Below are 224646 nucleotides of genomic sequence, written 5' to 3' on the forward strand. Positions count from 1 at the left end.
GAGCCGTATCTGCTGACCGGTGGTGGCGGGCCGGACGGTGCGTCGGCGTCGCCGGTGCTGGTGATGTACCAGAAGGGCATCGAGCAGGGGAACCCGGACATCGGGTCCGCGATCGGCGTGCTGCTGGTGATCGCCGTACTGGCTCTTGCGCTGATCGAGCGGCGCTTCGTGGGGAGGGAGGAGTCGTGAAGCTGCGTTTCGTTTCCCTGCTCGTGGGCGCCTTCGTGTTCCTGTTTCCCTTCTACTACATGCTGATCGGGAGTCTGCAGGCCGAGCCGGATCCGTCGGTGAGCGGGGCGATTCCGGCGGGCAATCTGACCTTGCACAACTACAGCGAGATCAACAGCGCGATCAATCTCGGCCGGTCGCTGGTGAACTCGGGCATCTTCACCGGCGGTGTCATCCTCGGCACGCTGGTTTTCGGCGTACTCGCGGGCTACGCGCTGGCGCGGCTGCAGTTCCGCGGTCGGGGCGTGGTGTTCAACCTGATGCTGCTGTTCCAGGTCGTGCCGTTCCAGCTGTTGACGATTCCCTTGTATGTGCTGATCGTGCGGAGCTACGGGCTGGCCGACTCGTATCTGGGGATGATCCTGCCGTTCGCGATCAACTCGACCGCGGTCCTGGTGTTCCGCCAGTACTTCCTGCAGTTGCCGGTCGAGTTGTTCGACGCGGCCCGGATCGACGGTGCGTCGGAGCTGAACATCCTGTGGCGGATAGCGGTTCCGTTGGTGCGGCCGGCGCTGCTGACCGGCGTACTGCTGACGTTCATCGGGCCGTGGAACGAGTTCCTCTGGCCGTTCCTGATCACCAAACAGCAGGATCTGCAGCCGCTGGCCGTGTCGCTGTCGAACTATCTGACCACGGTTTCGGCGCGGGCGGCGAACCCGTTCGGCGCCGTCCTTGCGGGGGCGTGTGTGCTGGCCGCGCCGGCGGTGGCGTTGTTCCTGATCTTCCAGCGCCGCTTTATCTCTTCGAGCCTCGAGTCCGGGGTCAAAGGCTAACTCTGAAAGGCATTTGTGGTGACTGTTCCCTACGCCCTTACTCGTGTCGGCGTACTGATGACGCCCGAGCCCGGCAACGACCTCGAGGCCGAAGGGGTGCTGAATCCGGCCACCGGACACACACCGGACGGGCAGCTGTACCTGCTTCCCCGACTCGTTGCTTCCGGCAACGTGTCGCGAGTGGGCCTGGCTGCTGTCGAAGTGAAGGACGGTGTCCCGGTCGGGGTACGACGGGAAGGCGTCGTACTGGCGCCGGATGCAGGCTGGGAGCGCGGCAAGAACAACGCCGGGGTCGAGGATCCGCGGGTGACCTGGATCCCGTCGCTGCGCACGCACGTGATGACCTACGTCGCCTATGGTCCGCTCGGGCCGAAGCCGGCGCTGGCGGTGTCACCGGATCTACGCAACTGGGAGCGGTTGGGCCCGCTGCACTTCGAGTACCAGCCCGACCTGGACACCGACCTGAATCTGTTTCCGAACAAGGACACCGTCTTCTTCCCGGAGCCGGTGCCGGGGCCGGACGGCGAGCCGTCGTACGCGATGCTGCACCGGCCGATGTGGGACCTCGGGTGGTTCCGCGAGGGCGAGGGTGTGCATCTGCCGGCCGGTGTCACCGACGATCGGCCAGGGATCTGGGTGTCGTTCGTACCGGTGGAGCTGGTCACGCGGGATGTGCGGAACCTGGTACATCTGCGCAACCACCGGCTGGTGGCGATGTCGGAATACCCCTTCGAGGAGTTGAAGATCGGGGCCGGGCCGGCGCCACTGCGGGTGCCGGAAGGGTGGCTGGTGATCCACCACGGGGTGACGGGCGAGCAGCCGCAGGGGTTCGACCCGACGACCCAGAAGGTCAGCTACGCGGCGGGGGCGCTGCTGCTGGACGCGTCCGATGTGACTCGCGTGATCGCCCGGACGCCGGAACCACTGCTGGTGCCGGAGACGGACGAGGAGCGGATCGGAACCGTCGGGAACGTGGTGTTCCCGACCGCGATCGAGGAGGTGGACGGAGTGCGTTACGTCTTCTACGGAATGGCCGATGCAGCCATCGGGGTGGCTCGATTGGCCCGGACCCCATGACCGTCAGCCGCCGCACCGTCCTCGGTGGAGCTTTCGCTCTGGGCGCCGCATCGACAGTCACGCTGCCGGCTTCCGCTTCGGGCCGGTTGAGCAACCTCGCCCATCTCGACTTCCTGCGTACGTCGGTGACGCCGCCAGCCGCCGCTGGTCATACGACGTACGGCTCCGGTCCACTCGGCGTGCTGTGGACCTACGCGGACCGTCAGCCCGACGGTTCGTACAAACGCATCGGCGGCGGTGCTTTTGACCCTGTGACCAACACCTACGGCCAGGGTGCCTACAACGCGGACGACATCTCCCGAGCTGCTGTCGTCTATCTGCGCAGCCAGCGGCTGGACGTTGCGCGGGACCTGCTCCGCGGCCTGACGTACTTGCAATCGCCCAACGGCAACGTGGTCTTGTGGATGCAGCCGGACGGGACGCTGAACCCCAGCGCGGATCCAGTCGAGCTCCCCGACCCGTCTGACTCCGGACCGTCGTACTGGCTGGCTCGGACGGTGTGGGCGCTGGGGGAGGGGTACTCCGCCTTCCGGCGCGTGGACCGCGGCTTTGCTGAGTTCCTTCGCGCAAGGCTTGAGTTGGCGATTGCTGCGTTGGAGCGGCAGGTGCTGGTGCGCTACGGCCAGTGGAACATCGTCGACGGTCGTCGTCTGCCCGCCTGGCTCATCGTGAACGGCGCTGACGCGACCTCCGAGGCAGTCCTCGGCTTGGCGGCGTACGTGCGGGCCGGTGGATCAGTGCGGGCCCGACGAGCTTTGGCGCGCTTTGCTGAAGGCATCGCGTCGATGAGTGCGGGCTCCACCCGGGTGTGGCCGTTCCGCGCGCTCTTGCCGTGGGGCGAGTCCATCGCCGACTGGCACGCCTGGGGCGCGCAGATGCCGTCCGCACTCGCTGCCGCGTCGTCAGTACTCGGGACGCCACTCACGCCTGCTATCGGCGACACCGCTGGGTTCACCCCGCTTCTGCTCACCGCGGGCGGTCCCGACAACGGCTGGCTGCCCGCACCGATCGACCGTACCCAGATCGCGTACGGCGTCGACGCCCGACTGCAGGGCGTCCTGGCCGTTGGCCTGCAGCACCTCGCCGCCTTCGTTGCCGCTTGGTACTTCGGCGCCAACCGAGCCGGCTCGCCCATGTACGACCCCGCGACGGGCCGCACGTACGACGGGGTCTCCGGCGACGGCGTCGTCAACCGCAACTCGGGCGCAGAGTCCACCATCCACGGCCAACTCTCCATGCTGGCATTGGACGCTGCCCCGGCAGTTGCTTCGTTGGCGCAGCAATTGGGCGCCGGACCTGTACTTCGCTCCGGCCTCAGCGTGGTCGAAGCAGAGTCTGCCGCAGGCGGCCAGGTCGTCACTCCACCATCAGCCTGGACCGGCGAATCCCAGTGGAGCAACGGCTCCTACCTCACGTTCGGCTCGGCGAACTGGACCCTGCCGCCGTCCGCTGAGTCCCGCTTGGTGCTGCCCGTGGTGAACCTCGTCAACGATCCCGGCCACACCACCTGGTCCACGGACTCGCTTGCCTTGGGCACGATCGACCACGGCACCGCAGGTCCTCAAGGCATCTCCGCCGCTCCGGGCGTCCTGCAGCCGATCACCTTGCCCACCGCGCTCCCGCCGTACGCAACCCAGTTGAAAGCAGAGGGCTCCGGCGACGTGCAGGTCGACGCCATCCTGCTGCTGCCCACCATCAGCAGCCTTCAGTTGGCAGGCGGTCTGCTGCTCGCGAGCGTCGAGTCCCACCCGCGCAACGTCAGCGTCCCTATTGGCGGCACCGCCTACTCCTACACCGCGTCCGGCACCCTGCACTCCCGCCGCCGCGTGAGCCCGTCGTCCCGCGTCGCCGTCCAACCAGGCGGCTTCACCGTCGTACTCGCTTGATCGCCTCACCGCACCAGCCGGCGACGAAGGCGAGCGCTTGGCCACGTTGGTGGAAGAGGTACTCGCTGTCGGCCTGCTGGTGGTAGGCCTTGTGGGAGGTGTTGGAGGCCTGCCCGAGCAGGCCAGGCAGCAGCCAGGCGTACTTGACCCCAGATGCCATTACGGCGAGGCGAACCAGGTCCGGATCGCCTCGCCAGCCGGCCTCGCGGAGGCCGTCGAGGTAGTTGTCGATACAGGTCTCGGCGAGCTCGGCGATGCGCTCGGCCGGCCAGAAGAGATCGAACACGGCATCGGGGATGTGGTTGCCGATGTCCTCGCCGAGGGCGCCGTCGCCGGTGAACGCCCAGTCGAGCAGCGTGAACTCACCAGTCGGCCGCCGGATCACATTCGACACCCAGAAGTCGAGGTGGCACCGAGCGCGCGGGAGGCTCGCCACCAAGTCGAGCAGCTCGTCGCGGTGGTTGAGCAGGCCTACCCAGGCTGACCGTAGCCCGGTCGGCCACGTCTGCTTGACGAGTGGTTGCTGCCAGGCGGCGTCGTCGTCGAGCAGCTCCCACGGGACGGCCCGAGTGGTCGAGTAGTCGCGCAGAAAGCCGACCGACGTCCAAGGACGCTCACCGGCCGGCCGCGCCTGCCATCGCCCGCACGCTTTCGCCAACGCAGCATGGTCGACGAGAGCAAGGCTGGTGCCCGCAGTGCCGTCGACATCCTCCATCGACAGCACGGCGCCGTCCACCTGCTCCTCGACGTCCGCCTCGGGCAGCGGGAGACCCGCGTCGGCCAGTTGCCGGCGGAGTACGTCGTCCCCGTAGACCTCGAGCTCGCGTCGCCAGTAGTTCCAGTGCCGCGGATCCTCTGACGCTGCCCACGGCCCGACCGAGTCGACGGGCTTGCGAAGCTCCTTCCGGACGATCGTGCGACCGTCGTCGTACGTCACCCGCTCGACTGTCGCAGTCACCGCGTTGAGCGGGTTGTGCCGGAGCGTCGTCGTACTGGTCTCGGCAGCGCTCATGGACGGGAGCTTAAGGGTTTGCTGCGGTCAGCTGAGGAGGAGGCGCGGAGGCAGGCCGGTCAGGGCTTTGACGTCCCGCGTGAAGTGGGCCTGGTCGGCGTACCCGAATCGTGCGGCGACTTCGGCCAGGGCGAGGCCGGTGCGGGCGTGGTCGAGGGCCACGTTCAGGTGGAGCACTCGGTCGAGCATCTTCGGGCCGTACCCGAAGGCGTCCAGGCACCGCCGATGCAGCTGCCGTTCACTCAACCCGACGCTACTCGCCAGCGACAACACACCCGCCCCGTCCTCAAGCATCGCCGCCCCACCGTCAGGCCTGCGCGCCGGTGTCCCCGAGACGGTCGGTGTTCGGCCCGCCCGGAGCCCAACGCCATCTCGTGTCTCGTTGGCGCGAGGGCTGCCTCGAAGCATGCGCGAGCCGCCTCGAAGCACGCCGTCCCGGACCGCACGCAGCACCTGCGTGATCAGTCGGTCCGCGGGCTCCTCCGTCAGGTCCGCAACCATCTGTTCGAGCGCGAGCGCCGGGACATCCGCCGATCTCACCTGATCCGCCAGCCGCCTGCTCCGCGATGGCGACCACAGATCACCCAGTGACACCCGCTGGTTCAGCAGCTCACGTGCCGGTACGCCGAGGAACCGCGGCGCCATCCCCGGCGCGAACCGGATCCCCGCGAACTCCGTCCCGGGCTCGGCCGTCCCGATCCACGCCCGGCTGTCCGGCCCGGCGACGATCAGCTCGTCATCCGAGAGAAGTAGGTCCATGCAGCCATCGGGAAGGATCCGGAAGTCCCCGCCCTCCGACGTCCGCGTCCAGAGTGTCGCGCCGGGCACCCGTGTGGGGCGCTCCCGGTACGGCTCACCAACCTCGCTCACCTTCCCAGTCTGCAACCCACCGCCGACAATTTCCCGCCCCAGCGCGACGTGGGGTCAGTTGTCGGGTGTGAGCCACGCGGGGGCCCCGGCGGGATCCCGCACCTAGCCCGTGCGGGTGTCACTCACGTCCAGCACGTCGACGCCGACCGGCACATACTTGGCCAGGGCAACGTTCTCGCGGATCAGTTCGTCGCGGATCGCCGTACCGGTGCGCCGGTCGATCACCGTTCGCCAGATCTCGTTGCGCCGGAAGTAATCCGCGCCGACGCGCAGGAATCGCTCCCCACGCGCGAACACGCGGTACGACGACTTGGTCGCCGCGTCGGCCAGGATCGATCCTTCGAGGTAGCGATCGCCAACGCCGACGCGCAACTGGAAGGTCAGGTCGGTGTCGTTGCGGAACTGCAGATCCACATAGTTGTAGACGATGCTGCAACCCACGCCCCACGGCAGCACCCGGCCGTTGTCGGGGAACGGGTCGAAGCTGTGCGTGGACCGCTCTGTCACCGTCATCGGCGAGTGCAGCACCATCCAGTGCAGCAGGTTGGCGAGCTGGCAGATCCCACCACCTATGCCCGCCTTCGCCTGCCCATTGGACAGCCGCATGCCCATCACATATCCCTTGCGACGGGTCGCGTTGCCCACCACCTGGTTGAACGAGAACGTCTCACCAGGCCGGATCAGCAGCCCGTCGATCTGCGCGCACGCGAGCCGCAGGTTCGTCACCTTGTTGCGCTGCATCCACATCTCGGTCTCACCCAGCTGCCGCATCAACAACGACCGGTGCCGCTCCACTCGGACCGGCAAATCGTCAGCCTGTCGTCTTTGCGCGTACGGCGTACTGGACCGCATCCACTCGATCCGCTTGAGCATCCGGTGGTACCGCACCGCCAGCGGATAAAGCAGCGGCAGTCGCTCAGTCCACCGCCGCCGTACGCTCGGAAACACTCGGGCGCGCTCCGCGTCGCTCAACTCCTCCAGCCCGATCCGCCAAGGCTGGTCGGCCGGCATCACCCCAGTGGATGCCGGCCGGTCTACTGCGACCGACGGAGGTGCGCTGTTGATGGTGACGTCAGGCATCCGATTCCCCCGAACGACGCGTGCTCCCTCGACCCACCCGGCCACCGTACGCCGCCCCGTCCCGCAGCTCCGTGACAACAACAGCACGATCGGATTGCGCTCACGAGATACCTTCTCCGCCTTCACCCACAACCCTCCTCCAGCTGCCGCCGGCAACAACCACCTGCCGCAGATCCCAGTCGCCCAAATCAGACTGCCTACCACCCCAAAAGGTTCATCCCACACGTGGTCGTGAACGTCGGTCGCGGGGGTCAGCCGATTTCGAGGGCGGTGCAGACCCAGCGGTTGCGGCGGATTTCCATCCGGAGGGCGATGGCGCGGGAGCGTTCGCCGTGGCGGACGTGGGCGGCGACTTCGGCGACCTGCTTCGCGGGAGTGCAGATGCGGATGGAACGGACGGCGCTGCGTTCCTTGGCACCGCGAGCCGTCGCGGTGGTTGTCAACCCGAGCAGACGGACCCGGCGGTTGAGGTCGGCGAACACCACCTCATCCGTGAACCGAACCAACTGCGAGATCGGCCGAACGCCAGCCAGCACCTCAGACACCGCCTGCACCAACCGCCCAGCCCAAGCCCGCGCATCCGGCACCCCAGGCCCCGCCGCCACAACACCCGCAGAAACGGCACCAGAGACAACCTCCGCAGAACCCGCACCCGAGACAACCTCCGCCGGCTCAGCAACCACAACCAACGCGGGTCGCGTAGGTGTGGTCGGACTGCTTGGCGTTGGCGCGACCTGGTCTGGTGTCGGCGCCGGGCCGGCGGTCGGGGCTGCTTCTGCGGGGCTCACAGCTGCTGTCGCCGGCAGCACCTCCATCGCATGTGTGGACGGCGTTGGTGCGGCGTCGGCGGCTGGGCTGGCTGGGCTGGGGACTACGCCGAGGCGGGTCAGGGAATGAAGGCGTTGGGCCAGGGTGTCGCTGGTCATAGTGCCTGCGTCGCGGACGGTTGCCGGAATGGTGTACGCGACCGACTCGGCCCCGACTGCTCGGAGGCGAGGCGTTGCCACAGCGGCCGGCTCGTTGGCCGGACTGCCGGCTGCGACCGCACCTGGCTTTCCACCGGTTCGTGAAGGAGCCGTCGCAGTATCGGCGGTTTGGGTGGGGAGCGCGGACAGGTTGGGGTGGCTCATGTCAGTTCTCCTGGTGGGTGGGCGGCGTGGGGTGACCGGGCGCGGCTGCTGGGGTGCGCAGTACCTGGCCGGGAAGGATGAGGTCGGGGTCGGGCCCGATCTGTTGCCGGTTGGCGGCGTACCAGGCGGGCCAGCGGGCGGCGATCGCCGAGTGGTCGGCGTTGGGCCCGAGCTCGGCGGCCGCGATGCTCCAGAGGGTGTCGCCGGGTTTGACGACGACGCGTCCGGCGAGCCGAACCGGCTGTCCAGAACGGAGATCGGTGTACCGGGTCGGAGCACCCGTGGTCGGCCGGTCCGGCACACCGACCCGGACACGCGTGCCATCCGGCTCGGCCGCCCGCGTACTCGCGCCAACCTGCGCCCCAGAGCTGTGTGGAACCCCGACGGCTCCGGTCAAAACAGACGACCGCGGCTCGGTCGCGCGCCAGTTCGACGCATCGGGCGAAGCGGCGTGGGCCACGCTGACCGTCAGGGGAGTGGCAGCGGCTACGCCCAGAGCCGAGCGGAGTAGGGCATGAGAGGTCCGCGACGTGATCCGGCCGGCGAGTGCTGAGCCGACGGCACCGATTGCGCCCGGAAGCTGCTCCAGCACCGTCGCCAAAACCGCGAGTACGAGCCACCCGTAGGCCATCCACGCGACCGTGCCGACCGCGAGTACGGCCATCGAGTCGAGGTCGTGGCTGTTCGCCGCGCCGAACGAGCCGGCTGTCGTCCAGCGCAGACCCAGGCCGAGACCGGCCAGCGCCACAAGCGCGAGCATGCCTTTCAGTGCCCGGATCATCGCGTTCATCCCCGTTCGCTCCCGATCTATTAGTTTGCTTTAGTTTGCGTCTGCTTGACCACTATAGACCGGTACTGCGGTCGGTTCGCAAGTGGGAATGTCACGCAGCGTCGGATCGCCGTACGGAAGGTGAGCGCGAGCGGGTAGGTTCGCGGCATGCGGTGGGATGCGTTGTTCGAGGACCTGGAGTCGCAGTTCGAGGCGCTTCAGGAGGGGGATCTGTACGGCGAGGTCGCGGACCGGATCCGCACCGAGGTCGGCAAGATCACCGTGCTGGACCGGCTTCGCGGGGCGGTGGACACCGTCGTACGGGTGGAACTGGCCGACGCGGAACCGGTGCAGGGTCTGCTCACGCGGGTCGGGAAGGACTGCCTGCTGATCGAGGCGGAGCGCTTCGAGGAGTGGCTGATTCCGGTGACCGCGCTGGTCGCTGTCCATCGGCTCGGGCCGTGGGCGGAGCCGGCGGTCGGGGCAGTGGCGGGGAAGCTCGGACTTGCGCACCTGCTGCGGGGGATCGCGCGGGATCGGTCGCCGGTAACGCTGTTCTGCGGGGGAGTTCCGGTCACGGGGACGATCGACCGGGTGGGCGCGGACTTCCTGGAGATCGCCGAACACCCACTGGACGCGCCGCGCCGGCGGACCGAGGTCTACAACGTGCGCCTGGTTCCGACCCAGGCTCTGCGCGCTCTACGCCGCCGCTGAACGGAGGGCTAGCGGTGGAGGTCTTCTGGTTGCTCGGCTTCTTCCCCGAAGGGATGGGTGTCGATGAACTCGCGGGTCTCGGTGTAGAGCCGCTCGATGTACTTCTCCAGCTCGGTCGCCTCGACCCGCCACTGGCCGCGGCCGCCGATCTTCACGGCGGGGATGTCGCCGCGCCGGACCAGGGCGTACACCTGGTTCGCGGAGATGTTGAGCACCTCGGCGACGTCGGCGAGCTGGAGGAATCGCGGCGTCGGCATCCCTACTCCTTCACATAGTGGCTGGTTGCTTCAGTTTGCCACGGTTGGCGACCGGATGACCGAGTTTGTCCCCAGCCTGTGACAGCCTGTGGATGAGCGTTCACGGTGAGACCGCGAAACGCGGCACAATGTCCGCTCCGAGAGCGATCGATCGAACAACTGGGGAGTCCGACGTGGTCGACACAGCAGTGCGGAGCGGGTTCGGGGCGCCGTCCATCCCGGCTCAGCGCAACAGGCGGGCCCGGTGGAAGGACGGGCGGCTGGTGCTCGGCGTGCTGCTCGTCGCGATCACCGCGCTGGCCGGCGCCAAGCTGCTCTCGACCGCGGACGACACGACGTCGATCTGGGCGGCCAAGCACGACCTCCCAGCCGGGACGAAGCTGACCGACGACGACCTGACCGCCGTCCGGGTCCGCTTCACCAACAGCGACGACGCGGGCCGCTACGTCACCTCGGACGCCGAGCTCAAGGGGTACGTCGTCACTCGCGCAGTCGACGCGGGTGAGTTCGTGCCGAAAGCCGCGGCGGTTGCCGAGTCGGACAGCGACCGCACCGAGCTTCCACTCTCCGTCGCCGCTGGACAGCTTCCATCGGACACCGCTGCTGGTGATCGAGTTGCCCTCTGGGTCGTCCCGAAGGACGAGGATCAGCCGGCCAAACTGCTCTGGAGCAACATCCGTGTGCTTCAGATCGACGCGGTGAAAGGCGTCGCGGGTGGTTCGGCCCGCAGACAGGTCCTCGTGGGTCTCGATCCAAAGGACCTGCAGCGTCTGCCAGCCGCGCTCACCGCGATGAGTTCAGGTGAGCCGGTCCTCATCCGACGGGGCAGCTGATGTCCGTTCCCATCCTGCTGGCCGTGACCGGCGCCCCCTGGGAGGCAGACGTCGTACGGCGTGCTGAGCGTGCGCCGGGGATTCGCGTCGTACGGCGCTGTGTCGACATCGCGGATGTAATGGCGGCCGCCGCGAGCGGTCAGGCGCGGGCTGTGCTGCTCGCGGACGACCTGCCGCGGCTCACATCCGACGCGGTCGCGGCTCTGCATGCCCGGCGGATCGCTGTCGTCGCGCTGGTCGACCCGTCGGAGAACGGTGAACCCTTCGGCACCGAGGACAGGCTCAGCCGGATGGGCATCGAGCGAATCCTCCCGGCCGACGTCAGCCCGGAGGACCTCGGCCGCGCGATCACCGACGCGGTCGAGTCCGGTCCACCGGTGTCCGCGTCGCACTTCGCCGGCGGATTCGTACCGCTCACGCCCGAGACGGCAGGCAATCCGCCGCCTGTCTACAGCCAGGGCAGCGGCCAGGTGATCGCCGTTTGGGGTCCGACGGGCGCGCCGGGGCGTACGACGGTTGCGGTCGGCCTGGCGTCGGAGCTCGCGGTGAAGGGCGTGCCGACCCTGCTTGCCGATGCCGATGTGTACGGCGGGACGGTCGCGCAGCTGCTCGGCATGCTCGACGAGACGTCTGGGTTGGCCGCCGCAGCGCGTTCGGCGGCAAGTGGTTCGCTGGACATGGCGATGCTCGCCAAGCACGCCCGGCAGGTGGATCCGCATCTGCTGGTGTTGACCGGGCTCAGCCGGGCGGACCGGTGGACCGAGCTACGGCCGGCCGCGGTCGAGTCGATCTGGTCGACGGCGCGGATGCTCGCGCCGTACACGGTGGTCGATGTGGGGTTCTGCATCGAGACGGACGAGGAGATCTCGTTCGACTCGCTGGCGCCGCGGCGTAACGGTGCGACCCTGGCGACGCTCGAGGAGGCCGACGAGGTCATCGTCGTCGGAACGGCGGACCCGGTCGGGCTGACGCGGCTGATCCGGGCGATCCACGAGCTGCGCGCGGTGGTCCCGTCGGTCAGCCTCCGAGTCGTCGTCAACCGGATCCGCTCCGGCGCGCTCGGCAGTTCCCCCGCGGACGCTGTCGCCGAGGCGCTCAACCAGTACGCCGGAGTCCAAGCCGCCGCGCTGCTCCCGTACGACCAGAGCGCCGTAGACGCCGCAATGACCCACGGCCGCACCCTCGCCGACTCCGCCAAATCCAGCAAACTCCGCAAATCCCTCCAAGCCTTAGCCACCACCCTCGCCAAAGAACTCACCGCCTGACCCAGCCGTGCGGCGGGTTGGGGTCAGGGTTGGGTTTGGTGGTTTTACGGGGGGAAACCCCACCGACACGGGGGTGGGGGATGTGCCAGGGTTGAGGGGTAGTCAGCGCAGATCAGGGGAGAACCATGTCCGAGGTTCAGGGGCGGCCGGCGAGCACGATGAGCACCGAGCGGCGGTACGGGATCGCGATCTCGGTGGCGCTGATCCTCGGTGGTGTGTACTGGGCGCTGACCGGGCTGACCGAAGACACCAAGACCGGTCAGGACAGCTACCCGGTGCAGGGTGACACGCTCACCGTCGAGAGCAGTTCGGCGTACGTCGAAGTGCGGTCGGGGGACGTGAGCGAGGTCCAGGTCGAGCGGCGGTTCGAGCGGAACGTGTTCGGCTCGGATCCATCCGAAAAGTACGAGGACGGGAAGCTCGAGCTTCGCGACTCCGGGTGCGGGTTCTTGTCTTTCGGCTGTGAGACGAACTACGTCCTCACCGTGCCCAAGGACGTGAAGGTGACGCTGAAGAGCAGCAGCGGCGACGTCAAGGTGTCCGGGGTGTCGGCGGGTGCGGATCTCAAGTCGAGTTCCGGCAGCATCGAGGTGCACGGCGTGGGTGGTGCGCTGCGGATGGAGAGCAGTTCGGGCGACCTCGAGGCGCAGGACCTGTCCGCGACGACGGTGAGCACCGAGAGCAGTTCGGGCAGCGTCGACCTCGACTTCGCCACCGCTCCACAGTCTGTCGAGGCGGAGGCGAGCTCGGGCGACGTGACGATCCGGATCCCGTCCGGGATCGAGTCGTACAAGGTCGACGCCGAAACCTCTTCCGGTGACGAGTCCGCCAACGTCAAGAGCGACCCAGCCGCCACCCGCACCATCAAAGCCCAAACCTCCTCCGGCGACGTCACCATCGAATACAACCGCTGACCCGCGCGCTGCGGACCAGGGAGTTGGTTGGGTACGCACGGTGACCGATGGGGTCGGCAGGGTGAGCGGTCGCATGTTCTGAGTAGGCTTGCGCGCATGTCTGAGGGCGTGAGTGTGCCGCGGGGTCTGCTGGTGGATTGGGGTGGCGTGCTGACCTCGGGGCTGGAGGAGGCGTTGCGGCGGTGGGCCGAGGTCGACGGGTTCGACTTCGATTCCTACCTGGAGGCGGTGCTGGCGTGGTTGCCGGCCGACTCTCCGGCCGATGCCGCCGCGGAGGCCGAGCTGAACCCGGTGCACGCGCTCGAGCGCGGCCAGCTCGCCGTACCGGATTTCGAGCGCAAGCTGGCGTCGATTCTGGTTCGCCGGGACGGTACGCCGGTGCCCGCGGAAGGGCTGATCGAGCGGATGTTCGCGCATTTCGAGCATCAGCCGGCGATGTCCGCGCTGGTCCGCCGGGCCCGCTCGCACGGGATCCGGACGGCGCTGCTGTCGAACTCCTGGGGCAACACCTACCCGCGCGACACCTGGGACGGCATGTTCGACGACATCGTCATCTCGGGTGAGGTGGGGATGCGCAAGCCCGAGCCGGAGATCTTCCTGCTGTCCGCCCGCCGGCTCGACCTGAAACCCGAGGACTGCGTCTTCATCGACGACCTGGAGCTGAACGTCGACGGCGCCCGCGCGGTCGGGATGACCGGCATCCTGCACACGTCGTACGACGACACCCGGCGCACCCTGGAAAACCTGTTCGGAGTCGACCTGACGTGACCGTGATGACCTCCACTTCCCCTGCACCCCGCCCCGTCGTACCCCGCCGGCTCCTGCTCGGGATCGCCGCCTGCGTCGTGCTGGTCGCACTCGGCGCCTGGGCGGCGGGCCTTTTCGGCGGCATGATCGACCTGCGCGTCTACCGGATGGGCGGCTCGGTGCTGCTCGACGGTGGTTCCCTGTACGACGCGCAGCTGCCGGGCGGCTCCGGTCTCCCGTTCACGTACCCGCCGTTCGCCGCGATCGTGATGGTGCCGCTGGCCGCTGTGCCGTGGGGTGTCGCGCTGGTGGTCTGGACGACGATCTCGGTGCTGTGCATCAGCGCCCTCTGGCGGACCAGCCTGCCCAAGACGGCCTGGTCGTTCTTCACGCAGCGCAAGCGCACCGTCCTCCTGATCGCGCTTACTCTGCTGTCCCTGTTGCTGGAACCGGTTTGGCAGACGATCCAGTTCGGCCAGATCAACCTGTTGCTGACGGCAATGATCCTGCTGGACCTGGTCCGCCCGGCCGACGCGCGCCTGCGCGGCTTCTGGCTCGGTGTCACGATCGGCATCAAGCTGACTCCGCTGCCGTTCCTGGCGCTGTTGGTCGTCACCAAGCAGTGGGGTGCGCTGCGCAACGCCGTACTCGGTCTGGTGGCGACGATGGCGATCGGGTTCGCGATCGTGCCGCACCAGTCCTGGCGCTACTGGACCGACGTCATGCTCGACGCCAACCGGGTGGGCGGCATCGCCTACACCGGCAACCAGTCGTTCCGCGGCTTCCTCACCCGGATCGGCGACGAGGCGTCCTGGGTGGTGCCGACCTGGTTCCTGTTGTCGGCCGTCTTCGGTCTGCTGGTGCTCTGGCTGGCCAGGCGGTACTGGCTGGCGGACGAGCGGATCACCGCGATCTCCGTGATGGCTCTGGCCGTTCTGTACGCGTCACCGATCTCCTGGAGCCACCACTGGGTCTGGATCATCCCACTCGGCGTGAGCCTGATCCGCTCGGTCAACCGGGTCTGGGGCCTCAACCCGGCCGTGGTGACCGGAGTGCTCTGGTACGGCCTGTTCGTGCTCCGCTCGATCTGGTGGGTGCCGTACCGCGACGACCGCGAGCTCAGCTGGTCGTTCTGGCAGTCGATCCCCGGCAACTCGCACCTGATCCTCGGCCTGATCGCCTTCATCATCCTGGCGGTCACCAGTCGAAGCCTGCCTAAACCGCAGCCAGCTCCCGCAACGGCCCAGCAAGCCTGACAGCCAGCTCAGAGTCGACATAGCCGATCTCACGCACCAGTACGTCGACACTGGCGCGAAAGGCACGCTGCAGTTCGGCGTGCTCCAGCGAGCGCACCAGAGTCGCCTCAACACCCGCAGTGGTGGCCGCTGGCAACAGGTGAAGTCCGCGCCCCTGTGAGTGCGGCACACCGTGGCGCAAGCACGCCAGCATCAGCACGTGATCCCGCACCCCGCTGATCATGTACTCCGCCTGCCACGCCTTACGCCGCGCAATGCTCGACCGCGCGTGCAACGCGTACAGCCACCCCATTCCCACCAGATCGTGCGCGGCCGGCGCACTCGACACCGGCTGGTCGGAGGCCTCACCGAATAGCAGCTGGAAGGTGGGAGCCTTCGCACCAAACTCACCAGTCGGTGCGAAGGCGATATCGACCTGCAAAGTCGATTTCAGTAGGAAGACCCGATAGACCGTTGCACCCGACCACACATCGGTGTGATGCACGGCGCCGTGCTCTCCATAGAGAAGCGACGTCCAGTCGGCCAGCACGGCCTCCTGGTGGGGACCCACCGAGAGTACGAGGTCGACGTCGGACCACTCGTCCTCGGCGTGCACGGCTGCTGAGCCAGTCAGCGCTGCGCCAGCTACACGCGCGTCGGCGCGTGCTGCTGCGACGAGTGCGTCCCGCAGAGCTGACCGCTCGGCAACCGTGTACATCAGGAGGAGAACAGTAGGAGTAGACCGCCGACGGTGTACCCGACCATGACGATCAACAAGGGAAGCTGACCGGCCAGCGCGCGTGCCCGCGGGAACAGCGCGACCGCACGGTCATGAGCCGACATGACACCCAGCAGGTGACCGCCCACCACTGCCAGCACCTGGATCACGGCGATCGTTCCGCTGTGGTTGGTGATCCCGGTGTTCACCGCGAGCAGTCCGGTGCCGAAGACGTTGGCGCCGTTGCTGAGCGGGTCGCTGAGGTAGATGAGCGTCCGCTGCCCCTCCAGGATGAACAGCGTCATGTAGTGCGCAATGACGTATCCGAGGGCGATCGGTACGACGGAGTGCGCGAACAACCCGGGCAACGCCGTACGGGCGCTATGGGACAGCCGCCCGGCCAGCAGCGTCGCACCCGAGTACGTGACCAGCACGAACAGGATGAACACGATCAGCGCGCACGTGCCGAGGAATGTCATCGAGTAGTCGGTGTTCTGCGCCCAGCCGATCCACGCCGACGAGTTGGAGAAGCCGTCGTACGCCGTGGATCCGAGGAGCGCGGCGACCATGCCGACCAAGCCGGGCTGCGGCTTCAGGCCGTCGAGGTTCTCCAGCGGCCGCCGAAGCACCAGCTTCCCGTCGGTACGGCGGCCCCACGGGGACAGCCGCGACATCAGGGTCGCGTAGACCTCGAACGGGTCGCCGGTCGAGAACCACCGCTCGCCGAACAGAATCGCGCCGAACATGGTGATCACGACGTACAACGCGAGCCAGGCCTGCAGCACTGGGATCGTTGCGCGGTCCGGCGCGACCAGCTCCAGCCAGGTGAAGGCGAAGATGCCCAGCGCCGCCGGCCACAGACCGAGCCAGGACGGCAGCTCCAGCAGACCCTTCGACGGCGGTTGCCGGAGTGCCTTGCAGAGCAGCAGGTGGATGGTACGCAGCGGGTTCAGCGTCCGCCAGACCGGGCCGAGCAGAATCGAGATCGGCACCAGCCCGACCCACACCAGGATGTAGATGAACCCGAAGATCGGGTTGGTCAGCCGGTCCACACCGAACAGCAGCGAGACCATCGCGTAGAGGAAGATCGCCAGCCCGACGAGCCGGACGACCCACCGGAGCCACCCGGCGTCGACAGTCCGGGTGATTGCGTCTGGCAACGACCGGCCGGAGGTGTTGCCCTGGTACTTCGGGTTGCGCCAGGCCAGGCCGAGGATGACGAATGACAGCGCGATCGCGACCGCGGCGCCGCCGACGGCGAGACCGAACGGGATCGGCAGGTCCTGCCGGCCGCCGATCCCGTGCAGTGGGATGAAGAGAGGCACGCTCACGACACGACGAGTTTGGCGACCAGCTTGCCGCTCTCGTGGGTCTCGATCTCGAAGGTGCCCTTCATGTCCGCGGTGAACTTGACCGACGCCGGCTTGCCCGGGGCCAGCTCGATCTCCTTGTCGTAGCCGTGGATGTGCACCTCGTCCGCGGCGTCGCTGACCGCGGTGACCAGGACGGTCTGGCCGGCCTTCGCCTTGATGGTGGCGCCGCTCGGGTTGACCTTGCCGTTGGCAACCGTGACGTTGATGGTCACATCGGCCTGCTCACCGGACGGGTCGGCGGTGTTCGACGGGCTCGAGGTGTTCGGCGTACTCGCGGGAGTGTTCGAGGGAGTCGTGGCCGGCGTGCTGGACGACGCGGTGGTGCTGGGGGTGCTGCTGCCACTGTCGGAGTCGCCGCCACAGCCGGCCAGGACCAGCATGCCGAGAGCGGGGAGGAGAGCGGTGGCGGTACCGCGGATCAGCGTCGAACGCATCGGTCGAGGGGCCTTTCAAAAGGTCGTAGAAAGTCTCAGGGCGCGGGACACGCCCTCTTGCCTGACGAACACCAATACCGCAGTGTTCCCGTTGTGCCAGTGTCGCAGCCCACTGTCGGCGCAGGCCGCTAGGGTGACGGGACAGGCAAACCAGAGAGGAAGGTGACCCCCGATGCCGGACCGGTTGACGTCGCTCGACCTCACCTTCCTCAAGGCCGAGTCGCCGGCTACCCCGATGCATGTCGGGACGGTCGACATCTTCGAGCCGCCGGTGCACGGTGACGACGGGTTCGACTACGAGAGCCTGGTCGCCCTGATCCGGGACCGGATCGCCTTCGTGCCGCGCTACCGGCAGCGGATCCAGCAGGTGCCCGGCCGGTTCGCCGGTCCCGTCTGGGTGGATGACGAAGAGTTCGACATCACTTTCCACGTACGGCGTTCGGCCCTGCCCCGGCCGGGGACGCACGCCCAACTGCTGGAGCTGGTCGCCCGGATCATGTCCCGCCGGCTCGACCGGGCCCGGCCGCTGTGGGAGATGTACCTGGTCGAGGGCCTGCAGGGCGACCGGTTCGCCATTATCGCCAAGTCCCACCAGGCGCTTGTCGACGGCAACAGTACGGTCGACATCGGCCAGGTCGTGCTGGATGCGACCGCCCACCCCCGCGAGACCCCGACCGACACCTGGCAGCCGGGCCATCCGCCGTCCGCGCTCGAGCTGCTGGCCGGTGTGTTCGCCGACGCGACAAGGCATCCGACCGCCGTACTGGAGCTGGCAAGGGCCGAGATGGCCAGCCTGACCGGGTCCACGTCGGTGCGCGAGGTGCTGGGGGATGTGGTCGGCTCGCTGGTCGCGCAGCGGCACGTGCAGGAGAGCTCACTGCACGTGAAAACCTCCGGTCAGCGCCGGTTCGCCACCGTGCAGACCGACCTGGAGGACTACCGGACTGTCCGGGCCATGCACGGCGGCACGGTGAACGACGTGGTCCTCGCCGTGGTCGCCGGTGCGTTCCGGGCCTGGATGATGACCCGGGGTGAGGGCGTCGGTCCGACCCGGAGCGTGCGCGCCGTGGTCCCGGTCAGCATCCGCGACGACGAGGACGACGAGCCGACTTCGCTCGGCTCCCGGGTGATCGCCTCGACCGTGAACCTGCCGGTCGGGGAGAACTCCCCGGTCATGCGGCTGCACCAGATCTCGTACCAGACCAAGGTGCACAAGGACACCGGCCGCGCGGTCAGCGCCCGCTCGCTGGTCGGCATCGCCGGGTTCGCGCCGACCACGCTGCACGCTCTGGCCGCCCGCGTCGCGACCGCGACCGTCCGCCCGATCGACGACGTAGTGATCACGAACGTGCCCGGACCGCAGTTCCCGCTGTTCGCAGCCGGTGCGCCGATGCTGGCGTCGTACCCGGTGGTGCCGCTGATGCCGGGACAAGGGCTGTCCGTCGGCGTCACGTCGTACGACGGGAAGGTGTCCTTCGGGCTGAACGCGGACCGGACCGCGATGCCGGATCTGGCCGTCTTCGCCCAATGCGTGACCGATGCGCTGGACGAGTTGCTCGAGACCACCAGGGGCAGCCGCAACCGGGCCTCCCGGGGCCGGAAGAAGCCCCGCAGTACGACAAGTACGACGAAGAAGGCGGGCTCATGAGGGTCTACATCCCATCCACGCTGCGGCTGCTCGACGTGGCCTGCCACACCGGCGAGTTCGGCCCACCCCCGCTGACCGCGTACGCCGTGACTCCGGCGCTGCGGGAGTGGTACGCAGAAGGTGACGACGAGGAGCTCGAGTACGCCGCCATGGCGCAGGCGGCCCGGGCGTCGGTCGGACTGCTGGCGGCGGATCCGGGCACCCCACGAAGGCGGGTCGTGGTCGCCTGCGAGGTGAGCGCGATTCCGCCGGCGGACGGCACGGTCGAGCTCGGTGACGCCCGGTTGGAGCTGCAGGTGGTGGTGCCGTGGACGACGGTCGCCGCCGCACATGTCGACTCGGCTGAGGCTGCGGCAGTGGTTGGGCAGGCCGCCGACCTGTGGGGGGCGGCCCAGAATGGTGACGATGACGCTGTTTTCGCGCTCGACTCGTGCGAGGGTGAAGACCTGCTGTGGTACGCGACTCAGGAAATCCCAGACCTGCTTGCGGCCGAAGGGCCGAACGGGCGGCAGGCTTGAGCTGACAGGGAGCTGATGGCGATGCAGGCGATCTGGAAGGGGGCCATCTCGTTCGGGATGGTGACGATCCCCATCAAAGTTTTCAGCGCGACCGAAGAGAAGGACATCTCGTTCCGCCAGGTGCATGTCGCCGACGGGGGCCGGATCCGGTACAAGCGGGTCTGCTCCGAGTGCGGCGAGGAAGTGCCGTACTCCGATATCGGCAAGGGCTACGAGATGGCCGACGGCCGGATGGTGGTGCTGGAGCCGGAGGACTTCGCCGACTTGCCGCTGTCCAGCAAGAAGGTCATCGACGTCCTGGAATTCGTGCCCGCCGATCAGGTGGACCCGCTGTACCTGGGCAAGTCCTACTACCTGCAGGCCGACGGCGGTCCCGGCGCCAAGCCGTACGTACTGCTGCGGGACGCGCTGGACGGCTCCGAGCTGTACGCGCTGGTCAAGGTCGCGCTGCGGTCGCGGGAGAGCCTGGGGCTGCTCCGGACGTTCGGCGACATCCTCGTGATGCAGGTGATGCTCTGGCCGGACGAGGTCCGCGACGCGTCGTTCGCGGCGCCGGCCGACGACGTGGAGATCCGGTCGCAGGAGAAGGCGATGGCGGCGTCGTACATCGACACCCTGCGCGGTGAGTTCGACCCGGACCAGTACCACGACGAGTACCGGCACGCACTCGAGCAGGTGGTCGAGGCGAAGGCGGCAGGCGTGCCGCTGCCGGAGACCGAGGAGGAAGAGACGGAGGGCGCCGAGGTCGTCGACCTGGTCGCCGCGCTGCGCGCCTCGGTCGAGGCCGCGAAGGCGCGTCGTGCCGGCGGTGGTGACGCCGCTCCGGCGAAGAAGGCGGCTGCCAAGGCGCCTGCGAAGAAGGCCGCGCCGGCCAAGAAGGCGGCCGCCAAGAAGACCACGGCGAAGAAGACCGCCAAGAAGACCACGAAGAAGTCGGCATGAGCGAGCAGATCCCCACCCCGCCGCCAACCCAGACCGAGATTCCCAAGGACGCGTCGGAGATCCCGCCGGATCCGACCGCGGTGGTGGTCAAGCCGGGTGCGTTCCTGCTCGAGCTCGTTCCGGTGCCGGTGTCGGATGTCGACCGGGCGAAGCGGTTCTACTCCGAGCAGGCCGGGTTCCATGTCGATGTGGATGTGTCACCGGCGGACGGCGTGCGCATCGTTCAGCTGACCCCGCCAGGGTCGTACTGCTCGATCACCTTGGTCACCGGGCTGCCTCAGCTCGACATGCCAGCAGGCACGTTGCGCGGGCTGCACCTGGTGGTGAAGGACATCGAGGCGGCGCGGCAGGAGCTGATCGGTCGTGGCGTCGACGTCAGCGAAACCGAGGACCTCGGCGGCGTCTTCTACGCCTGGTTCAAGGATCCAGACGGCAACACCTGGGCCCTCCAGCACATGCCCTGGCGGGCCTAGTCGACGAACTTCAGCAGCCGGGCGTTGAACTGGTCGGGGAGCTCGGTCGGCAGACCATGCCCGGCGTCCGGCCACAGCTCGGTTTGGTTAATGCCCGACACCAGCCACGCCCGCGAACCTACCGCCCCAGCGGCCGCCGCCTCGCGAGGACCCGGCGATGGCTGATCCGCCACCCGTCCAAGGTCCGTACGACGACGTCCTCATACGTCACGCTGCCGCAGCTCCCGTCAGCCATGACGCCGATGCCTTTCGATCGCGCGGCAACCTCGTCCGGCCCGGCGTCGGTCAAGACGATGTTGGTGACGTGATGACCGACCGGGTTCCTGTCGCCCATCGCTTCGGCCGCTTCCTGCAGCGCCCGTACGCCGGTGATCACGCCGCCGCCGAGGTCCGTGACGTCGTACTCGACATCGGGGGTGAAGAGGCCGTCGGCGGACTCGCCGGCGTCGACGAGGTGGCCGTGCAGCGAGATCAGGTCGGTGATGGCGATCCGGTCGGCGAGGTCCATCGAGTCCGCTCCTAACTGGGGATATCCCCGGTTGAGATTCGAGAGTAGTGTAACCAGGGATGTCCCCAGTTAAGCCACTCCGTGCCGATGCCCAGCGGAACCGCGACCAGCTGGTCGACACCGCACGGGCTGTCTTCGCCGAGTTCGGCACCCAGGCTCCGCTCGACGAGATCGCGCGGCGCGCCGGAATCGGCAACGCCACGCTCTACCGGCACTTCCCGACCCGCGACGACCTGCTGGTCGCGGTCTACGCCGAGGAAGTGGAGGCGCTGTGCGCGATGGGACGGCAGCGAGCCGAGCCAGCCGACCCAGTTGACGAGCTCTTCGACTGGCTGGCGGCCTTCGTGCGGCATGTCGCGGAGAAGGGCGATCTCGCGCGGAGTCTGGAGCCTTCGGCCCGGCGATCCGAGCTGCACGAGGCCTGGCACACGGCGATGGTCGAGACGGTCGTGCGGCTGGTCGAGCAGGCGCAGTATGCCGGCCGGCTGCGAGCCGATGTCGACCCCGTCGACCTGCTCGTCCTGGCCGCCGGGATGGCGACTGCGGAGCCTGCTCGAGTGAAACGCATGCTACAAATAGCCCGGCGTGGCGCGGCTCTCTCTTGACCGGACCAGTCGGGTTCGTGGTTCGGGGGTCCGGCGTGGCAGCATGATGTTGCGCCGCCCACCCGAACCGGCGTACCAGCACGATCCCACCAGTCGATCGAGGAGCCTCGCACCATGGATGCCGTCACCGCCGTCCCGACGCCCGCCAACGAACCCGTCAAGGGGTATGCGCCCGGTTCGAGCGAGCGCGCCACGCTGGAAGCGAAGCTGAAGGAGTTCAGCGCGGCCGGCGCGATCGACCTGACCTGCACGATCGGCGGCGAGCAGCGGCTCGGTGGCGGCGCGCCGATCGAGGTCGTCCAGCCGCACAAGCACGCGCACGTGCTCGGCACCCTCGGCAACGCGACCGAGGCGGACGGCAAGGCGGCGGTGGACGCGGCGCTCGCGGCGGCGCCGGCCTGGCGTTCGCTGTCCTTCGACGACCGGGCCGCGATCTTCCTGAAGGCCGCCGACCTGCTGGCGGGTCCGTGGCGCGACACCTTGAACGCGGCGACCATGCTCGGCCAGTCGAAGACGGTGCAGCAGGCCGAGATCGACGCCGCCTGTGAGCTGATCGACTTCCTCCGGTTCAACGTGGCCTTCGCGCGGCACATCGTCAGCGACCAGCCGATCTCGTCACCGGGCATCTGGAACCGGGTCGACTACCGGCCGCTGGAAGGCTTCGTCTACGCGATCACCCCGTTCAACTTCACCGCGATCGCCGGCAACCTGCCGACCGCGCCCGCGCTGATGGGCAACACGGTGGTCTGGAAGCCGTCGCCGACGCAGCAGTTCGCGGCGCACTGGACGATGCGGCTGTTCGAGGCCGCCGGACTGCCGGCCGGCGTGATCAACCTGGTCACCGGTGACGGCATCGAGGTGAGCAAGGCCGCACTGACCCACCCAGACCTGGCCGGCATCCACTTCACCGGCTCGACCAAGACCTTCCAGTCGCTGTGGTCGACGGTCGGCGCGAACATCGCGTCGTACAAGACCTATCCGCGGCTGGTCGGCGAGACCGGTGGCAAGGACTTCATCCTGGCGCACCCGTCGGCGGATCCCGCCGTACTGAAGACGGCGATGGTGCGCGGCGCGTTCGAGTACCAGGGGCAGAAGTGCTCGGCCGCTTCGCGAGCGTACGTCGCACGGTCGGTCTGGGACCGGATCCGCGACGACCTGGTGGCCGAGACCGAGTCGCTCACGATGGGCGATGTCGGCGACCTGTCGAACTTCATCGGTGCGGTCATCGACGACCGCGCGTTCGCCAAACACAAGGCCGCGCTCGACCGGGCCCAGCAGACTGACGCCGTCGAGGTCGTTGCCGGCGGCACCTATGACGACAGTGAGGGGTACTTCGTCCGGCCGACGCTGCTGGTCTCCGCCGACCCGACCGACGAGATCTTCACCACCGAGTACTTCGGCCCGATCCTCGGTGTGCACGTGTACGACGACGCCGACTACGACACCGTGTTGCGCCAGATGGAGAGCGCGGCGCCGTACGGTCTGACCGGTGCCGTCATCGCGCAGGACCGGCACGCGATCGCGGCAGCCAGCGACTACCTGCGGTTCGCGGCGGGCAACTTCTATGTCAACGACAAGCCGACCGGCGCGGTGGTTGGACAGCAGCCGTTCGGTGGGGCGCGCGCCTCCGGCACCAACGACAAGGCCGGCTCGATGTGGAACCTGATCCGCTGGGCCAGCCCGCGCGCGATGAAGGAAACCTTCGCCCCGCCCACGGATTACCGCTACCCGCACCAGGGCTGAGAGGACTGCCGCTACCCGCGAGGGCTGAGAAAAAGCTCAGGGATCGTCGGGGTTTTCCCGGGAATCGGCGTTGGTGGGAGTAAGGCGAGGCTGCTCGGTCGTTTCCCGGGTATGCATGAGACCGATTTGCACCTGGAGCCCAATGAAGCGTCTGACCTGTGCCGTGTGTTCGGGGCGGAGGTACTGAGCCGGCACGGGTGGGATCGGGCGTTCGTGACGGTGCTGGACGAGGCGACGGCTGAGGATGCGCTGGCCTTACTCGTCCATGCTGCCGGCGCGCCGCTTGACGAGGGGTGGGCGGCTCGGCGAGTACTCGCGGATGCCGGCCCGAACACCGGCAAGACCGAGGACGCCGAAGCCTGCGCCTCGCGCGACGGCTACGTCTACCTCGTCGGTTCGCAGTTCGGGAAGAAGCGGGGACCGCTCGCGGCCAAGCGGTCCTGGATCGCGCGTGTCCGTGAGGAGTCGCTCGTTGACGGTGAGCCGGCGGACCTGGAGGTCGTACGGCTGCGGTTCGGGTTGCATCGGGCAATCAATGACGCCTTGGCGGACGTCGAACTGCTGCCGGTCGGAGCGTTGGGCCAGCAGGCGTACGTCGATGCCTCCATCGCCATCGGCCGGCAGAAGGCCAAGCGCTGGGACGGAACCATCCATCCGACGGACCACCCGGTCAACATCGAGGCGGCCGAGTTCCGCGCGAACGGCCGGTTGCTGCTAGGACTGCGATACCCGGTGAGCGCCGATGGGCATCCGCTCCTGGTCGAGCTCGACAACGTGGACGAGCTGTTCGACGACCCCAACGCCGTACCGCGGTGCGGAAACGTCTGGGTGCTCGGCGATGCCGGCAGTGTCGAGGCGCCGGCCGGCCTGCGCGGTCTCGACACCCGAGGCGGCGACCATTTCGACGCCGTCATCGGTGACCTCGATGCCTCCGGCAAGTCGGCCACCGTACTCGCGGACCACCCGGAAGGCGCCCTCGCAGCCTCCGAGCACGTCCGTTTCGAGCTCCCCACGGACACCGCCGGTGGCGTCGTCAGCACCAAGGTCATTCACCACTTCGGCGACATCCGCCGGGTCGAAGGCGTCGCCGTGGACCACGACGGACACGCCCACTACGTCATCGACGAGGAAGGCCACGTGGCCCTACGGAACCTCGTGTTCGACTGAGGTCTCAGGTGGTGAGGCCGCGGCGGACCGTGATGTAGAAGGTGGTCAGGTCGTCGATGAGGGTTTCGATCTGGTCCTTGTTCGTGAGGTTGGCGTCGAGGAGCCAGTCGGAGATGAGGTCGAAGAGGCCGCCGACGAGGCCGATGGCGACGCCGTGGCGTACTGCCCGCTGGTCCGCGGCGTCCGGGCCGGTGGGCGGTCCGTCGTACCGTTCCCACAGTTGTTCGAGGAAGCCGGCCGCCCAGCGGCGGTTGGTGCGGCGCTGCCGCTCGACCGCGTCGGAGATGCCGGCCGCCATCCCGAACGTCACCTTGGCGACCTTCGGGTCGTCGAGCAGCGCGTGCGCGAACGCGTTGAGCAACATCGGCGCGTCCTGCCGTTCGTTGCCCTGGGCCCGCGCGGCGAGGCCCGCCATCTGCTCCTCCAGCCGCTCGGAGGTCCGCGCGAGCAGGGCGACGTAGCATTCCTCGCGGCCGTTGAACAGCTCGTAGAAACTCTTGGTCCCGATGTACGCCGTCGTGCAGATCTGCTCGATCGACGTACCGAGATAGCCGTTGGCGGCGAACAGCTTGAGGGCTGCGTCGAGCAGTTGCTCGCGGCGCTCTGCCTTGCGTTGTTCGGCGTCCAGTCCCCGTATGGTCCGACTCATGCGCCGGACCTTACCCGTTGCGACGGGATCGTAACCAGTTCGACTGGTTCTCGACATGAGCACTTGTTAACAACCCGTCGACATGCTCAACTGACACCGATCGTGATCCGCCCGTCACCGAACGGTACAGCCAGGGGGAGCCCTGATGCCAAATCTGATCCGCCGGGCCGCTGCGACTCTGCTCGCGGCTGCCCTGCTCACCGCCACCGCCACGGCAGCCACCGCGGCGCCCTCGTCCGGCTTCGACGACTGGTCCTGCAAACCGTCGGCCGCGCATCCGCGGCCGATCGTCTTGCTGCACGGTCTGGGCGGCAACGGCCCGGGCAACTACTCGTATCTCGGGCCCTACCTGAAGGCGAAGGGGTACTGCGCTTTCACGCTGACCTACGGCCTGGCGACGCCGTCGATCCCGGTCGGCGGGACGGTCTCGATCGCGCAGTCGTCGGAGGAGATCGAGGCATTCGTGCAGCGTGTCCGGCAGACGACCGGCGCCGCCAAGGTCGACATCGTCGGGCATTCCGAGGGCGCCTTCCAGAGCATCTACGGCCCGAAGGTTCGCGGGTACGCCGATCAGGTGGGCACGGTGGTCGCATTGGCACCGCCGACCCACGGTACGACGTTCGGCGGGTTGGTGAGTGTCGGTGACTACCTGGGGCTGCGGCCGCTGGTCGATCAGGTACTGCGCGAGTACGGCTGCCGGGCCTGCGACGAGCTGATCGTCGGCGGCTCGGCGGTGGACAAGCTGACAACCGGCCCGATCGCGCAGCCTGGTGTGAGCTACACCGTGATCGCGTCCCGCTTCGACGCGCTGGTGACGCCACACGAGACGTCGTTCATCCGCGAGTCCGGGGTGACGAACAAGTTTGTTCAGGACGTCTGCCCACTGGACCCAGTTGGTCATGTCGGCCTGGCCTTCGACCCGACGGTCGCCCAGCTGGTCGCGAACGCGCTCGACCCTGCCCACGCCTTGCAGCTGGTGTGCGGCTTCGGCCCGCCGCTCTAGTCCCCGCGACTGAAGCCACCGTGCTCCGGGGGAGGTTGGCCCGCCACTGAGGCCACCGTGCTCTGGGGAGCTGGGTTGGTGGGCGACATGTTGGTCAAGCGGTCTGGTGGAGCTCCTGGAGTGGGGGATCGATCAGCAGGGCGGAGCCGCACTTCACGCAGATCCACTCGGCCGGCTCGTCGATCAGGTGGTCGGCGGCGTCGATTGGTTCGAACGGCATCACCTCGGCACAGAAGACGCAGTACTGCGATTCCTCGGCGAGCTCGATGCGTTGAGACAGCTTCATGACTGGCTCACCTCCGATTTCAGGTTCGCACCGGAGGTGAGCCGGTCAGCGTAGCGACACCCGGTCTCAGTGGGTCCAATCCCGGCCGAGTTCGTGCTCCTTCTGCAGGCCGGCGCGGATCGCGTCGACCACGAACGGCTCGATCTTCTTGCCGATCAGCGGGACGTTGACCTTCACGTCCAGGTCGATCGCCTGCACCGTGGCCGATGCGAACGGGGTGATGCTCGCGGTGCCCTTCAGGGTGACCGGGGTGTTGCTGATCTCGCCCTTGACGTCGGCGTCCCGCGACCCGTCCGGTTTGGCCGGGTGCCAGGTCTCGGTCTGGACGACGGTCAGCGTCTCGCCGACGAACTTGCGCGCGATGTCCGGTACGTCCTTCGACGGCATCTCGCGCTGGACCCGGACGACCGTGTCGCCGCCGGACTCGGTCACCTGGACGTCGTACGCCAGCGCCTTGGTCTTCTCGCAGGCCTGTTCGCGGAAGGTGGCGTCGGTGACGATCGCGAACACTTCCTCCGGGGTGGCGTCGTACGACGCCGACAACTTCAGTTCCATGCCGGACATCATGGCATTACCCGTCGGTCACGAAACCCCGCCGACCTGGACCGGCCAAGATTGTCAGCTTGTCTGGGCAAGCGCTTGCCATAGAGTGGGCCGGGTGGGGTTGAAGAATCAGTGGGCGGCTGTTGGCGCCGAGGAACGTCAGCGGGCCGTCGCGGAGGCGCGCGCACGGGTGGGCGTGCCGGACCTTCAAAACCGGGAGGTGTGGGATCACCGCGATCCCGCAGCTGTCGCAGCGATCCTCAACGAGGCAGCAGCGGATCGGGCTAAGCCGTGGCCGCACACGCTGCTCTCCGAGTACGCGCGTTACTGGCGCGATGGGGTGCGCACGGCGTACGAGGATCCGGCAGGTGAGGTACGGCGTCGTACGCGGACGGCTGTGCTGGCTGCGGTGCTCACGCAGGAACATGTCGATGAAGCGGCGGATGGGTTGCTGTTGTTGTGTGAGCAGACCACCTGGTGCTGGGCTGCACACGAGTCCTTCGCGACGGCGAGACATGAAGTGCTGGGAGATCCGGATGAGCCGTACCTGGATCTGGGCGCGGCGGAGACGGCGGAGATTCTGGCGTGGGCCGATCTGGTGCTGGGGCCGGCGCTGGATGAGCGGGTGCCGGGGTCGCGCAGGCGGATGCGGCGGGAGGTCCGGCAGCGGGTGATCCAGCCGTTCCTGACCGACCGGCGGTGGCATTGGCTGGGGCTCGACGGGCACCTGCACAACTGGAATCCGTGGATCCACGGTCACGTACTCACAGCCGCCCTGTTCCTCGAAAGCGACGCGGTAGAAGTCGTCGACCTCGTCGTCGACGGCCTCGACCGCTATCTCAACGCTATGCCGGCCGACGGCGGCTGCGACGAGGGCTACGCCTACTGGTGGAACGGCCCGGCCCGCCTGGCCGAGGCCATCGAGCTCCTCGACCGCATCACGGACGGCGCCTTGGACCCATGGTCCTGTCCGCCGCTCGACGAGCTGGCCCGGTATCCACAGCGAATGGCCCTCGGCGACGGCTGGTATGTCAACGTCGGCGACGGTCCCGCCCGCCCAGACCCCAACCAGCCTTGGCACGTGCTCCACCGCTGGGGACGCCGCCACCAGGACTCCGACGTCATGGCACATGCAGCCGCCCACCGCGACCAGCCGATCGCACCAGCCTCGGGGCTCGGGCGTGCACTCGTCGGCCTGACCGACGACACCTGGTGGAACGCCGCCAAGGCCGAGCTCCCACTCCCGAGGTCGACCTGGCTGCCGGACGTACAACTCCTCGTCGCCCGCAACGACAGCGGCCTGACCCTCGCGATCAAGGGCGGTCACAACGACGAGAACCACAATCACAACGACGTCGGCTCGTTCATCGCGGCGCTCGACTCCACGCCAGTGCTGATCGACCTCGGTCAGCCGACGTACACAGCGCTCTCGTTCTCGGACCGCCGCTATGAACAATGGGTGGTCCGAAGCGACTGGCACAACCTCCCGCTGATCGATGGCCACGAACAGCCACCTGGGTCCCAGTACCGCGCGACGGACCTGAAGGTAAACAACAACTCTCTGTCTCTCCAGCTGTCACACGCCTATCCGCACGCGCCCGACTACCGGCGTACGGCGGCCTTGGAAGACGTGATCACGGTCGCCGACGAGTGGACAGGCGATCACCAGATCGAACAACACTTCGTCATCGCCGGTACGCCGGTCTCGCTCGACCCACACGAGTTCGTGGTGGAAACCCTCGCCGGTGCCACGGCCCGAATCAGCTGGGACGCGGGCACCGGCCGGCTGGAGACGCGTGGTGTGGACGATCCCTTGCTGGAAAGCGTCTGGGGACCGGTTGTGCACCGGCTGATCATCGATACCGAAGGCAACTCGTTCCGCCTGACCGTCCGCAGAGGAGAGCGACCGTGAGAGAAGCGCCGTACACCGGCCTGACTCGGGAGACATGGGCGGCTACCGCCGACCGGCTGCTGCTCTCGCTGCGGCCGTTCGCTTCGCCCGATCACGCGCGCATCGACCTACCCGGACCGCCGAGCGCCTACGGACCCGACAGCGACTCGCTGGAGGCGTTCGCGCGATCCTTCCTGCTGGCGGCGATCCGGCTGCACGGGGACCAGGGCAAGGACACGCACAACTTCGCCGAGTGGTACGCCGACGGACTCCGTGCCGGCGTGCGATCCTGGCCGCGGCCGGATCAGCTCGGACAGGCGAAAGTGGAAGCCTGCTCTATCGCGCTCGGTCTGCACCTGAGCCGCCCCTGGCTCTGGGATAACCTCAACGACGAGGATCGCGAGCAGATCGTCGCCTGGCTTGCCACCGTCGTCGGCGCGGAGTACCCGCCGATCAACTGGGTGTGGTTCCAGATCGTGGTCGAGACGTTCCTCAAGTCCGTCGGCGGGCCGTGGTCGATCGACGACATCCAGAGCGGCCTCGCCGTGCACGAATCGCTCTACCGTGACCACGGCTGGTACGCCGACGGACCCGAGCGCGCCTTCGACCACTACAACGGCTGGGCGCTGCACGTCTATCCCTTGCTCTGGGCAACAATGGATCCGGGGCTCGCCAAACCGGAGCTCGTGAGCGCTTGGCGCGAGCGGCTCGCGCAGTACCTGCGAACCACCATCCATCTCATCGGCTCCAACGGCTCTCCGCTGGTCCAAGGCCGCAGCCTCACCTACCGCTTCGCCGCGGCCGCCCCACTCTGGATGGGTGCCATCACCGGCGCCACCGACGTATCACCCGGACAGCTCCGAAGGGCGGCGTCCGGAGTGCTCGCGCACTTCCTCGACCACGGCGTCCCCGACGAACGCGGTCTGCTGAACCTCGGCTGGTACGGCGAATGGCCGCGCATCGCCCAGTCGTACTCCGGCCCGGGATCGCCGTACTGGGCGGTGAAAGGCATGCTCGGGCTCATGCTCCCGGCGGACCACGCGGTCTGGACAGCGACGGAAGAGCCTCTGCCGGTGGAGACCGGCGACTTCACGCTGGAGGCGCCGGAGCCGGGCTGGCTGGTCAGCGGTACCAAGTACGACGGCGTCGTACGGATCGTCAACCACGGAACGGATCACTCGGTGCCAGGCGACGAGCGAGCTGATTCGCCGCTGTACGCGCGGCTGGCGTACTCGACTCACACCATGCCACCGATGGATCAAGCGGCCTGGTCCGGCGCGATCGAGAACAGCGTCGCGATCCTCCACCCCGAGCTCGGCCCGAGCCACCGCAACGGTTTCACCAGCGTCCGCACCGGCGTCTCGAAAGCAAAAGCTCACTGGGTACGCACGGACGAGGACAAGGGCCCCGAGCACGGTTCGGGCCGCGGCGGCAGCGTGGTCGAGGGACCGACACTAGTGATGGGCTCGCTGCTGCACGGCAGCCACGAAGTCCGCGCGGTCGTTGTCGAGGGCAAGCTCGAGCCGGAGTGGAAGCTCGAGATCAGCGGCTGGCCGTTGTCGGCGGCGGAACCGCCGACCGAGACCGTCGACGGACACAAGGTGCGGATCACGGCAGGTGGCCTGGTCTCGGTGGTTGCCGCGGACAACGGGTTCGAATGGGCCGAGGTACGTCGGCTCGACCAGGCGAGTGCCGTCGGCAACCACACCGCGATTCCCTGTATCCGCACGGTTCCCGAGACCGGCAAGATCTTTGTTGCCGTGATCACCCTGGGCGCCGCACCGGAACCCCTTCCGCATCTGACGATCGAACCGGCGGGTGTGCGCGCCGAGTGGTCGGGCGGCCGGGTGGACTATCTGCGGCTGGCTGATTCGCCGGCTGGAAGTGGGGGATCGACGAATCCCGGATGATCAGCTCGGGCGTGATCAGGATCCGCTGCGACGGGCGCCGCCGGCCCTCGATCAGCCGGGCCACCATCAACTCGACGGCGGTCCGGCCGACCATCGGTTTCGGTGGCCGGACCGCCGTCATCGCCGGTTCGGCCAGCTTGGCGACTTCGTCGTCGTAGGCAACGATCGCGAGGTCCTCCGGGATCGCCATGCCGCGCTCGACGCAGTACTGCGCGACCGACATCGCGTCCGGGTCCGAGTGGATGACGAGTGCCGTCGTACCCGCGGCACGGCAGCGATCGAGCAGTTGCGCGATGGTTTCGCGGTACCCGGGCTGCTGCATCCGGACCGACTCTCGCACCACCAGGTCCGGCGAGAGATCGAGGTCCGCACACACCAGTTCCCACCCGCGCTCGAGATGCGCCGACGTCGGACTGCCCTTGGACAGCACCAGGCCGATGCTGCGATGCCCATGCTCATGCAGATGCCGTACGGCGATCTCCAGGCCCAGCGCGTGATCGCTGCGAACCCATTCCAGCTGGTTCTTCGTCGGGGTCCATCGCGGCGGCTGCCGCTCGATCAGGATGACCGGCACCGGCAAGTTGCCGATCCACTCGATCATCTCGGGGACGCCGTCGCCGTCCAGGTTCGGCGCGAGCAGCAGGCCTTGTACCTGCTGACTCTCGATCAGCCGGGTGATCTGCCGCTGGTCCTCGGCCCAGTCGTACGTCGAACCCCGCAGGTTGATCTGGACCCCTTGAGCCGCGGCCGCGGATCGAGCGCCACCGACGATCGCCGGCCAGTAGTAGTCCAGCGACGGGACGACCATCCCGATGGTGAAGCGTGGTGCGGCTGTGCCACGGCGTCGTACCTGGGTCGCCGGGCCGAGGTCGGTCGGCAGCGTCGCACCGCCGTGGACCTTGGTGAGCAGGTTCTGCGATGCCAGCGCGGCGATGTCCCGGCGTACGGTGAGTTCGCTGACACCGAGCAAGGCGGCGAACTCGCGCACCCGGATCGACCCCTGCCGGCGTAACTCGTCCATCAGGCGTTCCTGCCGCTGCGGGCCGAACAACCGATCGTCGGTCACGAGAACCTCCGTTGTACGAATCTGAACGTTTGCGGTTGTTTGTGAACGACCAGTAGATGAGCTGATCGAAAAGGACATCTCATGTTCACATGACCGCAACGGTAACCGCTTGCCGACTGCTTCCGACAGAGTTGGCGCGTCGATGATCGGGCTTCTGGTGATGAGCGAGGAGTCCTTCGCGGCCCACTTCGATCAGGTGCGCCTCGACCGGCTCAAGACGCTCGTCACGCTGCCGGACCCGGTCCGGGTCGATGAGCTCGACTCCCCGGCGGCGCGTGAGCGGCTGGCCGAGGCCGAGGTGCTGATCACGTCGTGGGGTGTTCCGCAGCTTTCCGGCGCGAGGCTGGCGGCGGCGCCCAGGTTGCGAGCGGTCTTCCACGCGGCCGGCAGCGTCCGCGCGCTCGCCGCGGACGAGCTGTGGGAGCGCGACATCGTCGTCACCAGCGCCGCCGACGCGAACGCGATCCCGGTCGCCGAGTACACCCTGGCGGCGATCATCTTCGCCGGGAAGAAGGCGCCGTTCCTCGCCGCCGACGCGAGTACGGCATACCGCGGCTGGGGCCACCCGGACGGCTTCGGCGACCTGTCGAACTTCCGCCGGTCGATCGGCATCGTCGGCTTCTCCCGCACCGGTCGCCGGGTGGTCGAGCTGCTGCGGACCCTCGACGGCCCGACCGTACTGGTCGCCGATCCGTACGCCGACGCGGCCGCTGTCGCCGCGGCCGGTGCGAAGCTGGTCGACCTCGACGAGCTGCTGCCGCAGGTCGACGTACTGTCGCTGCATGCTCCGGCGCTGCCGAGTACGCACCGGATGATCGGTACGGCGGAGCTCGCCAAGCTGCCGGATCACGCGACCGTGGTCAACACGGCCCGGGGGAGTCTGATCGACTCGTCCGCGCTGGCCGAGGAGTGCCGGTCCGGGCGGCTGTTCGCGATTCTCGACGTCACCGATCCGGAGCCGTTGCCGGCCGGTTCGGCGCTGCGCTCGGTGCCGAACGTGATGATCACCCCACATATCGCCGGTTCCCTCGGCTCCGAGATCCACCGGCTCACCGACCACGCCCTGGACGAGCTCACCCGCTGGCTGGCGGGCGAGCCCCTGCACGGCCTCATCACCGCAGAGACGTTTCCCCTGACCGCCTGAAGGAGAACAGTTGTGAAGCGACGCCCTTTATCCACTGTGGTATCGACCCTCGCCGCGACCGCCGCGGCGCTGGCCCTGCTGACCGCGTGCGGCGGCGGGTCGTCCGACAGTCAAGCCGCCGGCGGCAAGACGACCGTCAAGCTCGCGCTCTGGAACTACGCCACGACGCCGGAGTTCAAAGCCCTCATCGACGGCTTCGAGAAGGCCAACCCGGACATCCACGTCGAGCCGGTCGACATCCTGTCCGACGACTACAACGAGAAGCTCACCACCATGCTCGCCGGCGGTGACAGCACCGACATCCTGACGATGAAGAACGTCATCGGCTACGCGCAGTACGCCAACCGCGGCCAGCTCCTCCCGCTCACCGACGAGGCGAGCAAGCTCGACCCGGCCAAGCAGTCCGGCCTCGACGCCTACAAGATCGAGGACAAGTACTTCGCCCTGCCGTACCGCCAGGACTTCTGGGTCCTCTACTACAACAAGACCCTGCTGAAGCAGGCCGGCGTACCGGAGAGCAAGCTCGAGAACCTCACCTGGTCGGACTACGCCGCCCTCGCCAAGAGCCTGACCAAGGGCGACGGCGGTTCCAAGGTGTACGGCGCCTATCAGCACACCTGGAGGTCAGTCGTACAAGCCACCGCGGCGGCTCAGAGCGGCGGGGACCTGCTCGGCGGCGACTACGGCTTCTTCAAGGACCAGTACCAGATGACGCTCGACCTACAGAAGGCCGGCGCACTGTTGCCCTGGGCAACTGCATCCACCCAGAAGGTCACCTACAACTCGATGTTCTCCACCGGCAAGGCCGCCCTGATGCCGATGGGGACTTGGTACGCCGCCACGTTGCTGGCCGACACCAAGTCCGGCAAGACAAAGGTGGACTGGGGTGTTGCTCCACTGCCGCAGCGTCAAGCCGATGGCAAGGTGACCACCTTCGGCTCGCCGACCGCCTTCGCGGTGAACAAGAACTCCAAGCACGCCGACGCGGCGAAGAAGTTCGTCGCCTGGGCGGCCAGTGAGGAAGGCGCCACCACGATCGCCAAGGCCGGCGTCACGCCGTCGCTGCAGAGCCAGACGATTCTCGACACCTACTTCGCGCTCCCCGGCGTACCGCAGGACGCGGTGGCGAAGAAGGCGTTCAAGCCCGACCAGGTGGTGCTGGAGATGCCGGTCACCGACAAGACCGCCGACGTGGACACGATCCTGACCGAGGAGCACGAGCTGATCATGACCGGCGAGAAGTCGCTCGACGCCGGCCTGGCCGAGATGTCCAAGCGGGTCAAGAACGAGGTCGGCTGATCGTTGTGACCAGCACAACCGTCGCGCCGGCGCAGGCGCCTTCACAGCCCCCCTCGAAGGCAGGGCCGAAGGCGCCGTCGCCGGCGAGGAGGAGGTGGCGGAGCATCCGGCTCGGCTGGAGCTTCATCCTGCCGAACTTCCTCGGCTTCGCCACCCTGACCCTGATCCCGGTGCTCGCGTCGCTGGCATTGTCGTTCCTGGACTGGGATTCCTACAGCACGCCGAAGTGGGTCGGGCTGGCCAACGTCGACCGGATGATCCACAACGAGACGTTCTGGACCGCCCTGCGCAACACCGCGTACTACGCCCTCGGCCACGTGCCACTGACGTTGTGCGCGGCGCTGGGCTTCGCCGTACTGCTGAACCAGAAACTGCGCGGGGTCTCGTTCTTCCGGACCGCGCTGTTCTTCCCCTACATCACCTCGCTGGTAGCGGTGGCGGTGGTGTGGAACATGCTGCTCAGCCCGGACGTCGGCCCGGTGAACCAGTTGCTACGGGCAATCGGGATCGACCACCCGCCGGGGTGGACCACGTCGACCACGTGGGCGATGCCGGCGGTCATCCTGGCCAGCGTCTGGCGTGACCTCGGGTACTACATGATCCTTTATCTGGCCGGGTTGCAGACGATCCCGGGGGAGTTGTACGAAGCGGCGCAGGTGGACGGTGCGAGTGCCTGGCAACGGTTCTGGAGCATCACGGTGCCGTCGTTGCGTCCGACAACGTTCTTCGTGCTGATCATGCTGACCATCTCGAGTTTCAAGGTGTTCGACCTGATCCAGGTGATGACCGAAGGCGGTCCGGGCCGCTCGACGCTGGTGCTGTCCCAGGTGATCTTCCGCGAAGGCATCACCCAGGGCCGGTTCGGCTATTCGTCGGCGGTGTCGATGGTGCTGTTCGTCATCGTCTTGACGATCACGCTGGTGCAGTTCCGCCTGCAGCGAAGGAGCGAGCGATGAACGTACGACGTGGAGTCGCGTACGGGTTGCTCGTCGTACTGTCGATCGCCGTACTGGTGCCGTTCGCATGGATGGTGTCGTCGTCGCTGAAGCTGGACAACGAGGTGTTCAGCGTGCCGGTCCGGTGGATCCCGGCGGAGTTCCACTGGGACAACTTCACCAAGATCTGGGCGCGCATCCCGCTGCTGACGTACCTGCGCAACTCGGTGTTCCTGAGCTTGAGCATCACCGCGTTGCAGGTGCTGACCGGGAGCTTCGCGGCGTACGGGTTCGCCAAGGTGCGGTTCCCCGGCCGGGACGCGTTGTTCCTGGCGTACATCGCGACGATCGCGGTGCCGTGGCAGGCGTACATGGTGCCGCAGTACATCATCATGCAGAAGGCGGGACTGGTGAACACACACCTGTCGCTGATCCTGCTGCAGGCGTTCAGCGCGTTCGGCGTCTTCCTGATGCGGCAGTACTACCTGACCATCCCGGACGAGCTGAGCGAGGCGGCCCGGCTCGACGGGCTGAGTGAGTACGGCATCTGGGCGCGGATCATCCTGCCGCTCTCGAAGCCGGCGCTGGCGAGCCTCGCGCTGCTGACCTTCGTGAACACTTGGAACGACTACATGGGCCCGTTCATCTACCTGACCGATAACAAGCTGTGGACGATCCAGCTCGGCCTGCGCTCGTTCGTCGGCTTGTACGACGCAGAGTTCGCCATGATCATGACCGGCTCGGTGCTGTCGGTGCTGCCGATCCTGGTGATCTTCCTGCTCGGCCAGAAGTACTTCGTCCGCGGCATCGCCACGAGTGGGCTGAAATGATGGGGTCGCCACTCGCCCGGGTCAACGTCCGCGCCGACGCCTGGGACCTGATCTGGTCCTTCGCCCACCGCGTCCTGGTCGTCAACCTCGGCCTCGCCGCCGCCACCTCACCCCTCCTCCTCGCGCTCGCCGTAGTCTCCGACCCACTCGGCTATCCGGTGTTCTTCGGCGTACTCGCGGCAGTCGTCATCGGACCCGCAGTCGCCGCGGGGTTCGCCTATCTCGACGACCAGGGCTCGTTCTTCCGCAGCTACAAGCGTCTCGCCCCGCGCGCTCTCCTGCTCTCGACGCTGACTCTTGCCGCCGTCGGAGTGCTCGCCGCCGACATCGCCGTCCTCCACAACTCGATGCCGGGTGCCGCCCTGGTCCCGCTGCTTGCCGTCCTCGGGATCCTTGCCTTGAGCATCGGTTTGACCATGCTCGCCAATCCGGACACCCCGCTGCGCACGGCGATCTATGCGACCGTACGCCGACCACACCTCACCCTGCTGAGTCTCGCCGTACTGGCCGCGGCCGTTGTCATCGTCAACCAAGTCCCGCTGGCCGGTCTGGCGACCGTACCGGGCTGTGCGTTGTGGGTCGTCCAGATCAACGGCCGGATTCAGCTGGCCGGATCCACCGCTTGACCAGGGGGATGAGGACGGCGATGCCGATCATCGACAGACTCACGACAGACGCGTACTTGTCGACGAGCAGAACAATGTCCACGGCCCGCTGACCGCTCCAGTACCCGAGGGCCGCAATCAGACCGGTCATAACCAGGGCGCCGCAGAAGTCCAGCAGGAGGAAGACAGTCAGTCGCATCCCAGCCCAGCCGGCCATCGCGTACACGACCGCGGTGGGCACCCCCGGAAGTACGGCGACCAGGACGGCGACCCGCAAAACCCACGGAGGGAGCTCAGTAGCGCGCCCGGCGAAGCGCAGCACGCGCTCGCTGGTGGTGAACATCTTGATGATGCCCTCGCCCCACCGCCGGCCCGTCCACCAGGTGAGCCAGTCGAACTTGACCATGCCGGCCGCACCGGCGAGGACGACCAGCCACAGTGGAGCTTCCCCGATCCGGGCGAACGCAGCCGCGGCGCCGATCGCCACGAGATCGCCGGTCAGGAACGCGAGGGCGACCGGATGTGACGCGACCAGGAACGGCTTGAGCGGTCGCAGCGCCAGCCCAACCGCGACGACGGCGAGAATCGCGCCCAGCAGCGCCAGGTCGACCCGGGTAGCGCGGCCCTGCCAAGGTACGAAGCGACGCCATGCAGTCCTGGTTTGCTCGGACACCTCCTCATGCCTCCAGCAACGAGTCGCCAACCGGCGTACGGCGATAGACCACTCTGTTTCCACGTCGGGTGCGTCCGACCAGGCCCGCCCGCAGCAGGACCTGAAGGTGATACGACACCGTTGGAGCGCTCCACGGCAGCCGGCTGCTCAACTCCTTCGTCGACTGGTGCTCGCCGAGTTCGGTCAGCAGCACCGCGCGCGTGTCGCCCAGCAGATCAGCCAGTGCGCGGTTAGGCACCTGGACGTCACGCTGCCAGAGACGGCCAATGCCGTTCGATCGGTACACAACGGCTGGTTGCTCCGGGCACTTCACCGTGAACTGCACCGGCCCGACATGCGTCGAGGTCGGGATCATCAGTACGCCGTCGTCGGCCCAGTCGACGGTGACGTCGTACGGGCGATCCAGGACGATTCCGCTGCCGTCCCACACCATTCCGCGGCCGAGGTCGTTCAGCATGGCGACGGCTCCGCGGGAGGCGAGGAGGTCGCTCTTCCGGCGTACGTCGTCCCCGAGGACCGCTGTGGTGCGGCTCCAGTCCGGCTCGATGGCGAGCTCGAAGAAGAGCTGCAGAGCCTTGGCCGCGGCAACCGCCACGGCCTCCGGACCTTCGGCGATCACTCGCTCGAGCGCATCGGGCGCTGGACGACGCCACCTCAGGTAGGTGTCCTCGTCGCCGAACAGAGCCACGACGTCCTCGCGGACAGGCCGTCCATGCAGGCCGATGTCGAGTTGGCGCTCGATGTCGTCGGCGGACGTCCGGGCGATGATCCGGGCCTGTTCCTCGATCGTCGCCACGGGTCGCGCGGGTGGCGGAGTCAGGAAGTCCGGGGCGTAGTCGTGGTCGGCCGGTACCAGCGCCTCCAGCAGAGCCAGTTCGCCGGCCGGCATCAATGCGCGTGCACGCGCGTACCAGGTCCTCGCGTGGCGGGCGGGATGCGCGTCGCGGAGGCGAACTGTGCTGACCACTTCTTGCGCGGGTGAGATGGCGAAGCGCGATCGACCGAGCTGGTCCGCGGTCATCGTGAGGTGAATCGCCATCACTGCAGTATGCCCAGCGGCGACCGAACTGGGAGCAGATTCGAGGAGGTTCGAATCCAGGCTCAGTCGTTGATCCAGCTCCAGACACTGGTAGTGGGCGCGACGCCGGCCAGTTCGAAGCCTTCCAGTACTCGGTGCTGGTTGCCTTTCAGAGCGAGACGATCGCCGAGGACGCCCTCGCGGACCAGGGTTTGCAGTGCTTCGACCAGTCGATCTGCCGCGGATCCGGCCGCGTCCTTGGCATAGAAGTCGGCTAGGGCGTCCAGGGCGTCGTACGGGGCGTGGACGCTGTAGCCGTACTCGCGGCCGGGGTCGTCGCCCAGCGGGCCGTAGTCGTAGAACTCGGTAAACGTGATCCCGCGCTCGCCGCCCTCGGGGTCGAGGGTCAGCGTCAGGGTGAAGATGCAGCCGTCGTCCCGCTGAACCCGCAGCAGTGTCTCCCGTTGGGCCATGCCCTGCAAGTTACCCAGTATCGATCAGGAGGTCAGCAACGAAGTGAGGATGCTGCTCGCGATGAGAACGGTGACGGTGATCGCCAGGAGGCGGGCGCGGTGGTTGCGCCGGCGGACCGTGGTGGCGTCGAGGTGCATGGAGCAGGGGTTGAAGTCCAGCGCGTCGGAGGGTGCGAAGAGTCCGGCCAGCCGGCCCAACGCCGTACGACGGCTTGCCTGCTCAGCAGCCTCCTGGACGACGCGATTGCGCATGAACTCACGGAGTCCGCTCGCCGGATAAGACGCGTCGGGCGGGAGAGCACGCTGTACGACGGCGTGCGCCGCGGCCACCCGCCGCTGCCTGCTGATCGAAGGCGGGAGGATCAGATAGGCCAGGTGCACCAGCGACGGGTAGTCGTCGAGCAGCAACGCCTCGACCTGCGGTTCTTCACGCGTGGGCCCCTGAATCGGTCCCGGGACCAGCGGGCTTCGGACCGTGGCGGACATACAACTCCTCGAATCGGCGTACCCAACCCTCAACGACCGAATCGCTGACCGGTCACGGAGTGTCGGATACTCTCGGCCTCATGAGCACTGGTGACGGGGTGGCCGGGCGGTGGGACGGGGTCGACGTTCACTTCGGTGAGGAGGGCGGCCGGCTCACCTACGGGAGCTATCTGCGGCTGGCCGAGCTGCTCGATCAGCAGCGGCTGGAGTCGGATCCGCCGGCGCATGACGAGCTGCTGTTCATCACCATCCATCAGGTCTACGAGTTGTGGTTCAAACAAGTGCTTCACGAGCTGACCGCCTCCCGGGACGCGATGCTGTCCGGTGAGCTGTGGCTGGCCGAGCATCTGCTCCGCCGGGTGCACACGATCGAGCGCACGCTGACCCAGCAGGTCGACATCCTGGAGACGATGACACCGCAGGACTTCGGCGAGTTCCGGCACCGGCTGTCGCCGGCCAGTGGGTTCCAGTCGGTGCAGTTCCGCGAGATCGAGTTCCTGTCCGGGGCGAAGGATCCGTCGTTCGTCAAGCGGTTCCGCGGCCTGACCGACGCGGAGAAGCTCCGCCTCGAGCAGCGCCTGCAGGAGCCGACGCTGTGGGACGCGTTCCTCGTCGTACTGGCGAAGGCGGGCTTCGCCACCGACGCCGAGGACGACATCCGCGACGCCCTCCGCAAGGTGGCCGGCGACCGCGGTCACTACGCCGCCGTCTGGGAGATCGCCGAGGCGCTGCTCCAGCACGACGAGCTCGCCGCCGCCTGGCGCGCCCGTCATGTCGTCATGGTCGAGCGCATGATCGGCACCAAGCCCGGCACCGGCGGCTCGTCCGGCGCCGGCTACCTCCGCAGCCGCCTCGACCTCCGCTACTACCCCCTCCTCTGGGACCTCCGTACGGCGCTCTGACCGCCGTACTGCTGCTTTCCGGAAACGAATGTGCACGGAGGGGCAGTGATGTTCCGGAAAGATCGCTAGTGTCACGCCGGTGAAGCTCTACTCCGATGTGGGTCGGCAGCGGTTTTGGCAGGTCGTGGGCGATCTGATGCTGGTGGGCTGGATTTGGCTCTGTGTGGAGCTTGGGCTGCTGGTGTTCCGGATCACCAACGCGTTGGGCGCGCCGGGGCGGAAGGCGGCTGAGGCCGGGGATGGGCTGGCGGGCGATCTGCGCCGGCTGGCGGAGCCGATCGGAAAGGTCCCAGCAGTCGGGGATCAGCTGCGGTCGCCGGTCGACGGCGCCGCGGCGGCCGCAGGGAAGCTGGCGGAGGCAGGGCGGGATCAAGCGCACGCGGTGGAGCAGTTGGCGTACGTGCTGGCCAGTGTGACGATCGGGCTGCCGGTGCTGTTCGCGTTGCTGATCTGGCTGCCGCGACGGATCCGGTTCTCGCGGCGGGCGACGGCTGCGCAGAAGTTCATCGACAGCGCCGCGGATCTCGACCTGTTCGCGCTCCGGGCGATGGCGAACCAGCCCATGCACCGGCTCGCGAAGATCTCCGACGACCCCGTCAAGGCCTGGCGCGAAGGCGACACCGCAGTCATCACCAGACTGGCCGACCTGGAGCTTCGTAGTACCGGCCTGAAAGCGCCTTCGTAAGGGGCCTCCAGCTACCCTCATCAGCATGGTGCGGGTGTTGCTGGTCGAGGACGACGATGCGATCCGGACGTCGCTGGGTAAGTCCCTGACGGCGGCCGGCCACGTCGTCACGGCTGTCGCCGCCGGAGCCGAGGGCGTCGCCATGGTCGCGCGGGACCGGCCGGACGTGCTGCTCCTCGACCTCGGCCTGCCCGACCTCGACGGTCACGACGTGCTCGCGATGGTACGCGCGGTCAGCGACGTACCGGTGATCGTGGCAACGGCTCGCGACGACGACGCGAGCGTGGTCAAGCTGCTCGACGCCGGCGCCGACGACTACGTGATCAAGCCGTTCAGCTCGGCCCAGATCGACGCCCGGATCCGTGCGGTACTGCGGCGGCTCGGCCAGGACCAGCAGGGCGAGTCGTCGCTCGACCTGGGCGCGCTCCGGATCGATCCGCGCAGTCGCGAGGTCACCGTCGACGGCGCGTCCGTCGACCTGACCCGCAAGGAGTTCGACCTCCTGCTCGCGCTGGCGCGCCGTCCCGGAGCAGTCATCACCAAACGCGAGCTGCTGGCCGAGGTCTGGGGCCTGCCGTGGGGCGGTGGCGACCGTACGGTCGACGTTCACCTGTCGTGGCTGCGCCGCAAGCTCGGCGAGACGGCGGCCGATCCCCGCTTCCTGCACAGCGTTCGCGGCGTCGGGGTCAAGCTGGCCGCGCCCGAGGGTAGCTGATCGTGCGCCGCCGCATCCTGCTGTTGTCGGTCGGCATGACCACCTTGGTCGTGCTGGCGTTCGCCGTACCACTGATCATCCTGCTCCGGAGCAATACCGCCTCCGATGCCAAGGAACGGGCCCGCTACACCGCCGAGACGGTCGCGTACTACATCGGCGACCAGAGCCGCACGGCCGACGACATCACGGCATACATCGACGAGGTGACCAAGGACCAATTCGGACGCGTCTCGGTCCGGTTCGCCGACGGTACGACGCTCGGCGACCCGCCACCGGGTGGTGTGACCGCGCCCAAACCGATGCCGAGCGAATACGGCGACGGCGATGACGACGACAAAGGCCCGCCGAAGGTCGGCGACGCCGCCTACCGCGACGTCAGCGGCGGTACGGCGGTCGAGGTCGAAGTCGGCACCAAGGACGGCCCTGCGTCGATCTGCATGTACCTCACCGCCGACGAGGTGTACGACGGACTCGGCCCACGACTGCTCATCCTGATCGGCGGCAGCCTGCTCGTCCTGCTGCTCAGCATCGCCGGCGCCGAGCTGGTCTCCCGCCGCCTGGCCCGCCCACTGGAGCAAACAGCCGGTACGGCGGAACGCCTTGCAGCCGGCGACATGGACGCCCGGGCACCAACGACCGGTCCAGTCGAAGTAGCCAAGGTCGGTGCCGCGCTCAACGGTCTAGCCGACCGCATCGACGAAGTGATCGCCGTCGAACGCGAGGCAGTCGCGGACCTCTCTCACCGCCTCCGTACGCCGCTGACCGCACTCCGGCTGCAGGTCGAGGCGCTGCCCGACCGCGAGAGCGCCGAGGAACTCAACACCCAGGTGACCAGCCTGGAACGGACCCTGACCGCGGTGATCAGCGCGGCCCGGCGGCCGCAACGCGAAGGACGCGTGCCGCACGCCGACGCCGTCGAGGTGACCCGCGCCCGAGCCGCCTTCTGGGAACCGCTGTTCGAGGACCAGGGCCGCGAGCTCACCCTCGATCTCCCGGCTCCGCCGGCGATGGTCCGCGCCTCGGCCGAGGACCTTGGAGCGGCTCTGGATGCCTTGGTCGAGAACGTCGTCGCCCACACTCCCGACGGCACCCCGGCCCGGATCTCGCTGACGCGACTCGGCACCGGCGTACGGATCGTGGTGGCCGACAAGGGCCCCGGCATCCCGCTCGGCGCCGGCGAACGCGGCCGCAGCGACCGTGGTTCCACCGGCCTAGGCCTCGACATCGCCCGCCGCTGCGCCGAAGCCGCCGGCGGCCACCTCACCATCCACAAGAACCAGGTCGTCCTGACGCTCGCAGCGCCTTAAGCGTCCCGGCGGCGGAGGAGCAGTGCCGCGGCTCCGAGAAGTACGACGACCCAGGCGGCGAGGACGGCTGCGCCGCTTCCGGCGGAGAGCATCCCGTCGGGTGGAGTCACCGACGTGAACGAGGACGCGGCGTTCGACGGCAGATACGGCAGGATCTTGTCTTCCCAACTCGAGGGCAGGATCAGCTGGAGCAGTCCGGGACCCACCAGCAATAAGGCGAAGAGGGCGCCGATCGCGCCGGCAGCGTGCGCAGGAGTGCGGCGATCGCGAGTCCCATCAGAGTGACGGCGGCCAGGTAAACGCCAGTGCCGAACACCGCTCGGAGTACTCCGTCGTCCGAAAGCGAGGCATTCGCGCCGTCACCAAGGATCTGCTGTGCGACCAGGAAGGCAACCAGCGCCGAGGCGGTCGACACGATCAGGCTGACGGCGCCGATGACCAGCGCCTTGGCCCACAGCACCGGCAACCGGCGCGGTACGGCTGCGAGCGTCGCCCGGATCATTCCGCTGGAGTATTCACCGGAGATCAGCAGCACGCCGAGGATGCCGAGGATGATCTGGGCGAGCATGGCGCCGCTGAGGCTGATGCTGGTGGGGTCGGTGCTGTCGGGTCCGCCACCGGGTCCACCGGGTGTGACCTCGCCCGAGGTGACCAGGGCAGCCAGGACGCCGAAGCCGATCAGGACAAGGACGGCGGTCGCGAGGGTGATCCAGGACGATCGCAGCGTGGCGAACTTGTACCACTCGGACCGCGTGACCCGGCTGAAGGTGACGCGGAGCCGGCTCGCGGTCTCGGGATCACGCAGCCCGGCGACTTCGACGATGTCGTGGCGAGTGGGGATCGGGGTGTCGAGGGTTGCGCTCATCGTGCGCTCGCTTCCAGGGTCGGTTGGTACTCGACGGAGTCGTGGGTCATCCGCATGAAGGCCTCTTCGAGCGAGACCTCCGTCGGGATCAGGGCGTGAATCGGGAGTCCGGCGGCCAGCGCGCGATCGCCGATCACGGCCGCCTCCAGACCGCTCACGGTCAGGTCGTTGCCACCGGCACCGGACTGGATGCTGACACCGTCGTCCAGGAGCAGGTCGGCGAGTTCCGTGGCCCGCGGCGAACGGACCTGTACGACGAGACCGGACGCGGCTCGCTGCATCTCGCTGACGGTGGTGTCGGCGATGAGCTTGCCCTTGCCGACGACAACCAGATGGTCGGCGACCAAGGCGATCTCGGAGATCAGGTGCGAGGAGATGAAGACCGTCCGGCCCTCGTCCGCCAGTGACTTGAGCAGTCCCCGGATCCACTGGATTCCCTCCGGATCCAGCCCGTTCACCGGCTCGTCGAGCATCACCACCTCGGGGTCGCCGAGCAAGGCCGCGGCGATGCCGAGCCGCTGGCCCATGCCGAGCGAGAAGGCGCCGGCACGTTTCTTGCCGACACTCGTCAGCCCGACCAGCGCGAGTACCTCGTCGATCCGCCGGCGCGGGATGCCGGTGGTCGCGGCGAGAGTGAGCAGGTGGTTGTAGGCGGACCGTCCGGGATGAATCGCTCGCGCCTCGAGCAGCGCTCCGACTTGATGCAGCGGTGCTGTGTGGTCGGCGTACGGGATGCCGTTGACGGTCACCATGCCGTGGTCGGGCCGGTCGAGGCCGACGATCATCCGCATGGTGGTGGACTTGCCGGCGCCGTTGGGTCCCAGGAACCCGGTCACGACTCCGGGCTTGACGGTGAAGCTCAGGTTGTCGACGGCAACTTTCTCGCCGTACGACTTGGTCACGTTCTCGACGGTGATCATCGATCGCCCCGGTATGTGCTGTTCATACCCACAACCGTGCCGGGAACGGCCGTCCGCGTCGTCGCCTGTCAGCTGTATCTCCGCTACTGCGGATGGAGTAATCCGGCGGAGTACGCGATCACGACGAGCTGGGCCCGGTCGTGTGCGTCGAGCTTCATCATGGTGCGGCTGATGTGCGTCTTGACCGTGTGCGGCGAGATGACGAAGTGCTCGGCGATCTCCTCGTTGGACTTGCCCTGTGCAACGAGTACGAGCGTCTCCCGCTCCCGCTCGGTCAATGCGTCCAGAGCCGGTACGACGGGCGCCGTACTGGCAGCTGGTTTCGCCAGGAAGCGTTCGATCAACGACCGGGTCGCGGCCGGCGAGAGCAGCGACTCGCCGCGGGCGATCACCCGGACCGCGTCGGCAACCGCCTCCGGCTCGGCGCCCTTGCCGAGGAATCCACTCGCGCCCGCCTGCAGCGCGGCGACGACGTACTCGTCGGTCTCGAACGTCGTCAGGACCAGCACCCGCACGTCCGCGTAGCGCGGATCCGCGCAGATCGCGCTGGTCGTCTCGATCCCGTCCATCTCCGGCATCCGGATGTCCATCAGTACGACGTCAGCCGGTGTGGCCGCCAGCCGAGTCAGCGCCTGCCGGCCGGAGGAGGCCTCACCGACGACCTCGATGTCGTCCTCGAGTTCGAGGATTCCGCGCAGGCCGACGCGGATGAGCGGCTGGTCGTCCACCAGCAGGACCCGGATCACGACTGGCCTCTGCGCGGATGGTTCGGGATCATGGCGTCGACGCGGAAGATGCCGTCCGCGTCGAGGCGGGTGGAAAGGGTTCCGCCACAGGCTTTCGCGCGTTCGTGCATCCCGATCAATCCTTGCCCGGTGCCACGTGACGGCCCGGAGTCCTGGTTGGTTGCGTTGCGGACCTCGATCCGGAGCTCCGATTCGTCGTACGCCAAGGTGAGGTCGGCCTGGTCGCCCCAGCCGTGCTTGGAGGCGTTCGTGAGCGACTCCTGGATGATCCGGAAAGCCGCGAGATCGCACGCGGCATCCATCGGTCGTGGTCGCCCTTCCCGGCGCAGCCGCACCTCGAAGCCGGTCGAGGCCATGGTCGCCAGCAGGTCGTCGAGGCGATCGAGTCCGGACGTCGGAGCCAATTCGACGTCGTCCCCACCGCCCGAGCGCAGTACGTGGAGCACTGTGCCGAGCTCCTCGAGGACGGTGTGGGCCGCGTCCTGTACGTGGGTCAGTGAGGAGTCGAGCATCTCAGGACTCCGTCCCTGGGCCTTGCGAGCCAGGCCCGCGTGAACGTTGATCACCGCGATGTGGTGAGCCACCACGTCGTGCAGCTCGCGCGCGATCCGGACCCGCTCCTCGGCGACCCGGGCCCGCGCCTCCTGCTCACGCGTCTCATCAGCCCGCCGCGCCCGGTCCGCGAGCGCCGCGACCAGGGCCCGATGCCCGCGCACAGCCCGACCCGACGCGAACGAGAACCCGGTCAGCACGACTCCGATGATCACCCGCGCATCGGTCGCCGGCCCGCGCGCACTCGCCCAGGTGAGGCAAAACAACATGATCGCCGTCACCGCCGCCGCGATCAGGGCGACGGTGCGGGTTTGCAAGGCTGCGACGCCGAACACCGCGACCTGCAACGCGAGCACCATGATCGGGTTCATCTGGTAGACGAGCACGGTCGTCAACGACCCGGCCAGCGTGATCGCCAGAGTCGCTACAGGCCACCGCGCCAGCACGCCGAGCGCCGTACCCACGGCCACTGCGACCGCGACCAGCGTGATCGCGGTCGAGGCATCGAGCCCCTCGTGCCGGACCCAGCCGAGCGTGCCCAGCGGCACGAGGGCCGCCGCGACGACCTTGCCGGCCAATGGAAAGCGCGGCGGACCCGAATCGACCCACCTGTCCGGATCAGTAGGACCGCCTGGGCGGGACGGAAGGAATGAGCGAACGTCCATGATCCCGTCCTTGCTGATGATCTCCGCAGTCTGGCACACGGCTCGGCCTACCGTCGTCATCTGTGCGGAGTACTCCAGGCGCGGTAGCTTTTCCGACGTGTCAGGTGACGAGGCGATGGAGTTGGCGGTCGCTCACGCGCTCGTACGGCGTGCGTCCTCAGGCGAGCTGACCGAGGCGCTGCGGATCTACCGCCCGACCGCCCCGGTCCTGGTGTTCGGTCGCCGCGACACCCATGCGGCCGGCTTCGACGCCGCCGTACGTGCCGCTCGGTCGGCCGGTTTCGAGCCGTTGGTACGCGCGGTCGGCGGCCGACCGGTCGCCTACACGACCGAGGCCTTGGTCATCGACCACGTCAAGCATGAACAGCTCGCACCTGAGGGCCTCGACACGCGCTTCAAGAATTTCGGTGCGATGTACGCCGGCGTACTCCAGGAGTTCGGCATCGACGCCCGGGTGGGAGCTGTGCCGGGTGAGTACTGTCCGGGTGCGCACAGCGTCAACGCCCGCGGCGTGGTGAAGCTGGTCGGCACTGGGCAACGTGTCGTACGCAACGGCTGGCTCTTCAGCGCCCTGGTCGTGATCGGCGATGACGAACTGCTCCGGCCGGTGTTGGCGGACGTCTATGCCCACCTCGACCTGCCGTTCGACCCGGCGTCGGTCGGTTCCTTGTCTACCGAAGTACCAGGGCTGTCCTTGGACACCGTCGAGGAGCGCATCCTCGACGCGTACGGCGAGACGAGCCCGGCCGAGCTGGACGAGGCGACGATGGAACTGGCGGCGACACTCGCCGCCGATCACCGGATCGTCAGGGACGCTTAGCCCGCACCAGCAGCGAGATGCCGGGCAGTTTCCCGACCGGAAGGACGCGCTCGGAGGCGATGACGGCGCTGAGGCCGAAGTTCACCACCGGCGAGATCTCCGTCAGGTCGCTCCCGGTGCTGCGCTTGCGACGCCAGGCCGCGACCGGGCGGAGCAGGACGTTCCAGGAGCGCAGGCGCTCGATCTGCAGGCCGGCCGACTCGAGCAGGTCCGAGAGCTCCTCGGCCTCGTACCGGCGGACGTGGTCGACGGCGACGTCGTGCTCGCTCCACAGGTCCATGTCGCACGGCACCGCGATCAGCGCCGTACCGCCGGGACGGAGGACCCGGAAGATCTCGGCAGCGGCGGACTTGTCGTCGACCAGGTGCTCGAGGATGTCGAAGGCGACGATCAGGTCGAGCGACGCTTCGGCCAACGGCAGGCTCATGGCGTCGGCCCGGATCACCGGGATGCCGCGCTCGTGCGCGACCTCGGCACCTTCCGGTCCGTACTCCAGCGCGGTCGCCGACCATCCATGGGACAGCAGTACGCGCGTGTTGCCGCCACCGGCCGCGCCGATGTCCAGCGCCCGGCCGGGCTTCACACCACGCTTGGCCAGGGCTGAGAGCTCACGAGCCAGCAGGGCCCGGCGCTCCCGGTACCACCAGTGCTTGTCCTCAAGCGCTGCCAGCTTCCGAATCTCGGTGCCTTCCACGTCCCGCCGTTCCTCCCAAGCCCAGTACTGTCCGACTGCCCTATTACCGAAAACCGATGTCGGTAAACCGCTTCCGGCAGACCATGAACCTACCCGCCCCACAGGTGCAGACCGAGCGATGGCCCCACATTGCCCAACATTGCAACGCTCCGAGTACAATCCAGCGCGCTACGTGACGAAATCTCGCTCTCAGGAGGTTGCCCCGGTGTACCGGCGCAACCCGAGCCGCCAACACCCGACAGCGAGAGAGCAGCTAAGTATGGCGCCGCTCACGGCCGGACCCAAAACGAGCACCCGTGGCCCGTTGAGGAGCGTGCTGGTCGGGATGGTCGCGATCAGGGTGAGTGGGAAGAGATAAGTGAGGACGAGGCGCAGCGGACGGCGGTAGATATCGGTGGGGTAGCGAGCGAGCTCCCACGCCGAACCGTAGAAGACGTCGAGCTGCAGACGTGGTGCCCAGAAGGCGAGACAGGCGAGCAGTACGCCCATCGCCCAGGTGACTGCGAGTGCGGCTATGAGGGTCAGGATCCAGGCCAGGATCGCGCCGGGCGCTGGTGGTCGTCCTTGCTTGGTGATTCCCAGCGTGATGACGGCGAGACCGAGGACGAACTGGATGAGCGACAAGGGCGTCGACCTGGCCAGGCTGGCGAGGTAGAGCGTTGGCGCCGGCTGGAGCAGGAAGGTGTCGAGCTTGCCGTTGCGGATGCCGTTCTCCGGGAACCAGGACAGGTTGGGATCGATGAAGGCGTTCTTCAGGCTGCTGAGCAACTGAAAGGTGCCGATCAGCACGTACGTCTCGGCCTCGGTCCAGCCGGCCAGCGAGTCCGTCCGCGCGTACACGATGAACACAGTGGCGAGACTCGCGCCGACGCCGATGATCGACAGCACGATGTCGAAGAGAAGGTTGATCCGGAACGTGAGGGTGGCTTGCGCTGAACGGGTGAATCCCGCGGCGAAGAGTCTGAGGAGTTTCATGCGCCCACCACCGTGTAGCGACGGATTCCGGCCCGCCACAGCAGGACAGCGCACGTGATGATGACCGTGAGCCAGCCGGCTTGGTAGGCCAGGCCGGTGAGCACGGGAGCCAGGCCGTGAACGCGGCCGGCGGCGACGTCGGCCGGCAGGCCCAGCATCCCGTAGAACGGCAAGACCTGACCGATATCGCGCAGAGGCCCCGGGAGGAACGCGAGTGGTGCGATGGTGCCGCCGAGCAGCGTGTTCAGCGTCCATCCGAAGCCGACGATCGAGTGCACCCGTTCGGTCCAGAAGGCGGTGAGGGACAGCAGGAAGGTCCAGCAGAAGGTGAGGGTGGCGCCGAGGACGAAGGCGGGGACAGCTGACAGGACGGCGGTCCAGGTCAGGGAGACTCCGAACGCGAACCCGGCCAGCAGTGCGACGGGGATGCCCATCGCCGCCATCCAGATCCGGATGGCGAGGTTGGTGCCGATCGTGTTGATGACGACGGGCTGCGGCCTGAGCAGCTCGTGGCTGATCGTTCCGTCGTAGATCTTCTCGGAGAAGGTGTGCTGCTCGAACGACTCCGTCATCACCGTGACCAGGAGCAGCGCTACGTAGTACGTCGCGACGTACGAATCCGCGGGGTAGACCGCTGACCAGATGAACATGCCGATGAGCGGGCCGAGCACCGCCTGGACGACCAGGGTGAGCAGGAACCACCAGGCGCCGGACCATTCGAGGACCTCCATCCGGATCCGGAGGGCGATCAACTGGCTCATCCGACGCCTTCCCTGTACGCGCGGTCGATGACGGCCTCGAGTGGAGCCTCTTCGACGGCGAGATCCGCGACCTCCAGTTCGGTGAGCAGTCGAGCGGTGGTCCGGGCGACTTCCTCGCGTGGCACCCGCAGGACCCAGGTCCCGTTCGACGCTTCGACGACTTCGCCTGCCTCCTTCAGCCGTTCCTCGTCGGCATTCGGTGCGGTCAGGCGGAGGAGTTTGTACGGCGACAGCTTGGCCGCGAGCTGGTCGAGCTGGCCGTCGTACTGCACCTTGCCTTTGTCGATCAGCACGAGCCGCGGGCAGAGCGAGGCGACGTCCGCCATGTAGTGGCTGGTCAGCAGCACGGTGGCGCCGGCCCGCTCGGCGTACCCGGCGACGAAGCGGCGCATCGTGGTCGCGCCGGTCACGTCGAGGCCGAGTGTCGGCTCGTCGAGGAACATCACCTCCGGCCGGTACAGGAGGGATAGGGCCAGGCCCGCGCGCATCTTCTCGCCCAGGCTCAGCGCCCTGAGCTGGCGTTGCAGCAGGTCTTTGAGGTCGAGCAGTTCGGTGAGCTCGTCGAGGTTCCGGCGGTAGTCGGCCGGCGGGACGTCGTACAGCAATCGCTGGTACTGCAGGGTGTCGAGCACGGTGAGCTCCTGGGATCCACCCACCGGCTGACTGCCGCGGATGAACGCGATCCGGCGGAGGAAGTCGGACCGTCGCTGCCACGGCGAGTAGCCCAGCACCCGGACGTGCCCGGAGGTGGCGTGCAGCAACCCAGACAGGATCTTCATCGTCGTCGTCTTCCCGGCGCCGTTCGGCCCGATGAACCCGACGACCTCACCCGGCGCGAGAGCAAACGAGACGTTCTGTACGGCGGGGACCTCTCGGTAGCGCCGATTGAAGACGGAGCTCAGCGTCTCCTTCCATCCAGACCCCCGAATCGGCGCGCGATAGGTCATATACAGGTCTTCCACGACGACGGCTGTCACGACTGCTTCTCCAGGGATAGGTGTGCACCGGGGATTGGGAATGCCGAGGCCTCGGCGGCGAGGGCGTCGTACTGGGGTGCGGTGAGTTGCTCAGTCAGGATGACGTGGACACGGCCGCCCTTTCGGCCCCAGGCGCCGACGATCCGGCCGTCGACGAGGACGCCGTTGGGATGGAAGGAGTCCGCGGCCGGAGTCATGGCTCTCTTGCCTGGGCCAATGAATCTGCCGTCCCGGTCGCGGCCCAGGAGCCGGAGATCCGGCTCGACGAGCAGCCGGATCCCTCGCGGTCTTGGTGCCTCCCGGATACAGGCCTCGTCGGCCTGCAGGATCCAGGCGGCGGTGCCGTCGAAATCCACTTCGAGCAGTTCGGGTGTGATCGACTTCCAGATCTGCCGGGCATCGGCGGGGGAGAGACCGGCCCACCAGGCGAAGGTCTTCGGGCTCGTCGGCGCGAACCTGCTCACGTGCCGTCGGCAGAGTTCCTTGCGTGCCTCGTCCACGTTGACATCCGGCCTCGGTACCTCGCGCACCCACAAGGCACTCGTCGTCCACCGCAAGGCGATCCGGCCGCTCGCACAGGCGTCGCGCACATGGGGTACCCCGCCGCGCAGCTCGCGTCCGTCCAGCGTTCGGCACACACGGTCCGCGAGCTTGTCGATCCGGCGCACAGCCTCGGCGGCGAGCGGGAGTCTGCCGAGGGTGAAGACGCCGAAGTCCTTCCACGGCAGGACATACACTGCCCAGCGCGGACTGTAGGTCTGGACCAGGCTCGGATGCTTCCAGGTGTCCGGCTCGCAGTCCGCGACCCGAGCGTGCAGACCGAGCAGAGCGTCTCGAGGCGCCGTGTCCTGCAATCCGACGTACGCCGCTTCCTCGTACGACGCCGGCGGTAGTCGCTCGACCAGGTGGTTCACGCGAAGCCGGTAGGCGACGGCCTGCTCGCGGGTGATCTCGAGAACGCTCATGGGACGACCGTAGGGAGAAAAGACGCCACCTGTTGGCTTATTTGTCTGGCATAGTCGAACCATGCGTGCCGAGCGGCTTCTCCGGCTCCTGCTGCACCTGCAGACTCGCGGTCAGTCGACCGTGAGTCAGCTCTCGCAGCAGTTGGGCGTCTCGCCGCGAACGGTCCAGCGCGACCTGGACGCCCTGAGCCTCGCCGGCGTCCCGGTGTACGCCGTCCGCGGCCGCGGTGGCGGCTGGGCGCTGCTTCCCGACTACCGGACCCGGCTGACCGGACTCACGCCGTCCGAGGTGATGTCGGTGTTCGTCGGCGCGACCGCGCACGTGCTCGCCGACCTCGGTATCGATGCCTCGAGCAACCATGCGATGACCAAGCTGATCGCCGCATTGCCTGAGGCGACCCGGCGCGACGCCGAGTTCGCGCGCCAGCGGCTCCTCGTCGACCACGCAGGCTGGGACGACCGCCGCGAAGCACCGCGCTGTCTCGACCTCTGCCGCGAGGCGATCTGGGCGGAACGGCGGATCAGGATCACCTACCGGGAGAAGTCGTTCACGGTCGAGCCGCTCGGCCTTGTCGCGAAATCCCGCACCTGGTACCTGATCGCGGCTCGGCGCGACGGCGAGATCCGCACCTACCGGCTGAGCCGCGTGACCACCGCATCCTCGACCGAGGAGCTTTTCACGAGACCGCCCGGCTTCGACCTCAGCCAGTACTGGACCGAAGCCCAACGCCGCTTCCGTGCGACCCTCCCGTCGTACCCGATGGTGCTGCGAGTCCGCGACCACGCGGTCACCCGCTTCAAGCCAACGGCGCCGATCCGCCCGGACACCGACGGCTGGTTCATCATCGAGACCGACCTGGAAAACCCCCACGAAGCCTGCGCCGCCGTCCTCGCCCAAGCCGGCGCCGCCACCGTCCTCGCCCCACCCGAACTAGCCACCCTCGTCCACCAAGCCGCCGCAAAACTCCTCGAATCCCATTCCTGACCGCCGACGCCGAAAACCGGTTAGGCGGATGATCGGGAGGGCGCGGCGAGGGTTGGTAGATTGATGCGGTTGGCCGCGAGGAGGGTGATGTGGCGAGTGTCTTCGGTCGGCGGTCCGCCGAACAGGGAGCCCCGTCTGTGCGCGGCAGGTGGTGGGCACGGATGTCCGGGATGGTGGAGAAAGTCACCGGACGCGCGCTGAAGGATGACACCGGCAGCTTTCAGGGGGTCAGTCCGGCCGGAGATCGGTCGGCCATTTGTGATGCCATGGTCAACGCCTATGCGGGGGACCTGAGGCATGTGCGGTTCGTCGTCGGACTGGCCAGGCACCTGGCCGTGCGAGACGTCGACAACATGATCGCGGCCAGCGGGGTTCCGGAGGCTTACCAGGCGATCCTCAAGGAGCAGGGCCGCGCCCCCGAATCCGCCGTCCCCCGCGACCGCCTGGACGAGGCCGCGGTCGACGGCTTCGTCGCGGAGCTCGGCGACCACCTCCGCAACCCGGACATCGCACGGAATCTGCTGCCGCTTCCGCACCAGCCCGGGCAGCAGAGCTCGCCGATGCGAGCTGCCGCGAGGGCCCTCTTCTTGGACTCGGCCGACGCGAGGGCGCAGATCCCGACTGAGCAGCACGAGAACGCGATCATCGGCATCCAGCAAGCAATGGAGGCTCACTATCGGCTGGTCGATGGTGCCGCCAACGGCCTTGTCGGACACTCAGGCCTGTCCCCACGCGCGCTCGAACAGACCCTGCTCGAGGCCCGACTCCTCGGCGGCGAGGTCGCCGGAATCGGCATCGAGGCCGTCGAAATGCTCGCGCACCCGCCAGCGCCGGCGGCCGATCAACTGCAGGCCGCCTTCGTCGACGCCAGCGCGGCCCAGAGAGCCGCAACCTTCGGCGTAACCCCCGCCACCGGCACGCCCGTCACCACGACCGTCCCGACCGCTCCAGCCGTACACCGCGACCCGCGTGAGGCCTACCGCTACGATCCACCCGGCCGATCCTGAGCCACCGGCCGCAGGACTTGCTGGGCGGATCGGGTGTGACCCCGATCCGCCCTGGATCACTTGGTGGGGATGGCGCCCTTGTGCTTGGTCAGCCAGTCGGCGAAGGACAGCAGGTCGGGGTTGAGGGCGCGGACCTTGTCGAGGTTGCGGTCGCCGGTGAAGCGTTCGTGGTCTTCGGCGTAGAACTGGAACATGTTCGAGAACTCGGTGGCCATGGGGAAGGGGAGGGCTTGGTATTGGTCCCAGGTGAGGGGTTGGTAGGCGACCTCTTCGCCTAGGGCTTCGGTGAGGGCGGCGGCGTATTCGTGGCCGGTGAGGTGGTCGCCGGCGATGCTCACGGTGATGCCGATGTAGGCGGTGCCTTGCTTGAAGATGGCGAGGGCGGTGCGGCCGATGTCGTCGGACGCGATGCCGGAGAGGGGCTTGTCGGCCATCGGCATGCTGATGGTCAGCTTGCCGTCGGCGTCGCGGGTCGGCCCCATGCCGTTGATGAAGGCATCGAAGTAGAACGTCGTACGGAGGAAGGTTGTCGGTACGCCGTACTTCGTGAAGAGCGCGTCGGCTTCGCCCTTGGCGTCGAAGTGCGGGACTTTGTAGCGACCGTCGTCCAGGCTCGGTACGTCGTCGCGGTCGCCGAAGAACGGCCGGGTGTCCTCGAGCGTCGACCAGATCACGTGCTCGACGCCGGCTGCGGCGGCGGCTCGGGCGGCGTTCTCGGCCTGAGCCAGTTCCATTTCCGCACGGGTCCGGGTCGCGTCTTCCGTCGCGGCCCAGTAGTTCGTCACGACGTAGGCGCCGTACGCGCCTTCGAACGCCGCGCGCACGCTTGCCTCGTCGTCCAGGTCGGCCGCGACCACCTCGGCGCCGGCTGCCGCCAAAGCCTTCGCGCCGGACGAGTCCGGGTTCCGGGTCAGCGCGCGTACGGCGAACGTCCGGGCCGGGTCCTCCAGGATCGCCCGGACCAGTCCGCCGCCCTGCGCTCCAGTGGCTCCGACGACGGCGATCAGCTTCTGCTCACTCATATCGAGATTCTCCTCGGGTTGATGTGTCAACTCTCCACAGCGTAGCGCGTTCGGTTGATGTGTCAACCCGATCCGGTAGGATGGTGGATGTGAGCAAGGGACCGTGGCTCGACGACGACGAGCAGAAGGCGTGGCGCAGCTATCTGCTGATGCACCGGACGCTGGAGACGCACCTGGAGCGTCATCTCCAGCGGGAGTTCGGGCTGTCCAAGTCGGACTTCGAGATCCTGGTGAACCTGTCCGAGTCGGAGACCGGCCGGATGCGTGCCTTCGAGTTGGGCAAGGCGACCCAGTGGGAGAAGAGCCGGATGTCCCACCACCTGAGCCGGATGGAGAAGCGCGGCCTGATCCGCAAGGAGGCCTGCGACGCGCGCTACCCGGAGATCGTCATCACCGACGAGGGTTTGGCCGCGATCAAGGCTTGCGCGCCGGCTCATGCGGCCCGGGTTCGCAAGTTCTTCGTCGACGTGTTCGGCCCGGACCGGATGGCCGTCCTGGGCGAAGTCTCAGACGAGATCGTCGAGACCATCGAGAAACATCGCCATGCCGACTGCCCACCCGAAGTGAGCGGCTGAGGCTTAGCCTGCGTTCAGAAAGCTCTCAGCAGAACTTGATGGTCGCTTGATGTTCTCTTGGAGTGCGGCTGAGGGGCCTCGCCCGAGGCTTGCGGCATGGACACCACACAAGACCCCAAGTCCCCTCGCCGCCGGTGGCTGCGCCGGGCCTCGGCAGCCGCGGTCGCGACAGCGGTCATCGGTATCGGCGGCACCGGCCTGACCGTCGCGGTCGCGGCCGCCCGCCAGTCCGACGACAGCTCATCCGGCAGTACGACGACCTCGACCAGCTCCGACTCCGACAGCACCTCCAGCTCAACCAGCTCCGACAGCAGCTCGGGCTCCAGTAGTTCCAGCAGCTCCGACAGCTCGAGCTCGAGCAGTAGCGGTGTCGGCTCGTCCTCGTCCTCCTCGAGCAGCACGGACGGCGGGAGCAACGGATCATGAGCGCCTTCCGGACCTGGACCGCGTGGAGCTGCACGGTCCGGCTGACGGTCGACGACCCGTCCGTGCTCCGTGCCGCCTGTGGTGAGCTGAAGGCGTTGATGGACAGGGTCGACAAGGCGGCCAGCAGGTTCCGCGCCGACTCCGAGCTGTCGATTGTCAACAATCGGGCCGGCACGATGGTGCCGGTGTCGCGGCTGCTGGTCGACCTGGTCGACGTAAGCCTGGTCGCGGCGTCGATGAGCGGCGGTGCGGTGGACCCGACGGTCGGGTCCGCGGTGATCGCGGCCGGCTACGACGACGACATCGAGGCGGTACGCCGCCGGTTCCCGCAGTCGGCCGATGAGCCGCAGGAGATCCCCGGCTGGCAGCAGGTGCGACTGAACAGGAAGCTCGCGCTGCTCGGCATACCCAAGGACTCGGCTCTTGATCTGGGTGCGACCGCCAAGGCGTGGACTGCGGACCGGGCGGCCATGGTGCTGAGCAAGCGGTTTGGCTGTGCGGTGCTGGTCGAGATCGGTGGCGACCTGCGGGCCGCGGGCCAGCGTGAGAAGCCCTGGGTCATCTCGGTCGCCGAGCGCGCCGGTGACCCCGGAGTGCTGGTCACCCTCGCCCACGGCGGTCTCACGACCTCCACCCGGACAGTACGACGCTGGCAGACCCCGGAAGGCCACGCGCACCACGTCATCGACCCGCGCACCGGCAGTCCTGCCGACGGTCCGTACCGGACCGCCTCCGTCTGGGCGCCGACCGCCGTACGGGCGAACACCTTCAGTACGGCGCTTGTCGCCACCGGCGAAGCGGCTCTGGGACGACTGACCCTGGCTGGTCACCCGGCCCGGCTGATCGCCGACGACGGTGAGGTCACCGAGGTGGCCGGCTGGCCGGCAGCAAGCAGGGCCGCCTGATGACGCTCTGGTACCTGGCCCGCGCGGCCGGTGTCGTCGCCATGATCATGTTCACGCTGTCGGCCTCGCTCGGCATCCTCACGTCCGGCAGTCGCAACCCGGAGCGCCGGTTCTGGCTGCAGTACGTCCACCGGTCGGCCGCTGCCACCGGTCTGGTCCTGCTCGTCGCCCACGTGATCGCAGTGATCGCGGACGCGTACGTCGACATCAGCCCGACCGTGCTGGTCTGGCCCTTCGCGTCCGGCTACCGGCCCTTCGGGATGGTGGTCGGTGTGCTCGCCCTCTACGGGATGGTGCTCGCCGCGGTCGTCGGAGCCGCCAGAGGACGGCTGGCCCAGTCGGAGGCCTTCACCAAGCGCTGGCGAAAGCTGCACATCGCCGCATCGGCCGGCTGGTTGCTGTCCATCGGGCATGCGCTGCTGTCCGGCACCGACCGCGGTACGCCGTGGATGCTCGCCATCACGATCGGCTGCTTGGCCGCAGTCGCCGCAGCGGGCGTCTACCGCGCTCGCAGCCAGGCAGAACGCGCCAGTACGCCGCTCAACCTCGCACGGGTAGGGAGAACCCGATGATCTTGCAAGACGCCAGAGTGCAATTGAGAGTCATCGGTGAGCCGCGCCTGCTCGCAGGACTCGACCAGGGCCGGGCAGACCGGCAGCGTCACCTCTTCACCCACGGCGCCCAGCCTGACCTGAACCGCGAGGCCTACACCCAGCTCGCCGAGGCAGTCGGACTAAGAGGGCGCGGCGGAGCGGCCTTCCCGGTCGCGCTCAAGCTGGCGGACCTCCCGGCGAAGGGCATCGAGGCTGTCGTGGTGAACGGCTCGGAGAGCGAGCCAGTCAGTCGCAAGGACCGCCTGCTGCTCACGCTGGCGCCACACCTTGTTCTGGACGGTGCGACCGGGCTGGCGCGAGCACTCGGCGCTCCGCACGTGCTGATCGCGGTTCACGACGCGGCAGCCGCCACCTCTATCCGTGAGGCGATCATGGAGCGGGACGACGGCCTGGCGATCGAGGTGACTGACACTCCCGGTCGCTTCGTGGCTGGTGAGGCGCGGGCCGTGCTGAGCGCACTGGAAGGTGGAAAAGCGGTCCCGCCGGGGAGGCGGGCGCTGCCGACGCGTAAGGGCTATCACCGGCGGCCTACCTTCCTGTCGAACGTGGAGACGTTCGCGCAGCTCGCCGTACTGGCTCGGCTGGGGCCGAAGGGCTACAGCAGCACTGGGCTGATCAGTGAGCCTGGCACGCAACTGCTGACTGTTGACGGTGCTGTTGAGCGGCCCGGGGTCGTTGAGACGCCGACCGGTGTGCCGCTGGAGGCTGTGCTGCAGTTCTCGGGTGCCGCGCGCGGACCTGTGCTGCTGGGTGGCTACCACGGGAAGTGGCTGCCGGAGACGGATGGTGTGTACCTGCAGCGGCCGGAGGTGTCGGCAGGGATCATCCTGGCGCTCGGCACCGAGACCTGCCCGCTCGGCGAGGTGCACCGGGTCTCGCAGTGGCTGGCGAGCCAGTCGGCGGGGCAGTGCGGTCCGTGCGTGTTCGGACTCGCGTCTCTGGTCGACGACTTCGACAGGCTGGTCAAGGGCGACCCGGCGGGCTGGCACGACGCCCAGCGGCACCTGGGTCTCGTCCCGGGCCGTGGAGCGTGTGCACACCCGGACGGCTCGGCGCGGTTCCTCGCGTCGGCCCTGGAGGTGTTCGGCGAAGACGTCAGGCTGCACCTCGATGGCGGCGGCTGCGGTCGACCGGTTCTGGGTGTCCTTCCGGTACCAGGAGGTTCATGGTGACAACCACAGCGAGCAAGGTGGAAATCGACTGGACGCGCTGCGACGGGCACGGCCTCTGCGCGACCCTGCTGCCGAACGACGTGGTCCTCGACGAGTGGGGTTTCCCGGTCCTCAACGGCCGCGAGATCACCGCCGGTGAGCTGCCGCATGCGCGCCGCGCCGTACTCGCCTGTCCGGCCCTCGCACTGCGACTCGACAGACCTGTTGAACGTGATGCATAAGGACCGTCCCGACATCACACCAGTGACAAAGGTGGACTAATGTTTGAGGAGGCGCACAACGTCGTGCGACCCGGCGCGAACAGCGCCGACGTCACGCGTGGAGACGGTGGGGAATGCAGAGCAAGCTGGACGTCCAGAAGGCAGAAGTGCTCGCCAAGGCGGTGGCCGCGGGAACACATGGGCACGACAAGTCGGTCGATCCGGGAAAGCTGAAGACGTTCCTCGAGCGGTACTACCGCTATGTCGCCCCCGAGGACGTCACCGAGCGGGAGCCGAACGACTGCCTGGGCGCCGCGAGGCACCACTACAAGACCGCGATGTCGCGGCCGCAGGGCACGGCGAAGGTGCACGTCTTCACCCCGACCCTGCAGGAGCACGGCTGGTCCGCGAACGGCCGGACGGTCGTCGAGATCGTCGTCGACGACATGCCCTTCCTGGTCGACAGCGCGTCGATGGCGATCACCGAGCACAACCTCGAGCTGCAGCTGCTGATCCACCCGCAGTTCGTCGTACGGCGTGACATCGCCGGCACGCTGCAGGAAGTCCTGGACGACACCGAGCCCTCGGACGAGCACGACCTCGTCCGGGAGAGCTGGATGCACATCGAGGTCGACCGGATCGCCGACGTCGCCGAGCACCGCCAGCTCGAAGAGGCGCTGCAGCGGGTGCTGCACGACGTGCGCGAAGCGGTCGAGGACTGGCCGAAGATGCACGAGAAGGCCGTCTCGATCGCGGACGAGCTGCGCGCGGCGGCCGACCTGCCGGTGAGCCAGAACGAGGTGGACGAGGCCCGCGAGCTGCTGGAGTGGCTCGCCGACGAGCACTTCACCTTCCTCGGCTACCGCGAGTACGACTTCACCATGGAGGGCGACCAGGGCATCCTGCGCGGCCGGCCCGGGACCGGGCTGGGCATCCTCCGGCCGGACCCGAAGCAGAACTCCGGCCAGCTGCCGCCGGAGGTGAGCGCGAAGGCGCGGGAGCAGAAGCTGCTCATCCTGACCAAGGCGAACTCGCGGTCCACCGTGCACCGGTCGGCGTACCTGGACTACGTCGGGCTCAAGTCGTTCGACGAGAACGGCGACCCGGTCGCGGAGCGCAGGTTCATCGGCCTGCTGTCGTCGACGGCGTACACCGAGAGCGTCATGCAGGTGCCGGTGCTGCGGCGCAAGGCGCTGGAGCTGTTCCGGCTGACCGGCTTCGACCCGAACAGCCACAGCGGCAAGGGCTTGCTCGACGTACTGGAGACCTACCCGCGTGACGAGCTGCTGCAGGCGCCGGTGGAGGACCTGCTGCCGATCGTGCAGTCCGTGCTGCACCTGACCGAGCGGCGTGCGGTCAAGCTGTTCGTACGGCGTGACGTGTACAACCGGTACCTCTCCTGCCTGGTCTACCTGCCGCGTGACCGCTACACCACCGCGGTCCGGCTGAAGATGCAGCAGATCCTCAAGGACGCGATCGGCGCCGAGTCGGTCACCTACGCCGCGTACGTGACCGAGTCGGTGCTCGCCCGGGTCCACTTCGTCGTCCGGATGAAGCAGGGCGAGACGGTCGGTGAGTACGACGCCGAGCTGCTCGAGCAGAAGGTGATCGAGGCGACCCGGGCCTGGGCGGACGACTTCACCGCGGCGCTGCACGCGCTCGGCGGCGACGGCGCCGTGAGCCAGCTGGCGCGCCAGTACGTCGACGCGTTCCCGGAGGCCTACAAGGAGGACTTCGACGCCCGCGTCGCCGTCAACGACGTCAACGTGCTGGAGAGCCTGCCCGCCGACAACGGCCTGGCCATGTCGCTCTACAGCCCGATCGACGAGCAATGGGAGGGCGAGCGCCGCTTCAAGGTCTACCGGACCGGTACGGCGCTCTCGCTGTCGCAGGTGCTGCCGCATCTGAACAACATGGGCGTCGAGGTGATCGACGAGCGCCCGTACGAGATCCGCTGCGTCGACAAGACGCAGTACATCTACGACTTCGGCCTCCGGGCGCCCAGTGACGTGGATGAGCGGGAGGAACTGCGTCAGCTGTTCTCCGCCACGTTCCAGGCGGTCTGGCAGGGCCGCGCCGAGTCCGACAAGCTGAACGCGCTGGTACTGCGGGGGAGCCTCAGCTGGCGGCAGGTGTCGATCCTGCGGGCCTACCAGAAGTACATCCGGCAGGGCGGTACGCCGTTCAGCCAGGACTACATCGAGAACACGTTCCTCGGCCATGTGGACGTGGCCCGGCTGCTGGTCCAGCTGTTCGAGACCAACTTCGACCCCGCCCGCGGTCCTGCGGACGACCCGGACCGTTTGAGCGTGGCCGGCCAGTTGGAGAAGGAGATCCTGGCCGCGCTCGACACGGTGAAGAGCCTGGACGAGGACCGGATCCTGCGGTCCTACCTGACCGTCATCAAGGCGACGCTGCGGACGAACTACTTCCAGCCCGCGGTGGCTGACGGTTCACCACGCGCGTACATCTCGCTGAAGCTGGAGCCGAAGGAGATCCCGGATCTGCCGCAGCCGCGGCCGGCGTATGAGATCTTCGTGTACTCACCGCAGGTCGAAGGTGTGCACCTGCGGTTCGGCGCCGTCGCGCGAGGCGGTCTGCGCTGGTCGGACCGGCGGGAGGACTTCCGGACCGAGGTGCTGGGTCTGGTCAAGGCGCAGATGGTGAAGAACTCGGTGATCGTGCCGGTGGGTGCGAAGGGCGGGTTCTACGCGAAGCAGTTGCCGGATCCGGCGCTGGACCGCGACGCGTGGCTGGCCGAGGGCATCGCGTCGTACAAGACCTTTATTTCCGGGCTTTTGGACATCACCGACAACATTGTTGCCGGGGGCATCGTTCCGCCGCGGGACGTGGTCCGGTACGACGGTGACGACGCCTACCTGGTGGTTGCCGCGGACAAGGGTACGGCGACGTTCTCGGACATCGCGAACGGTGTCGCGAAGGAGTACGGGTTCTGGCTGGGTGACGCGTTCGCCTCGGGCGGCTCGGTCGGGTACGACCACAAGGCGATGGGCATCACCGCCCGCGGTGCGTGGGAGTCGGTCAAGCGGCATTTCCGCGAGATGGGCCACGACTGCCAGAACGAGGACTTCACCGTCGTCGGTGTCGGCGACATGTCCGGTGACGTGTTCGGCAACGGGATGCTGCTGTCTGAGCACATCCGGCTGGTCGCGGCTTTCGACCACCGGCACATCTTCCTGGACCCGGCGCCGGATGCGGCGAAGAGCTTTGCGGAACGGCGCCGGCTGTTCGAACTGCCGCGGTCGTCGTGGGCGGACTACGACGCGACGCTGATCTCGGCCGGCGGCGGCGTGTATCCGCGCACCGACAAGGCGATCCCGATCTCGGCCGAGGTCCGTGAGGTGCTCGGCATCGAGGGCACTCCGGCCACGCTGACGCCGGGCGAGCTGATGAATGCGATCCTGAAGGCGCCGGTCGACCTGTTCTGGAACGGCGGCATCGGCACCTACGTGAAGGCGTCGTCGGAGACGAACGCCGATGTCGGCGACAAGGCCAACGACGCGATCCGGATCAACGGATCCGACCTGCGGGCGCGGGCGGTCGGCGAGGGCGGCAACCTCGGCTTCACCCAGCTGGGCCGGATCGAGTACGCGACCAACGGCGGCCGGATCAACACCGACTTCATCGACAACGTCGCCGGCGTGGACACCTCCGACCACGAGGTGAACATCAAGATCCTGCTGGACACGGTGGTCGCCGACGGCGATCTGACCGAGAAGCAGCGCAACGACATCATCGCGTCGATGACCGACGAGGTCGCGCAGCTGGTGCTGAAGAGCAACTACCGGCAGAACATCGGCCTGGCCAACGCGGTCGCGCAAGGCCCGGCGATGATGCACGTCCACCAGGACTGGGTACGGCGGCTGGAGAAGCAAGGCCTGCTGGACCGGGAGCTGGAGTTCCTGCCGAGTGTCGCAGAGTTCAAGCGGCGCAAGGCCGAGGGCCGTGGGCTGACGTCGCCTGAGCTGTCGGTGCTGATCGCCTACACCAAGATCGTGCTGGAGGCCGACCTGCTGAAGACCTCGCTGCCGGACGACCCGTTCCTGGCGAACAAGCTGGTCAGCTACTTCCCGAAGGCGATCCAGGAGCGGTTCGGCGAGCAGATCAAGACCCACCAGCTGCGCCGCGAGATCATCACCACCCAGGTGGTGAACGAGTTCATCAACTCCTCCGGCATCACGGCGTACCACCGGCTCTCGCTGGAGACCGGCGGCACGGTCGAGGACGTCGTACGGGCGAACCTCGCGGCCTCGCGCATCTTCGGGCAGCCGGAGTTGCTGGCGCGCAACGCCGAGCTCGACAACATCGTCGACGCGGCGACGCAGACCGGGATGCGGCTCGAGACCCGCACGCTGGTCGAGCGTGCGACCCGCTGGCTGGTGTCGAACCGGCGTCCTCCGGTGGACATCGCCGAGCTGATCGAGTTCTTCACGCCAGGCATCGCCAAGCTGACCGCCGCGCTTCCCGACGTACTGCGTGGTCGTGAGCTGGCGCTGTTCGAGCAGCGGCGTGAAGGTCTGGTATCGAAGGGTGTGCCGGCGGAGTTCGCGACGCGGATCGCCGTACAGCCACCGGCGTACGCCGGTCTCGGCATCATCGAGACTGCGTCGCGGGACGACCTTGATGTGCTGGAGGTCGCCAAGGTCCACTTCGCCCTCGGCGAGCGCCTGCAACTCGGCCGCTTCCTGGAACGCATCATCGGCCTGCCACGGACGGACCGCTGGCAGACGATGGCACGTGCGGCGCTGCGCGACGACCTGCACGCCGTCCACGCCAGCCTCACAGCCCAGGTCCTGGCCACGACGGACGCGTCCGCCGAACCAGAAGACCGCGTCATCAGCTGGCAAGACCAAAACGAAGCAGCCCTCTCCCGAGCCGCCACCATGCTGGAGGAAATCGTAGAAACCGAAGGCCCCGAACTAGCCCACCTCTCCGTAGGCCTCCGCCTGGTACGCACCCTCCTGGCCAACCAAGCCTGACCTTGACGTACGTGGGCTGACCACCCGGTTCCCGTACGGCGTGGTGCTCGTCTCTGCGGGTGGCCTTGTTCGTTGCGCCGCTGGATCTCTCGCCGGTCAGCGTTCGGAGACGATGACGTCGACGGAGTACTGGTCGGCTCGGTAGCAGTGGTCGCCGAACTCGACCGCGGAACCATCGGCGTCGTACGCCGACCTCGTCATGGTGACGAGTGGCTCGGCCTTGGACATGTGCAGCGTACGGCGTTCCTCGGCGGTAGCGTTGCGGGCGCCGATGCGCTGACGGGCGACGGTGGGGCGGATGCCGCGAGCCCGGAGTACGGCGTACAGGCCGTCGGACTCGAGCTCCTGGGCGGTCAGGTCGTTCATTGTCGGCGGCAACCAGTTGCGCATGATCGCGAGCGGTAGGTCGCCGGCATAGCGCAGCCGCACGATCGACACCAGTGGGCTGCCCGGCGGCAACCCGAGCACCTCGGCGGCCCGCTCGTCGTGGGCCTCTGTGCTGAACGCGAGGACCTCGGTGCGCGGTGTCCGGCCCTCACGGGCGAGGTCGTCGTACAGGCTGGTGAGTTCGGCCTTGCGGTGCACCATCTGGTTCGCGACGGTGGTGCCGATGCCGCGGCGGCGGACCAGGAGGCCTTTGTTCACCAGTTCGGAGATCGCCCGGCGGACGGTCGGCCGGGACAGGCCGAGGCGGTCGGACATGGCGATCTCGTTCTCGAACGGGTCGCCGGGGCGGAGCGTGCCGTCGCTGATGGCAGCGATGAGCTGCTCGGCGAGCTGGTGGTACAGCGGCACCGGGCTCGTCCGGTCGATGCTGATCGGCAGGGCGGCCATGCGCTGGATGTTACATGAGCTAGCTATGTATGTCCCGATGTCCAAATGTGTTAACAAACTATTGACACCCCACCGCGCAGGCCGGAAAGCTGGCCAGGGCAGTTGGCTGGACCCGGTGAAGCCGGTAGTTGGCGGTGGACCAGTCCGAAGGCTGGCCGGGGCGGGCTGGCGCGGGCTCGGTAAGGAAGGCTGGAGCCGGGCGTTGCCCGCGATGCCGACCGGCGCCATAGCTGCCGAGACGCGGTTGAGGACTGATGACGAAGAGAGGGCAGTCGATGCGGATTGGGTTGGTCGGGGTTGGGCGGATCGGGGCGTTTCACGCCGCGACGCTGAAGGCATTGCCGGCGGTCGATCAGGTGGTGGTCGCGGACGCCGACGCGAGCCGGGCCGAGTTGGTCGCCAAAGATCTCGGCCTGGAGTTCGCCCCGGACGTGCCGGCGCTGCTGGCGAGCGGGATCGACGGCTTCGTCATCGCCGCCGCCACTTCCGCGCACGCGGAGCTGATCGAGGCCGCGGTCGCCGCCGGCATCCCCACGTTCTGTGAGAAGCCGATCGCGATCGACATCGCCGAGACCGAGCGCGTGGTCGAACTGGTCGAGGCGTCGACGGTCCCGGTGCATATCGGCTTCCAGCGCCGCTTCGACGCCGGCTACCAGGCAGCCCGGGCGAAGGTTGTTTCCGGTGAACTAGGCTTCATCCACCACATCCGGGCGAACACCAACGACGCGTTCCCACCGCCGCGCGAGTACATCCCGCACAGCGGCGGCTTCTTCCGCGACTGCACCGTGCACGACTTCGACATCATCCGGTACGTCACCGGCCGCGAGGTTGTCAGCGTCTACGCGACCGGAGCCAACCGCGGTGAGACCTTCTTCGGCGAGTATGGCGATGTGGACGCCGCGGCAGCCCTGCTCACGCTGGACGACAACACCTTCGTCTCCGTCAGCGCGACGCGCTACAACGCCGCCGGTCACGACGTACGGATGGAGCTGCTGGGAAGCCTGGGGTCGGTCGCGGTCGGCCTGGACGCGCACACCGCGCTGCGGTCGGCCGAGCCGGGCGTCACCTTCCCCGACGGCACGCCGCACGCGACCTTCATGGACCGGTTCCAGCCGGCGTACGTCGCCGAGCTGACCGCGTTCACCGAGGTGGTCGCGGGCACCCGCGAGGTGCCCTGCACGGTTCGCGACGCGCTGGCCGCCTTCCGGATCGCCGACGCCTGTGAAGTGTCCCGCCACGAGCACCGCGTCGTCACGCTGGCGCACTGAACCTTGAAGACAGAGGAGAACTGGCCGATGACTGACCTTGCTGCCCGGATCGCCGGCGCCCCGATCTCGTGGGGAGTCTGTGAGGTCCCCGGCTGGGGCTGGCAGTACGACAGCGAGACGGTGCTGGCGGAGATGCGTGCCGTCGGTCTCGCCGCGACCGAGTTCGGGCCGATCGGGTTCCTGCCCGACGACCGCGCGGACAAGGCGAAGACGCTGGCCGATTCCGGGCTACGGGCCGTCGGCGGGTTCGTGCCCGTCGTACTGCACGATCCCGCTCAGGACCCGGCAGACGTCGTACGGGCTGAGCTGGACGGCTTCGTCGCGGCAGGAGCCAGCACGCTGGTGCTGGCGGCCGCGACCGGTCAGGAGGGGTACGACGACCGGCCGGTGCTGACCGAAGAAGGCTGGCAGACGCTGTTGTCGAACCTCGACCGGTTGTCCGCGCTGGCCGCTTCGCGCGGCGTGGTCGCGACGATCCACCCACACGTCGGCACCATGGTCGAGAACTCGGACGATGTACGACGCGTGCTCGACGGCTCCAGCATCGGACTCACGCTGGACACCGGGCACCTGCTCATCGGCGGTGTCGACCCGGTCGCGTTGGCCGTCGAGCACACCGGGCGCATCCTGCACACGCACCTGAAGGATGTCGACGCGGCGTGGGCGGCGCGGGTCCAATCAGGTGAGGTCAGCTACACGGACGCCGTACGGCAGGGGATGTACAAGCCACTCGGCGCCGGCGACATCGACCTCACCACCATCGTCGGCACGCTGGAAGAGGCCGGGTACGACGGCTGGTACGTGCTGGAGCAGGACACGATCCTGACCGACCGGCCGACCGGCGAAGGGCCAGTGGTCGACGTACGGGCGAGCATCGCCGAACTGCTCCGGATCGCTGAGGCGGTGTGATGGCGGACGACGTACTGACCATCGGGCGGATCGGGGTCGACCTCTACCCGCTGCAGATCGGAACGCATCTGGAGGACGTCTCGTCGTTCGGGAAGTTCCTCGGCGGCAGTGCCACCAACGTCGCGGTCGCGGCGGCTCGGCATGGGCGGAAGTCGGCCGTGATCAGCCGCACCGGCAACGACCCGTTCGGCACGTTCATCCACCGGACGCTGCTCGAACTCGGCGTGGACGACCGCTTCGTCATGCCGGTCGACGGATTGCCGACGCCGATCACGTTCTGCGAGATCTTCCCGCCGGACAACTTTCCCTTGTATTTCTACCGGTTCCCGAAAGCGCCGGACCTGGTGATCAACCCGTCCGAGCTCGACCTCCCGGCGATCCGGGACGCGTCGATCTACTGGTCGACGGTCACCGGACTGTCGGCCGAACCGTCGCGGTCGGCGCATTTCGCCGCCTGGGAAGCGCGTGGGCGGAAGCCGCTCACCGTGCTGGACCTCGACTACCGGCCGATGTTCTGGGCCGATCCGTCGGAGGCGCACGAACAGGTCAGCCGGGCGCTCGAGCACTGCACCGTTGCTGTCGGCAACAAAGAGGAGTGCGAGGTCGCGGTCGGCGAGACCGATCCGGACAAGGCCGCGCAGGCGCTGCTGGACCGCGGTCTCGAGCTGGCCGTCGTCAAGCAAGGCCCGCGTGGGACCCTCGCACGCACGCGGGACGAGCGCGTCGAAGTGCCGCCGTACCCGGTCGAGGTCGTCAACGGCCTCGGCGCCGGAGACGGCTTCGGCGGCGCGCTCTGCCACGGCCTGCTGTCCGGCTGGCCGCTGGAGAAGATCATCCGCTTCGCCAACACGGCCGGCGCCATCGTCGCCTCCCGCCTCGAATGCTCCACCGCCATGCCGACCACCAAGGAAGTCCTCTCCCACATGGGTGATGAAGCATGACCAACCAAGACCACCACCCCTCCGGGAACGACCCGCAGCCCGTACGGCGCCCGGCGGACCACGCCGTAAACCCCGACGACCAGCCAACGGTCATCGCACCCTCACCCACCCAGCCCGGCTCCTGGCGCCCCACCAGCCGACGCGCACCCTCCGACGAACAAACCACAGTCATAGCCCACCTAGACCTCCCCACACCCCCCGCCACCAACCAACCCCCGCCGGCCCACCAACCACCGCCAACCAACCGCCCCACGCCCGCCCAAGCAGCAGCCGCCGGCCGCCCCGCTGCCAACCAACCGCCGCCTGCATCCCAGGCCCCAGCCGCGAACCAACCAACGTCGGCGAACCAGCTGTCACCCGCGAGCCATGCGCGTGCCGGGAACCATGCGGCGGCCGCCAATCAAACACCGGCCACGGTCGAAGCGCCGGGCACGGTCCAAGCGTCGGCCGGGAACCAAACCCCGGGCACGGTCCAAGCGTCGGCCGGGAACCAAACCCCGGGCACGGTCCAAGCGTCGGCCGCCAACCAAGCATCGGCGGCCAGCCAACCTCCAGCCGGCGGCCAAGGACCTGCCGCCGACCAAGCCTCGCGTCACGGCCAAGACCCGCGCACCGGCCAGCAACCGACCACCGGCCAAGGCGCGCATCTCCGCCAACGCCACGCTTTCGGTCAGCAGGCAACGGTCACCCCAGGCTCGGCACCCGATCAACGGTCAAGCGCCGCACCAGCACAGCCGACGCCCGCCCACCAGCCGGCACCTCCCGGGGACTCACACCCAAACCCCTTCGACGAGCCCACGATCATCGCTCCACTCCTCACCAACCCCGAACAACCTCAGGTCTCGTCGTCGCAGCCAACCACCCCGTCAGACCAACTGCCAGGCCAACCCGCGAGTGCGGCAGCGCAGGCAGTAGGCACGGCAGGCCAGCCACTGGGCTCGGCAGGGCAGGCCGCGGCTGGACAGCCAGTGGGCGCCGCAGGACAACCGGCGAACTCGACAGAACAACCGCTGGGCTCCGCGGGACAGTTGTCAGGCTCGCACGCACAACCAGCTGGCTCGATTGGTCAACCCGCAAGCTCGGCAGCTCCTGCTGCGGCCTCGGCCGGAAACCCAGCAGGCTCGCCGGGACAGGCAGTGGCCTCGGCCGGTCAGCAGTCATCCTCGCCAGTACAAGCAGCGGACCCGACTGGGCAACCCGTAAGCTCGGCAGCTCATGCCGCGGGCTCGGCCGGAAACCCAGCGGACTCGCCGGGACGGGCAGTGGCCTCGGCCGGTCAGCAGTCATCCTCGCCAGTACAAGCAGCGGACTCGTCCGGCCACCCACTGACCTCGGCAGGACAAGCGGGCTCGATCGAGCACGCACTGAGCTCGACGACCGAGCCGATGGGCTCGGCGGGCCATCCACTGAGCTCCGCGGGGCAGGTGCCAGGTGCGTCAGCGCAGCCATCGGGCCCGGCTGGCCAACCACTGACCTCGCCAGATCAACCGGGCTCGGCAGAGCAATCGCTGGAGTCGGCTGGCCAGCCCGTGGCCTCGGTGGGGCAGGTGCCAGGTTCGTCAGCGCAGCCAGCGGACTCGGCAGAGCAACCACTGGGATCGGCACAGCAAGCCGGCTCGGCAGAGCTGGCAGTGGGCTCGGTTGGTCAGCAGTCAGGCTCGGCAGGGGAGGGCTCGGGGGCTGTTGCGTCGGGGCGGGCAGGTCGGTCTGGGGCGGCGGAGCCGTACAGTCAGGCGGTTGCTGAGCGGCTCGCGGAGTTGACTGAGGTTCGGGTGCGGCATCCCGAGCGGGTGGCGGAAGCTTGGCAGCAGCGGCGTACGCGTGAGCTGGTTGGGGACGACGGGCGCCTGCTGATCGTGGCAGCTGACCACCCGGCTCGTGGTGCGCTCGGCGTTCGTGACGACAAGCAGGCGATGGCCAGTCGCCCGGGCCTCATCGACCGGCTGGTGACCGCGCTGGAGCGCCCCGGCGTTGACGGCGTCCTGGCGACACCCGACGTACTCGAAGACCTGCTTCTGCTCGGCGCTCTCGAGGGCAAGGTCGTCATCGGCTCCATGAACCGCGGCGGCTTGCAAGGCGCGTCCTTCGAGCTGGACGACCGCTTCACCGCTTACGGTACGGCGGCCGACATCGCTGCCCGCAGGCTCGATGGCGGCAAGATGCTGACCCGCATCGACCTCGACGACCCCGGCACCGTCGCGACGTTGGAGTCCAGCGCGAAGGCCGTCACCGAACTCGCCGAACACAAACTCATGGCGATGGTCGAACCCTTCTGGTCCACCCGTCGCGACGGCCGCGTCACCAACCTGCTCGACGCCGAATCGGTGATCAAGTCCGTCGCGGTAGCCTCCGGCCTAGGCGCCACCAGCGCCTACACCTGGCTGAAGCTCCCCGTCGTCGACGACCTACCTCAAGTGATGGAAGCAACCACCCTCCCAACGCTCCTCCTGGGTGGTGATCCCACCGTCGCCCCCGAAGAGACCTACGCATCCTGGGGCAAGGCGCTGACCCTGCCCGCGGTACGCGGCCTGGTCGTCGGCCGAGCCCTCCTCTTCCCACCCGACGGCGACGTAGCCTCCGCAGTAGACCAAGCCGCCGCCCTCGTTCACGGAGGTGCCGCATGACTGAGTGGTTCAGGCCTGCTGGGTCCACCGCGCGGGATGGGTTCGACGTTGCGGTCAGCCCGGGGGACGAGAAGGAGTGGGACTACACCGGCCTGTGCGTCGCCACGCTGCGGGCCGGACAGTCGGTCGAGTTCGACACCGAGGACTGTGAGTTCCTCGTGCTGCCGTTGAGCGGTTCCGCCGAGGTGATCGTCGAGGGTGAGACGATCCCGCTCGGCGGCCGCGCCGACGTGTTCGCCGGACCGACCGACTTCGCGTACGTCCCGCGCGGCACCACCGTCGCCGTCACCAGCGCGGGCGGTGCACGCGTCGCCTTCCCGCACGCGAAGGCCGCGAGCGACTACCCGTTCCGGCGGATCGGCCTCGAGCAGGTGGAGACCGAACTTCGCGGTGCGGGCGTCGCCTCCCGCCAGGTCCGCAACTTCGGTACGCCGGCCGTCCTCGAGGCCGACTCGATCATCGCCTGCGAGGTTCTCACCCCGGCAGGGAACTGGTCGTCGTACCCGCCGCACAAGCACGACGAGCACAAGCCTGGTAAGGAAAGCGTGCTCGAGGAGATCTACTACTTCGAGCTACAGCTCTCCGACGATGCCCCGGAAGGTGTCAAGGTCAACGACCCGATCGGTTACCAGCGGGTCTACGGCACCGAGGACCGGCCCATCGACGTCCTCGCGGAGGTCCGCAATGGGGATCTGGTGCTGGTGCCTCATGGTTGGCATGGTCCGGCGATGGCGCCTCCTGGCTATGACATGTACTACCTGAACGTGATGGCCGGCCCGGGGACCGAACGCGAATGGCTGATCTCCGACGACCCCCGACACGGCTGGGTCCGCGAACTCTGGCCCAGCCAGCAGATCGATCCCCGCCTACCGTTCGGAGCAGCCCGATGAGCTTCTCCCGTGAGTTGGACGCCGGCCATACTCCCGCGCCGCTCGCTGTCGCCGTATCTGCGACTGCCGGTGGCAGCGTGCGCAGCAGCGATTGCGGTGCAGGGATGTGGCGAGCTGCAGTGATGGGTTGTGGATTGATGGTTTGTGGAGGAGGAGTGCGATGACGGTGCGTCTGACGGTTGCGCAGGCGTTGGTGCGGTTCCTGAGCGTGCAGTACTCGGAGCGTGACGGGGTCCGGCAGCGGCTGTTCGCCGGGTGCCTCGGCATCTTCGGGCACGGCAACGTGGCAGGTATCGGCCAGGCTCTACTGCAGGCCGAGCTCGAGGACCCGGACGCGCTGCCCTACATCCTGGCCCGCAACGAGCAGGCCATGGTGCACACCGCCTCCGCCTTCGCCCGCACCCGTGACCGGCTCCAGACCTACGCCTGCACAGCAAGCATCGGCCCAGGCTCGACCAACATGGTGACCGGCGCGGCCCTCGCCACGGTCAACCGGCTGCCTGTTCTCATCCTCCCTTCCGATGTGTTCGCGACGCGGGTGGCGACCCCCGTGCTGCAGGAGCTGGAGAGCTTCAGCGCCGGCGACGTCTCCGTCAACGACGCGTTCCGCCCGGTGTCGAAGTACTTCGACCGGATCTGGCGTCCCGAACAGTTGCCCTCGGCACTGCTGAACGCCATGCGCGTGCTGACCGATCCGGTCGAGACCGGCGCGGTGACACTGGCCCTGCCGCAGGACGTGCAGGCAGAGGCGTACGACTGGCCCGAGGAGCTCTTCACCGAGCGGACCTGGTACGTCGCACGACCATTGCCCGAGGCATCAATTGTCGACAAGGCGGTAGATCTCCTACGGGCCTCGGAGCGGCCGCTGATCGTCGCGGGTGGCGGCGTGCACTATTCCGGCGCCGAGGACGCATTGCGCGAGTTCGCCGAAGCGACCGGTATTCCGGTCGCGGAATCCCAAGCAGGCAAGGGATCTCTGAACTACGACCACCCGCAGTCGGTCGGCGCGGTCGGCTCGACCGGGACCACGGCAGCCAACGCGCTGGCCCGCGAGGCCGACCTGGTGATCGGCATCGGAACCCGGTACGGCGACTTCACGACGGCCTCGCGGACCGCCTTCCAGAACCCAGACGTGCGGTTCGTCAACATCAATGTGGCGCGCTTCGACGGTGGCAAACATGCCGGCCTTCCTCTCGTTGCCGATGCCCGGGAAGCCCTTGTTTCCTTGGGATCCGCGCTCGGTGACTGGGCTGTGGATGCCAAGTACACAGCCCATGCGACGGAACTCGCAAGGAACTGGGACGGCATTGTGCATGCCACCTACAACCCACCCGCCGAGGTGACCGCGAAATTGGCCGAAGGCCTGCTGACACAGGGCGAAGTGCTCGGTGCCGTCAATGAATTGTCGGCGGCCTCTGATGTAGTGGTTTGCGCAGCCGGTTCAATGCCGGGTGACCTCCACAAACTGTGGCGGACGCGCGACCCGAAGGGATACCACGTCGAGTATGGCTACTCCTGCATGGGATACGAGATCGCCGGCGGCCTCGGCGTCCGCCTCGGCGCACCGGACCGCGACGTGTTCGTCATGGTCGGCGACGGGTCGTACCTGATGATGTCGACCGAGCTCGTCACCGCGGTCCAGGAGAACATCAAGGTCATCATCGTCCTGGTCCAGAACCACGGCTTCGCCTCGATCGGCGCGCTGTCGGAGTCACTCGGCTCGCAACGGTTCGGTACGTCGTACCGGCGGCGCAGCGGCGACGGACGACTCGACGGGGACTACCTGCCGGTGGATCTCGCCGCGAACGTCCGCAGCCTCGGCGTCGACGTGATCGAGGTGCACAGCCGCGCCGAACTGGAGAAGGCGATCGGTACGGCGAAGGCGGCGGACGGGCCGATCGCGATCCACGTGTCGACGGATCCGCTGATCGGTGCGCCGGACAGCGAGTCCTGGTGGGACGTCCCGGTGAGCGAGGTTTCCGAGCTGCAGTCAACCCAGACCGCATCGGCTCAGTACCAAGAGAGCAAGGCTGCCCAGCGCCCGTACCTCGCGCCGGTCAAGGAAGACAGCTGACATGGGCAAGGTGCACATCGGTACGGCGCCGGACTCCTGGGGAGTCTGGTACGCCGATGACCCGCAGCAGACCCCCTGGTCACGCTTCCTCGACGAAGTCGCGCGCGCCGGCTACACCCGGATCGAACTTGGACCATACGGCTACCTGCCGACCGATCCTGTCCAGTTGAAGGCCGAGCTGGATCGACGCGGACTCACGATGACGGCCGGTACGACGTTCGAGCAACTGCACCGCCCGGACGGGTGGGAAGCGACCTGGCGGGACGTGGCCGCAACCGCTCAGCTCACAGCTGCAATGGGTGCCAAGCACTTGGTCGTCATGCCGTCGATGTGGCGCGGCGCGAACGGCGAGGTGGTCGAAGACCGGCTCGACCACGAAGGTCAGGCACGGCATGGCCGCCAGGTCACCGAGTTGGGTCGTCGCGTCGCCGAGGAGTTCGGCCTGCGGACGCAGTACCACCCGCACGCGGATGGACATGTGGACACGCAGGACACCGTCGAGCGCTTCCTCGAGGAGACGGACCCCGAGTACGTGAATCTCTGCCTCGACACCGGCCACATCAGCTACTGCGGCGGTGACAACCTCGACCTGATCCGCAGGTACCCCGACCGGATCGGCTACGTCCACCTGAAACAGGTGGATCCGAAGATCCTGGCCGAGGTCGAAGGGCTCAGCTTCGACGAAGCAGTGAGTCGCGGCGTGATGTGCGAGCCGCCGTACGGCGTCCCCGAGCTGCCGCCGCTGCTGGATGCGCTGGCGGCCCTCGACGCCGAGCTGTCCGCGATCGTCGAACAGGACATGTATCCGTGCTCACCCGACGTGCCGCTCCCGATCGCGGAACGCACGTTGGCCTATCTGAGATCCCATGGGGGTGGCGAATCGAGCTGACGGCCAGCAGAGTGTGAAACTCTCTGGTCCCACGCAACTCCGCGGTGTAGCCGCGGCATTTGAAAGGCTGGTTGGAGTCATGATTCGGTGGCAGAAGAAGGCGGTGGCTGCGGGCGCGGCGTTCGCGCTCGCCGCGGCGCTGGCCGCATGCAGTTCCTCCGGAGGCAAGCAGGAGGAGCAGAGCAGCGGCGGCGGTGGCGCGGGTGTCGCGGACACCCCGCGGATGAAGGTCGCCCTGATCACTCACTCGGGTCCCGGCGACACCTTCTGGGACATCGTCCGGCGCGGCGCGGAGGCGGCCGCGAAGAAGGACAACATCGAGCTCCAGTACTCCTCGGATCCGGACGGAGCGGCGCAGGCGAACCTGGTGCAGACCGCGATCGACTCCAAGGTGGACGGCATCGCGGTGACGCTGAACAAGCCGGACGCGGTGATCCCGAACGTGAAGAAGGCGATCGCAGCCGGTATCCCGGTGACGATCCTGAACGGCGGACTGGACTCCTGGAAGCAGACCGGCGCTCTCGGGTACTTCGGCCAGGACGAGCGGATCGCCGGCCGGGCGACGGGTAACAAGCTGAAGTCGCTCGGCGCGAAGAAGGTCATCTGCGTCATCCACGAGCAAGGCAACGTCAGCCTCGAGGCACGCTGCCAGGGCATCACGGACATCCTCGGCGACGCCGTCGAGAACGTGAACGTCAACGGCACCGACCAGCCAGGGACGCAGGCGACGCTGACGTCGAAGCTGCAGGCGGACAAGAACGCCGACTACGTGATGGCGCTGAACGCCGGCATCGCGTTGACCGCGGTGACGGCGGCCAAGGACGCCGGGTCGTCGGCGAAGGTGGCTAGCTTCGACATGAGCAAGGAGATGGCCAAGGCGGTCAAGGACGGCACCGTCGAGTTCGCGGTCGACCAGCAGCCGTACCTGCAGGGCTACCTCGCGGTGGACGCGATCTGGCTCTACAAGACCAACGGCGACACGATCGGCGGCGGCGAGGCGACCCTGACCGGGCCGGCGTTCATCGACAAGACCAACATCGCGGCCGTCGAGAAGTACGCCGCGGCCGGGACGCGCTGAGGTCACGTCATGGCATCGACCATCACGTCACCGGCGGCGGCTGACGACCGCGTCTCCACCCGATCCGTCGGCGCCCGGCTGCTGAGCCGGCCCGAGATCGGATCGCTGGTCGGCGCGGCGGTGATCCTGGTGTTCTTCCTGATCACCGCACCGCCGTTCCGGGACATCGACAACACCGGAACGATCCTGTACCAGGCCGCGCTGATCGGTGTGATGGCCGTGCCGGTTTCGCTGCTGATGATCGGCGGCGAGTTCGACCTTTCGGCCGGTGTCGCGGTGACGACCTCCGGCCTGACCGCGGGCATCCTCGCCTACCAGCTCAGCCTCAACGTCTGGGTCGGCGTGGTGGTCGCCCTCGCGCTGTCGCTGGCGATCGGCGCGTTCAACGGCTGGCTGCTGATGCGGACAGGTCTGCCGAGCTTCCTGGTGACTCTCGGCACCTTCTTCATCCTGCAGGGCGTGAACATCGCGGTCACCCGGCTGACCTCCGGAGCGGTCGCGTCGAACTCGATCAGCGACATGGACGGGTTCGACGCGGCCAAGGCGGTGTTCGCCTCGGAGTTCACGCTGGGCGGGATCACGATCAAGATCATCATCGTGTGGTGGATCGTGTTCGTCGCGATCGCCGCCTGGGTGCTGCTGCGGACGAAGATCGGCAACTGGATCTTCGCCGTCGGTGGTGACGCCGCGGCGGCCCGGGCGGTCGGCGTACCGGTGAAGAAGGTCAAGATCGGGCTGTTCATGACCGTTGGCTTCTTCGCCTGGTTCGCCGGCATGCAACTGCTGTTCATCCAGAACGGCGTCGTGCAGTCGGGCGAGGGTGTCGGCAAGGAGTTCCTCTACATCATCGCGGCGGTGGTCGGCGGCTGCCTGCTCACCGGCGGTTACGGCTCGGTCGTCGGCGGGGCGATCGGCGCGCTGATCTTCGGCATGGTCCAGCTCGGAGTCGTGTACGCCGGCTGGAACGCGGACTGGTTCAAGGCGTTCCTGGGCGTGATGTTGCTACTGGCAACCATCGTCAACCTGATCGTCAAGAACAAGGCGGAGGAACGATGACCACCACGAAGGGCTTCGCGTCCGAGGCGGCCACCAGCCCGACCACACCGATCGTGCACCTCGAGGACGTCGGCAAGAGCTACGGCAACATCCAGGCGCTGCGAGGTGTGTCGCTGTCGGTCCGGCAGGGTGAGATCACCTGTGTGCTGGGCGACAACGGCGCGGGCAAGTCGACGCTGATCAAGATCATCGCCGGCCTGCACGACTACACCTCCGGCACGATGTCGGTGAACGGCGAGGAGCGGCACTTCTCCTCGCCGCGCGAGTCGCTCGACAGCGGTATCGCCACCGTCTACCAGGACCTCGCGCTGGCGCCGCTGATGTCGGTCTGGCGGAACTTCTTCCTCGGCAACGAGCTCACCACCGGCCCGTTCGGCGTGCTGAACTCGCACAAGATGAAGCGGATCGCCCAGGAGGAGCTGACCAAGATGGGGATCTCGATCCCCAATCTGGAGCAGCCGGTCGGCAAGCTGTCCGGCGGTCAGCGGCAGTGCGTCGCGATCGCCCGGGCGATCTACTTCGGCGCCAAGGTGCTGATCCTGGACGAGCCGACCGCGGCGCTCGGCGTCAATCAGTCGGGCGTGGTGCTGAAGTACATCGTGAAGGCGCGCGACGCGGGCATCGGCGTCATCTTCATCACCCACAACCCGCATCACGCCTACCTGGTCGGCAATCACTTCGTCATCCTGAAGCTCGGCCGGGTCGCGCTCGATGCCCATCGGGCCGACATCACGCTGGAACAGCTGACCACCGAGATGGCGGGTGGCTCCGAGCTCGAAACCCTCAGCCATGAGCTCCGCGGCGTCGACGCAGGTGTCGTCGTCGACCCGGCTCACCCGGCGGATTCCGCCGTACAGGATGTTTCGCCGGCAGCCAACGAGACCGCAGACGACGAGACCGAGGAGGGCACATGACCGATCTCAGGATCGGCATCGTCGGCGTCGGAGCCATGGGCGCCGACCACGCCGAGCGCGTGGCTCGCCGTACGGCGGGTGCACGCCTGGTCGCCGTGTCCGACCCCGACACTGTCCGAGCCGAAGCACTCGCCACTGCCCTGCCCGGTGACGTGCGGATGATTGCGGATCCACTCGAGCTGATCGCGGACGGCGAGGTGGATGCGGTCATCCTCGCGTCGCCCGGGTTCGCCCACGCCGAGCAGTTGTTCGCTTGCCTCGAGCACGGCAAGCCGGTGTTGTGTGAGAAGCCGTTGACCATGGATGCCGCGTCCGCGCTCCGAGTGGTCGAAGCCGAGCACAAGGTCGGCCGGTCGCTCATCCAGGTCGGCTTCATGCGCCGCTTCGACCCCGAGTACGCCGCTCTGAAGGAGCTGCTCGCGTCCGGCGAACTCGGCCGGACCTTGATGCTCCACAACGTGCACCGGAACAAATCCGTCGCGCCGACGTTCCGCAGCGAGATGATCGTGCGCGACTCACTCGTCCACGAGGTCGACGTCGCCCGATGGTTGTTCGACGACGAGATCACCCGGATCACCGTGCACGCGCCGAAGCCGACGAGCCTGGTCGCCGACGGCGTGCTCGATCCACAGCTGGCCGTGTTCGAGCTGGCGAACGGCGCGATCGCCGACGTGGAGGTGTTCGTCAATTTCCAGGTCGGGTACGAGGTCCGGTGTGAGGCCGTCGCCGAACGCGGCAGCGCGACCATCGGGCTCGGGTCCGGCGTGCTGACCCGGGCTGCCGGTCAGTGGGGAGGTGCGATGCCGGCCGACTTCCGGGTCCGGTTCGAGCGCGCGTACGACATCGAGGTCCAGCGCTGGGTCGACGCCGCCGTACGCGGTGAGATCGACGGCCCGAGTGCATGGGACGGATATGCCGCGGCCGCCGTGTGCGAGGCCGGCATCGAGTCATTGACCACCGGGCGCCCGGTCGACGTCGACCTCGCCGACAAGCGACAGATCCTCGGATAGAAGTTAGGAAATATCGTGAGTACTGAGATCAAGCGCATCACCCACCTGGTCGGCGGCAGCTACTGGACCGGCGTCGCGGAGCGGACCAGCAAGGTCTACAACCCGGCGACCGGCGCGGTCACCGGCGAGCTGGATCTGGCCTCTGCGGCCACCGTCGACGAGGTGGTCAAGGTCGCCCACGAGGCGTCGCGCGGCTGGGCGCAGACCTCACTCAGCAAGCGGACGCAGGTGCTGTTCGCGTTCCGGGAGCTGGTAAGCCAGCGCAGGGAGCAGATCGCCGCGCTGATCACGGCCGAGCACGGCAAGGTGCTTTCGGACGCTGTCGGCGAGGTCACCCGCGGTCTGGAAGTGATCGAGTTCGCCTGCGGCATCCCGCATCTGCTCAAGGGCGGGTACAGCGAGGGCGTCTCGACCAAGGTCGACGTGTACTCGATCCGCCAGCCGCTCGGCGTCAGCGCGGTCATCTCGCCGTTCAACTTCCCGGCCATGGTGCCGATGTGGTTCGTCCCCATCGCGGTTGCCTGCGGCAACAGTGTGGTGATCAAGCCGTCCGAGAAGGACCCGTCCGCCGCCAACGCGATGGCCGAGCTGTGGAAAGAGGCCGGCCTGCCGGACGGTGTCGTCAATGTGGTTCATGGCGACAAGGAGGCGGTCGACCGCCTGTTGGAGCACCCGGACATCAAGTCGGTCTCGTTCGTCGGTTCGACGCCGATCGCGAAGTACGTCTACGAGACCGGCACGAAGAACGGCAAGCGGGTACAGGCGCTCGGCGGCGCCAAGAACCACATGGTCGTGCTGCCCGACGCCGATCTGGATCTGGCCGCGGACGCCGCGGTGAACGCCGGGTTCGGCTCCGCGGGTGAGCGCTGCATGGCGATCTCCGCCCTGGTCGCGGTCGAACCGATCGCCGACGAGCTGGTCGGCAAGATCAAGGAGCGGATGGCCACGCTCAGGACCGGCGACGGTACGCGCGGCTGCGACATGGGCCCGCTCGTCACGGGCGAACACCGCGACAAGGTCGCTGGGTACGTCGCGGCCGGCGTCGACGCAGGCGCCGAGCTGGTGGTGGACGGGCGCGACGGTGAGTTCGACGGCGGTGACGACGGGTTCTGGCTCGGGCCGACGCTGTTCGACAAGGTGACGCCGGAGATGTCGATCTACACCGACGAGATCTTCGGGCCGGTGCTGTCCGTCGTACGGCTTCCGTCGTACGACGCCGCGCTCGACCTGGTGAACTCGAACCCGTACGGCAACGGCACGGCGATCTTCACCAACGACGGCGGCGCGGCGCGCCGGTTCCAGAACGAGGTGGAGGTCGGGATGGTCGGCATCAACGTCCCGATCCCGGTGCCGATGGCGTACTACTCGTTCGGCGGCTGGAAGAACTCGCTGTTCGGCGACAGCCACGCCCACGGGACCGAAGGCGTGCACTTCTTCACCCGTGGCAAGGTCGTGACCTCCCGCTGGCTGGACCCCAGCCACGGCGGCCTCAACCTGGGCTTCCCAACCCACGACTGACCCGGGCTATTCGGGCAGCAGAGGTGTAGCGTCGAAGACAACCCCCGGGGCATGAGGAGTACCGCGGCGTACGAAGGCCGTCGGCCTGTCCGCAGTACAGCGAGCTGGTCAAGGAACCAGCCACTCAGCCCAGGAGTGAGTCGTGGCGAAGAACAAGGGCGGACGCGAAGTCCGCAAGCCCAAGCAGCCCAAGAAGCCGAAGGCTGTGCCCGGCGACAGCGCCATCATCCCGCCCACAAAACAGGCGCGGAAGTAGCCGCCTGCTGCCCCGGCTCAGCGTCGTACGTCAATCGGTACGACGGTTTGCCGGGGCGGTGAGCGCGGTGACGAGCTCGGCGGCCCGCGAGCCGTCGAGGTGACCGTGCAGGAGCTCGGTGCGGTGGACGAGACGTGGCGCTCCGAGCGGTACGACGGCGATTCCGCTCACGCTGGTCGCGGCCGAGGCCGGGAGTACGGCGAGCCCGTGGCCGGCGGCAATCAAGGCCAGCAGGGCACGGAGGTCGGTGCCGGCGTAGTTGAAGGCCGCGCGGATCCCATCTGTCTCAGTCGCGGCACGGAGATCCGGTAGCGCCGCGGCGGTGTCGGGGGCGTCGATCCACCGCGCGTCCACCAGGTCGTGCAGGTCGACGCGTCGGCGCCGCGCGAGTGGATGATTCGTGGACAGGGCCACCACCAGGTCTTCGTGTGCGACCGCGGTCGTCCGCAACGACCCGAGGTCGGACAAGCGCAGCGGGTCCGTCGGCGCCGCGACGCCGTCGATCAGCCCTAGCTGGAACTCACCCGCTGCCACCCCGTGCGTCACCGCCTCGCGGCCGTCGACCGTCAGCGACACTGCGGTCCCCGGACTGTTTCGCCGTACCGCGGTCAGTGCTTCCGCCAACCGGCCACCACCTGCGGCCAGTGGGGAGGCCGCGATCGTGAGCGTGCCGGGTGGCTCGCCGATGGCGCGGTGGACGTCGGCACGAGCGGCGTCGAGCCGGAGGAGGATGGCACCGGCGTGGTCGAGCAGCCGCTCGCCTGGGGGTGTCGGGGCCACCGGGCGCCGGCGGAGGAGCGTCGTACCCAGGTCGTGTTCGAGAGCGGCGATGTGCTGGGAGACGGCCGACTGCGTGTAGCCGAGGCGGTCCGCCGCCGCGGAGAACGAGCCGCATTCGGCCACGGCGACGAAGGTGCGCAGCAGGTGTGGATCCACGTCGATCAGTATTGCTTATCCGCAGTGCAGAGATCATCGTTGGCGCTGATGCAGGGTCGGCGGACAGGATGAACACCATGCACGCTTACGCAGGACGCATCGCGCTCGTCGGTGATCGATCGCCGCACGTTCGCTCCCATGCGCGGGTGCCGGGGCTGCTGGATCGGTTGCGGGATCGCGACCAGCTCGACCTCGACGTGTACTGGGTGCCCACCGAGGAGGTCGGCGAGTCACTCAAGGGGTTCGACGGGATCTGGTTGCTGCCCGGCAGTCCGTACCAGAGCGAAGCCGGCGCGATCACCGCGGTTCGTATCGCGCGCGAGAACGGCATCCCGTTCCTTGGTACGTGCGCCGGACTGCAGCACGCGATGCTGGAGTTCGCGCGGAACGTGTGCGGCGCGGCCGGAGTGCAGCACGGCGAGAGCAACCCGGACGCGGACGACCTGCTGATCGTTCCGCTGCAGTGCTCACTGGACGGGCACGAGGGAACGATCAACGTAGTGCCGGGTACGCGCGCCGCTGAGCTACTGGGCGTCGAGCGGTCGATGGAGCGGTACCACTGCTCCTACGGACTCGACGCCAGCCGTCTGGACCTGCTGCGCCAGCACGGCATGGTGTTCAGCGGGTACGACGACGCAGGCGATCCGCGCATCGCCGAGTTGCCCTCACACCCGTTCTACCTGGCCACACTGTTCCAGCCCGAGCTGGCAGGCGACGGCTCCCGTCCACACGCGCTGGTGGAAGCCTTCGCCCGAGCAGCAGCAAGTAAGGCCTAAATCGTGGTGGTTGGGCGTGGCTCGAGGCCGGCGTCGCGGTAGCACGCGTCGATCAGCTCCATCGTCGCCAGCGCGTCGTCAGCATCCGTGAGTACAGGCGCTCCGTCGCGAACCGCGGCTGCGAAGGCGTCCAGCTGGTACGCGTACGACGTACGGGTGCCGAGGTGCTCGACCCAGGTGTCCTCCTTGGTCGTCACGATCACCCGGTCGTCGTTATGCGGCAGGACGAAGAAGGGCGCGAACGCGTCGCCCCGGGTGCCGACGACCTTCAGGCTGAAGTCAACGCTCTCCGCGGCCATGCTGGTCCGGACGGCGCCGGTCGCACCACTGGGGAACTCCAGGTCCGCATTGAGCCACTCGTCCACACCCGGCAGCCGCTTGCGCTCCCCGGCGCGTGCGTTGATCAGCTTCGGCGCACCACCGGCGTACGGCGCAAGCATCCGCTGCGCGTGGATCGCGTAGCAGCCGACGTCCATCGCCGCACCACCGGCGAGTGACAGGGACCAGCGCGGGTCCTCGTCCGGTGGCGGGGGCATCACCATGGTCGCCTCGACGTGCTGCAGCTCGCCGAGCTCACCCTTGGCGAGCAGCTCCTGCAGCCGGCGCATCACCGGGTGGTAGGCGTAGTGGAACGCCTCCATGAACACGACGCCCTTCTCGCGCACCGCGTCCCGCACCTGCACCGCTTCCTCTGAGTTGCTGGCCGACGGCTTCTCGGTCAGCACATGCTTGCCCGCGGCAATCGCCCGAAGGTTCCACGGACCGTGCAGACCGTTGGCGAGCGGGTTGTAGATCGCCTCGATCTCGGGGTCGGCCAGGAGGTCGTCGTACGACGCATGCACGCGTTCGACGCCGTGTTCCGCTGCGAACGCCTCGGCCCGTCCTGCATCCCGGGCGGCCACGGCGACCAGCCGGGCACCGGTCAGCTTGGCCGGTTCGACGATCGCACGACCGGCGATCCGGGCGGCTCCGAGAATCCCGATACGCAGCGGCTCCATGCCTTCTCCTTCGATGGTCGGCCGTACTGGCGGCGCACGGCAGGTCGGCTGAGGGGCGCGTCCGCCGGTAAGGGTAGTCCTCGGCTCCCACGGCGAACGTGCCATCCTGCCTGACGATCGCCGGTCACCGACAGCACCTGCCCGTGATCCGGACCAGGTTCACCGAACGTTCATTCATTTGCTATCGGCACCGGTGTGCCGGCGGATGGCGTGGTCGGCGAGAGCCTGCTGGAGCCGTTCGGCCGGCCACGCCTCGGCGACGGCCTGCCGGAGCAGGTCGGCTTGGGACTGGGGTGCGAGACCACCGATCGGCTGGTCGCGGTCGAGGTTGGTCGGGAAGGCATAGCCCTCGGCGGTGGCGGCGATGACGTTGTCGACAGCGCCCTTCGGAAGGGTCAGCAGGACGGGGTAGACGGCTGTCGCCATCCGGGTTCGGTCGACGCTCTCCATCGCGCGGCCGAATGCCGACGAGATCTGCAGGAGGTTCGCCATCCGCTTGATGTCTCGGGAACGATTGCTGCCGGCTGCGTGGAAGAGCGCCGGGTTGAAGAAGACCGCATCACCCTTCTCCAGCGGAAGCTGCACGTGGTTCGCCACGAAGTACTCCGAGAACTCCGGCCGCCGGTACGCGAGATAGCCGAGTTCGTACTTCTGCGAATGCGGCAAGTACAGCGTCGGTCCGGACTCGATCGGCATGTCGCAATGCGCCACCGCTCCCTGCAGCGTCAGTACGGACGACAGCCGGTGAACGTGAGCCGGGTAGAGCGCAGCGACTTCGTCGGACTGGAATCCGAGGTGGTAGTCGCGATGGACCGTCTGGCCCTCACCACCGGGGTTCACCACGTTCACCTGTGACGTCACCTGGTACGCCGGTCCGAGCCAGGCGACGGCGACCAAGGCGAGCAGATCGTTGGCGTAGTACGCCGCGAACACCTCCGGTGCTCCGATCGCCAATTTCTCCAGGGCGTTCCAGACCCGGTCGTTCGCACCCGGCTTGGCGAAGTGGTCGCCGGCCGCGGCTCCGGACCGGTGCTGCTCATCGATGAGCCGATTGAGCTCCGCTGTCGCGGCATCGACGACATTGTTGCTAAAGGCACCCTTCAGTACGACGATGCCGGGGCCGTCGGCGAACGCGGTGGCGAACTCGGCCTGCACCGCCCGCGGATCCGCCGTACGCACCCGGCTCGCGTCGTACATCGGAACCTGCTGCTCGATGTGCTCGGCATGCGGGTAGTCGGCGGGGTCGGTCTGTTCCTTCAGATCCGTCAGCAGGTCGTCGAGTCGGACGTCGTCGGGGTTCAGCCAAGTCATCGGTGGCTCCTTCTCTCCTGGTGCCATCAGCCTGGTGGCTTCCTGACGGGTTTGGAATCCCCTGAATCCGTCAAAACCCGACAGGCCCTGCGCTGTCCGCGCGGCGCTCGAGGCTGCGCAAGGCCGTATAACCTGCCCAATCACCTGACGTGAGTAATCGAAGCGATCTGATCAAATCGGGTCGGTGGGTCGACTGAGAGAGGCAGAGGCTTCAGGATGTGCCCATGAGTACCGTGCAGGTCCAGGTGGATCGGAGTAGTCGGACGCCGTTGCATGTGCAGTTGGCGCAGCAGCTGGAGGCGGCGATTCAGGGTGGGGAGTTGCCGGTCGGGTCGCGGCTGAGCAACGAGGTGGACCTGGCGGAGGCGTACGGGCTGAGCCGGCCGACAGTGCGGCAGGCGATCGCACGGCTGGTCGACCAGGGACTGCTGGTGCGCAAGCGCGGCGTCGGCACGCAGGTAGTAGGCAACTCCGGGCAGGTACGGCGCTCGCTAGAGCTCACCAGCCTGTACGACGACCTGGCCGCGGCTCACCGCAAGCCAGAGACCGAGGTACTGCGGTTCGGCATCACACCGGCTACTGCGGAGGTGGCTACTGCGCTTCAGTGCGAGCAAGGAGACCGCGTGCTGCGGCTGGAGCGCCTACGGCGTGCGGACGGCGAGCCGCTTGCCTTGATGCGCAACTGGTTACCACCCGACCTCCTGGAGACCGACCCGACCACACTGGCCGATCGAGGGCTGTACGAGCTCCTGCGAGCAGAGGGCGTGCGACTGAAGGTGGCGCACCAGACCATCTCCGCCGTACCGGCCACGCTGGAGCAGGCTCGGCTGCTGTCCGAGGAGCCGGGCAGCCCGCTGCTGGCGACCACTCGGATCACGTACGACGACCACGGGCAGCCTGTCGAGTACGGCTCCCACCTGTACCGGGCGAGCCGGTACTCGTTCGAACACACTCTCGTGCACCGCTGAGCCGCCGGATTGCCACAAGAGTGGCAATTTTCTGGACCTCTGGGTGAGGTGATCGGTACCGTCGGTGAGCCTTTCGCCTGTCAGGGTTATCCACAGGTGATCTGAACCAGGTGGCGAAGCGGACCCTGTGGTTGAAAGGATGGTCGCGCATGGTGACCGTCTGGTCGCCAGACGGACACACACGGGGAGACCGATGACAGCCGACAGACTTGCCGCGCGCCGGTCGGGCTGGGACGGCGCCATCGAGCTGATCGACGCTCAGGTGCGTGACGTCGTCCGCCGCGAGGGGATCGATCCACTCCGCGACCCGGCCGCGGTGAACGCCATCGTCGCCACCGTGATCCGCGAGTACGACGAACGCAGCCTCTCCGGGCTGGTGCCGCCGATCGGGGACCTCGAAGCGGTCAGCCGGGAGGTGCACGACCGGGTCGCGGGATTCGGCCCGCTGCAGCGGTATCTCGACGATCCGGCGGTCGAGGAGATCTGGATCAACGAGCCGAGCCGGGTGTTCATCGCGCGCGAGGGCCGGCATGAGCTGACCACGACGGTGCTGACCGAGGAGGAGGTCAGCGATCTGGTCGAGCGGATGCTGAAGACGACTGGCCGGCGGATTGACGTGTCGCAGCCGTTCACGGACGCGCGGTTGCCGGACGGCAGCCGGGTGCACATCGTGCTTGGCGGGATCACCCAGCGATATGCGGCGATCAACATCCGGAAATTCACCGTCCGTGCGACACGGTTGAGCGATCTCGTCGCGCTCGGATCGCTGACGCCGCACGCGGCCGCCGTACTGGATGCCGCGGTTGCGTGCGGGCTGAACATCCTCGTCTCCGGTGGGACGCAGGCCGGCAAGACGACCATGCTCAACGCGCTCGCCGGATCGATCCCGGGCAGCGAACGCGTCATCAGCTGCGAAGAGGTCTTCGAGATCAAGCTGCCGATTCCCGACTGGGTCTCCATGCAGACCCGGCAGGCCGGTCTCGAGGGTACTGGCGAGGTCCGCCTGCGCGACCTGGTCAAGGAGTCGCTGCGGATGCGGCCGTCGCGGGTGATCGTCGGTGAGGTCAGAGGCGAGGAGTGCCTCGATCTCCTGTTGGCCTTGAACAGTGGATTGCCTGGCATGTGCACGATCCATGCAAACTCGGCGCGTGAGGCGCTGACGAAGATGTGCACGTTGCCGCTCCTCGCGGGAGAGAACATCGGTTCGAGGTTCGTGCTGCCGACCGTGGCCGGGTGCGTCGATCTCGTCGTACATCTGGGGATCGCGGCGGACGGTCAGCGCCGGGTGCGGGAGATCGTGGCGGTGAGCGGCCGGATCGAGGACCAGGCGATCGAAACCGAGACCCTGTTCGGGACCCACGAGGGTCAGTTGCGCCGGGCAGAGGGCCATTTGCCGCATCCTGAGCGATTCCAGCAGGCCGGCTACTCCGTGACAGGCCTACTCACCGAGCTACCGCGAGGAGTGGCGTGATGGGGCTGCTTCTTGGGTTGTTCTTTGGGATCGGGCTTCTGCTGATCATCTGGACCTTCGTGGCGCCGGCCGATACGCGGTCGGCGGGCGACGGGCGGTTGATTGCGCGGAGCCGTGATCTGCTGGCGAGCGCCGGGATCGAAGGCGTGACACCGGGTGCGTTCATCGGAGCCTGCCTGATCACGGGTCTGGTCGGGTTCGTCGTGATGTTCGTGGTCTCGAGTGCGTGGCCGGTTGGCGTGGTGTTCGGGGTGATCGCCGGTGGGATGCCGGTCGCGGTCGTGCGGAGCCGGGCGCGGAAGCGGCTTGCGGAGTTCCGCGAGCTGTGGCCGGACGTGGTCGACAACATCGCGTCGGCGGTCCGGGCCGGGCTGTCGTTGTCCGAGGCGCTGGCGCAGGTGGGCGAGCGTGGCCCGTTGCCGCTGCGTGAGCCGTTCCGGCGCTTCGGTGCGGACTATGCGTCCACAGGGCGGTTCGCCGATTCGCTGGACCGGTTGAAGGCGCGACTCGCGGATCCCGTCGGCGACCGGGTGGTCGAGGCTTTGCGGATCGCCCGCGAGGTCGGCGGTGGAGATCTCGGCCGGTTGCTGCGCTCACTCTCGACGTTCCTGCGCGACGACGCCCGGACCAGATCCGAGCTCGAATCCCGCCAGTCCTGGTCAGTCAACGGCGCCCGCGTCGCCGTCGCCGCCCCATGGCTCGTACTGGCGCTGCTGTCCTTCCAGGGCGACGTAATCCAGCGCTACAACTCACCAATAGGCGCCCTGATCATCGGCGTCGGCGCGATCGTCTGCGTAGTCGCCTACCGCCTCATGCTCCGCATCGGCCGCCTCCCCGAACCCGAACGAGTCCTCCGATGACCGCCCGCCCAACCCGACACACCACAAGCGCCCGTGCCGCCGTACTCGAGGAGTGCGCTGGAAGGCACCCGCACGCGGCTGCGATTAAGCGGCGTACGGCTGCGACCGATCGTGCGCCTGCGACCGAGTGTGCGGGTGCGGTTGAGTGGCGCGAGGCGACGGATGGGTGGGGGTTGAGATGAGCCCGATCGTGTTGGGTGGGTTGCTGGGGGCGCTCTTTGGCGCGAGTTTGTTGCTTGTTGTGCGGCGGTTGCCGTTCCTGCGCCGGCCGTCGGTGGACGACCGGATCGGGCCGTATCTGCGGGATCTTGGTGGGTCGGACGTATTTCTCGGGGTGGTCGACTCCGGGTCGCCGTTCTACGCGATCTTGCGGTTGTTCGGGCCATCGCTGCGCGCGGGCGCGAACCGGTTGGAGCGAATCCTCGGCGGCGCCGGATCGATCCGGCGCCGGCTGGCGCGGGCGGGGATCGAGCGGTCGGTCGAGGAGTTCCGGATCGAGCAGGTGCTGTGGGGAACGGCCGGGTTCGGGGCCGGGCTCGTCGTGTCGATCGTGGCGTTGGCCTTCGGGATCGGGAACCCGGTGGGCATGCTGATGTTCTGCGGCCTGCTCGGCGTACTCGGGGTGCTTGCCCGCGACACCTATCTGACGACGCAAGTACGACGCCGCGAGCGACGTCTGCTTGCCGAACTGCCAACGGTCGCGGAGTTGCTGGCGTTGTCCGTCGCGGCCGGTGAGGGTCCGGCGGCCGCGCTCGATCGGGTCGCACGGTCGTGTCGTGGCGAGCTCGCCGAGGAGCTGAAGCGGGTGCTCGGTGAGACCCGCGCCGGCGAGACGCTCGTACGCGCGCTCGACGGGCTCGCGGATCGGACCGGGCTGCTGGCGTTGTCGAGGTTCGCGGACGGCCTGGCGGTCGCACTCGAACGCGGTACGCCGCTGGCCGACGTACTGCGGGCTCAAGCGGGTGACATTCGTGAGGCCGGACGGCGCGAGTTGATCGAATCCGGCGCGCGCCGGGAAGTCGCCATGATGATCCCGGTGGTGTTTCTCGTACTGCCGGTGACCATCGCCTTCGCCTTCTATCCAGGCGCTGTCGGAATTCGGCTGATCGCCGGATGAACTGAGGAGAGGTCATGTCGTTACTGCTGACGAGGCTGTTCGTGGCGCTGCTGCTGAAGCCACGCCCCGCGCGAATGGAGCGCGGCGACGTACCAGGCTGGGTGCTGATCACCGTGATGACCGCAGGCCTGGTCGTCGCTCTCTGGGCAGTTGCCGACCAGCAACTGCGCCAGATCTTCGAAAAGGCGCTGAACTCCGTCACCAACAAGTGATGCCCGCCAGCCCACCTGCCAACCGGCACCCGCGAGCACGGCACGCCGAAGCACTCCACACCCCGACGCCCCGCGCCGAGCCGCTGCCGCACGAGCCCGCACAACGCGAGCCGGTGCGGCACGGACTCGTGTGGCGCGGCGTGGTGAGGCGCCAGCCGCTCCGACGCGGACCGATGCGTCGCCGCACGGTGCGCGGTGGGTTGGCGGGAACCTCGGGGGTCCGGGCGGGGCAGGTTCGGTGCACGTTGGTTGCGCTCGGCAAGCGTCGGCGAGGTGGACCGTTCGGGAGGGCGCTGCGAGGTGGACCGTTCGGGACGGTGCTGCGAGGTGGACCGGTAGGGACGGTGCTGCGAGGTGGACCGTTCGGGATGCTGCGAGGTGGGCGGCGCGGGGGGATGCGACGGGGTGAACGTGGGTCGGCGGTGGTCGACTTTGTGTTGGTGTCGGTGCTGGTTGTGCCGTTGTTCCTCGCGATCTTGCAGGTCGGGTTGTACTTGTACGTGCGGAACACGATGACTGCCGCGGCGTCGGAAGGGGCGCACTACGCGGCGGTGCTGAATCGCGAACCAGCGGACGGGGAGGCACGCACCCGCGACTTGGTCGGTGGGGTGATCAGTGACCACCTGGTCGACTCGGTGCAGGCTGAGGAAGTTGACGTCGACGGGCAGTTGGGTGTGCGGGTCGTCGTGAAAGCACACATGCCGCCGCTTGGTCTATGGGGACCCGGTGCCGACTTCAGCGTCGAAGGTCATGCCGTGAAGGAGACCGGCCAATGAGCCTCACCGTTCAAGGTTCCGTCGCGGCAGCCAACGCCGGACACGAGTCGCGAGCCGGTGAGCGTTCGCACGTGCGGACTCGTCGTACGGAGCTGGGTGCGCGGGCTTGTGGTGCGGGGTTGCGTGCGCGGGCTTGTTGTGCGGGGCTGCGTGCGCGGGCCTGTGGTGCGGGTTGGTTGCTGCGGATGGGGTCGCGGCAGGGGGAGCGTGGGAGTGCGGTGGTCGAGTTTTCGTGGTTGGCGTTGTTGTTGATGGTTCCGTTGGTGTACGTGATGTTGGGTGTGTTCGACGTACAGCGGGCGTCGTACGGCGCGACGACGGCGACGCGGGCGGCGGGGCGGGCGTTCATCATCGTGCCGGCCGGGTTGTCGGAGGATGAAGCGCGGGCGCGGGCGTTCGAGGCGGCGCGGCTGGCGATGAAGGACCAAGGATTGGAGCTGAGCTCCGACCAGCTCACCATCAGTTGCAGCCCCGCGTGCCTGGAGCCGGGGTCGACCGTCACCGTCACGTTGAACACCGAAGTGCCGTTACCGCTCATCCCCGACGCCCTCGGCGGCGAACCCCCGGCTATCCACATCTCCGCCTCGCACACCGAACCGTACGGCGACTACCGCGAAGCCAAGGGCAGCTGATGAACCACCCACCGGAGACTGGTTGCCCGCAACAACAACACCCACTTGGCGGGAGTGGGATGCTGCGAGAGGGCCGCGGCGATGGCGGGGCCGGGCGTGAGTGGGCTGGGGGTCGGGGTCGGCGGGTGGTGGGGGCGGCGGGTCGGGGGGAGCGGGGGCAGATGACGGTGTTGATCATTGGGTTTACCGCAATCGTGTTGTTGATGATTGTGGTGGTGACGGACGTCTCGAAGGTGTTCTTGGTGCGGCGGGACTTGGATGCGACCGCGGACGGGGCGGTGTTGGCGGCGGCCAACGGGCTGGCGGCGATTTATGCGCAGCCGGCGGGGGACGGGAATGCGGAGATCGATCCGGACGAGGCGCGGCGGTTGACGGCGGACTATTTGGATGAGGTTGCTGCGAGCAACAGGTTCGACGGGTTGGACTGGTCGGCGGATGTTGCGGGGACGACAGTGACGGTGCGGCTGACCTCGTCGGTGGACCTGCCCTTCGCGCCACCCGGCTGGCAAAGCTCAGCCGACATCGCCTCCGAAGCAGCCGCGGTCGTCCCCATCCGCTGACCTCGTAGCTGCTGCGACGACTTCTGGCAGTCCTGTCCATCGCTCCAGACGCTGGCTCGGTGGCTGTTATCCACCCACCTGAAGCCGACGCGGTGGTATCGACCATCAAGCTGACGTGGTCATTACCACCGTTGACCACGCTCCGGCGGCTCAGGTGAAGAGGGCTGGGTTGTCGGCCAGCCAGGTGCGGAAGGTGCGGCCTGAGCGGCCGGTCAGGAGCTCCACGGTGGGTTCGATCGGCTGGGGGATGCCTACGCGGGAGGCCCAGTAGGCGAGGAGTGCTTCCAGTTGGGCTGGGTTGCGCATCGGCATTTCGGCGCGGGCCTGGTCGGGGGTGAGTTCCACCGGCTCGATCGGGAGGCCGGTGACTTCGGTGATGAGCTCGATCTGGTGGCGGCGGGTCATGGACTCGGGGCCGGTGAGGGCGTAGCCCCGGCCGTCGTGGCCGTTGCCGGGGCCGTCGAGAAGGACGCGGACCGCGACGTCGGCGATGTCCTGCTCGTGGATCGGGGCTTCCTCGGCGCTCAGATACGGCAAACGGATCTGGCCGGTCGCGCGCGCCTGGTACGACCAGAACGTTGCGTTGCTCATGAAGGCGCCGGGACGCAGATAGGTCGTCGCATATGAACCGCTGCCGATGACGCGTTCGGCCTTGGCGTGCGGGTCGTCGCCTCCGGCGTCCGAGGCCATTGAGCTCAGTACGACGACCTGTTTCACACCGGCCGCTTCGGCTGCTTCGACGAACGTGTGCGCCGACGACGCATCGGCGTACAGGAAGACCTGGGAGATGTCGCGCAGGGCGGGCGCGGGGTCGGCCGGGTCGTATCCGATCGATGAGGGCACGGCGGAGGGCTCGCGGCTGGCGACGCGGACATCGCGGCCCCCGTTGGTGAGACCGGTGGTGACGGCGCGGGCGATCTTGCCGCGGCCGCCAGTGATGAGAATGCTCATGGTGTTGCTCCAAGTCTGTAGTGACTACAAGATTGGATGAAGTAAAACATATCGTCTATGCTCTGTTCAACGGGACCGGGCGAGCGGGAGAGCAAGCAGGGAAAGAGGTGAGATGACCGAGCAGGTGGGCCGGCGCGAGCGGAAGAAGCAGCAGACGCGGCAGGCGATCTCGGATGTGGCGACGGCGCTGTTCATCGAGCGCGGGTTCGACGCGGTGACGGTGGCGGACGTGGCGCGGGCCGCCGATGTCGCCGTACAGACGGTGTTCAACCACTTTCCGACCAAGGAGGATCTGTTCTTCGACGAGCACGGATGGTGGACCGGGCCGATGAAGTCGGTGATGGAGGCGCCGGACGGGACGGATCCGGTGGACGCCCTGGAGCGCCATTACCGGACGGAGTTGCGAGACCGGATGGACGCTGGTCACCTGGCGACCTGGACGAAGTTCAACCGCACGATCGAGGAGAGTCCGGCGCTGGTGGCGCGCCGGCGACAGCACGCGGCGCGGATGGAGGAGATGCTCGGCGAGGCGCTGTATGTCCGAAACCCCACCCTCGGCCGGTTGAAGAGCCGGTTGGTCGCGGCGCAGTACACCGCGGCGCAGAAGGTGCTGGAGGAGGAGTTGGTGCGGCTGCTGCCGGCGGAGCCATCCCAGCAGGACGTCGACAAGGCACATGCACAGTTGGAGTCAGCGGTCGAGGAGGTGTTCGCCGTACTGCGGCATGGATTGAGCGAGGAATCGGTTTAACGGCAACGGGGCCCTAGCGGGTACGCTGCTTGGTTGTGGCTGGACTGGATTTTGACGCGGAGCTCAAGCAGCTCGACGCGACGCTGACCTCGATCGAGAAGGTGCTCGATCTCGACACCCTGCGCAAAGAGATCGCGGACCTCGGCGAGAAGGTGGCCGCGCCGGACCTGTGGGACGACCAGGCGAACGCGCAGAAGGTGACGTCACGGCTGTCCAGCCTGCAGGCCGACCTGGAGCGGGTGACCGCGCTGCGTGGCCGGATCGAAGATCTCGGTGCACTGGTCGAGCTGGGCCGGGAAGAGAACGACGCCGACAGCATGGCCGAGGCCGAGAAGGAGATTGGCTCGCTGAGCAAGGCGATCCAGTCCCTCGAGGTGCGCACCCTGCTGTCCGGTGAGTACGACGAACGTGAGGCGCTCGTCACCATTCGCTCCGGCGCCGGTGGTGTCGACGCGGCGGACTTCGCGGAGATGCTGCAGCGGATGTACCTACGCTGGGCCGAGCGGCACGGCTATGCCACCGAGGTCTACGACACGTCGTACGCCGAAGAGGCCGGGCTCAAGTCGACCACGTTCGGAGTCAAGGCGCCGTACGCGTATGGCACGTTGAGTGTGGAGTCGGGTACGCACCGGCTGGTGCGGATCTCGCCGTTCGACAACCAGGGTCGCCGGCAGACCTCGTTCGCCGCGGTCGAGGTGGTTCCGGTGCTCGAGCAGACCGACGAGATCGACGTACCCGAGGAGGAACTGCGGATCGACGTGTACCGCTCGTCGGGGCCGGGTGGTCAGAGCGTCAACACCACCGACTCCGCGGTCCGGATCACGCACATCCCGACCGGAACCGTGGTCTCCTGCCAGAACGAGAAGTCGCAACTGCAGAACAAGGCCAGCGCGATGGTGATCCTGAAGGCGAAGCTGCTCGCGCTGAAGAAGGCCGAGGAGCGGGCCCAGATCGACGCGCTGCGTGGTGACGTGCAGGGGTCGTGGGGTGACCAGATGCGGTCGTACGTCCTGCACCCGTACCAGATGGTGAAGGACCTGCGTACGCAGTACGAGTCGGGCAACACCTCAGGCGTGTTCGACGGTGAGATCGACGACTTCATCGAGGCCGGCATCCGCTGGCGTCGCACCGGTCAGACGGTTGCTGAGCAGAACTGATCTTCGCGCGGACTGCAGCAGTTGCTTCGGCCTCTGCTGCGTCGCACTGACGTTCAGCAAGTCGGCGGACTTCGCGATCGACAAAGCCGCCGGTGACCCCTGCCCGAACCTGGCCGACGACTTTCGCTGCACCATCCACACCAAGCTGCGGCCGAAGGGCTTCCAGGGCTGCACGGTGTACGACTGCTTCGGCGCGGGGCAGGAGATCTCACGCCGCGCAGGTAAGAGCTGGCGGGAGCAGTCTGGGCAGCAGATGTTCGAGGCGCTGCCGATCCTGAGACAGCTGCATGAGCTGCTCTGGTATTTGGCGGAAGCCCTTGAATACAAGGAGACCCGCTCGATCCATGCGGATCTCCGCACGATGGTCGACCGCGTTGAACAGGTCAGTCGTACGGCGGACCTGACGGCGGTCGACGTAGTTGGGGAACGGGCTGCGGTCAACGAGTTGCTGCTGAAGACCAGCCAACTCATCCGCGGCAAACAGCGCAAGAAGAAGGAACGCCGCGGCGCCGACCTGATTGGGGCCCGGCTCCGCGGCGCCGACCTGCACAAGGCGAATCTCCGCGGCGCGTACCTGATCGGCGCCGACCTCCGTGACGCCGACCTCCGGCAGGCGGACCTCATCGGCTCGGATCTGCGTGACGCAGACCTGCGCGGCGCCAACCTGATGGGTGCGCTGTTCCTCACCCAGGCTCAGGTCAACGCCGCGCGTGGTGACCGTGCCACCAAACTTTCGGCAGCTCTTACCCGCCCACCCCACTGGAGCGAGAGCGCAGTTGGTGCGTGACTGGTGTCATCAGCAGCGAGACGGCCGTGATTGCCAGTGCCACTGCTGCGAGTGCGCCGCCCTGGCCCCAGGACGTGCCTGCCAGCGCGAGGTACGCCGTACCGACGGTGGCTGCACCTAGAGCTAGACAGGTCTGCTGGCTGGTGAGCAGGATGCCGCTGCCCAATCCGGCTTGAGCTGGTGGGACCTGGCTCACCACGACGCCCATGAGCGGCACCATGACGAGGCCGCTGCCGAAGCCAGCGATCAGCATCGGTACGGCGAGCTTCCACGGGTTCACGTCCGGCCACAGTGTGAGGGCGACCAGGGCGAGGACGGCGTACCCGACGGCCTGGATGATCCAGCCGCGCAGGATGAGGCCGGCGCCGTACCGCTGCTGCAGTCGGGGGCCATAGATGGAGGTGATGAGGAACCCGACTGCCATCGGCAGGAGGCTCAGACCGCCTTCCAGTGGGGACATGTGGGCCTCGCCCTGGGTGGCCAGCGCGAAGACGAACATGAAGCCGCCGAAGGTGGTGAAGAACGCGACCGCGAGCAGCAAGCCGATCCGCATCGCGCGGAGTCGCAGTACCGTAGGTGGGATCAGCGGGGCCTGCCCGGACTGCTCTGCCCGGTGCTGGTGGAGACCGAGCACTGCAACCGAAGGGATGGTGGCGGCGAGGCAGAGCCAGGTCCAGAGGGGCCAGCCGAGTGGACGGCCTTCTGTGAGGGGCAGGAGTACCAGCACGAGAGTCAGGGCGAGTAGTGCTGCGCCGACGAGGTCCACGCGGTTCGCCCGGTCGGCCTTGGTCTCTGGGAGCAGTCGGATCGCGGCAGCCACGGCCAGGATGCCGACTGGGACGTTGACGAGGAACACAGCGCGCCAGCCGAGCCCGAACACGTTTGCCTCGACCAGTATGCCGCCAAGAATCTGACCGAGGGCTGCCGCAGCCCCACCGGCCACACCGAACATAGCCATCGCTCGTGCGCGGTGCTCACCGGTTAGCAGGCTGGTGATGGATGCCAGCACCTGCGGTGTCATGGCGGCCGCTGCTGCGCCCTGGACGACGCGGGCGGCCAGTAGTACGCCGATGGTCGGGGCGATGGCGCAGATGAGGGACATGACGGTGAAGCCGGTGAGCCCGATCAGGAAGAGGCGCTTGCGGCCGAAGCCGTCGCCGAGTCGGCCGCCGACCACCAGGAGGGTGGCGTTGGCGATGCCGTAGCTGCCGACGACGAGCTGGAGCTCACCGGAGGTGGCGCGCAGATCCGAGCCGATCGCGGGCAGGGCGACGTTGATGATGAAGAAGGAGAGCATCGGCAGGAAGGCGCCGAAGAGAAGGGTCGTGAGTGCCACCGGTCCCAGCGGCGACGCGGTGGCGCGCGGCCGGGCGGCGACCGTGGTGGTGGCCAGCTGTTCTGTCATGAGACCAGCCTGCGCTGCCGCGGAGCCTGGTGGTGAGAGCCTGGTTATCCTGGTATTCGCACCACCTGGAACCAGGATGCAGTTCGGTCCACTATGGGACGGTGAACACCATCTCACCCACCACCGACAAAACCGCACCCGCCGCTGCACGACGCGGCGCAGGCGGAACTGCGCCGAGGCCCGAACCGGCAGAAGACGCAGCGGCGCGGGACGCCGGGCGCGCCACGGTGGGGGAAGCGCCGGCGGCGCAGGATCGAGGTGCGGGGATCGGGTCGATGGCAGAGCGCGCGAGTGGCGCGGAGTCGGGGGCGGTCGTGCGAGGCCGGGAGCCTGACGCCGGGCGGGAGATTGGGGCGGATAAGGGGGAGCAGCGGCGGGAGTTGGGGGTGTTTCTGCGGAGTCGGCGGGAGCGGATTCGGCCGGAGGAGGTTGGGTTCGCGCCGGGTGGGAGGCGGCGTACGCCGGGGTTGCGGCGGGAGGAGGTCGCGCTGCTCGCCGGGGTCGGGGTCACCTGGTACACGTGGCTCGAGCAAGGGCGTGACATCAACGTGTCGACGCAGGTGCTCGAGGCTGTCTCGAACACGCTGCGACTCGACCGCCAGGAGCGCAATCACCTCTACACGCTGGCCGGTCTGCAACCCGGTCCGGCGAAACTTGGTGACTGCTCGGCCATGCCCGCGTCGATCCAGAGGATGCTCGACGCGGTGTCGCCGTACCCGGCGGTGGTGCTGAACGCGCGGTACGACGTACTCGCGTTCAACGACGCTTACTGCAAGGTGATTCTCGACATGGGGCAGATCCCGGTCGAGGAGCGCAACATGCTCTGGCTGACGTTTGTGTCGAAGGAGTGGCGGTGCAGCTTCGCCGAGTCGGAGTTGATGAAGTCGCACATGGTCGCCGGGTATCGGGCCGCGCTCGCCGACCATCTCGGCGAGCCGGACTGGCAGCACCTCACAGAGCAGTTGCTGACCAGGTCGCCGGAGTTTGCCGAGCTGTGGCAGCGGTACGACGTGGCGGCGCCGAGTACGCGCATCAAGGTGCTGGAGAACCCGAAGGCCGGCCTGCTGCGGATCGAGCCGGCCGTTCTGTGGCTGTCGCAACTCGGTCAACTCCGGGCGACTGTCTACACCGCCGCCGACGAGGACACGGAAGCCAAGCTCCGCGCCCTCGTCGCAGCCGACAACTGAGAGCGGCCAGCCGAAACGTTGCCCCCAACTCCTGCCGCCCCAACTCCTGGGGATTAGGTGCTGCCCAGGCGTGGCCGGGCGGGGTGTGCTGGTGTTGGTGTGGGGTTAGGCAGTGTCGCGGTTGGGCCAGGCTGATTTGAGGGTGGCGAGGGTTACGGCAATGGCGGGGCGGCGGGAGGTGGTGGTGCGCCAGATTGCGTAGAGGCGGCGGCTCGGAGCGGGTTGGAGCGGGAGGACGGCGACCTCGGGTGGGACGGGGCCGCGGCCGAGGCGGGGAAGGAGGCCGATACCGATGCCTCGGGCAAGCATCGCGAGCTGGGTCTGGTATTCGGCGACCGAGTAGGCGACGTCCGGTTCGACGCCGGCCCGGCGCATGGTGCGGATCAGCCATTCGTGGCAGATCGAGCCGGGTGGCTGGCAGATCCAGCGTTCGCCGACCAGGTCTTCAGCGCGGACGAACTCCTTGCCGGCCAGGCGATGCGTCGCCGGCACCAGTACGTCGGCCGGATCCGAGCCGAGCTTCACCCTGGACACCCCTTCCGGCAGGGCGAGCGGCGTGTTGTGCCAGTCGTGGACGACGGCGACGTGGATCTCGCCACGGTTGACCGCGGCAACAGCTTCGAACGGATCGATCTCGGCGACCTGGACGTCGAGGCCAGGGTTCTCCGAGATCAACCGCGACAGCGCACCGGGAAGAAGGCCGCGGGCAGCAGTCGGGAAAGCGGCCAAGACCAACGTCCCGATCGCCGCGCCGCGCTGCTCCTCCAGCGTGAGCTCAGCGTCCTCGACCAACTCGAGCACGCGAGCGGCCGTCGCCGCGAGCTGCTCAGCGGCGTCGGTGAGCACGATCCCGCGCCCACGCCGCTCGATCAGAACAGTCCGAGTCTCACGCTCGAGCTTGGCCAACTGCTGCGACACCGCGGACGGCGTAAAGCCGAGCACCTCGGCCGCCCGGTTGACCGATCCGTAGAGCGAGACGGCATGTAGGGCCCGCAGCCGGCCGAGATCGATCATTTAGCGCTCCTACAGTGATCCCAATACAAATCGGTGCTGGTCCTTAAGTATAGGACCGCCCAGACTGGACCGCATGAAACCTCGTGACCTGCTGCTCGCGCTCGCCGTCGTCCTCGCCTGGGGCGTGAACTTCGTGGTCATCGAGGTCGGCCTGCAGAACTTCCCGCCCTTGCTGTTCTCCGCCTTGCGGTTCTTGTTCGCCGCGATCCCGGCGATCTTCCTGCTCGGACGGCCGCGGGTCGCCTGGCGCTACGTGATCGCTGTCGGCCTCGCGCTGGGCGTCGCCAAGTTCGGTCTGCTCTTCATCGCAATGGATCGCGGCGTCCCGGCCGGCCTGGCATCCCTCGTGCTGCAGTGTCAGGTGATCTTCACCGTGCTGTTCGCGATCGCCGTACTGCGGGAGCGGCCGCGGCCCACCCAAATCGCCGGCATCACCATCGCCTGCCTCGGCATGGTTCTGATCATGCTGGATCGCGGGCTGTCGGCGCCGCTCGGAGCGCTCACGCTGGTCATCGCGGCCGGCGCGTGCTGGGGGGTCGCCAACACCGTGACCCGGCACGCGAAACCACAGGACACGTTGCGCTTCATGGTCTGGGTCAGCGCCGTCGCCGTCGTACCGTTGCTACTCCTGTCGCTTCTCACCGAGGGAGTCCAAGCGGACGCGGCCGCCCTCCAGAGCATCGACCTGACCGGGATCGGCGCGATCGCGTACCTGGCCTTTGTCGCGACGCTGTTCGGCTTCGGCGTCTGGGGTTACCTCCTGCGTCAGTACGACGCCAGCACCGTGGCACCGTTCTCGCTGCTGGTACCAGTCGTCGCCATGGCCGCGGCCTGGCTGCTGCGTGGCGAGGCCGTCGGCGTACAGCAGGCAATCGCGGCGGCCCTGGTCATAGGGGGCATGGCGTGCACGGTGATCCGACGCCGGACCCCGCGTACGACGGAGTCCGACGACCAGATCTCCAGCGAACTAGTGAGCCGGTAGCGGCGGCATCTGCCAACCGCGGGCCAGCGAGGACGCGTACGCCGGAGCGCCGCCGGCGAAGTATTCGGTGAACTTCATGATCAGCGGATCCCAGCGCAACGGATCGATGTACCGGTCGTTGCTCATCAGCAGATCCTCGCGAACGTGCACCCGCTCGACCTTCATCTCCAGCGCACACAGGTGCGAACCAGGTCCGCCGATGTCGTGGATCGCCGAGATCCGGCCCTCGAGGTTGATCGGGCTCTCCTCGACCGCGTCGACGTCGACGACCTCACCCCGCGAACGGGTCAGGCCGGCGGCAGCGAACTTGTCCGGCTCGTAGCGGTATCCGCGAGCACGTTTGGCGTCCGACATCTCCTCTGACCCGGTCAGCAGGGCGATCCGGTCGAGCGCCGCGACCATGGCGGGGTCGACGAGGTTGAGGATGCAATCGGGGCGCTCGGCAAGGTTCTTGACCGTCTGCGCGCTCGTACCCATGCCGAGCATCGCGGTGTACCCGAGCCACCAGGCGGACGACATCGGGCCGAGGTTCGTGCTGCCGTCGGGGTTGCGGGAGCTGATCAGGACGACCGGCGTACCGAAATAGAGGACCTTGGGTTCAACAGTTCGCTTCACGCTGATGGAACGGGAATGGGCGAAAATGTGTGAGTGGATGCTCACCAAGTCAGCCGGCTGACTGCTCGCTGGATCGAGAAGTTGCCCGGCGAGGGCAGCACAGTCGTCTCCGGGCTCGGCGTTCGCCCGCTGATCGCGCTGCTGGCGGAGCTGGCCAACGAGCCGGCCCGCAGTGAGCTCGCCGAAGCCGCCGGTGGACCGTACGACGGCTTGCTGCAGACGCCGGAGCTGCACATGGCGCTCGGGTTGTGGACACGCGTTCCGCTCCAGCCGGGAGTGGACCGGCTGCTGCCGCCCGAGGTTCGCGGGGAGCTGACGGATCAGGCGGCGCTGCATGCGTGGGTGGTCGAGCAGACGGATGGCCTGCTGCAGAAGATGCCGGTCCAGGTGACCAAGGACGTGCTGCTGGTGCTCGCATCCGCGCTGGCGCTGAAGACGAAGTGGGCCTTGCCGTTCAACGAGTACCCGCGTGGTGAGCGGCGCTGGTTGAGCCGGGCTGATCGTGATCTCGACAGCCTGCGCGTGTACGACGGGCCTGCCGGTCCGCTGACTGTGGTGACAGTGGTTGGTACGGGCGAGTTCGACGTACGGCTGATTGCGGGTGAAGGTGGTCGCAAGGCGGTGCTGCCAGCAGCGCTGACACTCAGCGGTGAGGGAGTCAGCGGCGCGGAGCTGCTCAAGGAGGCGTCGTCGTCGGGGTGGAAGCGGTTGTTCTCCCGTGAGCGGCCGGCGCCCGCGGTCGAGGTGATCGAGTCGATGTCGCCGGTGCCGACCGTCGTACTCTCGCTGCCGTACTTCGAGGTTGACGCGGAACACGATCTGCTCGAGTACGCCGATGTCTTCGGCCTGACGACAGCTCAGGACAACAGCCGCGGTCACTTCCCGGGGCTGAGCCCGGTACCGCTCGCGGTCGACCAGGCCAAGCAGGCGGTGATGGCGCGCTTCTCCGCGACCGGCTTCGAGGCGGCTGCCGTCACCGCGATGGCGATGGCCGCAGGGTCGGCGCCGGTGCCGGGCGGCAAGGCGCTGAAGGTGTCGCTGGATCAGCCCTTCGGCTTCATCGCCGTACACCGCCCGACCGGTGTCCCTGTCGTCGCTGGGTGGGTGAACTACTCGTAGGGGTTGGCTGGGGCGGTTACTGGTTTGACGGTTTCCACGGTGAGGGCGGCGACGTCGCCGTCGGTGCGTTTGGTGGGTTCGGCCCATTGGCCGGTGACGGTGACCCATTGGTTCTTGGGTGGAGCGGTCTGGCCGCGGGCTTCGACCATGAACGCCGTACCGTCGGCGACGCAGCAGGTCAGGCCGATCCGGGTCACGTACCAGGTGCCGTTCTTGGCCGGGGTGACGAAGCCGGTCAGCTGGAACGCGCGGCCCTTCATGCTCTCCTTCTCCCAGACCGCCCAGACGGCGTAGTCGCGGACGGCGAGCTCAACGGGCGCGGCACCCTGAGAGTTGTTGGCGAGCCAGGAGTTGCTCTTCGGATCGGCCGGTTTGGCGGCGACCGGGGACTGGCGTTGGGCCGCGTCCGCACCGAGCGCGGGCGGGTCCACGACGAGCAGCGCGAAGATCGGGATCAGCAGCAGCCAAGCGGCCCGGGGCAAACCATGGTGCCCATGGCCGTCGTCTGAGGAGGCTGGCTTACGACGTGTGTCCGCGAGTACATCAGCAACCGCCAGCACGATCAGGATCAGCCCGGCCGCGAGCAGCATCCACCGCATCCCCGGCTTCACATAGCGCAGATAGGTGCCCGAGGTGGCGAGCTGAACCACCGCCGCCCCCACGAACACAATCACCAGACCAGCAACGTTGCGCCTCACAGCAACCACCACCCCACGAGCAGACTTGCCAGTACGGCGACCACGAACGTGGCCGGCGCGAATCGGACAGCGAACCGAGGACCAAAGGTGCCGGCCTGCAGCGCGATCAGCTTCACGTCCACGATCGGCCCAACCACCATGAACGCCAGCCGCGCGGTCAGCGAGAACTGCGTCAGGCTGGCTGCGACGAACGCGTCCGCCTCCGAGCAGATCGCCAGCAGTACGGCGAGCAGCCCGAGCAGCAGCACCGATAGCAGCAGGTTGCCCGCCACGTGGTCGAGCCAGCTTCGCGGTACGACGACATTCAGCGTGGCCGCGGCCGCCGCGCCGACGACCAGGAACCCGCCGGCGTGCAGGAAGTCGTGCAGCATCGACGACCGGAACACGTCCCACTTGCCGGTGCCGTCCGCATGCCGGTTCTGAGGCATCTTCAGCCACGAACCGCCCTTGCCGGTCAGCAACCACAGCCAGCCGAGGATCATCGAGACGCCGAGCGAGGTCACCGCGCGGGCGACCACCACCTTCGGCTGTCCCGGGAACGCGACGGCGGTCGACGCGAGTACGACGGGGTTGATCGCGGGCGCGGACAGCAGGAACGCGATCGCCGCCGCCGGGGTCACGCCACGGTTCATCAACGCGGCCGACACCGGCACCGACGCGCATTCACAGCCCGGCAGCACGACGCCCGACGCGCTGGCGACGGGTACGGCGAGGGCCGGGTGCTTCGGCAGCGCCTTCGCGAAGAACGACGCCGGGACGAACGCGGTCAGCGCGGCGGACAGCAGCACGCCGAGGACCAGGAACGGCATCGCTTGGACCGTGACGCCGACGAACATCGTCGCCCAGGTCCGGATCCCGTCGTCGGTGAAGACTCCGTTGAAGATCCTCCGCCCGAACAGCGCCAGCCCGACCAGCAGGATCAGCGTCGCGGTGAACGCGATCGACGACCCGGCCGGCTCCTTCTCTGGAGGCGGCGGGGCTGGTTCCAAGGTGGAATCCGGCGTCGTACCGGCGGAATCCGTCACGTCGGCTGGCGTCATGGGCGGCATCCTGACACAGCGGAGTGCACCCGGACGAGGACGCAACGCAGCAGTCAAGGGGAAACCCCCGGCATTCCGGCAAATACTCGCGGACCGCCAGGCCATCACAATTCGCGCAACAGCGCGCTCTTCCGCGGGGCGGGCTAAGGGCGGGGCGATTGTGATGGCCTGGGCGTCCGCATCTGGCAGGGTGGAGGTATGGATGCCGACGTGGTGCGCGCAGTCAACGAACTCACCGCCCGGTGGGCCCGCAACCTGCCGGAGGGGAACACCGTGGTTTCCGGGCTCGGCCTGTGGCCGCTGCTCGCGATCCTGGCGACCGCCGCCGACGAGCCCGGCCGCACGGAGCTCGCGCAAGCTGCCGGGCTGGAGGCCGATCAGGGCTCTGCGCAGGCGCTGCAGCTGGTCGAGCAGATCGAGGGCTCGGCCGATCTGCACGCCGCGCTCGGAGTCTGGCTGAGCGATCAGCTGAAGCTCGCGGAGTCGTTCGACTCGGTGATGCCGGCGCCGCTGCGCGGTCAGCTCACCGGCAACGCCTCTGTCGACAAGCCCAAGCTCGACGCGTGGGCCGCCGAGCACACCAACAACCTGATCCGCGAGATGCCGATCCAGATCACGCCGGACGTCATGCTCGTCCTCGCGTCGGCGCTGTCGCTGCGAACCACCTGGGCGCGCCCCTTCAAGGAGCAGATCCGCCGCGTGTACGACGGCCCGTGGGCGGGCGGCTCCTGGCACTGGCTGGAGCGCGTCGACGGCGAGCTGGATGCGGTACGGCGGTACGACGACCTGACCGTGGTGACGGTGACCGGCGATGCGGATGTCGACGTACTGCTTGGGGTCGGCGATGCGCCACAGGCCGACGTGCTGGCCGGGCTGCTGGATGCGGCGGCACGGCCGGAGGATGGAGTACCCGGCAGTCAACTGATCTCGAAGGATGACCCGGGGCCGGGGTTGACTGTTGGGCTGACCACGGCGTGGAAGCCGGATCTGAAGTTGTCGCTGCCGTCCTTCAACGTCGAGGTCGAGCACGACCTGCTGATGCTGAGGGAGCTTTTCGGTCTGAGCGCCGTCACCACGGATCCCGGTGTCAGCGGCCACTTCAGTGCGATCAGTCCGACTCCGCTCGCCATTGGTCAGGCGAAGCAGAAGGTGCTCGCGCGGTTCTTCGCGACCGGCTTCGAGGCGGCGGCCGTCACCGGGATGGCGTTGATGCGGACCTCGATGCCGACGCAACAGGCGAAGCGACTGGAGGTGTCGCTGGACCGGCCGTTCGCGTTCGTCGCCGTACTGCGGGAGTCCCGGCTCCCGATCGTCGCTGGCTGGGTCGCGACTCCTACTGAGCCGGGAGACTGAAAAGCCGGTTGAGCAGGGCTGAGGCTTCATCGACGCCTGCGCGGTCGCCGGTCAGGAGCAGGTCGAACAGCAGACCGCGCGACGCCGCCAAACCGAGTCGCGCGTACGACGGTGCGTCGTCCGGCGCGATGCCGGCACGGATGCAGAGGTCGACGAGTGGTGGTAGCCAGACGTTGATCAGATCCGCCTTCAGGGCCTCGGTGTGCGGGAGGCCCTGCATCGCGTGCGCGGAGAGCTCGAAGAACAGCGGTCCGTAGATCAGCGTCGCCTCGGTGACCCGCCGCCAGAATTCCTCGGCCTGTTCGGCGATCGGCAGGTCGGTCTCGGTGAGCGTCGCCAGCAGATCGCGCTGCTGCTGTTCGACGGCGCGAACCACTTCGGCGAGCAGTCCGTCGCGGGAGCCGAAGTGGTAGATCAGCATCCGGTGGCTGGTGCCGATCGAGGTCGCGATGCTGCGCAGGCTGGCGTCCCCGATGCCGTTCTTCGCAAAATGCTCGACGGCGTCCGCCAACAACGCTTCACGACTCATCCGCGTCCTCGCTTCGCTCCGGGCGCGGATGAGTCGTGAGCGACCCTGTGCTTGTTGGTGAACTCGCTACGCTCGTTCACTGACTTGCTTCAGCTTCTCGGTTTCGGTCGCGATGTAGCGCTTGGTGAGGCCGGCGTAGAGCTTGCCGAAGAGCCAGCCGAGCGGGCCCTCCTGGATGATCGTCGCGGTCGCGACCGTGCCCTCCGGCGTACTCACCACCCGGTGACCGCCGGTCGTCTTGATCCCGGGCGCGCGCGAGACCCACTCGAAGTACTCGCCTTCGACGACCTCGGTCACCTCCCAGATCGCGACCGGCAGCTTCGGCTGGCGGATCCGGGTCCGGGCGCCGACGTGGATGCGGCCTTCGTCGAGCCGCTCGACTGACTCGACCGTCGGCGTCCACTCGGGCCACCGCTCGACGTCGCTGAACACCTGCCACACCCGCTCGGGCGGGGCCTGGACCGTGATGGAATGATCGAAGCGCATGTACCAAATGGTACACGGAGCTGCGCCACTCACCAACGCCTCTGCTGAGCGTGCTCGCAGGTCGCACGGAGCGTGAGGGTGCGCTGTGACGGCACCCTTGGTGAGTGGTGCGAGTCCGGGGTGCGGGTAGGGTCTGGGGCCATGGCTGAGCAGAACGTCCCGCACAACGTCGAGAACGAGCAGGACCCGGGCGCGAACACCCAGATGTTCCGCGCCTTCGTCAACGAGGGCCAGGCCGAGGCATCCACCGAGCCGAAACTCAACGGCCGCGTCCTCGCCGTCGTCGGTGCCGCGATCGTGCTGATCGCCGTCATCGCCGCGATCGTCGTCCTCTGACAATCCCTCGATCGAGACGGACCTGACCACGGTTGCGGTCGTCCGTGTCTTCACCGACCCCGAGGGCCGGTTCGGCAACCCGCTGGGCATCGTCGACGGCGCCCCGGGTCGCACCTCCACACCACCTACCTCCCGCCCAGCCACGCCACTGTCGGCGGCCGGGTCCTTCCCGCCGAATCCCGCACCATCACGATCTGAGCGCCGTACCGGCTCGGGTTTCACACATCCGTTGACGGGTGCGGGTGATCGGATAGAGCATGAGTCTTCGGCTAGTCGTGGGGAGGTCGCTCGTGGCGGAGATAGTCAGGGCTGCGTTGGTGCAGACGTCGTGGACCGGCGACAAGGAGTCCATGATCAAGGCGCACGAGGAGTACGCGCGGCAGGCTGCCGCGGCCGGTGCGAAGGTGATCTGCTTCCAGGAACTGTTCTACGGACCGTATTTCTGCCAGCTGCAGGATCCCGAGTACTACGAGTACGCCGAATCCGTGCCGGGTCCGACGACCGAGCGGTTCGGCGCGCTGGCGGCCGAGCTGGGCCTGGTGATGGTGCTGCCGGTGTACGAGCAGGAGCAGCCCGGCGTGCTCTACAACACGGCTGCCGTGATCGATGCTGACGGCAAGTACCTGGGCAAGTACCGGAAGAACCACATCCCGCAGGTGAAGGGGTTCTGGGAGAAGTTCTACTTCCGCCCGGGCAACCTGGGCTACCCGGTGTTCGACACCGCGGTCGGCCGGATCGGCGTCTACATCTGCTACGACCGGCACTTCCCGGAGGGCTGGCGCGCACTCGGGCTGGCCGGTGCGAAGATCGTGTTCAACCCGTCCGCCACCAGCCGCGGACTGTCGGCGTACCTGTGGCAGCTCGAGCAGCCCGCGTCGGCGGTCGCGAACGAGTACTTCATCGGCGCGATCAACCGGGTCGGCATCGAGTCCGACTTCGGCGACAACGATTTCTACGGTACGTCGTACTTCGTCGACCCGGAGGGCAAGTTCGTCGGCGAGGTCGGGCACGACCACGATCCGGAACTGATCGTCCGGGACCTGGACCTGAGCGTGCTGGACACGGTCCGGGACCGCTGGCAGTTCTACCGCGACCGCCGCCCCGACGCGTACGGAGACCTGACCAAACCGTAAACGTCTTCCAGGGGAGCGGATACATGTCTTTGCTGGTCAAGGGTGGGACCGTTGTCGGGCCGACCGGTACGCAGGTCGCCGACGTACTGGTCGAAGGTGAGAAGATCGTCGCGCTGCTGGATCCGTCGTTCAGCCAGACGATCACTCCCGACGAGGTGATCGATGCCTCGGGCAAGTATGTGATCCCGGGCGGGATCGACGCGCACACGCACATGGAGCTGCCGTTCGGTGGTACGGCGGCCAGCGACACCTTCGACACCGGGACCCGGGCAGCGGCTTGGGGTGGTACGACGACCATCATCGACTTCGCCGTACAGCGGACCGGTGAAGTAGTGCAGGACGGCCTGGCCGCCTGGCACGCCAAGGCCGACGGCAACTGCCACATCGACTACGCGTTCCACATGATCCTGGGCGGTGTCGACACCGACGCGCTCAAGGCGATGGACCAGCTCGTCGCGGACGAAGGAATCACCAGCTTCAAGCTGTTCATGGCCTATCCGGGCGTCTTCTACTCCGACGACGGCCAGATCCTGCGGGCGATGCAGACCGCGCGGGAGAACGGCGCGATGATCATGATGCACGCCGAGAACGGCATCGCGATCGACGTCCTCGTGCAGCAGGCGATCGCCCGCGGCGAGACCGACCCGATCTACCACGGGATCACTCGCCCGGCCGCACTCGAGGCAGAGGCGACGAGCCGGGCGATCACGCTCGCCGAAGTCGCCCAGGACTGCCCGCTCTACATCGTGCATCTGTCCGCCAGCCAGGCGCTGGAACATGTCGCCGCGGCTCGCGATGCCGGCCGGAACGTGTTTGCCGAGACTTGTCCGCAGTACCTCTATCTGACGCTGGAGGATCAGCTCGGCGCGCCCGGCTTCGAAGGGGCCAAGTGGGTCTGCTCAACGCCGTTGCGGAGCAAACACGAGTCGCACGCGAAGGATCTGTGGAAGGGTCTCAGGAGCAACGATCTGGCGATCGTGTCGACCGACCACTGTCCGTTCTGCATGAAGGACCAGAAGGAACTAGGGCTTGGTGATTTCTCCAAGATCCCGAACGGCATCGGCGGGGTCGAGCACCGAGTCGACCTGATCTACCAAGGTGTCGTCGACGGGCAGCTGTCGCTGGAGCGCTGGGTCGAGACGATCGCGACCACGCCGGCCCGGATGTTCGGGCTCTACCCGCAGAAGGGGATCGTTGCCCCCGGCTCCGATGCCGACCTGGTCGTGTACGACCCGAACGCCACCACCCGAATCAGCGTCGAGACGCACCACATGAACATGGACTACTCGGCGTACGAAGGGGTCGAGATCCAGGGCCGAGTGGGCACCGTGATCTCGCGCGGCGAGGTAATCGTGGCTGACGGCAACTACCATGGCCGCAAGGGCCGTGGCCGTTACCTCAAGCGCGGCCTGTCGTCGTACCTGCTCTGAAAAGGGGGAACCGTGGACTTCGGAGTGGTGTTTCAGTGTGATCCGCCCGCGTCCGCGGTGGTGGACCTCGCGCGGAAGGCCGAGGACGCCGGGTTCGACTATGTGTGGACGTTCGACTCGCATCTGCTCTGGCAGGAGCCGTTCGTGATCTACAGCCAGATCCTGGCGATGACCCAGCGGGTGATCGTCGGGCCGATGGTGACCAACCCGGGCACCCGGGACTGGACCGTGATCGCGTCCCAGTTCGCCACCCTGAACGAGATGTTCGGCAACCGGACGATCTGCGGGATCGGCCGGGGCGACTCCGCGCTGCGTACCCTCGGCGCCAAGCCGGGCACGATCGACGAGATGAAGCAGTGCGTCGAGGTCGTCCGCTCGCTGGCCCGCGGCGAAACGGTCGAGTACCGCGGCCAGCAACTCAAGTTCGCCTGGGTCGAGAACGGCGCGCTGGACGTGTGGGTCGCGGCGTACGGGCCCCGCGCGCTGGCCGCGACCGGCGAGGTCGGCGACGGCTACATCCTCCAGCTCGCCGACCCCGACATCGCCGAATGGATGATCACCGCGGTACGACGTTCTGCCGCCGAGGCAGGGCGTGATCCGGCGGCGATCAAGTTCTGCGTGGCGGCTCCGGCGTACGTCGGTGACGACCTCGCGCATCAGCGGGAGCAGACGCGCTGGTTCGGCGGCATGGTCGGCAACCACGTGGCCGACATCGTCTCCAGGTACGGCACTTCCGGTGCGGTGCCGCAGGCGCTGACCGACTACATCGAGGGCCGGAAGGGCTACGACTACTCCCAGCACGGCCGCGCCGGGAACACCCATACGGACTTCGTCCCGGACGAGGTGGTCGACCGGTTCTGCATCCTCGGCCCGGTCGAGAATCACCTGGCCCGGCTGGAGGAGCTCAAGTCACTCGGCGTCGATCAGTTCGCCGTCTACCTCCAGCACGACGCCAAGGAAGAGACCCTGGCGGCGTACGGCAAGGACATCATCCCGGCCGTCTGAGGTCGGCGGGTATGACAAATAGGTTATATACTCGGGTGAGTTAGCGGGGAGATCAGACTTCGTCCGGAGGTCGAGGCGTGGTATCTCGCGATTTGCCAGGACGAGCCGGAAACAGGTGACCTCATCGAGGATGCCCATCGACCAGTTGGCCGACGAAGGGCCGACAGCCGGCCGGCCGCTGGTCGACCGGGTCAAAGGCAGTCGATTCCAGAACATGAAGGAGCTGCGTCCGCCATCGTCGGGGCAGAGTGAGATCCGGATGCTGTTCGCCTTCGATCCGGCTCGAGAAGCCATCATTCTGGTGGCAGGTGACAAGTCGGGTCGTTGGGAGAGCTGGTATCGGACGGCGATTCCGCTGGCGGACGAGCGGTTCGCGGAACACCTGATCGCGCTGAAGGAGGAGGGGTGAATGAGCGAATACGCGAAGTGGAAGGACGTCAAGGCCAAGGGACGTGCTGTGGACCCGCGTACAGCCGACGAGCAGGCTGCAGGAAGGGAGGCCGCCCGTGAACGGCGGGAGGCCTACGTTCGTGGACATCAGCTCGCCGAGATGCGCAAGGCTGCCGGGGTCACGCAGGCTGGGCTTGCGGAGCTGCTGAAGGTCTCCCAATCCAGGATCTCCAAGATCGAGAACGGCGAGATCTCAGGTATCGACGTCATCCGCGCGTACGTCAGTGCCCTCGGAGGCACCGTCAACGTGGTCGCGACGATCGGCGATCGCACCTGGAAAGTCGCCTGAACAGCAGTACGGCGCGAGACGACCTGAGCGGGTCACGCCGTCCAGCGGTAGGACTCGGGGAGGAGGTCGGTGGCCAGGACCGCGCCGCCGCCGTCCGCGGTAGGGAGGATGACGCGGATCGTCGGGTAGTAGTCGAGGAGGATTTGCCGGTCCCGGCCGCAGGGGGCCTGGATGCCGCGGCCTTCGTTGCCTACAGCCACAATCGTGGTCAGCTCGCGGGCGCCTTCGGCGCGGGCGCGGCCGAGGGCGACCAGTTCTGCGCAGGGGCCGCCGGTGAAGTGGTAGAGGTTGATACCGGCGTACGTCCGCCCGTCCACCCCACGCACCGCGGCGCCCATCGTGTAGACGCCGTCCGGCCCGTCGGTGTTCGCGTCGACGGTACGACGGGCCAGTTCGATCAGCTCCCGGTCGTCGTCGGTCAACGGTTGCAAGTCGATCATTCGCTGATGCCTGACCTTTCCACGCCCTGGACGATCCAGCGTTGCAAGAAGATGAAGATAACAACGAGCGGCAGGATCGCGATCGCCGCGGCGATGAAGAGCTGCGGCAGATTGATCGTCTGCGCGGTGAGGAACGTCGACAGCGCGATCTGCACCGTCCACGCGTTCTGGTCCGGCGCGATCACCAGCGGCCACAGGAACGCGTTCCAGGAGCCAATGAACGTGATCGTCCCGATCGCGGCGATGAACCCCATCGAGTTCGGTACGACGACCCGCCAGAACGTGCCCCAATAGCCGGTCCCGTCCAGCTGAGCCGCCTCCTCGAGCTCCCGCGGGAATCCCAGGAAGTACTGCCGGAACAGGAACGTCGCGAACGCCTGGAACAACCCCGGCACGATCAGCCCGCGCAACGTACTCACCCACCCGAGCGTCGAGACCAGCACGAAGCTCGGTACGAACGTGACCGCGGCCGGGATCAGCAACGTCGCGACGATGAAGTAGAACACCGCGTTCGCGTACCGGAACGGGATCCGCGCCAGCCCGTACCCCGCCAGCCCCGAGATCACCAGCACCCCGGCCGTCTGCACCACCGCGATCACCAGCGAGTTCACCAGACTCCGCGCCATCGGTACGGCGGGATCGCGGAACAACTCGCCGATGTTCCCCCACTGCAACGACGAAGGGAAGAACTTCCAGGACGGCGACGTGATGTCCTGCTCGGTCGACAACCCGTTCCGCACCAGCAGATAGAACGGCAGCAGGAACAGCAGAGCCCCGCCGATCAGTACGACGTACCTGACCGCTGAGCCGGCCTTGTCAGCACCCGACCTCTGCATCTCAATCGTCCCTTCGTCCGAGCCCGACGATCCGCCCCTGCGCCAGCGCGACGATTGCTATCAGCAACGTCAGGATGACGGCCCCGGCGCTGCCATGGCCGAAGTCCTGCCCCTGCCCGAGTGCGGCGTAGTACAGGTAGACCAACGGCGGACGCGCGTACGGCGGATAACCTCCGGCGCTGGACAAGAGGTTGTAGAACTCGTCGAACGCCTGGAACGCGTTGATCAGAAGCAGCAGCAGTACGGCGGTCGAGGTCGCCCGCAGCTGGGGGAGCGTGATGTAGCGCAGCACCCGCCAGCCTGTTGCGCCGTCGATCGCCGCGGCTTCGTACAGCGACGGCGAGATGCGTTGCAGGCCGGCCAGGAACAGGATCATGTAGAAACCCGCCTGCAACCACATCCGCGCCGACACGATCACCAGCCAGTACCACGGCGGCTGGGTGACCGACAGCCACGCGACCGGCTCGATGGCGAACCATCCGAGCACGGTGTTGGCCAGCCCGAACCGGACACCGTTGAAGATCGACAACTTCCAGATCAGCGCGGCGACGACGTACGAAGACGCTGTCGGCAGGAAGAACACCGAACGGAAGAACGTCTTCGCGAACCGGGCCCGGTTGACCAGCAGGGCCAGGCCGAGCGACAGCACGAATGTGGTCGGCACGATGAACGCCGCGAACACCACGAAGGTGATCAGGCTGGACCGGAACGCCGCGTCCCGCAGCATGTCCAGGTAGTTGCCCAGGCCAACGAACTTCGTCGGGGTGACGGTGTTGTGCGCGTCGAAGAAGCTGAGCACCACCGACCAGACGATCGGGATGTAGACGAAGACCAGCAGCCCGAGCACGAACGGCCCGACGAAGATCGCGAACCACAGGTTGCGGTCGTACCTGCCCCGCAACCTGGCGGTGACCTGACTCATCCCGTGATGCGCTTGAGTTCGGCCTCCACGACGGCCTTGACCGCCTTGATCTCGGTCGCCGGGTCGCTGCCGCTCTTGATGATCCGGTTGAGCGCGTCGGAGTACGCCGTACCGGACTTGGGTGACCACAGGATCGGCGTCTGGGCGTGGCCGTTCTCGTTGACGAACTTGACCGCGTCCGCCGCCGGTCCGGACTTCAGCTTGTCCGCCTTCTCCGCCAGGCTCTTCCGTGCCGGGATGTGGAAGCCGTATGACTGGGCGAAGTCGAGTTGCTTGTCAGCCTGGTCGACCCACAGCCACTTGACGAACTTCTTCGCCGCGTCGACGTTCTTCGACTTCGCGCTGACGGTCGACCCGTACGCGCCGACCGGGACGCTCGGCTTGCCGGTACTCGCGTTCAGCTTCGGCCAGGGGAGGACGCCGAAGTCGTCCGGCAGCGCCTTCTGGATCGCCGGGAACGTCCACAGGCCGGTGAACTGCATCGCCGTCAGGCCCTGGGTGAACGCGGACGGGTCGGACCAGTCGGTCGGTGCCCCGAGCAACAGAGTCTTCGAGGTGAACAGCTCGCGCAGCTTGCGCAGCGACTCCACCGCGGCCGGGTCGTCGAAGCCGAACTGGTTGTCCTCAGTCAGGTAGTCGAGCCCGGCCGACCAGAGCGCCGGGCCGCCGAGGATGCCGACGCCGCCGTCGTTGCCGACGAACAGGCCCTTCACCTTGTCGGTGGTCAGCTTCTTCGCGGCCGCGAGCAGCTCGTCGACGGTCTGCGGCGGCTGCACCCCGGCCTGCTCGAGCAGGCTCTTGCGGTAGACGAGCAGCTGCATGTCGGTGACCTGCGGGATCGCGTACAGCTTGTCTTGGTACGTCATCCGCGCCATCAGCGACGGCGTGAAGTCGGCCTTGGTGGTGTCGTCGAGCAGGTCGCTCAGGTCGACCACCTGGCCGCCCTTGATCATGTCGATGCTCGGACCGTTGCCGTACTCGAACACGTCCGGCCCGTTGTCGGTGAGCAGCGCGGCTGCGGTCTTCTTGTCGTAGTCGCCTGGCGACCACTGCACGGTCACGGTCGCGTCCGGGTACTCCTTCGCGTACCGCTGGACCGCCTGCTGCGTGCCGGCTTCGCCGTACTGGTGATACCACTGCGCCAACGCCGGCTTGCTCCCGCTGCTCGACCCACCCGACCCGGTGTCCCGCCCGGTGTTCGACCCACACCCAGCCACCGCCATGGCCGCCAGCCCGCCACCAACACCCAGCAACCGCCGCCTACTGAACCCGCTGCCCACGATCACACCCTCCATCCGGCACGGTCCCACAGCCCGCACTCCAACCCCCGACCTTACGACTCACGAGGCCCGCAGCACTCGATTTCCACCCCTCGAAAATCCAGTGGCGCAGTAGACATTCCGGCGTAGGGTACGTCGGTTCAGGCGTCGGAGAGGCGGGCTATGGTGGCGGAGGCTCGGCGGACTATGGGGACGGGGCCTTCGGGGAGGACGTCGCCGATGAAGCTGTAGTGGCGGAGGACCTCGGGGTCGACGCCGCCGGGGCGGTGGCGGCTGTGGTCGCGGACCCAGTCGATGATGTCGCCCCAGCCGGGCGCGGCGAGTGAGCCGCCGAAGTGCTGGACCGAGAGGCCGGCGCAGAGGTTGCCGAAGGCAAGGCGGTGGGCCAGGGGCCAGCCGCGGAGGGTGCCGAGGACCAGTGACGCGAGGAAGACGTCGCCGGCTCCGGTCGGGTCGTACGAGCGTACGGGCAACGCCGGGACCTGGACTTCCTCGCCGGTGGTCGAGTCAATCGCGAGTACGCCGTCCGCGCCGTTGGTGACCACGGCCAGTGGTACTCGCTCGGCCAGCTTGTGCAGCGCGGCCTTCGGCGTGTCGGTCCGCGTGTACGCCATCGCCTCGTGCGCGTTCGGAGTGAACGCATGGAACCCGTCCAGTACGTCGAGAACGGCCGGCGACCACTGGTCCGTCGGATCCCAGCCGACGTCGCCGAACAGCAACGCGCCGGACTGCATCGCCTCGACCGTCCAGCCGGGCAGTTCGTCCTCGACCGGGACGATCGCGGACCGGGTCTTGAGCCCCGGCCCGACCAGCTTGCTCGGGTCGCCCGGCGCCTCGTGTGCGTGCGTCACCATGGCCCGGTCCCGGTCGAGCGACATCGAGACCGTGACCGGGGAATGCCAGTGACCGATCCGGCGGGAGTGCGACAGGTCCACGCTCTCCTGGTCGGCCAGGGTCCGCCAGCAGAAGTCGGCGTACACATCGTCACCGAAGACAGCAGCCAGGCCGGTCTTCAGGCCGAGCCGGCTGGCCGCGATGGCGAAGTTCGCGACGCCGCCGGGGCAGGACCCCATCCCCTCGGCGAAGATCTCGGTCCCCGTCGTCGGAGCGGACTCCAACCCGGTCAGCACGATGTCGAGGAACACGGTCCCCTGCACGAACACGTCGTAGCGGTCCGTCTCGTCCATCACGGTGGCCTGCTCCCTGTCGTCAAATGGTCACCAGATTGTCGGTGGCTGGTGGAACTCTTTCCTTCGTAACATCTTCGACCGGCCATCACCATGCATTTGGGAGGACGCGCGTGATTCCGACCTGGCTCCAAGTCGTGGGCGTGGTGTCGACCGTGCTCAGTCCGTTCCTGGCGCTCGGCGGGGTTGCGCTCGGTGCCTGGCTGGTCCGCAAGTCCGACCGCGAGCTGGACACCTGGCGGCACCGCGAGGAGACGATGCGGATGGTCCGCTGGGCGGTCGAGCAGATTCTCGAGGGCGAGTCCGGCACCGACGCGGGCGTCGTCACGCTCCGCTCATTGATGCGGTCGGAATTGTTACAGCCTGAGGATTACGATCTGGTCGCCGCGCTGACGGCCGCTGTGACGATCGACCGGGTCGGTCCGGCCGCGTACGCTGATATCGCGGAAGCGAATACCGAGGTCGTCGAGGGAGACAGTGCCAATGGCTGAGAAGAAGACCGTGAAGGTCTCCCGCCAGGCCGTCGAGCTGGCCCGATTGCACGTCGAAGCCGCCCGCCGGGCCGGCCGCAAACCCGAGCCAGGCGTCGCCCGTATCGCCGACGCCCGCCCCGACCCAGGCAACGGCACCGCCCCAGCTCCAGCCTGACCGGATCCCGTCGTACGAGCGTTTGACCCTCGACCCGCCGTACGCCGGGTATCGGACACGGGTGCACGGTCGGGCACGGGTGGTCCACGGCACGCCGAGGACCACCTACACTGATCGACGGCCGCTTCGGTGGCGTACGGTCTCCTCGTGGTTACCGTTGCGTCGCTCCCTGTTCCCGACCACGGCCGGATGATCCCGTGATCCGCTTCGAGAATGTGTCCAAGACGTACGAGGGCCAGTCCAAGGCCGCTCTGCTGAACGTCAACGTCGAGATCGAAAAAGGCGAGTTCGTCTTCCTGGTCGGCACCTCCGGGTCCGGCAAGTCGACGTTCCTCCGTCTGGTCCTGCGCGAGCACCGGACGTCCAAGGGTCACATCATGGTGGCCGGCAAGGACCTGAACCGGCTGGCCAGCTGGCGGATCCCGCAGATGCGCCGCCAGATCGGGACCGTGTTCCAGGACTTCCGGCTGTTGCCGAACAAGACGGTCGCCGAGAACGTGGCGTTCGCGCTGCAGGTGATCGGCAAGCCCCGCTCGCACATCCGCAAGACCGTTCCCGAGGTGCTGGAACTGGTCGGTCTGGACGGCAAGGAGGACCGGCTCCCCGACGAGCTGTCCGGCGGTGAGCAGCAGCGCGTCGCGATCGCCCGCGCGTTCGTGAACCGGCCGATGATCCTGATCGCCGACGAGCCGACCGGAAACCTCGACCCCGGTACGTCGGTCGGGATCATGAAGCTGCTGGACCGGATCAACCGCACCGGGACCACGGTCGTGATGGCCACCCACGACGTGTCGATCGTGGACCAGATGCGCAAGCGCGTGATCGAGCTGGAGAACGGCCACGTCGTCCGCGACGAGTCGCGCGGCGTCTACGGCTACCAGCACTGAGAACAGGGATTACTGACTGATGCGCTTGAACTACATCCTCTCCGACCTAGGCATCGGCCTGAAGCGGAACCTGTCGATGACGATCGCGGTCGTCGTCACCATCTGGGTCTCGCTGTCGCTGTTCGGCAGCGCGCTGCTCGCCCGCGAGCAGGTCGAGCTGATGAAGGGGAACTGGTACGACAAGATCCAGATCTCGGTCTTCCTCTGCACCAAGGACTCCGGCGGCCGCGGCTGCTCCGGCGCCGAGGTGACCCAAGAGCAGAAGAACCGGATCCGCCAGGTGATCGAGTCGAACCCGGACACCGCGCCGGACGGTGTGTTCGGCGAGTCGAAGAAGGAAGCGTTCGAGCAGTTCAAGAAGCTCTACAAGGACTCGCCGATCGTCAGCACGGTCACCGAGGACCAGATGCAGGAGTCCTTCCGGGTCAAACTGAAGGATCCGCAGCGCTACCAGAACCTCGTCAGCGCGGTCGCCGGCCTCCCGGGCGTCGACACCGTCCAGGACCTCAGACAGTATCTGGATCCACTGTTCAAGGCGCTGAACGGCTTGCAAGTCGGAGCGCTGGTCGCCGCCGCGCTGCTGCTGGTCGCCGCGCTGATGCAGATCTCCAACACGATCCGGCTGGCGGCGTACGCGCGCAGACGTGAGATAGGCATCATGCGCCTGGTCGGCGCCTCGAACTTCTACATTCAGTTACCGTTCCTGCTCGAAGCGGTACTGGCCGCACTGATCGGCGCGGTCCTTGCCTGTGGCACCTTGTGGGTCGGGGTCTACTTCGTGGTGATGCAGCGGGCCCAGGAGACGTTCCGGGTCTGGCAGTGGGTCGGCGCGACCGAAACCTTCCGGGCGACGCTGATCATGGTCGTGGTCGGCCTGGTGCTCGCCGTCGTCCCGACATTCCTGACAACGCGGAAATACCTCAAAGTCTGACCCGGGTGACTTATCGTGCTGAAGTAGCACGACAACTCAACCCAGAGCAAGGGGTCGACCTGTGGTCCCGCACTTCCCCGGTGCGAACCCGCGCAAGCGGGCGAGCATCAAGCGAGACGACAGCACCGGCACCTCCGCACCGCCGCGCCCGCGATCACGCACGAGACCGCCGGGCCGGCAGACGGTCGTCGCCGCTTGCTGCCTTGTCCTGTCCCTGACCGCCGGAGCGCTGGCGGTGGTTCCAGCCGCGAGTGCGGACCCACCGGATCCAGCCAAGAGGAAGAAACAACTCGACTCGCAGATCGACCAGTCCAAGGCCGATCTCGACGACGCGTCCGACCAGCTCGGCAAATCCGTTGCCGCCTACAGCCAGGCGGAGGCGAAGTTCAAGGTCGTCCAGGCCCGGTACGCCGTTGCCCAGGGCAAGCTGGCGGCCGCGAAGGCTGCCGACGCCGTTGCCGCGGGCAAGCTCATTGCCGCCGAAGCAGCCTTGCGTACGGCGGTCGCCGACGTACAAGAGGGTGAGCGGCTGATCGCGGAGAAGCGTGCCGTGGCCGGCCGGGCGGTCAGATCGGCGTACCAGCAACAGAACTCGCTGGTCGGGCTGTCGATCGCGCTGCGTGGTGCGTCGCCGGCCGATATCGCCACTGGGATGCAGGTCCAGCGAAATGTGTTCGGGATCCAGGGCAACGCGATCACCAACCTGAACAACGCGCAGGCGCAGCTCGCCAGCAAGCGTGCCAAGGTCGCCGCGGTGGAGAAGGAGGCCGCCGACGCCCGGGCCGAGGCTGCGCGGACCGTCGTACAGGTGGCCGAGCTGACCAAGCAGGTCGCCGCGGACAAGGCGGAGGCTGCCGCCGTCGCGCGGGTGAAACTGGTCGCGTATCAGGCTGCTCAGAAGGAGAAGAACTCCGAGCAGGCGCAGTACAACGCCCTGCTACGGGAGCGGAACCGGGTCGAGCAGATCCTGATCGCCAGGGCCAAGGCGGAGAAGGCCGCGGCAGCCCGGCGCAAGGCGGCCCGGGAGAGGGCCGAGCGGGAGAAGGCACGGAAGGAACACCGGCCGCCGCGTCCGGTTCCGAACGACCCGAGCGACGGCAGGCTGAGTTATCCGATCAACAGCTACATCACGTCGCCCTACGGGATGCGGTTCCACCCGATCCTGCACTACTGGAAGCTGCACGACGGCACCGACTTCGGCGGCGGCTGCGGTACGCCGATCCGCGCGGCGGCCGGCGGCGTCGTCACGGACAAGTACTACAACGGCGGCTACGGGAACCGGCTTTTCATCTCACATGGAGTGATCGACGGCTCCTCCATCACCACCGTCTACAACCACCTGTCCCGCTACAAGGCCCGCGTCGGCGAGCGGGTCCGCCGCGGCGAGATCATCGGGTACGTCGGCACCACCGGCTACTCCACCGGCTGTCACCTGCACTTCATGGTCTACCAGGACGGCCGGGTGGTTAATCCGATGAAGTGGCTCTAAGCGGTCGGTGTCGCCCTTTCCGCCGCTGGCACTGAAGTAAATGGCAACACCGACCGCTTGCCGTCTGAGATACTGGTCGGATGGTGAAAGAGACCGGCCGGAAACCGATCGCGCAGAACCGTAAGGCGCGACACGACTACCACATCGAGGATGTGGTGGAGGCCGGGCTCGTGCTGACCGGGACCGAGGTGAAGTCCCTGCGGCAGGGCCGGGCCTCCCTGGTCGACGCGTTCGCCTCGGTCCGGGGCAACGAGCTGTGGCTGCAGGGGATGCACATCCCCGAGTACAAGCACGGCACCTGGACCAACCACGAGCCCCGCCGGACCCGCAAGCTCCTCCTGCACAAGGACGAGATGCAGAAGCTGATCCGCGCGGTCGAGCAGCAGGGCGTGTCGCTGATCCCGCTCTCGCTCTACTTCAAGGACGGCTACGCGAAGGTCGAGCTCGGCACCGGCCGCGGCAAGAAGGACTACGACAAACGCCACGCGCTGGCCGAGCGCCAGGCCAACCGCGAGGCCCAGCGAGCGCTGTCCGACCGCCGCCGCCGCTGACCGTCTGCCTGGGGTCCGGTCAGGGGTTGCTCCGGGCTGAACCCGATGGGGTGGGCGGCGTACGGCGCGCAGAGTGGATGCATGTCCACTTCAGAGCTGCTGGTGACGCCGGCCCAACGGGACCGCGCTGTCGAGATCCTGAAAGAAATGTACGCCGACGGCCGGCTCGACCACGCCGAGTTCGACACCCGGCTGGAACTGGCCCTGAAGGCCCGCACCCGGGCCGAGTTGAACAGCACGTTCGACGGACTCGTCGCCCGGCCGGTCCCGACGTACGTCCCCGCCGCCTACACCCGCCCGGCCCCGCTCCAGCGGTACGACGGCGACGGCCGCGGTATGGGCACGGTCGCGCACTGGCTCGGGTACCCGACGTTCTTCGTCGGCCCGGCGATCGTCGTCGCGACGTCCGGCCAGAAGAACCCGGCGGTCCGCAAGCACGCGGTCGAGGCGCTGAACTTCCAGCTCAGCGCGTTCGGCGCGTTCGCGCTGCTCGGCATCATGACCGGCGCGACCGAGGGGTTCACCGCCTTCCTCTTCCCGATCGTCGGCATCCTGTGGTTCATCCTCACCGGCATCGGCGGCCTCGCCACCGCGGTCGGCGCCAACTTCCGCTACCCGTTCACGCTGCGGCTGATCAAGTAGCCCTGCGTACGGTCGCGTCGTACGGGAATCCCAGGTGCGGGTGGCTTGTTGGACTTGATAGTGTGGATCTTCCACCGGCACTCAGGTGCTGGTGGGAGTTTGACAACTCAACAGGGGGTGAACGGTTTCGACTTTGGACGTTCGTTTGAAGTGAAGCGGGCCGAGGATCCAGGGTTATCTCGTTAACGATCTCTGGAAACCAATAAGTGCCAACGTTAAGCGCACTGACCTCGCTCTCGCCGCCTGACGGCCTGAGATAAACGAGGGGTCAGCCCGGGGATGCTCTCGACCCGGTTCCTGGCCTCAGCTAGAGAGCTTGCTGTGTTGACCCGGTCACGGGGTTAGCACGGGACTTTTACAGTGACTGAGCCTGTCAGCGACGTGTCTGTTAGAGCGCTGGGGCTGAGAAAAGCGATAACAGACTGCGCCCGGAGAAGCCTTGAAACAACGCTGAAGGACGCGGGTTCGATTCCCGCCACCTCCACGAGTGCGATGGGCGACGTGTGCCTGCGGAGAGCGCAGGCCTCGTCGCCCTCGTCGTGTTGTGCGGCTTCGCTCCGCTCGCCGCGAGCGGGGGCTCCGCCACCCGCACCCCCTTGCGCCTTCGCTTCGCTCGGCTCCGTGGCTGGCCGCCGCGGCCGGGTGGCGCCTTCGCTTCGCTCGGCTCCGTGGCTGGACGCCGCGGTCCGGTGCCTGCCTGTGGTTGGTCGCCGCGGTCGGTGTCTACGACTTCTTCCTGGTCGTCGCTCGGCTACGAATCACAGGTGCCGTAGGTGCACCACTCAACCCGATCGCTATCAGATAGACGGCTATGCGCGGACGGCGAGGATGAGGGCGTCGTTGCCTTGGCGCCAGACTGCTCCGGCTCGTTCGAAGCCGTTTCGGCGTAGCAGGTCGACGTGCCAGCCCTCGCGTTCGAGTAGGTCGCCCGACCAGTGCGCGAACGCCTGTTGCCGCTGTTCCCAGAGGCCGGCGTACCGCGGATCGGCGTACGCGCGTTCGTACCACTGATCACAGCTCTCCACCCCGTCGGCGAAGGTGCTCCGCAGATGCTCGTCGTGCAGCTTGTCTGCCACGGAGCGGAGTACGGGCTCTGCGATCGGGGCGTGGTCGGCGTTCGCGAAGACGCCGCCCGACCGGAGCAGCCTCGCTACACCGGCGTACACCCCGGCCAGCGCGGACGGCGGGAACCAGTGCATCGCCGTGGCAGTCAGGACGGCGTCGAAACCACCGTCGAGTCCGTCCGTCCAGTCGGGGTCGGCGAGTTGCCTGGCGACCACTTGCACGCGAGGGTCGCCGGCGAAGGCATCGCGGGCCAGGTCGAGCAGCAGCGGATCGATGTCAACGGCAACGACCTCCGCGGACGGGAACCGATCCAGGACCCGGCGAGTGATCGAGCCGGGACCGCAGGCCAGATCGAGCACCCGGGTCGGCGTTCCGGTCAGCTGTCCGACGTAGTCGAGCATGAGCCGGAATCGCAGCTCCCGCTCCGGCTCGTGCACATTCTGCTGGTCCTCCCAGCTGGCCCTGAGTGCTTCACGCGGTGTGGTCATGGCCAACATGCTGTGCCGGCCCCAGGCTCGACGTCCAAGACACAGTCCTACTAACGTCACAACCTCTGGTTATCGCTGCAGGTGGGGAAGGTATGGACGTCGATCTACGGCTGGTGCGCTACTTCCTGGTGATGGCCGAGGAGCTGCATTTCACCGCCGCCGCGCGCCGGCTCTACGTCTCGCAGCCGGCGCTCAGCAATCAGATCCGCCGGCTGGAGGGCCTGCTCGGCGTGCAGCTGTTCGAGCGGTCACCGCGCGGTGTGGCTCTGACCGCGTCCGGCGAGGCGTTCCTGCCGCACGCCCAGAGAGCGCTCGCCGCGATCCGGACCGGCGTCGCCGAGGCGGCGGCTGCCGCGGAACGGGATCAGGTACTGCGGATCGATGTGCTGCAGACAGATCTGGTCACGCCCCGGGTGGTGCTGGCCCGGCTACGCGACCGGCTTCCTTCGCTCCGGCTCGAGGTCAGCAGCCGTGGCAGCCGCGATCAGGAGCAGCGGCTGCTCAGCGGCGAGCTGGACCTGGCGCTGTGCGGATCGAACGCGCGCCTGCCGGACGGGCTCAGAGAGCGTCTCATCCGCCGTGAAGCTCTTGGTGTCGCGTTGCCGATGGATCACCGGCTCGCCGCGGCGGATGCGGTCGCCGTACGGGAGCTGGCCGACGAGACGCACTACCTGCCACGCGACGACTTCGCGCCGGAGTGGAATGAGTTCATCCTCGAGTGCTGTCGGACCGCGGGCTTCGCACCACGTCGGCATCCCGCCAGCACCGACGGCACGAGCTCCGCGCTGGAGCTGGTCCGCGCCGGCGAATGCGTAGCCCTCGGCCTGCTCTCGACTCCGTCGCCCGATGGTGTGGTGGTCCGTCCCCTGGCCGATGTCCCGGCGTACAGCTGGTCTCTCCGCTGGCGCGAGTCCACGCAGACGCCCATGTCCGCCCTCAACGCGCTGGTCGACCTCGATTAGCCGCAGGCCTTGCGGGTGCGGGTCAGGTTGAGTTGCGGATGATCAGGTCGGTGGGGAGGGTGACAGCGGAGCGGTTTTCGGTGCCGATGGTGGCCAGGAGGAGGCGGACCATTTCGGCGCTGACTCGGGTGAAGTCTTGGCGGATGGTGGTCAGGCTGGGGGTGGACGTGAGGGCAGCCTTGGAGTCGTCGAAGCCGCCGACCGCGACGTCGTCGGGGATCCGTTTGCCCGCGTGGTGCAGGGCGGACACCGCGCCGAGAGCCATCAGGTCGGAGCACACGAATACGGCGTCCAGGTCCGGTGCGCGCCGCAACAGGTCGTCCATGGCCGCCTCGCCGGAGGCCTGGCTGTAGTCTCCGGTCCCGACGAGGCGCGGGTCCGGCTCGCCGATCACGTCGCGGTAGCCGGCCAGGCGGTCGACTCCGCCCGGGGTGTCGAGAGGTCCGGTGATGATGCCGATGGTTCGACGACCACGTGAGCGCAGGTAGCTCACCATCTGCCGTGCGCCGTCGCGGTCGTCGGCTGCGACGTACGAGATCTCGCGCTCGTGGCCGATCGGCCGGCCACACGCGACGATCGGCAGCCCGCGCGAGCGCAGTTCGTCGATCAGTGGGCTCCCCGCGTGCTCGGAGACCAGGAGTACGCCGTCGACGTGCCCGGCCGTGACCCAACGCCCAACCCGTTGCCTGTCTGCCTGCGTGCCGGCGATGGTCAGCAACAGCGTGATGTCACGCTCGGCCAGCTCCTGCGTGCAGCTTCGCAGCAGGACATTGAAGTTCGGATCCTCGAACAAACGTTCCTGCGGCTCGGACAGGATGAACGCCACCGAGTCGGACCGCTGCGTGACCAGGCTGCGGGCGTGCTGGTTGACCACGTAGCCGGTCTTGCGGATCGCCCGCTGCACGGCTGCCGCAGCGTCCGGTGAGACGTAGTGGCCACCGTTGAGCACGCGCGACACCGTGCCGCGGGAGACGCCCGCCACGGCGGCGACGTCTTCCACGGTCGGGCGGCGGGGACGACTGGATGCGCTCATGGTCACATTGTGCGCTGCTGCGATCGCAAGACTCGCACCTCACCCGCGGGCACGACGAGCTCGCCCACACACGACCTGCCCGTCAGCAACTCGTCCCCGTCCCCGGGCAGGGAGGCGTCGCGGTCACCGTGGTTGATCGCGACCAGGTAGGCGTGCGCCGGACCAAGGCGCCGTACGACTTCCAGGTCGGCCGGCAGCCCGTCGCGACGCGGCAGGCCGGCTTCACGCAGTACGTCGCGGAGGTCGTCGGAGGCCAGCCGGGTTGAGATGTACCAGGCCGTTCCGTTGCCGAAGCTGTGCCGGGTCACCGCAGGGCCGCCGGCGGCAGGTCCGTCGAGGTAGTGCCGTACCGCTTCGGCGCCGTCGAGGACGACGCGTTCGGTCCAGACGTCGCCCGACGACCCGCCGTCGAGGGCGACGCGCTCGCCTTCTCGTAGGGGCAGGAACTCCTCGACCGTTACGCCGAGCAGATCGCGGAGAGCACCGGGATGCCCGCCTGGGTGGACAGTATCGTTCTCGTCGACGATGCCGGAGAAGTACGAGACGACGAGTGTGCCGCCGCGGCGGACGTACGACGCGAGGTTCGCCGCCGCCGCGGGAGTGGTCAAGTAGAGGCTGGGAACGAGCAGAAGCGGATACTTCGAGAGGTCCCCTTCGGGGTGGATGAAGTCGGCGGTGAGGTGTTCGCGCCACGTCGCCTCGTAGAACGCCGTCATGCGTTCGAGGTACGACAGGTCCACCGACGGGCGCCACTCCAGCTCCAGCGCCCACCACGACGGCCAGTCCCAGACGATTCCGACGTCAGGCGCGACCTGCGTGCCACGCAGTTCGTCCAGCTTGGGCAGTTCCGCGCCGAGCGCGCGGACCTCGCGCCAGACGCGCGTCTCGGTGCCACCGTGCGGCAGCATCGCGGAGTGGAACTTCTCGGCGCCGAACCGGGAGGCTCGCCACTGGAAGAACAGGGCCGACTCGGCGCCGCGCGCGAGATGGCTCATGCTGTTGCGGCGCAGCTCGCCCGGTCGCTTGGCGAGGTTGCGCGGCTGCCAGTTGACCGCGCTGGTCGAGTGCTCCATCAGCAGCCAGCCGCGTCCGTCCGCGACGGACCGGGTCAGGTCGGCCGACAGGGCGAGCTCGATGTGATTGTCGACCCGTTCGGACTGCAGGTAGTGGTCGTTGGAGACCACATCGACCTCCTTGGCCCAGCGCCGGTAGTCGATCCACTTGCAGTTGGGGATCATGAAGTTGGTGGTGACCGGGACCTCCGGCGAGAGCCGGCGCAGAATGGTGCGTTCGGCAACGAAGTTTGTGAGGTGCTCGTCGGAGCTGAACCGGAGGAAGTCGAGCTGCTGCGCCGGGTTCACCACGGTCGGCGCGCGGCTCGGAGGTTCGATCTCCGCCCATTCGCCGTACCGCTGAGCCCAGAAGCTCGTGCCCCAGGCGTCGTTGAGGTCGTCCAGGTGGGGGTAGCGTTCCCGAAGCCAGGCCCGGAACGCCTCGGCCGATGTCTCGCAATAGCAGTGCGCGTTGACGCCGGCATATTCGTTGTGTGAGTGCCACAGGGTGAGGGCCGGGTGTCCCGCATAGCGCGTCGCGAGCTGTTCGGTGATGCTCGCGGCGGCCGCACGATATGCGGCGGAGCTGGGGCAGAACGCCTGCCGGCCGCCGACGCCCAGCACCCGGCCGTCCCGGTCGACCAGCCTCGCTTCCGGGTGGCGCCGGAAGAACCATGGCGGCGGCGCGGCCGTGGGCGTGGCCAGATCCACGGCGATGTCGGCGTCATGCAGCAGCTCGATGACGCGGTCCAGCCAGCCGAACTCGTAGCGCCCGGGTGACGGCTCCAGCATGGCCCAGGCGAAGATGCCGACGCTGACGAGATTGACCCCCGCCTCGCGCATCAACCGGACGTCCTCATACCAGGTTTGCTCCGGCCACTGCTCGGGGTTGTAGTCACCGCCGTACCCCATGCCGGTCAGACGCGGCAACAGCGGTTCGGCTCGGTCTGCTGGTTCGGAGTGAACCGGTACGACGATGCTCATCGGCGGGAGCCCAATCTGGGAGCGTTCACAGAAACGGCTCCCATGATGGCACGAGAGATCCGATGTTACGAAGTATTGACAGCAGAATTTCGCACTCCCACACTGTGAGCGCTCCCAGAATCACTCAGCATCAGAGCGTGTCACTGGCACACGCGTCAGGAGGTCGGCATGGACGGATCGGCACGGATCAGCAGGCGGCGGCTGCTAGCGGGCTCGGCAGCCGTGGCCGGTGGCGCTGCCGCCGGCGGGCTGCTGAGCGGATGCGACGCGGGCTCGTCCGGCACGTCCGGTGGCAGCGGCGGGGCCGAAGGAACCGTCACGCTGACCGTGATGTACAACAACAACGAGCTCACCAAGGAGCACATCGCCGACTTCGAGGCCAAGAACTCAGGGATCAAGGTCAACTTCCTGCAGACCGATCCCACCCGGCTGAACGCGATGCTTGCCGCCGGCAACCCACCGGACTTCGTCCGCGGGGCCGCGGTGGGCAGTGCGAACTTCAACGCCCGTGGTCTCGCCGCGGACCTGACGCCGTACCTCGAGAAGAGCGAGGTGCTGAAAAAGGACGACCTGCTCGCGGTCAACGACAGCTTCCGCTGGGACGGTGGCAAGATCGGCCAGGGTGCGTACTACGGGATCGTGAAGGACTGGAGTCAGGACGCGACGCTCTGGTACAACACGCAGCTGTTCGACCAGGCCAAGGTGCCGCACCTCAGTGACACCGAGCCGATCGGCTACGACGAGTTGCTTGCCATCGGCAAGAAGCTCACTGTCAAGCAGGGCGGCAAGACGAAGGTCTACGGCGTCGGTCTCGAGTGGGCCTGGAACGTCTACGCGCCGATCGCGATGATGATCCTTCAGCAGGGTGAGCAGCTGTACAACGAGGACCTCTCCGAAACCGACTTCACCACCGCCGCGGCGCGCCGCGCGTTCTCCTGGTACGTCGACTTCGCCCAGGCCGGCGTGGGACCCACGTCGCTCGACCCTCTGCCGGATGGTGCCGACCTTTCCACCTTCATGGCCAAGCGGATGGCCGTCAGCCAGGACGGCTACTGGTACGGCGGCAACTTCGTCAAGGAGACGGCTCTGCAGGCAAACATCCGGATGGCGCCGGCCCCGGTGATGGGTGACAAGCGGATCAGCCCGACGTACGCCGGTCAGGGCGCCTGGATTCCATCCAAGTCGAAGCACAAGGACGAGGCCTGGAAGCTGATGGAGTACTTCATGGCCGGCCCGCCCGCCGAGGAGAGGGCGAAGAGCGGATGGGGTCTGCCAGCCCTGAAGTCGCTGCTGCCCAAGCTGCCGCAGGATCTTCCGTACCAGAAGCAGGCCTACCAGGTCGCGCAGAACGAGCTGAAGTCCACCGGTGCGCTGCCGGATTCGCCGTACGTGACCATCGATGCCTGGAACCTCGGACTGGACAAATACCTGCAGCGCGCGATCAAGAAGCAGCTGACGGTCGACGCCGCGTGCCAGGCGATCACCCAGGACATCAACAAGCTGCTCAAGCAGGGCAAAGAGCAGATCGGCTGATCGCGCGATGGCACGAAACAGCTGGACGCGGTACTCGAGCCGGACCTTCTACGCCTTTGTTGCGCCGTGGGTGCTGGGATTTCTGCTCCTCACGGCGGCGCCGCTGGCGTACGCGTTCGGAGTGAGCCTGACCAACTTCGACGGCAGTTCGTCCCGCTGGCGCTGGGTAGGTTTCCGGAACTACGTCGAGCTGTTCGGCGACCAGGAGGCGTGGGCCGCGCTGCTCCGGACGATCGCCTACACCGCGATCGCCGTACCGCTCAGTGTGGCCGGAGCCGTGGGGCTGGCCGTGCTGCTGAACCGGCGGCTCAAGGCGGTCGGTCTGTGGCGGACGCTCTTCTTCCTGCCGTCCGTCGTGCCTGTGGTGGCGATGGCGATCATGTGGAAGCTCGTGCTGAACCGCGACGCCGGCATCCTCAATGCGATTCTCAACGTCGCCGGGATCAAGTCGATCACCTGGCTGGTCGACCCGATGGCCTTCTACGCGCTGATCATCCTGACGCTGTGGGGCCTGGGCGGCGGCATGGTCATCATGCTGGCCGCGTTGCAGGGCGTGCCCCAGGAACTGGAGGAGGCGGCGATCGTCGACGGCGCCAACCGCTGGCGGGTGTTCCGGCACATCACCGTGCCGATGATCTCTCCGGTCATCTTCTTCCAGGTGGTGACCGGGGTGATCGCGACGTTCCAGATCGTCGTACAACCGCTGCTGCTCGCGGAAACCAACAGCATCGCCGGGGTCGGCCAGGTGCCGCAGAGCACCCATCTGTACATGGTGCAGGTCTATCAGGAGTTCTTCAGCAGCAACCGGTTCGGCTACGGCTCGGCGATGTTGTGGGTGTTCTTCCTGGTGATCCTCGCGTTCACCCTGCTGGTCCAGCGGTCCAGCCGCCTGTGGGTGCATTACGAAGTCGACACCGACTCGGATCGTTAGGAGACTCGTTGTGCACGTCAACAGGCAACACTCCGGGCCGGCCGCGGTGACGCAAGTGCGCGTCCGCAACCTGCGGCTCAGCGTCGGCGCAACCTACGTGCTCCTGATGGCTCTCGCCGTGCTCTTCGTCGGGCCGTTCGTGTGGTTGCTCCTGGCCGCACTGAAGACGCGTGACGAGTGGGCTGCGGTGCCGACCCGGATCCTGCCCCAGCACGCGCAGTGGGGCAACTTCGTCCACGCGCTCACCGATATCAACTTCCCGGCGTACGCCGCCAACTCGTTCTTCCTGTCGACGATCTACGCGGTGCTCATCACCGCGTCGAGCGCCACCGTCGGGTTCGGCTTCGCCAGGCTGCGCGGCCGGGGCAAGGGCGGGCTGTTCCTTGTCCTGTTGTCGACAATGATGCTGCCGCAGATCCTGACCCTGCTGCCGACGTACGTGCTGTTCTCCCGCGTCGGCCTGGTCAACACCTATTGGCCATGGGTCTTGTGGGGCCTCGCGGCCTCGCCGTACCTAGTCTTCCTGTTCCGGCAGTTCTTTGCCGCGATTCCGCGCGAGCTGGAGGACGCCGCGATCATCGACGGCTGCGGATGGGCGCGGATCTTCCTGCGGATCTTCCTGCCGCTGTCCCGGCCGGTCCTGCTCACGTCGTTCCTGCTGTCCTTCACGTGGACCTGGGGCGACTACATCGCCCCGGCGCTGTTGCTCGATGTCGACCACACAACCCTTTCGGTCGCCATCACCGCTTGGTACCGCGATCCGCATGGCAACGCCATTCCGACGGTGCAGGCCGCGGCTGCGGCCTTGTACGTCTTGCCGGCTCTGCTGATCTTTCTGTTCGCCCAGCGTTACTTCATCCGGAGCGTCGTGGCTTCGGGAGTCAAGGGCTGACAGCACTTTCTTCTTGTCGAGTCCGCCCCATCGCACAAAGGAGACCGTCATGACCGCCCACCCAATTTCCCGCCGGACTCTGCTGGCCGGTTCGGCAGCACTCGCCGCCGGCGCCTCGCTGGCCGGCGGCGCGTTGCCCGCGAACGCCGCGACCTTCATCAAGGGAGCAGACATCAGCTGGACCCCACAGATGGAGGCCGCGGGCCTGTACTGGCTTGACGCCAGTGGCGCCAAGCACGATCTGCTGACCATCCTTGCGCAGTACGGCATCAGCGCCATCCGGCTGCGCACCTGGGTCAATCCGTCCAGTGATCCCAGCAACGGGCACTGCACGATCCAGGAGATGTCCGCGTACGCCGCCCGCGTCAAAGCCCGAGGTATGCAAGTGATGCTCGACCTGCACTTCGGCGACACGTGGAACTCGGTCGGAGTGCAGAACCCGCCTGCAGCCTGGCAGAACTACTCCTACAGCCAGATGCGCGACGCGATGTACGACTACGTCTACCACACGATGAACGTGATGAAGTACTACGGCGTGACGCCGGCCTGGGTGCAGATCGGCAACGAGATCAACAGCGGGATCTGCCGCCCGGTCGGCAGCGTGTCGAACCCGGCGCAGATGACCGGCCTCCTCAACGCGGCGTACGAGATGGTCAAGGCCGTCTTCCCGAACACGCTCGTGATGATCCACCTCGCCCAGCCGCAGAACTACGACGTGATGCAGACCTTCTTCAGCCGGTACGCCGCCAACGGTGGCAAGTGGGACATCAACGGCTTCTCGTCGTACGGCAGTGCCGATGTCGCGGCCGGCATCGTGGGCAACATGAAGAGCATCTCGGACGCGTACGGCAAGCCCTTCATGCAGGTCGAGTTCGGCGGCCGCGTGGATCGGGTCTCATCCACACAGGCGGCGCTCAAGGCCTACATCACCGCGCTCAAGGCCAACGGCGGACAAGGGCTCTTCTACTGGGAGCCGGCGATCATGTCTCAGTTCAATTCCTACGGATCGGGCGCCTGGGACTCGGCCACCCGGAAGCCGACCGCCATCATGGACGGCTTCACCCAAGCCTGACCCACCACCCCGGGAGCGCGGCCAACCGCGCTCCCGGGACAACACCCACCGCCCCGCGCATCCGCATCGCCCTCCGGGGTACCGGTCTTGCCGTGATTGACGACCTACTCCTGGCTCTGGCCCAGCGGCTGGCGAAGACGCTGACTCCCGGCGACCTTGACCATACGTTGAGTCGAATTACGGCAGCCGCGGTCGAGGCATTGCCGGACACCGACTACGCGAGCATCACGATCCTGCACGCGGACGGCCGGCTGGAAACCGTCGCTCCGACCGACGACCTGCTCTGGGGCGTCGACGCCGCGCAGTACGAACTGCGCGAAGGTCCTTGCTACGAGGCCGCGGCGGATGAAGTCCACATTGCGGCGCCCGATCTGGCCCACGACGAGCGGTTCCCCAGGTACGCCGCAAGCGCCGTGGCCGCCGGTCTGGCCGCGCAGGCGGGAATCCGGCTCTTCGACGCTCCCAAGTCCCGCGGTGCCCTGAATCTGTACGCCCGGAAGGTCGGTGCCTTCAGCGATCTCGGCGCGCTTGGCGAACTGTTCCGGCACCAGGCGGCGACGGCGATCGACTATGCCCGGGAGATCCACAATCTGCGGGAAGCGGTTCGTACCCGTACGACGATCGGCAAGGCGGTCGGCATCGTGATGGAGCGATACGGGCTGAGCGACGACCGCGCCTTCGCATTCCTGACCCGGCTGTCCCAGGACGGCAACGTCAAGCTCAGAGTCGTCGCTGAGAAACTCATCGCAACCACCACCCGCCGCTGACGAAGCCTGGCGGCAGCTACGTCGAACGGCCGCTGAGCTTGTCGCGGAGCCGGTCGACCAGCCCCACTCCGGGACCGACGAGCTTGTGGAAGAGTTCGGCGTTCGGCGCCGCCGGGTGGGGCCTGGTGGGTGCGAGCTTCTTCGCCGTCTCGACCTTGTCCTTCAGTTCGACGAGCGTGGCACCGGGGACGTGCGCCCGCAGCTGCGGGAACTGCTCGGTCTCCTCGTCCTGGACGTGGTCGAGGAGTACCTGCCGCAGCTTTCCGAGGGCATCCTCGAACTCGGCACTCGCGGCGTCCGCGCCCTCCAGCTGTTTCATCAGGGTCTCGAGTTCCTTGTGTTCCTGGGTATCGTGCTCGACGGCCTTTTCGCCGTCGGGCAGGTGGTCGCGCATCGCGGGGTAGACGTACATCTCCTCGGCGACCGAGTGCCGCACCAGTTCCGCGATGAGCTGGTCGGTCAGATCCCGGCGTTCCTCCGGGTCGACGGTCGCGGTGATCTGATCCGCGAGGTCCTCGACCTCCCGGTGGTCCGCGGTGAGGACGTCGATCACGTCCGGCTCGGTGACGCCGTCGGTGGAAGTCATCAGCTTGCTCCTCGTGCCTAGTGGTGGACCGCGTAGGTACCCCTCCGGAGCCCGTCGAAGCGCCGTACTCGCATCATTTTTGGACGACGGCCTCGGTGGTTGGCTCGCATGGGGTGGGGTACCGCAGGTCTCAGGGGAGCCTGGGACAAACACGCCATGGTCAAAACGGTGCCAGTTGTCGGGTGGTTGATCGCCCAGGTCGATCTGATGACTTCTGCATCATCGGTGTCTCGGGAACCACAAAGCACACTCATCGAAGCACTGCTCCGGCAGGCGTCCGACACCGTCGGCACTCGCCGCGCGGACTTGCTCTGCCAAGCGATCGTGCAGGGCACAGCGATAGCGCGGTCGCTCGCATTACGGTACGACGGACGCGGGGTGGAGCGGGAGGAACTCTTCCAGGTCGCGTACGTCGGACTCGTCAAAGCGGTGCAGGGATATCGACCGGGGCCGGAGACGGACTTCCGGTCGTATGCCCTCCCGACCATTCGAGGTGAGCTCAAGCGGCACTTCCGGGACAATGCGTGGACTGTCCGGCCACCGCGGCGGATCCAGAACCTGCAGGCATCCATCAATGCTGTCGAGGGTGAGCTGGCTGCGCGGTTGCACCGCTGGCCGACCGAGCAGGAGCTGGCTGACCGCATCGGCGTACCGGTCAGGGACGTCAGGGATGCGCAGCGTGCGTTCGGCTGCTTTCACACCATCTCGCTGGACGCTCCGGTGAGCAGTGGGTCCACGACGTCGCTCGGCAGCCTGGTGGCCGACCAGGAGAACACGTTCGAGTTGGTCAATCAGCTCGAGACGCTACGCCCGGCGGTCGAGAACCTCGCCGCTCGGGACAAGCTGATTCTCCGCCGGCGGATGATCGATCACTGGAGTCAAGCCGAGATCGCCGCCGAGATCGGAGTCAGCCAGATGCAGGTCTCGCGACTCCTTCGCCGGATCATGAGCGACCTCCGGTCCGCGCTGGCCGCGTGATGGCAGCTGACGAACGTCAGACGATTTGGCCGCGCGGAGGTTTGTTGCGCCCGCGTTGGGTTACCCAGGCGGCCGGATCAAAGGGAGGCGACAGATGACATCCACCACCAATCAACCGGCAGGTTCAGCAGGCCCTGTGGAGGGCGTACGCGAAGAGGCCGGCGGGCGCACCTGACGCTGCCGCTTGCCCGAGCCGCCCACCTCTGAGCCAGCGGCCGCGTTGGGGGTCGTCGGTGGTGACAGGTGTGCTGCTTGGCAAGGATCAGGCGGGTAGGGCGGGGCCCGGGCCTCGTTGTTCAATCACGTGAGAGGTACGGCGACCAAACCGTCGTACCTCTCAGCCTGCTCTCCCAGGGGAGACAACCTCAGTCGGCGTCGCGTTCTCTGCGACGAAACCTCAACGGCCGAGGTCCACCATGGCCCGATACATGGCGGCCGGGGTGGGGGCGGGCGGTAGGTCAGGGTTCGGTTCCCCGGCGGCGAACGCCTGGAGCATGTAGGCGACCAGACGCCGCCAGGCATCTGGCGCGGCATGGCCGGTGGCGGCAACGACACCTGCGTTGGCCATGAGCAGGATCGCCACATCCTGATGACTGAAGTCGGGGCGAAGGCACCCAGCCGCCTTGGCTCGATCGACCAGCTGGGTCATGGCGTCGAAGGCTCGGGCATGCTGCTTCTCCAGAGCCTTGGCGCTGGGGAAGGTCATGGTCAGCAGGTCGGCGAAGCCGCGGTCGGCGGCCTGCATACCGCAGATGGCTTCGATGTAGCCGGAGAAGCCGTTCCAGGGGTCGGGATCGGCCAGGGCCGTGTCGGCGGCCGTCAGGTAGGCGTCCATCCGGTCGGCGAAGACGGCGTTGATCAGGTCCTCGCGGGTGGGGAAGCGGCGAAACAGGGTGGCGATGCCGACCCCGGCGTGACGGGCGATCTCGGCCATGGAGACATCCAGGCCGGCTTCGGCGTACGCCTCGCGGGCCGCGGCCAGGATGCGCTCGCGGTTCCGCTCGGCATCCCGGCGCAGCGGCGCGTCCTCAGCTCCCATGACCTCATCATAACGCACAACTGGAAAGACCTATCCACTTTGGTGTACTGTCGTTGACGAATCGGATAGACCTTTCCACTTTGGAGATGAGCGCTGATGCGCGCAGTGAGCTTGCCGTCGGTCCCGTCCACCCCGCAGGTGACGGAGCTGGATGTGCCCGTCCCGCAGCCCGGTGAGGTGCTGGTGAAGGTGGCCGCCTCGTCGATCAACGGTTTCGATGCCGCCACCGTTGCCGGCTACTTGCAGGGCTTGATGGAGCACCGCTTCCCGCTGGTGCTCGGCAAGGACTTCGCCGGCACTGTGGCCGCCCTTGGAGAGGGCGTGACCGGCTACGCCGTCGGGGACCAGGTGTTCGGGGTGGTGATGAGGCCGTTCCTGGGCACCGGCTCGCTCGGTGAGTACGTCGCCGTCCCCACCGCGATCGGCCTGGCCCACATCCCCGCCGGCTTGCCGATCGCCGAGGCCGGCGCCTTGGGTCTGGCGGGCACCGCCGCGCTCACCGCGATCGAAGCCGCCGACCCGACGGACGGCGAGGACATTCTGGTGGTGGGCGCGACCGGCGGGGTCGGCGCGATCGCCGTCCAGTACGCCGCCGCACGCGGCGCTCGCGTCATCGCCACCGCTCGCCCCGGCGCTGAGGCCGAGTTGATCACCGAGCTGACCGGCGGCAAGGCCGAGATTGTCGACTACACCGCCGACCTGTCCGCGCAGGTCCGCGCCCTCGCCCCGAACGGCGTGGCCGCCGCTCTGCATCTGGCCGGTGACGGGCAGCAGATCGCCGACCTGGTCGCTGACGGCGGGCGCCTGTCCTCCACTCTCGGCCTGGCAGACGTTGCTTCGCCAGGACGCGACCTGACCGTGTCGACAGTGCGGGCCAACCCCGACAAGGCCACGCTGGCACGCCTGGGCGCCGACGTCGCCTCCGGCGCGATCCGCGTACCGATCGCCACCACCTATTCGCTCGAGCAGGTGCCCCAGGCCTTCGCCGACTTCGGCGCCGGCACCGTCGGCAAGCTCGCCATCGCCATCAACTGAACCGCCATCAACTGAACCGCCATCAACTGAGGAGACCTCCTGATATGCCTGTCATCGCCATTGTCGGCGCAGGTCCCGGCATGGGGCTGTCCATCGCCAAGCTCTTCAGCGGCCGTGGCTTCGAGGTCGCCCTCGTCGCTCGCAACGCCGCCAAGCTCGACACACTCGTTGCCGACCTCAAAGAACACGGTGTGAGCGCCATGGCGTTCACCGCCGACGTCACCGACAGGCCCTCCTTGGTGGCCGCATTCGAGGAGATCACCAAGCGCCTCGGCCCGATTGAGGTGCTGGAGTACTCGCCGGCCACCCGCGAGGTCGAGATGGCGGGCCCGCTCGAGGTCACGCCGGACAATCTCCAGCAGCAGATCGAGTACTACCTGTACGGCGCTGTCACCGCCGCGGCCCAGGTGATTCCCGCGATGCGCGAAGCCGGCCGCGGCACGCTGCTGTTCACCACCGGCGGCGGCTCGATCACCCCGCACCCGGCCATGGGCAACATCAACGCGGCCGCGGCCGCGCTGCGCAACTGGGTGCTCAACCTCCACCAGGTCTTGGACGGCACCGGCGTCTACGCCGCACACGTTGCCATCAGCGCCTGGATCGGCTCCGGCTCTCCCGAAGCCGACCCCGACACCATCGCCGCCACGTACTGGGACCTGTACCAAGCCCGAGACCGCGCCGAAGTGAACTACATCGCCCCCTGACCGTCAGAGGACGCGGCGAACGCCGGGGAGCCGGCGGATCGGGGCGCAAAGGCCACTCGGAGGTGCTCCTGTGGTTCGAGCACCCCGCCGTACAGCTGCCGGAAGTAGCCGTTATCCATGAGTGAGCAGGTCGTCGGTCAGTTGCCGAAGCTGCTTGCGGGCCTGTGCGTCGTACGCCTGCTCGCTCGCCCGTGCCTCGCGTGTGCCGCTGAAGTAGCTGCCGGTTGGCACGTCCGGGCCGTCGATCAGCCGCAGCGTCGCGTCGGCGCCTTCGTCGACCGTGCTGGCGACGCCGGTGCCGGCCTCGCGCACCATCGTGGTGTCCATGAAGGTTGCCGGGTGCAACGAGGTGACGGTGATGCCGTCGTCCCGGACTTCCTCGGCGAGGTCGAAGGTGAACATGATCTGCGCCAGCTTGCTCCGCCGGTACGCCGAGATCCCGTCGTACTGTTGCTCCAGCATCGGATCGGCGAAGTCGATCGGCAACTGTCCGGCGGAGGCGACGTTCACGATCCGCGATGGTGCTGATGCCTTCAGCAACGGCAGCAACAGTCGAGTCAGCCGGTAGCCGGCCAGATAGTTGACAGCGAACCGCAATTCGATGCCATCGGCACTCAACTCCCGCGCCGCTCCACGCCGCCCGAACCCGACGCCGGCATTGTTCACCAGTACGTCGAGACGCTCGGTCAGACGGGCGACGTCGTCCGCCAGTCGATCGACCTGCCGGAGGTCGGCGAGATCCGCGAGTACGACCGACGGTTCAGGACCACCGGCGGTCAGAATCTCCGCCCGCACCTCCTCGGCGCGCTCCGCGGAGCGACCGTGCAGCAGAACCCGCGCCCCCGCCGTACCCAACCGAACAGCAAGCCGCCGACCAAGCCCGTCGGTCGCCCCAGTAATCAAAATCGTTCGACCGTCCATGATCTCCACCCTAGCGACCAGCCGCGGTCTCTTTCAGCGGCGGTCTTGGAAGGTTCGGCGGAGGTCGTTGACCCATTCGGTTGGGGTTTCCCAGGGGATGAAGTGGCCGCCGTGCGGGTGGGCGGTGATGTTGACGTGGTTGTACCAGGCGGCGCGGTCGCTGGCGAGGAAGTGCTCGACGCGCTGCTCGGGGGTGGTGACGCCGGGCGGGTTCTCGTAGCCGACGAAGGTGATCCCGGTCGGGGCTTCGATCACCGGCGTACGGTCGTGGGACGGCGTCCATGGATAGCGGTTGTTGTTGGCGTACGTACGGATGGAGGTGTCGATCGCGTTGCCGGCCCAGTAGATCGTGGCGTGCGTGAGTACGTCGTCGTCGGTGAAGGCCTTGTCGCCGTCTGACCAGCTGAGCCACCGCTCGAGCATCCACGCGAGCATGCCGACGGGTGAGTCGGCGAGCCCGTAGGCGAGGGTGCTCGGGTGCAGAACGTGTACCGCGAGATGGGCCGCGAAGCGCCGCTCCACCTCGACGATCCGCGCGTGGATTTCGGGCGGCAGACCGTCCGGGATCGGGTTGCCGCCGCTCAGGTCCCACCCACGGTCGCCGTTGAAGAAGTCGAGCTTCAGCGCCGATCCGATGTGGATCGCGTACAGCTCGTCGGCGTACTTGTGACCCAACTGCCCGGTGACGAGAGCGCCGACATCGCAGCCGGCGGCGGCGTACTTCGGGTAACCGAGCACACCCGTCATCAGCTCGTGCCAGACGTCGGCCATCTTCCAGAAGTTCATGTCCGGCTGGTTCGGCAACGGGGTGGAGAAGCCGAAGCCGGGTAGCGACGGCACGATCACGTCGTACGCGTCGGCCGGATCACCGCCGTACGACGCCGGATCGGCCAGCGGATCGATCACCTTCGACCAGTGCCAGAACGTCCACGGCCAACCATGGCTGAGAATCAACGGGATCGGCTTCGGCCCGACACCGGCCTTCCTCATGAAGTGCACCGGTACGCCGCCGACGTCGACACGGTACTGCTCGTACGCGTTCATCGCCCGCTCGGCCTTGCGCCAGTCGTACCCGTCGGCCCAATACTCGACGAGTCGCTGCAGCTCAGTACGACGTACGCCGTAGAAGCCGTCTGCGTTGCCCGCGTCGAGCGGCCACTTGGTCTGGTTGAGCCGGCGACGAAGATCGTCGAGTACGTCGTCCGGAACCTGGATCGGAGTCTGATCAAGTGTCAGCACGGTCTGCGCTCCTTCGGTTGCCTTCGGCATCGTTCGTGGCGGCGATCTCGGTGATGCGAGTGAGGACCTGCGCCGAGCCGGCCAAGACTTCGCGTTCCTCATCGGTGAGCTGGGCAACGAGCTGGGACAGCTTCGCAACGCGATGCGCGTGCCGGGACCGCACGATCTCGCGCCCCTGCCGGGTCAGCGACAGCAGCATCGCGCGCCCGTCCCGCGGATCCGGCCGCCGCCGAACCAGCCCGTCCTGCTCGAGCTTCGCCACCAGGCTGGTCAGCGCAGGCTGCTTGAGCTGCTCGGTCTTCAGCAGATCCGTCAACCGAAGCGGCCCACGACGCGCCAACGTATGCAACACCGACAGCGTGGAGAAGTTGAACCTCTGCACCGCCGGCAACCGGATGAAAATCGTGGTGAAGTCCTCGATAGCCGTAGTCAGCCGTTCAAGATCCAGCCCATCACCCATCCCCAAACTATATCAATCTTCGATGTAGTCGACGGGGTGGGGTGGGCCTGACCCCGACCTGGTAGCGAGCGATCTCGTGCCAAGCACCCGCATCGCCGGGACCCTCGCCTACACCGAAGAGGTCCTCACCGACAACACCCAGGCCCCCTGACCGCCGAGTCGTGGGTTTTCGTCGTTCTAGCCGACGCGAATCCACGACTAGGCGACAGCTGTCACTTGCCGCGCTCGTGGCGGCGGTCTGGTGCCGGGGTTCAGCTATCGCCGGAGGGTTGAGCTGGCGCGGTAGATCCAGGCGGCGCTGGAGCTCAGGGCGCTCGAGCTCGGCCGGCGCCAGAGGTTCATTCGGTTGGAGTTCAGCGTCGAACGCGGGATGGATCAGGAGCCAGTTCTCGCCGGAGGTTCAGCCGGGTGGAGCTTCGATTGCCTGGAGGTTTGGTATCGGCGGTTCGGGTGGCGGGAGCGTGGTTGACCGGGGTGGGTTGGCCGGGGCTGGGTTGGCCGGGGCTGGGTCGGCCGGGTTCAGTTGGTGAGGGTGATGCCGCTGACGGTGAACGTCGTACTGCCGGACTTGAGGACCAGCGAGGCGGTGGTGAGGTTGTCGGGGAGGTGGCCGTTGAAGGTGATGGTGCCGTGTTTGACCGTGCCGGACGGGAACTTGCCGGGCCACTGACTGCGGAATCCGTCGGCCTTCAGGCTGGTGCTGTCCGCGCCGATGAAGGTGGCGTTGCCGCCGTCGAGCGAGAGGGCGACGGAGTCCTGGCCCGCGTTCTTGACGGCGACCTCGACCCGCGTGAAGTGGCTGGTATACGTGACGTTCTCGACCGTCACCGTCAGTCCGCCGCCGCTCTTCGCGACAGGCTTGATCAAACGGTCCTCGCCCGATTCCTTGCCGGTGATGGAGCCGGCGATGTACTCGGCACCCGCGGTCAGCGCGAAGCCGCCAACCCCGACGCCCAGCAGTACGACGACGATTGCCACCACCACCGAAGCGTCCAGGCGACTGCTGGTTTCCCGCGTACGCACGGCGTCGAGCAACGCGACTACCATCGCGGCAACGAGCGCAATCGTCGGCGGTACCAGCCAGCGCAACGCCCCACCAGGCCCGTCGGCCAAGAACGTCCCGACCAGGTTGATCACCAACCCAAGCCCCAACACACCCCCCGCCACCACCAACACTCGCCCCAACCTCACCAGCCCAACGGCCTCTTCCTCCGCCGCGCCTGCCCGAGCCCTCTGCCGCTCATCCGCCGATCCGCGCACGCCACCCGACACACCCCGACCTGAACCGGCAGCCCCCGACGCCGTACCCCGACCTGAATCCGCACGCCCCGACGATGCACCCCGTCCCGCAGACCCGGCCGACGTACTTCTGCTGGAACCCGCAGACCCCGCCGCTGCACTCCCGCTGGCACCTCCAGCCGCCGGCGACACTCCCCGGTCTGCACCCGCAGCTCCAGGCGACGAGCCTCCAGGCCATCCTGCACCCGGGCCACCGCCATCAGCAGGCTCCAACGGCACCGTCCGATTCGCAGCCGCCGCCCAGGGCGACCGCGCAGGCTCGGGATTGTCAGCCGACGGATAAGCAGCCCACGCCACCCCACTCCCAGCCGAACCCCCCGGCCCCGCGACGTCATCACCCGCAACCCCCGACCCGTGCGCCCCCGCACCGGCCCACCCAGCCTCCGCGCCGCCTCTGTCCGCACCAATCCAGCCCGCGCCGGCTTCGTCCGCCCCCGCTCGTGAGCCGGCAGCGTCCGCGTCTCGCCAGTCCGGCCTCGAGCCAGCGCCATCCGGTCGTACCGCGCCCCGGTCGTCCGCACCTATCCAGTTCGGCTCTGCACCCGGGCTGTCCGCCTCAGCCCAGCCCGGCGCCGCGCCGGAGAGGTCCGCATGCACCGACCCTGGCGTCGCGCGACGGTCGTCTGTCCGGTTCGGCCCCGAGCCGGACCTGTCCGCCTCAGCCCAGTCCGGCACGCTGCCGTGCCCGTCGCCGCGTGCTGCTCGAGCGCCTGTGTCTGTGCCTGCACGCTGACCGGCCGCCGGGTCGCCCGCGTGCCCCTCCGGTGCGAAAGGCGACCGCATTGGCTCCGACGAGCTGCGGTCTGCCGCGCCGGGCCCGTTGCCGGGTGTTACCCGCGAGCCTGTGCCTGCAGGGTGACCGGATGCTAGGTCGCCCGGGTCCGCCTCTGGTGCGAATGGTGACCGCACTGGCTCCGACGAGCTGCGGTCTGCCGCGAGGTCGACTTCGCCGGGCCTGTCCGCGCCCGTCGTATGACCGCCCTGGTGGACCGGTGCGAATGGCGAACGAGCCGCCTCCGGGTGGGAGGTGTCCGAGGGTGGCGCGAGGTTGGCGGGGTTCGGCGTACGCGGTGCGTTTGGGGTGGGAGACTCGCCGGCTTGGGGTGCGCCGGTTGAGTGAGGGGGTGCGAACGGCGAATCCGGCTGTGCCAGGTGGGCGTATTGCCAGGGGTGCGCCGGTGCTTGGGGCGTTGGGCTGGGGGCGGCGGGCGTTGGCTGAGGAGGTGTCGCCGGCATCGCAGCTTGCGGGCGGTTGCCGGCGGCATTCGGTTGTGCGGCTGGCGGGGCGCCGAGGTTGTCGCGGTGAGCGGAGCTGTCTGGGGTCGGAGCGCTGACGGCTGCGGCTGGTTCATGGAACGTGAGTACTGAGCGGCCGATGTGGATTCGGTCGTTGTTGTTGAGGCGGGTGGGGGCGGTGAGGCGGCGGCCGTTGAGGGCGGTGCCGTTGCGGGACTCGTCGGTGAGGATCCAGTCGCTGCCGGTGCGGGTCAGGCGGGCGTGGATCCGGGAGACCTGGTCGTCGGACGGCAGCCTGACGTCGGCATTCGAGGCGCGCCCGATGGTGACGTCGCCCTCAGCCGGCAGCGTCCAGCGCTGCGAACCGAGCGACAGCGCGAATTCCGTTTCCACAAACACCCCACCGGCCGGCCAACCCGTCTGCGCGATTCTGCCTGTCAGACCCACACCTGGTCCAGAGCGCCCCGCCCCCATGAGCCTCATCACACTCACCCCCGCCGTACCGAACAACGGGACGTAGTCGACCAGCACGACTCAGCCAGGCGGCGCGACTCCGGGTGAGACGGACTACTGCCCGTCCGTCGGTACGACGCAACCACCGCAGCCGTCCGGGAATACCGGCCGTACGACCGGTCCCTGGTTCGGGACGGCCGAGGGGCGGGGGCTGGCCAGGCGTGGTGCAGGCCGGGGCGAGGTGTTGTGCCGCGGCTGGAGCTGGCACCCGTGACGGGGCGTGTGGTGGGTGGGCTGTCGGGCGGTGGCTGTTGGTGTGGCTGGGGGCTGGGAGGGTGGCGGCTCCCGGGGGTGGGGTCGGGAGCCGCCGGGCTGTTAGTTGAGGGTCATTTGGGGTTCGCCGTTGAGGAGGCCGGTGGTGGAGATGGTGCAGGTGCCGCCTCGGTTTTGGGTGTAGGACTGGCGTAGGCAGGAGCGGGTGGCGAGTTGGCCCCAGTAGTTGGGGTGAAGGGATTCCTGGATGTAGTAGTTGGAGCCGACGGTCGTGACGGTGCGGATCTGGTTGATCCATTCGGTTTTGTCGACCGCTGTCGTTTGGGTCCAGGACGTCAGGCCGACCTCTTCGTAGAGGCCGACGGTCTTCTCGCACAGGCGCCGGCCGTTGAAGGCTGACTGGAGTTCGAGCAGGCGCGTGTTGGTCAGGCCGGACTGGCTGATCGCCGCGCGGACGGTGTTGTTGATCGTGGGAAGCGCGGTGCTGTTCGCCCAGTCGGCGTCCGCGTTCCAGAAGCCGCACCCGCCGACGCTCTGCCGGGTGTACCCGCTCTGCGCGTACCGGAAGCCGCTGCCCGGAGGAATCGGCGATGGGTACGTCTGCACCAGCAGCGTCCAGGCGTTGTCGTCGTACCCGGCATTCCGCATCGCTGTCCGCACATTCTGGAATGCGGTAGCGATACGCGCTCGTACGGCGGTGACGTTGGCGGAGGTGAAGTTCGCGACCACCGACGAGTCGTCCTTGCAGTAGTCCGGGTACCAGGACGGCGAGGTCAGGAAGTCGGTCACGCAGGACGTCACGATCGAGGCGAAGTTGAAGTCGTTGCCGCCGATCGACACCGCGACCAGTTTCACGTTGTGGCTCGCGGCGAACTGCTGCAGCATCTTCGCCTGCCCGAGGTGCCCGGCGCCGTCGTCGTAGAAGTCGATCCCGGGTTTGAAGTCGTCGCCGTTGCTCGTCGTCGTACGGGCGCCGGAGCAGGCGAGGTTGAGCCCGCCGACCCCGCCGCCGATGTACGCCTCGGCCGAGCGGCTGCGGTGGCACTTCGGGATCAGCTCGGCGGTCCCGGTCGCGTTGTCGTGGTAGGCGTGGGCGCCGAGCGCGTCGGCCGGCGTCTCGGAGTCGTTCGAGCTGCCGGCCCAGCGGCCCGCCTCGCCCGAGATGTAGGAGTCGCCGACGGTCACGACGTACGGCGTACCGGAACCGGGCCCGTCCGCGTGGGCGGGGGATGCGATCAGACCAAAGCTGGCCATGGAGAACACGAGAACCAAAGACACTCGACGACTTCTGGGAATCTGCACCCGAAGGCCTCTCTCGCCGGAGGTCGATGACCGCCAGGACCCCCGCTCCGGTCACCGTGGCGCGAATGTACTCCCGGGTAACCACAAAGGACAGACCGAGAGTACTGGCACGTTTGCGCAGAGTCACCGCGGTGTCAGGTGGGCCTGTCGTCAGAGGTCGAGGGGTTTCGGGTAGCGGGCCTCCCACCACGCCTTCCAGCGAGCGTCGACGGCCTCGCGGTCCACGTCGCCGTACAGGGTCAAGATCGCCATCGAGGCGCCGGCCGGCTTCTTCTCTGAGGGCGGGATGTGGCTCAGGACCAGCAGCCCGTCGCCCCAGTCGTCGACGGTCAAACCAACCTGATGCTCGGACTTGAACCACTCAGCCGCCGCGCCGATCAGATCCGGCTGCGCGTCGATCGGCGAGCGATCGCCGGTGCCCGAGTAGAACAGGGTCCGCCGCGGCTCGCCCGGGTGGCGCTCCAGCGCGAACCGCAGCTGCTGCAGGAAGGTGATCCAGCCCTCGGTGATGTCGTCGTAGTACGCGTCCCATTCCGGGTTGTCGCCGTACGCCGCTCTGGTCAGAGTGACGCGTGATCCGCCCTCGACCGGCTCGACCACGAACTGGTCGCCGTTTCCGAGTGTGAGGATTCTGCTGTCCTCGTCCGCCGTGACGTCGCTGAAGTAGATGAGGTCGATCTCCTGCTCCAGGCCGTCGCCCTCGACCTCCCAGCCGTGCCAGTGCCGGATCTTCTCCTTGTCCCGCATGGCGTCCCACACCGCCTCGACCGGTGCGGCCACGGTCACCACGATCCGCGGTCTGTCCTCACTCATGCTCTTCTCCCGTACGACGGGCAGCCGGGTGGCCGCCTGCGATCAGCCGATAGGGCCTGCCGCCTTCGCTGTCGAACTCCTCGACCGTCCGCCGGACCGCCCCGGTCAACGCGTCGGTGAAGTCATGTACGTCGCCGGGCGACGCGAACCGCACCTCCGCCTCGATCGTGAAGGTGAGCAGTCGTTTGCCCTCGGCATCGGCCTTACTCTGCATCCGGGCCACGTCCCGAACGGTGCCGGCGGCAACTTCCACCAGATGCTCGGCGGCGTACTGGTCCTGGATCGACGCGAACGCGCGGCCCATCACCCCCGGGTCGACCACCAGGGTCGCGGCCGACGCGCGCAGGATCCGCTCGGTGAATCCGCGTCGCCGACGTTCCTCGACCAGCTCGATCAGGCCGGCCTTCTCCAGTTCGCGCAGGTGGTAGTTCACCCGTTGCCGGGGCAGCTCCAGCGCGGCCGCGAGCTGGGTCGCCGACGACGGCTCCCGAAGCAGGTCGAGCAACTGCCGCCGGATCGGCGACAACGCCATCCGGACCTTCTCCGGCTCCTCGACATACCCCAGCACGCCATCAGCCTCCACTTGACAGAAAAATTTGTCAAGAGCCTGCAAATGGGGTGAACCGGAGGTGATGAAAGCATGAGCGGCATGGGGTTGGCCGGTCCGCAGTTGCCTGTGGGGACTCAGGTAGTGATCCGGGTCGCCGCTCCGGGTGATCAGGGCGGTACGGCGCAACGCGGCGCCACCGGCCGCGTCGCGGGAGTGACACCCGACGGCCGATACGCCGTCCGGCTCGTGGATGGGCGCGAGACAGTGGCGCAACGCGACCAGCTCAGCCTCCGTACGGCGTACCAGGACGAGGCGATCGAGCTCGACCAGCCCGATGGTGATCGGCTCGTGCGGGAGCACACGATCTATGCGGCGGTCGTCGGTTCACGGGCCTTTGGGCTCGACACCGACACCTCGGACACGGATACCCGCGGTGTCTACGTGGCACCGACCGAGTCGTTCTGGTCGCTCGCCAAGCCGCCGACCCACGTGGATGGACCGGAGCCGGAGTGGTTCTCCTGGGAGGTCGAGCGCTTCTGCGAACTCGCCCTCAAGGCCAACCCGAATCTCCTCGAGGTGCTCCACTCCCCGCTGGTTGTCCGTCAGACACCGCTCGGTGAGGAGCTCGTAGGACTACGCGAGTCCTTCCTGTCGCAGCTGGTCTATCAGACGTACTCCGGCTACGTGCTCAGTCAGTTCAAGAAGCTCGAGGCCGACTTCCGCCGTGACGGTGCACCGAAGTGGAAGCATGTCATGCATCTGCTCCGGTTGTTGCTCGCGGCCCGCACTCTGTTGCTGGAGGCAAAGCTCATCGTTGACGTCGGCCCGCATCGGGAGCGGTTGCTGGCGGTCAAGTACGGCGAACTGTCCTGGCCGCAGGTCGAGCAGTGGCGGCTCGGCCTGCATGAGGAACTCGACAACGCCTTGCGGCAAACGGTTCTCCCGGCGACGCCGGACGTCGCGAAGGTCGGCTCCTGGCTCAGGTCCGTCCGGAAGAGGAGCATCGGTGACGCGTGACATGCGGCAGCTCGACTACGCCGAGCTGCGGTCCATCATGGGTGAGCAACCATACAAATTGCTGTTCGCAACGGTTTCCGGCGCTCACCTCTATGGCTTTCCATCGAAAGACTCCGACGTCGACCTGCGCGGCGTCCATGTGCTTCCGGCCGCCGAGGTGGTCGGGCTGCGGACGGGACCGGAGACGCTCGACCGGACCTGGTTCGAGAACGAGGCTGAGGTCGATCTCGTCACCCACGACCTATTGAAGTTCGCCCGGCTGATGCTGCGCCGCAACGGCTATGTCCTGGAGCAGGTGCTGTCTCCGCTGGTCGTCGTCAGTACGCCGGAACACGAAGAGCTGATCCAGCTGGCCAAGGACTGTGTGACGAAATGGCACGCTCACCACTACCGCGGCTTCGCGAACACGCAGTGGCGCTTCTTCGAGCAGAAGCGTGAGCTCAAGCCGCTGCTCTACACCTTCCGGGTGCTGCTCACCGGGATCAACCTGATGCGGACGGGCGTCGTACAGGCTGATCTGCGGGAGTTGCTCGAGTTGCCGGAGGCGCCGGCGTACTTGCCTGAGTTGATGGCCGCCAAGGCGGAAGCCGAGCGTGGCGCGTTCGAAGGACCGTCGGGGGAGCGGCTGGCCGAGGATGTCGCTCGGTTGCAGGCCGCGCTCGACGACGCGGAGGCGGTCACCGACCTGCCGGATCGGCCGACGGCGGAGCCCGCGCTGCACGACCTGCTGCTCCGCGCACGCCTGTCGCACTGAGCTCAAGGCGGCGGCACTGAGCCTGGGATAACGCTTCCCATTCGTGGGAAGGGGACTAGGCTACTTACTTAACGACGTGAAGCATTGACATCCGGCCTGACGGGGTAAATAGTTCCGTCCTGAAATCAATCAGAAAGCAGAGTGAATCAACAGTGTCGAACATCGAGGTGCTGCAGCTCCGGGCCGCCGGGGTCAGTCTGGTGCTGGACTGCTCGGGTCCCGCCCTCCCGTCCGTCCTGCACTGGGGCGCGGACCTGGGCGATCTGACCGGGCAAGCTCTGCTCGAACTCAGGCGCGGTGCCGGCGCCGTACAGGCCGGCAACGGCCTTGACGACAACCGTCCGGTGGCGATCGTGCCGGAGTACTCGTCCGGCTGGTTCGGCCTGCCCGGCCTCAGCGGTCACCGCGACGGCCAGGACTTCTCCGCGAGCTTCCGGCTGACGAGCGTCGCGCAGACCGGAAACACCGTCCGGGTCACAGCCGAGGACGCAGGGCTGAGCATCCAGCTCACCATCGAGCTGACCGACTCCGGGCTCGTCCGGGCCAAGGCGGACCTCACCAACACCGGCGAGACGCCGTACACCGTGGATGGGCTGGTGCTGGCGCTGCCGGTGCCGACCGAGGCGACCGAGCTGCTCGACATGACCGGCCGGCACATCGGTGAGCGGCATCCGCAGCGGCACGCGTTCACGCAGGGCGCGCACATCCGCGACAACCGCCGCGGCCGCACCGGCGCCGACGCCACTCTGCTGCTGTTCGCCGGCACCCCCGGCTTCGACTTCGGCACCGGCGAGATCTGGTCCGTGCACACCGCCTGGAGCGGCAACCACCGTTCGTACGCCGAACGCGGCATGAGCGGGTACGGCGTCATCGGCGGCGGCGAACTGCTCCTCCCCGGCGAAGGACGCCTAGAGCAACAAGGCACCTACAGCACCCCCTGGATCTACGGCTCGTACGGCGTTGGCCTCGACCAACTGTCGGCCCGCTTCCACAGCTACCTCAGGGCTCGGCCCAACCACCCGCAGTCCGCGCGTCCCGTCGTACTGAACACGTGGGAAGCCGTCTACTTCAACCTGGATCTCGACAAGCTGAAGGCGCTCGCGGATGCGGCTGCCGAGGTCGGTGCGGAGCGGTTCGTACTCGACGACGGATGGTTCCGCGGCCGGCGCGACGATCGCGCCGGGCTCGGCGACTGGTACGTCGACGAGGAGATCTGGCCGAAGGGGCTGCACCCGCTGGTCGACCATGTCAAAGCACACGGGCTGCAGTTCGGGCTCTGGGTGGAGCCGGAGATGGTCAACCCCGACTCCGACCTGGCGCGTGAGCACCCGGACTGGATCCTTGCCGCTGGCAACCGGATGCCGCCGACCGCGCGACATCAGCAAGGGCTCAACCTCGGCGTTCCGGCGGCGTACGACTACATCCTCGAGCGGCTCGATGCTCTGCTCAACGAGTACGACATCTCGTACCTGAAGTGGGACCACAACCGCGACTTCGTTGACGGTGGCAACCAGGTGACCGGGACGGCCGGCATCCACGAGCAGACGCTCGCCGTGTACCGGCTGATCGACGAGCTCAAGCGGCGGCACCCGGGCCTGGAGATCGAGTCCTGCTCGTCCGGCGGCGCCCGGGTCGACCTCGGCATCCTCGAGCGGACCGATCGCGTGTGGGGCAGCGACAGCAACGACGCGCTGGAGCGGCAGAAGATCCAGCGGTACACGCAGCTGCTGCTGCCGCCGGAGCTGATTGGCTGCCACGTCGGCCCGCCGCGTGCGCACACCACCGGACGTACTCAGACGCTGTCGTTCCGTGCGATCACCGCGCTGTTCGGCCACTTCGGTATCGAGTGGGACATCGCTTCCGCGAGCGCCGAGGAGCGTCAGGAGTTGGCCGGCTGGGTGGCGCTGCACAAGAAGCTGCGGCCGCTGCTGCACACCGGACGGGTGGTCCGTTCCGACCACGGGACGGACGACTTCCACCTGCACGGCGTCGTCGCGCAAGACGGCTCGGCCGCCGTGTACGCCGCCGTACAACTCGCCCAGTCGGTCACGTCGGCCGTCGGCCGGGTCCGCCTGCCCGGGCTGGACCCGAACCGGACCTACCGGGTGAGCAAGACGCCGACACCCGGACCGGAGTCGCGAGGCATCGCCTGGTGGACCGACGGTGGACAGGTGGAGATGAACGGCGCAGCTCTCGCCGCGGTCGGGGTCCAGATCCCGGTCCAGTGGCCCGAGAGCGCGATCTTGCTGGAAGTGACTGCGATCGAGTAGTCCGCTCGATCGCCTTGACAGAGAAGGAGATCCCCGTGACCGCGACTATCAAGGCACCACCCAACCGGCGACGAACTCACGGGGATCCGAAGGCACCGCCCAAGGCGCGAAGCCGAGGGGACTTGAAGGTCGCGATGATCTTCCTGGCTCCGGCCACCCTCGGCTTCGTCGTGTTCTACATCTGGCCGACGCTGCGTGGCGCGTATCTGAGCTTCACCGAGTACAGCCTGCTGGCCTCGCCGAATTTCAACGGTCTGGCCAACTACGAACGGATGGTGCAGGACAGCTTCTTCTGGAACGCGCTGGTGGTCACCGTCGAGTACGTCGTGATCAACATCGGCGTCCAGACCGTCCTCGCGGTCGGCATCGCGATGCTGATGTACCGGCTGACCCAGTCGATCACGGTCCGCGCGGTGGTGCTGCTGCCGTACCTGGTCGCGAACGTGGTGGTCGCACTGGTCTGGTACTGGATGCTCGACTTCCAGGTCGGCATCGTGAACCAGTTCCTGACCTGGGTCGGGATCGACCCCGTCGCGTTCTTCGGCGAGTCGGCGTACGCCATCCCGACCATTGCCGGGATCAACGTCTGGCGGCACATGGGTTACACCGCGCTGCTGGTGTTCGCCGGCCTGCAGACCATTCCGAAGTACGTGTACGAAGCCGCCGAGGTGGACGGGTCGACCGAGTGGAAGACGTTCTGGCGGATCACGCTGCCGCTGCTGCGGCCCGTTCTGGTGATGGTCCTGGTGGTCACCATGATCGGGTCGTTCCAGATCTTCGACACCGTCGCGGTGACGACTCAAGGCGGGCCGATCAACGCGTCCCGGGTGATCTACTACTACATCTACGAACGGGCGTTCACCCGGTTCGACTTCGGGTACGCCTCGGCGATGGCGCTGGTGCTGTTCGCCATCCTCGCGCTGGTTTCGCTGCTGCAGCTACGGCTGCTCCGGGCGAAGGAGAGTGATCTGGCATGAGGAAGCCACTGAACGTCGGCCGCATCGCCGCCTGGGCGAGCCTAATCGTGCTGATGCTGGTCACGCTGTTCCCGTTCTACTGGATGTTGCGTACGGCGCTGTCCGACAACACCCAGCTTCCCGGGCACCCGAGCTCGTTGCTCCCGGTGGACACCACGCTAGGGGCCTTCAAGCGGGTGCTCGGCCTGTCGACCGTCGCGGAAGCCCAGGCGCAAGGTGGATCCGGCGCCTCGGTCGACTTCTGGCTGTACCTGCGCAACTCGTTGATCGTGGCAACGGTCACCACGGTGTGCCAGGTGTTCTTCAGTGCGATGGCGGCGTACGCGTTCGCCCGGCTGCGCTGGCGGGGCCGGGACCAGGTGTTCGCGCTGTTCCTGTCCGCGCTGATGGTGCCGCCGATTTTCACCCTGCTGCCGAACTTCGTGCTGATCAAGAACCTCGGGCTGCTGAACAGCTTCGCCGGCATCATCCTGCCGACCGCGTTCATGACGCCGTTCGCGATCTTCTTCCTCCGCCAGTTCTTCCTCGGCATCAGCCGGGAGCTGGAGGAGGCGGCGATGATCGACGGAGCTGGGCATCGCAGGATCTTCTTCGGCCTGATCATCCCGATGAGCGCGGCGCCGATCGCCACGCTCGGGATCCTGACCTACATCAACTCCTGGAACGACTACATGTGGCCGTTGCTGGTCGGCCAGCAGGAGAACGTGCGTGTGCTGACGGTTGCCCTCGGCGTGTTCCGGTCCCAGACTCCGCAAGGCGGACCGGACTGGGCCGGGCTGATGGCCGGGACGCTGGTCGCGGCGCTGCCGATGATCATTCTGTTCCTGGCCTTCGCCAAGCGGATCACCAACTCCATCGGTTTCTCCGGGATCAAGTGAGGCTTGCGATGACAATTTCCAGACGCTCATTGCTGAAGGCGGGCCTGGCCGGACTGGCCGCCTCGACTGTGGCCGGGTGCAACAACGGCGCCGCCTCCCGCGGCGACGGCGAGGTCATCTACTGGCTGTGGGACTCCGCGCAGCTGCCGATGTACACCGAGTGCGCGAATCTGTTCCACGAGCAGAATCCGCAGTACTCCGTGAAGATCGAGCAGTACGGGTGGAACGACTACTGGTCCAAACTCGTCACCGGGTTCATCTCCGATACCGCGCCGGACGTGTTCACCGGGCACTCGTCGAAGTACCCGCTGTTCGCGGACAAGGGACTGGTGCTGCCGATCGACGACTACGTTGCGAAGGACAACGTTGACCTGAGCATCTATCAGAAGGGCCTGGCCGACCGCTGGATCGGTGCCGACGGCAAGCGGTACGGGCTGCCGAAGGACTGGGACACCGAGGTCTACTTCTACAACAGTGCGCTCACCGATGCGGCCGGGATCAGCGCCGAGCAGCTCAACTCGATGACGTGGAATCCGCAGGACGGCGGCACGTTCGAGAAGATCGTCCAAAGGCTGACCGTCGACTCCAAGGGCCGGCGCGGCGACCAGCCCGGGTTCGACAAGGACAACGTGAAGGTCTACGGACTCGGGTACGCCGATGCCGGCGGCGGTGACGGGCAGACCAGCTGGAGCTGGTACGCCGCGACCAACGGCTGGAAGTACTCCGAAGGCGAACCGTGGGGGACCAAGTTCTTCTACGGCGACCCGAAGTTCACCGAAACGATCGGGTGGTGGCGCAGTCTCATCACCAAGGGATACATGCCGACATACGCGCAGGCGAAGTCCGGGGTCGACGTGACCACGTCCTTCGGTGCGGGGAAGTACGGGATGACCCCGAACGGTTCCTGGATGCTCGGCACGTACGCCGGGCTGAAGCAGGTGAAGACCAAGCTGGCCCGGCTGCCGATCGGGCCGATCGGTAAGCGGATGTCGATGATGAACGGGCTCGCGGACACCATCTGGGCCGGGACGACCCGGCGCGAGGCGTCCTGGGCCTGGGTGAAGTTCCTCGGCTCGCAGACCGCGCAGGACATCGTCGCCAAGGCGGGAGTCGTGTTCCCGGCGGTGGCAGCGAGCATGCCGGCGGCGAAGGCGGCGTTCGCGAAGAGCGGGTGGGACGTCACGCCCTTCCTCGAGCCGGTGGAGGCGGGGGATGTGTTCCCGTACCCGGCCAACCCGAACGCGGCGGACGTGACCGCGGTGATGACCCCGGCGATGGATGCGGTGATGTCGTTCGAGGCCGAGCCGAGTTCGCTGATCAAGGCGAACAACGACGTGAACAAGATCCTGTCCGCGAGCGACTGAGGGTGGCCCCGGGCCGCAAGGCCCGGGGTTTCCCCCGACGGTGCCTACGCCCGGGGGAGTACGTCGTACTGCGTCGATGGGCGCAGGGTGCTCCTCCGGCGGTAGGTGAAGTGTCGTCGCCGGGCCGACGCGGTGACAGTGGTCTGAAAGAGAGCCTTGGTGCGATCGGAAGAACTTCGAGCACCAAGGAGCATCATGAACGACGAGAGGCCGGGCGGACCGATCCGCATCGGCGACCAGGAACGCGAGGACGCGGTCAAGCGTCTGGGCGAGCATTTCGAAGCGGGCCGGCTCACCGCGGAGGAGCACACCGAGCGGATCGGCCGGGCTCTGGAAGCGAAGACCGAGGCCGAGCTGGCCGCGCTCTTCACCGACCTGCCAGGTCCGCAGCAGGTTCAGGCTAATGAAGGCTGGGGCTGGCAGCGGCCGCCATGGACGGCACCGCAGAACGCGGCCTTCGCATCCGGACCCGGCGGGCCGGGCCGGCCCGATTGGGCGCGACGGGGGCCGTTGGGGCGGGTTCCGTTTCCGGTGCTGATTGTGGCGGCGGTGATCGGCGCACTGGCGTCGATCGCGTGTGTGGTGGGTGCGGGGCATCCGCCGGTGCTGCCCCTGTTGCTGATCGTGGCGGCCGTGCTGATCGTGCGCAAGCGGCGGCAGGAGCGGAGCGCATGAGGGCGGCCTACCGCATCGTCGCGATCCTGATCACGGTGGCCGTCGCGCTGCAGGTGGCGTCGATCGCGCTCGCCGGGTTCACCGTGGCGAAGGACGCCGATGACGGTACGACGATCGGGGCGGACTACAGCAACTTCGGGCAGAGCTACCACAGCATGGCCGGTATGGTGATCGCTCTGCTCGCGCTGATCCTGCTGATCGTCTCGTTCCTCACCGACGTTCCGCGCGGCCGGATGCTGGCCGGCATCGTCGTCGGCCTGGTCGCCGTACAGTTCGTCCTCGCGGTGGCGGCGTTCGGCCTCCCGGCGCTGGGAATCCTGCACGGCCTCAACGGCCTGGCGATCGCCGGTGTCGCGAGTACGGCCGCCGGCCGGGCGGTCACCAAACCAGCGCAGGCCAATGTCTGATCGGAGACGCGGGCGGCTGATTGCTCTAGGGGTGACCCTGGCGGTGCTTGCGCCGCTGGGGTACCTCTGGGCGACCAGCCTGGTCCCGGGGTCGTATTCCGCGGCCGAGATGGGGTACGCCGACTACGGCGGCGGGCCGGCGTCGTCGGGGCACGAGCATCACGGCGGTAGGATGAGCGTCGCGGATCTCACCGGGCCGGCTACGGGTACGCCGGATGTCGCGGTGACGCTGGTCGCGCGGAAAGGGAAGTACCAGCTGGCGAGCGGGGAGACCGTCGACGGGTTCACGCTGAACGGTACGTCGCCTGGGCCGATGATCCGGGCGAAGGTCGGCGACCTCGTCCAGGTGACGCTCGTGAACGAGTCGGTGCCGGACGGTGCCACGCTGCACTGGCACGGGATCGACGTACCGAACGCCGAGGACGGTGTCGCCGGCGTGACGCAGGACGCCGTACGGCCGGGTGGGAAGCATGTCTACCGCTTCAAGGCCGAGCAGGCGGGCACATACTGGTACCACTCGCATCAGGTCTCCAGCTCGGAGGTCAAGGGCGGATTGTTCGGCCCGATCGTGATCGGCCGGGAGCAGCCTGGTGAGGTCGTCGCCGCGATCCACACGTACGACGGGAAGCGGACGATCAACGGGCGGACGGGGACCCAACGGGTGGAGCTGGCCGCCGGTACGACGGCCCGCGTGCGGGTGATCAACACCGACAACGCGATCCTGCGGGTCGGGCTCGTCGGTACGCCGTACAAGGTGGTTGCCGTCGACGGTCGGGATCTCCATGGACCGACGCCGGTGACGGCCGCATTTCCGTTGGCGGCGGGGGCTCGGGTGGATCTCGAGGCGGTCGTGCCTGCCGGTGGGATGCGGTTGGTGGCGGGCTCCGCGGCCGTGTCGCTGGGGATCGGGCCTGTTGACCCGCCTCGCGCGGAGCTGCCGTCTGAGACCGTCGATCTGCTGTCCTACGGCACACCGGCTGCGTTGGGATTCGACCCGTCAAAGGCCGACCGCCGATTCGAGTACCGGATTGGCCGGCGGCCCGGGTTCCTCGACGGCGTACCTGGGTTGTGGTGGACCATCAACGGCCACAAGTTCCCCGACGTCCCGATGTACATGGTTGCCGAGGGCGACATTGTCCGAATGACCATCAGCAACACCAGCGGCCAGGCGCATCCCATGCACCTGCACGGTCATCACGCGGTCGTGCTCTCACGCAACGGTGTCGCCTCGACAGGCTCCCCCTGGTGGATCGACACCCTTGAAGTAGGCAACGACGAAACCTACGAAATCGCCTTCGCCGCCGACAACCCCGGCCTCTGGATGGACCACTGCCACAACCTCCCCCACGCCTCCGAAGGCCTCATGACCCACCTCATGTACGAAGGCACCACCACGCCGTACCGCATCGGCGGGCCGACTTCCAATGAGCCCGAGTGATGCTCAGGAGGCCTGTTCGCTGAGGCGTTTGGTGTGGGCCAGGTGCAGGGCGGCTATGCGTTCGCAGGCGGCGTCGATGGCGGCTCGTTGGGAGGTGTAGGAGCCGCACCAGAACGGGTCGTCCGGCTGGGGGTCCTGTTCGTCGTCGACGTCGGCGTACCACTCGTCCGCCGTACGGAAGACTCTTGCGTGCAGATGTATGTCGATGCCCAGCTCGTTCACCGCACCACTCCTGGAGTGAGACCGTGTACGTCTCCAGGATGGAACTGTCACGAGGCGGATTCGCCGAACGACACGCCCGATCAGGTGACGAGAACCGTGATCCGCTGGGCGGTGTTGTTGGCGAAGCCGCCGCGGTTCCAGGGGGCTTCGACGGGTTGTTCGCGGCCGCTGGCGTCGTACGCGCGGACGGTGAGGACGTGCTCGCCCGCAGTGGCGTCCCAGTCGTAGGTGAAGCCGCGCCAGGCGAGCTCGTCGTTGCCTGCGGCATCGAGTTTGGCGGGGTGCCAGGTGACGCCGGCGTCGACGCTGAGCTCGACGCGTTCGATCGGCGCCCAGCCGGACCAAGCCCGGCCGTGCAGCGTAACGGTGCCAGCGGCAACAAATCGGCGGCGGCTCATGAAGTCAGGGAAACCGGGTGGGATGAGCAACGCGCGCGGCTGGATCCGGGTCACCGCCTCGCCGGGGTCGTCCGCGTCCTGACGGATCCGGTAGGCGACCGCGTTCTGGTACCCGGTGAACTCGCGGTCGATCAGCTCGATCGAGCGCAACCACTTCACACTCGCCATCCCGTACCACCCCGGTACGACGAGCCGCAGCGGGTAACCGTGCTGCGGCGGCAGCGGCGCCCCGTTCATCTCCCACGCGATCAGCGCGCCGGAATCGATCGCCTCCGTCACCGACAACCCGCGCTGGTAGTCCTGCTCCACCCCACGCTCGATGCCATGGTCCGCGCCGGTGAACACCACGTCGACCGCGTCTTCCCGGATCCCGGCCAGCCGCAGTACGTCGGCCAGCAGCACGCCGGTCCATTCCGCCGTACCGACGGCTTCGTTCAACCATGGCTGACTGATCGGCCGCGGCTGCAGCGCCGCCCGGCCGTTGCCTGCGCACTCCAATGTCACACGCACGGTACGACGTGCCATCGCGCGCAGCTCGGTCAGACCGAGCGACAACGGTTGCTCGACGCATCCGTCGACTTCCAGCTCCCAGCCTGCCGCGTTCGTTGCCGGGATGTCGTAATGCACCAGCACGTAGTGGAGCCCCGGCGGCGTTACGTCGTACCGCAAACCCTCCAGCGGCATGCCGTGATTCCGCGCCGCCAGTTGCAGCTCGTCACCGGTGATCCCCTCCCCGGTGTCCGCCAACCGCCCCCGCACGCTGAACTGTTCGATCGACATGTTCATCCCCTCCCCAGTACCCAACCCTACGGCCCTATAGCCAGCCGTTGTCCAGGGCGATGCGCGCGGCTTCGGCGCGGGTTCGGGCGCCGGTCTTGCCGATGGCGGCGGAGAGGTGGTTGCGGACGGTGCCTTCGGAGAGGTGGAGCTCCTTGGCGATGTCGGCGACGGTGCCGCCGTGACGGGCCGATCGCAGTACGTCGGACTCGCGGGCAGTGAGCGGACTGGTCCCGGCTACCAGGGTCTCCGCGGCCAGGCTCGGGTCGACCACCCGCAGGCCTTGGTGCACCCGTCGTACGGCGTCTGCCAATTGCGCCGCCGGCGTGTCCTTCACAACGAAGCCGGCCGCACCGGCCTCCATCGCGCGCCGCAGGTACCCGGGCCGGCCGAAGGTGGTCACCATCAGCACCCGCACGCCCGGTACGGCGGATCGCAGCGCAGCGGCGGCCTCGATACCGTCCAGCCCAGGCATCTCCACGTCCAGCAACGCGACGTCAGGTTTCGACTTCTGCGCCGCCGGGATGACCTCGTCACCACGGCCGACCTCGGACACCACCTCGAGGTCGGGTTCGAGGTCCAGCAGCGCGGCCAGGGCCCCACGGACCAGCGCCTGGTCATCGGCGATCAGCAGTCGAATGCTCACAAGCCAACCTTGACAGCCAGCCGGAAGCCGCCGCCAGGCGCCTTGCCGACCTGCACTCTCGCCCCGGCCTCGTCGGCCCGCTCGCGCAGTCCGATCAGCCCGTGACCCGACGCGCCGCCCCCGGGTGTCGGGCCCTTTCCGTCGTCCAGTACTTCGATCTGCGTGGCGCTCAGCCGGATGGTGCAACGCTTGGCGCCGGAGTGCCGTACGACGTTCGTCACGCCCTCGCGGACCACCCACGCGAACAGCTCGCGGTTCTCCTCCGGGACCTCGTCGACCGTCGTCGGCAGCTCCGGCCTGATCTCCGCCGCCTTCAACGCGGCCCGCGCCGACACCAGTTCACCGGCGAGGCTCAATTCCCGATACCCCGCCACAGCCGCGCGTACGTCGGCCAGCGCCGCCCGCGCCAGGCCCTCCACGTCGGCGACCTCGGCCGCGGCCCGCTCCGGGTTGGCAGCGATCAGCCGGCCGGCCAGCTCAGCCTTGACCGTGATGACGGTCAGCGAGTGACCGAGGATGTCATGCAGGTCCCGAGCGAACCGGTTCCGCTCCTCCTGTACGGCGAGCTCCGCCATATCCTTGCGCGTCGCTGCCAGCTCAGTGGTGCGCTGGATCGCCCGGCGCATACCGAACACGGCCAAGGCGGCCAGGAAGATCGCGAACCCGTAGCTGCCGTCGTCGGACCACCCCGGAACCAGCCGCATCGACAACTCGACGCCGCCCAGCAGTACGGCGACGACCCCGAGGGCGAAGCGGAGGTCGAGGGCCATCATGGCGGTCGCCGAGATGTACACCAGGCAGGTGAGCGCCTGTTGACCCGCCGCCGGGAGCATCGCGAGAACGAGGGCCAGCATGCCGCCCAGGTACGCCAGCCGCTGCCACAATGCCAGCCCGCCGGAGCCGAGCCCGACATGCCGGACCCAGCCGAAGAAGCCGACGTAGCTCGCAGCGAAGAGGAGCAGTGCAGCCAGACCGACCACCCGCGCGATGCCGTGGCTCTGGTTGACGATCTGCTCGAACGGCTGGGCCAGGTAGAACAGCCAGACCCCAGCCGCAAGCCAGCCCCACCGGCGCGGTCCGGCGTCGTCGCTACGCTCGGCGAGGCCGTCCAGCAGGGCTGACTTGCTCTTCATGATGGCCACCGTAAGCCTTGGGCGCTCAAGGCCGCTCGAGGCCGCCCCGTCAGGCCCGGGCGGTGTCGGCGCGGAACCGGCGCAGGCCGATCATTCCGAGGACGACGGTCCAGCCCAGCACGACCAGCAGGGCGTGGGTGTCCAGGCCACTCTGGGTGAGCGCACTGCGGGACGTCTGACCGGTCCAGTACGCCGGGGTCAGCTGGGCGATGTGCTTCATCAGCGACGGCATCTGGCTGACCGGCAGCCACAGTCCACCGAAGGCGGCGATCAGCATCGTGGCCAGTCCGGTGATCGGCTGCACGCTGTCCGGCTTGGCGACGTACCCGATGACGAGGCCGATGGCCGCGAACGGCAACGCACCCAGCCAGGACACCAGCGCGACCGTGATCCACTGCGAGGCGCTCAGGTGGACGTGGCCGAAGATCAGGCCGGCCAGGAACACCACGACCAGCGGCGGGATCGCCAGCAGCAGCGAGAGGAGCACCTTGGTGATCACGTAGGCCTGCGGCTTCAGCGGGGTGAGCCGCAGGGTGCGGTTCCAGCCGCCGTCGCGTTCGGCCGCGATCACGCCGCCGCTGCTCATCGCCGCGGACATCGACCCGAACATCCCCATACTCACCATCACGTAGGCGATCGCGGAGATCCCGCCTTCGCTGGCGTCCTTCGGCAGTGTGATCCCGAAGATGAGGAACAGCACGATCGGCATCAGCATCGAGAAGATCAGCACCCGCCGGTTCCGCAGGGTGCGGCGGATGTCAAAGATCAAATAGTCGCGGTTCATGCTGCGCTCTCCTGCTCTGCACTGATCGCCAGTACGGCGTCCTCGAGGTCGGCTGAGGTCACTTCGATGTCATGGGCGCTGGTGTTGGTCAGCAGGTAGCGCAGGGTGTCGTCGGAGTCCGCGCACTGCAGCAGCACCACGTCGCCACGGGTCTCCACGTTCCGTACGCCGGGCAGCGACGCCAGCATGGCCAGGTCGGCACCGGGCACGGTCGCGCGGATCCGCCGGCCGGACACACTCGCCTTGATCTGCGCGGCGGTGCCGTCGGCAACTACTTTCCCGTGGCGCATGAGGACGACGCGATCGGCGTACGCATCGGCCTCTTCCAGGTAGTGGGTGGCGAACAGCACGGTCCGGCCGCGGGCGGTCTCGGCGTGCATCGACGCCCAGAAGTCGCGGCGGGACTCGACGTCCATCCCGGTGGTCGGCTCGTCCAGCACGATCAGGTCCGGCTGCGGGATGATCGCCATCGCGAACCGCACCCGCTGCTTCTGACCGCCGGACAGGCCCTTCATCTTCCGATCGGCCAGATCGGCGATCCCGGCCCGGTCGAGCGCCTCGCCGACCGGCATCGGGTTCTTGTGCAGCCCCGCGACCAGGTTGATCAGTTCGCCGACCTTGGCGTCCTCGATGATCCCGCCGCTCTGCAGCATCACGCCGACCTGACCTGCTCCGATCGCGTCTGTTGGTGTCCCGCCGTACACCTGGACGCTGCCCTGGTCCGGCCGGACCAGCCCGAGCAGCATCTCGATCGTGGTGGACTTCCCGGCGCCGTTCGGCCCCAGCAACGCCACCACCTCGCCGGCCCGGATGGTCAGATCCACCCCGGCGACCGCCTGCACCGCCCCGTACTTCTTGGTCACACCGGTGAGGGTGACCGCAGTCTGTGTCGTCATACCCAGAAGCCTCGCGCCGTCCGCCGATCCACCCCTGGATCGAGCGTCACGACGTACCCATGACATCCGTCAGCCGACTCTCAGGGCCACTTCTCAGGGTTGTGGTTGGGGTGGGTTGGGAACGGCGGTTGTATGGGTGTGTTGCGGGTGATGACGTGGAACGTGTGGTGGCGGTTCGGGCCGGTGTGGGTCGCGCGGCACGAGGCGATCGCGCAGACGCTGCGTGCCGTGGACCCGGATGTCGTTGCGTTACAGGAGGTTTGGGGGACCAGGGCAACGAATCAGGTGGCGGCGCTCGGCGCTGAGTTGGAGTTGCATGCGGCGTACGCCGGTCCGTCCTACCCGCCGGCGACGGATGTGGCGCGGGACCCGCGGGATGCCGGGGTCGAGATCGGGATCGGGTTGCTGAGCCGGTGGGAGATCACCGGCTGGCGGGTGGTGCCGATGCCTGCTCGGCATCGTGCGTTCGATCCGGTGGCCGTGGTTGCGACAGTTGCGCATCCGGTCGCACCGTTGCGTGTCGTCATGGGTTGTCTCGAGTACGACCCGGCGTACAACGATGATCGGCTCGCCCAGGCCGCGCTGCTGGCCGAGCTCGCGACGGATCCGGCGCTGGACGGTCCGCTGCCGATTGTGGTCGCGGGTGATCTCAACGCGCCGCCGGGCAGTCCGTTGCTGCGGCCGCTGTCCGACGTACTTACCGACGCATGGCCGGCCGGGGCTGGCGATCCGTCCGTGGCGACCGCACCCGCCGAGGCCGGCCCGGAGTTACTGGGGCAACGGATCGACCACGTGTACTTCCGACCAGGCCGCTTCAACCACCCAGTCACAGTCATCGCCACCTCGACAGCCGGCGACCCAATCGACGGCATCACCCCATCAGACCACCGCGCCCTCGTCTGCACCCTGAACTTCTGAGGATGCTCACGCATTATCCGAGGCGCCGTAGCGCTGTCTCGATAGCGACCTCGACCCGGGAAGTCATGCCGGGTACATCGACGGGACGGCGCCCAGCGACCTGACCACGGATCCACTTCGGCCCGCTGTCGTCATAGTGCAGCAGGGCATACAGGTCCCACCACGGATCGAGAGTCACCCCTGCGATCGACTCATAGAGCGACCGAAGCTGCTCCGACCACTCGGGCGAGTAGAGCGCCGCCAAGTATCGCCGGCAGTGCCCGACGTCAATCGCGCGCGACCCCCGATGGATGGAGTTCCAGTCGGTCAGTCCAGTAATCCTTCCGCGCGACCACAGCATGTTGACAGGCAGGAGATCGCAGTGCAGAAAGACGGCAGTGTCCTCTGGCGGCGGCGCCGCCATGACACCAAACGCCGCCTTCCACACAGCCGGCTTCTGTGCGCCGACCGGCACCTGAAACCCGTCTAGAGGAGCGATCCAAGAATCCGTCCAAGGTCTGAACATCTTCGCGGGGAGATCGAGGGAATGCAGCAGTACAGCAATCTCCGCGATCCTCGTCATCCACGACCGAGGTTCCGCCGGATTGAGGTGAACATGCCCCGGCAACCGTGTCATCAGCAACGATGGCGAGCCCCCCGTCGAAGCACCAGCAACGTCAGTAGCCAGGATGCTCGGAACCGGGAGCCCGCTTCCCGCCACCACACCAAGGTTGGCGATCTCCTTCTCCAAGCTCCCCTGCAGGCCGAGCCCGCCCGGATACTGCCGCAGTACGACGAACGTTCGCATTCCACGTCGCTCGACAGTCAGCCGATGCACGGCGGAGCAGACGCCACCGGTCAATCGGCGATAGCCGACGATTCGACTGCCCCGACCCATCGACGCCGCAACCCAGGCGAGAGTCTCCGCGGAGGGCCGATGCTGCCTGAACCCGCCATCCCTCCAGTCGCCGTCGGTCATGAGCGCGAGCCTATTCGTCAGGTGCCTGCGGCGATACGGGTTTTCCAACGCCACCTGCCGCACCAGAGCTGATTCGAGGCGACCTTGGGCACGGTTCGACTGTTTTGGAGTGTGGTTTTTGGTTGGTGGGTTCTCAAGGTGGGCGGTGTCAGGGGGTGCGGAGGGTGTGGAGGCCTTGCCAGAGGAGGTTCTGGAGGGTTTGGGCTACTTTTTCGGGGGTGGGTGGGGCGGGGATGCGGCTGCGCCAGATGGCGAGGCGTTCGGTGGCGCCGGAGATGCTTTGGGCAACGATCTCGATCTCGTCCGGGTCGGCGGTGCGGCCGGGTGGGAGGTTCATCCGGACCATGGCGGCGATGAGTTCGATGAAGGCGGCGCGGACCTCATCGGTGGCGGCCGCGGCGGGGCCGGCGGCCGGGCCCATGCCGAGCATGCCCTCGTCGATCAGCACCGACCACGTCTGCGGGTGGTCGTCGAGGAACTCGAACCAGGCGACGAAACCGGCGTACAGCGCGTCCTCGGCGTCGCCCGCGGCCAGCACCGCGTCGGACACCGTCTCCAGCAGTTGAGCCCGCAGCCGCGCCAGGCAGGCGAGGAACAGGCCGTCCTTGGAGCCGTAGTACTGGTAGATCAGCGGCTTCGACACCCCGACCTCAGCAGCCACGTCATCCATCGACGTCCCCTGATACCCCCGCTCCCCGAAAATCCGCTCGGCAGCCTCCAGAATCTCCCGCTCCCGAGCCCGCCGATCCCGCCGCCGCTTAACCGGCCCGCCGTTCTCAGCGGCGGCGCTCTCCGTGGTTGGGGGTGTGTTATGCGTGGTGGAGGTCACTTGCGTAGCTTAACTGACTCCGAGTAACTTACTGCGAGTAAGTTCTTCTCGGCAGGCTGGAGGAACCGGATGGCGCGGGAGAGTGGGCATCACCGGATCGTTGTGGTGGGCACCGGGTTTGCCGGGATCGGGATGGCGGTGCGGCTCAAACAGGCCGGGTACGACGACTTCGTCGTACTGGAGCGAGCGCAGGATGTCGGTGGGACGTGGCGGGACAACACCTACCCGGGCTGCCGGTGTGATGTGCCGTCGCATCTGTATTCGTTTTCCTTCGCGCCCAACCCGGACTGGTCGTCGACCTTCTCCCCGCAACCCGAGATCGAGGACTACCTCCGCGACGTCACCGACCGCTTCGGCGTCCGCCCGCACATCCGCTTCGGCCACGCGGTCGAGTCGGCGCACTGGGAGGACGGGCAGTGGCGGATCCGCACGATCCAGGGCGAGTTCACCGCTCAGTTCCTGGTGTCCGGCATGGGTCCGCTGGCCGAGCCGTCGTACCCGCAACTCCGCGGCATCGAGTCCTTCGATGGCGACGTCTTCCACTCGGCGCAGTGGAATCACGAGCTGAATTTCAGCGGTCGCAAGGTCGCGGTGATCGGGACCGGCGCGTCGGCGATCCAGTTCGTGCCGGCGATCCAGCCCGAGGTCGAGGAGCTGCATCTGTTCCAGCGCACGCCGCCGTGGATCATGCCGCGGCCGGACCGCACGATCACCCCGGCGGAGAAGGCGGTCTTCCGGCGATTTCCCCTTGCGCAGAAGGCGATCCGGTCCTGGATCTACTGGAGCCGCGAGGCGATGGTGCTCGGCTTCGCGAAGCTGCCGGCGATCATGCGGCAGGTGCAGAAGGTTTCCGAGAAGCACCTCGAGCACCAGATCCGCGACCCGCTGCTGCGCGCCAAGCTGACGCCGGATTACACCCTGGGCTGCAAGCGGGTGCTGATCTCCGACGACTACTACCCGGCGATCACGCAGCCCAATGTCGAGGTGATCACTGATCAGATCGCGGAGGTGACGCCGACCGGGATCGTCACCGGGGACGGTGTGAAGCACGAGGTCGACTCGATCATCTACGGCACCGGATTCCGGGTCACCGACCTGCCGGTGATGGACATGGTGCACGGCCGCGACGGAGTCTCGCTGCGCGAGGCGTGGTCCGACGGCATGCAGGCCTACCTCGGTACGGCGATCTCCGGCTTCCCCAACTTCTTCATGCTGATCGGCCCGAACACCGGGCTCGGGCACACCTCCATGGTGTTCATGATCGAGTCGCAGATCGCCTACATCCTGGACGCGCTCACGACGATCGACGTGAACGGGCTGCGTGAGGTCGAGGTCCGGGCGGAGGTGCAGCGTGCGTTTGTCGATGGTGTGCGCTCGTCGATGCGGAACACGGTCTGGACCCGCGGTGGCTGCACGAGCTGGTATCTCGACGCGCAGGGCCGGAACACGACCATCTGGCCGTCGTTCACCTTCCGCTTCCGGCAGCTGACCAGGCGGTTCAACTCGGCTGACTATCAGACGCTCGATATGTGACATTCATCGTGTTACATTCGATCGGTCAGATGGCTGATGGCTGATCGGAGGCGGTGCCGTGGTCGAGCTGCTGGTTCCGTTGCACGGGATCGGGGGCCGCGGCGATCTGCCGGTGCCGCTGTGGCTGGCGATCTACTCCGCCGCCGCCGCGGTGGCTGTCTCGTTCTTCGCGCTGGCTGCGTTCTGGTCGCGACCACGGTTCGAAGTTACTGCCGGTAAGTCGCTCGGGGCGCTCACCAAGCTGATCGACGCCCGGCCGACGCGGCTGCTGCTCAAAGCCGTCGGCCTGGTGGCTCTCGTGCTGCTGCTCGCAACAGCCTGGTTCGGCAGCAGTTCGCCCGCACTCAACCCAGCGCCGACTTGGCTGTACGTGTGGATCTGGGTCGGCATCATTCCGCTGTCCTTGGTCTGTGGCCCGATCTGGCGCCTGGCCAACCCCCTATGCACCCTCGCGTCACTCGCGTGCAGCACGTTGGGCCGGGGCGTGGGTGGGGAGTTGGAGGAGGGGGCGCGTACGGCGTCTGGGCGGAGGGTGCGTGGGGGGTCGTATCGGGGGTTGCCGGAGGGGGTTGGTTGCTGGCCGGCGGTTGTCGGGTTGGCTGGGTTTTTGTGGCTTGAGTTGGTGTATCCGGTTGGTTCCGAGCCGTTGGCTGTTGCGGTGTTTGTGACGATGTATGCCGTTCTGAATGTTGCTGGTGGCATCGTTTATGGGCCGGAGTGGTTTCGGGTTGGGGACGGCTTTGAGGTGTATGCGGAGCTGCTTGCGCGGTTGAGTCCGATTGGGCGCGGTGGTGATGGAGAGCTGGAGCTGCGTAATCCGTTGGCTGGGTTGGCGGCCACGCCGCAGGAGCCGGGTGTTGTTGGGTTGCTGTGTTTGTTGCTTGGGTCAACGGCTTTTGACGGGATCTCGCGGTGGTCGGCCTGGGTGCGGTCGAGCGGTGATCTCGGCCGGACGGAGCACATCGTCGTACACACGCTTGGGCTTGCGGTGGCGGTGGGGGTTGTGTCTGTTGTTTTCGTACTTCCGGCCCGGGCTGCCGGGGCGGCGCGGGTGCGGGCTGGGGTGGTTGGCCGGGCGGGGTTGCCGGGGGCGTTTGTGCATTCGCTGGTGCCGATCGCGATTGGGTATGCGGTGGCGCACTACTTCTCGTTTGCGATGTTCCAGGGGCAGGAAGGGGTGCTGCTGGCGGCGGATCCGTTCGGGCGCGGCTGGGATCTGCTCGGGACCGCGGGTGTGCGGGTCGACTACGCGTTCCTCGGCACCGGGTTCATCGCCGGGGTCCAGATCGGTGCGATCGTGGCCGGACACGTACTTGGGGTTGTGGCCGCGCATGATCGGGCGGCTGAGCTGTTCCGTCGGCGGCAGTTGCGGCGGGCGCAGTATCCGATGCTGGCGGCGATCGTCGCGTTCACCGCCGGCGGGATCGCGTTGGTGACGGCGTCATGATCGTTCTCCACCTGGGCGGGATCCCGGAGACTGCGATGGTCCTCGGCCCGATCCTTCTGATCATCGCGTTCCTCCGCATCGCTCGCCGCAACGAGGCAACCCTGCCCGACGACGAGTACGACGACTTGGACGCTGAACTCGGCGATCTCCCGAGCCGAGCGCAAAAGGCTGGTGGGGAGGGTACGGGCGTGGGACGGTGGGCGGGTGGAGGTTGCGGAGGTGAGTGAGATCGCCCGTACGCTCGACGGGGTGAAGGAGTCGCGGGCGAAGGGCTTGCTGCGCTGGACGCTTGATGGGCGGATGGTGGCGCGGCAGTACGACGACGAGTCGATCGTGATCCGCATTGATTTCGCCGAGCGGGAGAGGTTGCTGGCCGCACACCCGGACCTCTTCTTCGTGCCGCCACGCTTCGACGCGCACCAGAAGGTTGTCCTGCGTCTCGCGGATGCCGATCCCGCCGTCGTGAAGTCCGCCCTCGTCGCCGCCTGGAATCTCCAGCGTGCGGCAGACTGAGGAACGAGGGGAAGAGCCATGGCTGTTGATGTGCTGACCGAGGTTGTGATCGATCGGCCGGTGCGGGTGGTGGCGGAGTATGTCGGGGATCCGTCGAACGCGCCGGAATGGTACGCCAACATCGAATCGATCGAGTGGCAGACCGAGCCGCTGCGCTGACCAAGCCGCTGGAAACTCGTACTCATCGTAGCGATGAGTACGGGTGCTGCTGCCGGTCTGTATGAGTAGGAGGTCAGATGAACCTGGAAGAGGACTTCGCGCAGCACCGGGGTGGCTTGCTCGCGCACTGCTACCGGATGCTCGGGTCGCTGCATGATGCCGAGGACGCCGTACAGGAGACCTATCTTCGGGCTTGGCGGGGGCAGGGGGACTTCGAGGAGCGGTCGTCGGTCAAGACGTGGCTGTATCGCATCGCGACCAATGTGTGCCTCAACTCGTTGCAGCACAGTAGCCGTCGGCTGGTTCCGTCGGCTCTCGGAGCTCCGGGCCACGACCCGAACGAGCTGGAGCCCGACGGACTCGAGCTGCCCTGGCTGGAGCCCTTCCCTGATCTCCTGCTCAACGCCGACCCCGCTGCAGTAGTCGGGAACCGCCAGAGTCTCCGCCTCGCGATGGTGGCTGCGTTGCAACACCTGCCGCCGCGGCAGCGCGCCGTACTGATTCTGCGGGAGGTGCTGGCCTGGCCCGCGACGGAGGTCGCCGATCTGCTTGACACCACCGCAGCCGCGGTCAACAGCGCGCTGCAGCGGGCACGAGCCGAGTTGGCTCGCCTGCAACCTGTCGAGGAGGACCTCAGCGAGCCGGACGAGCCCGTACGGCGTGCATTGCTCGACGATTACGCCACTGCGTTCGAGAAGAAGGACCTGGCAGCCCTGGAAGGTCTGCTCACGAAGGACGTCAGGTGGGAGATGCCGCCGATCCCGACCTGGTTCAGCGGGCGGGCCGACGTACTGCGGCTGCTCGACGCGAAGCTTCCCGGCGCCGGCCGGCAGTTGATGGTCGAGACGTCCGCGAACGGGCAGCCGGCCTTCGCCAAATACTTCCGCGGCGACGACGGCCTGTTCCACGCACATTCCATCCAGGTGCTGACGCTGGCCAAAGCGAAAGTGAAAGCCGTACTCGCGTTCCACCAGCCGGCGCTGTTCCCAGCGTTCGGCCTACCCCTCAGCAAGGAGACAACATGAAGGCCGACGAACTCCGCGCGCTGCACGTGCCAGGCAAGCCACTCGTGCTGCCTAACGCCTGGGACGCGGCGTCTGCCCGGATGGTCGTCGAGGCCGGCTTCCCGGTCGTGGCCACGAGCAGCTTCGCGACCGCGACGATTCTCGGGTACGACGACGGCGAGGCGGCGCCGGTCGAGGACGTGCTGGCCGCGGCCGCCCGGATCGTACGCGCGGTAGACGTACCGGTGACGGTCGACTTCGAGCGCGGCTACCGGCTACCCCCGGCCGAACTGGTCGAGCGCTTCGCGGCGACCGGAGCCGTCGGACTGAACCTGGAGGACTCGGACCCGGCCACCGGCAAGATGATCGACGCCAGCGAGCAGGCCGACTTCCTCGCCGCCGTACGGGCCGCAGGACCTGATCTGGTCATCAACGCTCGCACGGACTCGTTCCTGCGCCGAGCCGGAACACCCGATGAGCAACTCGCCGCCTCGATCGACCGCGGCGCCCGGTATCTCGCCGCCGGCGCCGACTGCGTCTATCCCATCGCCACCGGCGACCCCGACGTGATCAAGGCCCTGGTCGCCGGCATCCCCGGCCCCGTCAATGTCGGATACGGAAAGGACGTCGCAGCCCTCGGCGTCGCGCGGGTGAGCTTCGGTCCCATGCTGCAGCGCCACCTCTACAGCCAGCTGGCGTCTGCAGTTCTCCCGGCTATCGCCTCCGGCCAAAGCCCCTTCTGAACTCAGGCGAGGACGCGCACGACCGTTTGCGGTTCGCTGAACCACCCACGCCAGCGCAGGAACAGGCAGCTTCCGCCCACCAGCAGAGCGGGAATCCAATACAGCAAGGCAGTCAGCGCCACCGCGCCGAACGCAGCGGTCCAGGAGACACCGATCGAAGCCAGGCCGGCGACCAAGGCACCCTCGCGCGGACTCGCACCATGTACGCCGGGCAGAGCCCCAGCGAGCTGACTGGCACCGAACACCGCGATGAGATGGAACGGCGACACCGAGTCACCAACTGCATGGATCGCGCCGATCAGCAGCCCCAGGATCGTCGCCTGGTAGCCGACCGACAGCAGGATGCCGAGCGCGAAGACCTTCGGGGACGGCCACGGCCAGCGTCCGGCCAGGCCGGGACGTCGCCAGTTCACGATCAGTCCGGCCGCGAGCACCACGGCCGCGATGCCGAGCGCCACCACGAGCACGGCTCGAGGCAGCGCGATCCCGCACACCGCGACGGCGACGATCAGCCCGACCGCACCGACGAATCGGTCCAGCGCCACCGACGACACGGCCGCTGACCGTCGTACGCCGGTGCGCTCGAGGCGGTGGATCCGCCAGATGTCGGCGCCGGCGTGCCAGGGCGAGATCAGGCCGAGAATCTCACTCTCCGCGTACGCGCGCATGTGCCAGCGGCGCGAATGGCCGCTGCCCGACAGGGCATGCCAGCGCAGCGGGCAGAGCACGTACTTGCCGATCGCGAACGGCAGCAGGCCGACGACGGCCGGCAGCACGGCCGTGTGTGGAACGCGTTCGACATTCCACAAGGAGAGCGCAACCGCGGCCAGTAGCGCGGCGATCTGAAGTTTGCGATTTGTGGCGATCGAGCGTGCGATCTGCACGGTCCGGGTGCCATGCCATAGGCGCACCTGCACGCCGGGCTCCTTCCGGGAGTCCGTCCGGCGGCATCGGTCCCCAGCGCCGCCGTTGGGCTCAGACGATAGCCGCCGGCCACAACCCCCGCATGCCGGTGTCCGCGAGTCGGATCGGGCAAACCTCGGGTCCAGCGCGCAGCCGCCCGATCTCCGGTCCAGTCGCCAGGTCGCGCGGTCTGAGGCTCAACCGCTCACCTGCTCAGCTGGCTGCCTTCTTCACCAGTTCGGTGATCTTCGCCTCGTCGGCCTTGGTCAGCTTCGTCACCGCGAAGGCGGTCGGCCACATGGTGCCGTCGTCGAGGTTCGCCCCGGGGTTGAAGCCGAAGGTCGCGTACCTCGCCTTGAACTTCGCCGCCGGCTGGAAGAAGCAGAGGACCTCGCCGTCCTTGGCATAGGCGGGCATGCCGTACCAGGTCTTCGGCGCCAGGTCCGGCGCGGCGGCCATGACGATGGCGTGGATGCGCTCGGCCAGGCCCCGATCCGGCTCCGCCATTTCGGCGATCTTCGCGCGGAGGTCCGCCTCCGCCTCCGCCTTGCTCGCGGCCGCCTTCAGCTCCCTGGCGCGCTCCTTCATCGCACCCTTTTCCTCGTCCGTGAAGACCTTGGAAGCCTTGGTGGTCTTCTTGGCGGGTGTGCTCTTCGTTGCAGCCATCGGTCGCTCCTCCGCGCGAGTGTTGGTCATGTCAGGAACGTTAGTCCCGGCTGGGCAACTGGAGCTTCTCGATTCCTGATCGGTTCTCTTCGCGGTGGATGACGGCGACCGGGCAAGCGGCGTGGTGGATCAGGCCGCGGGAGACCGAGCCGAGCCGCAACGGCGTGAACTGGGTGCGTCCCCGCCTGGCAGTCGTGCGACCCGTCGACCCCGACCACGATCCGTCCCCGCGGCGGCGCGCCGGGCTGCCATTGATCCGGTACGACGACCAGCGTCCCGGACGACAGCGCCGTACAGACCTGCGAAGTCGATCCCAGGATCAGCTCCGCGAAACCATCTATCCCGCGCCGGCCGATCAGACCGTCACGGGAGCCGTCGATCCCGACGACAACGGGTGGCGGAGCCACACGGGACATCGGCGGACTTCTCTCGCTCGGTGTGGGGGTAGATCCAGTTCACCTGGAGGCCGGCAGCCCGGGACAGGGCGCAAGGGCCCGGCGGATCCCGGCAAAGGTCCCGGGCGCAGGTGTGTTTGGACCCTGCTCGGTCCGGCGCCGCCGGGCGATCCTCGTGAGATGACGTCGCCGAGTCAGGAAGACCGCGACGAGCTGCTCCGCGCCGCCGTCGCGGCTCCGTCCCTGCACAACTCCCAGCCGTGGAAGTTCCGCTTCCGTGGCTCGGTGGTCGAGGTACACCGGGACCGGGAGCGCGAGTTGCCCGCCGAGGATCCCAACGGCAGGATGCTTTTCCTGTCGCTCGGCGCCGCGATCCTGAACCTCCGGGTCGGCGCCGCTCAGCTCGGATTCGGGGCCGCGGCGCGGAACGTGCTCGACCGCCGGCGCCCGGACTTGGTCGCCGAGGTTGACCTGCTGGCACCCGATCCGGAGATGGAGCAGCTGCGCGTACTGGCGCCGGCCGTCCACGAGCGCCGATCGAACCGCGGGCCGTACACCGAGCAGCGGCTGTCCGACGAGCTCTGCCGGCTGCTGGATCTGACCGCGACCCTGGAGCGCGCTGAGCTGGTCTGGCTCGATGCCCCGGCCCGGCTCAAATGGTTGCGCTTGGCAACCGACGGCAACGGCTTCGAGCAGGATCCGCAGATCGCCGTACTGTCGACTCGCTACGACGGGCCGGTCGAGTGGCTGCGCGCGGGGCAGGCGATGCAGCGGGTGCTGCTGGTGGCGACCGCTCGCGGCGTCGCGACGACGGTGCTGAACCAGGCGATCGTGCACGACGCGCTGCGCTGGCTGGTCAACGACCCGTTGGGTACCTGGCACCGGCCGCAAGCGGTGATCCGGTTCGGCTACGGGCCTCTGGTGCCGCCCACGCCTCGGCGGCCGCTCAGTTCCTTCCTACTTGACTGACGGTTTCGAGGCTGAACGGCTGGACCACCTCGGTCCGCGTGTTCCGTGGGCGGTGCGGCAGATCGTGGTAGACCTCCCACGCGTCACCCGCGCGGGTCCCGCACTCGGCGCGCAACCAGTCGTCGACCGCCTGGTAGGCATCCCCGAGCTGCTCAGAGGGCCCGACATGCCGCGCGACGACGACATGACCTCCCGGCAGGCTGGACGGCCGGACGTGGTTGTCGCCGGAGATCCGGACGGCGACCGGGAATCCGGCCTCGACGTCGAAATCTCCGCCGGTCAGGATGTGGTAGCGAGCGAACGGGAAGCCGCAGGGTGCGATGCCGTGCCGGCGCAGGTAGTCGGCCACCGCGTCGAACGCCGCGAGGACCCAGCCGCTCACCTCGTCCTGCCGCAGGATCGCTCGCAGTACGGCGGTCGGCTGCTCCTGGACGGTGCGTGATTCGGTGCGCATCTTCTTCCCTCCCTAAGCGACTGTGCCCCCTCGGCTCTCACTCCCGCAAGCTCAGCTGCTCTGCCCGATGTCGAGCTGGTTGAGGTCCTCGACGACGACGTCGGCGCCGGCTGCCAGCAACTCGTCCCGGCGAGCGCCCAGGTCCACGGCGACGACCATGCCGAAGCCGCCCGCGCGACCAGCCACCACGCCGGAAGGCGCGTCCTCGATGACAACAGTACGGCGTGGCAGCACGCCGAGCCGGTGCGCCGCGAGCAGGAACATGGCCGGATCGGGCTTCGCCGGCAGCCCGCGCTCGGCCGCGACCACACCGTCGACCCGGACCTGGAAGACGTCCTCCAGCCCGGCGGCACGCAGGATGTCGGCACAGTCCAGGCCGGCCGAGGTGACGGCGTACTCGATCCCGGCGTACCGCAGCCGGACGATCAGCTCGACCGTCCCAGGCAAGGTCCGGACTCCGTCGGTGCGCTGTACGACGGCGTCCAGGTCGAAGACCACCGCGTCGTACCGCTCGGGATCGATGGCCGGCCGTCCGTTGCCGGCCGTTGTCCGGCGGAGGTACGCGACCGCGGCACGCACCAGACCGCGGCCGCCGACCAGCGTCGCGGACAGAACGTGCAAGTGCCTCATGCTCCAACCCTTACAACGCCACACCTGGCCCGACAGGGCACAAGGTCACATGTCGCCGGGTCCTGCGGTCGTCCTCGCGAGCCGAGGACCTTCGGCCCTGAACAACGTTGTGACGTTGAGGCATTCTGGTCGCAGCGGGGTGTGTATCGAGGGGGTCGTGATGGGTTTCGCGGGGCATCGCAAGGGGGAGTTGTGGGTGCTGATGCAAGCGCGCCGGCTCGGCTTCGGCCGGAGCCCGTTGCGCCGCCGGGTCGACCGGCTGGAGTCGGCGATCGTCTGGGGCGCCGTACTGGCCGCACTGCTGATGATCCCGACCGCGGCCGCGATAGGTACGGCGGTGCGGAACGCGAGCGAGCGGTCAGCGGCCGATCAGCAGGCGGTCCTTACGCAGGTCCGGGCGCAGACACTGGAGAACAGTGAGCCTGTGACCGCCGATGTGCCCGCTTCCTATACGTCACTGGTCAAAGTCGGCTGGACCAATCAGGCCGGCCAGTCGCAGGAGGGCCGGGCCAGTGTGCCGGCTGGGACGAAGCAGGGCACTGAGCTGACGGTCTGGCTCGACAGCTCAGGTGCGATCACCACTTCGCCTCGGCGGCCGGGCGACAGCAAAGCCATCGGTGGTGCGGTGGGACTGAGCGTGGCCATGCTGTCGTGGCTCGTCTTGGCCGGATTGGCCCGGTTGGCCGCCGTACCGTTGAATCGGCGGCGGTACGACGATTGGGCCCGCGAGTGGGAGCTGGTCGCACCGCGCTGGCGCCACCCGCAGAACTGAAGAGGCCGCCGGAGCGAGCGTTGAGGGGCGCGCAACTCCGGTCGGAAGGTGCCGTGCGACTGTGGCCTCACCGGTCGCACGGCACCGACTAACGCTGGGAGTCGATCGGCGCCCGCAGTTCGACGATGGTGCCGTGCGGATGGTTCGCCTCCAGGTGGACAGCGCCACCGAGGGACTCGGCCCGTTCGCTCAGGTTGCGCAGCCCGCTCCGGCGTTCGCCGAAGTTGAGGCCGACACCGTTGTCGGTGATCCGGGTCATCACCTCGGCCGCCGTCACCACCACCTCGACCGTCACCTCGGATGCCTCGGCATGGCGTACGACGTTCGAGAGGGACTCTCGGATCGCCGCCAGGATCTGCGGCCGCACGGTTGCCGGGATGACGCTGTCGAGCGGCCCGGTGCAGGTGAGCTGGGGCCGGAAGCCCAGCGGTTCGGCGTACTCCGCGACCAGGGCCTGGATGTCCGACCGTAGGGAGCTGTGACCGGGCTGCTGATGCAGCTCGAAGATGGCTGCTCGCAGGTCGCGGATGGTCGCGTCGATGTCCTCGACCGCGCGGCCGATGCGTTTCTGGACCTCGGGCTGGACCATGCTGTGCATGCCCTGCAGTTGCAGGCCGGTGGCGAACAGGCGCTGGATGACCAGGTCATGCAGGTCGCGGGCGATCCGGTCCCGGTCCTCGAGGACCGCGAGAATCGCCTGGTCTCGTTGGGCCTGTGCGCGGTCGAGCGCCAGGGTGGCCTGGCCGGCGAACATCTTCACCAGGTCGGTGCCCTGGGTGACGCCGAGGACCGCGCCTCGCTCGGCGGCCACCGCCAGCAGGCCGCCGGGCGTGTGGGTGCCGGCCGGCAGCGCGGCGAGAATGGTGCGCTTGAGCGATTCGATCTCGGGGATGTCCGCCAGGCGGTCCGCCTCCTTGGCCACCTGGGCGATGTCGTCGATGACGACCTGGTGGCTGGCCTGCATGACCGACGTGACGAGCGGCAGATTGGCCGGGAGGTGCCGACCGAGGTACTGCTGGAACTCGGCCGGACCGTCGATCGCCTGGACGACCAGATCGTCACCCGACCTCAGGAAGACGACGCCGACGGCCGAGGCGGACACCTCGCGGGCCCGCCGGGCGATCAGCTGCAGCGCCTCCTGCGGCTCGAAGTCGGTGAGCATCAGCTTGGTGATCTCGGTGGTCACCTCGTACCAGCGCCGCCTGCGCTCGGTGTCGGCGTACAGGCGGGCGTTGTCGATCACCACGCCGGCCGCGGCGGCGAGGGCTGTCACCATCCGCTCGTCGCCCTCGGTGAAGTCGGCTCCGTCGGCCTTCTCGGTCAGGTAGAGGGTGCCGAAGACTCGTTCGCGGGTGCGGATCGGTACGCCGAGGAAGCTCTTCATCGGCGGGTGATTGGGCGGGAAGCCCACCGCGCGCGGGTGTTCGGTCAGGTCGTGCAGCCGGATCGGATCGGGGTGGTCGATCAGCAGGCCGAGCAGTCCGTGGCCGTCCGGGTAAGGGCCGATCGCCGCGATCTGCTCGTCGGTCACTCCATGGACATGGATCCGGGCAAACCGTTTGCGGTCGTACCCGATCACCCCGAGTGCGCCGTACCGCGCGTCGACGAGCTCACAGGCGGCCGTGACGATCCGGTCCAGGGTGCTGGTCAGGTCGAGGTCCGCGCCGATCCCGACGACGGCGTCGAGCAGGGCCCGCAGTCGTTCCTGCGAGTCCATGATCTCGTCGACGCGGCTGAGCAACTCCTGCAGCAGGGCGTCCAGGCGCACTCTGGACAGCCCCGCGAACTTCAGTGCGCCCTCGTCCCAGAATCCCCGCTGGTCCCTCGCAGCCCCTGCCACAACTGCCACAGTACGAGTTGTCGTGCCGGTAGGGAACCGAGTACGACGCGTGTGCGCCTGCCGTCAGTCCTAGCCGGGCAGGCGGCGGCCGGTCAGGGACTCGGTCCCGAGCCGGATCAGCCGCCGGTTCCGCAGCGGCGCCCAGCTGCGCAACGGCATGGTCCGCTCCAGCAGCGCCGCCTCGTCCGGGGCGACCACGGACAGGTGGCCGACCGAGGTCACCGTCCAGCCGAAATGCCGTTCGGCATCGATGTCATCGACCTCAAATGCGACCACGTCGCCGCGTTCGGCGGCCCGGAGTTTCTCCCCGCCACCGGAGGCGAATACGATCGTGTCGCCGTCCAGGCCGAAGTTGACCAGCCGGACGGCCGGTAGCCCGCCTTGGGTGAAGACCAGCCGACCGACGGCGACGGACCGGAGCAGCCGAAGGCACTCGCGTTCGTCCAGGATCTCCAGCCCGGCGGGGTCGAAGCGCTCTACCGGTTGCATCACGGCCTCCCCAGGGTCCGAAGGTCTACGCTGGACGCAGCGGCGATGCGGCCGGTAGGCGAGGTGCGATGGCGATCAGGGTGTTTCTCCTCGACGACCACGAGGTCGTGCGAGTGGGGCTTCGGCAGTTGCTGGAGGCTGAGCCGGACATCGAGGTGGTCGGCGAGGCGTCGACTGCGGCCCAGGCGGTCGCGCGGGTGCCCGCTCTGCAGCCGGATGTCGCCGTACTGGACGTGCGGCTTCCCGATGGCGACGGGATCTCGGTGTGCCGGGAGATCCGGTCGGGGATGGAAGCGCCGCCGGCTTGCCTGATGCTGACGTCGTTCTCCGACGACGAGGCGCTGTTCACCGCGATCATGGCCGGTGCGGCGGGCTACCTGCTGAAGCAGGTCAGCGGGACCGACCTGGTGGGTGCGGTACGGCGGTTGGCCGCCGGCGAATCGTTGCTGGATCCGGCGATGACGAGTGCGGTGCTGGAGCGGTTGCGGCATCCGGCGGACGAGGACGACGACCCGCGGTACAAGTCGCTGACCGAGCAGGAGCGCCGCATCCTCGACGAGATCGCGGCCGGCAAGACCAACCGGCAGATCGCACAGAGCATGTTCCTCGCCGAGAAGACCGTGAAGAACTACGTGTCCGGGCTGCTCCGCAAACTCGACATGGAACGTCGTACCGAAGCAGCCGTGTACGCCGTCGAGCGCGCGAAGCGCCGTCCCCAGGTTTGATCCATCGATCACGGCGCGAGGATGCCTGAGCGGCACACCGCCCAACAAGGGCCGAAAGTCCTGACTCTCACCGCGGCGAAGTCTAGAAGACGCCCCAGGTCGCGCCCGCCACGCCGCCTCGGCTGACGATGGTGTAGCCAGTTCGCTGGACCCAGCTCTGCGCGGCGTTGGCCAGGGCGGGGCGGCCGGAGTTGAGTAGGTCGGTTGCCAGGTTGGGGTTGCCGGTGCAGCCGGACGCCAACCCCCGCCGATCGCATACAGCCAGCGTCGCGAGGGCAACCAGCAGCGTGCGTTCCAGGCCGAGGCGGCGCTCAGCCACAGCCTTCAGCGGGCGGCAGCGCGGCCACTGTGGGGGAGGAGGCGGAGGTCGGCCTCGATGGCGGACGCCGCGTCGAGCAGCTGGGGAACCAGACTCCGGCGGATCGAGTCGACCGAGTTGCGGCTTGCGTGCACGGCGATGTTGATCGCGGCAACCACTGTCCCGGTGTGGTCGCGGACCGGCGCGGCGACGGATCGCAGGCCCTCCTCGAGCTCCTGGTCGACGATCGCGTAGCCCTGGTCGCGGACCTTCCGCAGTTCGGTGCGCAGCCGGCCGGCGGTGGCGATCGTCTTCGCGGTGACCTGGCGCAGGTCGACGCGCTCGAGCCGCAGCTCGATCTCGTCCTCGGGCAGGTTCGCGATCAGCACCCGGCCGACCGAGGTGACATGAGCGGGGAATCGCGTCCCGACGGTGATCGTCACGGTCATGATCCTGCTGGTCGGCACCCGCGTCACGTACACGATGTCGTCGCCGTCGAGCACGCACATCGAGGACGACTCGCGGACCTGCTGGACCAGCCGTTCGAGGTGTGGCTCGGCGATCTCGGGCAGCCCGGTGCTGGACAGGAACGCGTAGCCGAGCTCGAGAATCCGCGGCGTCAGCCGGAACATCCGGCCGTCGCTGGTCACGTAGCCCAGATCGGCGAGGGTGAGCAGGAACCGTCTGGCCGCGGCCCGGGTCAGGTCCGTCGCGCGGGCGACCTCGCTGAGCGTCAGCTCCGGGTGGTCCGCGTCGAAGGCGCGAATGACCGCCAGCCCGCGCTCGAGCGACTGAACGAAGTACGGCTCCCGGGCCGCATCGGTCATCGGTGCTCCTCCCCGATCTGCACTGGTCCCGCTCAGGCTAGTCCTTCCCGCGTCGGCGTGCGCCATAAGAACATCGGTACGCATTCTCGAACAAGTATGGCGACGATCGGAGACCGTCAAACCCTCGTCACGAGCTGTTGACCGGCCGGTGCCGGACCGTCTGCGGGACAACCTCGAGCTGCCGCTCAAGCAGAAGAAGTTGCCGAAGGCACGCATCGGGCGCGAGCCGAGCGTACTGTTGATGGACGAGCCGTTCGCCGCGGTCGGCGCGAGGCCGTCTATCTTGGTCAGCGGGGTGCTGATCCTGTCGTCGTCGCCGACCGTCGTACAGGAACAACTCGTCATCGATCTGCCGGCCGAGCGGGATCAGCTGCACACCCGGGCGGACGCACGGTTCGCGAGCCTGCGTACGCACGTGTACGAGCAGATCCAGGCGGCCAAGTTGGAGACGGTGTCTTTCGATGTTCAGTGCCATGTATTCAACAACCGCGGCGACCGAGGCGACCGATGATCGGGCCTGGTTGCGGGAGATGCTGCGGGTGGAGAATGCCATCGCGGTCGCCGGCGCGGCGGTCGGACGCATCCCACCGGAGTTGGCGAAGGAGATCGAGGCGGCGTGCGAGCCTTCGCGGTTCGATCTCGAGGAGCTGACTCGACGTGCCGTGGCCTCGGCGACTCCCGTCGTACCGCTGGTGCAGGACCTGCGGGCTCTCGTGCCTGCGGCGGCGCAGCCGTATGTCCATCTCGGTGCTACCAGTCAGGATGTTGTCGACACCGCGTTGGTGCTGATTGCGCGGCGGGTCTCCTCGTTGGTGCTTGATGATCTATGGGCGGTGGCTGACGACCTGGCCGAGCTCGCTGATCGTCATCGCGGCACGGTGCAGATCGGGCGGACGTTGCTGCAGCGCGCGGTGCCGACGACCTTCGGAGCGGTCTGTGCGGGCTGGCTGGCGGGGGTGGACGACGCGGCGGTGCGACTGTCTGCTGCCCGCTCTGGGCTTCCTCTGCAGTACGGCGGTCCGGTCGGGCTCGGCGTGGGGACGCAGCTGACGGAGGCTTTGGGGACCGCGTTGGATCTGCCGGTGCCGCCGCTGCCGTGGCACACCCGACGGCAGCCGATCATTGAGGTTGCCACTGCCCTAGCCGGGGTCTGCGGTGCGCTCGCGACCGTTGCTACTGCTGTCGTCCTGCTCGCGCAGAATGAGATCGCTGAGCTGGCGGAAGGTGCGCCGGGTGGTTCGTCGGCGATGCCGCACAAGCGTAATCCGGCGCGATCAGCCCTCGTACTCGCGTGCGCACACCAAGCTCCGGGCTTGGTCGCCGGTCTGCTCGGGAGTCAGCAGGTCGAGCTGCAACGATCGGCCGGTGGCTGGCAGGCGGAGGCGCCGACGCTCACTCAGTTACTGCGACTGACGGCGGCCGCGGCAGCCCACGCCCGCGAACTCGTCGGCTCGCTGCAAGTCGACACCGCGCAAATGCTGGCGAATGCCGGTGACGAGCATGCATCGCAGGATGCCGCCGGGCCGTTGGATGCCACTGGCCTGCTGGTCGACCGTGCCCTGGAGGCCCACCGCGCTGCTCGCCCCTGAGGCGAGTGGCACATCGGAACGCTTGGCTCCGTGGATGGGGAGCTGCTCGCGCTGGTGGGAGGGGCCGCCGAACCGCTTCGGCGCGCGCGGAAACCGAATCTAGCCGCGTTCGTGAAGTGTGCGGAGGATGCGGATAAAGGCCCGGCGGTCCGCGGCGGGGAGTGCTGACAGGAGCTGGTCTTCGCGGGTGCGGATGTCGGAGCGCACGGCCCGGCGGATGCGGGTTCCCTTGGGGGTGATGGAGAGCAGCCGGACGCGGCGGTCGTCCGGGTCCGGGATGCGGGTGATCAGACCGGCGTCCTGTAGCTCGTCGAGGGTGGCGATGATCCGGGTCTTGTCGGCTCCGATCGCCTCCGCGAGGGCGGCCTGGGTGCGGACCGGCGTACCGTCCAATGCGGTCAGGACCGAGTAGCCCCACATCGAGACGCCGTGGTCGGCGAGGATGGGCAGTTCCACCGCGATCAGCTCACGCACCAGCGGATGCAGCATCGCGGCGAGGTCGGGCCGTTCGTCCTCCGCGCTCACGGACAGAAAAGTAGCACTGGTCAGATGATAAGCGCGCGCATATGATCTATGCATGCCTATCGAAAACATCGTTGCCCTCGACGAATGCGCGGTCCGGCACAGCATCGAGCTGGCGGACCGGATCACCGCCGACGACCTGAACAAGCCGACGCCGTGCCGGGCGTGGACGCTGTACGGCCTGCTCGCCCACATGGCCACCCAGCACTACGGCTTCGCGGCCGCCTCCCGAGGCGACGGCGACCTCGAGCGGTGGAAGCTGCTCGAGCTCGGCGACGACCCGGTCGCTGCGTACCGGGATTCCGCCGAGCACGTCCTGGCCGCGTTCGCGGAGGAAGGTGCGGTCGACCGGCTCTTCCCCCTCGCGGAGTTCAGTGCCGACCACAAGTTCCCAGGTCATCAGGCGATCAGCTTCCACTTCATCGACTACGTCGTCCACAGCTGGGACCTGGCGAAGGCACTGGGTACGAACGTCGAGTTCGAGCCGGACGTGGTGGAGGCCGCCCATGAGGTCGCGGCCGTCGTACCCACCGGTGCCCCGCGACTTGTCCCGGGCGCGGCTTTCGCTCCGGACATCCCATGGACGGGCGAAGACCGCCTGGATCAGCTGATCGCCTTCCTCGGCCGCTCACCCGCCTGGCCGAACTGACCGGTTTGCGGCCCGAGGGCCGGGGCACCGGGCGGTAGTGAGAACCAAGAGGTTGCTCAGTGCGCTGTTGCTTGGCGTGGCACTGGTTCTGATGCCCGCTGTGGCTTCAGCGACGACTGTCGCTGACCCGACCCCGACGCCGACACTCGGTTCGACCGAGTCGCCGACCGTCAATCCACCTGGCGCGGGCGACACGGACCCGAGCGACTATCAGGGCGCGACCTGGGTCGTCGGGGCGATCGTGGTCGTCGTCGTACTGGTCGCGGCTGGGACGGTGCTGGTCGTCCGGAGCCGGCGCAAGGACGAGACGCTCAACCGCTGATCAGCTGGGCGAGCCGCTGATCAGCGGTTGAAGCGCGGCCCGTTGCTCCCGGCAACGAAACAGGGCTGGACGCTTCTCAATTCGCTCCGATGACGGTGCCGCCGCAATCGGTTGAATGAGGTCATGCACCTCGACGAGTACACCCGGTACGACGCCACCGGTCTGGCTGAGCTGGTACGCACGCGACAGGCCGCGGTCTGCGGCGCTGGCATGTGCGATCTGATCAGCCTCAGCGGCACCGCAGACGTCGGCGTCGGCATGATGGAGCTGATCTACGGCGGCCTGCCCTGGACCGACCCCGCCGTACTCCGCGCCCAATCGCCGTACGACCACGCTACCAAGGTCAAAACCCCCACCCTCGTCCTCCACGCGGTCAACGACGAACGCAGCCCAGTAGGCCAAGCCGAACAATGGCTCACCGCCCTCCAGGACCGCGGCTTGGAAACCGAACTGGTGCTGTATCCGAAGGCCGACCACCTCTTCCTATGTGCCGGCCGCCCGTCGCACCGCTTCGACTACTCTCAGCGGACCACGTCGCCGCTGAATGGTGGGTCCTGTGGGATGGGACGATCTCGCGTATGTCGTACGACGTGCAGGTGTTCGGGCGGCAGTGGGTTGAGCTGTCGGCCGAGTCCGTCGCCGGAAGTGCAGGGCTTGTCTTTGGCAACGACGGCAGGGTTCTGCGCGGGAAGCGCGCGAATTACCCGTTCACCGTGGACGGGCCGTTCGAGATGGAGGCGGAGGACGTCCCGCCCGAGGTGGTGGCGCACGTCCTCGAGCCGCGGTGGATGTGGACAATCCTCGTCGAGGGAAGTTCCCCGGCCGAGATTCCGCACGCGGTGAAGTTCGCGAAGCGACTGGCAGGAGCGGCGGCTGGGGTGGCGCTGGACCTGCAGACCGGGGAGCTCGTTGCGAAAGTCAACAGCCGGCAACGGTCGCGCCACCGAAGGAGACGCGGATCGATCTGTTCGAGCTGCGTTGGTACGCCTTCGCCTCCGCTGACTGACACATTGCCGGCCGAGCTCCGGGCGGTTCAGCGAGGACGGTACAAGCTAGCTCCCGCTCAAGTGATCCCGACCGCCCTCTGCGACTGACTCGTCCGTAGCGTCGGCGACTGGCGGCACGGGGTGGGTGCCGGTGTGGTCGACGTGGAAGCGGAAGCCGTGCGGGCTGATCCACTCGACGCCGCCGGTGGGCAGCCTGCGGCTCTGCCATCCGCCGAAGGTTTTGGCGCGGTGGTGGAGTCGTCCGAGCGGTATGAGGTTGTCGGGGTCGGTCTGGCCTCGTGGGCCTGGTGGGCCGGTTCGGTCGTAGGGGGTGATGTGGTCTTGGTCCATTCGGGTGGTCGCTTCGGCGGCGCCGTAGGGGAACATGTCCACCGGGTGCCGCAGCCGGACGCGTTCGCGGATCCGGTCGGGGATCTCATAGCTGTGCACATTGACCTGTTCGCGCAGGTCGATGACCGGTTTGACGATGATCTGGTCGTGGCCGAGCAGTTCGCTCAGCTGGTTGAGCAGCAGTGGCCCGAGTTCTTCGACCCGCAGGACACCGTTGCGGGTGGCAAGTGCTTTGTCGGTGAGGTGGACGTAGAGGGTGTGCCGGTTGGGGCGTTGTCCGGTGTCGGCGGCGAGGCCGTGGCTGTAGGCGTGCTGCTTGAGCGCGGCGAGCCGCGCGGGGAGTGAGTCGGCCAGCATCCGCCGCGTGAACGCGTCGTCGGCCGCCTCGTTCCCAGGCAGGCCAGACTGGCCGGTGTTGGCCGCCGTGCCGTGGTCATCCGGGTCGTCCCAGTCCTCCGGGCCCGGATCGTCATCGGGAGCCATCCAGTCCTCCGGGCCATCCCGGTTGTAGGACGCATTCCAGTCGTACGCGTCGCCCCCGTCGTCCGGGACAGCGTCGTCATCCGGCGCAGTCGCGTCGTCCGCCGCATCGCAGTCGTCTGCGTCGTCTGCGTGGTGTGAATCGTCCGGGACGGCGCCATCGTCCGGCCCGATCGAGTCGTGCATGGCGTGGCGGTCGTCCATGTTGTGCCCGTTGTCCCGGTCGGTGTCGTCAGCCGGCTTGGTCCAGTCGCGTGCCGCAGTGCGGTCGTCGCCGCCGTACCCGCGGACCCCGTCGTTCGGGACGGTGTCGTCAGCCGGTGCGGTCCAGTCGCGCCCCGCGGTGCGGTCATGCCCGTCGTCACCGTGGGCGCTATCGCCGTCGTGGTCGTCGTCGTCGTCGTCCAGGACAGTGTCGTCGTCCGGCGGCGGCCAGTCGTCTGGCGCAGGCCGCTCGTCGGGGGCGGCGGCGGGCGGGGCGGCGTCGGTACTGGTTGCAGGGCGGTCGGCGGTAGGCGTGTGAGTGTGCCCGGGGTTGTCTTGAAGGGTGGGGAGGGTGCGGGCGAGATAGCGGGCGACTTGGAGGAGGTGGTGGGCGGCGGCGGGGTCGGCGATCCAGCCGATGGCTTTGGCGCGGCGTTGGTCCAGGGTGTCGGGGTCGCCGAGGATTTTGAGGGCGTGGGCGATGTCGTTGATGGTGGCGTCGAACCGGATGACGTCGCCGGCGGCGGCGCGGACCCAGAACCGTTTGGTGCCGTGGTCGTCGGAGGGGCCGACGTAGACGCCGCGGGCTTTGGCGACGGCCTCGGCGTGGGCCCTGGCCAGGTCGGGGTCGGCCTCCCACATGGCGGCCTTCACGATGGTGGCGAGCTTGGTCGGGGTGACGGTGTTGACGATGCCGACGACGCGGCGGTCGACGATCGCGGCCGCCTCCAGCGACAGCGACAGGCAGGCGTGGGCGATCTTGCGGGCCCGCCACGCGACCGCGTTCCCGGCCAGCACGGCGGCCCAGATCCTGGGCAGCCGGTGCCGCAGGGCGAGGGCTTCGCCGATGAAGGAGGCGGCCGCGCCGGTGGACATCCGGGTCACGGCGCCGAACTCGACCGGGGCGAACTCGGCCACACCCGGGCAGCCGTCACCGCCGTACACCTTCAATCGTTCGGTGCCGGGCAGCACCTCGCCGCTGTCGTAGTTGACGACGGCGTGGCGGTCGGCGAAGGCGAGCGCGGCCTCGAGGAGCCGTACCGCGGCGTGTTCTTGGACGTCGACGAATGCGCCGCGGCGACCAGCAGGTCCGCGGTGTCGAGCTCATCCAGGTCATCGTCGAACATGTATCCGAGCATACGTTCGATTGCAGCCAAGAACAAGCCACCCCAAGGTCGGAATCCCCTTATCCACAAGGGGAAACGTCACATTCGGCCAGTGGTAAAAGGTGGTAGGCGACTGAGGTCTGGCCGCGAGCGCGTCGAGCATGGGTCGAGTCGGGCCTGGTCCTGGCAGCGTTCGGGTGGCCCGCTTCGCCGGCTTCGGCAGCTTTGTCGCCATGGATGGCCTGGTGGTGACGGGAGATGCCGCGCGGACGGCGCAGGACATCGCCGATTCCGAGGGCTTGTTCCGGGTGGCAGTCGCCAGCCTAAGGTCAGCCGGTGGAGGGGAGGGTTTTGGGGGGTAGGCCCAGTTCTTGGGAGGCGACTGTTTCTATTTCGCGGGCCATGGATTCGCGGAAGGCGGCGACTAGGGCTTGGCCGGCCAGGGGGATGATGTTTTCCAGGGTGCGCTGGATTTCAGGCCAGCCGTCGGCGGGGAGGCCGGCGTCGGCGAACTGGCGCCAGACGGTGCTGCGGAAGAGTTCGACGTAGGTCTTGGCGACCGCGTCGGCCTGGGCGAAGAGCTTGGGCAGCAGCTCGAGGATCGCCTGGATCGGGACGCCGAGTTTGATCACCTCGAGGCCGGTGCGGAGCAGGTCCGGGTTCGGGATTCGCAGCCGGCCGTCGTCCTGCCGCTCGGCGATCCCCAGCTCGACCAGCCGCGCGATCACCGCCGGATCATGCGGTACGCCGGCCCGCTCGGCCAGCTGGCGCTCGTCCAGGACCTCCGGCTCCGACGGCGTCCACGGGTTCACCAGCGTCTCGAAGACACCCAGCGCCATCGCGCCATCCGGCAGTTCGGCCATCATCCGCTCGACCGCGGCCAGCGTGTACCCCTTGGCGAGCAGCTCGCGTACGAGCGTCAACCGCGCCACGTGTTCGGGACCGTAGTACCCGGTCCGGCCGGCGAGTCGCGGCGGTGGGATCAGGCCGCGCCCGGCGTACGCCCGGACGTTGCGGACGGTCATGCCCACCTTGGCGGCGAGCTGGTCGACCGTGAGCTCCTCGTCGTGTGCGTCCACCCTTGACAGTCTTCCAGACTCAACGTTACATAGACGATGTAACATCAAGCGTGGTGTATAGCCAATGCAAAAAGTAGCCAATGCGAAGGAGCACCCACGATGGCGGTCCCGTTGGCAACCACCGGTACGGCGACATTCGGTCAGATCGCGATCGTCACCGGCCTCGTCTCGGTGCTGTACCTCGCGCTCGCCGTACTCCTGTGGCGGGAACGCACCGGCCGGCTGACGCTGGTAGGACGGCTTGCGGACACCATCGGGAGACTGGACGGAGTCCCCCGATGGGCCGCGCTGACGCCGTACCTGCATGCCATCTCGCTGCTCACCTGCGCGTTCGGCGTCTGGTGGGACATCGCGGTCCACATCGGCAACGGCCGCGACACTGGCCCGTTCGGAACGCCCGCGCATTACCCGATCTTCTTCGGCATCCTCGGCGTGATCGTGTCCGGCGTACTGCCGATCGCGCTTGCCCGCAAGCCGTTGCCGGCTCGCAGGATCAAGCTGACCAAAGGCTGGCGGATCCCATCCAGCGCAGCGCTCGTCACGGTATGCGGCACGTTCGCCCTGGTCGGCTTCCCACTCGACGACGTCTGGCACCGGATGTTCGGCGAGGACGTGACGCTGTGGGGTCCGACCCACCTGCTGATGATCGGCGGAGTCGTGTTCTCGATCTTCGGCCGACTGCTCGCACTGGCCGAAGTCGAGCAGCTCATCGGTCTGACCAAGCGGCGCCTGTTCCAGGAGATCGTGTCCGTCGGCGCGCTTCTGATCGCCTGGGATCTGCTCAGTGCCGAGTTCGGATACGGCGTGCCGCAGTTCCCGCTGATCCTGCAGCCGATCCTGATCGCCTTCGGTGCCGCGCTCGCCTTCACCGTCGTCAGGGCGCGGCGTGGCCCTGGTACGACGTTTGCGGCGCTGGCGGTCTACCTGGTGATCCGGGGCGCGATCGCCTGGGCGGTGGACCACCCGCTGAACGAGATCGTCGGCCACTTCCCCTTGCTGATCGTCGAAGCCGTCCTCGTCGAGGCGGTCGCGTTTGCCCTGGGCAACAAGAGCCGCTTCCGCCTCGGCGCGGTCTCCGGCGTCCTGATCGGCACAGTCGGTGTCGTCGCGGAGTACGCCTGGAGCCACCTCTGGATGCCGATCCCGTGGCCGTCGTCGATGCTCCCGTCAGCCATCGGGTACGGCGTACTCGCCGGAACCGGAGCTGGAGTCGTAGGAGCCTGGCTCGCGACCCGGTACGCCGAAGTCGCCGGCGAGGAGCGGGCCCTCGGGATCCGGCGCCTCCGCCGTACGCACCAACTCGGGGCGGTCGGGCTGATCGCCGTACTCGGGACGGTGTTCTTCTGTGTGCCGCGGTCGGCTGAGCCGGGCGTGAGTGCGACCGTGTCGTTGGAGCGGGTGGCCACGGGGGCCGAGCCGACGGCGTACGTCGCGGTCAAGCTGCAACCGGCCGATGCCGCCGGGGGTGCGCGGTGGTTCGAGGCGATGGCGTGGCAGGGCGGCGGGTTCGTGACGCACCGGATGGTGAAGGTTGCCGACGGCACCTACCGGTCGGCGGACGCGCTGCCGATGTACGGCAAGTGGAAGTCGATGATCCGGCTGCATCAGGGGCAGCGGGACCTCAAGGCGATGTGGGTCTACGCGCCGGAGGACCCGGCGATCGAGCGGCCCGCCGTGCAGGTGTCGGACGGGCAGACGATGGACTTCATCAACGAGCAACAGGTCCTGCGCCGTGAGGAACGAACGGACGTGCCACGATGGATGTGGAACGGCGGCTACGCGTTGCTCGGAGTGGTCGGGCTGCTCGAGCTCGCCGGCATCGCGTGGCTGGTCGGCCGCGGGGCCCGGGGCGGGCGGCTGCGGGCCGCACATCTGGCAGCCGGTGAGCGTGAACGGGAGATTGCGTGACGATCCAGGCGGAACGGACCGGCGTGACGGCGTCGGACGGCGTACGGCTGAATGTCGAGACCTCTGGACCCGCCGACGCGCCCGTGACGGTGCTGCTGGTCCATGGGTGGACCTGCTCGACGCGGTCGTGGCACAACCAGGTCGAAGGACTGCCGCGGATCCTGGGATCGGACGCCGTGCGCGTCGTGTCCTATGACCACCGCGGTCACGGCCGGTCGGATGCGGCGCCGGCCGGGACGATGCGGATCGAGCAGCTCGCCGACGATGTCGTCACGGTGCTCGACAACGTCGTGGGCGACGGCCCGGTGGTGTACGCCGGTCATTCGATGGGCGGCATGACGTTGATGGCGCTCGCGGACCAACGGCCGGAGCTGTTCGGTCCTAGGATCGCGGCTGCCGCCTTGGTGAGTACGACGTGCGGGCCGACGTCCTCGGGGGCTCTCGGCATGCCCCAGCGGTTCGACGCGGCGACAGCCGTAGTCGCGCCGCGGGCCGTGAACCTCGTCGGTACGCGCGTCGATCGCCGGATCCAGCGTGGGCGGGCAACCCGGCTCGAGCTGGCCTCGGCCCGGCTGCAGCGGCCCGCTCTGCGCCGGATGATCTTCGGAAAGAAGGCCGATCCCGCCGAGGTGGACCTGTTCCTCGAGGACCTGGCCGTCGTCCCCGGACCGTCGTACGGCGGCTTCTTCGAGGCGATCCTCCGCCACGATCTCGGGCACGCGCTGAAGGTTCTCGACCAGCTCCCGGTCGAGATCATGCATGGCACCCGCGACCGCCTGCTCCCGCCTCGGCACGCCAACCGGATGGCCGCCCAGCTCCCGACCGCCCGGCTGTGGATGTACCCCGGCGCCGGTCACATGCTCATGCAGGAGCGGCCCAGGGACGTCACCCACCGACTGGCGTCCCTGGCCCGCAAGGTCCTTTGACCTACTTCAGCTGACCGCGGATGGCGCCGCCGGGGAAGGTCGCCGTGTGGATGTTGACGTAGTAGGCCTTCGGGTCGGCGCTGATGCCGGTGGCCACGTTTTCCGGGATCGTATTACAGCCGGACGATGGTGACGTGGTGAGCGCCAGCGGGATGACGACCGGACCGGCGATGTGGCGCGGGGCGAGGTGGACGTGTGCGGCGGTCGGGGGCTCGAGGTTCTCCCAGCTGAGAGTCCAGCAGAAGGTGGTGCCCTCGAGCGTGTAAGTGAAGAACCCGTGGCCGTCGTCATCGGCGGCCGCGACCTCTTGTTCACCGTTGAGCGGGATGGCGGGTGCCGCGGACGCGGCCGGGACGCCGACCACGCTGAGTGCCAGGATTCCGGCGGCAGCGGCGACGGAACGTAGGGACATGATCCCCTCCTAGGATTGAGGCTCCTCTCCGGTACACGGACAAAAGCCGGGACCGGTTCAGATGAGAATCGCGTCACGGCTGGGAGGCGCGATCTCGCCTAGGGTGACGGCGTGCAGAACCTTCTCTCGGACGTCGTTGTCGTCGATCTGACCCGGGCCCTGGCCGGGCCGCATGCCGCGATGATGCTGGGGGATCTCGGCGCGCGGGTGATCAAGGTGGAGACCCCTGCCGGCGGGGATGACAGCCGTGGTTGGGGGCCGCCATTCGTCGAGGGCGAGTCGACGTACTTCCTGTCGGCCAACCGGAACAAGGAGTCGGTGACGGCTGACCTCAAGTCCGCCGACGGCAAAGCCTTCCTGACCAAGCTGATCGCCAGGGCGGACGTCCTGATCGAGAACTTCCGGCCGGGGGTGCTGGATCGGCTGGGGTTTTCCGTCGAGCGACTGCACGAGCTGAACCCAGGGTTGGTGGTGCTGTCGATCACCGGCTTCGGGCACGACGGCCCGGATGGTGGGCGGGCTGGCTACGACCAGATCGCGCAGGGCGAGGGCGGTCTGATGAGCATCACCGGCGCGGTCGAGCCGACGAAGGTCGGCGTACCGATCGCCGATCTGCTCGCCGGGATGTACGGCGCCTATGGTGCGCTGGCGGCTTTGCACGAACGGTCCATCACCGGCAAGGGCCGCGTCGTACGAACGAGCCTGCTGGCGTCGGTGGTCGGCGTACATGCGTTCCACGGCACGAAATGGACGGTGGCGGGTGAGTTGCCCGAGCGTGTTGGCAACCACCATGCGCAGATTGCGCCGTACGGGCTGTATCGCACGCAGGACGACATCGTGCAGGTGGCGGTCGGGAGCGAGGGGCAGTGGCGGACGTTCGCGCCGATCGTCGGGCTGGATCCGCTGGACGAACGCTTCGCGGTCAACTCGGCCCGAGTCGCGCATCGCGATGAGCTGACGGCCGCCATCGAGGCGGAGTTCTCCAAGGAATCCGCCGATGTGTGGCTGGAAAGGCTTGCGGAGAAGGGGATTCCGGCCGGCAAGGTGCGCGACTTCCAGCAGGTCTACGAGTGGGAGCAGACGCTGTCACAGGGCTTGCTGATCGATGTCGACCACCCGACGCTCGGGCGCATCCAGCTGCCCGGACCGCCGCTGCGCTTCGACGACCAGCCGTACGCCGGCGCCCGCGAAACCAACCTCCCGCCACCACGCCTCGGTGAGCACAACGAGTCGGTCAGAGCCTGGCTGGAGTAGTCAGCGGAGCGATGCCTCGAACGCGGCGAAGATCAACGCGGATGGGAACTGGCCCGTTCGAGCAGCCGGGCACCAGGCTCATGAACGGCCTGGAGGGGTAATGGATTACCCAGCGGTCTGCTGTGCACTTTAAGAACGTAACCCCCGGGCCTTACCAGTCACATGAGAGGATCACCCGCGTGACTGCCTTGCCGAGTGTTTCGTACTCCATCACCGTTCGCCTCGAGGTGCCCGCGGGCGGCTCGACGGTGAGCAAACTGACGACCGCGGTCGAGCAGGCCGGCGGACTCGTCACCGCACTCGACGTCACCGCGTCCGGCCACGAGCGGCTGCGGATCGACGTCACCTGCGCCGCTGCCGACACCGAGCACGCCGGCCGGCTGGTCGAGGCGATGCGCGCCGTCCCCGGGGTCGACATCGGCCGGGTCTCGGACCGGACCTTCCTGATGCACCTCGGCGGCAAGATCTCGATGGAGGCCAAGCACCCGATCCGCAACCGCGACGACCTTTCGATGATCTACACGCCGGGCGTCGCGCGGGTCTGCCTGGCGATCGCGGCCAATCCCGACGACGCCCGCCGGCTGACCATCAAGCGCAACACCGTCGCGGTCGTCACCGACGGTTCCGCCGTACTGGGGCTGGGCAACCTCGGCCCGAAGGCCGCGCTGCCGGTGATGGAGGGCAAGGCGGCGCTGTTCAAGCGGTTCGCCGGGATCGACGCCTGGCCGCTGTGCCTGGACACCCAGGACCCGGACGAGATCGTCCAGATCGTCAAGGCGATCGCGCCCGGCTTCGCGGGCATCAACCTGGAGGACATCTCCGCGCCGCGCTGCTTCGAGATCGAGGCGAAGCTGCGCGAGGAGCTCGACATCCCGGTCTTCCACGACGACCAGCACGGTACGGCGATCGTCGTACTGGGCGCTCTCTACAACGCGCTGCGCGTGGTCGGCAAGGACATCAGCAACGTGCGGGTGGTGCTGTCCGGTGCCGGTGCGGCCGGTACGGCGATCCTGAAGCTGCTGCTCGCGGCCGGGGTGAAGGACACGGTGGTCGCCGACATCGCCGGCGTCATCCACCTGGACCGCGACGGCCTGTCGCCGGAGCTGCGCTGGATCGCGGAGAACACCAACGCGGCCAAGTACAGCGGCGACCTGAAGGGCGCGCTGGCCGGGGCGGACGTGTTCATCGGGGTGTCGGCGCCGAACATCCTGACCGGCGCGGACATCGCGACCATGAACGACAACGCGATCGTGTTCGCGCTGGCCAACCCGGTGCCGGAGGTCGACCCCGCCGAGGCCGGCGAGCACGCGGCGGTGGTGGCGACCGGCCGCAGCGACTTCCCGAACCAGATCAACAACGTGCTGGTCTTCCCGGGCGTATTCCGCGGCCTGCTCGACGCCCAGTCGTCGAAGGTGTCGATCGAGATGGAGCTGGCGGCCGCGAAGGCGCTGGCCGGCGTCGTCACCGACGACGAGCTGAACGCGACGTACATCGTGCCGAGCGTGTTCCACCCCGAGGTGCACACCATGGTCGCGCACGCCGTACGGGATGCGGCCGGTGGCAAGGCGCCGGCGCACGAGACCTACCCGGACGACTCGCCGGCGTGACGGTTTCGGCGGCGGGGGCGACCAGCTCGAAGCTGAAGGTCTGGTTGTGGCGGATCGCGTTCGTCGCGGCCGTGGCCCTGCAGTTGTACGGTGCTTACGCGCCGAGGGAGGCGGGTCCGCAGGTCGGGATCCCGCAGGTGGACAAGCTTGCCCACCTGTTTCTGTTCGGGTCGGTCGCGTTCCTCGGGCTGAAGGTGCGGGTGCCGGCGCGCTGGTTGCTGGGAACGCTGGTCGCGAACGCGATCGTCAGTGAGCTGGTGCAGTACTGGCTGCTGCCGCAGCGCGACGGGGATCCGTTCGACGTACTGGCCGACCTGGCTGGGGTGGCGCTGGGTGCCTGGTTAGGTTTCCGCGTGCTCCGTGGTACTCCGTTGCGGGGCACGACATGATGGGTGCATGACGGCCACGACCCTGACCGGTTCGCTGCTGGTGGCGACTCCGTTGCTCGACGAGCCGCCCTTCCGCCGGTCGGTGATCCTGCTGCTGGATCACGATGATGACGGCGCGCTCGGGGTGGTGGTGAACCGTGCGGCCGACCTGGCGGTCGACCGCGTGCTGCCGGACTGGTCCACCTCCGTGAACGAGCCCGGCGTGCTCTTCATGGGCGGACCCGTCGGAACCGACAGCGCGCTGGCCGTCGCCGAGGTGATCGAGGCCGCCGATCCGCCGGGGTGGCGGGAATGCTTCGGGCGGATCGGGCTGATCGACCTGGATGTGCCGCCGGCGCTGCTGGAGGGCGCGATTCAGCGGATGCGGATCTTCGCCGGGTACGCCGGCTGGTCCAGCGGTCAGCTCGAGGGCGAGATCACCGAGGGTGCCTGGTACGTCGTCGAGTCCGAACCCGACGACGTGTTCAGCCTCCATCCCGACACCCTCTGGCGCCGGGTCCTCCGGCGCCAGCGCGATCAGATGGCCTACCTGGCGACGTACCCGGACGACCCCACGCAGAACTGACGGCTGCTACTCGTCGCCGCCTTCGCCGTCACCCGGGTTGAGCGACTCCCAGATCTCCTTGCACTCCGGACAGACCGGGAACCGCTGCGGGTCCCGGCTCGGCACCCACACCTTCCCGCACAGCGCGACCACCGGCGTGCCCATCACCATCGCCTCGGTCAGCTTGTCCTTCGGCACGTAGTGCGAGAACCGCTCGTGATCGCCAGGCTCCGCCGGCGCCGGCTGCGTCCGCTCGTCAACGACCGTCTCGGCCCCAGGGGTCAGCTGAGTACTCATGCCCCCGAGTGTAGGCCGCCGGCTGACACAACCCAGCACTTTTCCACAGCCGGCCAACTCGCCAGGGCAACGCGGCTGGAGGCGGCTGGGTGCGCGGTGTACTGGGTGGTGGATCCCGACACGCCGAGCCTGATTGCGTGGGAGATGCGCGACGGAGCATATGTGCAGGTCGCGAAGGTCACCGGGGACGAGGAGGCGCGGCTGACAAGCCCGTACGACGTCACGGTGGTGCCGGCGAATCTGATCTCGTAACAAATCTCGGGTAACGTTCCTGCACGGCCGACTGTCGACTATCGGGGGAGTAGCCGTTCGTGGAATCGCACGTGCCTGCACCAGCCGTGCTTCCTCCGGCCTATCCGGACCGCGCTGCGTGGGGTACCGCGAGCAAGCTGCGGGCCTGGCAGGCGGAGGCGCTCAAGCTCTATCTCGAGAACCAGCCGCGGGACTTCCTCGCGGTCGCGACGCCGGGAGCCGGTAAGACCACCTTCGCGCTGACGGTGGCCGCCGAGCTGCTGCACCGGCGGATCATCGAGCGCGTCACGGTGGTGACGCCGACCGAGCACCTCAAGGTCCAGTGGGCCGACGCCGCCGACAAGGCCGGGATCGCGATCGACCCCGCGTTCGCCGGGCGGCGCGGGAAGACGAACAAGGACTTCCAGGGCGTCGCCGTCACCTACGCCGGAGTCGCGGTGAACCCGCTGGCCTTCCGCGTCCGGACCGAGCGGTTCAAGACGCTGGTGATCCTGGACGAGGTGCACCACGGCGGTGACGCGCTCAGCTGGGGTGATGGCGTGCGGGAAGCATTCGAGCCGGCCACGCGCCGGCTCGCCCTCACCGGTACGCCGTTCCGCAGCGACGACAACCCGATCCCGTTCGTCACTTACGAGCACGGGCCCGACGGCGCCGCGCGGAGCAGGGCGGACTACACGTACGGATACGGTCACGCTCTGCGCGATCACGTCGTACGTCCGGTGATCTTCATGTCGTACTCCGGTGAGATGCGGTGGCGGACCAAGGCCGGTGACGAGGTCGCGGCGCGGCTCGGTGAGCCGCTGACGAAGGACCTGACCGCGCAGGCCTTGCGTACGGCGCTGGACCCGACAGGCGAGTGGATGCCGGCGGTGCTGTCGGCTGCGGATACGCGCCTGACCGAGGTACGACGGCATATGCCGGACGCGGGCGGACTGGTCATCTCCGGCGATCAGAACACCGCTCGGGCGTACGCGAAGACGTTGCGCGAGATCACCGGCGAGGCGCCGACCGTCGTACTGTCCGACGAGAAGGCGGCGAGCAAGAAGATCGCGAAGTTCTCCGAGGGGGACTCGCGGTGGATGGTTGCGGTCCGGATGGTCAGCGAAGGTGTCGACGTGCCGCGGCTCGCGGTCGGGGTGTACGCGACGCCGACGTCGACGCCGCTGTTCTTCGCGCAGGCGGTCGGGCGGTTCGTCCGGGCCCGGAAGCGGGGCGAGACGGCGTCGGTGTTCGTGCCGTCGGTCACGCGGCTGCTGAGTTTCGCCGCCGAGATGGAGGTCGAGCGGGACCACGTGCTCGGCCGGAAGAACGGAGGCGAGGACGGCGACATCTTCGCGCTCGAGGACGATCTGCTCGCGAAGGCGAACCAGACCGAGGGCGCCAGCGACGAGCTGGAGGGGAAGTTCGAGGCGCTGGGGTCGGACGCCAACTTCGACCGGGTGGTGTTCGACGGCGGCGACTACGGCACCGGCGGCGACATGGCCTCCGACGAGGAGCTGGACTTCCTCGGGCTGCCCGGTTTGCTGGAGCCGGATCAGGTGCGTGAGCTGCTCCGCAAGCGCCAGGCGAAGTCATTGGCCGCTCAGAAGCGCTCCCGTCCGTCGGCGGATCGGGAGGATCCCACCCCGACCGAGCTGGCGACACACGAGCAGGTGGCGCTGCTTCGCCGCGAGCTGAACGGTCTGGTCGCCGCCTGGCACCATCGCACCGGCCAGCCACATGGCGTCATCCACAACGACCTCCGCCGCAAGCTAGGCGGCCCCGCCGCCGCCCACGCCTCCTCGATCCAACTCAAGGAACGCATAGAACTAATCCGAGACTGGGCCACCCAACGCCGCGCCTGAACGAGGCTGGGTCGGGCGCCTAGTTCCGGTACACGCGGACGTGGTCGATTTGCATTGACTCTTCGGTGACAGTGGGCGGGATTTGGGCGTAGACGAAGAGGTCGAGGATCAGGGCGTCGCCGGTGCCGGAGTACGGGCCTTGGCGGCAGATTTCTTTGCCGTCCAGGTACCAGATGGTTTGGTCGGGGCCTAGTTGCTGGGCGATGGTGTGCCAGTCGGTGGTGAGGTCGGTGGGGGAGCGATAGGTGCAGCTGCCGCCGCCTGACTGGTGGCTGGTCAGGTAGAGGTTGTAGTGGTTGTCGCTGTAGAACTCGTAGGTGTCCTGCTCGTTGGAGCCGTTCCCGTTCCAGGTCCAGGTCGACGGCCAGAAACCCTTGGCTGACGGGAGTTTGAGCCGCGTCTCGACGTAGTCGCCGGGCTTCACCGCGAACGACTCAGCCGGCTCATGACCGCACGCCTGACCGGTGGTGATCAGACCGCTCGACCACTCGTATCCAGGCTCCGGGTTGTTCTTCCGCGCCGTGATCGTCAGCAGACCGTCCCGCACCGACAATGCGTCCCAGGTGTGCCACTCCAACTGCTGGTTGCCCTTGTTACCGAGGCATCGATCGGCTTCGGCGTTCGAATGAATCGCCCACTTCCCCGGATCGATCGCCGTACCGTCAAACTCATCCGCAAACACCAACCGCCCCGGGCGCTGGTCCGCGACCGCAGTGGCAGCCGGCGCCACGAGCAGACCAATCGCCGCGAACCCGGCCAAGGTGGTAAGTAATTTACGCATCAAGCACAACCCTCCGTCAGACCCCAACGGATCAAACGGTCGCTTGAGTCACGCCAGGTTGTCAACCCCGGCCGGCTGCCCTGGTAAAGCGTCAGATCAGGGCGCCGGACCAGGCGAGGGCTTGTTTGAGCAGTTGCCCGCGGCCACCTTCGAGGTCGGCGAGCAGGCCTGGGTCGAGGGCTTCCTTCGGGGTCAGCCAGGTGAGCTCGAGCGCGTCCTGGCGCGGGTCGCACTCGCCGGTCACCGGTACGACGTAGACGAGGGCGACGGCGTGCTGACGGGGGTCGTGCAGCGGGCTGATGCCGGGGAGCGGGAAGTACTCGGCGACGGTGAACGGCACCGGGCTGACGGGCAACCGCGGGAACGCGGCCGGGCCGAGGTCCTTCTCGATGTTGCGCTCCAGGGCATCGCGGATCGACTCCCCGTGGAAGACGCGCCCCGACACCAGGGTCCGGATGATCTGGCCGGTCTCTGCCGCTCCGCGGAGCAGAACCCCGACGTGCTCGATCTGGCCGGCGGCGTCGACGCGCGCCGGGACGGCCTCGACGTACAGGATCGGCACCCGCGAACGGGTCTCCTCGAGGGCGAACTCGGACAGCCAGCCGGGGTTCGGGTCAGGCGTGCGCAGGGAACTCATGGTGCCTATCTTTGCCCATCGCCCCCAACCCCCGGGCAGAGGCGCGAGTCGGTGGACACAAGCCGGGTCCGTGGCCGCGCGGGGGTTGTCAGGGGCGGAAGGTGGCGCGGTAGTGGGTGGGGCTCAGGCCGAAGGTGGTGCGGAAGCGGCGGGTGGCGTGGCTTGGGTCGTGCCAGCCGACCAGGGCGCCGATCGCGGCGATCGGCAGCTCGGTCTCGATGAGCAGACCGGCGGCGCGTTCGGCGCGGAGGCGGTTGAGGTACGCCATCGGGGAGATGCCGGCGGTCCGGCCGAACAGCCGGACCAGGTATCCCGGCGCGAGATTCACCAGCCCGGCCAGCCGGTCCAGCGTCCACGGCTCGTCGATACTTGCCTCCAGCAATCGCATCGCGTGCTGAACCGCCGGATGAGCCGGCTCCGGCGAGTCGCCGCCCCGCACCAGCGCTCCGGACAGCAAGCCGAACACGTCCGGCCCCAGGTAGGCGTTGCGCAGCACCAGCCCGTCGCAGTCGGTGTATCCGTGCCACTCACCCGGCCTGAGGACAACGACCGAATCGGGCTCGAGCGCGACTTCGCCGGCGGCCGAGAGGTGGGTGCCACGGCCGGCGACCACGACCGCGATCTCGAAGAACGCGTGGCTGTGCGGGGCGACGTCGGCGACCAGCTCGATCCGTTCACCAGCGACCGGGAGGCGCGGGTCGGGGAAGACCTCACTGCTGAGGACGTTGTGCACTCGGCACCTCCGAGGTCAGGATCAGTCAAGTAGTGGTCAATGGTCGTCTGTCGCCCGAAGCCTAGGTGCATGAGGCTGGAATCACATTTCCACCAACGGATTCCGAGGAGCCAGCCGATGACCACGACCGACGATACGACACTGCTCACCCTGGATGAAGAGACCATTTCGGCCTATCGCCGCGACGGCGTCGTCCGGATCCGGAACATCATCAGCCCCGACGAGGCGGCCCGGTTCCGGGACGCGGCCGCGGCGGCGAGCGGGTTCGCCAAGGACAACGCGACCGGCTCGTCGTCGGCGATTTTCAATCAGTACGTCAACATCTGGCGACAGGACGGCGTACTGCGCGAGCTCACCCTGCACGCACGGCTTGCCGCCGCGGCGACCGCGCTCGCCGGGGTTCCGCTGCGGATCTGGCACGACCAGGTGCTGATCAAGCCGCCGCACAACGGCGCCGCCACCGAGTTCCACCAGGACGCGCCGTACTGGCCGCATGCCGGTTCGCGGGCTTCGTTGTCCGCCTGGGTGGCGCTGGTCGACGTACCAGTGGAGCGCGGGTGCATGACGTTCATCCCGGGCTCGCACGATCACACCGGCCTGCGGCGGCAGGACCTGTCGGATCGCGACGACCTGTTCCGCGCCGCGCCGGACCTGCGCTGGGAGGAGCGGCTGACCATCCCGTTGCGAGCCGGCGACTGCACCTTCCACAACGCCTACCTGGCCCATTCCGCAACACCGAACCTCACCGACGACCCCCGGATCGCCCACGTCGCGATCTACATCGACGCCGATACGACGTACACCGGCGCTCCGCACGTGGTCACCGACGGACTCGGCCTGACGATCGGTGCACCTCTAGACCACGAGTTGTTCCCAAGGGTCTGAGGGTTCACGGCGTGACATAAGTTGCCAGTGTGCGTTTGCTGACTGACATCCGACCGCTGCGGGAGTCGCCGGAGTTCCGGCGGCTCTGGGTGGGATCGACGGTGTCGCAGCTCGGGCAGCAGATGACCGCGGTGACGGTCTCGATCCAGGTGTACGCGCTGACCGGCTCGACCTTTGCGGTCGGGCTGGTCGGCTTGTGCTCGCTCGTCCCGCTGATCGTGTTCGGGTTGTACGGCGGTGCGATGGCAGACGCGATCGACCGTCGTACGCTCGCGCTCGTCTCGTCGGCGGGGCTCTGGCTGCTGTCGATGATCCTCGTGCTGCAGTCCCAGTTGGAGTGGAACCAGGTGGGGATCCTGTACGGTGTCGTCGCCTGTCAGTCGGCGTGTTTCGCGGTGAACAACCCGGCGCGGTCGGCGATCATCCCGCGGCTGATCCGGCCCGAGCTGTTGCCGGCGGCGAACACGCTCAGCCAGGCCGCGTTCAACCTGGGCTTCACTGCCGGGCCGCTGCTGGGCGCTGCGGTGATCGCGTGGCACGGGTTCGCGGCGGCGTACCTGATCGATGTGATCACCTTCACCACCGCGCTGTACGCGCTGTTCCGGCTGCCACCGGTGCCGCCGACCGGATCGGTACGGCGGGCCGGGCTGCGGTCGGTGCTCGAAGGGTTCACGTTCCTGCGCGCGGCGCCGGCGCTGCTGGCGACCTTCCTCGCGGACATCCTCGCGATGGTGTTCGCGCAACCGCGGGCGCTGTTCCCGGCGGTCGCGGGTGCGTTCTTCGGCGGTGGCGTGCGTACGGTCGGACTGTTGCAAGCGGCCCCGGCGATCGGAGCACTGCTCGGCGTCGTCTTCTCCGGCTGGGTGACGCGGGTACGACGCCAGGGCGTGGCGATCGTGGCCGCGATCACGGTGTACGCCGCTGCGGTCGGACTGTTCGGCTTGTCACGCACGATCTGGCTCGGCGTCACGCTGCTCGCGTTATCAGGCGCCGCGGACATGGTCAGCTCCGCCTACCGCAACACAGTCCTGCAGTCCGCCGCGCCCGATGCGATGCGCGGCCGCCTCCAGGGCGTCTTCATCGTCGTCGTTGCCGGCGGCCCGCGCCTGGGTGACTTCGTCGCGGGTACGACGGCCAGCCTGACCACCCCGACGATCGCACTGCTCGGCGGAGCGACCGCCTGCATCGTGGGCCTGCTCCTCTTGCTGTCCCGCAACCGGCCGTTCCGCGTCTACGACTCCAGAACCCGGTTACTCAGTTAGCCCCCGGTGACCAGCTTCTTCAGCACGGTCGGCCAGGAGTCGACGTCCGGGTTGATCTCCTTGACAGGTTTGTCGCCGACGGTGACGATCTCGCGATCGCCGAGCGGCTTCTTCAGCTTGACCGCGGTCAGCGAGATGTCGTCGGACGGCGGGCACGGCGAGTCGGAGTCGATCAGCACCGAGATCCGGTCCGCTTCTTCTTTGACCTTCAGGTCGAGGTTGCACTCCATGCTGGTGCCGATCAGCAGGTCGGACTCGTCGTACTTCGGTGCGTTCTGGATCCAGCGCAAGTACGTCGGCTTCTTGCCACGGACCAGCTGATACGCCACCACCGGCTGCTGCTTGGTCTCGAACGCCTCGCCGCTGCCGTCGCCGAAGAAGCTGCCGTAGATCTTGTTGACGCACGGATCCTTGTCCGCCTTGCCGTCGATCGCACCCCACGCCTTGGCCGCCTCGTAGCAGCCGTTCGCCTCCCGGTTCAGTACGACGTTGAACCCGATCAGCGCGACCGCGGCGCAGACCATGAAGATGGCGAGCATCCGTCGCGACTTGATCTGCTGCGGCCCGAGTACGCCGGCGGCCTGCTCGGCTCGGGTCGGCTCAGCGTCTGCTGGTGGCTGTTCCGGAGGTACGCCGGCGTGCTGCGGCTGACCGGCGTACGCGCCGACCGCGACAGGCTGGCGGCTCTCTGCCTTTGGCCCCGCCGCCTTGGCCGATGCCTCGGCGAGCTCCAGGCTGGCGTCCGGGAACTGGCGGAACAAGGCCAGGATCGAGCTGGTCCACTGCGGATTGATCAGCGTGGGGATCGCGTAGAGCAGGATCAGGCCCACGATGACGGCGATGGCTGGGAGGAGCGACCAGTAATTTCGCACGGCAGCAAGATACGGGGCCATCGGGCCGTGACCGAAAACCGGATACGCTTCGGAGGTGCCCGCAGAGACGTCCCAAACCCTCGACCGGGGGCTCACCGTCCTCGAGTTGCTGGCGGACGCGCCGGACGGACTCTCGATCACGGAGCTCGCGGCCGCGCTGGGCGTCAGCCGAACCGTGGTCTATCGCTTGGTGAACACGCTGGAGCTGCATCGTCTGGTCCGTCGCGACAGTGAGGGGCGAGCGCGGCTCGGGCTCGCGGTGCTGCACTACAGTCGCCGCGTCCAGCCGACTCTTCGTGACGCAGCGTTGCCAGTACTGCGTTCTCTCGCGGAGGACACGGGCGCTACGGCGCATCTCACTGTTGCTGATGGTGACGAGGCGCTCGCCATCGCGGTGATCGAGCCGAGCTGGACCGACTTCCACGTGTCCTACCGGATGGGCTCCCGGCACGCGCTCGACCAGGGCGCCGCCGGCAAGGCGATCCTGGCCGGCCGCCGCAAACCCGACCCCGCCGGCCGCCCCTTCGTCGTCACCTCCGGCGAACTCCAGGCCGGCGCCCAAGGCGTCTCGTCCCCAGTCCTTGGCGTCCCCGGCGTAGAGGCCTCCATCGGCGTAGTCGTCCTCGGCAAGCTGGACCGCGACTTCGTCGGCCCCCGAGTAGCCCGAGCCGCAGTAGAAGTAGCCAAACGCCTCGCCTAACTTTCGGTGGCCGCCTCCACCAGCGGTAGCACGCGGTGGGGGATTTGTTCGGCGAGGGCGATGACCGTGGATGCTCGTTGGATGCCTCGGACGATGACTACCTGGTCGATGACGCGTTGGAGGTCGGCGTTCGAGCGAGCCACGATCCGGCACCAGAGGTCTTCGGCGCCGGTGATGGTGTGGACCTCCAGCACCTCCGGGATCCCGGCGAGCGCCTCGGCGACTGTGGTGTGGCCTGAGCCCTGCTCGATCTGGAGGGTGGCGAACGCCGTCACCGGGTAGCCGATCGCGGACGTGTCGATGTCCGGACCCCACCCTCGTACGACGCCGTCGCGCTGCAACCGGTCGAGCCGCGCCTGCACCGTGCCTCGCGCGACCCCCAGCCGCCGCGACGCCTCCAGCACCCCGACGCGCGGCTCGGCCGCGAACAACCCGAGGATCCGGGCGTCCAGCGCATCCACCGGCATACCTGCCTCCCCGGAGTGGTCAGACTGACCAAATAGTCCAGCAACATCCGCAGGATACTGCACAAGCTGCCCAATAAAACATGGATGTGTTGCACAACCTGCCTCCCACGGCAAGGCTCAACGCCAAGAACCCGAACCGGGAGGATCACGATGACCAGCACCGACCTCACCCCCGCAGAGCTCGACGCCGATCTCGACCTCGACCAGCTGAAGCAGCTGGTCGGCCTGGTGCCGTACGACGAGAGCACCGACCCGTTCCCGGTCCACGCGATGGACGCGGTGGTGTTCGTGGTCGGCAACGCCACCCAGACCGCGAAGTACTACCAGCTCGCCTTCGGCATGGACCTGGTCGCGTACTCCGGCCCCGAGACGGGCAACAAGGACAACAAGGCGTTCGTACTGAAGGCCGGCTCGGCCCGCTTCGTCATCACTGGCGGTGTCAGCCCGAAGAGCACCCTGCTCGACCACCACCGCAGGCACGGCGACGGCGTCGCCGACCTCGCGCTCGAGGTTCCGAACGTCGACAAGTGCATCGAACACGCTCGCAAGCAGGGCGCCGTCGTACTCGAGGAGCCGAACGACGTCGCCGACGAGCACGGCACGATCCGCCGGGCCGCGATCGCGGCGTACGGCGACACCCGGCACACGCTGATCGACCGGAGCAAGTACGACGGTCCGTACCTCCCCGGCTTCGTCGCGGCGAGCACTCAGGTGACCCGGCCGGAGGGACACCCGAAGCGGCTGTTCCAGGCGGTCGACCACGTCGTCGGCAACGTCGAGCTCGGCAAGATGGACGAGTGGGTCGCCTTCTACAACAAGGTGATGGGCTTCGTGAACATGGCGGAGTTCATCGGCGACGACATCGCCACCGACTACTCCGCGCTGATGAGCAAGGTGGTGGCCAACGGCAACCACCGGGTCAAGTTCCCGCTGAACGAGCCGGCCATCGCGAAGAAGAAGTCGCAGATCGACGAGTTCCTGGAGTTCTACGACGGCGCCGGCGCGCAGCACATCGCGCTCGCCACGAACGACATTCTTCGTACGGTCGACATCATGCGGGCCAACGGCGTCGAGTTCCTGAACACGCCCGACTCGTACTACGACGACCCGGAACTGCGGGCGCGGATCGGCCACGTCCGGGTGCCGATCGAGGAGCTGAAGTCCCGCGGCATTCTGGTCGACCGCGACGAAGACGGCTACCTGCTGCAGATCTTCACCAAGCCGATCGGCGACCGTCCGACCGTGTTCTACGAACTCATCGAGCGGCACGGCTCGCTCGGCTTCGGCAAGGGCAACTTCAAGGCCCTCTTCGAGGCGATCGAGCGCGAACAGGAGCGCCGCGGCAACCTCTGAGATCCCTGGCAGCGGTGCCCGATAGCAGGTGCGGGCACCGCTTGTCCTCGGTTAAGCGCTTGATTGCAAATGGATACGGCGTGTCGCCGTCCGATTACCGGAATGACTGTCGGGGCAGAGGCTGTTCGCGTAATGTGCCCGGTGAATGTGCGTCGGGGCGTACATTCAGGAAGGGTTTCGTCATGAAGACACTGGGCATTCTGCTCAGCACCGCGGGCCTGGCCGGGATGGGCGCGTTCGCCCTCGCGGCACCGGCCCAGGCGGCCCAGGCCGCCTCCTGTTCGGGTGCGAGAACCATCGACTCGGCGCCGATGTTGCGCGACCACAAACCACCCAGCTGGGGAACCGTCCGCCTGGTCCGGGACAACTGCTACCAGTACTGGGTCGAGGTCCGCATGGCGTCGCCGATGCCGGCCAATGCACGGGCCAACGGCTACCTGGTCCAGTACGGCGGCGCGAACGACGGGCGGGTGCTCAGCTGTGACAGCAGTGGCGGCAACGGCGCAGTGCTCCAGGGCCAGCGCACTTGTCGCACGCCCAAGGTGAAGGCGCCCGGTAGCAGCATCACCTTCGCCGCCATCGGCCGGGAGTTCCACAACTACGGCGGCGGCTACGAGGAGATCTCCGAGAACTCCACGTCGCGCACTCGCTGACACCCCCAGCCACCACCTCCTACCGCTGGGTAAACATTAGGCTCCACGTATGAGCGACGTGGGCGAGCGCCTGAGGCAGTTGTTGCTGCCTCAGGCGCTTCCGCCTGCCCGGACGGTTGCCGAGCCACCGGCGTACGAGCGCTGTGATTCAACCGCAACGGAACTGCCGGGGCCATTCGACGTCCACGGCCGTCGAATGTGACGTCCGGCCAGCACTATGGAAGGTAGTTGTCTGAATCTCCCGGGGGAATCGATGAGGCAGGGTAGGAGGCGCCCTATGCGCATGTGGCGAACCGGGCGCGCCGCCTCATCGGCCGCCGGCCTGCGCCGCGCCTTGCTGCCCGCGGTGGCGACTGTCCTCGCCCTGACCGCTCTCTCGGCCTGCGCGAACGGCGGCGGGCTGCGCGTCGAGGGCGCCGAGCCCACCGCGACCAGCTCCTCGCCGACACAGCCCTCGGTGATGGGTACCAGCGGGCCGGAGCGGACGCCCGCGCGACCCGCCAGCCTGGCCGAGATCCGGCTGAAACTGCTCGCCGACAAGCGCCTCGACACCTACTCGCGGACAGTTCTCGCGAAATGTGTGGTGATTTCGCGTTGCCTCAGCCAGGGTCCGTCCGTTGATGTTATGCACAACGGTGTCGGCCAGGAGGTCGTCTTCATCCACACCCTGGACAAGTTCGTCTTCGGCGTCTTCCTGATCGCGCTCGAACCGGCTGGTCCGCGGCGGATTTGGAGTCTGAAGGTCGATCAGCCGACGATCAATGCCAGCCCGGTGGGCGACCTGGTGGTGGAGTCGAAGATCTTCACCATCGACGACAAGGTCTGCTGCCCGTCGGGCCGGAGGGTCGAGATCTACCGTTGGAACGGCCGTCAGATGACCAAGGTGAGCTCGCAGGACCAAAAGGGAGACTGAATTCGGTGGTACCGGAAGAACCGGCAGCGCGCATTCTCATGGTCGAGGACGACGCGGTGATCCGTGAGGCGACCCAGTTGACTCTCGAACGGCACGGCTACGACGTCACCACGGCCGAGGACGGCCTGGAGGCGATCGAGCGATTCGAGAAGATCCATCCGGACGTGGTGATGCTCGACATCATGCTGCCCGGCCTGGACGGGATCTCGGTGTGCCGCCGGGTCCGGGAGACCAGCACGGTCCCGATCGTGATGGTGTCCGCCCGCGGCGACGCGCTGGACGTCGTACTCGGGCTGGAAGCGGGCGCGGACGACTACGTGACCAAACCCTTCGACACGCAGGTCCTGGTGGCCCGGCTGCGCGCGGTGATGCGGCGTGCGGTCGCCGATCCGGAGCGGCCGGCGCCGACTGCCGGTTCCGGCGTCGAGTCCTTCGGCGACCTCGAGCTGGACCGGGAGGCCTTGGAGGTACGGCGCGGTGGCTCGACCGTCCAGCTGACGCCGACCGAGCTCAAGTTGCTGATCGAGTTCGCCAACAATCCGGGTGTGGTGCTGAGCAGGTCCACGCTGCTGCAGCGGGTCTGGGACTACGAGTGGGGTGGCGACGGCCGCCTGGTCGACGTCCACCTGCAGCGGTTGCGGACCAAGATCGGCGCGGATCGCATCGAAACGGTCCGCGGATTCGGATACAAGCTGCGAGCCTAGGAATATGGGGCTCCGCGGCAAGCTAGGCCTCATCTTTCTGCTCGTTTCGTCGCTCGCGATCCTGGTCCTCTGCGTCGCGGTCTACACCCAGGCGCAGTCGGCCCGGCTCGACCGGACGCGGAGCTTCGCCGACGAGCGGATTCAGCTGGCGGCGCAGAGCTACGACCGGGACGACGTACCGCTGTTCGGATCCAAGCTGGACGATCCGGACCTGCCTCCGCAGCTGCGGGAAGCCGTGCTGCAGGGCAAGCGGGCCACGTTCAAGACCGGGTCGCCGAACGCGAAGATGTGGGCTGCCGTGCCGGTCAAGGACGGCAAGATCCTGTCCATCGTGCAGGACTACGAGACCAACGACGACTCGATCAAGGCGCTCCGGCAGGCCCTCGTCTTCGGCGGGATCGGCACGGTCGCGCTGGTCGCCCTGGTCAGCGTGATCCTGGCCGGCAGCCTGTCCAAGCGGATCGTCGCGGTCGCCGGTACGGCACGCCGGATCGCGGCCGGCGACCTGGACGCCTCGGCGGCCGAGGCGATCGGCAAGGGCAAGGACGAGGTTCAGGCGCTGGCGGGCGCGCTGGACACGATGGCGAGTTCGCTGCGCGGTCAGCTGGAGGCCGAGCGGCGGTTCACCGCAGACGTTGCGCACGACCTCCGTACGCCGGTCACCGGACTGCTCACCGCCGCCGAACTGCTGCCGCCCGGGCGGCCGAGCGAACTGGTGCGCGACCGGGCGAAGGTGCTGCGGCGGCTGGTCGAGGATCTGCTGGAGATCGCCCGGTTCGACTCCGGTGTCGAACAGGCGGACCTGGATCATGTCAGCCTGGGTGCGTTCGTCGGTTCGGCGGTCGGCCGGCTGCGGATGCAGCAGGCGCTCGCGCTGGACAGCGTGGTGGTCAAGCAGGTCGGACCGGACGAGACGGTGTCCACCGACTCGCGCCGGATCGAGCGGATCCTGGCCAACCTGATCGTCAACGGCCTGCGGCACGGCCGGCCGCCGATCGAGGTGACGGTCAGCGGCCGGACCGTAGAGGTGGTTGACCACGGCAACGGTTACCCGGAGGAGTTGATTGCCGAGGGCCCGCGCCGGTTCCGGTCCGGGATGGCCGAGCGCGGCGTCGGCCACGGCCTTGGGCTGACCATCGCGGCCGGTCACGCCAAGGTCCTCGGCGCCGACCTGACCTTCGGGGCAGCCGCTGGCGGCGGCGCCCTTGCCCGCTTGGTCCTCCCGCCCGAACCTGAGACGGAGTCGTAACACAACCAAACGCTTCGTCATCGCGTCTCCTCTCACGTCGGGTTCACCAGAGCCCAATAAAACGAGGGGACGCCCAAGCGGGGCCACTTCCCGGGGGGCGGGAAGTGGCGCCGCTTGTCTTAATGGGTCCCGTAGACGTTGAGCTCGGCGGCAGAGCCGAAGACCGCGCCGTTGAGGGAACTGGTGCCGACGAACTTCACGTAGCGGCCGGGGGTGGCGGCGAAGTTCACCCGCTGGGTGTCGCGAGAGTTCGGGAACTCACCGGTCGCGACCGGCGTACCCCAGCTCTGCCCGTCGGTGCTGACGTAGATCTCGTAACCCTTGAACATCCCGTTCGTCCCACTCTGCCGCGGCAGGTAGCTGAAACCGTCCACCTGGTACGACGATCCGAGGTCGAGCGTGAGGTGATGCGGGAACCCAGCGGGCGTGGGCACTTCGGACCACGCGGAATGCCACAGCGTGCTGGGGTTTCCGTCCAATGCCGAGGTCGCCGCGCCGCCGGTGCCGACATCCTCGCTGCTGACGTCGGCCACAGTGATCCGGGACTGCGGCACGATGCCCGGCGGCAGCACGGTCGCCTCGGCGCTGATCGTCGCCTGACCACCCGTTGCCATCAGCACATACTTTCCTTCCGGTGTTCCGGCCGGCGGAGTCACATCCCACCTGGTTGTCACACTGGCGCCCGGGGCAACGGTTGCGTGGGTCGCCGGGGTCGTTGCCGCGACGCTCCATCCGGCGGGAGCGGTCAGGTCCATCGTGATGTTGTTCGCGGCAACGACGTCGTTGTTGGTGAAGGTGGTGACGACCGTGTTCGCCTCACCGGAGACGAGACCGGTCAGGCCGGACACTGCGACCGAAGTGCAGTCGGCCGGCTCGGACGTCGTACCGAGATCGGTGACGGCGAAGTTGTCCAGGACGAAGTCGGCCTGGTCGCCGCCGCCGGACAGTTTGCGCAGGCCCACCCAGTAGTCGCCGCCGCAACCGGCCACGAACTCCTGGCCGAAGGTCGCCTCGCTCCGCTGTTCACCGATCGGGGTGGCCTTCACCTCGACGGACTCGGGTCGGTCGACACCCTGGACCCAGGTGTACTGCCCGGCGCGACCGCTCACGTAGTCGAAGCTGACCTTGTACCTGTGACCGGGCTGGAAGTTCACAGTCCACGGAGCCGTCCGGTACACCAGACCCTCGTTCTCCTCGTGGGACTTGAGCGACCACTCACCGTCGAGGACGTCGTCGACCAGCTTGCCGTTCCAACCGGCCTGCGTGTACGGCGCGTGCTTGCGAGCCAGGCTGGTCCGAGGATCGGTGACACCACCGGCGTCACCCTTCACGAACGGGCCCCAGCCCTGGTCGATGTTCTCGAAATCGTCGACCAGCCCTGCTGCCGGGCGCTTAGTCTCGACCACTCGGACGTCGTCGATCCGGACTCTGACATTGCCTGCAGCCGCTCCGATGGTCAGGTCGGCGGTGTTGCCCTTGGCATCGAAGAGCACGCGGACGCGTTGGTAGTACAGCTCCTGTTTGTCGTCGGCGGCAACCTTGTTCTGTGCCGTTGACCGCGTCAACGAGTTGCTCACGCCATCGACCGAGACCGTGGTCTTGCGGGACTTGCCAGGATCGACCTCGATCCAGGCGGAGGCGCTGTACGTCCGCCCGGCGGTGAGTCCGGTGATGCGCTGACGCAGGGCCGATGCTTGGGTGCCCAATGAGGCAACGTGCTGGCCGTTTTCCAGGGTGTCGAGCTTCGCCGAGCCGGTGACGTTCCAGGCGTTCAGGGTGCCGGCGTTGAAGCCGGGGTCGGTCAGATGCGTGCCTTCACCCCAAGACGCCGGTCGTGGCGTCGGTGCACTCTCTGGGTAGAGGACGTACGGCTGGCCGGCGACCGCGTCGAGTGTTACGGCTCCTCGCCGTACGGGCGCGGTTGCGACCTTGACGCGACCTGTGTCGGTCAGTTTGTAGACGGCGAACTTCGAGACGCCGGCGAACGCGGACGGGATGCGCCACGTGGTCGCGCCGCCGTCGGGGTTGTAGTGGTAGAGCTTCTTGTTGTTGTCCCAGGGCAGCAGGTATTTGTCGTCGTCGAGGACCTTCGCGGTGCCGGCATACACGGTCCGCTTGCCGTTCTCGGCTGTGCCGCGGACGCCGTCGGTGAAGGTGATGTCCGAGCTGTTCCAGTCGGTGATCTGCTGCTGCTGGAGGAACTTGGCGGGCAGGTTCCGCTGCCAGATGTTGGCGTAGAACGCGTTCCAGTCGACCTCACCCGTCCAGCCCTCGAACTCGACGAGCGAAGCCTGGCCGAGGATCGGGTCGTTGTTCCAGACATCCTTCTCGTGGTTGCGGACGAAGCGGATGATCTGGGAGTTCAGGCCCTTGTTGGTGGCGCCGCCGTAGTCGAGGTCGTTGGCCCAGTGCGACCACAGCGACGTACGCTCGTGCCGGTCGGCCCACTCGGTCGCGATCTGCCAGCCCTGGCCGGCGAGCTGCCGGGTCAGGCCGTCGGCCAGCCAGCCGGACTGGTAGTACACGTCGATGTAGAGCTCTTGCAGGTTCTTGTCCGTCTCGTCGCGGAGCTGCTGGAACCGCTTCACGATGTTGCCGGAGGCAAGGTCTGGGCGCTGCTTGATGTAGTAGCTCTGGTTCAGCCAGTTCCAGCCCTTGGCATTCTTGTCGACCAGGTCCTCGCTGAAGCCGTTCGCCTCGGGGTAGGACTCGGTCGCGTTCACGTGGACGCCGAAGGCTGCGTTCCAGGCTTTGCCCTTCTGCAGCAGAGTGTTGAGGTCCGTGAGACCACCCGCGCGGATGTTGTAGTTGCCGCCGTAGTCAGGGTGCGCCGAGTCGTGGCCCTCGGCGCCGTACCCCTTGAGGATCGCCATCTGGCCGAGACCGTCGGTGGCGAGGGAGATGCGCTTGACGTCGTCGAGGGTGCGCAGGAACGGGTGCGTCGCCTGGCTGGCGAAGTTGAACGGGATGTGCGTGATCACCCGGTTCTTCACCTGGTCGCCACCCTGAGGCTCGGTCATGATCGAGCGGAACGCTATCGCGCCGTCCTGCCAGTCGACAGTCTTGTCCTGATTGGCGTCGGGGGTGACGACGACCTTCGCCCAGGGCAGTGGTTCGGTGTACGGCGAGGTGTCGGCACGGTAGGTCCATTGGCCGCTCCACACGCCGACGCGCGTCGTACCGTCACTGGCCTTGCGAGCGCGGTGCCAGAAGCGCGCGCCGTCGTCGACAGACTGGCCATTCGGCTTGTCGTAGACGGAGTTCGACTCGATGCCGGCGGCCAGGCCGCTGGTGTTCACAAACGCGTACGCCGCTCCGGTCGCGGACGACTCGGCCGCGGTAGCCGCGGTTATCGGCGTGATCTTGTCCGCGGTCCGGGTCGAGTCGGGGTCCAGCGTGGTGAACGCGGTCGTCGCACCGGCGTCCGTACTCGCGACCGACACCAGGTCGTGGTCGGGGATGTCGATCGTGTGCACCGGGCTGGTCTCGGTATCGCGGACCGCGTCGATCCGGAACGTCGTCACCCGCCCGGCGAGGCTCAGGCTGGCATCCAGCTCCACCCCAGGAAGCGCGTCGAAGGCGAGCTTGTACGACGCGCGGCCCTGATCAACCGCTGGTGGAGCGGCGAGACGCGCCGTCCGGGCCACCCCGTCGATGGTGATCGTCGAGAGCGCGTCCGGCTGACCGCCAAGGGTCTGCCCGGAGGCGTTGTCGACGTACCTGATCACCCGCGGGAAGTCGGCCCCGACGGTGACGGTCAACTCGCTCGACCGCAGCGTCAGATCGTCGGCGGCATGCGCGCCCACCGGCACGCTCAGCACACCGGCAGCCAGCGCTACAGACAGCACTCCATGCCCCACTGAACGTTTCATGTTGAGAAAGTTCGCACGTAACCGCTAACTCGTCAAGAGAAACGAACAGTTATGAACAAGATCAGCCCTCGCACGGGTGGTGCTAGCCGGCGAGGATCCTGCCGGTCACCTCGCCCAGGCCGAGGCGGGTGCCGGTGTTGGTGGTAGCCCAGGCGGTGATGGTTACTTGGTCGCCGTTTTCGAGGAAGGTGCGTTTGTCGCCGTTGACGATGAGGGGTTCGCGGCCGCCCCAGGTGAGTTCGATGAAGGAGCCGCGCTGGTCCGGCTGCGCGCCGCTGACGGTGCCGGAGGCGTAGAGGTCGCCGGTGCGGACTGACGCGCCGTTCACCGTCAGGTGGGCGAGCATCTGGGCGGGGGACCAGTAGATGTCCTTGTACGGCGGACTGCTGACGAGCTCGCCGTTCAGGTAGACCTCGAACGTGATGTCGTAGTTCACCAGGCTCTCGCCGGCGAGGTAGGGCAGGACTGGCGGGTCCTGGGCTGGGAGCGGAACCTTCGCGGGTGCCAGGGCCTCCAGGGAGACCACCCAGGGGGAGATCGAGGTCGCGAACGACTTGCCGAGGAAGGGGCCGAGCGGGACGTACTCCCAGGCCTGGAGGTCGCGGGCGGACCAGTCGTTCACGACGACCACGCCGTACACATGGTCCTCGAACGCGTCGACCGGGATCGGCTTGCCCAGAACCGACGGCGTGCCGACGACGTACCCGAGCTCGGCCTCGATGTCGAGCCGCTGCGAGGGGCCGTACGACGGGACCGTTGCGTCCGGCGCCTTTCGCTGACCGGACGGGCGGACGATATCGGTGCCGCTGGCAACGATGGTGCCGGAGCGGCCGTGGTAGCCGACCGGGAGGTGTTTCCAGTTCGGCAGCAGGGGTTCGGAGTCGGGGCGGAACAGCCGGCCGAGGTTGGTCGCGTGCTGCTCCGACGCGTAGAAGTCGACGTAGTCCGCGACCTCGAACGGCAGCTGCATCGTGACCGCCGACTGCGGGATCAGGTGCGGCTCGACCACCTCGCGGTCGTTCTCGTTGCGAACCAGGTCGAGCAGCCATTCCCGGGTCGCTTGCCAAGTGGGGCGGCCCAGCGCGAGGAAGTCGTTCAGCGACGGCCGAGCGAACCACTGTGCGCCGTCCATCATCTGCGCCGACGCGACCGGGGCGAGATCGATCACCTGGTCGCCGATCGCGGCGCCCACCCGGGGCTCCTCGTCGCCGAGCCGGAACACGCCAAGCGGCAGGTTGTCCGGCCCGAACGGGGAGTTCGCGGGCATGTCGATCCAGGTCACCGGGCCTCCAACAGGCTCAAGTCGGTCAGGTCATGGCGCGGCTCGTCGATGCTGCAGGAGCCGAACGAGGTGAACCACCGGCGCGCCCCGGCGGCCTGATCCTCGGACAGTTCGCGGGCTCGGGCAGCGAGTTCGGCGCCGTCGCGTGATGCCAGTACGGCGGTCACCTCGTCCTGCGCGGCACCGTCGAGCGAGGCGCGCGTCGCCAGCAGGACATTCAGGAAGCCGTGGTGCTCGAAACCGGTGTCAGCCGCGGTGTGGCGTACGGCGTTGTGCAGCCCTGCCGTGCATTTGAAGGCGACCTCGCGGTCCAGGCAGGCGGTGATGAACGCCGCGACCTGCTCCTCCGACGGAAACAGTGACGCGTCGAGACCGCCGGTGCGGAGCTTGGCGGCGTACCCGGCATCGGCGACCACGTCGAGCGCACGCTCCCAGCCGCCGTCCAGGCCGATCTCGACGAAAGCGTTCTCCTCGTCCAGGCAGTCGTCGCAGGCGCGCACCACGCGGAGCGCGTTGCGGGACAGGTCGTCCTCGGCGCGCAGCCGGACCTCCACCGCGGTCACCTCGATGTCCGCGGACCGATCGCCGTACCGGACGGCCGGCTCGATCCCGCCGGCACCGCCGGTGATGACGACCGCGACCCGCAGCGGGCCGGCACTCCCGGTCCGCGCGGCCTCCGCGGCGACCTTCATCAGGTCCTCGTCGGTGCAGACGAAGGGGCCGACCAGTTCGGCGTACGGCGACTGACGGTGCGCCCGGTGCGCCGCGACCGCCTCGACCAGCGGCAGTTCCCCGGGCGGGAACATCGCCGCATCGTCGACCAGGTGCCGGAACAGGGCAGGGATGGTTGACATGGGTCCGAGCCTAACGGATGCTTTCGGTAAGCGGACGCATGCGTTCGACTATCGTACACCTGGAGCAGGGAAATGACGTTCTACCGGCAGGTCGGGCAGGTCCCGCCCAAGCGGCACACACAGTTCCGGAAACCGGACGGCGGGCTGTACTACGAGGAGCTGATGGGGGAGGAGGGGTTCTCGTCCGACTCGTCGTTGCTGTACCACGCCGGCGTGCCGTCCGCGATCGTCGACTCGCAGGTGTGGGAGCTGCCCGACCTCGCCACCGTCGCGAACCACCCGCTCACCCCGCGGCACCTGAAGCTGCACGACCTCTTCACCGACACGTCCAAGAGCAACCCGGTCGAGGACCGCAGGCTCGTGCTGGGCAACGGCGACGTCCGGATCTCGTACGTCGTCGCCGAGCAACCGTCGCCGTACTATCGCAACGCCATCGGGGACGAGTGCGTATACATCGAGAAGGGCTCGGCCACCGTCGAGACGGTGTTCGGGGTGCTGGACGCGGTCAAAGGCGACTACGTGATCATCCCGCGGGCGACCACGCACCGGTGGTTGCCGGGGGCAGACGGAGTGTTTGCCTACTGCATCGAGGCGAACTCGCACATCGCGCCGCCGAAGCGGTACCTGTCCCGCTACGGGCAGTTCCTCGAGCATTCGCCGTACTGCGAACGGGATCTGCACGCGGCGACCGAGCCGTTCGTGGTGGAGGGCAACGACGTCGAGGTGCTGGTGAAGCATCGCGGCAACGGACCGAGCGGGATCGTCGGTTCGCGGATGACATATGCGACGCATCCGTTCGACGTGGTCGGGTGGGATGGTTGCCTGTACCCCTACACCTTCAACGTGAGCGACTACGAGCCGATCACTGGGCGGATCCACCAGCCGCCGCCGGTGCACCAGGTGTTCGAGGGCAACAACTTCGTGGTCTGCAACTTCGTGCCACGCAAGGTGGACTACCACCCGCTGTCGATCCCGGTGCCGTACTACCACTCGAACGTCGACTCCGACGAGGTGATGTTCTACTGCGGCGGCGACTACGAGGCGCGCAAGGGCTCCGGCATCGGCCTCGGCTCGATCTCGCTGCACCCCGGCGGGTACGCGCACGGCCCGCAACCGTCCGCGATCGAAGCCTCCCTCGGCGCCGAACGCTTCGAGGAACTGGCCGTGATGGTCGACACGTTCCGCCCGCTGGAACTGGGCGAAGGCGGCATGGCGGTCGACGACGGCAGCTACGCCTGGACCTGGGCCGGCGGTAGGAGAAGCTGATCCGCGCGGGTCGGTGAGCGGGCGGATCCAGGCAATGGGATTCTTGGGGAATGGATGAGGGAGGCGGGGAGGCGTTTGTCGTCGGGCTTGATCGGGAGGCGGTGCTGCGGCGGCGTGAGGTGATCCGGAACGTTCAGCTGCGTGGTGCGTGGGTGACGCTGGTGATCGGTGCCGTCGGCATCGTCGCCGCGCTGGCCGCGATGATCGCCTTCCGTGGTGCGGGTCTGTGGCCGTTCGCGCTGTTGTTGATCGCGGCAATGGTCCCGCTGGTTCTCAGCTTTGTCCTCGTCCGCCGCCTCGACGCCGAGCGGCAACGCTGGTACGCCGCCAACGAGCTGCAGCCGGTCGCCATGCGCATGTCCCCGAAAGCGCTCGAGCTGGCCTGCCACGGAGCCGCCTACCCGGTCGTCCTGCCCTGGGCGACGGTCAAGGGCTTCCGCCAGGAGAAGCTCTTCGGCCAGTACGCCCTCGAGCTGGAGCTGGCTCCAGGTGTCGCCGCCACCACCGCCGGCGTCCGCGGCCTCGACCAGCCCTCCGTCCGCTCCATCGTCAAACCCAACCCCCTGCTCCGCCCCACCGGCCTCTTCCCGGTCAACGCCCTCGACCAGCCGGTCCACGTCATCGACCAGGCCCTCAAACACTTCTCCAACGGCCAAGCCGGAGTCATCCACGCTGGGCAGAATCAGCAGGGTAAGGAGCGGTAGGTGTAGCCCTGGCGGGTTAGCTGGGTCAGGGCTTGGTCGAGGGCGGCGACGGTTTCGGAGCGGTTGCCGCCGCCGTCGTGCATCAGGATGATCGCGCCGGGCCGCGCGCCGGTCATGATCGCGCGGAGGATCTTCGCCGTACCGGGCTTGGACCAGTCCTCGGTGTCGACGTCCCATAGCACCTGGCGTTGGTGGTACGACGCAGCGACCGCCTCGACCTGGGCGTTCGTGTCCCGGAACGGCGGCCGGAAGCACTTCGACTTCACGCCGGTGGCGATCTCCTGCCGCATTTTCGCCGGGGGCAGGAGGGTCAGGTTCGGGTGGTCCCAGGTGTGGTTGCCGATCCGATGCCCGGCGGCCCGCTCGCGTGCGACCAGGTCGGGATGCGCCGCCACTTCCCGGCCGAGAACGAAGAAGGTCGCCTTCGCCTTGTGCTTCGCCAGTACCTGCAGAACCTTCGGCGTCCATTCGATCTGTGGGCCATCGTCGAACGTCAGGTAGAGCACCTTGCCGTGCGCGGCGAGATTCCAGTCGTCCACCACGTTCGTCGTACCGGTGCGCTGCTGCTGCTGCGGCTTCTTCGGCGGCTTGGGTTGGCTTTGCTTGTGCTTCACCACGACCGTGAGCGGCCCGTGGGCGGGAGCTTGTACGGCGGGAGCCGCACTGGTGACGGAGTGGTCGGCCGGTTTGGCGGCCTGGGCGAGAACGGCACCGCACAGCAGGGCGGCGACCAACGGCAGAAGCTTGCCGGGCGGCCTGGTCACGGGGCCTCCCGCCCTGGACTGAGGAGTGGAGGGAGCGAAGCGACCGGAGCGACGAGGGAAGGGCGGGAGTTACAGCCCCGTGGCCCGCCGCGCCGGAGGCGTGGCATGAGCACGGTCATGCCGCATTTTCTCGTGTGCACAGGGCCATCCGGGCATCAACCCGCCGTATTGTGTGCACTTCGGCCGGAGACCCCGGCGGCAGGCAGACTGCGGACACGTGAGGCGGACGATGACAGACGGCGGTGAGCGGACGGTCCGGCTGACCGTGATGGGCACCACCGACCTGCACGGCAACGCCTTCAACTGGGACTACTTCAAGAACACCCAGTACGACGACGCCGCGCACAACGACATCGGCCTGGCGAAGATATCCACCCTGGTCACCGCCGTCCGCGACCGCATCGCCGCCGACCGGCACGCGCCACGCCCGCTGCTCCTGGACGCCGGCGACACCATCCAGGGCACCCCGCTGGCGTACTACTTCGCCAAGATCGAGCCCATCACCGGCGGGCACCTGCACCCGATGGCCGCGGCGATGAACGAGATCGGGTACGACGCCGCGGCGCTCGGCAACCACGAGTTCAACTACGGGCTCGACATCCTGCGCAAGTTCCAGCGCCAGCTGGACTTCCCGTTGCTCGGCGCGAACGCTCAGGACTGGACGACCTGCCTGCCCGTCTTCCCGCCGTACGTGCTGAAGAAGGTGCACGTGCCGGGCGAGAAGCCGATCACCGTCGGCATCCTCGGCCTGACCAACACGGGTATCGCGATCTGGGACAAGGCTGTGGTCGAGCACAAGCTCAAGTTCGGCGGCATCGTCGAGCTGGCGAAGCTCTGGGTCCCGCGGGTCCGCCGGGCCGGCGCGGACGTGGTGATCGTGTCCGCGCACTCCGGTATCGACCTCTCCTCGTCGTACGGCGACGCGCTGCCGGTGCCGGAGAACGCGTGTGCACTGATGGCCGAGACTGTTCCGGGGATCGACGCCGTACTGGTCGGGCATGCGCACACCGAGGTCGCCGAGCGGTTCGTGACGAACATGACGACCGGCGAGCAGGTCGTGCTGAGCGAGCCGCTGAAGTGGGGCATGCGGCTGTCGCTGATCGATCTCGACCTGGAGAAGGTCCGCGGGCAGTGGAAGGTGGTCGGCCGGCACGGTCAGGTGCTGAACGCGAACACCGTCGCTGCCGATCCGAAGGTGGTCGCCGTACTGCAGAAGGACCACGACAAGGTCATCGAGTACGTCAACTCCAAGATCGGTACCTGCAAGGAGGCGATGTCGGCCGCGACCGCGCCGTGGGAGGACACAGCCGCGCTCGACTTCGTCAACTTCGTCCAAGGTGACGCTGTCGCGAAGGCGCTCGCCGGTACGCCGCAGGCGTCGCTGCCGGTGCTCGCGATCGCGGCGCCGTTCAACCGCCAGGCGGCGATCCCGGCCGGTGATGTCTCGGTACGCGACGTGGCTGGGCTCTACATCTTCGACAACACGCTGCTCGGGGTGACGCTCAGCGGGTCGCAGCTCAAGGACTATCTGGAGTTCTCCGCGCAGTACTTCAAGCAGGTCAGCGGGACCGGGCCGTTCACCTCCGACCAGGTGACCAACGCGCCGACGTCGACCGCGCCGAACGGGACGCCGGACTACAACTACGACATCCTCGGCGGGCTGACCAAGCCGCTCACCTACAAGATCGACGTCGCCAAGCCGGCCGGCTCGCGGATCACGGATCTCGCGTACGACGGTCTCGTAGTGGCGGCGGACCAGCAGTTCGTCGTCGCGGTCAACAATTACCGGCAATCGGGCGGCGGCAACTACCCGCACATCAAGACCGCGCCGGTCGTCTACAACCGCCAGGTCGAGATCCGCCAGCTGATGATCGACTACGTCACGACCACCGGCACAGTCGACCCGGCCGCCTTCCACACCGGCGACTGGTCCCTCGTTTCTGCCGGCGCACCCATCGTCATCTCAGCTAGTGGAGGTTGATTCCGGCGGCGCGGAGTTCGGTGAGGGCTTGCTGGGTGGTGGCCGGGGCGACACCGGCGGTCAGCTTGGTCAGGACCGTCGTACTGAAGCCTGACTCTTTCGCGTCCAGGGCGGTGGCGCGGACGCAGTAGTCGGTGGCGATACCGCAGACGTCGACGTCGGTGACGCCTTTTTCGCGCAGCCAGTCGGCGAGTGCGCGGCCGTCCTCGTGGGACTTGCCTTCGAAGCCCGAGTAGGCGGCCGCGTACTCACCCTTGTCGAAGATCGCGTCGAACGGCTGCGGGTCCATGTTCGGGTGGAAGCTGACGCCGTCGGTACCGGCCACGCAGTGCCGCGGCCAGGAGTTGACGAAGTCAGGGTCCTTGGAGAAGTGGTCGCCCGGATCGATGTGGTGGTCCCGGGTCGCCACCACATAGTCGTACTGGCGCTCGTCCGGCTCGGCTTCATGCCACTTGTGCAGCAGTTCGCCGATCCGGAACGCCACGTTCGCTCCGCCATTGACGGCCAGACTCCCGCCCTCGCAGAAGTCGTTCTGCACATCAACCACGATCAGGGCCCGACTCATCGCGACGCTCCTTATCCAGGTGCTCCTGCCCCCACGGTACAAGTGTCACGCCTCGTGAGCCGAGGTAGCGCGCCGTCAGCCGGGGATGAGGGTGCCTCCGGCGACGCGGAGGATCTCGCCCTGGATCGCGGTGGTGTACGGCGACGTGAGGAACAGGATCGCGTTCGCCAACTCGCTCACGTCTGGCAGCTTGCGGGCGGTGAAACCGGCCGCGATCTGCGCCAGCGCCGGCTTCGGGATGACCCGGTGTTCGCCGTTCTCCAGCGTGATGCCGGGCAGCACGATGTTGACCAGAACGCCGTCCTTGCCCAGGTCATGCTGCAGGCTGGCGACCAGGCCGTGCAGTCCGGCCTTGGCCGCGCCGTACGGCCAGGATCCGGGCAGGCCGCGCTCCGCGATGTCGGTCGAGATCAGCACCAGCCGCCCGTGCTCCGAGCGCCGCAGCGCCGGCGCCACCTGCTGCACGAGGTGGAAGTTGCCCTCGAGATTGGCGCGCAGGACCGGCACCCACCACTCCGGCTTGGCGTCCTCGATGTTCTCCGGCCGGTCGCTGAACCCCAGGTTGCCCCAGTTGACCGCGTTCCCCACCACCGCATCCAGCCCGCCCCAGCGGCTCACCGTCGCATCGACCGCCGCCGCGATCGTCTCCGGCTCATTCAGCTCCATCGGTACGACGTACGCCGTACCACCCGCGGCCTCGATCTCCTCCGCGACCGCCTCGGCCGCGTCCTTGCGGGCGTTATAGGTGATCGCGACCCGCGCGCCTTCCCGCCCGTACGCGATCGCCGTGGCCCGCCCGATCCCGGACGACCCTCCGGTCACCAGCACCGCCGCACCGTTCAGCCCCAGCTCCATGACGTATGCTCCTTAGTTAGTCGGCTAAGCAGAAAACTTAGCCGACTAACTACTGGGTTGGCAAGGTGTGCGTTCGGCGGGGACTGTGCGGTCGGACAGATAGGCGTTGATCTTGGTGCGGGCGCAGTCGTTGGACTGGTAGAGCGTGTGACCGGGCCCGTCGTGGTAGATCGACCCGCTGCCCGGGACCTGGGCGATGACCCGGGACGCCGAGTCGAACTCGACCCATGAGTAGTTTCAGCATGCTGGGCACGCTTTCGTGGAAAGGCCTCGAGCACATCGGACTACGGGCTGTCGGACCTGGGTCCGAGGTGGTGACGTGGTCGGTCGGTTAGGTTCTCTGGGTGACGGAGTCCGCGCTGACGCAGCAGCTGAGCCGGCGGCAGCTCATCGCCTTCGACTGCCTCGTTGCGGTCGTCTACGCCGTACTGCTTGTGCTGACCACGCCTGTGGACGCGCCGCCGTGGACCGTGCTCGTGACCGTCGGCCTCGCCGTACCGGTCGCCGTACGACGCCTCTGGCCGAGGCCCGCGCTGGTCGTGGTGATCGGGCTGTCCGTGGTGGCAGTTGTCCTGCAGGTACTCCGCGATCCGCTCCTCGCGGCGTCGTTCGTCCTGTACGTCGTCGGTCTGACGCGCGCGGCGGCACCGGCTACGAATCGTTTGCTCAGCGCAGCTGGTGCGGTGGGAGTCGTCGTGCTGTTCCTTGGGGTCATGGGTGGCTCGTCGCGCGGTTCGACCAATGTCGCGTTGGTGCTCTCCGGGCTCGCCGCGATGTACGGCACATGGATGCTCGGCCGGGTGATCCGGGACCGGCGCGCGGCGGCTGTCCAGGCTGCGCGTGCGCTGGCCGAGCGGGCGGTGTCCGACGAGCGGCTGCGGATCGCGCGGGAGTTGCACGACATCGTTGCCCACAGCATGGGGTTGATCGCGGTGAAGGCGGGAGTGGCCAACCATGTCCTGAAGGTCCGTCCGGAGGAGGTGTCGGACGCGCTGTCGGTGATCGAGACGACGAGCCGGGATGCGCTGGTCGAGCTGCGTCACATGCTCGGTCTGCTGCGGACGCCGTTCAGCCCTGCGCCACTTGGAGGGCTGGCCGCGCTGCCTGAGCTCGTCGAGCGGGTTGAGTCCACGGGGGGTGGAGGTCTCGTTGGTCGTAGACGTGCCGGCAGGTTTGCCCGAGGCGGTGGAGTTGACCGTGTATCGGATCGTCCAGGAGTGCTTGACGAATGTGGCCCGGCACGCGCGGGCCATTCGTTGCCGCGTCGCGGTTGTTGGCGACGCGTACGCCGTACAGGTAGAAGTGAGTGACGACGGATCAGGCGGAACGCCTGCTGTCGAAGGGCATGGGTTGATCGGGATCCGGGAGCGGGTGAGCATGTACGACGGGACGCTGCGGGCCGGGCCGCGTGCCGGGGGCGGGTTCGAGGTCGTCGTACGGCTGCCGGTGACTGTATGAGCGACATCCGGGTGCTGGTGGCGGACGATCAGGCGTTGTTGCGCGGCAGTTTCCGGGTGCTGATCGACACGACGCCGGGGCTGACGACCGTTGGTGAGGCAGCTGATGGAGTGGAGGCGGTCGAACTCGCCCGGGTCGAGCGGCCGGACGTCGTACTGATGGATGTCCGGATGCCGCGACTTGACGGCATCGCGGCGACTCGCGAGATCTGCGCATCGGTGGCCGCCGTGCGGGTGCTGATGCTGACGATGTTCGATCTGGATGATGCGGTGTACGCCGCTCTGCGGGCGGGGGCGAGTGGGTTTCTGCTGAAGGACGTACCGCCCGCGGAGTTGCTGCAGGCAATCAAAGTCGTGGCGGCGGGGGAAGGGTTGCTGGCGCCGTCCGTCACGCGGCGGTTGATCGCGGAGTCGCCCGGCTGGCCGAGCCGGGGCAGTCGCCGTTGGCCGGGTTGGACGGGGTGACCGAGCGAGAGCGGGAGGTGCTGTCGCTGATCGCGCGCGGTCTGTCGAACAAGGAGATCTGCGACCACCTGCACGTCGGCCACGGCACGGTGAAGACGCACATCGGCCATCTACTGGCCAAGCTACACGCGCGCGACCGGGCGCAGCTGGTGATCGCAGCCTACGAATCAAACCTCGTCCAGCCCCGCCGCCGGTTCGGCACACTGCCTGCTGAGTAGACCTCGAGAAGTTGGACGGCCCGCATCTACTCCGGTGCGGCGGCCGCCAACTCCGCGAGCTTCTCGCGCAGGCGGGCTGAGTGCGGTGGCAGGAATTCTTCGGCGATTGCGAGCGCCTGTTGCAGGTAGTCCGCGGCCTTCTGGACATCACCGCCGGCGACAGCGCAGTCTGCCAGTCCGTTCCACGCTTCCAGCATGTATTGGTGGTTCTTGTCTGCCATGGCCAATTGGAGTACATCCTCGAAATGGCCGCGCGCGGTACCGGGGTCGCCGATCGCCACCAGGCTCTCGCCCAGGTTCAGTCTCGCCAGCATCTGCCCGGGGAGCATGCCGCCCTCGGCCGCGGCGTCGACCGCCCTGCGGTGGATGTCGACAGCCTGTGCCAGCTCGCCGCGAAGGCGATGGGCGCGCCCCAGTTGTCCCAACGCATAGGGCAGGCTGATGGCACTGCGGAGCTGGGTCGCGAGCTGATAGGCCATGGTCGCAGCTTCGATCGCATCGTCGGCTCGGCCCAGTCCGACGTAGCATCCAGCCAGTCCGCTCAGGACCTGCGCCATCAGACCCGAAGGTTCGACCCTGCGAAAGATCGCCAGGGATTCCTCGTAGGCGACCAGTGCTGTCGCGAAGTCGAGCTGATTGTTGTGCAGAATCCCTGTGTAGCCGAGGGTCTGGGCCAGCAGACGATCGTCGCCCAGCTCCCGGGCGATCCGGCTGGCTTCTTCCAGCGCGGGTAGCGCCTGGCTGGGATCCAGCGCACGGAGGGACTGACCGAGACACGAGAGAAGGTGCGCGCGCACCAGTGGATCGCCGTCGGCGGGAAGCACGTCGAGGCCGAGGCGATACAGCTCGATGGAGGGCCGGACGCCTTGCTTGCCGCGGACCAGCCGGCCGATGGCACGCAGTACTCGTGCCTCGGCCTCGCGATCCTGCAGTTGCCGGGTCGCCGCCAGAGCGAGGTCGAGTACGAGCCTGTGCTGCTGGACGTGTCCGCCCTCCCTGAGGAAGCGGCCTGCGCCGAGAGCGAGCATCCAGGTATAGGTGTGGCATCCCTCGGCCGCGGCGCGTTCGACGGCAGCTGCGAGGTTCGTGACTTCGGCCTCGGCCCAGGTCAACGACTTGTCGATCGTGTCCAGGTCGGGCAGCTGGACGACGGGCCGTCGGCCGATCTCCACAAAGTTGATGCCGGCCCGCTGACCCAACGGGTGAAAGCATGCCTGGAGGTAATACTCGAGGAGGCGATCTCTCGCGGCGTCGAGGGCATCCGGGGTTTCCACCGTGCGGGCCAGGTCGGCGGCGTAGTCGTGGATCAAATCGTGGAACTGGTAGCGGTCGGGGACGGGTTGGAGGAGGAGGTTGGCGTCGACCAGGGACTCGGCCAGGTCGGCGGCGTCCTCGGGCGTGCGGTCGGCGAGGGCGGCGGCGCCGTACTGGTCGATGTCCCGGCCGGGGAGGAGGCTGAGCAGGCGGAACATGCGTTGCTGTTCGGGGGCCAGCTGGTCGTAGGAGAGCTGGAATGCTGTTGCGATGCCGAGGCCGTCGGAGGTGAGTTCGGTGAGGCGGCGGCCGAGGCGGTCGAGGCGGTGGTTGATGTGGGCAACGGTCCAGGCCGGGCGGTGGCGGAGTCGGGCGCCGGCGATGCGGAGGGCGAGTGGAAGGTTGCCGCAGCGCGCGATCAGTCCGTTGCTGGCGGCAACGTCGGCGGCGATCCGGTGTTCGCCGACCAGCTGGGCCAGTAGGGCGCCGGCGTCGTCCGCGGCGAGCAGGTCGAGGTGCAGTCGCTCGCGGACGTCGAGGCCGGTGAGCTGGTTGCGGCTGGTGATGAGAACGCCGCAGGTGGGCGATCCGGGGAGGAGCGGCTCGACCGTTGTGCTGTCGGGGGCGTTGTCCAGTACGACGAGCAGTCGGCGGCCGGCGACCGTCGTACGCCATAAGGCCTGGGCTTCTTCGAACGAGTGGGGGATCGCCGGGCCCGGTACGCCGACGCCGGTCAGCAGGTGGTCGAGTGCGGCCTTGATGTCGAGCGGCGCGCGGCCGGGGGTGTGGCCCTGGAGGTCGACGAAGAGGAGGCCGTCCGGGTAGCGCGCACCGACGTGGCGGGCGGTGTTGACGGCGAGCGCGGTCTTGCCGACGCCGGCCATGCCGTCGATGGCGACGATCGGAGGGGCGGACGCGTTGGCGTTGCCGAGGGCGGCGGCGAGGTGGGTGAGTTCGCTGGTGCGGCCGACGAAGGTGGCGCCGGCGTAGGGGAGTTCGTCGCGGGTCGTCGGTGCCGCCTCGTTACGCAGGATTGTTTGATGGATCTTGCGGAGCGCCGGGCCTGGTTCGACGCCGAGTTGATCGATCAACGTGTCCCTGGTGCGGGTGTAGACCTCGAGGGCGTCGGCTTGGCGGCCGTCGGCTGAGAGAGCGCGCATGAGTTGGCTGGCGAGTCGTTCGTCGAAGGGTTTGGCGGCCACGGCGGGGACGAGTTCGGCGATCAGGTCGGCGTGGTGGCCGCGGTCGAGGTCGAGATCGACGCGGTCGCTGAAGATCTTGTCTCGGCGTTCGGTGAGGCGGAGACGTTGGGCGGCGAGGTACTGGCCGGGCAATCCGGCGAGTGGTTCGCCGCGGTAGAGGTCGAGGGCTCGCTGGTACTCGGCCGCGGCGGCGTCCAGGTCGCCGCGCTCACGATGCAGTGTTGCCGCGCGTACTGAATTCTCGAAGGTCGCGAGGTCGAGGGCGTCGTCGGGAAGGCGAAGTACGTAGCCGTCGGTGGTGCGGTCGAGGAGGTCGAGCGGGAGCATGCGGCGGAGCCGGTAGATGTACGGCGGCAGCACCTTGAGCCCGGTGCCTGGTGGGTTGTCGTGCCAGACGAGATCGAGCAGCTCTTCAGGAGTGCAGACCTGGTTGGCGCGGAGGGCGAGAACTGCGAGCAGCGTCTGCAGACGTTGCGCTCCGGCCGCGATCTCTCGCCCCTGCCAATGCACCCGCAACGGTCCCAGCACTTCGATCCGTAACGGGCGGCTCACCTAGAGCAGTGTGCCTGCTGACGGGATCACCGGGCAATCGACGTCTCATTGGCTGAGGCGAGCCGCGCATTCGGCTGCGACCGCGATCGCCAAAGACTCCGGAGTATCGGAATCCTGTTCGGGGATGAGGTGGTGGATGGTGCCGGCGGCATGCAGTTCGGTGGCGGTGATGTGTTGCGCGGCGGCCATCTCGGCGGCGTGGGTGATGTCGCGGTGCATGATGGCGCTGGCGCCTTCGGGTGGGAGTGGTGCGAGCCAGGCATGTTCGGTGGCGAGGACGGTGGTTGCCGGGAGCAACGCCAGCGCGCCGCCGCCGGTGCCCTGTCCGAGGAGGACCGAGAGCGTGGGGACCGTGATGGTCGCCATCGTGGCGATGCACTGCGCGATCTCCCCGGCCAGGCCGCCCTCCTCCGCTGCTGGTGAAAGCTCGGCGCCGGCCGTGTCGATGACGGTGACCAGCGGGACGCCCAGAGCCTGGGCGAGGTTCATCCCGCGCCGCGCGGCCCGAAGCGCGGCCGGTCCCATCGACCGAGCCTGCGAACGATCCTGGCCGACGACGACACACGGCTGCCCGTCCAATCGCGTCAGTGCTACCAGCACACTCGCGTCCGGCTCTGTCAGACGCACTGTTCCGGTGGCGCCGTACCGCAAGAGGTCCTGTACGCCGGCCCGGTCGGACCGGCGGGTTTGCAACACCGACTCCCAGGCGTCGACTCGACCGACGACGCCAGTACGGCGAGGAAGCGTCGGAGGGACCGGAGGATCGACCAGTACGCCGAGCGTCCGGTCGAGCAGGAACGGGAGGTCGGCCGTGTCGACGACACCGTCGATGACGCCGTGGGCGGCGAGGTTCTCCGCGGTCTGGACGTCTGGCGGGAACGGTATGCCCTCCATCGCCTCGTAGACCTTGGGGCCGAGGAACCCGATCAATGCGCCCGGTTCGGCGACCGTGACGTGACCGAGCGAACCCCAGGAGGCGAAGACGCCGCCAGTCGTCGGGTGCCGGAGGTGGACCAGGTAGGGGAGGCCTGCTGCCTTGTGCTCCATCAGCGCCTTGGAGATGTTGATCATCTCGACGAAGGCCGGAGCGCCTTCCTGCATACGGGTTCCGCCGGACGCGGTGGAGGCCACGATCGGCAGCCGTTCGGCGGTGGCACGCCGTACTGCGGACGTGATCCTGGCGGCGGCGACCATCCCGATGGAGCCGGCCAGGAAGGCGAACTCGCTCACCAGGACGGCGACCGCGCGGCCCTGGACCAGCCCGCGGCCGGTGAGCACAGCCTCGTCGGTGCCGGCTCGTTCCGCGGCTCGCCGAAGATAGTCTGCGTCGTGCGCCGCGGGTTGATCCCAGGACTCGAAGGAGCCGGGATCGAGTACGGCGTCGAGCAACTCGCGGGCTGTGCTCATCGAGGCGAGTCCAACCAAGCGCGGATCGCCGGACCGTGTTGGTCGAGCGTAGGCGGCGGGCTGTGGTCGCACGGGGTCGTCTCCTCGTCATCGGCGAAGAAGCGCAGTGGCGGGCCGGGCAGGCGGAGCGGACCGAGGGTTGCGTGGTCGACGTCGATGATGAGTCCCTGGCTGGCGGTCTGATCCCAGGAGTAGACCTCGTCCAAGGTGCGCACTCGGCCCGCCGGTACGCCGGCCTCCGCAAGCTTGGCGAGCAACGCCTCGCTGGTGTAGCCGGCGAACGCGTCCTCCACCACCTTGACCAACCGGTCTCGATGCGCGACTCGCTCGGCGTTGGTGTCCAGGCCTGAAACATCAAGGGAGAAGGCGGAGCAGAACCGTTGCCACAGGCCCTCACTTCCGACCGAGATCTGGACCGCTCCGTCCGCGCAGTGGAACAGCCCGTACGGCGCGATCGACGGATGATGGTTGCCCTGGGCCCGGCCGACCTCACCGGCGACCGTGTAACGCGTGCCCTGAAAGGCGTGTACGCCGACGATTGCCGCCAGCAACGACGTACGGACGACACTCCCGACGCCCGTCGACCACCTCTCGTTCAACGCGGCCAGTACGCCGTACGCGCCGTACATCCCGGCCAGCAAATCACCGATTGGCACGCCGACGCGCTGCGGATCGTCCGGACCGGAGCCGGTGAGCGACATCAGCCCCGCCTCGCCCTGCGCGATCTGGTCGTACCCGGCCCGGCCGCCCTCCGGCCCGTCGTGACCGAAGCCGGTGATCGACAGCACCACCAGCCTCGGGTTGCGCTGTCGAAGGTCGCCGATGCCAAGTCCGAGCCGCTCCAGCACCCCAGTGCGGAAGTTCTCCACCAGTACGTCGGCCCGATCCACCAACCGCAGCAGCACGTCGCGGTCGGCCGGGTCCTTCAGATCAAGCGCGATCGACTCCTTATTGCGATTGGCGGACAGAAAGTACGTCGACTCGCCATCGACAAAGGGCGGCCCCCACCCCCGCGTGTCGTCACCGCGTTCCGGGACCTCCACCTTGATCACCCGGGCGCCGAGATCGCCGAGCATCATCGTCGCCTGCGGCCCAGCGAGTGCCCGGGACAGATCCACAACCAGTACGCCGTCGAGTGGTCCAGACATCCGCGTCACCAGCCCGGGGCCACGAGCGCGGCCCAGACGAGCAGCGGACCGGCGGCGACGACGATCATGCTGTAGGTGAGAATCTGCTTGTAATACACGGGTTCCTCGATCGTGTCGGGCCTGTTTGCGAGCATCAGCGCGCCGTTGGTGGAGAACGGGCTGACGTCAACGATCGTCGAGGCGATCGCGAGCGCGGCGACGAAGAAGCCCGCATGGATCCCGCCATTGGCGATCAAGGGAACCGCGATCGGGATGATCACCGGCAGCAGCGCGGTCGACGAGGCGAACGCGGACACCACACCGCCGACGTAGCAGAGCACCAGCGCCCCGATCGCGGCCGCACCGAGCCCGGCGGCCCACTTGCCGACGAACTCCGGTGAACCCGCCTCGGTCAGGATCGCGGCGTACGTGCTGACGCCGGCGACCAGGAGGACAGTCGGCCAGGCGACCTGCTTGATCGCGTCCTTGTGCTGGTTCGGCGACAGCATGGCCAGCAGGACGGCGGCGGTGATCGCGACGAAGCCGATGTTCTTGTCGAAGACGAGCGCGACCACGGCGACCCCGACGAAGGCGACGAGGGTGAGCAGCTGGTCCCGCCGTACGCCGTCAGCGTGGGTGCGAGTCATCGTCGACACACCGGTTCCGCGCGCTGTCACGGTCGCGCCGCCGCGGTGCAGATCGTCCTCCACACCACCCGGGTCGTCGATGTCGACGCGCTGCGCCATCAGTTTGCGCCCGCCGAAGAGGAAGAACAGGATCGTCGCCATCACCAGGTTGACGACGAGGCTGGAGAGGAACACGGTGAGCTCGCTGGACGGCAGCTTGTTGTCCTCCATCACCGAGTTGGTGATTGTGCCGTAGATGCTGATCGGCGAGAACCCGCCGCCCTGGGCACCGTGGACGACGAACATGCCCATCATCAGCGGGTTGATCTTGTACCGGCCGGCGAAGCCGAGCGCGATCGGGCCGATGATCGCGCAGGCGGCCGGGCTGGCGGCGCCGATCGCGGTCAGCAGTGCGGTGACGGCGAACATCACCCACGGGATCAGCGCGACCCGGCCGCCGACGGCTCTGACCGCGCTGGCGACTATCAGGTCGACAGTGCCGTTGTTCTTGGCTATCGCGAATAGATAGGTGACGCCGATCAGCGTGAGGATGAGATCGCCGCTGACGCCGGCCAGGATCTCCTTCTCACTCAGGTGCAGCGAGTACATGCCGACCAGCCACGCCGCGACGTACGCGAGCGCCCCCATGTTGATCGGCAGGACCGTGCCTACGGCGAACAGCGCGACGAGCGCCAGGATCGCAACCCATTCTGGTCCCATGCGAGGTTCCTTCTTCCGGGCGGGGAGGACGTAAAGTGATGCCTCAGTCACAGTATTTGGCTCAGTGGCCTAGCCAATAGCCCAATCATCCAATTGTCAATAAGCTGGATCGCATGGAGCCTCGCTTCCCCCGTCCGGTACTGCGGTCCCGCCTCTACGAGCAGGTGGCCGATCAGATCTCCACCTGGATCACCGAGAACGGACTGGCTCCTGGCGACCGACTGCCGCCGGAGCGGGAACTGGCGCACCGACTGGGGGTGAGCCGGGCCACGCTGAGCCAGGCGCTGGTCGCGCTCGAGGTCATCGGGGTGGTCGTCGTACGGCACGGTGACGGGACGGTGCTGACGGAGCGGGCTCGGACTGGCCCGGTGATCGAGGCGATCCGGGCGCATGCCGATCGGCTGCCGGAGATCATCGAGGCCCGCGACGCGCTCGAGTCGAAACTGGCCGCGCTGGCCGCGTCACGTCGTACCGATGCTGATCTGACCGCGATCCGGGCGGCGCTCGAGGAGATGGAGCGCGACATCGAGGCAGGCGGCCGTGGCGTGGAGGCGGATGAGCAGTTCCACGGCGCGATCAC

232 protein-coding genes, 1 other RNA gene and 5 pseudogenes (2 of these 238 running past the window's edge) are annotated in these 224646 nt (G+C 67.8%); 138 read left to right on the forward strand and 100 right to left on the reverse strand.

The features are described from left to right. The 4 genes in view from EV646_RS18665 to EV646_RS18680 are tightly spaced (at most 18 nt apart) and all read left to right on the forward strand, a layout consistent with a single transcriptional unit that may run on beyond the window. Positions 1-189: the 3' end of a carbohydrate ABC transporter permease gene (locus tag EV646_RS18665; protein ID WP_132150206.1), read on the forward strand. Its footprint begins 708 nt before the window's first position; only the last 189 of its 897 coding nucleotides appear in the window; its start codon lies beyond the left edge, outside the window; its stop codon occupies positions 187-189. Further along, positions 186-1001 carry a carbohydrate ABC transporter permease gene (locus EV646_RS18670; protein WP_132150208.1) on the forward strand — a complete coding sequence of 272 codons (816 nt, stop codon included), beginning with the start codon at positions 186-188 and terminating at the stop codon, positions 999-1001. Before EV646_RS18665 ends, EV646_RS18670 begins: the two co-directional genes overlap by 4 nt. An 18-nt stretch (positions 1002-1019) precedes the next feature. After that, positions 1020-2078, forward strand: a complete 1059-nt coding sequence (locus EV646_RS18675; RefSeq protein ID WP_241996151.1) for a glycoside hydrolase family 130 protein — start codon at positions 1020-1022, stop codon at positions 2076-2078. Further along, the gene (locus EV646_RS18680) at positions 2075-3964 is read left to right on the forward strand and encodes a hypothetical protein (RefSeq protein ID WP_132150210.1); all 1890 of its coding nucleotides are present in this window, start codon (positions 2075-2077) and stop codon (positions 3962-3964) included. Before EV646_RS18675 ends, EV646_RS18680 begins: the two co-directional genes overlap by 4 nt. Here EV646_RS18680 and EV646_RS18685 read toward each other — a convergent pair. From EV646_RS18685 to EV646_RS18705, 5 genes are all read right to left on the reverse strand, one after another. Further along, positions 3945-4976 (reverse strand): aminoglycoside phosphotransferase family protein, encoded by a 1032-nt coding sequence (locus EV646_RS18685; protein ID WP_132150212.1) that lies wholly within the window; start codon positions 4974-4976, stop codon positions 3945-3947. The two genes, EV646_RS18680 and EV646_RS18685, sit on opposite strands and share 20 nt — an antisense overlap. A 27-nt stretch (positions 4977-5003) precedes the next feature. Next, on the reverse strand, positions 5004-5846 hold the full coding sequence (locus tag EV646_RS40110; protein ID WP_241996152.1) for a helix-turn-helix domain-containing protein: 843 nt from the start codon (positions 5844-5846) through the stop codon (positions 5004-5006). Between the two features lie 102 nt (positions 5847-5948). Further along, positions 5949-6926: a VanW family protein gene (locus tag EV646_RS18695; protein ID WP_241996153.1), complete on the reverse strand. Its 978-nt coding sequence runs from the start codon at positions 6924-6926 to the stop codon at positions 5949-5951. Between the two features lie 251 nt (positions 6927-7177). After that, the gene (locus tag EV646_RS40845; protein WP_338419266.1) at positions 7178-8056 is read right to left on the reverse strand and encodes an Rv3235 family protein; all 879 of its coding nucleotides are present in this window, start codon (positions 8054-8056) and stop codon (positions 7178-7180) included. Position 8057: 1 nt separating this feature from the next. Beyond that, positions 8058-8837, reverse strand: coding sequence for a LysM peptidoglycan-binding domain-containing protein (locus tag EV646_RS18705; protein ID WP_199237053.1), 780 nt, complete (start codon positions 8835-8837; stop codon positions 8058-8060). 156 nt (positions 8838-8993) lie between these two features. Here EV646_RS18705 and EV646_RS18710 point away from each other — a divergent pair, with 156 nt between their 5' ends. Further along, a complete protein-coding gene (locus tag EV646_RS18710; RefSeq protein WP_132150220.1) occupies positions 8994-9539 on the forward strand; it encodes a hypothetical protein in 546 nt (181 codons plus the stop codon). Positions 9540-9547: 8 nt separating this feature from the next. On the opposite strand, the gene EV646_RS18715 is transcribed toward EV646_RS18710, so the two are convergent. Next, entirely contained in the window at positions 9548-9796 is a 249-nt protein-coding gene (locus EV646_RS18715) for a helix-turn-helix domain-containing protein (RefSeq protein ID WP_132150222.1), read from the reverse strand. Positions 9797-9969: 173 nt separating this feature from the next. Between EV646_RS18715 and EV646_RS18720 the strand changes: the two genes are divergently transcribed. The 5 genes from EV646_RS18720 (at position 9970) to EV646_RS18740 (ending at position 14811) form a co-directional block, all read left to right on the forward strand. Further along, on the forward strand, positions 9970-10629 hold the full coding sequence (locus EV646_RS18720) for an SAF domain-containing protein (protein ID WP_132150224.1): 660 nt from the start codon (positions 9970-9972) through the stop codon (positions 10627-10629). Further along, positions 10629-11894, forward strand: a complete 1266-nt coding sequence (locus EV646_RS18725; protein WP_132150226.1) for a CpaE/TadZ family protein — start codon at positions 10629-10631, stop codon at positions 11892-11894. Before EV646_RS18720 ends, EV646_RS18725 begins: the two co-directional genes overlap by 1 nt. 125 nt (positions 11895-12019) lie before the next feature. Then, positions 12020-12808 carry a DUF4097 family beta strand repeat-containing protein gene (locus EV646_RS18730; RefSeq protein WP_132150228.1) on the forward strand — a complete coding sequence of 263 codons (789 nt, stop codon included), beginning with the start codon at positions 12020-12022 and terminating at the stop codon, positions 12806-12808. Between the two features lie 96 nt (positions 12809-12904). Beyond that, positions 12905-13576, forward strand: coding sequence for an HAD family hydrolase (locus EV646_RS18735; protein WP_132150230.1), 672 nt, complete (start codon positions 12905-12907; stop codon positions 13574-13576). Positions 13577-13581: 5 nt separating this feature from the next. Further along, the gene (locus EV646_RS18740; RefSeq protein ID WP_132150232.1) at positions 13582-14811 is read left to right on the forward strand and encodes a glycosyltransferase 87 family protein; all 1230 of its coding nucleotides are present in this window, start codon (positions 13582-13584) and stop codon (positions 14809-14811) included. Here the strand turns inward: EV646_RS18740 and EV646_RS18745 are convergent. The 3 genes from EV646_RS18745 to EV646_RS18755 are packed head-to-tail and all read right to left on the reverse strand — an operon-like array spanning position 14771 to position 17315. Further along, a complete protein-coding gene (locus tag EV646_RS18745) occupies positions 14771-15508 on the reverse strand; it encodes a nucleotidyltransferase domain-containing protein (RefSeq protein WP_132150234.1) in 738 nt (245 codons plus the stop codon). The genes EV646_RS18740 and EV646_RS18745 overlap by 41 nt on opposite strands. Beyond that, on the reverse strand, positions 15508-16839 hold the full coding sequence (locus EV646_RS18750; RefSeq protein ID WP_241996154.1) for a hypothetical protein: 1332 nt from the start codon (positions 16837-16839) through the stop codon (positions 15508-15510). Before EV646_RS18750 ends, EV646_RS18745 begins: the two co-directional genes overlap by 1 nt. Then, the gene (locus EV646_RS18755) at positions 16836-17315 is read right to left on the reverse strand and encodes a cupredoxin domain-containing protein (protein WP_132150236.1); all 480 of its coding nucleotides are present in this window, start codon (positions 17313-17315) and stop codon (positions 16836-16838) included. Before EV646_RS18755 ends, EV646_RS18750 begins: the two co-directional genes overlap by 4 nt. 172 nt (positions 17316-17487) lie before the next feature. Between EV646_RS18755 and EV646_RS18760 the strand changes: the two genes are divergently transcribed. The 4 genes from EV646_RS18760 to EV646_RS18775 are packed head-to-tail and all read left to right on the forward strand — an operon-like array spanning position 17488 to position 20896. Then, positions 17488-18963: a WS/DGAT/MGAT family O-acyltransferase gene (locus EV646_RS18760; RefSeq protein WP_132150238.1), complete on the forward strand. Its 1476-nt coding sequence runs from the start codon at positions 17488-17490 to the stop codon at positions 18961-18963. Further along, entirely contained in the window at positions 18960-19481 is a 522-nt protein-coding gene (locus EV646_RS18765; protein ID WP_132150240.1) for a DUF6912 family protein, read from the forward strand. Before EV646_RS18760 ends, EV646_RS18765 begins: the two co-directional genes overlap by 4 nt. Before the next feature lie 15 nt (positions 19482-19496). Then, the gene (ku, locus tag EV646_RS18770) at positions 19497-20423 is read left to right on the forward strand and encodes a non-homologous end joining protein Ku (protein ID WP_241996155.1); all 927 of its coding nucleotides are present in this window, start codon (positions 19497-19499) and stop codon (positions 20421-20423) included. Continuing rightward, on the forward strand, positions 20420-20896 hold the full coding sequence (locus EV646_RS18775; protein ID WP_132150242.1) for a VOC family protein: 477 nt from the start codon (positions 20420-20422) through the stop codon (positions 20894-20896). Before ku ends, EV646_RS18775 begins: the two co-directional genes overlap by 4 nt. On the opposite strand, the gene EV646_RS39370 is transcribed toward EV646_RS18775, so the two are convergent. Together EV646_RS39370 and EV646_RS18785 are read right to left on the reverse strand one after the other, a co-directional pair. Further along, positions 20893-20997, reverse strand: coding sequence for an alpha/beta hydrolase (locus EV646_RS39370; RefSeq protein WP_132150244.1), 105 nt, complete (start codon positions 20995-20997; stop codon positions 20893-20895). The genes EV646_RS18775 and EV646_RS39370 overlap by 4 nt on opposite strands. A gap of 17 nt (positions 20998-21014) precedes the next feature. Then, a complete protein-coding gene (locus EV646_RS18785) occupies positions 21015-21404 on the reverse strand; it encodes a nuclear transport factor 2 family protein (RefSeq protein WP_132150246.1) in 390 nt (129 codons plus the stop codon). A gap of 59 nt (positions 21405-21463) precedes the next feature. Here EV646_RS18785 and EV646_RS18790 point away from each other — a divergent pair, with 59 nt between their 5' ends. The 3 genes from EV646_RS18790 to EV646_RS18800 all read left to right on the forward strand — a co-directional run bounded on the left by EV646_RS18790 (position 21464) and on the right by EV646_RS18800 (position 24919). After that, positions 21464-22009, forward strand: a complete 546-nt coding sequence (locus tag EV646_RS18790) for a TetR/AcrR family transcriptional regulator (protein ID WP_132150248.1) — start codon at positions 21464-21466, stop codon at positions 22007-22009. A 114-nt stretch (positions 22010-22123) separates the two neighbouring features. After that, entirely contained in the window at positions 22124-23752 is a 1629-nt protein-coding gene (pruA, locus tag EV646_RS18795; protein ID WP_132150250.1) for an L-glutamate gamma-semialdehyde dehydrogenase, read from the forward strand. A gap of 165 nt (positions 23753-23917) precedes the next feature. Beyond that, entirely contained in the window at positions 23918-24919 is a 1002-nt protein-coding gene (locus EV646_RS18800) for a hypothetical protein (protein ID WP_132150252.1), read from the forward strand. A gap of 4 nt (positions 24920-24923) precedes the next feature. Here EV646_RS18800 and EV646_RS18805 read toward each other — a convergent pair whose 3' ends face one another. Next, positions 24924-25568, reverse strand: coding sequence for a TetR/AcrR family transcriptional regulator (locus tag EV646_RS18805; protein WP_132150254.1), 645 nt, complete (start codon positions 25566-25568; stop codon positions 24924-24926). Between the two features lie 145 nt (positions 25569-25713). Here EV646_RS18805 and EV646_RS18810 point away from each other — a divergent pair, with 145 nt between their 5' ends. Further along, positions 25714-26571: an alpha/beta fold hydrolase gene (locus tag EV646_RS18810; protein WP_132150256.1), complete on the forward strand. Its 858-nt coding sequence runs from the start codon at positions 25714-25716 to the stop codon at positions 26569-26571. 94 nt (positions 26572-26665) lie between these two features. Here the strand turns inward: EV646_RS18810 and EV646_RS18815 are convergent, their stop codons facing one another. After that, a complete protein-coding gene (locus EV646_RS18815; protein WP_132150258.1) occupies positions 26666-26857 on the reverse strand; it encodes a hypothetical protein in 192 nt (63 codons plus the stop codon). 66 nt (positions 26858-26923) lie between these two features. Further along, positions 26924-27412 carry a DUF2505 domain-containing protein gene (locus EV646_RS18820; RefSeq protein WP_132150260.1) on the reverse strand — a complete coding sequence of 163 codons (489 nt, stop codon included), beginning with the start codon at positions 27410-27412 and terminating at the stop codon, positions 26924-26926. A 103-nt stretch (positions 27413-27515) separates the two neighbouring features. On the opposite strand from EV646_RS18820, the gene EV646_RS18825 reads away from it, so the two are divergent. Continuing rightward, complete coding sequence (locus EV646_RS18825) at positions 27516-29312, forward strand: heparinase II/III family protein (RefSeq protein WP_241996156.1); 1797 nt, start codon at positions 27516-27518, stop codon at positions 29310-29312. After that, positions 29309-30349, forward strand: a pseudogene (locus EV646_RS40120) (DUF2264 domain-containing protein); the annotation flags it as partial. The gene EV646_RS18825 and the pseudogene EV646_RS40120, both read left to right, overlap by 4 nt. A gap of 706 nt (positions 30350-31055) precedes the next feature. On the opposite strand, the gene EV646_RS40125 reads toward EV646_RS40120, so the two are convergent. Next, positions 31056-32267 carry a substrate-binding domain-containing protein gene (locus tag EV646_RS40125; RefSeq protein WP_241996157.1) on the reverse strand — a complete coding sequence of 404 codons (1212 nt, stop codon included), beginning with the start codon at positions 32265-32267 and terminating at the stop codon, positions 31056-31058. Positions 32268-32409: 142 nt separating this feature from the next. On the opposite strand from EV646_RS40125, the gene EV646_RS18840 reads away from it, so the two are divergent. From EV646_RS18840 to EV646_RS18860, 5 genes are read left to right on the forward strand one after another with little or no spacing between them, the layout of a single operon-like run. Then, positions 32410-33411 (forward strand): hydroxyacid dehydrogenase, encoded by a 1002-nt coding sequence (locus EV646_RS18840; protein ID WP_132150266.1) that lies wholly within the window; start codon positions 32410-32412, stop codon positions 33409-33411. A gap of 12 nt (positions 33412-33423) precedes the next feature. Further along, positions 33424-34710: an ABC transporter substrate-binding protein gene (locus EV646_RS18845; RefSeq protein ID WP_241996158.1), complete on the forward strand. Its 1287-nt coding sequence runs from the start codon at positions 33424-33426 to the stop codon at positions 34708-34710. A gap of 5 nt (positions 34711-34715) precedes the next feature. Continuing rightward, positions 34716-35666, forward strand: a complete 951-nt coding sequence (locus EV646_RS18850; protein WP_241996159.1) for a carbohydrate ABC transporter permease — start codon at positions 34716-34718, stop codon at positions 35664-35666. Beyond that, positions 35663-36475, forward strand: coding sequence for a carbohydrate ABC transporter permease (locus tag EV646_RS18855; RefSeq protein WP_132150268.1), 813 nt, complete (start codon positions 35663-35665; stop codon positions 36473-36475). The genes EV646_RS18850 and EV646_RS18855 overlap by 4 nt, the downstream gene beginning before the upstream one ends. Then, complete coding sequence (locus EV646_RS18860) at positions 36475-37101, forward strand: hypothetical protein (RefSeq protein ID WP_132150270.1); 627 nt, start codon at positions 36475-36477, stop codon at positions 37099-37101. Before EV646_RS18855 ends, EV646_RS18860 begins: the two co-directional genes overlap by 1 nt. On the opposite strand, the gene EV646_RS18865 is transcribed toward EV646_RS18860, so the two are convergent. The 4 genes from EV646_RS18865 to EV646_RS18880 all read right to left on the reverse strand — a co-directional run bounded on the left by EV646_RS18865 (position 37064) and on the right by EV646_RS18880 (position 39730). Beyond that, entirely contained in the window at positions 37064-37753 is a 690-nt protein-coding gene (locus tag EV646_RS18865) for a DedA family protein (RefSeq protein WP_199237054.1), read from the reverse strand. The genes EV646_RS18860 and EV646_RS18865 overlap by 38 nt on opposite strands. A gap of 4 nt (positions 37754-37757) precedes the next feature. Beyond that, positions 37758-38792 (reverse strand): ArsR/SmtB family transcription factor, encoded by a 1035-nt coding sequence (locus tag EV646_RS18870; RefSeq protein ID WP_132150272.1) that lies wholly within the window; start codon positions 38790-38792, stop codon positions 37758-37760. 62 nt (positions 38793-38854) lie between these two features. Beyond that, complete coding sequence (locus tag EV646_RS18875) at positions 38855-39244, reverse strand: hypothetical protein (RefSeq protein ID WP_132150274.1); 390 nt, start codon at positions 39242-39244, stop codon at positions 38855-38857. 24 nt (positions 39245-39268) lie between these two features. Further along, entirely contained in the window at positions 39269-39730 is a 462-nt protein-coding gene (locus EV646_RS18880) for a hypothetical protein (RefSeq protein ID WP_132150276.1), read from the reverse strand. Between the two features lie 80 nt (positions 39731-39810). Between EV646_RS18880 and EV646_RS18885 the strand changes: the two genes are divergently transcribed. From EV646_RS18885 to EV646_RS18900, 4 genes are all read left to right on the forward strand, one after another. Next, a complete protein-coding gene (locus EV646_RS18885; RefSeq protein WP_132150278.1) occupies positions 39811-40632 on the forward strand; it encodes a tryptophan 2,3-dioxygenase in 822 nt (273 codons plus the stop codon). A gap of 79 nt (positions 40633-40711) precedes the next feature. Continuing rightward, positions 40712-41317 (forward strand): hypothetical protein, encoded by a 606-nt coding sequence (locus EV646_RS18890; protein WP_132150280.1) that lies wholly within the window; start codon positions 40712-40714, stop codon positions 41315-41317. 25 nt (positions 41318-41342) lie between these two features. Further along, positions 41343-42032, forward strand: coding sequence for a response regulator transcription factor (locus EV646_RS18895; RefSeq protein ID WP_132150282.1), 690 nt, complete (start codon positions 41343-41345; stop codon positions 42030-42032). Between the two features lie 2 nt (positions 42033-42034). Next, positions 42035-43339 (forward strand): sensor histidine kinase, encoded by a 1305-nt coding sequence (locus EV646_RS18900; protein WP_132150284.1) that lies wholly within the window; start codon positions 42035-42037, stop codon positions 43337-43339. Here the strand turns inward: EV646_RS18900 and EV646_RS39375 are convergent. The 5 genes from EV646_RS39375 to EV646_RS18920 form a co-directional block, all read right to left on the reverse strand. Next, complete coding sequence (locus EV646_RS39375) at positions 43336-43545, reverse strand: hypothetical protein (RefSeq protein ID WP_199237055.1); 210 nt, start codon at positions 43543-43545, stop codon at positions 43336-43338. The genes EV646_RS18900 and EV646_RS39375 overlap by 4 nt on opposite strands. Beyond that, positions 43521-44204 carry an ABC transporter permease gene (locus EV646_RS18905; protein WP_199237056.1) on the reverse strand — a complete coding sequence of 228 codons (684 nt, stop codon included), beginning with the start codon at positions 44202-44204 and terminating at the stop codon, positions 43521-43523. The genes EV646_RS39375 and EV646_RS18905 overlap by 25 nt, the downstream gene beginning before the upstream one ends. Next, a complete protein-coding gene (locus tag EV646_RS18910) occupies positions 44201-45124 on the reverse strand; it encodes an ABC transporter ATP-binding protein (protein WP_132150286.1) in 924 nt (307 codons plus the stop codon). Before EV646_RS18910 ends, EV646_RS18905 begins: the two co-directional genes overlap by 4 nt. 83 nt (positions 45125-45207) lie before the next feature. Then, positions 45208-45870 carry a response regulator transcription factor gene (locus EV646_RS18915; protein WP_132150287.1) on the reverse strand — a complete coding sequence of 221 codons (663 nt, stop codon included), beginning with the start codon at positions 45868-45870 and terminating at the stop codon, positions 45208-45210. Next, complete coding sequence (locus EV646_RS18920) at positions 45867-47147, reverse strand: sensor histidine kinase (RefSeq protein ID WP_132150289.1); 1281 nt, start codon at positions 47145-47147, stop codon at positions 45867-45869. Before EV646_RS18920 ends, EV646_RS18915 begins: the two co-directional genes overlap by 4 nt. 37 nt (positions 47148-47184) lie before the next feature. Between EV646_RS18920 and EV646_RS18925 the strand changes: the two genes are divergently transcribed. Beyond that, positions 47185-47907, forward strand: a complete 723-nt coding sequence (locus EV646_RS18925) for a lipoate--protein ligase family protein (RefSeq protein ID WP_241996160.1) — start codon at positions 47185-47187, stop codon at positions 47905-47907. Here the strand turns inward: EV646_RS18925 and EV646_RS18930 are convergent. The 5 genes from EV646_RS18930 to EV646_RS18950 all read right to left on the reverse strand — a co-directional run bounded on the left by EV646_RS18930 (position 47894) and on the right by EV646_RS18950 (position 52279). Beyond that, a complete protein-coding gene (locus tag EV646_RS18930; RefSeq protein WP_132150291.1) occupies positions 47894-48601 on the reverse strand; it encodes a class I SAM-dependent methyltransferase in 708 nt (235 codons plus the stop codon). The genes EV646_RS18925 and EV646_RS18930 overlap by 14 nt on opposite strands. A 189-nt stretch (positions 48602-48790) precedes the next feature. Beyond that, positions 48791-49576, reverse strand: a complete 786-nt coding sequence (locus EV646_RS18935; protein ID WP_132150293.1) for an ABC transporter permease — start codon at positions 49574-49576, stop codon at positions 48791-48793. Then, complete coding sequence (locus tag EV646_RS18940) at positions 49573-50337, reverse strand: ABC transporter permease (RefSeq protein WP_132150295.1); 765 nt, start codon at positions 50335-50337, stop codon at positions 49573-49575. The genes EV646_RS18935 and EV646_RS18940 overlap by 4 nt, the downstream gene beginning before the upstream one ends. Next, positions 50334-51314, reverse strand: coding sequence for an ABC transporter ATP-binding protein (locus EV646_RS18945; protein ID WP_241996161.1), 981 nt, complete (start codon positions 51312-51314; stop codon positions 50334-50336). Before EV646_RS18945 ends, EV646_RS18940 begins: the two co-directional genes overlap by 4 nt. Further along, positions 51311-52279: a DNA glycosylase AlkZ-like family protein gene (locus EV646_RS18950; protein WP_158290981.1), complete on the reverse strand. Its 969-nt coding sequence runs from the start codon at positions 52277-52279 to the stop codon at positions 51311-51313. Before EV646_RS18950 ends, EV646_RS18945 begins: the two co-directional genes overlap by 4 nt. Before the next feature lie 61 nt (positions 52280-52340). Here EV646_RS18950 and EV646_RS18955 point away from each other — a divergent pair, with 61 nt between their 5' ends. Together EV646_RS18955 and EV646_RS18960 are read left to right on the forward strand one after the other, a co-directional pair. Continuing rightward, positions 52341-53264 (forward strand): helix-turn-helix transcriptional regulator, encoded by a 924-nt coding sequence (locus EV646_RS18955; protein ID WP_132150299.1) that lies wholly within the window; start codon positions 52341-52343, stop codon positions 53262-53264. A gap of 161 nt (positions 53265-53425) precedes the next feature. Next, positions 53426-54271: a hypothetical protein gene (locus tag EV646_RS18960; RefSeq protein WP_132150301.1), complete on the forward strand. Its 846-nt coding sequence runs from the start codon at positions 53426-53428 to the stop codon at positions 54269-54271. A 56-nt stretch (positions 54272-54327) separates the two neighbouring features. Here the strand turns inward: EV646_RS18960 and EV646_RS18965 are convergent, their stop codons facing one another. Further along, complete coding sequence (locus tag EV646_RS18965; RefSeq protein WP_132150303.1) at positions 54328-55293, reverse strand: NmrA/HSCARG family protein; 966 nt, start codon at positions 55291-55293, stop codon at positions 54328-54330. An 80-nt stretch (positions 55294-55373) separates the two neighbouring features. On the opposite strand from EV646_RS18965, the gene EV646_RS18970 reads away from it, so the two are divergent. Next, on the forward strand, positions 55374-55868 hold the full coding sequence (locus tag EV646_RS18970; RefSeq protein WP_199237057.1) for a MarR family winged helix-turn-helix transcriptional regulator: 495 nt from the start codon (positions 55374-55376) through the stop codon (positions 55866-55868). 14 nt (positions 55869-55882) lie between these two features. On the opposite strand, the gene EV646_RS38905 is transcribed toward EV646_RS18970, so the two are convergent. Further along, positions 55883-56284 (reverse strand): hypothetical protein, encoded by a 402-nt coding sequence (locus EV646_RS38905; RefSeq protein WP_158290982.1) that lies wholly within the window; start codon positions 56282-56284, stop codon positions 55883-55885. A gap of 6 nt (positions 56285-56290) precedes the next feature. Here EV646_RS38905 and EV646_RS18980 point away from each other — a divergent pair, with 6 nt between their 5' ends. The 5 genes from EV646_RS18980 to EV646_RS19000 all read left to right on the forward strand — a co-directional run bounded on the left by EV646_RS18980 (position 56291) and on the right by EV646_RS19000 (position 64185). Then, the gene (locus EV646_RS18980) at positions 56291-57199 is read left to right on the forward strand and encodes an FAD:protein FMN transferase (RefSeq protein WP_132150307.1); all 909 of its coding nucleotides are present in this window, start codon (positions 56291-56293) and stop codon (positions 57197-57199) included. Next, positions 57199-57771 carry a ferric reductase-like transmembrane domain-containing protein gene (locus tag EV646_RS18985; protein WP_132150311.1) on the forward strand — a complete coding sequence of 191 codons (573 nt, stop codon included), beginning with the start codon at positions 57199-57201 and terminating at the stop codon, positions 57769-57771. Before EV646_RS18980 ends, EV646_RS18985 begins: the two co-directional genes overlap by 1 nt. Then, complete coding sequence (locus EV646_RS18990) at positions 57768-58985, forward strand: NADH-ubiquinone oxidoreductase-F iron-sulfur binding region domain-containing protein (RefSeq protein WP_132150313.1); 1218 nt, start codon at positions 57768-57770, stop codon at positions 58983-58985. Before EV646_RS18985 ends, EV646_RS18990 begins: the two co-directional genes overlap by 4 nt. Then, positions 58979-59206: a ferredoxin gene (locus EV646_RS18995; protein WP_132150315.1), complete on the forward strand. Its 228-nt coding sequence runs from the start codon at positions 58979-58981 to the stop codon at positions 59204-59206. Before EV646_RS18990 ends, EV646_RS18995 begins: the two co-directional genes overlap by 7 nt. 113 nt (positions 59207-59319) lie before the next feature. Then, on the forward strand, positions 59320-64185 hold the full coding sequence (locus tag EV646_RS19000) for an NAD-glutamate dehydrogenase (RefSeq protein ID WP_132150317.1): 4866 nt from the start codon (positions 59320-59322) through the stop codon (positions 64183-64185). A gap of 96 nt (positions 64186-64281) precedes the next feature. On the opposite strand, the gene EV646_RS19005 is transcribed toward EV646_RS19000, so the two are convergent. After that, positions 64282-65019: a GntR family transcriptional regulator gene (locus EV646_RS19005; RefSeq protein WP_132150319.1), complete on the reverse strand. Its 738-nt coding sequence runs from the start codon at positions 65017-65019 to the stop codon at positions 64282-64284. Positions 65020-65273: 254 nt separating this feature from the next. On the opposite strand from EV646_RS19005, the gene EV646_RS19010 reads away from it, so the two are divergent. From EV646_RS19010 to EV646_RS19065, 12 genes are all read left to right on the forward strand, one after another. Further along, positions 65274-66287, forward strand: coding sequence for a Gfo/Idh/MocA family protein (locus EV646_RS19010; RefSeq protein WP_241996162.1), 1014 nt, complete (start codon positions 65274-65276; stop codon positions 66285-66287). Between the two features lie 27 nt (positions 66288-66314). Next, positions 66315-67196 carry a sugar phosphate isomerase/epimerase family protein gene (locus tag EV646_RS19015; RefSeq protein ID WP_132150321.1) on the forward strand — a complete coding sequence of 294 codons (882 nt, stop codon included), beginning with the start codon at positions 66315-66317 and terminating at the stop codon, positions 67194-67196. Further along, the gene (gene iolC / locus EV646_RS19020) at positions 67196-68137 is read left to right on the forward strand and encodes a 5-dehydro-2-deoxygluconokinase (protein ID WP_132150323.1); all 942 of its coding nucleotides are present in this window, start codon (positions 67196-67198) and stop codon (positions 68135-68137) included. Before EV646_RS19015 ends, iolC begins: the two co-directional genes overlap by 1 nt. A 1757-nt stretch (positions 68138-69894) precedes the next feature. Continuing rightward, positions 69895-70761: a Cgl0159 family (beta/alpha)8-fold protein gene (locus EV646_RS19025; protein WP_132150325.1), complete on the forward strand. Its 867-nt coding sequence runs from the start codon at positions 69895-69897 to the stop codon at positions 70759-70761. Beyond that, entirely contained in the window at positions 70758-71651 is an 894-nt protein-coding gene (iolB, locus tag EV646_RS19030) for a 5-deoxy-glucuronate isomerase (RefSeq protein WP_132150327.1), read from the forward strand. Before EV646_RS19025 ends, iolB begins: the two co-directional genes overlap by 4 nt. A 160-nt stretch (positions 71652-71811) precedes the next feature. After that, positions 71812-73725, forward strand: a complete 1914-nt coding sequence (gene iolD, locus EV646_RS19035) for a 3D-(3,5/4)-trihydroxycyclohexane-1,2-dione acylhydrolase (decyclizing) (protein WP_132150329.1) — start codon at positions 71812-71814, stop codon at positions 73723-73725. 1 nt (position 73726) lies between these two features. Further along, the gene (locus tag EV646_RS19040; RefSeq protein WP_132150331.1) at positions 73727-74614 is read left to right on the forward strand and encodes a TIM barrel protein; all 888 of its coding nucleotides are present in this window, start codon (positions 73727-73729) and stop codon (positions 74612-74614) included. Between the two features lie 79 nt (positions 74615-74693). Beyond that, positions 74694-75692, forward strand: coding sequence for a sugar ABC transporter substrate-binding protein (locus EV646_RS19045; protein ID WP_132150333.1), 999 nt, complete (start codon positions 74694-74696; stop codon positions 75690-75692). Positions 75693-75701: 9 nt separating this feature from the next. Then, positions 75702-76748: an ABC transporter permease gene (locus tag EV646_RS19050; protein ID WP_132150335.1), complete on the forward strand. Its 1047-nt coding sequence runs from the start codon at positions 75702-75704 to the stop codon at positions 76746-76748. Further along, positions 76745-77662 (forward strand): ATP-binding cassette domain-containing protein, encoded by a 918-nt coding sequence (locus tag EV646_RS19055; protein ID WP_241996163.1) that lies wholly within the window; start codon positions 76745-76747, stop codon positions 77660-77662. Before EV646_RS19050 ends, EV646_RS19055 begins: the two co-directional genes overlap by 4 nt. Then, positions 77659-78672: a Gfo/Idh/MocA family protein gene (locus tag EV646_RS19060; RefSeq protein WP_132150337.1), complete on the forward strand. Its 1014-nt coding sequence runs from the start codon at positions 77659-77661 to the stop codon at positions 78670-78672. The genes EV646_RS19055 and EV646_RS19060 overlap by 4 nt, the downstream gene beginning before the upstream one ends. Before the next feature lie 15 nt (positions 78673-78687). After that, a complete protein-coding gene (locus tag EV646_RS19065) occupies positions 78688-80190 on the forward strand; it encodes a CoA-acylating methylmalonate-semialdehyde dehydrogenase (protein WP_132150339.1) in 1503 nt (500 codons plus the stop codon). 286 nt (positions 80191-80476) lie between these two features. On the opposite strand, the gene EV646_RS19070 is transcribed toward EV646_RS19065, so the two are convergent. Then, positions 80477-81382, reverse strand: coding sequence for a LysR family transcriptional regulator (locus EV646_RS19070; RefSeq protein ID WP_132150341.1), 906 nt, complete (start codon positions 81380-81382; stop codon positions 80477-80479). A gap of 77 nt (positions 81383-81459) precedes the next feature. On the opposite strand from EV646_RS19070, the gene EV646_RS19075 reads away from it, so the two are divergent. After that, complete coding sequence (locus EV646_RS19075; RefSeq protein WP_241996164.1) at positions 81460-82158, forward strand: CTP synthase C-terminal region-related (seleno)protein; 699 nt, start codon at positions 81460-81462, stop codon at positions 82156-82158. Here the strand turns inward: EV646_RS19075 and EV646_RS19080 are convergent. Both EV646_RS19080 and EV646_RS19085 read right to left on the reverse strand, forming a co-directional pair. Beyond that, positions 82155-83156, reverse strand: a complete 1002-nt coding sequence (locus tag EV646_RS19080; protein ID WP_132150345.1) for a Gfo/Idh/MocA family protein — start codon at positions 83154-83156, stop codon at positions 82155-82157. The genes EV646_RS19075 and EV646_RS19080 overlap by 4 nt on opposite strands. 174 nt (positions 83157-83330) lie before the next feature. Then, positions 83331-84467: a phytanoyl-CoA dioxygenase family protein gene (locus tag EV646_RS19085; RefSeq protein ID WP_132150347.1), complete on the reverse strand. Its 1137-nt coding sequence runs from the start codon at positions 84465-84467 to the stop codon at positions 83331-83333. 224 nt (positions 84468-84691) lie between these two features. Here EV646_RS19085 and EV646_RS19090 point away from each other — a divergent pair, with 224 nt between their 5' ends. The 8 genes from EV646_RS19090 (at position 84692) to EV646_RS19125 (ending at position 91063) form a co-directional block, all read left to right on the forward strand. Then, positions 84692-85435 carry a GntR family transcriptional regulator gene (locus tag EV646_RS19090; protein ID WP_132150349.1) on the forward strand — a complete coding sequence of 248 codons (744 nt, stop codon included), beginning with the start codon at positions 84692-84694 and terminating at the stop codon, positions 85433-85435. 193 nt (positions 85436-85628) lie between these two features. Further along, complete coding sequence (locus EV646_RS19095; RefSeq protein WP_132150351.1) at positions 85629-86906, forward strand: TadA family conjugal transfer-associated ATPase; 1278 nt, start codon at positions 85629-85631, stop codon at positions 86904-86906. Then, on the forward strand, positions 86906-87766 hold the full coding sequence (locus EV646_RS19100) for a type II secretion system F family protein (RefSeq protein WP_132150353.1): 861 nt from the start codon (positions 86906-86908) through the stop codon (positions 87764-87766). Before EV646_RS19095 ends, EV646_RS19100 begins: the two co-directional genes overlap by 1 nt. A gap of 178 nt (positions 87767-87944) precedes the next feature. Further along, entirely contained in the window at positions 87945-88883 is a 939-nt protein-coding gene (locus EV646_RS19105; RefSeq protein ID WP_132150355.1) for a type II secretion system F family protein, read from the forward strand. A 14-nt stretch (positions 88884-88897) separates the two neighbouring features. Beyond that, complete coding sequence (locus EV646_RS19110) at positions 88898-89095, forward strand: hypothetical protein (RefSeq protein ID WP_132150357.1); 198 nt, start codon at positions 88898-88900, stop codon at positions 89093-89095. A 422-nt stretch (positions 89096-89517) separates the two neighbouring features. Beyond that, positions 89518-89871, forward strand: coding sequence for a TadE/TadG family type IV pilus assembly protein (locus EV646_RS19115; protein ID WP_241996165.1), 354 nt, complete (start codon positions 89518-89520; stop codon positions 89869-89871). Beyond that, entirely contained in the window at positions 89868-90503 is a 636-nt protein-coding gene (locus EV646_RS19120; protein WP_241996166.1) for a hypothetical protein, read from the forward strand. Before EV646_RS19115 ends, EV646_RS19120 begins: the two co-directional genes overlap by 4 nt. Positions 90504-90664: 161 nt before the next feature. Then, positions 90665-91063 (forward strand): pilus assembly protein TadG-related protein, encoded by a 399-nt coding sequence (locus tag EV646_RS19125; RefSeq protein ID WP_132150361.1) that lies wholly within the window; start codon positions 90665-90667, stop codon positions 91061-91063. 150 nt (positions 91064-91213) lie between these two features. Here EV646_RS19125 and EV646_RS19130 read toward each other — a convergent pair whose 3' ends face one another. Beyond that, positions 91214-92014 carry an SDR family oxidoreductase gene (locus EV646_RS19130; RefSeq protein ID WP_132150363.1) on the reverse strand — a complete coding sequence of 267 codons (801 nt, stop codon included), beginning with the start codon at positions 92012-92014 and terminating at the stop codon, positions 91214-91216. A gap of 112 nt (positions 92015-92126) precedes the next feature. Here EV646_RS19130 and EV646_RS39380 point away from each other — a divergent pair, with 112 nt between their 5' ends. Genes EV646_RS39380 through EV646_RS19145 form a run of 3 tightly spaced genes read left to right on the forward strand, consistent with a single transcriptional unit; the run spans position 92127 to position 94706 of the window. Further along, complete coding sequence (locus EV646_RS39380) at positions 92127-92762, forward strand: TetR/AcrR family transcriptional regulator (RefSeq protein ID WP_241996167.1); 636 nt, start codon at positions 92127-92129, stop codon at positions 92760-92762. A gap of 35 nt (positions 92763-92797) precedes the next feature. After that, positions 92798-93919: a peptide chain release factor 2 gene (prfB, locus tag EV646_RS19140; RefSeq protein WP_132150365.1), complete on the forward strand. Its 1122-nt coding sequence runs from the start codon at positions 92798-92800 to the stop codon at positions 93917-93919. Further along, a complete protein-coding gene (locus EV646_RS19145; protein WP_132150367.1) occupies positions 93903-94706 on the forward strand; it encodes a pentapeptide repeat-containing protein in 804 nt (267 codons plus the stop codon). The genes prfB and EV646_RS19145 overlap by 17 nt, the downstream gene beginning before the upstream one ends. Here EV646_RS19145 and EV646_RS19150 read toward each other — a convergent pair. Further along, complete coding sequence (locus EV646_RS19150) at positions 94663-96111, reverse strand: MFS transporter (protein WP_132150369.1); 1449 nt, start codon at positions 96109-96111, stop codon at positions 94663-94665. The genes EV646_RS19145 and EV646_RS19150 overlap by 44 nt on opposite strands. A 275-nt stretch (positions 96112-96386) precedes the next feature. Between EV646_RS19150 and EV646_RS19155 the strand changes: the two genes are divergently transcribed. Then, on the forward strand, positions 96387-97298 hold the full coding sequence (locus EV646_RS19155) for a helix-turn-helix transcriptional regulator (RefSeq protein ID WP_132150371.1): 912 nt from the start codon (positions 96387-96389) through the stop codon (positions 97296-97298). Positions 97299-97403: 105 nt separating this feature from the next. On the opposite strand, the gene EV646_RS19160 is transcribed toward EV646_RS19155, so the two are convergent. Beyond that, entirely contained in the window at positions 97404-98312 is a 909-nt protein-coding gene (locus tag EV646_RS19160) for a LysR family transcriptional regulator (protein WP_132150373.1), read from the reverse strand. 73 nt (positions 98313-98385) lie between these two features. Between EV646_RS19160 and EV646_RS19165 the strand changes: the two genes are divergently transcribed. Beyond that, positions 98386-99294, forward strand: a complete 909-nt coding sequence (locus tag EV646_RS19165; RefSeq protein ID WP_132150375.1) for an EamA family transporter — start codon at positions 98386-98388, stop codon at positions 99292-99294. On the opposite strand, the gene EV646_RS19170 is transcribed toward EV646_RS19165, so the two are convergent. Next, complete coding sequence (locus tag EV646_RS19170; RefSeq protein WP_132150377.1) at positions 99280-99909, reverse strand: flavin reductase family protein; 630 nt, start codon at positions 99907-99909, stop codon at positions 99280-99282. The genes EV646_RS19165 and EV646_RS19170 overlap by 15 nt on opposite strands. 33 nt (positions 99910-99942) lie before the next feature. On the opposite strand from EV646_RS19170, the gene EV646_RS19175 reads away from it, so the two are divergent. After that, positions 99943-101028, forward strand: a complete 1086-nt coding sequence (locus tag EV646_RS19175) for a serpin family protein (RefSeq protein ID WP_132150379.1) — start codon at positions 99943-99945, stop codon at positions 101026-101028. Here the strand turns inward: EV646_RS19175 and EV646_RS19180 are convergent. Further along, positions 101019-101726, reverse strand: coding sequence for a TIGR03943 family putative permease subunit (locus EV646_RS19180; RefSeq protein ID WP_241996168.1), 708 nt, complete (start codon positions 101724-101726; stop codon positions 101019-101021). The two genes, EV646_RS19175 and EV646_RS19180, sit on opposite strands and share 10 nt — an antisense overlap. Next, a complete protein-coding gene (locus EV646_RS19185) occupies positions 101723-102766 on the reverse strand; it encodes a permease (protein WP_241996169.1) in 1044 nt (347 codons plus the stop codon). The genes EV646_RS19180 and EV646_RS19185 overlap by 4 nt, the downstream gene beginning before the upstream one ends. Before the next feature lie 198 nt (positions 102767-102964). On the opposite strand from EV646_RS19185, the gene EV646_RS19190 reads away from it, so the two are divergent. Continuing rightward, the gene (locus EV646_RS19190) at positions 102965-104119 is read left to right on the forward strand and encodes a serpin family protein (RefSeq protein WP_132150385.1); all 1155 of its coding nucleotides are present in this window, start codon (positions 102965-102967) and stop codon (positions 104117-104119) included. On the opposite strand, the gene EV646_RS19195 is transcribed toward EV646_RS19190, so the two are convergent. Next, positions 104100-104648, reverse strand: coding sequence for a TetR/AcrR family transcriptional regulator (locus EV646_RS19195; RefSeq protein ID WP_132150387.1), 549 nt, complete (start codon positions 104646-104648; stop codon positions 104100-104102). The genes EV646_RS19190 and EV646_RS19195 overlap by 20 nt on opposite strands. 66 nt (positions 104649-104714) lie before the next feature. Continuing rightward, positions 104715-105134 carry an SRPBCC family protein gene (locus EV646_RS19200; protein WP_132150389.1) on the reverse strand — a complete coding sequence of 140 codons (420 nt, stop codon included), beginning with the start codon at positions 105132-105134 and terminating at the stop codon, positions 104715-104717. 141 nt (positions 105135-105275) lie between these two features. Here EV646_RS19200 and EV646_RS19205 point away from each other — a divergent pair, with 141 nt between their 5' ends. The 6 genes from EV646_RS19205 to EV646_RS19230 all read left to right on the forward strand — a co-directional run bounded on the left by EV646_RS19205 (position 105276) and on the right by EV646_RS19230 (position 109777). Continuing rightward, positions 105276-105470 carry a hypothetical protein gene (locus EV646_RS19205; protein ID WP_132150391.1) on the forward strand — a complete coding sequence of 65 codons (195 nt, stop codon included), beginning with the start codon at positions 105276-105278 and terminating at the stop codon, positions 105468-105470. A 290-nt stretch (positions 105471-105760) separates the two neighbouring features. Continuing rightward, positions 105761-106603, forward strand: coding sequence for a nitrilase-related carbon-nitrogen hydrolase (locus EV646_RS19210; RefSeq protein WP_132150393.1), 843 nt, complete (start codon positions 105761-105763; stop codon positions 106601-106603). A 23-nt stretch (positions 106604-106626) separates the two neighbouring features. Further along, positions 106627-108033, forward strand: a complete 1407-nt coding sequence (gene hydA / locus EV646_RS19215; RefSeq protein ID WP_132150395.1) for a dihydropyrimidinase — start codon at positions 106627-106629, stop codon at positions 108031-108033. A gap of 12 nt (positions 108034-108045) precedes the next feature. Next, positions 108046-109038 carry a TIGR03842 family LLM class F420-dependent oxidoreductase gene (locus EV646_RS19220; protein WP_132150397.1) on the forward strand — a complete coding sequence of 331 codons (993 nt, stop codon included), beginning with the start codon at positions 108046-108048 and terminating at the stop codon, positions 109036-109038. Positions 109039-109168: 130 nt separating this feature from the next. Continuing rightward, complete coding sequence (locus EV646_RS19225; protein ID WP_199237058.1) at positions 109169-109447, forward strand: type II toxin-antitoxin system RelE/ParE family toxin; 279 nt, start codon at positions 109169-109171, stop codon at positions 109445-109447. Continuing rightward, the gene (locus EV646_RS19230; protein WP_132150399.1) at positions 109448-109777 is read left to right on the forward strand and encodes a helix-turn-helix domain-containing protein; all 330 of its coding nucleotides are present in this window, start codon (positions 109448-109450) and stop codon (positions 109775-109777) included. A 32-nt stretch (positions 109778-109809) separates the two neighbouring features. Here EV646_RS19230 and EV646_RS19235 read toward each other — a convergent pair whose 3' ends face one another. From EV646_RS19235 to EV646_RS19255, 5 genes are all read right to left on the reverse strand, one after another. Beyond that, positions 109810-110217, reverse strand: a complete 408-nt coding sequence (locus EV646_RS19235) for a cytidine deaminase family protein (protein WP_132150401.1) — start codon at positions 110215-110217, stop codon at positions 109810-109812. Further along, positions 110214-111053, reverse strand: coding sequence for a carbohydrate ABC transporter permease (locus EV646_RS19240; RefSeq protein ID WP_132150403.1), 840 nt, complete (start codon positions 111051-111053; stop codon positions 110214-110216). The genes EV646_RS19235 and EV646_RS19240 overlap by 4 nt, the downstream gene beginning before the upstream one ends. A gap of 1 nt (position 111054) precedes the next feature. Next, a complete protein-coding gene (locus EV646_RS19245) occupies positions 111055-111975 on the reverse strand; it encodes a carbohydrate ABC transporter permease (protein WP_132150405.1) in 921 nt (306 codons plus the stop codon). Then, on the reverse strand, positions 111972-113255 hold the full coding sequence (locus EV646_RS19250) for an ABC transporter substrate-binding protein (protein WP_241996170.1): 1284 nt from the start codon (positions 113253-113255) through the stop codon (positions 111972-111974). The genes EV646_RS19245 and EV646_RS19250 overlap by 4 nt, the downstream gene beginning before the upstream one ends. Before the next feature lie 140 nt (positions 113256-113395). After that, positions 113396-114442, reverse strand: coding sequence for a carbohydrate kinase family protein (locus tag EV646_RS19255; RefSeq protein ID WP_132150409.1), 1047 nt, complete (start codon positions 114440-114442; stop codon positions 113396-113398). A 113-nt stretch (positions 114443-114555) separates the two neighbouring features. On the opposite strand from EV646_RS19255, the gene EV646_RS19260 reads away from it, so the two are divergent. The 8 genes from EV646_RS19260 (at position 114556) to ssrA (ending at position 120077) form a co-directional block, all read left to right on the forward strand. Continuing rightward, complete coding sequence (locus EV646_RS19260; RefSeq protein WP_132150411.1) at positions 114556-114933, forward strand: hypothetical protein; 378 nt, start codon at positions 114556-114558, stop codon at positions 114931-114933. Further along, complete coding sequence (locus EV646_RS38910) at positions 114926-115090, forward strand: hypothetical protein (protein ID WP_158290983.1); 165 nt, start codon at positions 114926-114928, stop codon at positions 115088-115090. Before EV646_RS19260 ends, EV646_RS38910 begins: the two co-directional genes overlap by 8 nt. A 197-nt stretch (positions 115091-115287) precedes the next feature. Further along, positions 115288-115977: a cell division ATP-binding protein FtsE gene (gene ftsE / locus EV646_RS19265; RefSeq protein ID WP_077013482.1), complete on the forward strand. Its 690-nt coding sequence runs from the start codon at positions 115288-115290 to the stop codon at positions 115975-115977. Between the two features lie 19 nt (positions 115978-115996). Beyond that, on the forward strand, positions 115997-116908 hold the full coding sequence (gene ftsX, locus EV646_RS19270; protein WP_132150413.1) for a permease-like cell division protein FtsX: 912 nt from the start codon (positions 115997-115999) through the stop codon (positions 116906-116908). A gap of 61 nt (positions 116909-116969) precedes the next feature. After that, positions 116970-118397, forward strand: coding sequence for a M23 family metallopeptidase (locus tag EV646_RS19275; protein WP_132150415.1), 1428 nt, complete (start codon positions 116970-116972; stop codon positions 118395-118397). 80 nt (positions 118398-118477) lie between these two features. Continuing rightward, the gene (smpB, locus tag EV646_RS19280; protein WP_132150417.1) at positions 118478-118948 is read left to right on the forward strand and encodes an SsrA-binding protein SmpB; all 471 of its coding nucleotides are present in this window, start codon (positions 118478-118480) and stop codon (positions 118946-118948) included. Between the two features lie 81 nt (positions 118949-119029). Next, a complete protein-coding gene (locus EV646_RS19285; protein WP_132150419.1) occupies positions 119030-119590 on the forward strand; it encodes a DUF1707 and DUF4870 domain-containing protein in 561 nt (186 codons plus the stop codon). Between the two features lie 113 nt (positions 119591-119703). Further along, positions 119704-120077, forward strand: a transfer-messenger RNA (tmRNA) gene (gene ssrA, locus EV646_RS19290). Positions 120078-120399: 322 nt separating this feature from the next. Here ssrA and EV646_RS19300 read toward each other — a convergent pair. Then, entirely contained in the window at positions 120400-121143 is a 744-nt protein-coding gene (locus tag EV646_RS19300; protein ID WP_158290984.1) for a class I SAM-dependent methyltransferase, read from the reverse strand. Between the two features lie 92 nt (positions 121144-121235). Here EV646_RS19300 and EV646_RS19305 point away from each other — a divergent pair, with 92 nt between their 5' ends. Then, positions 121236-122105, forward strand: a complete 870-nt coding sequence (locus EV646_RS19305) for a LysR family transcriptional regulator (RefSeq protein ID WP_132150425.1) — start codon at positions 121236-121238, stop codon at positions 122103-122105. Positions 122106-122127: 22 nt separating this feature from the next. Here the strand turns inward: EV646_RS19305 and EV646_RS19310 are convergent, their stop codons facing one another. Next, positions 122128-123138 carry a LacI family DNA-binding transcriptional regulator gene (locus EV646_RS19310; RefSeq protein WP_199237059.1) on the reverse strand — a complete coding sequence of 337 codons (1011 nt, stop codon included), beginning with the start codon at positions 123136-123138 and terminating at the stop codon, positions 122128-122130. 2 nt (positions 123139-123140) lie between these two features. Further along, positions 123141-125174 carry a beta-galactosidase gene (locus tag EV646_RS19315; RefSeq protein WP_199237060.1) on the reverse strand — a complete coding sequence of 678 codons (2034 nt, stop codon included), beginning with the start codon at positions 125172-125174 and terminating at the stop codon, positions 123141-123143. 168 nt (positions 125175-125342) lie between these two features. Between EV646_RS19315 and EV646_RS19320 the strand changes: the two genes are divergently transcribed. The 5 genes from EV646_RS19320 (at position 125343) to EV646_RS38915 (ending at position 130369) form a co-directional block, all read left to right on the forward strand. After that, positions 125343-126707: an ABC transporter substrate-binding protein gene (locus EV646_RS19320; RefSeq protein ID WP_132150429.1), complete on the forward strand. Its 1365-nt coding sequence runs from the start codon at positions 125343-125345 to the stop codon at positions 126705-126707. Between the two features lie 7 nt (positions 126708-126714). Further along, a complete protein-coding gene (locus EV646_RS19325) occupies positions 126715-127638 on the forward strand; it encodes a carbohydrate ABC transporter permease (protein ID WP_132150431.1) in 924 nt (307 codons plus the stop codon). Positions 127639-127648: 10 nt separating this feature from the next. Then, positions 127649-128530: a carbohydrate ABC transporter permease gene (locus EV646_RS19330; RefSeq protein ID WP_199237061.1), complete on the forward strand. Its 882-nt coding sequence runs from the start codon at positions 127649-127651 to the stop codon at positions 128528-128530. Between the two features lie 49 nt (positions 128531-128579). Further along, positions 128580-129602: a glycosyl hydrolase 53 family protein gene (locus EV646_RS19335; RefSeq protein ID WP_132150433.1), complete on the forward strand. Its 1023-nt coding sequence runs from the start codon at positions 128580-128582 to the stop codon at positions 129600-129602. Between the two features lie 92 nt (positions 129603-129694). Beyond that, on the forward strand, positions 129695-130369 hold the full coding sequence (locus EV646_RS38915; protein WP_158290985.1) for a GAF and ANTAR domain-containing protein: 675 nt from the start codon (positions 129695-129697) through the stop codon (positions 130367-130369). Positions 130370-130385: 16 nt separating this feature from the next. Here EV646_RS38915 and EV646_RS19345 read toward each other — a convergent pair whose 3' ends face one another. Beyond that, positions 130386-130955, reverse strand: a complete 570-nt coding sequence (locus tag EV646_RS19345) for a hemerythrin domain-containing protein (RefSeq protein WP_132150437.1) — start codon at positions 130953-130955, stop codon at positions 130386-130388. Between the two features lie 207 nt (positions 130956-131162). Between EV646_RS19345 and EV646_RS19350 the strand changes: the two genes are divergently transcribed. Then, positions 131163-131933 carry a sigma-70 family RNA polymerase sigma factor gene (locus tag EV646_RS19350; RefSeq protein ID WP_132150439.1) on the forward strand — a complete coding sequence of 257 codons (771 nt, stop codon included), beginning with the start codon at positions 131163-131165 and terminating at the stop codon, positions 131931-131933. Between the two features lie 397 nt (positions 131934-132330). Here EV646_RS19350 and EV646_RS19355 read toward each other — a convergent pair whose 3' ends face one another. Continuing rightward, positions 132331-132972 carry a TetR/AcrR family transcriptional regulator gene (locus EV646_RS19355; protein WP_132150441.1) on the reverse strand — a complete coding sequence of 214 codons (642 nt, stop codon included), beginning with the start codon at positions 132970-132972 and terminating at the stop codon, positions 132331-132333. A gap of 96 nt (positions 132973-133068) precedes the next feature. On the opposite strand from EV646_RS19355, the gene EV646_RS19360 reads away from it, so the two are divergent. Next, on the forward strand, positions 133069-134007 hold the full coding sequence (locus EV646_RS19360) for an NADP-dependent oxidoreductase (protein WP_132150442.1): 939 nt from the start codon (positions 133069-133071) through the stop codon (positions 134005-134007). Between the two features lie 44 nt (positions 134008-134051). Further along, on the forward strand, positions 134052-134711 hold the full coding sequence (locus tag EV646_RS19365; RefSeq protein ID WP_132150444.1) for an SDR family NAD(P)-dependent oxidoreductase: 660 nt from the start codon (positions 134052-134054) through the stop codon (positions 134709-134711). A 111-nt stretch (positions 134712-134822) separates the two neighbouring features. On the opposite strand, the gene EV646_RS19370 is transcribed toward EV646_RS19365, so the two are convergent. The 8 genes and pseudogenes from EV646_RS19370 to EV646_RS19400 form a co-directional block, all read right to left on the reverse strand. Beyond that, positions 134823-135632: an SDR family NAD(P)-dependent oxidoreductase gene (locus EV646_RS19370; protein WP_132150446.1), complete on the reverse strand. Its 810-nt coding sequence runs from the start codon at positions 135630-135632 to the stop codon at positions 134823-134825. A gap of 33 nt (positions 135633-135665) precedes the next feature. After that, positions 135666-136871, reverse strand: a complete 1206-nt coding sequence (locus EV646_RS19375) for an epoxide hydrolase family protein (protein ID WP_241996171.1) — start codon at positions 136869-136871, stop codon at positions 135666-135668. Further along, positions 136858-137331 (reverse strand): MarR family transcriptional regulator, encoded by a 474-nt coding sequence (locus tag EV646_RS19380; protein WP_132150450.1) that lies wholly within the window; start codon positions 137329-137331, stop codon positions 136858-136860. Before EV646_RS19380 ends, EV646_RS19375 begins: the two co-directional genes overlap by 14 nt. 519 nt (positions 137332-137850) lie before the next feature. After that, positions 137851-138486, reverse strand: a complete 636-nt coding sequence (locus EV646_RS40130; RefSeq protein WP_241996194.1) for a hypothetical protein — start codon at positions 138484-138486, stop codon at positions 137851-137853. A 1503-nt stretch (positions 138487-139989) separates the two neighbouring features. After that, positions 139990-140349, reverse strand: a pseudogene (locus EV646_RS40980) (FHA domain-containing protein); the annotation flags it as partial. A gap of 345 nt (positions 140350-140694) precedes the next feature. Then, complete coding sequence (locus EV646_RS19390; RefSeq protein ID WP_132150454.1) at positions 140695-141846, reverse strand: SGNH/GDSL hydrolase family protein; 1152 nt, start codon at positions 141844-141846, stop codon at positions 140695-140697. Positions 141847-142044: 198 nt separating this feature from the next. Next, a complete protein-coding gene (locus EV646_RS19395) occupies positions 142045-142707 on the reverse strand; it encodes an SRPBCC family protein (RefSeq protein ID WP_132150456.1) in 663 nt (220 codons plus the stop codon). Then, positions 142700-143275, reverse strand: coding sequence for an ArsR/SmtB family transcription factor (locus tag EV646_RS19400; RefSeq protein WP_241996172.1), 576 nt, complete (start codon positions 143273-143275; stop codon positions 142700-142702). Before EV646_RS19400 ends, EV646_RS19395 begins: the two co-directional genes overlap by 8 nt. A gap of 72 nt (positions 143276-143347) precedes the next feature. On the opposite strand from EV646_RS19400, the gene EV646_RS19405 reads away from it, so the two are divergent. The 9 genes from EV646_RS19405 to EV646_RS19445 all read left to right on the forward strand — a co-directional run bounded on the left by EV646_RS19405 (position 143348) and on the right by EV646_RS19445 (position 153037). Further along, entirely contained in the window at positions 143348-144274 is a 927-nt protein-coding gene (locus EV646_RS19405; protein WP_132150458.1) for a nucleotidyltransferase domain-containing protein, read from the forward strand. Then, positions 144264-145028 (forward strand): nucleotidyltransferase domain-containing protein, encoded by a 765-nt coding sequence (locus tag EV646_RS19410; RefSeq protein WP_241996173.1) that lies wholly within the window; start codon positions 144264-144266, stop codon positions 145026-145028. Before EV646_RS19405 ends, EV646_RS19410 begins: the two co-directional genes overlap by 11 nt. 152 nt (positions 145029-145180) lie before the next feature. Then, positions 145181-147298, forward strand: coding sequence for an alpha-galactosidase (locus EV646_RS19415; RefSeq protein ID WP_132150460.1), 2118 nt, complete (start codon positions 145181-145183; stop codon positions 147296-147298). A 35-nt stretch (positions 147299-147333) separates the two neighbouring features. Next, on the forward strand, positions 147334-148275 hold the full coding sequence (locus tag EV646_RS19420) for a carbohydrate ABC transporter permease (RefSeq protein ID WP_241996174.1): 942 nt from the start codon (positions 147334-147336) through the stop codon (positions 148273-148275). Then, positions 148272-149153 (forward strand): carbohydrate ABC transporter permease, encoded by an 882-nt coding sequence (locus EV646_RS19425; protein WP_132150462.1) that lies wholly within the window; start codon positions 148272-148274, stop codon positions 149151-149153. The genes EV646_RS19420 and EV646_RS19425 overlap by 4 nt, the downstream gene beginning before the upstream one ends. Positions 149154-149161: 8 nt before the next feature. After that, the gene (locus tag EV646_RS19430) at positions 149162-150517 is read left to right on the forward strand and encodes an ABC transporter substrate-binding protein (protein WP_132150464.1); all 1356 of its coding nucleotides are present in this window, start codon (positions 149162-149164) and stop codon (positions 150515-150517) included. A gap of 195 nt (positions 150518-150712) precedes the next feature. Further along, positions 150713-151192 (forward strand): DUF1707 SHOCT-like domain-containing protein, encoded by a 480-nt coding sequence (locus tag EV646_RS19435; protein ID WP_132150466.1) that lies wholly within the window; start codon positions 150713-150715, stop codon positions 151190-151192. Further along, positions 151189-151599, forward strand: coding sequence for a hypothetical protein (locus EV646_RS19440; RefSeq protein WP_132150468.1), 411 nt, complete (start codon positions 151189-151191; stop codon positions 151597-151599). The genes EV646_RS19435 and EV646_RS19440 overlap by 4 nt, the downstream gene beginning before the upstream one ends. Further along, on the forward strand, positions 151592-153037 hold the full coding sequence (locus tag EV646_RS19445) for a multicopper oxidase family protein (protein ID WP_132150470.1): 1446 nt from the start codon (positions 151592-151594) through the stop codon (positions 153035-153037). Before EV646_RS19440 ends, EV646_RS19445 begins: the two co-directional genes overlap by 8 nt. A 3-nt stretch (positions 153038-153040) precedes the next feature. Here EV646_RS19445 and EV646_RS19450 read toward each other — a convergent pair whose 3' ends face one another. The 6 genes from EV646_RS19450 to EV646_RS19475 all read right to left on the reverse strand — a co-directional run bounded on the left by EV646_RS19450 (position 153041) and on the right by EV646_RS19475 (position 157893). Beyond that, positions 153041-153259 (reverse strand): hypothetical protein, encoded by a 219-nt coding sequence (locus EV646_RS19450; protein WP_241996175.1) that lies wholly within the window; start codon positions 153257-153259, stop codon positions 153041-153043. Between the two features lie 80 nt (positions 153260-153339). Continuing rightward, positions 153340-154437, reverse strand: coding sequence for a sulfite oxidase (locus tag EV646_RS19455; RefSeq protein WP_132150474.1), 1098 nt, complete (start codon positions 154435-154437; stop codon positions 153340-153342). A gap of 34 nt (positions 154438-154471) precedes the next feature. Continuing rightward, a complete protein-coding gene (locus EV646_RS19460) occupies positions 154472-155080 on the reverse strand; it encodes a response regulator transcription factor (RefSeq protein WP_132150476.1) in 609 nt (202 codons plus the stop codon). After that, entirely contained in the window at positions 155077-156213 is a 1137-nt protein-coding gene (locus tag EV646_RS19465; protein ID WP_132150478.1) for a sensor histidine kinase, read from the reverse strand. The genes EV646_RS19460 and EV646_RS19465 overlap by 4 nt, the downstream gene beginning before the upstream one ends. 49 nt (positions 156214-156262) lie before the next feature. After that, positions 156263-156997 carry an ABC transporter permease gene (locus tag EV646_RS19470; RefSeq protein WP_132150480.1) on the reverse strand — a complete coding sequence of 245 codons (735 nt, stop codon included), beginning with the start codon at positions 156995-156997 and terminating at the stop codon, positions 156263-156265. Then, the gene (locus tag EV646_RS19475; protein ID WP_132150482.1) at positions 156994-157893 is read right to left on the reverse strand and encodes an ABC transporter ATP-binding protein; all 900 of its coding nucleotides are present in this window, start codon (positions 157891-157893) and stop codon (positions 156994-156996) included. The genes EV646_RS19470 and EV646_RS19475 overlap by 4 nt, the downstream gene beginning before the upstream one ends. Positions 157894-158043: 150 nt before the next feature. On the opposite strand from EV646_RS19475, the gene EV646_RS19480 reads away from it, so the two are divergent. Continuing rightward, the gene (locus tag EV646_RS19480; RefSeq protein ID WP_158290987.1) at positions 158044-158811 is read left to right on the forward strand and encodes an endonuclease/exonuclease/phosphatase family protein; all 768 of its coding nucleotides are present in this window, start codon (positions 158044-158046) and stop codon (positions 158809-158811) included. 13 nt (positions 158812-158824) lie between these two features. Here EV646_RS19480 and EV646_RS19485 read toward each other — a convergent pair whose 3' ends face one another. Next, a complete protein-coding gene (locus tag EV646_RS19485; protein WP_132150486.1) occupies positions 158825-159769 on the reverse strand; it encodes a phosphotransferase family protein in 945 nt (314 codons plus the stop codon). Positions 159770-159917: 148 nt separating this feature from the next. After that, positions 159918-160598: a TetR/AcrR family transcriptional regulator gene (locus EV646_RS19490; protein ID WP_132150488.1), complete on the reverse strand. Its 681-nt coding sequence runs from the start codon at positions 160596-160598 to the stop codon at positions 159918-159920. A gap of 69 nt (positions 160599-160667) precedes the next feature. Here EV646_RS19490 and EV646_RS19495 point away from each other — a divergent pair, with 69 nt between their 5' ends. From EV646_RS19495 to EV646_RS19525, 7 genes are all read left to right on the forward strand, one after another. Beyond that, complete coding sequence (locus EV646_RS19495) at positions 160668-162131, forward strand: flavin-containing monooxygenase (RefSeq protein WP_132150490.1); 1464 nt, start codon at positions 160668-160670, stop codon at positions 162129-162131. Positions 162132-162189: 58 nt separating this feature from the next. Continuing rightward, positions 162190-163578, forward strand: a complete 1389-nt coding sequence (locus tag EV646_RS19500; protein ID WP_241996176.1) for a hypothetical protein — start codon at positions 162190-162192, stop codon at positions 163576-163578. Further along, complete coding sequence (locus EV646_RS19505; protein ID WP_132150492.1) at positions 163575-163805, forward strand: hypothetical protein; 231 nt, start codon at positions 163575-163577, stop codon at positions 163803-163805. The genes EV646_RS19500 and EV646_RS19505 overlap by 4 nt, the downstream gene beginning before the upstream one ends. Then, positions 163798-164091, forward strand: coding sequence for a hypothetical protein (locus tag EV646_RS19510; protein WP_132150494.1), 294 nt, complete (start codon positions 163798-163800; stop codon positions 164089-164091). Before EV646_RS19505 ends, EV646_RS19510 begins: the two co-directional genes overlap by 8 nt. A gap of 18 nt (positions 164092-164109) precedes the next feature. After that, on the forward strand, positions 164110-164250 hold the full coding sequence (locus EV646_RS19515) for an SRPBCC family protein (protein WP_199237062.1): 141 nt from the start codon (positions 164110-164112) through the stop codon (positions 164248-164250). A 77-nt stretch (positions 164251-164327) separates the two neighbouring features. Continuing rightward, positions 164328-165275: a sigma-70 family RNA polymerase sigma factor gene (locus tag EV646_RS19520; protein ID WP_132150496.1), complete on the forward strand. Its 948-nt coding sequence runs from the start codon at positions 164328-164330 to the stop codon at positions 165273-165275. Beyond that, complete coding sequence (locus EV646_RS19525; RefSeq protein ID WP_132150498.1) at positions 165272-165997, forward strand: isocitrate lyase/PEP mutase family protein; 726 nt, start codon at positions 165272-165274, stop codon at positions 165995-165997. The genes EV646_RS19520 and EV646_RS19525 overlap by 4 nt, the downstream gene beginning before the upstream one ends. Before the next feature lie 2 nt (positions 165998-165999). Here EV646_RS19525 and EV646_RS19530 read toward each other — a convergent pair whose 3' ends face one another. The 3 genes from EV646_RS19530 to EV646_RS40985 all read right to left on the reverse strand — a co-directional run bounded on the left by EV646_RS19530 (position 166000) and on the right by EV646_RS40985 (position 167822). Then, complete coding sequence (locus tag EV646_RS19530) at positions 166000-166914, reverse strand: lysylphosphatidylglycerol synthase transmembrane domain-containing protein (RefSeq protein WP_158290988.1); 915 nt, start codon at positions 166912-166914, stop codon at positions 166000-166002. Positions 166915-167113: 199 nt separating this feature from the next. Continuing rightward, on the reverse strand, positions 167114-167566 hold the full coding sequence (locus EV646_RS19535) for an iron chaperone (RefSeq protein WP_132150502.1): 453 nt from the start codon (positions 167564-167566) through the stop codon (positions 167114-167116). 40 nt (positions 167567-167606) lie between these two features. After that, the gene (locus EV646_RS40985; RefSeq protein ID WP_132150749.1) at positions 167607-167822 is read right to left on the reverse strand and encodes a universal stress protein; all 216 of its coding nucleotides are present in this window, start codon (positions 167820-167822) and stop codon (positions 167607-167609) included. Between the two features lie 319 nt (positions 167823-168141). On the opposite strand from EV646_RS40985, the gene EV646_RS19545 reads away from it, so the two are divergent. Continuing rightward, entirely contained in the window at positions 168142-168930 is a 789-nt protein-coding gene (locus tag EV646_RS19545) for a nitroreductase family protein (protein WP_132150504.1), read from the forward strand. On the opposite strand, the gene EV646_RS19550 is transcribed toward EV646_RS19545, so the two are convergent. Next, entirely contained in the window at positions 168908-169384 is a 477-nt protein-coding gene (locus tag EV646_RS19550; RefSeq protein ID WP_132150506.1) for a GyrI-like domain-containing protein, read from the reverse strand. The genes EV646_RS19545 and EV646_RS19550 overlap by 23 nt on opposite strands. A 51-nt stretch (positions 169385-169435) precedes the next feature. Next, positions 169436-170014 (reverse strand): HAD family hydrolase, encoded by a 579-nt coding sequence (locus EV646_RS19555; RefSeq protein WP_132150508.1) that lies wholly within the window; start codon positions 170012-170014, stop codon positions 169436-169438. A gap of 160 nt (positions 170015-170174) precedes the next feature. On the opposite strand from EV646_RS19555, the gene EV646_RS19560 reads away from it, so the two are divergent. After that, positions 170175-170786, forward strand: coding sequence for an Rv1733c family protein (locus EV646_RS19560; protein WP_132150510.1), 612 nt, complete (start codon positions 170175-170177; stop codon positions 170784-170786). An 88-nt stretch (positions 170787-170874) separates the two neighbouring features. Here EV646_RS19560 and EV646_RS19565 read toward each other — a convergent pair whose 3' ends face one another. Both EV646_RS19565 and EV646_RS19570 read right to left on the reverse strand, forming a co-directional pair. Then, the gene (locus EV646_RS19565) at positions 170875-172626 is read right to left on the reverse strand and encodes a GAF domain-containing sensor histidine kinase (protein ID WP_199237064.1); all 1752 of its coding nucleotides are present in this window, start codon (positions 172624-172626) and stop codon (positions 170875-170877) included. A gap of 69 nt (positions 172627-172695) precedes the next feature. After that, on the reverse strand, positions 172696-173115 hold the full coding sequence (locus EV646_RS19570) for a pyridoxamine 5'-phosphate oxidase family protein (protein WP_132150512.1): 420 nt from the start codon (positions 173113-173115) through the stop codon (positions 172696-172698). Between the two features lie 68 nt (positions 173116-173183). Between EV646_RS19570 and EV646_RS19575 the strand changes: the two genes are divergently transcribed. Then, positions 173184-173840, forward strand: coding sequence for a response regulator (locus EV646_RS19575; RefSeq protein WP_132150514.1), 657 nt, complete (start codon positions 173184-173186; stop codon positions 173838-173840). A gap of 82 nt (positions 173841-173922) precedes the next feature. Here the strand turns inward: EV646_RS19575 and EV646_RS19580 are convergent, their stop codons facing one another. Both EV646_RS19580 and EV646_RS19585 read right to left on the reverse strand, forming a co-directional pair. Next, positions 173923-174159, reverse strand: a complete 237-nt coding sequence (locus tag EV646_RS19580) for a hypothetical protein (protein WP_132150516.1) — start codon at positions 174157-174159, stop codon at positions 173923-173925. 5 nt (positions 174160-174164) lie between these two features. Further along, the gene (locus EV646_RS19585) at positions 174165-174965 is read right to left on the reverse strand and encodes an IclR family transcriptional regulator domain-containing protein (RefSeq protein WP_132150518.1); all 801 of its coding nucleotides are present in this window, start codon (positions 174963-174965) and stop codon (positions 174165-174167) included. Between the two features lie 148 nt (positions 174966-175113). Here EV646_RS19585 and EV646_RS19590 point away from each other — a divergent pair, with 148 nt between their 5' ends. Further along, a complete protein-coding gene (locus EV646_RS19590; protein WP_199237065.1) occupies positions 175114-175476 on the forward strand; it encodes a hypothetical protein in 363 nt (120 codons plus the stop codon). Next, the gene (locus tag EV646_RS19595) at positions 175439-176554 is read left to right on the forward strand and encodes a lyase family protein (RefSeq protein WP_158290989.1); all 1116 of its coding nucleotides are present in this window, start codon (positions 175439-175441) and stop codon (positions 176552-176554) included. Before EV646_RS19590 ends, EV646_RS19595 begins: the two co-directional genes overlap by 38 nt. Positions 176555-176653: 99 nt before the next feature. On the opposite strand, the gene EV646_RS19600 is transcribed toward EV646_RS19595, so the two are convergent. Next, the gene (locus EV646_RS19600) at positions 176654-177079 is read right to left on the reverse strand and encodes a MarR family winged helix-turn-helix transcriptional regulator (protein WP_241996177.1); all 426 of its coding nucleotides are present in this window, start codon (positions 177077-177079) and stop codon (positions 176654-176656) included. A 52-nt stretch (positions 177080-177131) separates the two neighbouring features. Here EV646_RS19600 and EV646_RS19605 point away from each other — a divergent pair, with 52 nt between their 5' ends. From EV646_RS19605 to EV646_RS40135, 4 genes and pseudogenes are all read left to right on the forward strand, one after another. Continuing rightward, on the forward strand, positions 177132-177725 hold the full coding sequence (locus tag EV646_RS19605; RefSeq protein ID WP_132150524.1) for a TIGR03086 family metal-binding protein: 594 nt from the start codon (positions 177132-177134) through the stop codon (positions 177723-177725). A gap of 100 nt (positions 177726-177825) precedes the next feature. Then, the gene (locus EV646_RS19610; protein ID WP_132150526.1) at positions 177826-178047 is read left to right on the forward strand and encodes a hypothetical protein; all 222 of its coding nucleotides are present in this window, start codon (positions 177826-177828) and stop codon (positions 178045-178047) included. A gap of 123 nt (positions 178048-178170) precedes the next feature. After that, positions 178171-178554, forward strand: a pseudogene (locus tag EV646_RS40990) (alpha/beta hydrolase family protein); the annotation flags it as partial. Positions 178555-178625: 71 nt separating this feature from the next. After that, positions 178626-179141, forward strand: coding sequence for a hypothetical protein (locus tag EV646_RS40135; RefSeq protein ID WP_241996178.1), 516 nt, complete (start codon positions 178626-178628; stop codon positions 179139-179141). Here the strand turns inward: EV646_RS40135 and EV646_RS19620 are convergent. The 3 genes from EV646_RS19620 to EV646_RS19630 all read right to left on the reverse strand — a co-directional run bounded on the left by EV646_RS19620 (position 179100) and on the right by EV646_RS19630 (position 182253). Further along, the gene (locus EV646_RS19620) at positions 179100-181040 is read right to left on the reverse strand and encodes an HNH endonuclease signature motif containing protein (RefSeq protein ID WP_132150530.1); all 1941 of its coding nucleotides are present in this window, start codon (positions 181038-181040) and stop codon (positions 179100-179102) included. The genes EV646_RS40135 and EV646_RS19620 overlap by 42 nt on opposite strands. Then, a complete protein-coding gene (locus tag EV646_RS19625; protein ID WP_132150532.1) occupies positions 181016-181195 on the reverse strand; it encodes a hypothetical protein in 180 nt (59 codons plus the stop codon). The genes EV646_RS19620 and EV646_RS19625 overlap by 25 nt, the downstream gene beginning before the upstream one ends. A gap of 308 nt (positions 181196-181503) precedes the next feature. Further along, on the reverse strand, positions 181504-182253 hold the full coding sequence (locus tag EV646_RS19630) for a MerR family transcriptional regulator (protein ID WP_241996179.1): 750 nt from the start codon (positions 182251-182253) through the stop codon (positions 181504-181506). Between the two features lie 99 nt (positions 182254-182352). Here EV646_RS19630 and EV646_RS19635 point away from each other — a divergent pair, with 99 nt between their 5' ends. Beyond that, positions 182353-184161, forward strand: coding sequence for a hypothetical protein (locus tag EV646_RS19635; RefSeq protein ID WP_132150536.1), 1809 nt, complete (start codon positions 182353-182355; stop codon positions 184159-184161). Then, complete coding sequence (locus tag EV646_RS19640) at positions 184158-185087, forward strand: alpha/beta fold hydrolase (RefSeq protein ID WP_241996180.1); 930 nt, start codon at positions 184158-184160, stop codon at positions 185085-185087. The genes EV646_RS19635 and EV646_RS19640 overlap by 4 nt, the downstream gene beginning before the upstream one ends. 1 nt (position 185088) lies before the next feature. On the opposite strand, the gene EV646_RS19645 is transcribed toward EV646_RS19640, so the two are convergent. Further along, the gene (locus tag EV646_RS19645; RefSeq protein ID WP_132150538.1) at positions 185089-185499 is read right to left on the reverse strand and encodes a CHRD domain-containing protein; all 411 of its coding nucleotides are present in this window, start codon (positions 185497-185499) and stop codon (positions 185089-185091) included. A gap of 111 nt (positions 185500-185610) precedes the next feature. Between EV646_RS19645 and EV646_RS19650 the strand changes: the two genes are divergently transcribed. The 4 genes from EV646_RS19650 (at position 185611) to EV646_RS19665 (ending at position 189314) form a co-directional block, all read left to right on the forward strand. Beyond that, on the forward strand, positions 185611-186753 hold the full coding sequence (locus EV646_RS19650) for a CaiB/BaiF CoA transferase family protein (RefSeq protein ID WP_132150540.1): 1143 nt from the start codon (positions 185611-185613) through the stop codon (positions 186751-186753). 179 nt (positions 186754-186932) lie between these two features. Then, on the forward strand, positions 186933-188360 hold the full coding sequence (locus EV646_RS19655) for an NAD-dependent malic enzyme (RefSeq protein WP_132150542.1): 1428 nt from the start codon (positions 186933-186935) through the stop codon (positions 188358-188360). Then, positions 188357-188749 carry a VanZ family protein gene (locus EV646_RS19660; RefSeq protein WP_241996181.1) on the forward strand — a complete coding sequence of 131 codons (393 nt, stop codon included), beginning with the start codon at positions 188357-188359 and terminating at the stop codon, positions 188747-188749. The genes EV646_RS19655 and EV646_RS19660 overlap by 4 nt, the downstream gene beginning before the upstream one ends. A 7-nt stretch (positions 188750-188756) precedes the next feature. Beyond that, complete coding sequence (locus EV646_RS19665; protein WP_132150544.1) at positions 188757-189314, forward strand: YqgE/AlgH family protein; 558 nt, start codon at positions 188757-188759, stop codon at positions 189312-189314. 6 nt (positions 189315-189320) lie between these two features. Here the strand turns inward: EV646_RS19665 and EV646_RS19670 are convergent, their stop codons facing one another. Beyond that, the gene (locus EV646_RS19670) at positions 189321-189590 is read right to left on the reverse strand and encodes a DUF3039 domain-containing protein (protein WP_132150546.1); all 270 of its coding nucleotides are present in this window, start codon (positions 189588-189590) and stop codon (positions 189321-189323) included. Positions 189591-189686: 96 nt separating this feature from the next. Here EV646_RS19670 and EV646_RS19675 point away from each other — a divergent pair, with 96 nt between their 5' ends. Both EV646_RS19675 and EV646_RS19680 read left to right on the forward strand, forming a co-directional pair. Continuing rightward, the gene (locus EV646_RS19675) at positions 189687-189842 is read left to right on the forward strand and encodes a hypothetical protein (RefSeq protein ID WP_241996182.1); all 156 of its coding nucleotides are present in this window, start codon (positions 189687-189689) and stop codon (positions 189840-189842) included. A gap of 71 nt (positions 189843-189913) precedes the next feature. Then, complete coding sequence (locus EV646_RS19680) at positions 189914-191686, forward strand: DEAD/DEAH box helicase (protein ID WP_241996183.1); 1773 nt, start codon at positions 189914-189916, stop codon at positions 191684-191686. 19 nt (positions 191687-191705) lie between these two features. Here the strand turns inward: EV646_RS19680 and EV646_RS19685 are convergent, their stop codons facing one another. From EV646_RS19685 to EV646_RS19695, 3 genes are all read right to left on the reverse strand, one after another. Further along, positions 191706-192467, reverse strand: a complete 762-nt coding sequence (locus tag EV646_RS19685; protein ID WP_132150550.1) for a glycoside hydrolase family 16 protein — start codon at positions 192465-192467, stop codon at positions 191706-191708. A 91-nt stretch (positions 192468-192558) separates the two neighbouring features. Next, entirely contained in the window at positions 192559-193104 is a 546-nt protein-coding gene (locus EV646_RS19690) for an NUDIX hydrolase family protein (protein ID WP_132150552.1), read from the reverse strand. 88 nt (positions 193105-193192) lie between these two features. Next, a complete protein-coding gene (locus EV646_RS19695) occupies positions 193193-193837 on the reverse strand; it encodes a helix-turn-helix transcriptional regulator (protein ID WP_132150554.1) in 645 nt (214 codons plus the stop codon). Positions 193838-193954: 117 nt separating this feature from the next. Here EV646_RS19695 and EV646_RS19700 point away from each other — a divergent pair, with 117 nt between their 5' ends. After that, positions 193955-194722 (forward strand): phytanoyl-CoA dioxygenase family protein, encoded by a 768-nt coding sequence (locus EV646_RS19700; RefSeq protein WP_132150556.1) that lies wholly within the window; start codon positions 193955-193957, stop codon positions 194720-194722. Positions 194723-194751: 29 nt separating this feature from the next. Further along, on the forward strand, positions 194752-195984 hold the full coding sequence (locus tag EV646_RS19705) for an MFS transporter (protein WP_132150558.1): 1233 nt from the start codon (positions 194752-194754) through the stop codon (positions 195982-195984). Here the strand turns inward: EV646_RS19705 and EV646_RS19710 are convergent. Next, positions 195981-196856 (reverse strand): hypothetical protein, encoded by an 876-nt coding sequence (locus tag EV646_RS19710; protein WP_199237083.1) that lies wholly within the window; start codon positions 196854-196856, stop codon positions 195981-195983. The genes EV646_RS19705 and EV646_RS19710 overlap by 4 nt on opposite strands. Before the next feature lie 55 nt (positions 196857-196911). On the opposite strand from EV646_RS19710, the gene EV646_RS19715 reads away from it, so the two are divergent. Next, positions 196912-197556, forward strand: a complete 645-nt coding sequence (locus EV646_RS19715) for an IclR family transcriptional regulator (protein WP_132150562.1) — start codon at positions 196912-196914, stop codon at positions 197554-197556. On the opposite strand, the gene EV646_RS19720 is transcribed toward EV646_RS19715, so the two are convergent. Further along, the gene (locus EV646_RS19720) at positions 197553-198023 is read right to left on the reverse strand and encodes an Lrp/AsnC family transcriptional regulator (protein ID WP_132150564.1); all 471 of its coding nucleotides are present in this window, start codon (positions 198021-198023) and stop codon (positions 197553-197555) included. The genes EV646_RS19715 and EV646_RS19720 overlap by 4 nt on opposite strands. Positions 198024-198173: 150 nt before the next feature. Between EV646_RS19720 and hppD the strand changes: the two genes are divergently transcribed. The 5 genes from hppD to EV646_RS19745 all read left to right on the forward strand — a co-directional run bounded on the left by hppD (position 198174) and on the right by EV646_RS19745 (position 202895). Then, positions 198174-199376 carry a 4-hydroxyphenylpyruvate dioxygenase gene (gene hppD / locus EV646_RS19725; protein WP_132150566.1) on the forward strand — a complete coding sequence of 401 codons (1203 nt, stop codon included), beginning with the start codon at positions 198174-198176 and terminating at the stop codon, positions 199374-199376. 182 nt (positions 199377-199558) lie between these two features. Further along, positions 199559-200029: a hypothetical protein gene (locus EV646_RS19730; RefSeq protein WP_132150568.1), complete on the forward strand. Its 471-nt coding sequence runs from the start codon at positions 199559-199561 to the stop codon at positions 200027-200029. A gap of 277 nt (positions 200030-200306) precedes the next feature. Continuing rightward, positions 200307-200942: a hypothetical protein gene (locus EV646_RS19735; RefSeq protein WP_241996184.1), complete on the forward strand. Its 636-nt coding sequence runs from the start codon at positions 200307-200309 to the stop codon at positions 200940-200942. 5 nt (positions 200943-200947) lie between these two features. After that, positions 200948-201646 carry a two-component system response regulator CseB gene (gene cseB, locus EV646_RS19740; protein WP_132150570.1) on the forward strand — a complete coding sequence of 233 codons (699 nt, stop codon included), beginning with the start codon at positions 200948-200950 and terminating at the stop codon, positions 201644-201646. Positions 201647-201650: 4 nt separating this feature from the next. After that, positions 201651-202895, forward strand: a complete 1245-nt coding sequence (locus EV646_RS19745; protein WP_132150572.1) for a HAMP domain-containing sensor histidine kinase — start codon at positions 201651-201653, stop codon at positions 202893-202895. A gap of 119 nt (positions 202896-203014) precedes the next feature. On the opposite strand, the gene EV646_RS19750 is transcribed toward EV646_RS19745, so the two are convergent. From EV646_RS19750 to EV646_RS19760, 3 genes are all read right to left on the reverse strand, one after another. Continuing rightward, complete coding sequence (locus EV646_RS19750; RefSeq protein ID WP_132150574.1) at positions 203015-206767, reverse strand: endo-alpha-N-acetylgalactosaminidase family protein; 3753 nt, start codon at positions 206765-206767, stop codon at positions 203015-203017. A gap of 82 nt (positions 206768-206849) precedes the next feature. Next, the gene (gene fahA, locus EV646_RS19755) at positions 206850-208049 is read right to left on the reverse strand and encodes a fumarylacetoacetase (protein ID WP_132150576.1); all 1200 of its coding nucleotides are present in this window, start codon (positions 208047-208049) and stop codon (positions 206850-206852) included. Further along, the gene (locus tag EV646_RS19760) at positions 208046-208903 is read right to left on the reverse strand and encodes a hypothetical protein (RefSeq protein ID WP_132150578.1); all 858 of its coding nucleotides are present in this window, start codon (positions 208901-208903) and stop codon (positions 208046-208048) included. The genes fahA and EV646_RS19760 overlap by 4 nt, the downstream gene beginning before the upstream one ends. Before the next feature lie 72 nt (positions 208904-208975). Between EV646_RS19760 and EV646_RS19765 the strand changes: the two genes are divergently transcribed. Both EV646_RS19765 and EV646_RS19770 read left to right on the forward strand, forming a co-directional pair. Next, on the forward strand, positions 208976-210169 hold the full coding sequence (locus tag EV646_RS19765; RefSeq protein WP_132150580.1) for a homogentisate 1,2-dioxygenase: 1194 nt from the start codon (positions 208976-208978) through the stop codon (positions 210167-210169). A gap of 50 nt (positions 210170-210219) precedes the next feature. Next, positions 210220-210873, forward strand: coding sequence for a hypothetical protein (locus EV646_RS19770; RefSeq protein WP_132150582.1), 654 nt, complete (start codon positions 210220-210222; stop codon positions 210871-210873). Here the strand turns inward: EV646_RS19770 and EV646_RS19775 are convergent. Continuing rightward, positions 210852-211637, reverse strand: coding sequence for a polysaccharide deacetylase family protein (locus EV646_RS19775; protein WP_199237066.1), 786 nt, complete (start codon positions 211635-211637; stop codon positions 210852-210854). The two genes, EV646_RS19770 and EV646_RS19775, sit on opposite strands and share 22 nt — an antisense overlap. 217 nt (positions 211638-211854) lie before the next feature. Between EV646_RS19775 and EV646_RS19780 the strand changes: the two genes are divergently transcribed. Next, positions 211855-213618 (forward strand): bifunctional metallophosphatase/5'-nucleotidase, encoded by a 1764-nt coding sequence (locus EV646_RS19780; protein WP_241996185.1) that lies wholly within the window; start codon positions 211855-211857, stop codon positions 213616-213618. Here the strand turns inward: EV646_RS19780 and EV646_RS19785 are convergent. From EV646_RS19785 to EV646_RS40995, 3 genes and pseudogenes are all read right to left on the reverse strand, one after another. Then, positions 213605-214183 (reverse strand): nicotinamidase, encoded by a 579-nt coding sequence (locus EV646_RS19785; RefSeq protein ID WP_132150584.1) that lies wholly within the window; start codon positions 214181-214183, stop codon positions 213605-213607. The genes EV646_RS19780 and EV646_RS19785 overlap by 14 nt on opposite strands. A gap of 75 nt (positions 214184-214258) precedes the next feature. Next, positions 214259-215038, reverse strand: coding sequence for an SDR family NAD(P)-dependent oxidoreductase (locus EV646_RS19790; RefSeq protein WP_132150586.1), 780 nt, complete (start codon positions 215036-215038; stop codon positions 214259-214261). 45 nt (positions 215039-215083) lie between these two features. Continuing rightward, a pseudogene (locus EV646_RS40995) lies at positions 215084-215239 on the reverse strand (alpha/beta hydrolase); the annotation flags it as partial. A 143-nt stretch (positions 215240-215382) separates the two neighbouring features. Between EV646_RS40995 and EV646_RS19800 the strand changes: the two are divergent. The 3 genes and pseudogenes from EV646_RS19800 to EV646_RS19805 all read left to right on the forward strand — a co-directional run bounded on the left by EV646_RS19800 (position 215383) and on the right by EV646_RS19805 (position 217178). Continuing rightward, positions 215383-216348, forward strand: a complete 966-nt coding sequence (locus tag EV646_RS19800; RefSeq protein WP_199237067.1) for a sensor histidine kinase — start codon at positions 215383-215385, stop codon at positions 216346-216348. Continuing rightward, positions 216269-216496, forward strand: coding sequence for an ATP-binding protein (locus EV646_RS39390; protein ID WP_338419268.1), 228 nt, complete (start codon positions 216269-216271; stop codon positions 216494-216496). Before EV646_RS19800 ends, EV646_RS39390 begins: the two co-directional genes overlap by 80 nt. Then, positions 216493-217178 (forward strand): annotated as a pseudogene (locus EV646_RS19805) (response regulator). The gene EV646_RS39390 and the pseudogene EV646_RS19805 overlap by 4 nt, the downstream one beginning before the upstream one ends. 26 nt (positions 217179-217204) lie before the next feature. Here EV646_RS19805 and EV646_RS19810 read toward each other — a convergent pair. Genes EV646_RS19810 through EV646_RS19825 form a run of 4 tightly spaced genes read right to left on the reverse strand, consistent with a single transcriptional unit; the run spans position 217205 to position 224066 of the window. Then, positions 217205-220186 carry an AfsR/SARP family transcriptional regulator gene (locus EV646_RS19810; protein ID WP_132150588.1) on the reverse strand — a complete coding sequence of 994 codons (2982 nt, stop codon included), beginning with the start codon at positions 220184-220186 and terminating at the stop codon, positions 217205-217207. Between the two features lie 45 nt (positions 220187-220231). Further along, positions 220232-221593, reverse strand: a complete 1362-nt coding sequence (locus EV646_RS19815) for a carboxyl transferase domain-containing protein (RefSeq protein WP_132150590.1) — start codon at positions 221591-221593, stop codon at positions 220232-220234. Continuing rightward, complete coding sequence (locus tag EV646_RS19820) at positions 221590-222741, reverse strand: CaiB/BaiF CoA transferase family protein (protein WP_132150592.1); 1152 nt, start codon at positions 222739-222741, stop codon at positions 221590-221592. The genes EV646_RS19815 and EV646_RS19820 overlap by 4 nt, the downstream gene beginning before the upstream one ends. A gap of 5 nt (positions 222742-222746) precedes the next feature. Continuing rightward, on the reverse strand, positions 222747-224066 hold the full coding sequence (locus tag EV646_RS19825; protein WP_132150594.1) for an SLC13 family permease: 1320 nt from the start codon (positions 224064-224066) through the stop codon (positions 222747-222749). 113 nt (positions 224067-224179) lie between these two features. Between EV646_RS19825 and EV646_RS19830 the strand changes: the two genes are divergently transcribed. Continuing rightward, a protein-coding gene (locus EV646_RS19830; protein ID WP_132150596.1) for a FadR/GntR family transcriptional regulator crosses the window boundary here: on the forward strand, positions 224180-224646 show its 5' portion. Its footprint extends 232 nt past the window's final position; the window shows 467 of its 699 coding nt (coding positions 1-467); its start codon is at positions 224180-224182; the stop codon falls past the right edge of the window.

It is taken from the genome of Kribbella antiqua (assembly GCF_004345665.1).
Lineage (GTDB): Bacteria > Actinomycetota > Actinomycetes > Propionibacteriales > Kribbellaceae > Kribbella > Kribbella antiqua.

What these genes read in the sequence shown, in the direction of transcription:
- EV646_RS18680 (WP_132150210.1), top strand. Translation starts at nt 2,075, where the DNA reads ATGACCGTCAGCCGCCGCACCGTCCTCGGTGGAGCTTTCGCTCTGGGC.
- EV646_RS18685 (WP_132150212.1), bottom strand. Translation starts at nt 4,976, where the DNA reads ATGAGCGCTGCCGAGACCAGTACGACGACGCTCCGGCACAACCCGCTC.
- EV646_RS18695 (WP_241996153.1), bottom strand. Translation starts at nt 6,926, where the DNA reads ATGCCTGACGTCACCATCAACAGCGCACCTCCGTCGGTCGCAGTAGAC.
- EV646_RS40845 (WP_338419266.1), bottom strand. Translation starts at nt 8,056, where the DNA reads ATGAGCCACCCCAACCTGTCCGCGCTCCCCACCCAAACCGCCGATACT.
- EV646_RS18705 (WP_199237053.1), bottom strand. Translation starts at nt 8,837, where the DNA reads ATGATCCGGGCACTGAAAGGCATGCTCGCGCTTGTGGCGCTGGCCGGT.
- EV646_RS18710 (WP_132150220.1), top strand. Translation starts at nt 8,994, where the DNA reads ATGCGGTGGGATGCGTTGTTCGAGGACCTGGAGTCGCAGTTCGAGGCG.
- EV646_RS18715 (WP_132150222.1), bottom strand. Translation starts at nt 9,796, where the DNA reads ATGCCGACGCCGCGATTCCTCCAGCTCGCCGACGTCGCCGAGGTGCTC.
- EV646_RS18725 (WP_132150226.1), top strand. Translation starts at nt 10,629, where the DNA reads ATGTCCGTTCCCATCCTGCTGGCCGTGACCGGCGCCCCCTGGGAGGCA.
- EV646_RS18730 (WP_132150228.1), top strand. Translation starts at nt 12,020, where the DNA reads ATGTCCGAGGTTCAGGGGCGGCCGGCGAGCACGATGAGCACCGAGCGG.
- EV646_RS18735 (WP_132150230.1), top strand. Translation starts at nt 12,905, where the DNA reads ATGTCTGAGGGCGTGAGTGTGCCGCGGGGTCTGCTGGTGGATTGGGGT.
- EV646_RS18740 (WP_132150232.1), top strand. Translation starts at nt 13,582, where the DNA reads ATGACCTCCACTTCCCCTGCACCCCGCCCCGTCGTACCCCGCCGGCTC.
- EV646_RS18745 (WP_132150234.1), bottom strand. Translation starts at nt 15,508, where the DNA reads ATGTACACGGTTGCCGAGCGGTCAGCTCTGCGGGACGCACTCGTCGCA.
- EV646_RS18755 (WP_132150236.1), bottom strand. Translation starts at nt 17,315, where the DNA reads ATGCGTTCGACGCTGATCCGCGGTACCGCCACCGCTCTCCTCCCCGCT.
- EV646_RS18760 (WP_132150238.1), top strand. Translation starts at nt 17,488, where the DNA reads ATGCCGGACCGGTTGACGTCGCTCGACCTCACCTTCCTCAAGGCCGAG.
- EV646_RS18765 (WP_132150240.1), top strand. Translation starts at nt 18,960, where the DNA reads ATGAGGGTCTACATCCCATCCACGCTGCGGCTGCTCGACGTGGCCTGC.
- ku (WP_241996155.1), top strand. Translation starts at nt 19,497, where the DNA reads ATGGCGATGCAGGCGATCTGGAAGGGGGCCATCTCGTTCGGGATGGTG.
- EV646_RS18775 (WP_132150242.1), top strand. Translation starts at nt 20,420, where the DNA reads ATGAGCGAGCAGATCCCCACCCCGCCGCCAACCCAGACCGAGATTCCC.
- EV646_RS18785 (WP_132150246.1), bottom strand. Translation starts at nt 21,404, where the DNA reads ATGGACCTCGCCGACCGGATCGCCATCACCGACCTGATCTCGCTGCAC.
- EV646_RS18790 (WP_132150248.1), top strand. Translation starts at nt 21,464, where the DNA reads ATGTCCCCAGTTAAGCCACTCCGTGCCGATGCCCAGCGGAACCGCGAC.
- pruA (WP_132150250.1), top strand. Translation starts at nt 22,124, where the DNA reads ATGGATGCCGTCACCGCCGTCCCGACGCCCGCCAACGAACCCGTCAAG.
- EV646_RS18805 (WP_132150254.1), bottom strand. Translation starts at nt 25,568, where the DNA reads ATGAGTCGGACCATACGGGGACTGGACGCCGAACAACGCAAGGCAGAG.
- EV646_RS18810 (WP_132150256.1), top strand. Translation starts at nt 25,714, where the DNA reads ATGCCAAATCTGATCCGCCGGGCCGCTGCGACTCTGCTCGCGGCTGCC.
- EV646_RS18815 (WP_132150258.1), bottom strand. Translation starts at nt 26,857, where the DNA reads ATGAAGCTGTCTCAACGCATCGAGCTCGCCGAGGAATCGCAGTACTGC.
- EV646_RS18820 (WP_132150260.1), bottom strand. Translation starts at nt 27,412, where the DNA reads ATGGAACTGAAGTTGTCGGCGTCGTACGACGCCACCCCGGAGGAAGTG.
- EV646_RS18840 (WP_132150266.1), top strand. Translation starts at nt 32,410, where the DNA reads ATGATCGGGCTTCTGGTGATGAGCGAGGAGTCCTTCGCGGCCCACTTC.
- EV646_RS18855 (WP_132150268.1), top strand. Translation starts at nt 35,663, where the DNA reads ATGAACGTACGACGTGGAGTCGCGTACGGGTTGCTCGTCGTACTGTCG.
- EV646_RS18860 (WP_132150270.1), top strand. Translation starts at nt 36,475, where the DNA reads ATGGGGTCGCCACTCGCCCGGGTCAACGTCCGCGCCGACGCCTGGGAC.
- EV646_RS18870 (WP_132150272.1), bottom strand. Translation starts at nt 38,792, where the DNA reads ATGGCGATTCACCTCACGATGACCGCGGACCAGCTCGGTCGATCGCGC.
- EV646_RS18875 (WP_132150274.1), bottom strand. Translation starts at nt 39,244, where the DNA reads ATGGCCCAACGGGAGACACTGCTGCGGGTTCAGCGGGACGACGGCTGC.
- EV646_RS18880 (WP_132150276.1), bottom strand. Translation starts at nt 39,730, where the DNA reads ATGTCCGCCACGGTCCGAAGCCCGCTGGTCCCGGGACCGATTCAGGGG.
- EV646_RS18885 (WP_132150278.1), top strand. Translation starts at nt 39,811, where the DNA reads ATGAGCACTGGTGACGGGGTGGCCGGGCGGTGGGACGGGGTCGACGTT.
- EV646_RS18895 (WP_132150282.1), top strand. Translation starts at nt 41,343, where the DNA reads ATGGTGCGGGTGTTGCTGGTCGAGGACGACGATGCGATCCGGACGTCG.
- EV646_RS18905 (WP_199237056.1), bottom strand. Translation starts at nt 44,204, where the DNA reads ATGAGCGCAACCCTCGACACCCCGATCCCCACTCGCCACGACATCGTC.
- EV646_RS18910 (WP_132150286.1), bottom strand. Translation starts at nt 45,124, where the DNA reads ATGATCACCGTCGAGAACGTGACCAAGTCGTACGGCGAGAAAGTTGCC.
- EV646_RS18920 (WP_132150289.1), bottom strand. Translation starts at nt 47,147, where the DNA reads ATGACGACGGTAGGCCGAGCCGTGTGCCAGACTGCGGAGATCATCAGC.
- EV646_RS18935 (WP_132150293.1), bottom strand. Translation starts at nt 49,576, where the DNA reads ATGAAACTCCTCAGACTCTTCGCCGCGGGATTCACCCGTTCAGCGCAA.
- EV646_RS18940 (WP_132150295.1), bottom strand. Translation starts at nt 50,337, where the DNA reads ATGAGCCAGTTGATCGCCCTCCGGATCCGGATGGAGGTCCTCGAATGG.
- EV646_RS18950 (WP_158290981.1), bottom strand. Translation starts at nt 52,279, where the DNA reads ATGAGCGTTCTCGAGATCACCCGCGAGCAGGCCGTCGCCTACCGGCTT.
- EV646_RS18955 (WP_132150299.1), top strand. Translation starts at nt 52,341, where the DNA reads ATGCGTGCCGAGCGGCTTCTCCGGCTCCTGCTGCACCTGCAGACTCGC.
- EV646_RS18960 (WP_132150301.1), top strand. Translation starts at nt 53,426, where the DNA reads ATGTCCGGGATGGTGGAGAAAGTCACCGGACGCGCGCTGAAGGATGAC.
- EV646_RS18965 (WP_132150303.1), bottom strand. Translation starts at nt 55,293, where the DNA reads ATGAGTGAGCAGAAGCTGATCGCCGTCGTCGGAGCCACTGGAGCGCAG.
- EV646_RS18970 (WP_199237057.1), top strand. Translation starts at nt 55,374, where the DNA reads ATGGTGGATGTGAGCAAGGGACCGTGGCTCGACGACGACGAGCAGAAG.
- EV646_RS18980 (WP_132150307.1), top strand. Translation starts at nt 56,291, where the DNA reads ATGAGCGCCTTCCGGACCTGGACCGCGTGGAGCTGCACGGTCCGGCTG.
- EV646_RS18985 (WP_132150311.1), top strand. Translation starts at nt 57,199, where the DNA reads ATGACGCTCTGGTACCTGGCCCGCGCGGCCGGTGTCGTCGCCATGATC.
- EV646_RS18990 (WP_132150313.1), top strand. Translation starts at nt 57,768, where the DNA reads ATGATCTTGCAAGACGCCAGAGTGCAATTGAGAGTCATCGGTGAGCCG.
- EV646_RS18995 (WP_132150315.1), top strand. Translation starts at nt 58,979, where the DNA reads ATGGTGACAACCACAGCGAGCAAGGTGGAAATCGACTGGACGCGCTGC.
- EV646_RS19000 (WP_132150317.1), top strand. Translation starts at nt 59,320, where the DNA reads ATGCAGAGCAAGCTGGACGTCCAGAAGGCAGAAGTGCTCGCCAAGGCG.
- EV646_RS19005 (WP_132150319.1), bottom strand. Translation starts at nt 65,019, where the DNA reads ATGGCCGCCCTGCCGATCAGCATCGACCGGACGAGCCCGGTGCCGCTG.
- EV646_RS19010 (WP_241996162.1), top strand. Translation starts at nt 65,274, where the DNA reads ATGACGAAGAGAGGGCAGTCGATGCGGATTGGGTTGGTCGGGGTTGGG.
- EV646_RS19015 (WP_132150321.1), top strand. Translation starts at nt 66,315, where the DNA reads ATGACTGACCTTGCTGCCCGGATCGCCGGCGCCCCGATCTCGTGGGGA.
- iolC (WP_132150323.1), top strand. Translation starts at nt 67,196, where the DNA reads ATGGCGGACGACGTACTGACCATCGGGCGGATCGGGGTCGACCTCTAC.
- iolB (WP_132150327.1), top strand. Translation starts at nt 70,758, where the DNA reads ATGACTGAGTGGTTCAGGCCTGCTGGGTCCACCGCGCGGGATGGGTTC.
- iolD (WP_132150329.1), top strand. Translation starts at nt 71,812, where the DNA reads ATGACGGTGCGTCTGACGGTTGCGCAGGCGTTGGTGCGGTTCCTGAGC.
- EV646_RS19040 (WP_132150331.1), top strand. Translation starts at nt 73,727, where the DNA reads ATGGGCAAGGTGCACATCGGTACGGCGCCGGACTCCTGGGGAGTCTGG.
- EV646_RS19045 (WP_132150333.1), top strand. Translation starts at nt 74,694, where the DNA reads ATGATTCGGTGGCAGAAGAAGGCGGTGGCTGCGGGCGCGGCGTTCGCG.
- EV646_RS19050 (WP_132150335.1), top strand. Translation starts at nt 75,702, where the DNA reads ATGGCATCGACCATCACGTCACCGGCGGCGGCTGACGACCGCGTCTCC.
- EV646_RS19055 (WP_241996163.1), top strand. Translation starts at nt 76,745, where the DNA reads ATGACCACCACGAAGGGCTTCGCGTCCGAGGCGGCCACCAGCCCGACC.
- EV646_RS19060 (WP_132150337.1), top strand. Translation starts at nt 77,659, where the DNA reads ATGACCGATCTCAGGATCGGCATCGTCGGCGTCGGAGCCATGGGCGCC.
- EV646_RS19075 (WP_241996164.1), top strand. Translation starts at nt 81,460, where the DNA reads ATGCACGCTTACGCAGGACGCATCGCGCTCGTCGGTGATCGATCGCCG.
- EV646_RS19080 (WP_132150345.1), bottom strand. Translation starts at nt 83,156, where the DNA reads ATGGAGCCGCTGCGTATCGGGATTCTCGGAGCCGCCCGGATCGCCGGT.
- EV646_RS19085 (WP_132150347.1), bottom strand. Translation starts at nt 84,467, where the DNA reads ATGACTTGGCTGAACCCCGACGACGTCCGACTCGACGACCTGCTGACG.
- EV646_RS19090 (WP_132150349.1), top strand. Translation starts at nt 84,692, where the DNA reads ATGAGTACCGTGCAGGTCCAGGTGGATCGGAGTAGTCGGACGCCGTTG.
- EV646_RS19095 (WP_132150351.1), top strand. Translation starts at nt 85,629, where the DNA reads ATGACAGCCGACAGACTTGCCGCGCGCCGGTCGGGCTGGGACGGCGCC.
- EV646_RS19100 (WP_132150353.1), top strand. Translation starts at nt 86,906, where the DNA reads ATGGGGCTGCTTCTTGGGTTGTTCTTTGGGATCGGGCTTCTGCTGATC.
- EV646_RS19105 (WP_132150355.1), top strand. Translation starts at nt 87,945, where the DNA reads ATGAGCCCGATCGTGTTGGGTGGGTTGCTGGGGGCGCTCTTTGGCGCG.
- EV646_RS19110 (WP_132150357.1), top strand. Translation starts at nt 88,898, where the DNA reads ATGTCGTTACTGCTGACGAGGCTGTTCGTGGCGCTGCTGCTGAAGCCA.
- EV646_RS19120 (WP_241996166.1), top strand. Translation starts at nt 89,868, where the DNA reads ATGAGCCTCACCGTTCAAGGTTCCGTCGCGGCAGCCAACGCCGGACAC.
- EV646_RS19125 (WP_132150361.1), top strand. Translation starts at nt 90,665, where the DNA reads ATGACGGTGTTGATCATTGGGTTTACCGCAATCGTGTTGTTGATGATT.
- EV646_RS19130 (WP_132150363.1), bottom strand. Translation starts at nt 92,014, where the DNA reads ATGAGCATTCTCATCACTGGCGGCCGCGGCAAGATCGCCCGCGCCGTC.
- EV646_RS39380 (WP_241996167.1), top strand. Translation starts at nt 92,127, where the DNA reads ATGACCGAGCAGGTGGGCCGGCGCGAGCGGAAGAAGCAGCAGACGCGG.
- EV646_RS19150 (WP_132150369.1), bottom strand. Translation starts at nt 96,111, where the DNA reads ATGACAGAACAGCTGGCCACCACCACGGTCGCCGCCCGGCCGCGCGCC.
- EV646_RS19155 (WP_132150371.1), top strand. Translation starts at nt 96,387, where the DNA reads ATGGCAGAGCGCGCGAGTGGCGCGGAGTCGGGGGCGGTCGTGCGAGGC.
- EV646_RS19160 (WP_132150373.1), bottom strand. Translation starts at nt 98,312, where the DNA reads ATGATCGATCTCGGCCGGCTGCGGGCCCTACATGCCGTCTCGCTCTAC.
- EV646_RS19165 (WP_132150375.1), top strand. Translation starts at nt 98,386, where the DNA reads ATGAAACCTCGTGACCTGCTGCTCGCGCTCGCCGTCGTCCTCGCCTGG.
- EV646_RS19185 (WP_241996169.1), bottom strand. Translation starts at nt 102,766, where the DNA reads ATGACGCCAGCCGACGTGACGGATTCCGCCGGTACGACGCCGGATTCC.
- EV646_RS19190 (WP_132150385.1), top strand. Translation starts at nt 102,965, where the DNA reads ATGGATGCCGACGTGGTGCGCGCAGTCAACGAACTCACCGCCCGGTGG.
- EV646_RS19195 (WP_132150387.1), bottom strand. Translation starts at nt 104,648, where the DNA reads ATGAGTCGTGAAGCGTTGTTGGCGGACGCCGTCGAGCATTTTGCGAAG.
- EV646_RS19200 (WP_132150389.1), bottom strand. Translation starts at nt 105,134, where the DNA reads ATGCGCTTCGATCATTCCATCACGGTCCAGGCCCCGCCCGAGCGGGTG.
- EV646_RS19205 (WP_132150391.1), top strand. Translation starts at nt 105,276, where the DNA reads ATGGCTGAGCAGAACGTCCCGCACAACGTCGAGAACGAGCAGGACCCG.
- hydA (WP_132150395.1), top strand. Translation starts at nt 106,627, where the DNA reads ATGTCTTTGCTGGTCAAGGGTGGGACCGTTGTCGGGCCGACCGGTACG.
- EV646_RS19225 (WP_199237058.1), top strand. Translation starts at nt 109,169, where the DNA reads ATGCCCATCGACCAGTTGGCCGACGAAGGGCCGACAGCCGGCCGGCCG.
- EV646_RS19230 (WP_132150399.1), top strand. Translation starts at nt 109,448, where the DNA reads ATGAGCGAATACGCGAAGTGGAAGGACGTCAAGGCCAAGGGACGTGCT.
- EV646_RS19235 (WP_132150401.1), bottom strand. Translation starts at nt 110,217, where the DNA reads ATGATCGACTTGCAACCGTTGACCGACGACGACCGGGAGCTGATCGAA.
- EV646_RS19240 (WP_132150403.1), bottom strand. Translation starts at nt 111,053, where the DNA reads ATGCAGAGGTCGGGTGCTGACAAGGCCGGCTCAGCGGTCAGGTACGTC.
- EV646_RS19245 (WP_132150405.1), bottom strand. Translation starts at nt 111,975, where the DNA reads ATGAGTCAGGTCACCGCCAGGTTGCGGGGCAGGTACGACCGCAACCTG.
- EV646_RS19255 (WP_132150409.1), bottom strand. Translation starts at nt 114,442, where the DNA reads ATGGACGAGACGGACCGCTACGACGTGTTCGTGCAGGGGACCGTGTTC.
- EV646_RS38910 (WP_158290983.1), top strand. Translation starts at nt 114,926, where the DNA reads ATGGCTGAGAAGAAGACCGTGAAGGTCTCCCGCCAGGCCGTCGAGCTG.
- ftsX (WP_132150413.1), top strand. Translation starts at nt 115,997, where the DNA reads ATGCGCTTGAACTACATCCTCTCCGACCTAGGCATCGGCCTGAAGCGG.
- smpB (WP_132150417.1), top strand. Translation starts at nt 118,478, where the DNA reads ATGGTGAAAGAGACCGGCCGGAAACCGATCGCGCAGAACCGTAAGGCG.
- EV646_RS19285 (WP_132150419.1), top strand. Translation starts at nt 119,030, where the DNA reads ATGTCCACTTCAGAGCTGCTGGTGACGCCGGCCCAACGGGACCGCGCT.
- EV646_RS19300 (WP_158290984.1), bottom strand. Translation starts at nt 121,143, where the DNA reads ATGACCACACCGCGTGAAGCACTCAGGGCCAGCTGGGAGGACCAGCAG.
- EV646_RS19305 (WP_132150425.1), top strand. Translation starts at nt 121,236, where the DNA reads ATGGACGTCGATCTACGGCTGGTGCGCTACTTCCTGGTGATGGCCGAG.
- EV646_RS19310 (WP_199237059.1), bottom strand. Translation starts at nt 123,138, where the DNA reads ATGAGCGCATCCAGTCGTCCCCGCCGCCCGACCGTGGAAGACGTCGCC.
- EV646_RS19315 (WP_199237060.1), bottom strand. Translation starts at nt 125,174, where the DNA reads ATGAGCATCGTCGTACCGGTTCACTCCGAACCAGCAGACCGAGCCGAA.
- EV646_RS19320 (WP_132150429.1), top strand. Translation starts at nt 125,343, where the DNA reads ATGGACGGATCGGCACGGATCAGCAGGCGGCGGCTGCTAGCGGGCTCG.
- EV646_RS19325 (WP_132150431.1), top strand. Translation starts at nt 126,715, where the DNA reads ATGGCACGAAACAGCTGGACGCGGTACTCGAGCCGGACCTTCTACGCC.
- EV646_RS19335 (WP_132150433.1), top strand. Translation starts at nt 128,580, where the DNA reads ATGACCGCCCACCCAATTTCCCGCCGGACTCTGCTGGCCGGTTCGGCA.
- EV646_RS19345 (WP_132150437.1), bottom strand. Translation starts at nt 130,955, where the DNA reads ATGACTTCCACCGACGGCGTCACCGAGCCGGACGTGATCGACGTCCTC.
- EV646_RS19350 (WP_132150439.1), top strand. Translation starts at nt 131,163, where the DNA reads ATGACTTCTGCATCATCGGTGTCTCGGGAACCACAAAGCACACTCATC.
- EV646_RS19355 (WP_132150441.1), bottom strand. Translation starts at nt 132,972, where the DNA reads ATGGGAGCTGAGGACGCGCCGCTGCGCCGGGATGCCGAGCGGAACCGC.
- EV646_RS19360 (WP_132150442.1), top strand. Translation starts at nt 133,069, where the DNA reads ATGCGCGCAGTGAGCTTGCCGTCGGTCCCGTCCACCCCGCAGGTGACG.
- EV646_RS19365 (WP_132150444.1), top strand. Translation starts at nt 134,052, where the DNA reads ATGCCTGTCATCGCCATTGTCGGCGCAGGTCCCGGCATGGGGCTGTCC.
- EV646_RS19370 (WP_132150446.1), bottom strand. Translation starts at nt 135,632, where the DNA reads ATGGACGGTCGAACGATTTTGATTACTGGGGCGACCGACGGGCTTGGT.
- EV646_RS19380 (WP_132150450.1), bottom strand. Translation starts at nt 137,331, where the DNA reads ATGGGTGATGGGCTGGATCTTGAACGGCTGACTACGGCTATCGAGGAC.
- EV646_RS19390 (WP_132150454.1), bottom strand. Translation starts at nt 141,846, where the DNA reads ATGGCCAGCTTTGGTCTGATCGCATCCCCCGCCCACGCGGACGGGCCC.
- EV646_RS19395 (WP_132150456.1), bottom strand. Translation starts at nt 142,707, where the DNA reads ATGAGTGAGGACAGACCGCGGATCGTGGTGACCGTGGCCGCACCGGTC.
- EV646_RS19405 (WP_132150458.1), top strand. Translation starts at nt 143,348, where the DNA reads ATGAGCGGCATGGGGTTGGCCGGTCCGCAGTTGCCTGTGGGGACTCAG.
- EV646_RS19425 (WP_132150462.1), top strand. Translation starts at nt 148,272, where the DNA reads ATGAGGAAGCCACTGAACGTCGGCCGCATCGCCGCCTGGGCGAGCCTA.
- EV646_RS19430 (WP_132150464.1), top strand. Translation starts at nt 149,162, where the DNA reads ATGACAATTTCCAGACGCTCATTGCTGAAGGCGGGCCTGGCCGGACTG.
- EV646_RS19435 (WP_132150466.1), top strand. Translation starts at nt 150,713, where the DNA reads ATGAACGACGAGAGGCCGGGCGGACCGATCCGCATCGGCGACCAGGAA.
- EV646_RS19440 (WP_132150468.1), top strand. Translation starts at nt 151,189, where the DNA reads ATGAGGGCGGCCTACCGCATCGTCGCGATCCTGATCACGGTGGCCGTC.
- EV646_RS19445 (WP_132150470.1), top strand. Translation starts at nt 151,592, where the DNA reads ATGTCTGATCGGAGACGCGGGCGGCTGATTGCTCTAGGGGTGACCCTG.
- EV646_RS19455 (WP_132150474.1), bottom strand. Translation starts at nt 154,437, where the DNA reads ATGTCGATCGAACAGTTCAGCGTGCGGGGGCGGTTGGCGGACACCGGG.
- EV646_RS19465 (WP_132150478.1), bottom strand. Translation starts at nt 156,213, where the DNA reads ATGAAGAGCAAGTCAGCCCTGCTGGACGGCCTCGCCGAGCGTAGCGAC.
- EV646_RS19470 (WP_132150480.1), bottom strand. Translation starts at nt 156,997, where the DNA reads ATGAACCGCGACTATTTGATCTTTGACATCCGCCGCACCCTGCGGAAC.
- EV646_RS19475 (WP_132150482.1), bottom strand. Translation starts at nt 157,893, where the DNA reads ATGACGACACAGACTGCGGTCACCCTCACCGGTGTGACCAAGAAGTAC.
- EV646_RS19480 (WP_158290987.1), top strand. Translation starts at nt 158,044, where the DNA reads ATGACGTGGAACGTGTGGTGGCGGTTCGGGCCGGTGTGGGTCGCGCGG.
- EV646_RS19485 (WP_132150486.1), bottom strand. Translation starts at nt 159,769, where the DNA reads ATGACCGACGGCGACTGGAGGGATGGCGGGTTCAGGCAGCATCGGCCC.
- EV646_RS19495 (WP_132150490.1), top strand. Translation starts at nt 160,668, where the DNA reads ATGGCGCGGGAGAGTGGGCATCACCGGATCGTTGTGGTGGGCACCGGG.
- EV646_RS19505 (WP_132150492.1), top strand. Translation starts at nt 163,575, where the DNA reads ATGATCGTTCTCCACCTGGGCGGGATCCCGGAGACTGCGATGGTCCTC.
- EV646_RS19515 (WP_199237062.1), top strand. Translation starts at nt 164,110, where the DNA reads ATGGCTGTTGATGTGCTGACCGAGGTTGTGATCGATCGGCCGGTGCGG.
- EV646_RS19520 (WP_132150496.1), top strand. Translation starts at nt 164,328, where the DNA reads ATGAACCTGGAAGAGGACTTCGCGCAGCACCGGGGTGGCTTGCTCGCG.
- EV646_RS19525 (WP_132150498.1), top strand. Translation starts at nt 165,272, where the DNA reads ATGAAGGCCGACGAACTCCGCGCGCTGCACGTGCCAGGCAAGCCACTC.
- EV646_RS19535 (WP_132150502.1), bottom strand. Translation starts at nt 167,566, where the DNA reads ATGGCTGCAACGAAGAGCACACCCGCCAAGAAGACCACCAAGGCTTCC.
- EV646_RS19545 (WP_132150504.1), top strand. Translation starts at nt 168,142, where the DNA reads ATGACGTCGCCGAGTCAGGAAGACCGCGACGAGCTGCTCCGCGCCGCC.
- EV646_RS19550 (WP_132150506.1), bottom strand. Translation starts at nt 169,384, where the DNA reads ATGCGCACCGAATCACGCACCGTCCAGGAGCAGCCGACCGCCGTACTG.
- EV646_RS19555 (WP_132150508.1), bottom strand. Translation starts at nt 170,014, where the DNA reads ATGAGGCACTTGCACGTTCTGTCCGCGACGCTGGTCGGCGGCCGCGGT.
- EV646_RS19560 (WP_132150510.1), top strand. Translation starts at nt 170,175, where the DNA reads ATGGGTTTCGCGGGGCATCGCAAGGGGGAGTTGTGGGTGCTGATGCAA.
- EV646_RS19570 (WP_132150512.1), bottom strand. Translation starts at nt 173,115, where the DNA reads ATGCAACCGGTAGAGCGCTTCGACCCCGCCGGGCTGGAGATCCTGGAC.
- EV646_RS19575 (WP_132150514.1), top strand. Translation starts at nt 173,184, where the DNA reads ATGGCGATCAGGGTGTTTCTCCTCGACGACCACGAGGTCGTGCGAGTG.
- EV646_RS19585 (WP_132150518.1), bottom strand. Translation starts at nt 174,965, where the DNA reads ATGACCGATGCGGCCCGGGAGCCGTACTTCGTTCAGTCGCTCGAGCGC.
- EV646_RS19595 (WP_158290989.1), top strand. Translation starts at nt 175,439, where the DNA reads ATGTATTCAACAACCGCGGCGACCGAGGCGACCGATGATCGGGCCTGG.
- EV646_RS19605 (WP_132150524.1), top strand. Translation starts at nt 177,132, where the DNA reads ATGCCTATCGAAAACATCGTTGCCCTCGACGAATGCGCGGTCCGGCAC.
- EV646_RS40135 (WP_241996178.1), top strand. Translation starts at nt 178,626, where the DNA reads ATGTCGTACGACGTGCAGGTGTTCGGGCGGCAGTGGGTTGAGCTGTCG.
- EV646_RS19625 (WP_132150532.1), bottom strand. Translation starts at nt 181,195, where the DNA reads ATGTTCGACGATGACCTGGATGAGCTCGACACCGCGGACCTGCTGGTC.
- EV646_RS19635 (WP_132150536.1), top strand. Translation starts at nt 182,353, where the DNA reads ATGGCGGTCCCGTTGGCAACCACCGGTACGGCGACATTCGGTCAGATC.
- EV646_RS19645 (WP_132150538.1), bottom strand. Translation starts at nt 185,499, where the DNA reads ATGTCCCTACGTTCCGTCGCCGCTGCCGCCGGAATCCTGGCACTCAGC.
- EV646_RS19665 (WP_132150544.1), top strand. Translation starts at nt 188,757, where the DNA reads ATGACGGCCACGACCCTGACCGGTTCGCTGCTGGTGGCGACTCCGTTG.
- EV646_RS19670 (WP_132150546.1), bottom strand. Translation starts at nt 189,590, where the DNA reads ATGAGTACTCAGCTGACCCCTGGGGCCGAGACGGTCGTTGACGAGCGG.
- EV646_RS19685 (WP_132150550.1), bottom strand. Translation starts at nt 192,467, where the DNA reads ATGCGTAAATTACTTACCACCTTGGCCGGGTTCGCGGCGATTGGTCTG.
- EV646_RS19690 (WP_132150552.1), bottom strand. Translation starts at nt 193,104, where the DNA reads ATGAGTTCCCTGCGCACGCCTGACCCGAACCCCGGCTGGCTGTCCGAG.
- EV646_RS19700 (WP_132150556.1), top strand. Translation starts at nt 193,955, where the DNA reads ATGACCACGACCGACGATACGACACTGCTCACCCTGGATGAAGAGACC.
- EV646_RS19720 (WP_132150564.1), bottom strand. Translation starts at nt 198,023, where the DNA reads ATGCCGGTGGATGCGCTGGACGCCCGGATCCTCGGGTTGTTCGCGGCC.
- hppD (WP_132150566.1), top strand. Translation starts at nt 198,174, where the DNA reads ATGACCAGCACCGACCTCACCCCCGCAGAGCTCGACGCCGATCTCGAC.
- EV646_RS19730 (WP_132150568.1), top strand. Translation starts at nt 199,559, where the DNA reads ATGAAGACACTGGGCATTCTGCTCAGCACCGCGGGCCTGGCCGGGATG.
- EV646_RS19735 (WP_241996184.1), top strand. Translation starts at nt 200,307, where the DNA reads ATGCGCATGTGGCGAACCGGGCGCGCCGCCTCATCGGCCGCCGGCCTG.
- EV646_RS19745 (WP_132150572.1), top strand. Translation starts at nt 201,651, where the DNA reads ATGGGGCTCCGCGGCAAGCTAGGCCTCATCTTTCTGCTCGTTTCGTCG.
- EV646_RS19750 (WP_132150574.1), bottom strand. Translation starts at nt 206,767, where the DNA reads ATGAAACGTTCAGTGGGGCATGGAGTGCTGTCTGTAGCGCTGGCTGCC.
- EV646_RS19760 (WP_132150578.1), bottom strand. Translation starts at nt 208,903, where the DNA reads ATGTCAACCATCCCTGCCCTGTTCCGGCACCTGGTCGACGATGCGGCG.
- EV646_RS19765 (WP_132150580.1), top strand. Translation starts at nt 208,976, where the DNA reads ATGACGTTCTACCGGCAGGTCGGGCAGGTCCCGCCCAAGCGGCACACA.
- EV646_RS19770 (WP_132150582.1), top strand. Translation starts at nt 210,220, where the DNA reads ATGGATGAGGGAGGCGGGGAGGCGTTTGTCGTCGGGCTTGATCGGGAG.
- EV646_RS19785 (WP_132150584.1), bottom strand. Translation starts at nt 214,183, where the DNA reads ATGAGTCGGGCCCTGATCGTGGTTGATGTGCAGAACGACTTCTGCGAG.
- EV646_RS19790 (WP_132150586.1), bottom strand. Translation starts at nt 215,038, where the DNA reads ATGGAGCTGGGGCTGAACGGTGCGGCGGTGCTGGTGACCGGAGGGTCG.
- EV646_RS19815 (WP_132150590.1), bottom strand. Translation starts at nt 221,593, where the DNA reads ATGAGCACAGCCCGCGAGTTGCTCGACGCCGTACTCGATCCCGGCTCC.
- EV646_RS19820 (WP_132150592.1), bottom strand. Translation starts at nt 222,741, where the DNA reads ATGTCTGGACCACTCGACGGCGTACTGGTTGTGGATCTGTCCCGGGCA.
- EV646_RS19825 (WP_132150594.1), bottom strand. Translation starts at nt 224,066, where the DNA reads ATGGGACCAGAATGGGTTGCGATCCTGGCGCTCGTCGCGCTGTTCGCC.